Origin of the sequence: Plantactinospora soyae (assembly GCF_014874095.1) — a bacterium.
Taxonomy (GTDB): Bacteria; Actinomycetota; Actinomycetes; order Mycobacteriales; family Micromonosporaceae; genus Plantactinospora; species Plantactinospora soyae.
Genome location: NZ_JADBEB010000001.1, coordinates 2,584,840 through 2,811,514 on the forward strand (window position 1 = coordinate 2,584,840; position 226,675 = coordinate 2,811,514).

General features: G+C 71.1%; 221 protein-coding genes, 1 tRNA gene, 6 pseudogenes and 1 riboswitch (2 of these 229 running past the window's edge). Of the genes and pseudogenes, 125 read left to right on the plus strand and 103 right to left on the minus strand.

Features of this window, described 5'->3' with window-relative positions; translation table 11 throughout:
• Positions 1-250, plus strand: partial view of an FUSC family protein gene (locus H4W31_RS11525; RefSeq protein ID WP_225945487.1) — the 3' end only. It extends 1,001 nt beyond the left edge of the window; only the last 250 of its 1,251 coding nucleotides appear in the window; the start codon falls outside the window, past its left edge; it ends in the stop codon at positions 248-250.
• A 42-nt stretch (positions 251-292) separates the two neighbouring features.
• Here the strand turns inward: H4W31_RS11525 and H4W31_RS11530 are convergent, their stop codons facing one another.
• On the minus strand, positions 293-1,537 hold the full coding sequence (locus tag H4W31_RS11530) for an aminotransferase class V-fold PLP-dependent enzyme (RefSeq protein ID WP_318783730.1): 1,245 nt from the start codon (positions 1,535-1,537) through the stop codon (positions 293-295).
• Between the two features lie 99 nt (positions 1,538-1,636).
• A riboswitch (SAM riboswitch) is annotated at positions 1,637-1,755 on the minus strand.
• 24 nt (positions 1,756-1,779) lie between these two features.
• On the opposite strand from H4W31_RS11530, the gene H4W31_RS11535 reads away from it, so the two are divergent.
• Positions 1,780-3,327 (plus strand): PrsW family intramembrane metalloprotease, encoded by a 1,548-nt coding sequence (locus H4W31_RS11535; protein WP_192766655.1) that lies wholly within the window; start codon positions 1,780-1,782, stop codon positions 3,325-3,327.
• A gap of 43 nt (positions 3,328-3,370) precedes the next feature.
• Here H4W31_RS11535 and H4W31_RS11540 read toward each other — a convergent pair whose 3' ends face one another.
• Positions 3,371-3,709: a GroES family chaperonin gene (locus H4W31_RS11540; protein ID WP_192766656.1), complete on the minus strand. Its 339-nt coding sequence runs from the start codon at positions 3,707-3,709 to the stop codon at positions 3,371-3,373.
• A gap of 102 nt (positions 3,710-3,811) precedes the next feature.
• Here H4W31_RS11540 and H4W31_RS11545 point away from each other — a divergent pair, with 102 nt between their 5' ends.
• A complete protein-coding gene (locus H4W31_RS11545) occupies positions 3,812-5,113 on the plus strand; it encodes an AI-2E family transporter (RefSeq protein ID WP_318783731.1) in 1,302 nt (433 codons plus the stop codon).
• Positions 5,114-5,144: 31 nt separating this feature from the next.
• Here the strand turns inward: H4W31_RS11545 and H4W31_RS11550 are convergent, their stop codons facing one another.
• Positions 5,145-7,325, minus strand: a complete 2,181-nt coding sequence (locus H4W31_RS11550) for an ATP-dependent DNA helicase (protein WP_404825704.1) — start codon at positions 7,323-7,325, stop codon at positions 5,145-5,147.
• 191 nt (positions 7,326-7,516) lie between these two features.
• On the opposite strand from H4W31_RS11550, the gene H4W31_RS11555 reads away from it, so the two are divergent.
• Complete coding sequence (locus H4W31_RS11555; protein ID WP_192766658.1) at positions 7,517-8,020, plus strand: DUF402 domain-containing protein; 504 nt, start codon at positions 7,517-7,519, stop codon at positions 8,018-8,020.
• Positions 8,021-8,039: 19 nt separating this feature from the next.
• On the opposite strand, the gene sigJ is transcribed toward H4W31_RS11555, so the two are convergent.
• Positions 8,040-9,011: an RNA polymerase sigma factor SigJ gene (gene sigJ / locus H4W31_RS11560; protein WP_192766659.1), complete on the minus strand. Its 972-nt coding sequence runs from the start codon at positions 9,009-9,011 to the stop codon at positions 8,040-8,042.
• A gap of 419 nt (positions 9,012-9,430) precedes the next feature.
• On the opposite strand from sigJ, the gene H4W31_RS11565 reads away from it, so the two are divergent.
• Together H4W31_RS11565 and H4W31_RS11570 are read left to right on the plus strand one after the other, a co-directional pair.
• Positions 9,431-10,057 carry a DUF47 domain-containing protein gene (locus tag H4W31_RS11565; RefSeq protein WP_192766660.1) on the plus strand — a complete coding sequence of 209 codons (627 nt, stop codon included), beginning with the start codon at positions 9,431-9,433 and terminating at the stop codon, positions 10,055-10,057.
• 3 nt (positions 10,058-10,060) lie between these two features.
• Positions 10,061-11,062 carry an inorganic phosphate transporter gene (locus tag H4W31_RS11570; RefSeq protein WP_192766661.1) on the plus strand — a complete coding sequence of 334 codons (1,002 nt, stop codon included), beginning with the start codon at positions 10,061-10,063 and terminating at the stop codon, positions 11,060-11,062.
• Positions 11,063-11,115: 53 nt separating this feature from the next.
• On the opposite strand, the gene H4W31_RS11575 is transcribed toward H4W31_RS11570, so the two are convergent.
• Entirely contained in the window at positions 11,116-12,084 is a 969-nt protein-coding gene (locus H4W31_RS11575) for a Gfo/Idh/MocA family protein (protein ID WP_192766662.1), read from the minus strand.
• A 113-nt stretch (positions 12,085-12,197) separates the two neighbouring features.
• Between H4W31_RS11575 and H4W31_RS11580 the strand changes: the two genes are divergently transcribed.
• The gene (locus H4W31_RS11580) at positions 12,198-13,028 is read left to right on the plus strand and encodes an NUDIX hydrolase (protein WP_192766663.1); all 831 of its coding nucleotides are present in this window, start codon (positions 12,198-12,200) and stop codon (positions 13,026-13,028) included.
• Positions 13,029-13,045: 17 nt separating this feature from the next.
• Here the strand turns inward: H4W31_RS11580 and pstB are convergent, their stop codons facing one another.
• From pstB to H4W31_RS11615, 7 genes are all read right to left on the minus strand, one after another.
• The gene (pstB, locus tag H4W31_RS11585; protein ID WP_192766664.1) at positions 13,046-13,822 is read right to left on the minus strand and encodes a phosphate ABC transporter ATP-binding protein PstB; all 777 of its coding nucleotides are present in this window, start codon (positions 13,820-13,822) and stop codon (positions 13,046-13,048) included.
• Positions 13,823-13,838: 16 nt separating this feature from the next.
• On the minus strand, positions 13,839-14,927 hold the full coding sequence (pstA, locus tag H4W31_RS11590) for a phosphate ABC transporter permease PstA (protein WP_192766665.1): 1,089 nt from the start codon (positions 14,925-14,927) through the stop codon (positions 13,839-13,841).
• Positions 14,924-16,054 (minus strand): phosphate ABC transporter permease subunit PstC, encoded by a 1,131-nt coding sequence (gene pstC / locus H4W31_RS11595; protein WP_192766666.1) that lies wholly within the window; start codon positions 16,052-16,054, stop codon positions 14,924-14,926. Before pstC ends, pstA begins: the two co-directional genes overlap by 4 nt.
• 51 nt (positions 16,055-16,105) lie before the next feature.
• Entirely contained in the window at positions 16,106-17,209 is a 1,104-nt protein-coding gene (gene pstS / locus H4W31_RS11600) for a phosphate ABC transporter substrate-binding protein PstS (protein ID WP_192766667.1), read from the minus strand.
• A gap of 294 nt (positions 17,210-17,503) precedes the next feature.
• A complete protein-coding gene (gene mshD / locus H4W31_RS11605) occupies positions 17,504-18,496 on the minus strand; it encodes a mycothiol synthase (RefSeq protein ID WP_192766668.1) in 993 nt (330 codons plus the stop codon).
• A 46-nt stretch (positions 18,497-18,542) separates the two neighbouring features.
• Entirely contained in the window at positions 18,543-19,556 is a 1,014-nt protein-coding gene (locus H4W31_RS11610; RefSeq protein ID WP_225945489.1) for a polysaccharide deacetylase family protein, read from the minus strand.
• Positions 19,557-19,773: 217 nt separating this feature from the next.
• Complete coding sequence (locus H4W31_RS11615; RefSeq protein ID WP_192766669.1) at positions 19,774-20,487, minus strand: winged helix-turn-helix transcriptional regulator; 714 nt, start codon at positions 20,485-20,487, stop codon at positions 19,774-19,776.
• 258 nt (positions 20,488-20,745) lie between these two features.
• Here H4W31_RS11615 and H4W31_RS11620 point away from each other — a divergent pair, with 258 nt between their 5' ends.
• The 5 genes from H4W31_RS11620 (at position 20,746) to H4W31_RS11635 (ending at position 24,342) form a co-directional block, all read left to right on the plus strand.
• Positions 20,746-21,876, plus strand: a complete 1,131-nt coding sequence (locus H4W31_RS11620) for a hypothetical protein (protein WP_192766670.1) — start codon at positions 20,746-20,748, stop codon at positions 21,874-21,876.
• Positions 21,877-22,028: 152 nt separating this feature from the next.
• Complete coding sequence (locus tag H4W31_RS11625) at positions 22,029-22,841, plus strand: LmeA family phospholipid-binding protein (protein WP_192772023.1); 813 nt, start codon at positions 22,029-22,031, stop codon at positions 22,839-22,841.
• Between the two features lie 78 nt (positions 22,842-22,919).
• On the plus strand, positions 22,920-22,997 hold the full coding sequence (locus H4W31_RS44180; RefSeq protein WP_311202345.1) for an Ms5788A family Cys-rich leader peptide: 78 nt from the start codon (positions 22,920-22,922) through the stop codon (positions 22,995-22,997).
• Between the two features lie 170 nt (positions 22,998-23,167).
• On the plus strand, positions 23,168-24,016 hold the full coding sequence (locus tag H4W31_RS11630) for a sulfurtransferase (protein WP_192766671.1): 849 nt from the start codon (positions 23,168-23,170) through the stop codon (positions 24,014-24,016).
• Positions 24,017-24,021: 5 nt separating this feature from the next.
• Entirely contained in the window at positions 24,022-24,342 is a 321-nt protein-coding gene (locus tag H4W31_RS11635) for a DUF1416 domain-containing protein (protein ID WP_225945490.1), read from the plus strand.
• 112 nt (positions 24,343-24,454) lie between these two features.
• Here the strand turns inward: H4W31_RS11635 and H4W31_RS11640 are convergent, their stop codons facing one another.
• Positions 24,455-25,390, minus strand: a complete 936-nt coding sequence (locus tag H4W31_RS11640) for an SDR family NAD(P)-dependent oxidoreductase (RefSeq protein WP_192766673.1) — start codon at positions 25,388-25,390, stop codon at positions 24,455-24,457.
• A gap of 301 nt (positions 25,391-25,691) precedes the next feature.
• Between H4W31_RS11640 and H4W31_RS11645 the strand changes: the two genes are divergently transcribed.
• Positions 25,692-27,422, plus strand: coding sequence for an alpha-keto acid decarboxylase family protein (locus tag H4W31_RS11645; protein ID WP_404825579.1), 1,731 nt, complete (start codon positions 25,692-25,694; stop codon positions 27,420-27,422).
• A 33-nt stretch (positions 27,423-27,455) separates the two neighbouring features.
• On the opposite strand, the gene H4W31_RS11650 is transcribed toward H4W31_RS11645, so the two are convergent.
• The gene (locus H4W31_RS11650; protein ID WP_192766675.1) at positions 27,456-28,082 is read right to left on the minus strand and encodes a fibronectin type III domain-containing protein; all 627 of its coding nucleotides are present in this window, start codon (positions 28,080-28,082) and stop codon (positions 27,456-27,458) included.
• Positions 28,083-28,288: 206 nt separating this feature from the next.
• Positions 28,289-28,606: a DivIVA domain-containing protein gene (locus H4W31_RS11655; protein ID WP_192766676.1), complete on the minus strand. Its 318-nt coding sequence runs from the start codon at positions 28,604-28,606 to the stop codon at positions 28,289-28,291.
• A 323-nt stretch (positions 28,607-28,929) separates the two neighbouring features.
• Between H4W31_RS11655 and H4W31_RS11660 the strand changes: the two genes are divergently transcribed.
• Positions 28,930-29,169, plus strand: a complete 240-nt coding sequence (locus H4W31_RS11660; RefSeq protein ID WP_192766677.1) for a winged helix-turn-helix domain-containing protein — start codon at positions 28,930-28,932, stop codon at positions 29,167-29,169.
• A gap of 80 nt (positions 29,170-29,249) precedes the next feature.
• Here H4W31_RS11660 and H4W31_RS11665 read toward each other — a convergent pair whose 3' ends face one another.
• Positions 29,250-29,954 (minus strand): hypothetical protein, encoded by a 705-nt coding sequence (locus H4W31_RS11665; RefSeq protein ID WP_192766678.1) that lies wholly within the window; start codon positions 29,952-29,954, stop codon positions 29,250-29,252.
• Between the two features lie 431 nt (positions 29,955-30,385).
• Positions 30,386-31,582, minus strand: a complete 1,197-nt coding sequence (locus tag H4W31_RS44185) for a DUF418 domain-containing protein (RefSeq protein ID WP_318783136.1) — start codon at positions 31,580-31,582, stop codon at positions 30,386-30,388.
• A gap of 147 nt (positions 31,583-31,729) precedes the next feature.
• Here H4W31_RS44185 and H4W31_RS11675 point away from each other — a divergent pair, with 147 nt between their 5' ends.
• Positions 31,730-32,377, plus strand: a complete 648-nt coding sequence (locus H4W31_RS11675) for a TetR/AcrR family transcriptional regulator (protein WP_225945491.1) — start codon at positions 31,730-31,732, stop codon at positions 32,375-32,377.
• An 87-nt stretch (positions 32,378-32,464) separates the two neighbouring features.
• Here the strand turns inward: H4W31_RS11675 and H4W31_RS11680 are convergent, their stop codons facing one another.
• A complete protein-coding gene (locus H4W31_RS11680; RefSeq protein ID WP_192766679.1) occupies positions 32,465-33,235 on the minus strand; it encodes a hypothetical protein in 771 nt (256 codons plus the stop codon).
• Positions 33,236-33,468: 233 nt separating this feature from the next.
• Between H4W31_RS11680 and H4W31_RS11685 the strand changes: the two genes are divergently transcribed.
• Complete coding sequence (locus H4W31_RS11685) at positions 33,469-34,209, plus strand: class I SAM-dependent methyltransferase (protein ID WP_192766680.1); 741 nt, start codon at positions 33,469-33,471, stop codon at positions 34,207-34,209.
• A 14-nt stretch (positions 34,210-34,223) separates the two neighbouring features.
• Here H4W31_RS11685 and H4W31_RS11690 read toward each other — a convergent pair whose 3' ends face one another.
• From H4W31_RS11690 to H4W31_RS11710, 5 genes are all read right to left on the minus strand, one after another.
• On the minus strand, positions 34,224-34,739 hold the full coding sequence (locus H4W31_RS11690; protein ID WP_192766681.1) for a hypothetical protein: 516 nt from the start codon (positions 34,737-34,739) through the stop codon (positions 34,224-34,226).
• On the minus strand, positions 34,736-36,418 hold the full coding sequence (locus H4W31_RS11695) for an alpha/beta hydrolase (protein ID WP_192766682.1): 1,683 nt from the start codon (positions 36,416-36,418) through the stop codon (positions 34,736-34,738). Before H4W31_RS11695 ends, H4W31_RS11690 begins: the two co-directional genes overlap by 4 nt.
• Positions 36,418-36,720: a type VII secretion target gene (locus H4W31_RS11700; protein WP_192766683.1), complete on the minus strand. Its 303-nt coding sequence runs from the start codon at positions 36,718-36,720 to the stop codon at positions 36,418-36,420. Before H4W31_RS11700 ends, H4W31_RS11695 begins: the two co-directional genes overlap by 1 nt.
• A gap of 225 nt (positions 36,721-36,945) precedes the next feature.
• On the minus strand, positions 36,946-37,413 hold the full coding sequence (locus tag H4W31_RS11705; protein WP_192766684.1) for a nuclear transport factor 2 family protein: 468 nt from the start codon (positions 37,411-37,413) through the stop codon (positions 36,946-36,948).
• A 210-nt stretch (positions 37,414-37,623) separates the two neighbouring features.
• Positions 37,624-42,024 (minus strand): S8 family serine peptidase, encoded by a 4,401-nt coding sequence (locus H4W31_RS11710; RefSeq protein ID WP_192766685.1) that lies wholly within the window; start codon positions 42,022-42,024, stop codon positions 37,624-37,626.
• A gap of 313 nt (positions 42,025-42,337) precedes the next feature.
• On the opposite strand from H4W31_RS11710, the gene H4W31_RS42680 reads away from it, so the two are divergent.
• From H4W31_RS42680 to H4W31_RS11725, 3 genes are all read left to right on the plus strand, one after another.
• Positions 42,338-42,811, plus strand: coding sequence for a winged helix-turn-helix domain-containing protein (locus tag H4W31_RS42680; protein ID WP_318783137.1), 474 nt, complete (start codon positions 42,338-42,340; stop codon positions 42,809-42,811).
• A 177-nt stretch (positions 42,812-42,988) separates the two neighbouring features.
• Positions 42,989-43,858: a hypothetical protein gene (locus H4W31_RS11720; protein ID WP_192766687.1), complete on the plus strand. Its 870-nt coding sequence runs from the start codon at positions 42,989-42,991 to the stop codon at positions 43,856-43,858.
• A gap of 116 nt (positions 43,859-43,974) precedes the next feature.
• The gene (locus tag H4W31_RS11725; protein WP_192766688.1) at positions 43,975-44,718 is read left to right on the plus strand and encodes a DUF6348 family protein; all 744 of its coding nucleotides are present in this window, start codon (positions 43,975-43,977) and stop codon (positions 44,716-44,718) included.
• Positions 44,719-44,786: 68 nt separating this feature from the next.
• On the opposite strand, the gene H4W31_RS11730 is transcribed toward H4W31_RS11725, so the two are convergent.
• Entirely contained in the window at positions 44,787-45,149 is a 363-nt protein-coding gene (locus H4W31_RS11730; RefSeq protein WP_192766689.1) for a DsrE family protein, read from the minus strand.
• Between the two features lie 25 nt (positions 45,150-45,174).
• Here H4W31_RS11730 and mtfM point away from each other — a divergent pair, with 25 nt between their 5' ends.
• Together mtfM and H4W31_RS11735 are read left to right on the plus strand one after the other, a co-directional pair.
• Entirely contained in the window at positions 45,175-45,279 is a 105-nt protein-coding gene (gene mtfM / locus H4W31_RS44190) for a small membrane protein MtfM (protein ID WP_267145312.1), read from the plus strand.
• A gap of 115 nt (positions 45,280-45,394) precedes the next feature.
• Complete coding sequence (locus tag H4W31_RS11735; protein WP_192766690.1) at positions 45,395-45,994, plus strand: FABP family protein; 600 nt, start codon at positions 45,395-45,397, stop codon at positions 45,992-45,994.
• Between the two features lie 72 nt (positions 45,995-46,066).
• Here the strand turns inward: H4W31_RS11735 and H4W31_RS11740 are convergent, their stop codons facing one another.
• A complete protein-coding gene (locus H4W31_RS11740; RefSeq protein WP_192772026.1) occupies positions 46,067-46,900 on the minus strand; it encodes an aminotransferase class IV in 834 nt (277 codons plus the stop codon).
• Positions 46,901-46,976: 76 nt separating this feature from the next.
• Here H4W31_RS11740 and H4W31_RS11745 point away from each other — a divergent pair, with 76 nt between their 5' ends.
• From H4W31_RS11745 to H4W31_RS11790, 10 genes are all read left to right on the plus strand, one after another.
• Positions 46,977-47,408 (plus strand): Fur family transcriptional regulator, encoded by a 432-nt coding sequence (locus H4W31_RS11745; protein WP_192766691.1) that lies wholly within the window; start codon positions 46,977-46,979, stop codon positions 47,406-47,408.
• On the plus strand, positions 47,405-48,517 hold the full coding sequence (gene ygfZ / locus H4W31_RS11750; RefSeq protein WP_192766692.1) for a CAF17-like 4Fe-4S cluster assembly/insertion protein YgfZ: 1,113 nt from the start codon (positions 47,405-47,407) through the stop codon (positions 48,515-48,517). The genes H4W31_RS11745 and ygfZ overlap by 4 nt, the downstream gene beginning before the upstream one ends.
• 120 nt (positions 48,518-48,637) lie before the next feature.
• Positions 48,638-49,477 carry a BKACE family enzyme gene (locus H4W31_RS11755; protein WP_192766693.1) on the plus strand — a complete coding sequence of 280 codons (840 nt, stop codon included), beginning with the start codon at positions 48,638-48,640 and terminating at the stop codon, positions 49,475-49,477.
• 46 nt (positions 49,478-49,523) lie between these two features.
• Positions 49,524-50,513 carry an asparaginase gene (locus H4W31_RS11760; protein ID WP_192766694.1) on the plus strand — a complete coding sequence of 330 codons (990 nt, stop codon included), beginning with the start codon at positions 49,524-49,526 and terminating at the stop codon, positions 50,511-50,513.
• A 115-nt stretch (positions 50,514-50,628) separates the two neighbouring features.
• Positions 50,629-51,321 (plus strand): helix-turn-helix domain-containing protein, encoded by a 693-nt coding sequence (locus H4W31_RS11765; protein WP_192766695.1) that lies wholly within the window; start codon positions 50,629-50,631, stop codon positions 51,319-51,321.
• Between the two features lie 2 nt (positions 51,322-51,323).
• Positions 51,324-51,992: a hypothetical protein gene (locus H4W31_RS11770; RefSeq protein ID WP_192766696.1), complete on the plus strand. Its 669-nt coding sequence runs from the start codon at positions 51,324-51,326 to the stop codon at positions 51,990-51,992.
• 70 nt (positions 51,993-52,062) lie between these two features.
• Positions 52,063-52,377: a DUF2516 family protein gene (locus H4W31_RS11775; RefSeq protein WP_192766697.1), complete on the plus strand. Its 315-nt coding sequence runs from the start codon at positions 52,063-52,065 to the stop codon at positions 52,375-52,377.
• Entirely contained in the window at positions 52,374-53,258 is an 885-nt protein-coding gene (locus tag H4W31_RS11780) for an alpha/beta fold hydrolase (protein WP_192766698.1), read from the plus strand. Before H4W31_RS11775 ends, H4W31_RS11780 begins: the two co-directional genes overlap by 4 nt.
• Before the next feature lie 74 nt (positions 53,259-53,332).
• Positions 53,333-54,070 (plus strand): alanyl-tRNA editing protein, encoded by a 738-nt coding sequence (locus H4W31_RS11785; RefSeq protein ID WP_192766699.1) that lies wholly within the window; start codon positions 53,333-53,335, stop codon positions 54,068-54,070.
• A gap of 112 nt (positions 54,071-54,182) precedes the next feature.
• On the plus strand, positions 54,183-55,100 hold the full coding sequence (locus H4W31_RS11790; protein WP_192766700.1) for an SDR family oxidoreductase: 918 nt from the start codon (positions 54,183-54,185) through the stop codon (positions 55,098-55,100).
• 61 nt (positions 55,101-55,161) lie between these two features.
• Here H4W31_RS11790 and H4W31_RS11795 read toward each other — a convergent pair whose 3' ends face one another.
• The gene (locus H4W31_RS11795; RefSeq protein WP_192766701.1) at positions 55,162-56,130 is read right to left on the minus strand and encodes a helix-turn-helix transcriptional regulator; all 969 of its coding nucleotides are present in this window, start codon (positions 56,128-56,130) and stop codon (positions 55,162-55,164) included.
• A 109-nt stretch (positions 56,131-56,239) separates the two neighbouring features.
• On the opposite strand from H4W31_RS11795, the pseudogene H4W31_RS11800 reads away from it, so the two are divergent.
• Positions 56,240-57,052, plus strand: a pseudogene (locus H4W31_RS11800) (EI24 domain-containing protein); the annotation flags it as partial.
• A 242-nt stretch (positions 57,053-57,294) separates the two neighbouring features.
• Positions 57,295-57,879, plus strand: coding sequence for an O-acetyl-ADP-ribose deacetylase (locus H4W31_RS11805; RefSeq protein WP_192772027.1), 585 nt, complete (start codon positions 57,295-57,297; stop codon positions 57,877-57,879).
• Here the strand turns inward: H4W31_RS11805 and H4W31_RS11810 are convergent.
• Together H4W31_RS11810 and H4W31_RS11815 are read right to left on the minus strand one after the other, a co-directional pair.
• Entirely contained in the window at positions 57,862-58,878 is a 1,017-nt protein-coding gene (locus H4W31_RS11810) for a LacI family DNA-binding transcriptional regulator (protein WP_192766703.1), read from the minus strand. The genes H4W31_RS11805 and H4W31_RS11810 overlap by 18 nt on opposite strands.
• A gap of 87 nt (positions 58,879-58,965) precedes the next feature.
• Positions 58,966-59,730: a maleylpyruvate isomerase family mycothiol-dependent enzyme gene (locus H4W31_RS11815; protein ID WP_192766704.1), complete on the minus strand. Its 765-nt coding sequence runs from the start codon at positions 59,728-59,730 to the stop codon at positions 58,966-58,968.
• Between the two features lie 59 nt (positions 59,731-59,789).
• Here H4W31_RS11815 and H4W31_RS11820 point away from each other — a divergent pair, with 59 nt between their 5' ends.
• Genes H4W31_RS11820 through H4W31_RS11830 form a run of 3 tightly spaced genes read left to right on the plus strand, consistent with a single transcriptional unit; the run spans position 59,790 to position 61,045 of the window.
• The gene (locus tag H4W31_RS11820) at positions 59,790-60,080 is read left to right on the plus strand and encodes a hypothetical protein (RefSeq protein WP_192766705.1); all 291 of its coding nucleotides are present in this window, start codon (positions 59,790-59,792) and stop codon (positions 60,078-60,080) included.
• A 3-nt stretch (positions 60,081-60,083) separates the two neighbouring features.
• Positions 60,084-60,434 carry a PadR family transcriptional regulator gene (locus H4W31_RS11825; RefSeq protein ID WP_192766706.1) on the plus strand — a complete coding sequence of 117 codons (351 nt, stop codon included), beginning with the start codon at positions 60,084-60,086 and terminating at the stop codon, positions 60,432-60,434.
• On the plus strand, positions 60,431-61,045 hold the full coding sequence (locus H4W31_RS11830; protein ID WP_192766707.1) for an HAAS signaling domain-containing protein: 615 nt from the start codon (positions 60,431-60,433) through the stop codon (positions 61,043-61,045). Before H4W31_RS11825 ends, H4W31_RS11830 begins: the two co-directional genes overlap by 4 nt.
• Before the next feature lie 132 nt (positions 61,046-61,177).
• Here H4W31_RS11830 and H4W31_RS11835 read toward each other — a convergent pair whose 3' ends face one another.
• Together H4W31_RS11835 and H4W31_RS11840 are read right to left on the minus strand one after the other, a co-directional pair.
• Positions 61,178-62,005 carry a class I SAM-dependent methyltransferase gene (locus H4W31_RS11835; RefSeq protein WP_192772028.1) on the minus strand — a complete coding sequence of 276 codons (828 nt, stop codon included), beginning with the start codon at positions 62,003-62,005 and terminating at the stop codon, positions 61,178-61,180.
• The gene (locus H4W31_RS11840; RefSeq protein ID WP_192766708.1) at positions 62,002-62,781 is read right to left on the minus strand and encodes an SDR family oxidoreductase; all 780 of its coding nucleotides are present in this window, start codon (positions 62,779-62,781) and stop codon (positions 62,002-62,004) included. Before H4W31_RS11840 ends, H4W31_RS11835 begins: the two co-directional genes overlap by 4 nt.
• 185 nt (positions 62,782-62,966) lie before the next feature.
• Here H4W31_RS11840 and mshA point away from each other — a divergent pair, with 185 nt between their 5' ends.
• The 3 genes from mshA (at position 62,967) to H4W31_RS11855 (ending at position 66,350) form a co-directional block, all read left to right on the plus strand.
• Positions 62,967-64,340 carry a D-inositol-3-phosphate glycosyltransferase gene (mshA, locus tag H4W31_RS11845; protein WP_318783139.1) on the plus strand — a complete coding sequence of 458 codons (1,374 nt, stop codon included), beginning with the start codon at positions 62,967-62,969 and terminating at the stop codon, positions 64,338-64,340.
• Positions 64,341-64,365: 25 nt separating this feature from the next.
• Positions 64,366-64,890, plus strand: coding sequence for a type III secretion system chaperone family protein (locus H4W31_RS11850; RefSeq protein WP_192766710.1), 525 nt, complete (start codon positions 64,366-64,368; stop codon positions 64,888-64,890).
• A gap of 152 nt (positions 64,891-65,042) precedes the next feature.
• Positions 65,043-66,350 (plus strand): hypothetical protein, encoded by a 1,308-nt coding sequence (locus tag H4W31_RS11855; protein WP_225945494.1) that lies wholly within the window; start codon positions 65,043-65,045, stop codon positions 66,348-66,350.
• 334 nt (positions 66,351-66,684) lie between these two features.
• Here H4W31_RS11855 and H4W31_RS11860 read toward each other — a convergent pair whose 3' ends face one another.
• The 3 genes from H4W31_RS11860 to H4W31_RS11870 all read right to left on the minus strand — a co-directional run bounded on the left by H4W31_RS11860 (position 66,685) and on the right by H4W31_RS11870 (position 69,522).
• The gene (locus H4W31_RS11860) at positions 66,685-67,524 is read right to left on the minus strand and encodes a M23 family metallopeptidase (RefSeq protein ID WP_192766711.1); all 840 of its coding nucleotides are present in this window, start codon (positions 67,522-67,524) and stop codon (positions 66,685-66,687) included.
• Positions 67,525-67,557: 33 nt separating this feature from the next.
• Positions 67,558-68,079: an ArsR/SmtB family transcription factor gene (locus tag H4W31_RS11865; RefSeq protein ID WP_192766712.1), complete on the minus strand. Its 522-nt coding sequence runs from the start codon at positions 68,077-68,079 to the stop codon at positions 67,558-67,560.
• A gap of 96 nt (positions 68,080-68,175) precedes the next feature.
• The gene (locus H4W31_RS11870) at positions 68,176-69,522 is read right to left on the minus strand and encodes an MDR family MFS transporter (protein WP_192766713.1); all 1,347 of its coding nucleotides are present in this window, start codon (positions 69,520-69,522) and stop codon (positions 68,176-68,178) included.
• Positions 69,523-69,713: 191 nt separating this feature from the next.
• On the opposite strand from H4W31_RS11870, the gene H4W31_RS11875 reads away from it, so the two are divergent.
• The gene (locus H4W31_RS11875; protein ID WP_318783140.1) at positions 69,714-70,478 is read left to right on the plus strand and encodes a phosphoglyceromutase; all 765 of its coding nucleotides are present in this window, start codon (positions 69,714-69,716) and stop codon (positions 70,476-70,478) included.
• Between the two features lie 66 nt (positions 70,479-70,544).
• Here H4W31_RS11875 and phoU read toward each other — a convergent pair whose 3' ends face one another.
• Positions 70,545-71,192, minus strand: coding sequence for a phosphate signaling complex protein PhoU (gene phoU, locus H4W31_RS11880; RefSeq protein WP_192766715.1), 648 nt, complete (start codon positions 71,190-71,192; stop codon positions 70,545-70,547).
• 308 nt (positions 71,193-71,500) lie between these two features.
• Here phoU and H4W31_RS11885 point away from each other — a divergent pair, with 308 nt between their 5' ends.
• Together H4W31_RS11885 and H4W31_RS11890 are read left to right on the plus strand one after the other, a co-directional pair.
• Positions 71,501-72,709: a sensor histidine kinase gene (locus tag H4W31_RS11885; RefSeq protein ID WP_404825705.1), complete on the plus strand. Its 1,209-nt coding sequence runs from the start codon at positions 71,501-71,503 to the stop codon at positions 72,707-72,709.
• Between the two features lie 35 nt (positions 72,710-72,744).
• A complete protein-coding gene (locus tag H4W31_RS11890) occupies positions 72,745-73,428 on the plus strand; it encodes a response regulator (protein WP_192766717.1) in 684 nt (227 codons plus the stop codon).
• A 27-nt stretch (positions 73,429-73,455) separates the two neighbouring features.
• On the opposite strand, the gene H4W31_RS11895 is transcribed toward H4W31_RS11890, so the two are convergent.
• Entirely contained in the window at positions 73,456-74,355 is a 900-nt protein-coding gene (locus tag H4W31_RS11895; RefSeq protein ID WP_404825706.1) for a hypothetical protein, read from the minus strand.
• Positions 74,356-74,432: 77 nt separating this feature from the next.
• Between H4W31_RS11895 and H4W31_RS11900 the strand changes: the two genes are divergently transcribed.
• The 3 genes from H4W31_RS11900 (at position 74,433) to H4W31_RS11910 (ending at position 77,237) form a co-directional block, all read left to right on the plus strand.
• A complete protein-coding gene (locus tag H4W31_RS11900) occupies positions 74,433-75,398 on the plus strand; it encodes a Ppx/GppA phosphatase family protein (RefSeq protein ID WP_192766719.1) in 966 nt (321 codons plus the stop codon).
• A gap of 171 nt (positions 75,399-75,569) precedes the next feature.
• On the plus strand, positions 75,570-76,316 hold the full coding sequence (locus H4W31_RS11905) for a sugar phosphate isomerase/epimerase family protein (protein WP_192772030.1): 747 nt from the start codon (positions 75,570-75,572) through the stop codon (positions 76,314-76,316).
• Positions 76,317-76,397: 81 nt separating this feature from the next.
• Positions 76,398-77,237 carry an alpha/beta fold hydrolase gene (locus H4W31_RS11910; RefSeq protein WP_192766720.1) on the plus strand — a complete coding sequence of 280 codons (840 nt, stop codon included), beginning with the start codon at positions 76,398-76,400 and terminating at the stop codon, positions 77,235-77,237.
• Positions 77,238-77,459: 222 nt separating this feature from the next.
• Here H4W31_RS11910 and H4W31_RS11915 read toward each other — a convergent pair whose 3' ends face one another.
• Positions 77,460-77,942, minus strand: a complete 483-nt coding sequence (locus tag H4W31_RS11915; protein ID WP_192766721.1) for a hypothetical protein — start codon at positions 77,940-77,942, stop codon at positions 77,460-77,462.
• A 233-nt stretch (positions 77,943-78,175) separates the two neighbouring features.
• On the opposite strand from H4W31_RS11915, the gene H4W31_RS11920 reads away from it, so the two are divergent.
• The gene (locus H4W31_RS11920; RefSeq protein WP_192766722.1) at positions 78,176-81,010 is read left to right on the plus strand and encodes an AfsR/SARP family transcriptional regulator; all 2,835 of its coding nucleotides are present in this window, start codon (positions 78,176-78,178) and stop codon (positions 81,008-81,010) included.
• Positions 81,011-81,033: 23 nt separating this feature from the next.
• Here the strand turns inward: H4W31_RS11920 and H4W31_RS11925 are convergent, their stop codons facing one another.
• On the minus strand, positions 81,034-81,834 hold the full coding sequence (locus H4W31_RS11925) for a permease-like cell division protein FtsX (protein ID WP_192766723.1): 801 nt from the start codon (positions 81,832-81,834) through the stop codon (positions 81,034-81,036).
• An 89-nt stretch (positions 81,835-81,923) separates the two neighbouring features.
• Between H4W31_RS11925 and H4W31_RS11930 the strand changes: the two genes are divergently transcribed.
• From H4W31_RS11930 to H4W31_RS11950, 5 genes are read left to right on the plus strand one after another with little or no spacing between them, the layout of a single operon-like run.
• Positions 81,924-82,769, plus strand: a complete 846-nt coding sequence (locus tag H4W31_RS11930) for a hypothetical protein (protein WP_192766724.1) — start codon at positions 81,924-81,926, stop codon at positions 82,767-82,769.
• Positions 82,766-83,929, plus strand: a complete 1,164-nt coding sequence (locus H4W31_RS11935; RefSeq protein WP_192766725.1) for a hypothetical protein — start codon at positions 82,766-82,768, stop codon at positions 83,927-83,929. The genes H4W31_RS11930 and H4W31_RS11935 overlap by 4 nt, the downstream gene beginning before the upstream one ends.
• Before the next feature lie 52 nt (positions 83,930-83,981).
• Positions 83,982-85,499: a hypothetical protein gene (locus H4W31_RS11940; RefSeq protein ID WP_192766726.1), complete on the plus strand. Its 1,518-nt coding sequence runs from the start codon at positions 83,982-83,984 to the stop codon at positions 85,497-85,499.
• The gene (locus H4W31_RS11945; protein WP_318783141.1) at positions 85,496-86,539 is read left to right on the plus strand and encodes a virulence RhuM family protein; all 1,044 of its coding nucleotides are present in this window, start codon (positions 85,496-85,498) and stop codon (positions 86,537-86,539) included. Before H4W31_RS11940 ends, H4W31_RS11945 begins: the two co-directional genes overlap by 4 nt.
• Positions 86,526-87,896, plus strand: a complete 1,371-nt coding sequence (locus H4W31_RS11950; protein ID WP_192766727.1) for an AAA domain-containing protein — start codon at positions 86,526-86,528, stop codon at positions 87,894-87,896. The genes H4W31_RS11945 and H4W31_RS11950 overlap by 14 nt, the downstream gene beginning before the upstream one ends.
• Here the strand turns inward: H4W31_RS11950 and H4W31_RS11955 are convergent.
• A complete protein-coding gene (locus H4W31_RS11955; RefSeq protein ID WP_192766728.1) occupies positions 87,885-88,895 on the minus strand; it encodes a DUF3558 domain-containing protein in 1,011 nt (336 codons plus the stop codon). The genes H4W31_RS11950 and H4W31_RS11955 overlap by 12 nt on opposite strands.
• A 157-nt stretch (positions 88,896-89,052) precedes the next feature.
• Here H4W31_RS11955 and H4W31_RS11960 point away from each other — a divergent pair, with 157 nt between their 5' ends.
• Positions 89,053-89,973 (plus strand): phosphotransferase, encoded by a 921-nt coding sequence (locus H4W31_RS11960; RefSeq protein WP_192766729.1) that lies wholly within the window; start codon positions 89,053-89,055, stop codon positions 89,971-89,973.
• 56 nt (positions 89,974-90,029) lie between these two features.
• Here H4W31_RS11960 and H4W31_RS11965 read toward each other — a convergent pair whose 3' ends face one another.
• The 5 genes from H4W31_RS11965 to H4W31_RS11980 all read right to left on the minus strand — a co-directional run bounded on the left by H4W31_RS11965 (position 90,030) and on the right by H4W31_RS11980 (position 95,894).
• The gene (locus tag H4W31_RS11965; protein WP_192766730.1) at positions 90,030-93,158 is read right to left on the minus strand and encodes a DUF3427 domain-containing protein; all 3,129 of its coding nucleotides are present in this window, start codon (positions 93,156-93,158) and stop codon (positions 90,030-90,032) included.
• A 176-nt stretch (positions 93,159-93,334) separates the two neighbouring features.
• Complete coding sequence (locus tag H4W31_RS11970; protein WP_192766731.1) at positions 93,335-93,862, minus strand: flavoprotein; 528 nt, start codon at positions 93,860-93,862, stop codon at positions 93,335-93,337.
• Between the two features lie 46 nt (positions 93,863-93,908).
• Positions 93,909-94,034 (minus strand): hypothetical protein, encoded by a 126-nt coding sequence (locus H4W31_RS42685; protein WP_318783142.1) that lies wholly within the window; start codon positions 94,032-94,034, stop codon positions 93,909-93,911.
• A complete protein-coding gene (locus H4W31_RS11975) occupies positions 94,024-94,836 on the minus strand; it encodes an inositol monophosphatase family protein (RefSeq protein ID WP_192766732.1) in 813 nt (270 codons plus the stop codon). The genes H4W31_RS42685 and H4W31_RS11975 overlap by 11 nt, the downstream gene beginning before the upstream one ends.
• Entirely contained in the window at positions 94,833-95,894 is a 1,062-nt protein-coding gene (locus H4W31_RS11980) for a DUF5919 domain-containing protein (RefSeq protein ID WP_192766733.1), read from the minus strand. The genes H4W31_RS11975 and H4W31_RS11980 overlap by 4 nt, the downstream gene beginning before the upstream one ends.
• Positions 95,895-96,130: 236 nt before the next feature.
• On the opposite strand from H4W31_RS11980, the gene H4W31_RS11985 reads away from it, so the two are divergent.
• From H4W31_RS11985 to H4W31_RS12005, 5 genes are all read left to right on the plus strand, one after another.
• The gene (locus H4W31_RS11985) at positions 96,131-96,391 is read left to right on the plus strand and encodes a hypothetical protein (RefSeq protein WP_192766734.1); all 261 of its coding nucleotides are present in this window, start codon (positions 96,131-96,133) and stop codon (positions 96,389-96,391) included.
• A complete protein-coding gene (locus tag H4W31_RS11990) occupies positions 96,388-96,729 on the plus strand; it encodes a DivIVA domain-containing protein (protein WP_192766735.1) in 342 nt (113 codons plus the stop codon). Before H4W31_RS11985 ends, H4W31_RS11990 begins: the two co-directional genes overlap by 4 nt.
• Positions 96,726-96,995 carry a hypothetical protein gene (locus H4W31_RS11995; RefSeq protein ID WP_192766736.1) on the plus strand — a complete coding sequence of 90 codons (270 nt, stop codon included), beginning with the start codon at positions 96,726-96,728 and terminating at the stop codon, positions 96,993-96,995. The genes H4W31_RS11990 and H4W31_RS11995 overlap by 4 nt, the downstream gene beginning before the upstream one ends.
• A 70-nt stretch (positions 96,996-97,065) precedes the next feature.
• Positions 97,066-98,859 carry an HNH endonuclease gene (locus H4W31_RS42690; RefSeq protein WP_225945496.1) on the plus strand — a complete coding sequence of 598 codons (1,794 nt, stop codon included), beginning with the start codon at positions 97,066-97,068 and terminating at the stop codon, positions 98,857-98,859.
• Between the two features lie 188 nt (positions 98,860-99,047).
• Positions 99,048-99,485 carry an HPF/RaiA family ribosome-associated protein gene (locus H4W31_RS12005; RefSeq protein ID WP_192766737.1) on the plus strand — a complete coding sequence of 146 codons (438 nt, stop codon included), beginning with the start codon at positions 99,048-99,050 and terminating at the stop codon, positions 99,483-99,485.
• A 215-nt stretch (positions 99,486-99,700) separates the two neighbouring features.
• On the opposite strand, the gene H4W31_RS12010 is transcribed toward H4W31_RS12005, so the two are convergent.
• Positions 99,701-100,369: a winged helix-turn-helix transcriptional regulator gene (locus tag H4W31_RS12010; protein ID WP_192766738.1), complete on the minus strand. Its 669-nt coding sequence runs from the start codon at positions 100,367-100,369 to the stop codon at positions 99,701-99,703.
• A gap of 77 nt (positions 100,370-100,446) precedes the next feature.
• Here H4W31_RS12010 and H4W31_RS12015 point away from each other — a divergent pair, with 77 nt between their 5' ends.
• Together H4W31_RS12015 and H4W31_RS12020 are read left to right on the plus strand one after the other, a co-directional pair.
• Positions 100,447-100,968 (plus strand): pyridoxamine 5'-phosphate oxidase family protein, encoded by a 522-nt coding sequence (locus H4W31_RS12015; protein WP_192766739.1) that lies wholly within the window; start codon positions 100,447-100,449, stop codon positions 100,966-100,968.
• A 98-nt stretch (positions 100,969-101,066) separates the two neighbouring features.
• Positions 101,067-101,654 carry a dihydrofolate reductase family protein gene (locus tag H4W31_RS12020; protein WP_192766740.1) on the plus strand — a complete coding sequence of 196 codons (588 nt, stop codon included), beginning with the start codon at positions 101,067-101,069 and terminating at the stop codon, positions 101,652-101,654.
• Positions 101,655-101,687: 33 nt separating this feature from the next.
• Here H4W31_RS12020 and H4W31_RS12025 read toward each other — a convergent pair whose 3' ends face one another.
• Entirely contained in the window at positions 101,688-102,344 is a 657-nt protein-coding gene (locus H4W31_RS12025) for a class I SAM-dependent methyltransferase (RefSeq protein ID WP_192766741.1), read from the minus strand.
• Between the two features lie 118 nt (positions 102,345-102,462).
• On the opposite strand from H4W31_RS12025, the gene H4W31_RS12030 reads away from it, so the two are divergent.
• A complete protein-coding gene (locus H4W31_RS12030; protein WP_192766742.1) occupies positions 102,463-104,379 on the plus strand; it encodes a LamG-like jellyroll fold domain-containing protein in 1,917 nt (638 codons plus the stop codon).
• A gap of 22 nt (positions 104,380-104,401) precedes the next feature.
• Here the strand turns inward: H4W31_RS12030 and H4W31_RS12035 are convergent, their stop codons facing one another.
• Positions 104,402-105,385, minus strand: coding sequence for an MBL fold metallo-hydrolase (locus H4W31_RS12035; RefSeq protein ID WP_192766743.1), 984 nt, complete (start codon positions 105,383-105,385; stop codon positions 104,402-104,404).
• Positions 105,386-105,715: 330 nt separating this feature from the next.
• Here H4W31_RS12035 and H4W31_RS12040 point away from each other — a divergent pair, with 330 nt between their 5' ends.
• Positions 105,716-106,312 (plus strand): GNAT family N-acetyltransferase, encoded by a 597-nt coding sequence (locus tag H4W31_RS12040; RefSeq protein WP_225945497.1) that lies wholly within the window; start codon positions 105,716-105,718, stop codon positions 106,310-106,312.
• A gap of 14 nt (positions 106,313-106,326) precedes the next feature.
• Here H4W31_RS12040 and H4W31_RS12045 read toward each other — a convergent pair whose 3' ends face one another.
• Entirely contained in the window at positions 106,327-107,508 is a 1,182-nt protein-coding gene (locus H4W31_RS12045) for a hypothetical protein (protein WP_192766744.1), read from the minus strand.
• 274 nt (positions 107,509-107,782) lie between these two features.
• The gene (locus tag H4W31_RS12050; protein WP_192766745.1) at positions 107,783-109,063 is read right to left on the minus strand and encodes a CobW family GTP-binding protein; all 1,281 of its coding nucleotides are present in this window, start codon (positions 109,061-109,063) and stop codon (positions 107,783-107,785) included.
• Positions 109,064-109,258: 195 nt separating this feature from the next.
• Between H4W31_RS12050 and rpmB the strand changes: the two genes are divergently transcribed.
• The 4 genes from rpmB to H4W31_RS12070 all read left to right on the plus strand — a co-directional run bounded on the left by rpmB (position 109,259) and on the right by H4W31_RS12070 (position 110,748).
• Complete coding sequence (rpmB, locus tag H4W31_RS12055) at positions 109,259-109,495, plus strand: 50S ribosomal protein L28 (RefSeq protein ID WP_192766746.1); 237 nt, start codon at positions 109,259-109,261, stop codon at positions 109,493-109,495.
• Positions 109,495-109,662 carry a 50S ribosomal protein L33 gene (rpmG, locus tag H4W31_RS12060; RefSeq protein WP_192766747.1) on the plus strand — a complete coding sequence of 56 codons (168 nt, stop codon included), beginning with the start codon at positions 109,495-109,497 and terminating at the stop codon, positions 109,660-109,662. Before rpmB ends, rpmG begins: the two co-directional genes overlap by 1 nt.
• On the plus strand, positions 109,662-109,967 hold the full coding sequence (rpsN, locus tag H4W31_RS12065) for a 30S ribosomal protein S14 (protein WP_192766748.1): 306 nt from the start codon (positions 109,662-109,664) through the stop codon (positions 109,965-109,967). The genes rpmG and rpsN overlap by 1 nt, the downstream gene beginning before the upstream one ends.
• 328 nt (positions 109,968-110,295) lie before the next feature.
• A complete protein-coding gene (locus tag H4W31_RS12070) occupies positions 110,296-110,748 on the plus strand; it encodes an Rv0361 family membrane protein (RefSeq protein ID WP_192766749.1) in 453 nt (150 codons plus the stop codon).
• 110 nt (positions 110,749-110,858) lie between these two features.
• On the opposite strand, the gene H4W31_RS12075 is transcribed toward H4W31_RS12070, so the two are convergent.
• Genes H4W31_RS12075 through H4W31_RS12085 form a run of 3 tightly spaced genes read right to left on the minus strand, consistent with a single transcriptional unit; the run spans position 110,859 to position 112,924 of the window.
• On the minus strand, positions 110,859-111,446 hold the full coding sequence (locus H4W31_RS12075; RefSeq protein ID WP_192766750.1) for a CGNR zinc finger domain-containing protein: 588 nt from the start codon (positions 111,444-111,446) through the stop codon (positions 110,859-110,861).
• A gap of 18 nt (positions 111,447-111,464) precedes the next feature.
• Positions 111,465-112,646, minus strand: a complete 1,182-nt coding sequence (locus H4W31_RS12080; RefSeq protein ID WP_192772034.1) for a glutathionylspermidine synthase family protein — start codon at positions 112,644-112,646, stop codon at positions 111,465-111,467.
• A gap of 2 nt (positions 112,647-112,648) precedes the next feature.
• Positions 112,649-112,924 (minus strand): hypothetical protein, encoded by a 276-nt coding sequence (locus tag H4W31_RS12085; protein WP_318783143.1) that lies wholly within the window; start codon positions 112,922-112,924, stop codon positions 112,649-112,651.
• A gap of 109 nt (positions 112,925-113,033) precedes the next feature.
• Here H4W31_RS12085 and H4W31_RS12090 point away from each other — a divergent pair, with 109 nt between their 5' ends.
• A complete protein-coding gene (locus tag H4W31_RS12090) occupies positions 113,034-113,954 on the plus strand; it encodes a proline dehydrogenase family protein (RefSeq protein ID WP_192766751.1) in 921 nt (306 codons plus the stop codon).
• A gap of 181 nt (positions 113,955-114,135) precedes the next feature.
• Here H4W31_RS12090 and H4W31_RS12095 read toward each other — a convergent pair whose 3' ends face one another.
• A complete protein-coding gene (locus H4W31_RS12095; RefSeq protein ID WP_192766752.1) occupies positions 114,136-116,322 on the minus strand; it encodes a hypothetical protein in 2,187 nt (728 codons plus the stop codon).
• A gap of 532 nt (positions 116,323-116,854) precedes the next feature.
• Here H4W31_RS12095 and H4W31_RS12100 point away from each other — a divergent pair.
• The 9 genes and pseudogenes from H4W31_RS12100 (at position 116,855) to H4W31_RS12140 (ending at position 126,350) form a co-directional block, all read left to right on the plus strand.
• Positions 116,855-117,547, plus strand: a complete 693-nt coding sequence (locus tag H4W31_RS12100; protein WP_192766753.1) for a permease prefix domain 1-containing protein — start codon at positions 116,855-116,857, stop codon at positions 117,545-117,547.
• A gap of 177 nt (positions 117,548-117,724) precedes the next feature.
• The gene (locus H4W31_RS12105) at positions 117,725-119,536 is read left to right on the plus strand and encodes a chromosomal replication initiator protein DnaA (RefSeq protein WP_225945499.1); all 1,812 of its coding nucleotides are present in this window, start codon (positions 117,725-117,727) and stop codon (positions 119,534-119,536) included.
• A gap of 192 nt (positions 119,537-119,728) precedes the next feature.
• Positions 119,729-121,144, plus strand: a complete 1,416-nt coding sequence (locus H4W31_RS12110) for an efflux RND transporter periplasmic adaptor subunit (protein ID WP_192766754.1) — start codon at positions 119,729-119,731, stop codon at positions 121,142-121,144.
• On the plus strand, positions 121,141-122,127 hold the full coding sequence (locus tag H4W31_RS12115) for an ABC transporter ATP-binding protein (RefSeq protein ID WP_192766755.1): 987 nt from the start codon (positions 121,141-121,143) through the stop codon (positions 122,125-122,127). Before H4W31_RS12110 ends, H4W31_RS12115 begins: the two co-directional genes overlap by 4 nt.
• Positions 122,124-123,308, plus strand: a complete 1,185-nt coding sequence (locus H4W31_RS12120; RefSeq protein WP_192766756.1) for an ABC transporter permease — start codon at positions 122,124-122,126, stop codon at positions 123,306-123,308. The genes H4W31_RS12115 and H4W31_RS12120 overlap by 4 nt, the downstream gene beginning before the upstream one ends.
• 188 nt (positions 123,309-123,496) lie before the next feature.
• Positions 123,497-123,709, plus strand: coding sequence for a helix-turn-helix domain-containing protein (locus H4W31_RS12125; RefSeq protein WP_192766757.1), 213 nt, complete (start codon positions 123,497-123,499; stop codon positions 123,707-123,709).
• A 294-nt stretch (positions 123,710-124,003) separates the two neighbouring features.
• Positions 124,004-124,105, plus strand: coding sequence for a 30S ribosomal protein bS22 (locus H4W31_RS12130; protein WP_007465623.1), 102 nt, complete (start codon positions 124,004-124,006; stop codon positions 124,103-124,105).
• 120 nt (positions 124,106-124,225) lie between these two features.
• Positions 124,226-125,293: pseudogene (locus H4W31_RS12135) on the plus strand (NAD-dependent epimerase/dehydratase family protein); the annotation flags it as partial.
• 58 nt (positions 125,294-125,351) lie between these two features.
• Positions 125,352-126,350: a lysophospholipid acyltransferase family protein gene (locus H4W31_RS12140; protein ID WP_192766759.1), complete on the plus strand. Its 999-nt coding sequence runs from the start codon at positions 125,352-125,354 to the stop codon at positions 126,348-126,350.
• A gap of 66 nt (positions 126,351-126,416) precedes the next feature.
• Here the strand turns inward: H4W31_RS12140 and H4W31_RS12145 are convergent, their stop codons facing one another.
• The 3 genes and pseudogenes from H4W31_RS12145 to H4W31_RS12155 all read right to left on the minus strand — a co-directional run bounded on the left by H4W31_RS12145 (position 126,417) and on the right by H4W31_RS12155 (position 129,657).
• The gene (locus tag H4W31_RS12145; RefSeq protein ID WP_192766760.1) at positions 126,417-127,301 is read right to left on the minus strand and encodes an HAD family hydrolase; all 885 of its coding nucleotides are present in this window, start codon (positions 127,299-127,301) and stop codon (positions 126,417-126,419) included.
• A 304-nt stretch (positions 127,302-127,605) separates the two neighbouring features.
• A pseudogene (locus tag H4W31_RS12150) lies at positions 127,606-128,505 on the minus strand (DUF5667 domain-containing protein); the annotation flags it as partial.
• Positions 128,506-128,769: 264 nt separating this feature from the next.
• The gene (locus H4W31_RS12155; RefSeq protein WP_225946473.1) at positions 128,770-129,657 is read right to left on the minus strand and encodes an ECF subfamily RNA polymerase sigma factor, BldN family; all 888 of its coding nucleotides are present in this window, start codon (positions 129,655-129,657) and stop codon (positions 128,770-128,772) included.
• A 755-nt stretch (positions 129,658-130,412) separates the two neighbouring features.
• On the opposite strand from H4W31_RS12155, the gene H4W31_RS12160 reads away from it, so the two are divergent.
• Genes H4W31_RS12160 through H4W31_RS12170 form a run of 3 tightly spaced genes read left to right on the plus strand, consistent with a single transcriptional unit; the run spans position 130,413 to position 133,119 of the window.
• Complete coding sequence (locus H4W31_RS12160; RefSeq protein WP_318783145.1) at positions 130,413-132,206, plus strand: AMP-binding protein; 1,794 nt, start codon at positions 130,413-130,415, stop codon at positions 132,204-132,206.
• Positions 132,196-132,450 (plus strand): glutaredoxin family protein, encoded by a 255-nt coding sequence (locus tag H4W31_RS12165; protein ID WP_192772038.1) that lies wholly within the window; start codon positions 132,196-132,198, stop codon positions 132,448-132,450. Before H4W31_RS12160 ends, H4W31_RS12165 begins: the two co-directional genes overlap by 11 nt.
• A gap of 27 nt (positions 132,451-132,477) precedes the next feature.
• On the plus strand, positions 132,478-133,119 hold the full coding sequence (locus H4W31_RS12170) for an HAD family hydrolase (protein WP_192766762.1): 642 nt from the start codon (positions 132,478-132,480) through the stop codon (positions 133,117-133,119).
• Positions 133,120-133,166: 47 nt separating this feature from the next.
• Here H4W31_RS12170 and H4W31_RS12175 read toward each other — a convergent pair whose 3' ends face one another.
• Together H4W31_RS12175 and H4W31_RS12180 are read right to left on the minus strand one after the other, a co-directional pair.
• Entirely contained in the window at positions 133,167-133,829 is a 663-nt protein-coding gene (locus H4W31_RS12175) for a LuxR C-terminal-related transcriptional regulator (RefSeq protein WP_192772039.1), read from the minus strand.
• Positions 133,830-134,002: 173 nt separating this feature from the next.
• Entirely contained in the window at positions 134,003-135,310 is a 1,308-nt protein-coding gene (locus H4W31_RS12180) for a sensor histidine kinase (RefSeq protein WP_225945500.1), read from the minus strand.
• A gap of 550 nt (positions 135,311-135,860) precedes the next feature.
• Here H4W31_RS12180 and H4W31_RS12185 point away from each other — a divergent pair.
• The 5 genes and pseudogenes from H4W31_RS12185 (at position 135,861) to hemB (ending at position 141,848) form a co-directional block, all read left to right on the plus strand.
• Positions 135,861-136,736 carry a redox-sensing transcriptional repressor Rex gene (locus H4W31_RS12185; RefSeq protein WP_192766764.1) on the plus strand — a complete coding sequence of 292 codons (876 nt, stop codon included), beginning with the start codon at positions 135,861-135,863 and terminating at the stop codon, positions 136,734-136,736.
• Positions 136,733-138,133 (plus strand): annotated as a pseudogene (locus H4W31_RS12190) (glutamyl-tRNA reductase); the annotation flags it as partial. The gene H4W31_RS12185 and the pseudogene H4W31_RS12190, both read left to right, overlap by 4 nt.
• Positions 138,134-138,230: 97 nt before the next feature.
• Complete coding sequence (gene hemC / locus H4W31_RS12195; protein ID WP_192766766.1) at positions 138,231-139,196, plus strand: hydroxymethylbilane synthase; 966 nt, start codon at positions 138,231-138,233, stop codon at positions 139,194-139,196.
• Positions 139,193-140,773 (plus strand): bifunctional uroporphyrinogen-III C-methyltransferase/uroporphyrinogen-III synthase, encoded by a 1,581-nt coding sequence (locus tag H4W31_RS12200; protein ID WP_192766767.1) that lies wholly within the window; start codon positions 139,193-139,195, stop codon positions 140,771-140,773. Before hemC ends, H4W31_RS12200 begins: the two co-directional genes overlap by 4 nt.
• 91 nt (positions 140,774-140,864) lie before the next feature.
• Positions 140,865-141,848 (plus strand): porphobilinogen synthase, encoded by a 984-nt coding sequence (gene hemB, locus H4W31_RS12205; protein ID WP_192766768.1) that lies wholly within the window; start codon positions 140,865-140,867, stop codon positions 141,846-141,848.
• A 93-nt stretch (positions 141,849-141,941) separates the two neighbouring features.
• Here hemB and H4W31_RS12210 read toward each other — a convergent pair whose 3' ends face one another.
• A complete protein-coding gene (locus H4W31_RS12210; protein WP_192772040.1) occupies positions 141,942-142,964 on the minus strand; it encodes a GNAT family N-acetyltransferase in 1,023 nt (340 codons plus the stop codon).
• Positions 142,965-143,036: 72 nt separating this feature from the next.
• On the minus strand, positions 143,037-143,966 hold the full coding sequence (locus H4W31_RS44195; RefSeq protein ID WP_404825580.1) for a lytic transglycosylase domain-containing protein: 930 nt from the start codon (positions 143,964-143,966) through the stop codon (positions 143,037-143,039).
• Positions 143,967-144,000: 34 nt separating this feature from the next.
• On the opposite strand from H4W31_RS44195, the gene H4W31_RS12220 reads away from it, so the two are divergent.
• From H4W31_RS12220 to H4W31_RS12230, 3 genes are all read left to right on the plus strand, one after another.
• On the plus strand, positions 144,001-144,561 hold the full coding sequence (locus H4W31_RS12220) for a hypothetical protein (protein WP_192772822.1): 561 nt from the start codon (positions 144,001-144,003) through the stop codon (positions 144,559-144,561).
• Between the two features lie 169 nt (positions 144,562-144,730).
• Positions 144,731-144,949, plus strand: coding sequence for an FmdB family zinc ribbon protein (locus H4W31_RS12225; RefSeq protein WP_192766769.1), 219 nt, complete (start codon positions 144,731-144,733; stop codon positions 144,947-144,949).
• Positions 144,950-145,146: 197 nt separating this feature from the next.
• Complete coding sequence (locus tag H4W31_RS12230; RefSeq protein ID WP_192766770.1) at positions 145,147-147,978, plus strand: adenylate/guanylate cyclase domain-containing protein; 2,832 nt, start codon at positions 145,147-145,149, stop codon at positions 147,976-147,978.
• A 235-nt stretch (positions 147,979-148,213) separates the two neighbouring features.
• Here H4W31_RS12230 and H4W31_RS12235 read toward each other — a convergent pair whose 3' ends face one another.
• The 5 genes from H4W31_RS12235 to H4W31_RS12255 all read right to left on the minus strand — a co-directional run bounded on the left by H4W31_RS12235 (position 148,214) and on the right by H4W31_RS12255 (position 152,646).
• Complete coding sequence (locus tag H4W31_RS12235) at positions 148,214-148,402, minus strand: DUF397 domain-containing protein (RefSeq protein ID WP_192766771.1); 189 nt, start codon at positions 148,400-148,402, stop codon at positions 148,214-148,216.
• The gene (locus tag H4W31_RS12240) at positions 148,393-149,190 is read right to left on the minus strand and encodes a helix-turn-helix domain-containing protein (RefSeq protein ID WP_192766772.1); all 798 of its coding nucleotides are present in this window, start codon (positions 149,188-149,190) and stop codon (positions 148,393-148,395) included. The genes H4W31_RS12235 and H4W31_RS12240 overlap by 10 nt, the downstream gene beginning before the upstream one ends.
• A 620-nt stretch (positions 149,191-149,810) precedes the next feature.
• The gene (locus tag H4W31_RS12245; RefSeq protein ID WP_192766773.1) at positions 149,811-150,356 is read right to left on the minus strand and encodes a phospholipase; all 546 of its coding nucleotides are present in this window, start codon (positions 150,354-150,356) and stop codon (positions 149,811-149,813) included.
• A gap of 214 nt (positions 150,357-150,570) precedes the next feature.
• The gene (locus H4W31_RS12250) at positions 150,571-152,244 is read right to left on the minus strand and encodes a glycoside hydrolase family 10 protein (protein ID WP_192766774.1); all 1,674 of its coding nucleotides are present in this window, start codon (positions 152,242-152,244) and stop codon (positions 150,571-150,573) included.
• Positions 152,245-152,403: 159 nt separating this feature from the next.
• Positions 152,404-152,646 carry a hypothetical protein gene (locus H4W31_RS12255; RefSeq protein ID WP_192766775.1) on the minus strand — a complete coding sequence of 81 codons (243 nt, stop codon included), beginning with the start codon at positions 152,644-152,646 and terminating at the stop codon, positions 152,404-152,406.
• Between the two features lie 258 nt (positions 152,647-152,904).
• Between H4W31_RS12255 and H4W31_RS12260 the strand changes: the two genes are divergently transcribed.
• On the plus strand, positions 152,905-153,951 hold the full coding sequence (locus H4W31_RS12260) for a potassium channel family protein (protein ID WP_192766776.1): 1,047 nt from the start codon (positions 152,905-152,907) through the stop codon (positions 153,949-153,951).
• An 89-nt stretch (positions 153,952-154,040) separates the two neighbouring features.
• On the opposite strand, the gene H4W31_RS12265 is transcribed toward H4W31_RS12260, so the two are convergent.
• Both H4W31_RS12265 and H4W31_RS12270 read right to left on the minus strand, forming a co-directional pair.
• Complete coding sequence (locus H4W31_RS12265; protein ID WP_192766777.1) at positions 154,041-155,108, minus strand: 2-oxoacid:ferredoxin oxidoreductase subunit beta; 1,068 nt, start codon at positions 155,106-155,108, stop codon at positions 154,041-154,043.
• Positions 155,101-156,948 (minus strand): 2-oxoacid:acceptor oxidoreductase subunit alpha, encoded by a 1,848-nt coding sequence (locus tag H4W31_RS12270; protein WP_192766778.1) that lies wholly within the window; start codon positions 156,946-156,948, stop codon positions 155,101-155,103. Before H4W31_RS12270 ends, H4W31_RS12265 begins: the two co-directional genes overlap by 8 nt.
• 349 nt (positions 156,949-157,297) lie before the next feature.
• Between H4W31_RS12270 and ndhC the strand changes: the two genes are divergently transcribed.
• Positions 157,298-157,678, plus strand: coding sequence for an NADH-quinone oxidoreductase subunit A (gene ndhC, locus H4W31_RS12275; protein WP_192766779.1), 381 nt, complete (start codon positions 157,298-157,300; stop codon positions 157,676-157,678).
• Between the two features lie 115 nt (positions 157,679-157,793).
• Here ndhC and folP read toward each other — a convergent pair whose 3' ends face one another.
• Positions 157,794-158,663 carry a dihydropteroate synthase gene (folP, locus tag H4W31_RS12280; protein WP_192766780.1) on the minus strand — a complete coding sequence of 290 codons (870 nt, stop codon included), beginning with the start codon at positions 158,661-158,663 and terminating at the stop codon, positions 157,794-157,796.
• A gap of 171 nt (positions 158,664-158,834) precedes the next feature.
• Between folP and H4W31_RS12285 the strand changes: the two are divergent.
• The 5 genes and pseudogenes from H4W31_RS12285 to H4W31_RS12300 all read left to right on the plus strand — a co-directional run.
• Positions 158,835-159,363: pseudogene (locus tag H4W31_RS12285) on the plus strand (DivIVA domain-containing protein); the annotation flags it as partial.
• A gap of 263 nt (positions 159,364-159,626) precedes the next feature.
• Entirely contained in the window at positions 159,627-159,923 is a 297-nt protein-coding gene (locus H4W31_RS45010) for a hypothetical protein (protein WP_450091421.1), read from the plus strand.
• 266 nt (positions 159,924-160,189) lie between these two features.
• On the plus strand, positions 160,190-160,660 hold the full coding sequence (locus H4W31_RS12290) for an SRPBCC family protein (protein ID WP_192772042.1): 471 nt from the start codon (positions 160,190-160,192) through the stop codon (positions 160,658-160,660).
• 74 nt (positions 160,661-160,734) lie between these two features.
• A complete protein-coding gene (locus H4W31_RS12295) occupies positions 160,735-161,325 on the plus strand; it encodes a DNA-3-methyladenine glycosylase I (RefSeq protein ID WP_192766781.1) in 591 nt (196 codons plus the stop codon).
• A 152-nt stretch (positions 161,326-161,477) separates the two neighbouring features.
• On the plus strand, positions 161,478-162,074 hold the full coding sequence (locus H4W31_RS12300) for a hypothetical protein (protein WP_192766782.1): 597 nt from the start codon (positions 161,478-161,480) through the stop codon (positions 162,072-162,074).
• A 69-nt stretch (positions 162,075-162,143) separates the two neighbouring features.
• On the opposite strand, the gene H4W31_RS12305 is transcribed toward H4W31_RS12300, so the two are convergent.
• The 4 genes from H4W31_RS12305 to H4W31_RS12320 form a co-directional block, all read right to left on the minus strand.
• Positions 162,144-163,394: a DUF1501 domain-containing protein gene (locus H4W31_RS12305; RefSeq protein WP_192766783.1), complete on the minus strand. Its 1,251-nt coding sequence runs from the start codon at positions 163,392-163,394 to the stop codon at positions 162,144-162,146.
• An 18-nt stretch (positions 163,395-163,412) separates the two neighbouring features.
• Positions 163,413-164,714, minus strand: coding sequence for a DUF1800 domain-containing protein (locus H4W31_RS12310; RefSeq protein WP_192766784.1), 1,302 nt, complete (start codon positions 164,712-164,714; stop codon positions 163,413-163,415).
• Positions 164,715-164,857: 143 nt separating this feature from the next.
• Positions 164,858-165,646: an enoyl-CoA hydratase-related protein gene (locus H4W31_RS12315; protein ID WP_192766785.1), complete on the minus strand. Its 789-nt coding sequence runs from the start codon at positions 165,644-165,646 to the stop codon at positions 164,858-164,860.
• Complete coding sequence (locus H4W31_RS12320) at positions 165,643-166,467, minus strand: PaaX family transcriptional regulator (RefSeq protein ID WP_192766786.1); 825 nt, start codon at positions 166,465-166,467, stop codon at positions 165,643-165,645. The genes H4W31_RS12315 and H4W31_RS12320 overlap by 4 nt, the downstream gene beginning before the upstream one ends.
• A gap of 189 nt (positions 166,468-166,656) precedes the next feature.
• Between H4W31_RS12320 and H4W31_RS12325 the strand changes: the two genes are divergently transcribed.
• Together H4W31_RS12325 and H4W31_RS12330 are read left to right on the plus strand one after the other, a co-directional pair.
• Positions 166,657-166,824, plus strand: a complete 168-nt coding sequence (locus H4W31_RS12325) for a DUF3117 domain-containing protein (protein WP_007455245.1) — start codon at positions 166,657-166,659, stop codon at positions 166,822-166,824.
• Positions 166,825-166,990: 166 nt separating this feature from the next.
• Positions 166,991-168,484 carry a leucyl aminopeptidase family protein gene (locus H4W31_RS12330; RefSeq protein WP_192766787.1) on the plus strand — a complete coding sequence of 498 codons (1,494 nt, stop codon included), beginning with the start codon at positions 166,991-166,993 and terminating at the stop codon, positions 168,482-168,484.
• Between the two features lie 42 nt (positions 168,485-168,526).
• Here the strand turns inward: H4W31_RS12330 and H4W31_RS12335 are convergent, their stop codons facing one another.
• The gene (locus H4W31_RS12335) at positions 168,527-169,102 is read right to left on the minus strand and encodes an O-methyltransferase (protein WP_225946482.1); all 576 of its coding nucleotides are present in this window, start codon (positions 169,100-169,102) and stop codon (positions 168,527-168,529) included.
• Between the two features lie 364 nt (positions 169,103-169,466).
• On the opposite strand from H4W31_RS12335, the gene H4W31_RS12340 reads away from it, so the two are divergent.
• Positions 169,467-170,795 (plus strand): S1C family serine protease, encoded by a 1,329-nt coding sequence (locus H4W31_RS12340; RefSeq protein WP_404825581.1) that lies wholly within the window; start codon positions 169,467-169,469, stop codon positions 170,793-170,795.
• A gap of 77 nt (positions 170,796-170,872) precedes the next feature.
• Positions 170,873-171,319, plus strand: coding sequence for a Sec-independent protein translocase family protein (locus tag H4W31_RS12345; RefSeq protein WP_192766789.1), 447 nt, complete (start codon positions 170,873-170,875; stop codon positions 171,317-171,319).
• 149 nt (positions 171,320-171,468) lie between these two features.
• Here H4W31_RS12345 and H4W31_RS12350 read toward each other — a convergent pair whose 3' ends face one another.
• From H4W31_RS12350 to H4W31_RS12360, 3 genes are all read right to left on the minus strand, one after another.
• The gene (locus H4W31_RS12350; protein WP_192772044.1) at positions 171,469-172,605 is read right to left on the minus strand and encodes an Mrp/NBP35 family ATP-binding protein; all 1,137 of its coding nucleotides are present in this window, start codon (positions 172,603-172,605) and stop codon (positions 171,469-171,471) included.
• Between the two features lie 337 nt (positions 172,606-172,942).
• Positions 172,943-173,467 (minus strand): hypothetical protein, encoded by a 525-nt coding sequence (locus H4W31_RS12355; protein ID WP_192766790.1) that lies wholly within the window; start codon positions 173,465-173,467, stop codon positions 172,943-172,945.
• A 98-nt stretch (positions 173,468-173,565) separates the two neighbouring features.
• The gene (locus tag H4W31_RS12360; RefSeq protein WP_192772045.1) at positions 173,566-174,237 is read right to left on the minus strand and encodes an HAD family hydrolase; all 672 of its coding nucleotides are present in this window, start codon (positions 174,235-174,237) and stop codon (positions 173,566-173,568) included.
• Positions 174,238-174,405: 168 nt separating this feature from the next.
• Here H4W31_RS12360 and H4W31_RS12365 point away from each other — a divergent pair, with 168 nt between their 5' ends.
• Positions 174,406-175,470 (plus strand): DMT family transporter, encoded by a 1,065-nt coding sequence (locus H4W31_RS12365; protein ID WP_192766791.1) that lies wholly within the window; start codon positions 174,406-174,408, stop codon positions 175,468-175,470.
• A gap of 154 nt (positions 175,471-175,624) precedes the next feature.
• Here the strand turns inward: H4W31_RS12365 and H4W31_RS44200 are convergent, their stop codons facing one another.
• Both H4W31_RS44200 and H4W31_RS12375 read right to left on the minus strand, forming a co-directional pair.
• Positions 175,625-176,050 (minus strand): DUF4190 domain-containing protein, encoded by a 426-nt coding sequence (locus tag H4W31_RS44200; RefSeq protein ID WP_192766792.1) that lies wholly within the window; start codon positions 176,048-176,050, stop codon positions 175,625-175,627.
• Positions 176,051-176,076: 26 nt separating this feature from the next.
• Positions 176,077-176,643 carry a DUF4190 domain-containing protein gene (locus H4W31_RS12375; RefSeq protein ID WP_192766793.1) on the minus strand — a complete coding sequence of 189 codons (567 nt, stop codon included), beginning with the start codon at positions 176,641-176,643 and terminating at the stop codon, positions 176,077-176,079.
• Between the two features lie 234 nt (positions 176,644-176,877).
• Between H4W31_RS12375 and H4W31_RS12380 the strand changes: the two genes are divergently transcribed.
• The gene (locus H4W31_RS12380) at positions 176,878-177,732 is read left to right on the plus strand and encodes an SDR family NAD(P)-dependent oxidoreductase (RefSeq protein ID WP_404825582.1); all 855 of its coding nucleotides are present in this window, start codon (positions 176,878-176,880) and stop codon (positions 177,730-177,732) included.
• Between the two features lie 30 nt (positions 177,733-177,762).
• Here the strand turns inward: H4W31_RS12380 and H4W31_RS12385 are convergent, their stop codons facing one another.
• The 6 genes and pseudogenes from H4W31_RS12385 to H4W31_RS12410 all read right to left on the minus strand — a co-directional run bounded on the left by H4W31_RS12385 (position 177,763) and on the right by H4W31_RS12410 (position 181,989).
• Positions 177,763-178,122, minus strand: a complete 360-nt coding sequence (locus H4W31_RS12385; protein WP_404825707.1) for a DUF4190 domain-containing protein — start codon at positions 178,120-178,122, stop codon at positions 177,763-177,765.
• 41 nt (positions 178,123-178,163) lie between these two features.
• Positions 178,164-178,286: pseudogene (locus H4W31_RS12390) on the minus strand (ABC transporter ATP-binding protein); the annotation flags it as partial.
• Positions 178,283-178,819, minus strand: coding sequence for a helix-turn-helix transcriptional regulator (locus H4W31_RS12395; RefSeq protein ID WP_192766796.1), 537 nt, complete (start codon positions 178,817-178,819; stop codon positions 178,283-178,285). The gene H4W31_RS12395 and the pseudogene H4W31_RS12390, both read right to left, overlap by 4 nt.
• Positions 178,820-178,885: 66 nt before the next feature.
• A complete protein-coding gene (locus tag H4W31_RS12400) occupies positions 178,886-179,293 on the minus strand; it encodes a CoA-binding protein (protein WP_192766797.1) in 408 nt (135 codons plus the stop codon).
• A gap of 36 nt (positions 179,294-179,329) precedes the next feature.
• Positions 179,330-180,880, minus strand: a complete 1,551-nt coding sequence (locus H4W31_RS12405; RefSeq protein WP_192766798.1) for an Rv2578c family radical SAM protein — start codon at positions 180,878-180,880, stop codon at positions 179,330-179,332.
• 80 nt (positions 180,881-180,960) lie between these two features.
• Complete coding sequence (locus tag H4W31_RS12410; protein WP_192766799.1) at positions 180,961-181,989, minus strand: LacI family DNA-binding transcriptional regulator; 1,029 nt, start codon at positions 181,987-181,989, stop codon at positions 180,961-180,963.
• Between the two features lie 329 nt (positions 181,990-182,318).
• Between H4W31_RS12410 and H4W31_RS12415 the strand changes: the two genes are divergently transcribed.
• Genes H4W31_RS12415 through H4W31_RS12425 form a run of 3 tightly spaced genes read left to right on the plus strand, consistent with a single transcriptional unit; the run spans position 182,319 to position 184,757 of the window.
• Positions 182,319-183,497, plus strand: a complete 1,179-nt coding sequence (locus H4W31_RS12415; RefSeq protein ID WP_192766800.1) for a Gfo/Idh/MocA family protein — start codon at positions 182,319-182,321, stop codon at positions 183,495-183,497.
• Positions 183,494-184,306, plus strand: a complete 813-nt coding sequence (locus tag H4W31_RS12420; RefSeq protein ID WP_192766801.1) for a sugar phosphate isomerase/epimerase family protein — start codon at positions 183,494-183,496, stop codon at positions 184,304-184,306. Before H4W31_RS12415 ends, H4W31_RS12420 begins: the two co-directional genes overlap by 4 nt.
• A 43-nt stretch (positions 184,307-184,349) precedes the next feature.
• Positions 184,350-184,757: a thiol-disulfide oxidoreductase DCC family protein gene (locus H4W31_RS12425; RefSeq protein WP_192766802.1), complete on the plus strand. Its 408-nt coding sequence runs from the start codon at positions 184,350-184,352 to the stop codon at positions 184,755-184,757.
• On the opposite strand, the gene H4W31_RS12430 is transcribed toward H4W31_RS12425, so the two are convergent.
• The 3 genes from H4W31_RS12430 to trxA all read right to left on the minus strand — a co-directional run bounded on the left by H4W31_RS12430 (position 184,733) and on the right by trxA (position 186,603).
• Complete coding sequence (locus H4W31_RS12430; RefSeq protein ID WP_318783733.1) at positions 184,733-185,653, minus strand: MFS transporter permease; 921 nt, start codon at positions 185,651-185,653, stop codon at positions 184,733-184,735. The two genes, H4W31_RS12425 and H4W31_RS12430, sit on opposite strands and share 25 nt — an antisense overlap.
• A 2-nt stretch (positions 185,654-185,655) precedes the next feature.
• The gene (locus tag H4W31_RS12435; protein WP_192766803.1) at positions 185,656-186,093 is read right to left on the minus strand and encodes a hypothetical protein; all 438 of its coding nucleotides are present in this window, start codon (positions 186,091-186,093) and stop codon (positions 185,656-185,658) included.
• Positions 186,094-186,231: 138 nt separating this feature from the next.
• Positions 186,232-186,603 carry a thioredoxin gene (gene trxA / locus H4W31_RS12440; protein WP_192766804.1) on the minus strand — a complete coding sequence of 124 codons (372 nt, stop codon included), beginning with the start codon at positions 186,601-186,603 and terminating at the stop codon, positions 186,232-186,234.
• Between the two features lie 655 nt (positions 186,604-187,258).
• On the opposite strand from trxA, the gene H4W31_RS12445 reads away from it, so the two are divergent.
• The 10 genes from H4W31_RS12445 (at position 187,259) to H4W31_RS12490 (ending at position 195,233) form a co-directional block, all read left to right on the plus strand.
• Entirely contained in the window at positions 187,259-187,798 is a 540-nt protein-coding gene (locus tag H4W31_RS12445) for a hypothetical protein (protein WP_192766805.1), read from the plus strand.
• Positions 187,799-187,824: 26 nt separating this feature from the next.
• Positions 187,825-188,463: a TrmH family RNA methyltransferase gene (locus tag H4W31_RS12450; RefSeq protein ID WP_192766806.1), complete on the plus strand. Its 639-nt coding sequence runs from the start codon at positions 187,825-187,827 to the stop codon at positions 188,461-188,463.
• Positions 188,464-188,700: 237 nt separating this feature from the next.
• On the plus strand, positions 188,701-189,372 hold the full coding sequence (locus H4W31_RS12455; RefSeq protein ID WP_192766807.1) for a DUF6758 family protein: 672 nt from the start codon (positions 188,701-188,703) through the stop codon (positions 189,370-189,372).
• Positions 189,373-189,491: 119 nt separating this feature from the next.
• Complete coding sequence (locus tag H4W31_RS12460; RefSeq protein WP_192766808.1) at positions 189,492-189,650, plus strand: hypothetical protein; 159 nt, start codon at positions 189,492-189,494, stop codon at positions 189,648-189,650.
• Between the two features lie 6 nt (positions 189,651-189,656).
• Complete coding sequence (locus H4W31_RS12465; RefSeq protein ID WP_192766809.1) at positions 189,657-190,538, plus strand: PH domain-containing protein; 882 nt, start codon at positions 189,657-189,659, stop codon at positions 190,536-190,538.
• A 180-nt stretch (positions 190,539-190,718) separates the two neighbouring features.
• A complete protein-coding gene (locus tag H4W31_RS12470) occupies positions 190,719-191,432 on the plus strand; it encodes a SigE family RNA polymerase sigma factor (protein WP_318783154.1) in 714 nt (237 codons plus the stop codon).
• Positions 191,429-192,613, plus strand: coding sequence for a hypothetical protein (locus H4W31_RS12475; RefSeq protein ID WP_192766810.1), 1,185 nt, complete (start codon positions 191,429-191,431; stop codon positions 192,611-192,613). Before H4W31_RS12470 ends, H4W31_RS12475 begins: the two co-directional genes overlap by 4 nt.
• A 10-nt stretch (positions 192,614-192,623) precedes the next feature.
• Entirely contained in the window at positions 192,624-193,526 is a 903-nt protein-coding gene (locus tag H4W31_RS12480; RefSeq protein ID WP_192766811.1) for a PHP domain-containing protein, read from the plus strand.
• A gap of 40 nt (positions 193,527-193,566) precedes the next feature.
• Positions 193,567-194,181, plus strand: coding sequence for a MarC family protein (locus H4W31_RS12485; RefSeq protein WP_192766812.1), 615 nt, complete (start codon positions 193,567-193,569; stop codon positions 194,179-194,181).
• A 212-nt stretch (positions 194,182-194,393) separates the two neighbouring features.
• Entirely contained in the window at positions 194,394-195,233 is an 840-nt protein-coding gene (locus tag H4W31_RS12490) for a RecB family exonuclease (RefSeq protein WP_192772048.1), read from the plus strand.
• 88 nt (positions 195,234-195,321) lie between these two features.
• Here the strand turns inward: H4W31_RS12490 and H4W31_RS12495 are convergent, their stop codons facing one another.
• Positions 195,322-195,747, minus strand: a complete 426-nt coding sequence (locus H4W31_RS12495; RefSeq protein WP_192766813.1) for a Fur family transcriptional regulator — start codon at positions 195,745-195,747, stop codon at positions 195,322-195,324.
• Between the two features lie 225 nt (positions 195,748-195,972).
• Here H4W31_RS12495 and H4W31_RS12500 point away from each other — a divergent pair, with 225 nt between their 5' ends.
• On the plus strand, positions 195,973-196,455 hold the full coding sequence (locus H4W31_RS12500; protein WP_192766814.1) for a DUF2231 domain-containing protein: 483 nt from the start codon (positions 195,973-195,975) through the stop codon (positions 196,453-196,455).
• Positions 196,456-196,534: 79 nt separating this feature from the next.
• Here the strand turns inward: H4W31_RS12500 and H4W31_RS12505 are convergent, their stop codons facing one another.
• Entirely contained in the window at positions 196,535-196,876 is a 342-nt protein-coding gene (locus tag H4W31_RS12505) for a translation initiation factor 2 (RefSeq protein WP_192766815.1), read from the minus strand.
• 247 nt (positions 196,877-197,123) lie between these two features.
• Between H4W31_RS12505 and H4W31_RS12510 the strand changes: the two genes are divergently transcribed.
• Positions 197,124-197,309, plus strand: a complete 186-nt coding sequence (locus H4W31_RS12510; protein ID WP_192766816.1) for a hypothetical protein — start codon at positions 197,124-197,126, stop codon at positions 197,307-197,309.
• A gap of 64 nt (positions 197,310-197,373) precedes the next feature.
• Here H4W31_RS12510 and H4W31_RS12515 read toward each other — a convergent pair whose 3' ends face one another.
• From H4W31_RS12515 to H4W31_RS12525, 3 genes are all read right to left on the minus strand, one after another.
• Positions 197,374-197,952, minus strand: a complete 579-nt coding sequence (locus H4W31_RS12515; RefSeq protein ID WP_225945502.1) for a flagellar biosynthesis protein FlgA — start codon at positions 197,950-197,952, stop codon at positions 197,374-197,376.
• Between the two features lie 148 nt (positions 197,953-198,100).
• The gene (locus H4W31_RS12520) at positions 198,101-198,532 is read right to left on the minus strand and encodes an FmdB family zinc ribbon protein (RefSeq protein ID WP_192766817.1); all 432 of its coding nucleotides are present in this window, start codon (positions 198,530-198,532) and stop codon (positions 198,101-198,103) included.
• A 130-nt stretch (positions 198,533-198,662) separates the two neighbouring features.
• Positions 198,663-199,277, minus strand: a complete 615-nt coding sequence (locus H4W31_RS12525; protein WP_192766818.1) for a 5-formyltetrahydrofolate cyclo-ligase — start codon at positions 199,275-199,277, stop codon at positions 198,663-198,665.
• Positions 199,278-199,378: 101 nt separating this feature from the next.
• Here H4W31_RS12525 and H4W31_RS12530 point away from each other — a divergent pair, with 101 nt between their 5' ends.
• The 6 genes from H4W31_RS12530 (at position 199,379) to H4W31_RS12555 (ending at position 206,360) form a co-directional block, all read left to right on the plus strand.
• Positions 199,379-202,048 carry a diguanylate cyclase gene (locus H4W31_RS12530; RefSeq protein WP_404825583.1) on the plus strand — a complete coding sequence of 890 codons (2,670 nt, stop codon included), beginning with the start codon at positions 199,379-199,381 and terminating at the stop codon, positions 202,046-202,048.
• Between the two features lie 9 nt (positions 202,049-202,057).
• Complete coding sequence (locus tag H4W31_RS12535) at positions 202,058-203,014, plus strand: UTP--glucose-1-phosphate uridylyltransferase (RefSeq protein WP_192766819.1); 957 nt, start codon at positions 202,058-202,060, stop codon at positions 203,012-203,014.
• 22 nt (positions 203,015-203,036) lie between these two features.
• Positions 203,037-204,359 (plus strand): molybdopterin molybdotransferase MoeA, encoded by a 1,323-nt coding sequence (locus H4W31_RS12540; protein ID WP_192766820.1) that lies wholly within the window; start codon positions 203,037-203,039, stop codon positions 204,357-204,359.
• 61 nt (positions 204,360-204,420) lie between these two features.
• Positions 204,421-205,065, plus strand: a complete 645-nt coding sequence (locus H4W31_RS12545; protein WP_192766821.1) for a GNAT family N-acetyltransferase — start codon at positions 204,421-204,423, stop codon at positions 205,063-205,065.
• 206 nt (positions 205,066-205,271) lie between these two features.
• Positions 205,272-206,117, plus strand: coding sequence for a divisome protein SepX/GlpR (gene sepX / locus H4W31_RS12550; RefSeq protein WP_192766822.1), 846 nt, complete (start codon positions 205,272-205,274; stop codon positions 206,115-206,117).
• 166 nt (positions 206,118-206,283) lie between these two features.
• Positions 206,284-206,360: transfer RNA gene (locus H4W31_RS12555), tRNA-Ala, on the plus strand.
• 164 nt (positions 206,361-206,524) lie between these two features.
• Here H4W31_RS12555 and H4W31_RS12560 read toward each other — a convergent pair.
• A complete protein-coding gene (locus H4W31_RS12560) occupies positions 206,525-207,223 on the minus strand; it encodes a TetR/AcrR family transcriptional regulator C-terminal domain-containing protein (RefSeq protein ID WP_192766823.1) in 699 nt (232 codons plus the stop codon).
• Positions 207,224-207,385: 162 nt separating this feature from the next.
• Here H4W31_RS12560 and H4W31_RS12565 point away from each other — a divergent pair, with 162 nt between their 5' ends.
• A complete protein-coding gene (locus H4W31_RS12565; RefSeq protein WP_192766824.1) occupies positions 207,386-207,904 on the plus strand; it encodes a hypothetical protein in 519 nt (172 codons plus the stop codon).
• A 116-nt stretch (positions 207,905-208,020) separates the two neighbouring features.
• Here the strand turns inward: H4W31_RS12565 and H4W31_RS12570 are convergent, their stop codons facing one another.
• Positions 208,021-208,464, minus strand: a complete 444-nt coding sequence (locus tag H4W31_RS12570) for a GNAT family N-acetyltransferase (RefSeq protein WP_318783156.1) — start codon at positions 208,462-208,464, stop codon at positions 208,021-208,023.
• A 282-nt stretch (positions 208,465-208,746) separates the two neighbouring features.
• Positions 208,747-210,132, minus strand: a complete 1,386-nt coding sequence (locus tag H4W31_RS12575) for a serine hydrolase domain-containing protein (protein WP_192766825.1) — start codon at positions 210,130-210,132, stop codon at positions 208,747-208,749.
• 139 nt (positions 210,133-210,271) lie between these two features.
• On the opposite strand from H4W31_RS12575, the gene H4W31_RS12580 reads away from it, so the two are divergent.
• Positions 210,272-210,502, plus strand: a complete 231-nt coding sequence (locus tag H4W31_RS12580) for a hypothetical protein (protein WP_192766826.1) — start codon at positions 210,272-210,274, stop codon at positions 210,500-210,502.
• A 92-nt stretch (positions 210,503-210,594) separates the two neighbouring features.
• Here the strand turns inward: H4W31_RS12580 and H4W31_RS12585 are convergent, their stop codons facing one another.
• The 3 genes from H4W31_RS12585 to H4W31_RS12595 are packed head-to-tail and all read right to left on the minus strand — an operon-like array spanning position 210,595 to position 213,217.
• Positions 210,595-211,371, minus strand: a complete 777-nt coding sequence (locus tag H4W31_RS12585; protein WP_192766827.1) for a methyltransferase — start codon at positions 211,369-211,371, stop codon at positions 210,595-210,597.
• A gap of 16 nt (positions 211,372-211,387) precedes the next feature.
• A complete protein-coding gene (locus H4W31_RS12590) occupies positions 211,388-212,179 on the minus strand; it encodes an ABC transporter permease (protein WP_192766828.1) in 792 nt (263 codons plus the stop codon).
• 12 nt (positions 212,180-212,191) lie between these two features.
• Positions 212,192-213,217 carry an ABC transporter substrate-binding protein gene (locus tag H4W31_RS12595; protein WP_192766829.1) on the minus strand — a complete coding sequence of 342 codons (1,026 nt, stop codon included), beginning with the start codon at positions 213,215-213,217 and terminating at the stop codon, positions 212,192-212,194.
• A 311-nt stretch (positions 213,218-213,528) separates the two neighbouring features.
• Between H4W31_RS12595 and H4W31_RS12600 the strand changes: the two genes are divergently transcribed.
• Positions 213,529-213,759, plus strand: coding sequence for a GntR family transcriptional regulator (locus H4W31_RS12600; RefSeq protein WP_192766830.1), 231 nt, complete (start codon positions 213,529-213,531; stop codon positions 213,757-213,759).
• 95 nt (positions 213,760-213,854) lie between these two features.
• Here H4W31_RS12600 and H4W31_RS12605 read toward each other — a convergent pair whose 3' ends face one another.
• The 5 genes from H4W31_RS12605 to H4W31_RS12625 form a co-directional block, all read right to left on the minus strand.
• Positions 213,855-214,682, minus strand: a complete 828-nt coding sequence (locus tag H4W31_RS12605) for an SGNH/GDSL hydrolase family protein (RefSeq protein WP_192766831.1) — start codon at positions 214,680-214,682, stop codon at positions 213,855-213,857.
• 91 nt (positions 214,683-214,773) lie between these two features.
• Positions 214,774-216,303, minus strand: a complete 1,530-nt coding sequence (locus tag H4W31_RS44205; protein WP_192766832.1) for an outer membrane protein assembly factor BamB family protein — start codon at positions 216,301-216,303, stop codon at positions 214,774-214,776.
• Positions 216,304-216,368: 65 nt separating this feature from the next.
• Positions 216,369-218,192 (minus strand): DUF6461 domain-containing protein, encoded by a 1,824-nt coding sequence (locus H4W31_RS12615; protein ID WP_192766833.1) that lies wholly within the window; start codon positions 218,190-218,192, stop codon positions 216,369-216,371.
• Between the two features lie 150 nt (positions 218,193-218,342).
• The gene (gene treS / locus H4W31_RS12620) at positions 218,343-220,184 is read right to left on the minus strand and encodes a maltose alpha-D-glucosyltransferase (RefSeq protein ID WP_192766834.1); all 1,842 of its coding nucleotides are present in this window, start codon (positions 220,182-220,184) and stop codon (positions 218,343-218,345) included.
• A 791-nt stretch (positions 220,185-220,975) separates the two neighbouring features.
• Entirely contained in the window at positions 220,976-222,688 is a 1,713-nt protein-coding gene (locus tag H4W31_RS12625; protein WP_404825584.1) for a dolichyl-phosphate-mannose--protein mannosyltransferase, read from the minus strand.
• An 84-nt stretch (positions 222,689-222,772) separates the two neighbouring features.
• Here H4W31_RS12625 and rsmI point away from each other — a divergent pair, with 84 nt between their 5' ends.
• Positions 222,773-223,633, plus strand: coding sequence for a 16S rRNA (cytidine(1402)-2'-O)-methyltransferase (gene rsmI, locus H4W31_RS12630; protein ID WP_192766836.1), 861 nt, complete (start codon positions 222,773-222,775; stop codon positions 223,631-223,633).
• Positions 223,634-223,719: 86 nt separating this feature from the next.
• On the opposite strand, the gene H4W31_RS12635 is transcribed toward rsmI, so the two are convergent.
• Positions 223,720-224,868 (minus strand): hypothetical protein, encoded by a 1,149-nt coding sequence (locus tag H4W31_RS12635; RefSeq protein ID WP_192766837.1) that lies wholly within the window; start codon positions 224,866-224,868, stop codon positions 223,720-223,722.
• Between the two features lie 235 nt (positions 224,869-225,103).
• Between H4W31_RS12635 and metG the strand changes: the two genes are divergently transcribed.
• Positions 225,104-226,675, plus strand: the 5' portion of a protein-coding gene (gene metG, locus H4W31_RS12640) for a methionine--tRNA ligase (RefSeq protein ID WP_192766838.1). Its footprint extends 240 nt past the window's final position; only the first 1,572 of its 1,812 coding nucleotides appear in the window; the start codon lies at positions 225,104-225,106; the stop codon falls past the right edge of the window.

The following is a 226,675-nucleotide window of genomic DNA, read 5'->3' on the forward strand; positions in this document are numbered from 1 at the left end:
GGCCGGTCGGGCGTACGCGGAGGGGGTCGGGTTCTCCGGCAGCGTGGTGATCGCGCAGGTGCGTACCACGGGCAGCGACATCCTCCGGGCCACCGGGATCGAACGCACCGAGGCGAACCGGCTGGTACGGCGGGCAGCGGGCGGTCATGCCGGCGAGGCCGCCGACGACGCGCTCAAGGATCCCGGCGGGCGGCCCTCGGACACACCGTCGGACACGCCGTCCTCGGAGGCCCGGTCCACCCGGTCGTGACCCCGACCGTCCGGTACCCCGGGCGCCGGGCGACCGGGCCGGTCAACCGAGGGCGGCCAGGGCGGCCAGCAGGCGGTCCACCTGCCGGGTGGTACTGCCCAGCCCGATGCTCGCGCGCAGCGCGGTCGGCGGCAGGTCGGGCCGGCCGCTCCGGGTGCCCGCCTCGGTGAGCAGGCGTCGGGCCAGCGGATGCGCGCAGAAGAGACCGTCCCGGAGCCCGATCTGCCAGCGCTGGGCCAGCTCGGCGGCGACCTGCGCCGAGTCCCGGCCGGCGACCACGAACGAGACGATGCCGACCCGGGGTGCGTCCGCGTCGAAGGTACGCAGTTCGACCACGTCCGGCGTGGCGGCGAGCCCGGTACGCAGGTGGGCGAGGAGGGCCTGCTCCCGGGCGTACAGCGCGGGGCGGTCCGCGCCGGTCAGCGCCTCGCAGACGGCGGCCAGCGCCACCGCGCCGAGCAGGTTCGGGGTACCGGCCTCGTGCCGGCCGGGCCCGTCCGCCCAGTCGACGTCGTTGGTGGCCGGACCGACCGTGCGGGTGGCCCCGCCACCGGCGAGGTACGGCGGTGCGGCGTCCAGCCAGTCCGCCCGCCCGGCCAGTACGCCGATCCCGAACGGCGCGTACAGCTTGTGACCGGAAACGGCCACGTAGTCGACCGCGAGGGCGGAGATGTCCACCTCGGCGTGCGGGGCGAGTTGAGCGGCGTCCAGCACGATCCGCGCGCCGTGCCGGTGGGCGGCGCGGGCCAAATCGGCGATCGGCCAGCACTCCCCGGTGACGTTGCTGGCCCCGGTCACCGCGACCAGGATCGGCGCGCTGCCGTCGGTGCCCCGGCGCAGTTCGCGCAGTGCGGCGTCGAGGGCCCGTACCGCCGCGCCGGGCGAGCCGGGCACCGGCAGCCGGACCGTGTCGACGGGCCACGGCAGCAGGTTGGCGTGGTGCTCCGAGGCGAAGGTCACCACCTTGCCGCCGGGCGGCAGGACCCTGGCCAACAGGTTGAGCGCGTCGGTGGTGTTCCGGGTGAAGACGACGTGGTCGTCGGGACGTACCCCGAGGAAGTCGCCGACCTGTTGCCGGGCCCGCTCGTAGGCGAGGGTGCAGCGCCGGGACAGCGCTCCGGCGCCCCGGTGCACGCTGGCGTACCAGGGCAGCAGTTCGGCCACCGCGTCCGCCGCGGCCCGCGCGCACGGCGCGGTGGCGGCGTAGTCGAGGTTGACCTGTCCGGGTACGCCGAGCACGTCCAGCGGTCCGTGCCCGGCCGGGTTCGGATCGGCCGGTACGGGCACGGCGACCGTTCGTGCGGGAACGGTACGGGACACGGGTGCGACGATGGTGCTCACCGGGTTACCTCCGGGGTCCAGGGACCCCGGGGCGGGCGGGAACGGGGTCCGCGCTTGCCCGGTGCGGCATGCACCGAGCCCGGTCATCACCCGGGGCACCCCACCGCGAACTGACGAGGGTTGCCGGCCAGCAAGCCGGGGCTTGGACGCTGGCACTCGTGACCTGCGGACGAGCATAGCCGGACCGGATGTGGTCGGGCCAGCCTGGCCGGGGTGACTACGCTGACCACATGGCCGACACCCCGCCCGGTGCGGCGGCGCCCCAGTCGCCGGCACCGAATCCACCGTGGTCGCCGCCCACGACGTCCCCGGCGCCCCAGCCGCCGCCCGACCTTCCGGCGGTCAAGGTCGCCGGGTCACGGCAGGGGTTGAGCGTGCAGCGCCTGTCGGTGATGATCGGCGCGATCCTGCTGATCGCCGTCTGCGCGGTGCTGATGCTGCTCGAACTCGGTGAGCCGGCCGGCGTCACGCCGCTGGTGATCGGGCTGGCCGCGGCGGTCCTGCCGGTACCGGTCCTGGTCGCCTGCTTCCTCTGGCTCGACCGGTACGAGCCGGAGCCGATCAAGTACCTGCTCTTCTGTTTCGGCTGGGGCGCGGCGGTGTCGACCTACTCGGCGCTGAAGGTCAACACGTTCGCGGCCGACGTGGGCCTGCCGGTACCGCTGGTCGGGGTGCTGGTGGCGCCCTTCATCGAGGAGCTGACCAAGGCCCTCGGGCCGTTACTGCTGCTGCTCTACCGGCGTCGGCAGTGGTCCGGCATCACCGACGGAATTGTCTACTGTGGTCTGTCGGCGGTCGGCTTCGCGATGGTGGAGAACATCCTCTACCTCGGCCTGCACGGCTACGCCGACGGCGCCGACCAGTACGGCCCGGCCACCGGTGCGCAGAACGTCTTCGGGATCTTCATCGTGCGGATCCTGATCACCGGCTTCGCCCACCCGCTGTTCACCTCGATGACCGGCGTCGGGCTCGGGATCGCCGCCCGTACCGCCGACATGCGGATCCGGATCCTCACCCCGTTCGCCGGTCTGCTGCTGGCGATGATCCTGCACGGCACCTGGAACCTGACGGCCACGCTGGTGCAGGAGACCGGGGAGGAACTGATCCTGCTCTACGGGTACATCGGCCTGATGGTGCCGATTTTCCTCGGCATGGTCGGGCTGGCGATCTGGCTGCGAAGTTGGGAGGGGCGGCTCACCGAACGTCGACTGCCCGACTACGTACGGGCGGGCTGGCTCACCCCGCCCGAGTTGGCGGCGCTGACCAACATCGGCCGGCGGCACGCGGCCCGTCGCTGGGCCCGCCGGGTGGCCGGCGACGAGGGCTTCAAGGCGATGCGGCGGTTCCAGTTCGCCGCCACCCGGCTGGCGCTGCTGCGCGACGGGCTGACCCGGGGCCTGGACGCCAAGCCGGTGCAGCTGGCTCGGGCCCTGGCCGAGGAACGGGAACTGCTCGGCGCGATACACGACGCCCGGCAGGCCTTCGTCGGGCGCGACCCGCAGGCACCGGTCGGGGTGTGGGACGGCAGCCACTACCACCTGACGTTCCCGGACGGGAGCCTGCGGATCCTGGAGCCCCCGCACGAGCCGGTGGTGCCGATCCCGGTCGTGCTCGGGCCGGCCCGTCCACCGGTACCCGCCGGGGTCGGCTACGGCCCGCCCGGCCCGTACGGCGGACCGCCGACCTTCGGGGCACCACCGGGAGCGTCCTGGCCCGGTCCGCAGCAGCACCGCTGAGCCGGGCCGGCGGGGCGAGCGGTGCCGGAAGGGCGCCGCTCGCCTAGAGGTAGAGCCCGGTCGAGTCGGTCTCCACCCGTTGCGCGGCAACCGCGTGCACGTCGCGCTCGCGGAGCAGGACGTACTCCCGGCCGTGCAGTTCGACCTCGGACCGGTCGTCCGGGTCGAAGAGCACCCGGTCCCCGGAGACGATGGATCGCACGTTCGGACCGACGCCCACCGCGGTCGCCCAGGCCAGTCGCCGCCCCATCGAAGCGGTGGCCGGGATGACGATGCCGGCGGTCGAGCGCCGTTCCCCCTCGCTACCCTCCGTACGGACCAGCACCCGGTCGTGTAGCAGTCGGATGGGCAGGCCGTTGTCGTTGTTCACCTCGGCGGTCACGACCGGAACGGTACCGTGCACGGGCGTCGGGCCGGCTGGTGGCGTGGCCTCCCGTAGCGTTCCGAGCCGGCCCGTGCCGGTGCGGCTACCGTAGGGGAGCCGATTCCTGAGTGGGAGGTGCGCTTGAGCCGATTCGAGCAGTTGCGAGCGAGGATCCGTCGTGCCCTCGCGTCCGCTCGGCCCCGGTCTGGCTCGGCCGGAAACCCGGGAGAGGGCCAGGAAACTCCGCCGGCGGACTCCCTGTCGCTGACCCATCCGCTGGGGCCGGCCGAGGGTGAGTCCCCGACGGACGGCCACCCCTCGACGTCGAGCCGGGACGACGCGGACGTACCGCACGGGTTGCGCATCGCGGCGGCCTGGTCCTGGCGGCTGATCGTGATCGGCGTCGTCGCCTGGACGCTGATCCGGGTGGTCGGCACGATCCGGATCGTCATCATTCCGCTGATCATCGCCCTGCTGCTCTCGGCCCTGCTGGCCCCGGCGGTCGGGCTGCTGCTCCGGGCCCGGTTCCCCCGCTCACTGGCCACCGCCCTGGTGCTGGTCACCGGGCTGGCGGCGGTGGTCGGCACCCTGACCCTGGTGGTGAACGAGTTCATCCGAGGCGTACCGGACCTGAGTCGCAACGCCACCGACGGCATCCGGCAGATCCAGGAGTGGCTCAAGACCGGGCCGCTGCACCTGTCGGACAACCAGCTCAACTCGTACATCGAGGAGGGCGAGCAGTGGATCAACGAGAACACCCGGGCGCTGACCAGCGGGGCGGTCTCCACCGCGACGACCCTCTTCGAGGTGCTGACCGGCGCTCTGCTGGTGCTCTTCGCCACCTTCTTCTTCCTGCGGGACGGCGGGAAGATCTGGCGCTTCATCGTCCGGCTGCTGCCGCTGGCCGCCCGATGGCGGGTCGACGACGCCGGTAGGGCCTCCTGGGCGACCCTGGTCGCGTACGTCCGGGCGACCGTGCTGGTCGCGTTCATCGACGCGGTCGGGATCGGCATCTTCCTGGTGATCTTCGACATCCCGTTCGCGTTTCCGCTGGCCGCGCTGGTCTTCCTCGGCGCGTTCATCCCGATCGTCGGCGCGACCCTCTCCGGTGCGGTGGCGATCCTGGTCGCCCTGGTCGACAGCGGCTGGGTGTCCGCGCTGATCATCCTCGGTGTGGTGATCGGCGTGCAGCAGATCGAGGGACACATCCTGCAACCGCTGATCATGGGGCGCGCGGTGGCGATCCATCCGCTCGCGGTGATCGTCGCGATCGCCGCCGGGGTCGTCCTGGCCGGCATCGTCGGCGCCCTGGTCTCGGTGCCGCTGATCGCGGTGCTCAACACGGCGGTCCGCCGGCTGGCCCACCGCCGGCCGCCCGAGGTGCCGCCGCACGCCGTCGTGATCGCCAGCCAGGCACCGTGAGCGTGGGCCCCGGCCGGTCGGCGGTCGGGGCTCAGGTGCGGGCCAGCCGCTCCAGGGCGCCCTTGGCGATGTCGGGTCGGGTCGTGTACCAGAACGGCGGCAGCGACTGGCGCAGGAAGGCGCCGTACCCCCGGGCGGTCTCCAGCCGGGAGTCGAGCACCGCCACCACGCCCTTGTCGCCGGTCGACCGGATCAGCCGACCGACCCCCTGAGCCAGCCGTACGGCCGCGATCGGCACGCTCACCGAGGCGAAGCCCGAGCCACCGGCGGAGTCCACCGCCGCCGCCCGGGCCGCCGCCAACGGCTCGTCCGGGCGGGGGAACGGCAGCCGGTCGATCACCACGAGTTGGCACGAGTCGCCCGGCACGTCCACGCCCTGCCAGAGCGACATGACGCCGAACAGGCAGCTCGCCCGCTCCTCCCGGAACCGGCGGACCAGCAGCGGCAGTGACTCCTCGCCCTGGAGCAGCACGGGCAGGTCGGTACGCGCCCGTAGCAGCTCGGCGGCCTGGAGCGCGGCCCGCCGGGACGAGAACAACCCGAGGGTACGACCGCCGAGCGCGCCGACCAGCCCGAGCAACTCCTCACCGGCGGCGGCCGGCAGGCCCGAGGCGGCGGGGCGGGGCAGGTGCGCGGCGACGTACAGGATGCCCTGCCGGGGGTAGTCGAACGGCGAACCGACGTCGAGCGAGCGCCATCCGCCGGCCGGCTCGGCCGTGCCCGCCGATGCCGATCCGGTCGACCCCTTCGGCGTCGCGCCGGCCGTGGCTGTGGACCGGCCGGGTGCGCTGGACCGGGCCGTACCGGCGGCGAGCGCTCCGGCGGCCGGCGACGGCGGGGCGGTCGGAGCCGGTGCCGGACCGAGTCCCAGGGCCCGGGCCACGGTGTCGAACCGGCCGCCGAGGGCGAGCGTGGCCGAGGTGGCGACGACGGTGCGGTCCTCGTACAGGTGGGTGGCGAGGGTGTTGGCCACGGAGAGCGGCGCGACGACCAGCGCCCGACGGCCGGCGGCGGCGCCCTCCGGCTTCTCCACCCAGGCCACGTCGTGGTCGGCCTCCTCCAGCAGTCGCTGGGAGGTCTTCGACAGCTCGTCGAGCACCGCCTTTGACTGCTGCTTGCGGACCGGGTCGGGGTCGTCGGCCTTCACCTCGCCGATCTTCTCCAGCGCCGCCCGGGTCGCCGCGTCGAGCAGGGTGCACGCCTCGCGCAGCGGCCCCGGCAGGCCGCCGGTGATCCGCCCGGCCGGCGACTCGGCCAGCCCGACCGTCAGGGCGTCGCCGGCCGCGACCAGCGCCTCGGCCAGCTCCGGGCTGATCAGCGGCCGGGTACGCCGGGCCGCGCGGTCGATCAGCTCCGGGATCAGCTCGGCCTGGGCCGCCGAGGAGACCCGGTCGGCGAGTTCGTGTGCCTCGTCGACCACCAGCAGCTTGTGCGGGGGCACGATGTGCCGGCCGGCGAGCATGTCGACGGCGAGCAGGCTGTGGTTGGTCACCACCACGTCGGCCTCGCGGGCGCGGGCCCGGGACGCCTCCGCGAAACACTCGGCGCCGTACGGGCAGCGGCCGGCCCCGACACACTCCCGGGCCGGCATCGACACCAGGCGCCACGCCTGATCGTCGACGCCCGGGTCGAGCTCGTCCCGGTCACCGGTGTCGGTCTCCATGGCCCAGTCCCGGATCCGCTCGACCTGCTTGCCCAGCCGGCCCGCCTCACCGAGCCACTTCGGGCCGCCGCCGCTCCGGCCCGGGGTGTCGAAGAGCGTGTCCTCCGGCTCGTCCTCAGTAGAGTTCTCCAGTCGGGCCAGGCAGAGGTAGTGGTGCCGGCCCTTGAGCACCGCGAAGGTCGGTCGCTGGCCGAGCACCGAGGTGACCGCGTCGGCGAGCCGGGGCAGGTCGTGTTCGACCAGCTGGGACTGGAGCGCGAGGGTGGCGGTGGAGACCACCACCGGTCCGTCCACGGTCAACGCCGGGGCGAGGTAGGCCAGGGACTTGCCGGTGCCGGTCCCGGCCTGCACCAGCAGGTGCTCGCCGGAGGAGATGCACTCCTCGATCGCGGTGGCCATCTGCTGCTGGCCCTCCCGGGTGGAACCGCCGGGCACGGCGCCGACGGCCGCGGCCAGCAGCTCGGTGCCGCTGGGCCGACCGGCGCGGCGGCGCTTGCGGGGTCGGCCGGCCGGAGGTGCACCGGCCTCCGCCGCCGTCGGCCCGGTCAGGTCAGGGAAGCTGGCGTCGGTGGCGGGCGCGGTCACTGTGCGACCGTACCCGTACGTCCCGACAGGGCCGCGCGCACACGACCGGCGGGTCCGCGACACCACCGGATCGGTGCAGTGATGTTGCCGATTACGACGCCTGGCGGATGCTTCGTGCACGGCGAGTACTGGGCCAGATCCGCTAGGGTGCGGGCATGCCGAGCGAGATGGTCCGGGTCGTCTACCGCAAGTACGACGGCACGGCGCACCGGGACTACCCCGCCCGCAGGCTGACCGAGGACGACTCCGGTGTCTGGCTCGGCGTGACCGCCGGCACCCAGTCCGTCTACCACGGTCGCCCCTCGGTGGAGCAGATCCCGTTCGTACTGCTCGTGCCGCACGACACGTGGTGGAGCGCGATGTTCAACCCGCCGCCCCGGACCAGCGAGGTCTACTGCGACATCGCGAGCCCGGCTCGCTGGGAGGGCGACACCGTCCACCTGATCGACCTCGACCTGGACGTCGTACGTCGCCGGGGCACCGCAGCGGTGGAGTTGCGGGACGAGGACGAGTTCGCCGAGCACCGGGCCCGGTTCGGATATCCCGAGGACGTGGTGACGAACGCCCACGCCGCCGCCGAGTGGCTGTACGGCGCCCTGGGCGACGGCACCGAACCGTTCGCGTCCGCGTACCGGAAGTGGCTGGCCCTGGTGGTCTGAGCCGGCGCCGTCGGCCCGGTCAGGAGACGGGCCGGGACCCGAGCGTCCGGGTGTCCTCACCGGGGGCGATCCGGGGTACCCGGGTCAGTTTCGCCGGGTTGACCTGGTGGTAGATGCCGGTGAGCCGGCTCTGGTCGGTGACGAACCACATGACGCCGCGCAGCGGCAGGTCGGGCCGGTACTCCGCCTCGACCTGGATGCCGAGGCTGCCGTTGACCAGTACCGGCACCATCCGGAGGTCCCTGGTGTCCCGCACGGCCCGCCGGAACAGCCCGTACGCGAACCGGGCGACCTTGACGGCGCCGACGACCGGATGCCGGGAGGTCGGGAACAGGCCGCCGCCGTCGCCGACGAAGACCACGTCGGGGGCGAGCACCTCCAGCAGCCGGTCCAGCTCGCCGGACTCGGCGGCTTCCAGGAAGGCGGCGACCAGGCGTTGGTGCTCCGCCGGATCGGCGGGCTGCCGGGGAGTGCCGTCGGCCACCGCGCGCCGGGCCCGGGAGGCGAGCTGCCGGGCCGCGATCGGTGTGCTGCCAAGCACCCCCGCGATCTCCGCGAACGGCACCGCGAAGACGTCGTGCAGGACGAACGCGACCCTCTGTTCGGGGGAGAGGCGTTCCAGCAGGGTCAGCAGGGCGATGCCGACCTGGTCGGTGTGGACGGCCCGCTCGGCCGGGTCCGGTGCGAAGCCGTCGGCCGGGTCGGGTAGCCGGCTCACGACCGGCTCCGGCAGCCACTGCCCGTGATACGTCTCACGGCGGACCCGGGCCGACCGCAGCACGTCGAGGCTGACCCGAGCGGTGGTAGTGGTCAGCCAGGCCCGCAGGTCGCGAATCTCGGCGCGGGCCTGCGGGGTGGCCAGGGCGGCGGCGTAGCGCAGCCAGGTCTCCTGGACGGCGTCCTCGGCCTCCGTCCGGCTTCCCAGCATCCGGTAGGCGACCGCCATCAGGTGGCCACGTTCGGCCTCGAACTCGGTCGCCAGGTCCCGCATGGCCGTCTCCCCGTCCGCTTGGCGTCTCTCCCCGTCCGCTTCGCGCCCACCTGCGAGGTTAGTCGCGGGCGATCCCGACCGTCGGGCGTCCGGCAGTGACAGGCGTCTCAGCCGGGCCGGTCGGCCGGGCCGGATCGACCGGGAGGTGTGCCGGTGCGGTGTTCCGGGTACTGCTCCGGGCTGACCGGTTTCCTGCTGTCCGGGGCACACCGCTCGGTTTGTCCCTGCTGGGTGACGGCCCCGGCGACGGTACGGGAGGGTGGCGTGGCACCGTCAAGATGAACGAGAGGTAAATGGCAAATGAACCGCCCCTGACCAGGGGTGGGCCGGGCAAATCTTCGATCCGAGGTTTCCTAGCATTCCCCAGGGGCAGCCTCCTGCGGCCCGCCACCCGTCCGCCGACGCAACGAGGTTGTGCCGTGAAGTTTTCCCTCCGCCCATCCGAGGGCGCCTTCTACGAGTTGTTCACCAGAGCCGCTCAGAACCTTGTGCGCGGCACCGAACTGCTCAACGAGCTTGCGCTGCCCGGGGTCGACGTACAGTCGGTCAGCGAGCGGCTCACCGAGGTCGAGCACGACAGCGACCAGATCACCCACGATCTTTACAAGAAGATCAACTCGACGTTCGTCACGCCCTTCGACCGGGAGGACATCTACCGGCTGGGCTCGCTGCTCGACGACGTGATGGACCACCTGGAGGCGGTCGGCAACCTGCTCTACCTGTACGGGTTGACCAAGCTGCCGTCGCTGCCCCGGGAGATGCACGAACTGGTGAACGTCCTGGACCAGCAGGCGAAGCTCACCGCCGACGCGATGCCCCGGCTCAAGTCGATGAAGGACCTCGAGGACTACTGGATCGAGTGCAACCGGCTGGAGAACGACGGCGACCAGGCGTACCGGATGTTGCTGGTCCGACTCTTCTCCGGCGAGTACGACGCGCTGACCGTACTGAAGATGAAGGAGGTCGCCGACGAGCTGGAGGCGGCCTGTGACGCCTTCGAGCACGTGGCGAACACCGTCGAGACCATCGCGGTCAAGGAAAGCTGACCGGTGGATCCCGAACTCATCGCCGTACTGGCGGTGATCGCCGTCGCGCTCGTCTTCGACTACACCAACGGGTTCCACGACGCCGCGAACGCGATCGCCACCAGCATCTCCACCCGGGCGCTCACCCCACGGGTCGCGCTCGGAATGGCGGCCATCGGCAACTTCATCGGCGCGCACTTCGGCGCCGACGTCGCCAAGACGGTCGGCAGCGGGCTGGTCGCCCTACCCGACGGCACCTCCGGCCTGGGCATCGTCTTCGCCGGTGTGATCGGCGCGATCGCCTGGAACCTGATCACCTGGTACTTCGGCCTGCCCTCGTCGTCCACGCACGCGCTGATCGGTGGACTCGTCGGGTCGACGCTCGCCGCCTCCGGCACGGTGCTCTGGGGCGGCATCGCGGAGAGCGTCATACTGCCGATGATCGTCTCTCCGGTGGTCGGGTTCCTGCTCGGCTACATCGTCATGATCGCGGTCCAGTGGATCTTCCGGAACGGACAGCCGGGCAGGCTGAACCGTGGCTTCCGGTGGGCCCAGACCGCCTCGGCGGCGGCGATGTCGATCGGGCACGGCATGCAGGACGCCGCGAAGACGATCGGCATCGTGGTGCTCGCCCTCTTCGTCGGCGGCTACCAGGACAGCGCCGAGACGATCCCGGAGTGGGCGTTCTGGACCTCGGCGACCGTGCTGGCCCTGGGCACGTACGCGGGCGGTTGGCGGATCATCCGCACCCTCGGCCGGAAGATCATCGACCTGCGTCCACCGGAGGGCTTCGCGGCCGAGACGGTGGCCAGCGGGGTGCTCTACTTCAACGCGCTGGTCCTGGGCGCGCCGATCTCGACCACCCACACCATCACCTCGGCCATCATGGGCGTCGGCGCCACCAAGCGGCTCTCCGCCGTCCGGTGGGGCGTGGCCGGCAACATCGTCGGCGCCTGGGTGCTGACCTTCCCGGCCGCCGGCTCGATCGGCGCGCTGATGTTCTTCGTGGTCCGCCCGCTCTTCTGAGGTGTTAGGAAGGGCCCCTTCTACAACGGAAAACGATAAGAAGGGGCCCTTCCTTACAGGTAGGTGACGCCGATCTGCTCGCGGATGTCGTCGAGCAGGGCCATCACCTCGAGAGTGGCGGCGTGCGGCACGAGCGGGCTCTCCAGCAGGCCGGCGCGGAGGCAGCGCTGCACCTCGGCGGCCTCGTGCTGGTAGCCGGAGCCGGCGAGGTCGACGGGGAGGAGTTCCGGGGCGCCGCCCGCGCGGTGCAGGGTCACCCGGGTCGGCCGGTAGAACGGCGGGGACAGGTCGATCCGGCCGGTGCGGCCGGTGATCGTCGCCGCCACCGGGGTCGCGCCGATCATGCCGCAGCTCAGGCTCGCGACGGCGCCCGAGTCGTAGCCGAAGACCATCCCGGTGTTCTCGTCGACACCCTCGGGGCTGATCTTCGCCCAGGCCCGGATCTGGTCCGGCAGGCCGAGCAGCAGGTGCGCCAGACTCACCGGATAGACCCCGAGGTCCAGCAGCGCGCCGCCGCCGAGTGCGCGGGCCCGCATCCGGTGCTCGGGCGGGAACGGCCCACCGACCCCGAAGTCCGCCTGCACGCCGGTCACCTCGCCGATCGCGCCGTCCGCGATCAGCTCCAGAATCCGGAGTACGACGGGATTGCACCGCATCCACATCGCCTCCATCAGGAAGAGGTTGTTGGCCCGGGCGGTGTCGATGAGCGTCTGCGCATGCGCCCGGTCCAGGGTGATCGGCTTCTCGCAGAGCACCGCCTTCCCGGCCGACAGGCAGGCCATCGAGGCGTCGAAGTGCGCGGCGTGCGGGGTGGCGACGTACACCACGTCGATGTCGTCGTCGGCGGCGAACTCCTGCCACGACCCGTACGCCCGGGGCACGCCGTGCCGGTCCGCGAAGGCGCGGGCGGTCTCCAGGGTCCGGGAGCCGACGGCGACGACCTCGGCGTCCGGCAGCAGCCGGAGGTCTTCGACGAAGGTGGCGGCGATGTAACCGGTGGCGAGGATGCCCCAACGTGTCATGTCGGCACGGTAGCCGAGGGAATCCGTCCGCCGGTCGACTCCCCCGAAAGGCAAGATCGCGACTGTCCGGGCGGCGGGCGCGGTCGCCCCAGCGGCCTGACTACCCTCGCAGCATGCCGTCCTTTGCCGCCCCGGAGTCGATCATCGAACACGCCCGCCGGTTCTACGCCCAGGGCGGGGTTCCCGTCCCGGCCCGGCCGGCGGCGACCGTACTGCTGCTTCGGCCGGACCGGTCCGGCCGCGAGGGCTTCGAGGTGTACGTCATCCGCCGCGCCGCCGGAATGACCTTCGGCGGCATGTACGCGTTCCCGGGCGGCAGCGTCGACCCCGAGGACTCGGAGATCCGGCTGGACTGGTCGGGTCCCGACCCGGCGCAGTGGGGTGACCGGCTCGGTCTGCCGGCCGGACAGGCCCAGGGGGTGGTGTGCGCCGCCGCCCGGGAGGTCTTCGAGGAGGCCGGTGTGCTGCTCGCCGGGGCGCATCCGGAGGCCGTGGTCGGCGACGTCAGCGGACAGGAGTGGGAGGTGGCCCGGCAGGCGCTGGTGAACCGGCGTACCGGCTTCGCCGACCTGCTCCGGGACTGCCGGCTGACCCTCCGCTCCGACCTGCTGCTGCCGTGGAGCCGCTGGGTCACGCCGGAGTTCGAGCCGCGCCGGTTCGACACGTACTTCTTCGTCGCGCTGCTGCCGGAGGGGCAGCGCCCCCGGGACGTCTCCGGGGAGGCCGACCACACGATGTGGATCCGTCCGGCGGACGCGCTGGCGCGGGTGGAGGCGGGCGAGATCGCCATGCTGCCGCCCACCATGCTCACCCTGGCCGAGGTCGGCGCCTGCCCGGACCTGGCCGCGCTGCCCGCCGCCGCGGCGCTGCGTACGCCGGCCAGGCCGATCATGCCCCGCGTCGAGCTGTCCTCCGACGGTGCGGCCCGGTTCCTCCTCGACTGAGCCGCCCCGACGGCGGGTCAGCCGAAGCGGCCGGTGATGTAGTCCTCGGTCTTCTTCACGCTCGGGTTGCTGAAGATCTTCTGGGTGTCGTCGTACTCGATGAGCCGGCCCGGGTCGCCGGTCCGCTCGATCGAGAAGAAGGCCGTACGGTCGGAGACCCGGGCCGCCTGCTGCATGTTGTGCGTCACGATGATGATCGTGTAGCGGTCCTTGAGCTTGAACATCAGGTCTTCGATGGCGAGCGTGGAGATCGGGTCCAGCGCCGAGCACGGCTCGTCCATCAGCACCACCTGCGGCTCGACCGCGATGGTCCGGGCGATGCAGAGCCGCTGCTGCTGGCCGCCGGAGAGCCCCGCGCCGGGCTTGCCGAGCCGGTCCTTGACCTCGTCCCAGAGGTTGGCCGACTTCAGCGCCCGCTCGGCGGCGTCCTCCAGCACCGCCTTCTTGCGTACGCCGTTCAACCGCAGCCCGGCGACCACGTTGTCGAAGATCGACATGGTGGGGAACGGGTTCGGCCGCTGGAAGACCATGCCGATCATCCGGCGGACGGCGGTCACGTCCACGTCCCGGTCGTAGATGTCCTCGTCGTCGATGGTCAGGCTGCCGTCGACCCGGGCACCCGGCAGCACCTCGTGCATCCGGTTGATCGAGCGGAGGAAGGTCGACTTGCCGCAGCCGGACGGGCCGATCAGGGCGGTGACGGTCTTCGGCTCGACGGTGAGGTTGATGTCCTCGATCGCTTTGAACGAGCCGTAGTACGCGGTCACGTTCATCGCTTCGATGCGCTTGGCCATGGTGGTCATTCCTTTGTTAGCGGCCGAACCGGTTGCGACGGGCTAGCAGTTTCGCCGCGATCGTCAGGATCAGGACGAGGGCGACCAGGGTGAGTGCCGCGGCCCAGGCCCGGGCCGGCGCGTACCGGGAGGCGTCCCCGGCCTGCTGGTAGACGTAGAGCGCCAGCGACGACTGGTTGTTCTCGAACGGGTTGAAGTTGATCGCCGCACCGCCGCCGGCCACCAGCAGCACCGGTGCCGTCTCACCGGCGGCCCGGGCGACGGCCAGCATGACGCCGGTGACGATCCCGGGCAGGGCGGTGGGGAGCACGATCCGCAGGATGGTCTTCCACTTCGGGATGCCGAGGGCGTACGACCCCTCGCGCAGCGGCGCCGGCACCAGCCGGAGCATCTCCTCGGTGGACCGGACGATGGTCGGGAGCATCAGCACGCTCAACGCGAGCGAGGCGGCGAAGCCGGAGTAGCCCGGCCGGCCGTCGTTGAAGATCGGCGAGACGATCAGGATCCAGAAGGCCAGTACGAAGAGACCGGCCACGATCGACGGGATGCCGGTCATCACGTCGACGAAGAACCGGATCGTGAAGGCGAAGCGCCCCCGGCCGTACTCGACGATGTAGATGGCGCAGAGCACGCCGAGCGGCACGGTGATCAGCGTGGCGACGCCGACCTGCTCCAGGGTCCCGATGATCGCGTGGTACGCGCCACCGTTCGGGTCCCGGGCGCCGATATTGTTCATCGAGGTCTGGAAGAAGTTTCCGTCCAGCCGCTCCATGCCCTTGCTGACCAGGGTCCAGGTGACCGAGACCAGCGGAAGCAGGGCCAGGACGAAGGCGGAGTGGATCAGCGCGCTCCAGGTGCGGTTGCGCGCCTGCCGGCGGCCCTCCACGACGTTGCTGGCCAGGTAGAGCCCGGCCAGGTAGAAGACCACGGCGAGGGCCAGCACCAGGGCGGTGCCGCCGATGTCGGTGCCGTAGACGAGTGCGGCGGAGACGACGACGGCCGCCACCGCGATGCCGAGGGCGGCCAGCACCGGCAGGCGGTGGGTCCGCAGTTGCGGACGCTGGCCGGGTGCCACCGGGGGAGGTGCGGTGGTCAGTGTGCTCATGCGGCGGACTCCGTGAACTCCCGGCGCCGGTAGATGATCGCCCGCGCGGTGATGTTGACGATCAGGGTGATCGAGAAGAGGACCAGGCCGGAGGCGATGAGTGCGCCCCGGCCGACGTCGTTGGCCTCGCCGAACGCGTTCGCGATGTTGGCGGCGACGGTGTTCCCGCCGTTCTCGATGATGTTGAACGAGATGTTCGAGACGATGCCGAGGGTCATCGCCAGGGCGATCGTCTCGCCGAGCGCGCGACCGAGGCCGAGCATCGTGGCACCGATGACACCGGGTCGGCCGTACGGCAGCACCGCCGTGCGGATCATCTCCCACTTGGTGGCGCCGAGGGCGAGTGCGGCCTCCTCGTTGGCGGTCGGGGTCTGCCGGAACACCTCGCGGGAGAGCGAGGTGATGATCGGCAGCACCATGATCGCCAGCACCAGCGAGCCGAGCAGGATCGACTTACCGAACGGACCGTCGCCGCCGAAGATCGGGATCCAGCTGAAGTACTTGTTCAACCAGGCCGACAGGTCCCGGACCGGGCCGTAGAAGAAGTCCCGGCCCCAGAGCCCGAACACCACGCTCGGTACCGCGGCCAGCAGGTCGATCAGGAAGCCGAGGGCGGTACCGATCCGGCGGGGGGCGTAGTGGGACAGGTAGAGCGCGATGCCCAGCGCGACCGGTACGGCCAGCAGCAGCGCCAGGACCGAGGTCAGGACGGTGCCGAAGGCGAGCGCGCCGATGCCGAACCTCGGCGAGGACTCGTTCGGGAACCAGCCTTCGAAGGTGAAGAAGTTGGCGGTGTTGGCGTTCAGCGCCGGTACGGCCTTGGCGATCAGGAAGATCGCGATCGCCACGATGATGACCAGCACCATCGTGCCGGCGGCCACGGTGAGGCCCTGGAAGACGCGCTCCGCACCGAAGGCACGTCGCCGGGGCAGCGCGCCGCCGCCCCCCAGTCCACCGCCGATGCCGCCGCCGTCGCCGCCCCGGCCCCCGGCTCCGTTCGGAGCGCGGTCCACGGGTGTCACTGGTACGTCGACCGACAGCGCGGCACCGGCGGACCGGACGTGACTGGGGGTCACGCGCGGTCCGCCGGTGCCGGCGTTGGCCGAGCGGTCTGGGGTGTCGCCCATCTGCTCGCTCGCTCCGATTGACGAAGTTATGAGGATGATCTAGCGGGTGGATCAGGCGAGGGTCTTGACCGTGGCCTCGACCTTGGTACGCACCGTCTCGGGCAGCGGGGCGTAGCCCAGCTCGGTCAGGTCGGCCTGGCCCTCGGTGCTGGCGGCGTAGCTGAGGAAGCCCTTGACCAGCGCCAGCTTGTCGGCGGCGAGGCCCTTGCTGCAGACGATCTCGTAGGTCACCAGGACGATCGGGTACGCCCCGGCCTCCTTGGTGTTGAAGTCGATCGACATCTTCAGGTCGTCGCCCTGGCCGGTGACCTGCGCGCCGCCGATGGTCTTGGCGGCCGACTCGGCGGTCAGCGCGGCGAACTCGCCCGCCCCGTTACCGATCTTGGCCATCTTCAGGCCGCCGTTCTCGGCGTACGACATCTCGACGTAGCTGATGCTGCCGTCAGCCTGCTTGACCGCGCTGGCCACGCCGTCCGACTTGGCCGCACCGGTGCCGCCCGGGGCCTTCCACGCCTTGCCCTTACCGAAGGTCCAGTCGGCCTCGGCGGTCTTGCCCAGGAAGTCGGTGAAGTTGTCCGTGGTGCCCGACTCGTCGGAGCGGTGGACGGTCTGGATCGTGGTCGACGGCAGGGTGGCACCCGGGTTGTCGGCCTTGATCTCGGCGGCGTCCCACTTGGTGACCTTGCCCGCGAAGATCTTGGCGAGGGTGGCCGGCTTGAGCTGGAGGTTGTCCAGGCCGCTGACGTTGTAGACGACCGCGACCGGGCCGATCACCATCGGCAGGTGGATCGCCTTGCCACCGACGCACTTGGCGTCGGCCTGCGGCTGCTCTTCTTCCTTGAGCGCCGAGTCCGAACCGGCGAAGTCGGCGGTGCCGGCGATGAAGGCCTGGATGCCCGCGCCGGAACCACTCGGCTCGTAGTTGATGGTCGAGCCAGCACACATCTGCTGGTATGCCTTACGCCATTCGTCGACCGCGTTCTTCTGCGCCGACGAACCCTGGGCGTTGATGGTGCCCGTAGCGCAGTCGGCAGCCGCGGGGGACCCGGAGGCCGATGCCTCGGTGGGCTCGTTATTGTCCGAGCCGCACGCGCTGACTGCCAGTGCCGTGGCCAGAGCGAGGCAGGCAATGGTGCCGTGCCGCTGGAGCTTCACCTGAAAGGTTCCCTTCACCTTGTACGAGAGCAAACCCCGGAGCCCCGCCCCGGGAGCCGGCTGGTGACCGGCTACTAGGGAAAAGTTAGGAGCACCAGGTAGCCGGTTCGCCGGTCGTGAGTGAACGCAGGGTGAACAGGGATAGCCGGCTGGATGGCCGGATCCTGAGGGTGAGATGTCCGTTCCGTGAACCGTGGGACTGGTGCGACATGAAGTGCTATTAGGACGGGTTCGTCACCGCCCACGGAGTGGCGTTCGGCACCGTACTGGCCGTGCTGCCCCGGCGGGGACGGGCTACGAGCCGGCGGCCACGGCCGGTCGTCGGTACTGCACGTGTCGCAGCCAGTTGGCGAAGCCGAGCCGGGTGTAGAGGGCCATCGCCCGCTCGTTCGACTCGTCGACGTACAGCATCACCCGGGTCAGGTTCTGGTTCCGCAGGTGGTGCAGGCCGGCGAGGCTGAGCGCCCGGCCCAGTCCGCGCCGGTGGGCGGTGGGATCGACGCCGAGCACGTACACCTCACCGATCGCCGGGGACCTGCCGGCCGGAGCGTGCACCTTCGTCCAGTGGAACCCGACGATCCGTCCGGTCGGGTCGTCGACGGCGAGCAGGAAGCCGTCCGGGTCGAACCAGGGCTCTGCGAGCCGGAGCCGCAGGTCGGCCAGTGTCCACCGGCCCTGCTCGGGATGGTCGGCAAAGGCCCGCCGGTTGACGGCCAGCCAGGCCTGGTCGTCCTCGCCGGGCCGGAACGCCCGGATCGACACCCCGGCGGGCAGTCCGGCTTCGGGCAGCGGTTCCCGCAGCGACCGGCGCAGTTGCCACAGCACCCGGGCCCGATCGAAGCCCAGGTCGAGGGCGAGCGCGGCGGCGGACGGATGGTCGCTGTGTGCCCAGACCAGCAGGTCGGCGGCGTCCGCCGAGGTACCGAGGCGCGCACCGGGCCGGTCGTCGCCGGCCGTCGCGGCGAGCAGCGCCTCGACCAGGGCGCGGCCCAGCCCCTGCCGGCGGTGCATCGGATGTACGACGAGTTCGGCGCCGATCCCGCCGCCGTCGCTGCGGAACTCCAACTGGGCGTACCCGGTCAGGAGCCCGTCGGGTCGACGCAGCGTCAGGTGGGTGGCCGCCCCGGGCTCGGCGTGCCGGAGCCGCAGCGTGGCGTCCTCGGAGATCGACTCGGTCCCGTCGGCGGCCCCCGCCGCACCGATGAGCGCGAGCACGGCCTCGACGTCGTCCGGGGAAGGTCGTTCGAGTCGCACCACCCGGTGGTCGGCCGCGTCTGCCCTGATCACCTTCACACCGTAGACCCGAGATCCGGACGACTGCCGGCCGGACCGCTCAGAACGGGGTCGGGGGCCGGGCCGGGGCTGTGGCCGGCGGACCACTCGGTGTGGCCGTACCCGTCGGTCGAGGGATGCCCGGCGGGCCGGTTTCCGGGTCCGTGTTCGCTGGTGGCCCGGTGGGCAGGGCCACCAGCCCGAAGCGGCGGCTCAGGTTGATCAGCATCGGGTAGAGCGCGTTCATCGTGCCCTGCCGGTTGCCGCCGGCGTCGTGCAGCAGCACGATCGCGCCGGGGGAGACGTTGTCGGTCACCGTGGCGACGATGTTCCCGGCGCCGGGCCGGGTCCAGTCCCGTGGATCCACCGTCCAGTGCAGCGAGGTCATGCCCAGTTTCCGGGCCGCCGCGACCACCGACGAGGTCCAGTTGCCACCGGGCTGGCGGTAGTAGGCGATCCGGGCATCGGGAACGGCCGCCCGGATCGCCTCGTTGGTCCGGGTGAGGTCGGTCAGGATGGCGGTGGGAGACCGGCCGCCGAGTCCGATGTCGTGCGCCCAGGAGTGGTTGCACAGGGTGTGTCCCTCGGCGGCGATGGCCCGGACCAGCTGTGGGTACGCCCGCGCGTTGCCGCCGACCAGGCAGAAGGTGGCCTTGACCTGGTACTGGCGCAGGATGGCCAGCGCCTGTGGCGTGTACCGGGGGTCCGGTCCGTCGTCGAAGGTGAGCGCCACGTACTGGGAGCCGGTGGTCACCCGGGCGCCGAAGGGCCCGTCCCGTTCCGCCGGTAGCTGGGGTGGGCCGTACGCCTGGCCCGGGGCCAGGTCCTCGTTCCCGGGCCAGGCGGCGGTCGGCCCGGGGGTGCTGGTCGGGGCCGTCGGCGACGGAATCGTGGATCGGGTGTCGGGTGCGGTGTGGGAGCCGGGATCGGCGGAGTTCGCCGACTGGGGGCGGGTACCGCCGAGTGGGCCACCGGGGCTGCCCAGGGTGTGGCCGAGAACGTAGGCGCCGCCCAGGATCGCGGTCGTGACCACCGTGGCGACCACGAGCATGTTGGTCCTGGACAGGGTGGCCATCAGCGGGCCGTTCCGGGAGGGACCGTACGCCGGCCCGCCACCTTCGCCACGACACTCGCTGCTGACACGTCTGCCCCCTCCGGATGTTCCCGGTCAAGGCTACGTACCAATTGCCCGAATAGAGATAGTTTCTTCCATTGCTGCGAAGATTACTCAGGCCGTACGACGGAAGGGCCGCCCCGGCGGTCGCGGGCGGCCCTCAAACGATGTCGTCGTCTCAGACGGGCAGCGGTACGCCTTCCGACTCCGGCAGCGGCCGGGAGGGCGGGGTGACGAACTTGTACCCCACCTGCCGGACGGTGCCGATCATCGACTCGTACTCCGAGCCGAGCTTGGCCCGCAGTCGACGTACGTGCACGTCGACGGTGCGGGTGCCGCCGAAGTAGTCGTAGCCCCAGACCTCCCGCAGCAACTGGTCCCGGGTGAAGACCCGGCCCGGGTGCTGGGCGAGGAACTTGAGCAGCTCGAACTCCTTGTACGTCAGGTCGAGCGGCCGACCCTTCAGCTTGGCGGCGTAGGTGTCCGGGTCGATGGTCAGTTCACCGGCCCGGATCAGTCCGCCGGCCGCCGCGGTCGCGTTGCTGAGTCGGCCGACGGCCAGCCGTAGCCGGGCCTCGACCTCGGCCGGACCGGCGCTGGACAGGATGACGTCGTCCACGCCCCAGTCCGCGTTCAACGCGATCAGGCCGGCCTCGGTCACCACCGCCACCAGCGGTACGCCGAGTCCGGTGGCGTGCAGCATCCGGCAGGTTGCCCGGGCCTCGCTCAGTTCCGAGCGGGCGTCGACCAGTACGGCGTCCGGGCTGGGCCCGGACACGAGGGTGCGGACATCACGTGGCGCGGTACGCACCGAGTGGGGCAGCAGATCGAGGGCAGGCAGCACAACGGACGGTTCGCCTGCGCGCGCGGTCACCAGCAGCAGGATCTCCACACATCACCTCCGTCCCGGCGGCACCGAACGGGCCGCACGGTGGCCAGCGGCGCTCGGCGGTGGCCGGGAGTACCGCTGGAGACTGGGGTTTGTCCCGGCTTCGCTGGCGGGCAGGTAAGGCCTGAGTTTATCGGAAGTTCCCCGCACTGCTCTCACACGTTTCTCCGATCGTCTGTGGGATCGGTCATTACGTACAAGTTTCCAAGTCGGCTAAACCGGGATCGGCGCGTCACCCGGTCGGTCTGGCACGATCGAGGCGTGTACCCCTCGACGCCACCGGAGACAGGTCGCGATTCCTGGCCGGACAACCGGCCCGGTCCGGCCGGCCCGCACCGTGCCCCGGACCCTCGCGGCCACCCCGCCGGTCCCGATCCCCGGGGCGGCCCCTTCGACGGTCCCCGGCCGTCCGACGGTTCCCGGCCGTCCGAGAGTCCGCGTCCGTCCGACGCACCGCGATCCGCCGGTGACCACCGGTCGACCGACGCCTCCCGGGCGGAGGCCGCCGCCCGGGCGGAAGCGGTCGGCGACCTGGACGAGCAGGACGACGACGAGGAGGAGTTGCCACCCGTACCGATCCGTCGGCTGCTGTCGGTGGCGATCGCCGGGTTCGCCGGACTGGTCGGCGTCGGCCTGATCTTCGGGGCGCAGACCGCCGGCCCGGGTGCCCGACTGCCGTTCACCATGGTCGTCTTCGGCGTGCAGTTGCTGTTCATCCTGGCCTGGACGATGGCCACCCGCCCGCCCGCGTTGCTGCTGGTCGCGGGGGTGTCGGTCGCGGCTGCCGCCGCCGCCGACGCGGCCGCCGTACTGCCGGAGGTCGCCGCGCTCGGCCCGCTGGGGTACGTGGCCGCGGGTGCCCTGCTGGTCGGGGTGGTCGGTCAGCTCGTCCGGCGGGCCGACCGGGCCCGGGTAACCGAGTCGCTCGGCGCCACCCTGTTCATCGTGATCGGCGTCGTCTCGTTCGCGACCCTCATCGTGCTCAGCCGGATCCCGGTGGGCACCCAGGCGATCATCGTCTGCCTCACCGCGACCGCGGTCGCGGTGACCGTCGCACGGCTGACCGACGCACTGCTGCCGTGGCCGAGACTGGCCCCGCAGGTGCCGCGCGGCGCGGCCGGCGTGGTGCTCGGGGCGATGCTCGGCACCCTGGCCGCCGCCATCCTCGGCAGCTACCTGGTCCCGATGACGCCGACCCGTGGCGCGGTGGTCGGGCTGGTCGCGGCGGCCGCTGCGGTGCTGGCCGACCTCGCGGTCGGCTACTCGGAGGCGGGCCGGCAGATGGCCGGCGAACCGCCGACGATGTGGGTCGCCCGGCACATGCAGGGCCCGCTCGGCGGATTCGCCCTGGCCGCACCGGCGGCCTACGCGATGAGCGTCTTCTTCCTGTAAGGAAGGGCCCCTTCTTATCGCTTTTTGTACAGGAAGGGCCCCTTCCTAACACCGCCCGGGGGCCACGATTGGAGATGTGGCGCGTCGGGTAGATAGTGGTGCCGGTGACGGTGATCGACCGGCGTACCCGATTTCCGAGAAGAGGCGGCGGCGTGGCAGACAGCTATCCGGCAGACGGCGGGACGTACGGCGAACGGCCCCGTCGGCGCAGGGGCCGTCGGGCGCTCATCATCCTGATCATCCTTCTGCTCGTGCTGGGCGGCCTGCTCGTGATCGCCGACCGGGTCTCCGCCGGAATCGCCGAGCGGGTCGTCGCCGACCAGGTCGACCAGCAGCTCACCAAGCAGAACGTCCAGTCGTCGGCCCCCGAGGTGACCGTGGGCGGCTTTCCGTTCCTCACCCAGGTGCTGGGCGGCCGGTACGACTCGATCAACGTCGTGCTCCGGGATCTCCAGGGACCGGTCCAGGGCACCACCACCACGGTACGGGTGCCGGAGCTGACGGCCGACGCCCGGAACGTCACCGCGTCGCTCGACACGCTGCGCACCGGCCAGGGCGAGGTCACCGCCGAGACGGTGCAGGGTACGGCGACGGTCGCCTACGACAGCGTGGTCGCGCTGATCGACCGCCCCGGGGTGGAGCTGCGGGAGCAGGACGGCAAGCTGGCCGTCACCGCGCCGGTACGGGTGCCGATCCTGGAGCAGAACCTGACCGTACGGGGCACCGCGAAGCTGACCGTGCAGGGCACCGACATCGTCATCAACTTCGAGCGGCTGACCGCCGACGACCTGCCGGACAACCCGGCGATCCAGTCCTTCATCTCCGCCTTCGCCCAGCAGCTCTCGGTCCGGGTGCCCCTGCCGGCGCTGCCGTTCGAGTTGGAGCTCCAGGAGGTGCGGCCGATGCCGAACGGACTGGCCGTGACGGGAAGCGCCCGTAACGTGTCGCTGAGTGAGGTCAGCTGATCCGGGGCGTGGACGGGTGATCCCGGATCGTGGTCGGCGCTGGGTAACGGCTTAGTACCACTGGTACGCTCCCGAACCATGGGGACGCTCCTCACCAAACGGCGCGCGGTCGACCTGTGCCGCGTGGCCACCTGCCTGTGTCGCCCCGTCATCTGACGGCGGGGCTGTCTCTGCGTACCCTCTGAGTCCCTTCCACGCCCGGCAGCGGCGCCGTCGCACGTACCCGTGATCCGTCCAATCCATGGGTCCCGCGCGTGACTTGCGACCACAACATCAGTCGATCCACACGCGCAGGCTCACCACAATCCTCACCAAGGAGTGATCTGATGAGTCGCGACACCGCACTCGTCTCGGCCGACTGGGTCGAGAAGAACCTCGACGCCCCCGGCGTGGTCTTCGTCGAGGTCGACGAGGACACCACCGCGTACGACGGTGGGCACATCGCCGGTGCGATCAAGCTGGACTGGAAGACCGACCTGCAGGACCCGGTACGGCGGGACTTCGTGAACAAGTCGCAGTTCGAGGCGCTGCTCTCGGGGCGGGGCATCGGCAACGACGACACCGTCATCCTGTACGGCGGCAACAACAACTGGTTCGCCGCCTACGCGTACTGGTACTTCAAGCTCTACGGGCACGGCGACGTCAAGCTCCTCGACGGTGGCCGCAAGAAGTGGGAGCTGGAGGGTCGTCCGCTGGTCGCCGACGCGGTCTCCCGCCCGGCGACGCAGTACGTCGCGCAGGAGCCGGACCTCACCATCCGGGCCTTCCGCGACGAGGCGGTCGACGCGATCGGCAGCAAGAACCTGGTCGACGTGCGTTCCCCCGACGAGTACGCCGGCCGGCTGCTCGCCCCGGCCCACCTGCCGCAGGAGCAGGCGCAGCGTGCCGGGCACATCCCGACCGCGATCAGCGTGCCGTGGTCGAAGGCCGCCAACGAGGACGGCACCTTCAAGTCCGACGACGACCTGCGCAAGATCTACGCGGAGGCCGGCCTGGACGACGGCAAGGAGACCATCGCGTACTGCCGGATCGGCGAGCGCTCCTCGCACACCTGGTTCGTCCTCAAGGAGCTGCTGGGGCACCAGAACGTGAAGAACTACGACGGTTCCTGGACCGAGTACGGCTCGCTCGTCGGTGTGCCGGTGGCGCTCGGCGATGAGCCGGGGGAGGCGTGAGTACGATGACCGCTCCCATCGCCGCCGGTTGCGCGGCCCCGGACCAGGCGGCTCCGCTGCCCGCGGGTCTGGACCTGGAGAAGGAAACCGTCATCACCGGAGTGGTCAGCGCCGAGAACGGCGAGGCCGTTGCGGGGGCGTACGTCCGGCTGCTCGACTCCACGGGTGAGTTCACCGCCGAGGTCGTCACCTCACCGGCCGGCCAGTTCCGGTTCTTCGCCGCACCGGGGAGCTGGACGCTGCGGGCGTTGTCCCGGCACGGCAATGGCGACACCGCGATCACCGCCGGTCGGGGCATCAACGAGGTCGCCGTCACCGTCGGCTGAGGCGTACCGGTACTGACTGCGACACCAGGATCCCGCCGATCTGCTCCGATCGGCGGGATCCTTGCTGTGCGGTGCGGTGCGGTGCGGTGCGGTGCGGAGCCGACCGGATGGGTCAGATCCGGGCGACGAGCATCTCGGTCGAGACCCGCCACAGCCGGGCGGCGGCCTCCGGGTCGAGCGCGTACCCGGCCACGCCCGACTGTCCCGAGGCGCCCCGGACGGCCTCGTTGCAGTCCTCGAAGTACCGGCCGCCGACTCCGTCGAGCGCGGGCCAGGTCGCGACCAGTACGGCGGTCGCCGCACCCTGTTCCGGAGTCTTGAATTCCTCACCGGAGGCCTTCGCGGCGTCGAGCTCCTGCTGGCTCATGTACCGGGTCAGGTTCGACGCGATGATCGCCCCGGGGTGTACCGCGTTGACGGTGATCCCCGCTGCGGCCCAGCGCTTGTCGGCCTCGACCGCGAACAGGATGTTGGCCGTCTTGGACTGCCCGTACGCCACCCAGGGGTCGTAGTCGCGCCGCTCGAAGTTGATGTCGTCGAAGTCGATCCCGGCGTTCTGGTGTCCCCGCGAGCTGAGCGACACGACGCGGGACCGACCGGCCGCCGCCAGCGCGCCGTACAGGCCGGTGGTCAGGGCGAAGTGCCCGAGATGGTTGGTGCCGAACTGGAGTTCCCAGCCCTGCGGGGTCCGGGTGAGCGGCGGGGCCATGATCCCGGCATTGTTGATCAGGATGTGCAGCGGGCCGGTCCAGCCGGCGACGAACGCCGCGATCGACGCCGGGTCGGCGAGGTCGAGCGCGGCGACCCGGACCCGGGTGTTGCCGGTGCTCGCGCTGATCTGCGCGGCGACCCGCTCGCCGGCGGCGATGTCGCGGACGGCCAGGGTCACCTCGGCGTTGGCGCTGGCGAGCGCACGGGCGGTCTCGACGCCGATCCCGGACGCGGCGCCGGTGACGATCGCCCGACGACCGTCGAGGTCGATTCCGGCGACGATATCGGCGGCGGTCGAGTGCGCGCCGAAGGGTGTGGTGATGCGGCTGTCGTTCATTGATTTGCCTTTCTTCCGCTTTCTGGCGAGGTGCCGGGTTCCCGTTTGGTGCCGGAGTATCGAACCGGAGCCTCCTCCGTTACCTGTCCAGGATAACCGGAGCTTTCTCCGGTTGGTCGGCCATGCCCTGATGCGCTGGTCACAGCGCCTCAGCCCGCCACGCGCCCCGGGGGGTACGCCGGCACGCAGGTGTACGACGGGCTGACCGGGGAACCACCGACCGTTCGTACGTGCGGGCGGGCACGCGTTCCGTAGCGGCGGGCGCGGGCGGACAGACCGGGACCTGCGACTGGAGGCTGTTATGTCGGGGAACATGCCGACGACCACCACGGTGGGCGAATTGCTGCTCAGTCGGCTTCAGGACCTCGGCGTACGGCATATCTTCGGCCTGCCCGGCGACTACAACATGGAGTTCCTCGACCAGGTCGAGGAGTTTCCCGGGATCGCCTGGATCGGCAGTTGCAACGAGGTCAACGCCGCCTACGCCGCGGACGGCTACGCCAGAATGGCGGGGATCTCGGCGATGGTCACCACCTTCGGCCCGGGTGAACTGTCCGTGGTCAACGGGTTGGCGGGGGCGATGGCGGAGTCGGTGCCGATCGTCTCGATCGTCGGGGGACCGACGCTGGAGATCATGGACCGTCGGGCCGCCATGCACCACTCGCTCGGCGACGGTGATTTTGACCGCTGGGTCCGGATCGCTCGGGAGGTGACCGTCGCCCAGGCCACGTTGACGCCCGGGAACGCCGAGGCAGAGATCGACCGGGTGCTTGACGCGTGCTGGACGCAGCAGCGTCCCGTTTACCTCCGGCTGCCGGGCGACGTGGCCCAGCACTCCATTCCGCTGCCGGCCGGACGGTTCGCCCGGCCGGTACCGATCGGCGAGCCGGATCAGCTCGACGCGTTCGACACCGCCGCCCAGCGGCTGTTGGCCGGAGCCGTCTGCCCTGCTCTGCTGGTCGGAAACCTGGCGATCCGGTACGGCCTGGGCGCCGACATCGCCGCGCTGCTCACCGACCGGCACTGGCCGGCCGCGACCCAGGGACTCGGCCGAGGGCTGCTGGACGAAACCGGCCCGAACTTCGTTGGTATCTACAACGGTGGAGACAGCGTCGATGCCGTCCGGCAGGTCGTCGAGGGTGCCGACGTACTGGTCTGTGTCGGGACGAAGTTCTTCGACTGGGACGGTCTGTTCACCGCGGATCTCGATCCGAGCCGGATCATCACGATCGGTCGTCGGGCGAGTTCGGTCGGGGGGAAGGTCTTCGAACCGGTCGCCCCGGACGCCGCGCTGGCCCGGCTGCACACCATCGCGCCGGTCCGCGCGGTCGACTGGCCGACGAGTCCCGACCCGAGCCGGCCGGAGGGGGCCCGGCTCGATCCAGCCAGCAACGCGCCGATCACCCAGGCCCGGCTCTGGCCGGCGATGGCGGCCATGTTCGCCGAGGGCGACATCGTGGTGCCGGAGACCGGTACCCCCTCCTTCGGGGTGGCGTCGATCAGGCTGCCGCGCAACGCGGTGTGCGTGCAGGCGCCGCTGTGGGGGGCGATCGGGTACGCCATTCCGGCCGCGTTCGGAGCGGCGACGGCGAGCCCGGAGCGTCGGGTCGTACTCGTCACCGGGGACGGGTCGCTGCAACTGACCGTGCAGGAGATCAGCCGGATGATGGCGACCGGCCAGCGACCGATCATCTTCGTGCTGAACAACGCCGGCTACACGGTGGAACGGGCCATCGACGGGCCGCACCAGCCGTACAACGACATCGACGACTGGCGGTACACGGAGTTGCCGGCCGCGCTCAGCCCGGACGTGGCGGTGGACTCGCACCTGGTCAGCACGGAGGGGGAACTCGCCCGGGTGCTGGCCGGGCTGGGCGGCGTACCGGACCGACCGACGATCGTCGAGGTCATCGTCGACCCGCAGGACCTGCCGGCCGGCATGCCGCAGTGGGGCAGGGAAACCACGGCGGTCGACTACCAGACGACCCTCAACGAGACTCCCCGGCTCTCCTGGCAGGGGCTGCCGTCCTGAGTGGAACGACGGGGTTGTCGCTCGGACTACCCACTAGGGAGCGGGAGTGGGTGGTGGCGGGTCGACCGCGATCCCGAGCTGCACCGGCGCGGAGAAGTTGCCCGAGCTGTCGAAGGCCCGGACTCGGAACATGTAGATGCCGAACCCACGGGAGACCCCGTACGCGAACGTGTCGCCGACCATGGTCACCGCGGACACGGTGCCGGTCTGCTGCACCTCGTATCCGGCGACGAAGACGTTGTCCCGGGACGCGTCCCAGGTGACGCGGTAGTGGCCGTTCTGCGGGCCGGTGAGCCGCAGGTTGGTCGGGGCGGTCGGCGGAACCGTCTCGGGCTGCGGACCGAATCTGATGATGGCGAACGGGGACGAGTTGCCGGCGGCGTCGACCGCCCGGATGCCGAAGGTGAAGAGCATCGGTGGCGGGACCGGCATCGTGTGGCTGGTCTCGGTGGTGGTGGCCATCCGAGAGCCGTTGGAGAAGATCTCGTACCCGGTCACCCTGCGGTTGTCGGTCGAGGCGTCCCACCGCAGCGTGACGGTCTGGCTCCCGAATTCCGTGCGGGGGTTCGCCGGGATGGTCGGCGGGCTGACGTCCGGGCCGCGACCGCCGGCTACTTCGAAGGCCGCGACGGTCGAGTGGGCGGAAGCGGGCAGTGACACGACCGCCGCAGCGCCGAGGGCTAGTGCCGCAGCCAGAGCGACGACTGGGGCCCGGCGAGACGTAAAGATTTTCATGTTCCATCACATTAATATGCTTCGATGTTCAGGGCAATCGCAGTCTGGCCAGGGTCGACCGTCGTCGCCCGGCTTGCGGCCCGACCTGTCGGCTGGCTCGTCGACGAGGTACCGCTGGCGGGGTTGGTCGGTCATAGCCAGACTCCCCGGTTCTTGTACCGGGACTGCCAGTCGCGTAGTGCCTTCTTGATCCGGTTGTTCTCGGTACGGGTCCGGATCAGCTCGGCCCGGAGATCGGCCACCTCGTCGGCGACCTGGTAGAGGAAGCCGCGTACCTCGTTGGGGTCGAGGCCCCGACGGGCCGTGGAGAACTGGTGGCCGCGAATCTGGCCGACGGTCAGCGGTGGACGTGCCGCCGCCGCGTGATGGATGCCGGTGGCCGGCGGCCAGATCCGAGTCAGCCGCGATGTGGCCGTCGGTGGGCGGGATCGGAACAGTCTGCGCAACATGAGCACCTTCCTGAGTCGTCTGGAAGGGCGGCCCGGCTCGCGGATCGGGGGAGACTGCACGAGCCGGGCCACCCGCCCCGCGACCGCAGCCTTGATCGGCAGTACGGCCCCAGGGCTGCCTGCGAGGGGGCCGGGACGGGTGAACCCCTTTCGCGTCGCTACCCGCCCCGACCAGGGGGAGCGCTCCTAGCTGCCACACGAGGAGTGCTCTCAGCCAACTTATGTGTGGATGTCGCGGACGTCAACCTCCGCACAATCCACCGCTAAGACTTGTTCCACACAGTAGGAGGTGATCAAATCGGAGGTGCCACGCGAGGAGTGCCATGCCTGCTCTGCCGGACTACTTCCGGATCTCGAACGCCATCATCGCCGACGTCAAGCAAGGACGGATGAAGGCGGGTGACAAGCTGCCTTCGATCGCCGAACTGTGCGACAAGTACAGGGTCAGCCCGTCGACCATCCGGCTGGTGTTCGTCCGTCTCGAAGCATTGGAAGTCATCGACCGCTACCAGGGCAAAGGTGTCTTCGTGACCGATCCGAAGACCTGGCTCCGTAAGCCCTGACTCGGCTGGCTTCGGCTCGACGATCTGCGAAGCTCCGCCGCCGATCGAGGGCTGAAGAGCGGGAGCGCGCTCATCTCGGGTCAGGGCACGCGTGTGTGCCGGCGGCGGAGGAGTCGGACAGCGACCTGATACACGGCGACGAACACCACCACCGGCACGAAGCCGATCGCCTGGAACAACCACGGGATCTCGTCGTTGTTCCATTCTGACCTGGCGTTAAGAACAAGTCCGGACACCAGCAGTGCGAGGAACGAGCCAACCGTCAGGAAAATTGCCCACACAATCGCGGATTGCCGCGCCCAGGAGCGGTACTGGGCCGCCAGCACGGTGGCCTCAGCCGGAGGCGTCCAACCCCCGCCACGGGATCGCTCCCAGATGTCTTTGATGGCTCGCACCTCGTCAGCTTGTGCCCCAACGCCCCCTGGCAGGGCGAACAGTCGTCCCGCGCGGTCGAGCAGCATCGTCCTGGACGAAGCCGGGTTGTTCTCGACCTCGATGCTCAACACGTCGGGCCACACTGTCCTGCGGGTCCGAAGCAGCTGCCGTACTGCGATGTGGTCCTGGTGGACGATGGTCGCCGCCCGCCAGAACCAGATGATGGCGAGATACACCGTGCTGATCAGCACGAGCATTCCCGCCTTGAAAGTCAGGGGCAGGTCGTCCTCCGGCACGATCCAGCGCGCCAACGAGATGCCCGGCAACCCCAGAAAGAGGGTGATGAACACCAACTGTGCCGGTCGTAGCCGGTACTTGCGGATCACCCGACCGTCGGTCCCTGTCTCCACCTGCTCCTCCAGTCGGAGATTGGCGTTCGAGGACGCAACGGTATCGCCGGGTCTGGGGAGGGGCCCGGTGGGGAGACCGCGAGGAATCGTCCGGTCCACAGGGCTCAAGCATTTCTCCAGGCCGTACGCGGGCCGCTCACTGCCCTCCCCCGGCGCTCGAAGGCGCCGCTGAGCCGCAGGGTGAGTCATCCGAGATCACGCCGCAGGTGCAGGTGCCCCGAGCGGCCTCCTCGCGTGCCTCGACGCCGTCGGTTCGCGTGCAGTGGTCCGGGCCCCGGGCGCTAACTCTCGCCGGAGCTGACTGCGAACCTCCTGGCCCGGATCTCACGAGACCCGGGCCAGTCCCAATACGCTTCCTTACCGTCCCATATGGAGTGTGGATGGTGTGGCTGATGCCTCGCGTGGGGAAGGCGGTGTGCTGCTCGGCTCGCTCAGCGTGTGGCAGGTCGACGAGCGGCGTACGTCAGTCGCCGGAGCAGGCCCTCGGCCGGCCCGCGCCATCCGGCCCGGCGCATCAGCTCGGCCAGCAGCACGGTTGTCAGCCAGGTACCGATCGCCACCGCTGCTGCGCCGGCGTCGCCGAGCCGCCCGCCGAGTCCGAGGGTGAACGGCGCGAAGAGCGCCACGAATCCGACCGACTGGAGCAGATAGCAGGTGAGCGACCGCTGCCCACAGGCGGCCAGCGCGGTGGCCACCCGTCCGGGCGCGTCGGCGACGCGGTGCGCGATGAGGCCGGCCAGTGCGGCGTACGCGAGCCCTCCGGCGATACCGGTCACGCTGTGCAGCGCATAAACCGGCACTGCGGTACCCGTCGTCCAGTCCGTCCAGATCTGTGAGTCCATCAGCGCCAGCGGGGCACCGCCGAGGATCGTGATGACGATTCCGGCCACCGCGACCCGCGTCAGCAGGGCACGGTGCCGACCGGGTTCGTCGAGCAGTCGGCGCCGGGCCGCCCAGATGCCGAGCAGGAACGGGGTGACGATGTCCAGGGCCAGCATCGGTCCGAGCCCGGCCCAGACCGCCAACCGCTGGCCGACCGCCTCGATCGGTGACTCGACGCTGGTGGGTAGCGGCGGCGACCCCTCGGTGATGATGGCCCACGCCGGCAGCATGGCAAGCGCGGCGAACACCAGGATCCACAGCCCGGCGACCCAGAGCAGCACCCGGTCACGGGCCCGCACCATGCCCACGAGAATCAGCGACAGCAGCCCGTAGGTGACCAGGATGTCGCCGAAGAACAACAGCAGCGCGTGGGCGAAGCCGAACGCGATCAGCCAGAGACTGCGGCGGCGCAACAGGCGACGTACGTCCGGCCATTCGGCTCCGGCCGCGATTCGCCGGTTGGCCAGCTGGACCAGTCCGTAGCCGAACAGTGCGGCGAACATCGGCAGCGCGCGGCCGTCGACGAAGAGGACCTGAAGGCCGGCGACGACCTGGTCGATGGGGCCACCGTTCAGTTGGTAGCCGCGGAACCCCTTGGGGTGGCCGTACAGGTACATGTGTGCGTGGGCCAATGCGATGAGCAGCAGCATCGTTCCGCGGGCAAGATCGGGGGCCAGTGACCTGTCGGACAGCCTGGTGGCGACATTGGGTGGACCGGTGCTGGGCTCGATGACAAGTCTGGACACGTGACGCCCCGTTCTCGGAGTCGGACCTTCGTGAAGACACGGCAGAATTGCCCGGGACGCCGGCGCCAGGCCCCGTCAATTAGCTACGCAGACGTATCTAACACCGCGAGGCTAAGCTACGCAAGCGTGTCTTAGTTTGGAGCCGTCTTGACCGAGAAACCGCAGGACCCGACATTGCGACGCTCCCGTCGCCGGGGAGATGACCTGATTCAGGCCATCCACGCCGCAGTGCTCGCCGAGGTGGCCAAGGTCGGAGTCGACGGGCTCACCATGGAGGGCATAGCGAAGAGCGCGGCGACCGCGAAGACGTCGTTGTACCGGCGCTGGCCGTCGCCACGAGAACTGCTACTGGACGCGTTGTACGAGGCGCATCCCGAGGAGCTACCGTCGCCGGGCGCCGACGACCTGCGCGGCGACCTGATCCGGGCGCTCCAGCAGCTCGTCGCCTGGATGGTCGAACCGGCCGGGAATGCCGTCAGGGTCATCATGCTCGAACGGCACCGCCATCCCGACCTGGTCGAGGCGCTGTACAACCGGGTCTTCAAAGGCCACGGCAGCACCTTCACCTACACGGTGCTGCGCCATTACGCCGAGCAGGGACAGATCGACCCCGAACTGATAACGCCGGTAGTGCGCGACATCGGGGAGGCCCTGGTGTTCAAGCACGTCACGGATGCCGACGACCTGCCGGACGACGATAAGCTCGCCGCAATCGTCGACCAGGCGATCCTGCCCGCGATCGGCATCCTGCCCGACCGCAAACAACGGTCGCCGAGGCCGGACGGCGACACCTGACTCGTTGCCTTTCGGCGTACACCGCCGCCTGGGCCCATGCCAGGACGTTTGGCACAGGCCCAGACGAGCGGGGCTGACCAGGCGGTGTTACGGCAGCGCGGCCAACGCTTCGATCGCCACTCTCCGGCTGGTGTTCGCGTAGGACGCCGCCTCGACGGCCGCCGGGACGATCGGTCCCAACTTCCACGTCCCGAACCAGTTCTGCTCCAACTGCGTGGCGGTGTGGACGCCGTACACGGTGCAGGTGTAGGCCCGGATCATCGGTATCGTGTTGGGCTCCGGGAAGTGGTCGCGGCACGTCGGCGCCAGCTTGTTGATGATCTTTTGTAGGGCGGCGCGGTAGTCGGCCATCAGCCTCGTGGTGCTGAACCCCGCCCGCGCGCGGGCCACCAACGCGATCGGATAGAGCGTGACGACGGCGTACCCGACATCGTCGATCGCCCGCGGGTCCGAGACGGCATCGAGATAGGTCGCCGCCCGGGTGGCGGCTCCGGTGACGTCCATCGCCCAGTCTTCCAGGGTTTCCTCGCCGAACGCGTTGATGTCGTCGAACTCGATGACGGCATGTCGGGCGTCGCTGCGGACGTTCGCGGCGGCGATCGAGTCGATGTGGACGATGACCGCCGACTCGGCCTGGTTGAGGGCGTTGATGACGTCCTGGGTCATCCCGGCGAGGGCTTCGGGCGTCACCCCGCCGCTGGAGGCCCTGCCGACCAGGCTGAGCGCGAGGTCGATCATGTCGATCAGCGAGGTGTTCGGGCCGTCGGGGTTGGCCTGGGCCGGTTGGATGGTTCCCGGTAGGAGAACTGTGAGCGTGAGGGCTGCGGCGGCGACGCCGCGTAGCAGTCTGGTCTTCATCTGACTCCCCTTTCATCCCTGGTGTCGGCAGGTTGCCGGGCCCCGCTGGACGTGGGCTGGACACCGACTGGAGCGGGCTGGCGCGGTGGCCCGGGACGGTGGCCGGCCGGAGCCGGCGGCGGTGCCGACGATCCGGTTCGCTCCGGACCATCTCGGCCGGGAACAGGGGATGGGCGGGCAGCGCGTGCGCCGGGGCAGCCGGGGCTCGGCGGCCCGGTGGCACACTGGCCAGCATGATCGTCTACGACAGCATCGGCACGACCTACAGCGGCACCAGGCAGCCCGACCCGAGGGTGGCCGCCCAGATCGTCGCGGCTCTCGGTGCGGCGCGGACGGTCGTCAACGTCGGCGCCGGCACCGGCTCCTACGAGCCGCCGCAGACGGTGCTCGCGGTCGAACCCAGCGCGGTGATGATCGCGCAGCGGCCGGTGGGATCGGCGCCGGTCGTCCAGGCGGTCGCGGAGTCCATTCCGATCGAGGACGACTACGCCGACGCCGCCATGGCGCTACTGACCGTGCACCACTGGACCGATCTCGAAGCGGGGATCGCGGAACTGCGGCGGATCGCCCGGCGGCGGATCGTCGTACTGACCTGGGACCAGGCGGTAACCCGACGGTTCTGGCTGCTGAGCGAGTACCTGCCGGAGGCGGCGGCCTTCGACGACACCCGGGCCGTACCGGTCGACCGGCTCGCCGCGCTGCTCGGCAACGCCCGGGTGGAACAGGTGCCCGTACCGCACGACTGCACCGACGGGTTCGGCGTGGCGTACTGGCGCCGGCCCGAGGCGTATCTCGATCCGGCGGTCCGGGCCGGGATGTCGATGCTCGCCCAGCTCGGGGACGAGGTCCTGCGGTCAGGTCTGGAGCGGCTCGCCGCGGACCTGTCCTCGGGACGCTGGCACGAGCGGCACGCCGACCTGCTGGAGCTCGACGTATTCGACGGGGGATACCGGCTGGTCGTCGCGGATCTGTAGGGCCGGAGTCCGGCTCAGGTGTCGGCGGGCGGGGTGCCGTTCTCCCAGATGCAGGGTGAGCTGCCGACGAGGAAGGCGTCGATCCGCCCGCTGTCCCGGGGGTAGATCTCGATTCCGATCCGGAAACCGTCGTTCGGGCTCTCCACCGCCAACTGCGGGTTGCGTTCGGACCGTAGATCCTTGATCACTTTGTAGCCGCGCTGCTCCCAGTACTGCGCCAGCACCACCAGCGCCTGGTTCACCGGCCACCCGTCCGGATAGACGACCTTGTAGTGCTTCTCGACGAACACCCGACCGGGCGGACCGCCGTCACTGGGATCGTCACACGGCGTGGTGTCGTCGAGGTCCGTCTCCAGCTCGGTTCCGGGTGCCAGCGCCGCCTGCGCCTCCCGGACGATCTCCTCGGTACGCTCGGCCGCCTGGCCAACCGTCATCGTCGGTCGCACGTCGCTCCCTTGGTCGCATCCGGAGATGACCAGACCGGCCACCAGCACGATCGCCAGCCGTCGCCACCGCCGGACCGGGGTCACCGCGTCACGTCCCCGTAGTTCGATGTCACGATGCTGGCGATGTTCTTCCGGGCCTCGTTGTTCGGGTCCCAGTACTCGGAGTGCGCGGCGAAGTTGGGTGCGTTGAACGGGTCCTGCCACTCCCACAGCGGCGTACCCTCGTCGCTCTTGAAGACCTGACCGCCGAACCCGGCGCCGACCGGATTCTCCCCGTGCACCAGGTTGTCCTCCAGACCGGTGTTCTGGATGAAGTCGTTCTTGGCCGTCGTCGCCCAGACGTGCTTCGTCGGGTCGCCGCCGGTGATGTTCAGGTCCTTGGCGCCGCCCACCTCCGCGCCGGGACTGGCCACCAGGACCAGATCGTCGGCGTTGAGTCCGGCCTGCTCCGAGGCGGTCTGCCCGATCACCGTCGTACCGTAGCTGTGGCCCAGCACCACGTTGTGCGACGACTCGCCCTCGTGGGTGGCCCGCAGCCCGGACTGGAAGTTCCGCAGGTCACCGGCGCCGTCCTCGGCGTACCTGTCGAGGGTGGCGGCCGGGATGTCGTCCGGCGCGTCGTACCCGAACCACATGATCCCGGCGGTGTCCTCGCCCGGCTCCAGCCGGTTCGCGTCGTGGACCATCCGGTCGACCCGCTCCAGGTCGCCGCCCACCTTGGACAGGTCGGTTCCGGTGCCCGGCACGTACGTGACGACGTTGTCCGCGTCGTCGGGGTTGCCCGCCGACACGATCGCCTTGCCGTCGCCCTCGGAGCTGAAGCCGATCAGGAAGCCGCGCGGCCGGTCGGAACCGTCGTCGTCGATCCGATCGGAGATCTTGTCGATCCCCCTCAGCTTCCCGTCGATGTCGGACCGTTCCTCCTTGAGCCGGTCCAGTTCGGCGGTGGCCTCGCCGACCGGGTTCCCGGCATTCGGGTACAGCTCGGCGCCGCGTCCCTCTTCGATCATCCGCCGGATGTACGCCTCCCGGGCGTCCACCTCGCCACGTCGGGTGTTGAGCGCGTCGTGGTCGCGGTCCAGGACGATCCGGTTCGCGATGTCCCGGGAGGCGACCGGCACCCCGTCGAGGTTGCCGACCAGTTCCGGATACTCGGCCAGGACGAACCGCTGCTGGGCCGGAGAGAGCGAGTCCCACCAGGCCTTGACCGCCTTCGGATCCGAGCCCTTCGGCGGGATGCTGGTGCGGTCGACCCGGGCCGCCGGTACTCCGGAACCGGTCGCGGTGTTCTCACTGATGGTCTTGGCGGTCTGCGAGTCGAGCTGCGCCGCCGCCTCCATCAGCTCGTCCCGCTCGTGCACCAGCGCGGAGAGCGCGCGGGCGCCCCACTCGTTCTGGCCCGCCGGATCGAGCGTCATCGAGCCGTCCGGCTTGATCGTGACGTTGGCTTCCTTGCCCCGGGCCACCAGCGAGTGGGCCTGGGAGCGCAGCGACTCCACGCCGTCGGCGTGCCGCGACAGCGCCTGCGAGATCGTGAGCACCGGAACGTACGCCAGGTCCAGTTCCTTACGCAGCCCCTGTAGGTGCGCGGACGCCTTGGTGCCGGCCGGCCCCTCCCAGATGTCCGGGATCCGTTTCACCGTGGGATCCAACGCGTCGGCCCGGTCGTCGATCGCCTGGGCCAGGTCGTCCCAGCCGGTCGCGGCCGTCCGGAACGCCTTCGGGTCGACGTTCAGCAGCGCCTCGAAGGTCAGACCGGCCATCAGATCGCCGCCCTGCCGGACCGGTTCGCCGCCCGGTCGTCGGACGACTGGTAGTTGTTGGCGGCGTCGATCATCGACTGCCCCGCCTTCTCCAACCGGCCGACGAGACCGTTGAGGTAGTCGTGCCAGCCCTGCGCGGCGGCGGTGGCGGCCGGGGAGGTTGCCCATCCGGCGGAACCGGCGCCCTCGGCCGGCGCGAGTTTGCCCTCGGTCGACGAGTTGTTGTTCTTCAGATCGCCCGCGACGGAAATGACCTGGCCGCCCAGGCTCCGTAACTCCGGCGTGTTCACCCGCACCGTCATGCCAGGCCCCCGCGTTGATCGCCAGTCGATCCAGCGGAGTCAAAGTATCAGCCACCCGCTGAACGGCGCCAACAATTGATCATCGCCGAATCCGGCGACCGCCGACCGGTGACGGGTGATCCGCGACGGGTGATCGACGACCGCTGATCGGTGACGGGTGACCGGCGACCGAGAGCCGGGCGGCCGGCCGATCGCTCGACAGGATGGCGCCGGCAGGTCGTCCGCTCAGAGGCCGAGATCGCTCAGTCCCGGGTGGTCGTCGGGACGCGGCCCGAGCGGCCAGTGGTACTTCCGCTCCGACTCCGAGATCGGTACGTCGTTGATGCTGGCCAGCCGCAGCCGCATCAGGCCGTTGTCGTCGAATTCCCAGTTCTCGTTCCCGTACGAGCGGAACCAGTTCCCGGAGTCGTCGTGCGACTCGTAGGCGAAGCGTACGGCGATTCGGTTGCCGTCAAAGGACCAGAGTTCCTTGATGAGGCGATATTCCAGCTCCTTCGCCCATTTACGCTGAAGAAACTGGATTATCTCGTCTCGCCCGGTGATGAACTCGGCCCGGTTCCGCCACCGGCAGTCCGGGGTGTACGACTGAGCCACCCGCTCCGGGGTCCGGGAGTTCCAGCCGTTCTCGGCCATTCGGATCTTCTGGATGGCGGTGTCCCGGGTGAACGGAGGCACCGGAGAAGGCGCGGCCATCTGCTCTCCTAGAGGTCGGCGGTACGCCGGTCCGGCGTACGTCTTCGGCGGTTTGTGCCGGTCCCAGCCTAGGTGGAGCACCCCGTCCCCGGGCCGGTCGACGGGAATCGCGACCCCCGGGCAGACCGACGGTGCCCGCCGCCCCTGCCGGGACGACGGGCACCGTCGATCGTGGCCTACCGCCGGGTCAACACCCGGCCGGTCCGCCGGTCAGATCCCACCGAGCCGGGCGGGACACGGGTTCACCGGATCGAGTACGTAGTCGAGCGTGGTGACCAGGCTGGGCTGGATCTGCTGCCGCTTCACCTGGGGCACCCAGCCGTCCTTGGCGACGATGACGTCGTACCGGCCCTTCGCCAGCCACCAGGAGTACTTCCCCTGGTTGGTCGCCGACAACGTGTAGCCGGTGCTCGGGTCGCCGACCAGGTTGGCGCGGACCGTCGCCGCCAGCGGAACCTCGGCACCGCCACAGGTCCGGCCGAGAACGCTGCCCTGGATCTTGCCCCAGGTCCCCGGCGGGGAGACGTTCATCTCCACCCCGACGATCGGGACCGGGTACGGGGTGTCGGTGACCAGGCCCAGATCCACCGTGTAGGTGCCGGGCTGGGCGACGCCGGCCGCGGCCGTGGCGGTCAGGGTGACCGTGACGACCTTCGACGCCCCGGCGGCGAGGGTGAAGCTGCTCGGCTCGGTGGTCAGCCAGGACGCCTGATCGGCCTCCAGACAGGCCTCCAGGCCACCCAGCCGTTCGGTCTCGGCCGATCCGACGAACGAACTCGGCGAGCCACCGACCTTGTACGCGCCGCAGACGCCGGCACCCCGGTACCGGGCGAACTGCGCGTTCGGCAGGTTCACCCAGGCCCCGGCCACCGGGTCGTACGCCACCGTCCGGTTGGTGAGCACCGTCGAGTTGGCGGTGGCGCCACCGGCCAGCACCAGCATGCCGCCGGCCGCGGCGGACTGGGAGCCCCAGAGGTCGAGCGGCATGTCCGGCAGCGGGGACCAGGCGTTGCCGGACGGGTCGTAGACGTACCCGTTCTTGAACTCCGCCGTGCCGACCCCGCCGGCACAGTAGACCTTGCCGCCGATCCCGCCGCAGGACATCCAGGAGGCACCCTGCGGATAGTCGGCGACGCTGCTGAACCGCGTGGTCAGCGGGTCGAACACCGTCGCGTCGGCGGTGTCCACCGAGCACTCGTTGTCGGCACAGCCACCGACGACGTAGAGCTTGCCGCCGGCGACCGCGAAGGCGGCTGCCGCCCGTGGCTCCGGGTTGGTCACCCCGGGCAACGTGCTCCAGGTGCCGGTCGCCGGGTTGAACATGTCGACCGTGGCCACCGGCGTGGAGTCGGTGCCCCAGCCGCCGACGGCGTAGATCCGGCCGTTGAGCGCGGCGACCGCCGGCTTCGACCGGGCCGTCGGCATGTCCGGCAGCGCCGCCCAGGTGTTGGCCGCCGGGTCGTACACCCAGGTCTTCCGCTCGTTGCCGGTGCCACTGCCGCCACCGATCGAGTAGACCTTGCCGCCCAGCGTCACCGCCGAGTTGTCGAAGACCGAGGCCGGGGTGTTGGCCACCCGGGCCCAGGCATCGTCGACCAGCGGCGCCGCCGCGGCGGTGTCCGTTCCGGCGCCGTACGCGATGCCGGTGCGGCTCTTGCTGATCCCCTTCATCCGGTGCTCGACCAGCTCGGCGCCCTTGGCGGAGAGCATGCTGAACTGTCCGCCCCGTTCCAGCAACTGCACGCTGGCCGGCGCGTTCCCGGTGTTGGTGACCGTCACCTTGGCGTTGCGGGTGCTGCCGTACGGCTGATGCAGTTCCAGGTTTGTCGGGGTGACCGTCAGCCGGGCGGCCCGGAGCGCGAAGTTGGCCTGCCGGGTGCTGTCGGCGACCACCGTCACCGACTTCTTCAACGCCTGGTACGGCGCGAGGCTGGCGGTGAACGGCTGCGCGCCGGTCAGGCTGGAGAAGAGCCAGTAGAAGCCGTCCGCGATGTTCGGGTCGTCCGGCGTCGCCACCGACACGCCCCGGTCCGCCGGCTGACCGTCGCTGGCCACCGTGACCCCGTTCAACGGCGCACCGGTGTTGGCGTCGGTGGTGAAGCCGGCGACCAGGCCACCCGGCTTCGGCGTGCAGAGCCGGTTGACCACCTGGACGTTGTCGACCTCCCACCACCAGGCGAAGGTGCCCCGGAAGCGGAACCGGACCCGGACGTCCGCCGCACCGGCCGCCGCGTCCAGCGGAACCTCCTCGACCCGTGGGCCGCGCCGGCTGGCCGTCTGCTTCCAGACGTTGGTCCAGGTGGTGCCGCCGTCGGTCGAGACGTCGACATCGGCGGTGTCGCCGACGCCGACCGCCCGCCAGTCGCTGTTGAACCGCAGCAGCGGCGCGTTGACCGCCGAGAAGTTCAGCGCGGGCGGGATCAGGTCGGTGTCCTGGGTGTTGCCGCTGCCCAGCTTGTCACTGTCGATGATGGCGAAGTTGCCGGCGCCACCGGTCAGGTTGGTCCGGGCTCCCGGGTCGTTGAACGCCCAGCCGCCCTTGTCGGTGCGGTCGACCACCGACCAGCCGGCCGGGGCCGTGGTGCCGTCGAAACTCTCCGAGAGCAGCGGTTCGCTGACCCCGGCCAGATAGCCGGCGGCGGTGCAGCCCGGCGAGACCGGGGCGGTGATGTTGAGGGTCCGGGTTCCGGTGCCGACTGCGACGTCCGTGGTCACCGGCCGGTATCCGGGATAGTTGACCGTGGTGGTGAGCTGGTAGCTGGCGTTGCCGGGCACCGTGAACGAGTAGGCACCGGTCACCGGGTTGGTGTAGACCGGGCCGCCGGGTCGACCGGAGACCTCGATCTTGGCGTACAGCGGCCAGCCGTGACCGGAGCCGTCGGTGACCTTGCCGGAGACGGTGCTCATCGGCGCTGCCACCAGCCCGAAGTTCTGGGTGAGGACGTCACCCCGGGCAACGGTCACCGTCGCGGTGCCGGCGGTGTAGCCGTACGCGGTGGCGGTCAGCTCGTGCACTCCGACCGGGAGGACCAACGCGTACTTCCCGTCCGCTCCGGTGACCGCGCTGAACGTGCCGGTGACCACCCGGACACCGGCGATCGGGTCCCCGGTGCCGGCGTTGGTGACGGTGCCGGTGACCCGTCCGGCGTCGCCGCGCGGTGCGGCGTTGACCGCCTGGTACGCGTTGAGCCGGCCCTCGCCGAAGGTGTTGTTGTCGTCGACGGTGCCACCGCAGGTGAGCGCGTCGACGTCGGTGGCGGTGTCGTCGAGGAGTTGTTCGGTGGCGCTGACGTTGCCCTTCAGGGCCGGAGCGGCGGACCAGATCAGCGCGACGGTGGCGGAGACGTGCGGGGCCGCCATCGAGGTGCCGTTGCCGAGCCCGTAGGCGTTGCCGGGCACGCTCGACCGGACGTTGCTGCCGGGTGCCGAGATGTTCGGCTTGATCCCGCCGTCGATGCTGGACGATCCCCGGCCGGAGAAGCTGGAGATCGCGTTGTTGACGTCGTACGACCCCACCCCGTACGTGTTGGGGTAGTCGCCCGGGTTCTCGGTGGTGTTGCAGCCCGGGCCGTCGTTGCCGGCCGAGAAGCTGGGGAAGATTCCGGCGGAGCGCCAGGACTCGACGGTCTGCTTGTACCACTCGTCGTCGCGGCCACCGCCCCACGAGTTGTTGACGATGTCGGCGTGCAGATCCGGCCGGGCGTTGTCGCCGTTGAGGTCGGTCGGCGCGAGCACCCACTCGCCGGCGGCGAGCAGCGAGGCGTCGGAGCAGTTGTTGGTCTCGCAGCCCTTTGCGGCGATCCAGCGGGCTCCGGGCGCGACACCGATCTGGTTGCCGGCACCGTCGTCACCGACCATGGTTCCCATGGTGTGGCTGCCGTGGCCGTTGTTGTCACACGGCGCCGGGTTGGCGCAGACCCCGGCCGGGTCGAACCAGTTGTAGTTGTGGTCGAAGGTGCCGCCGCCGGTGTTGCCCCGGTACGCACCGACCAGCGCCGGGTGGTCGAACTGGACGCCGCTGTCGATGTTGGCGACGACCAGGTCCTCGCCCCGGGTGTCGAACTCGGACCAGACCCGGGGCGCCTCGATGTTGCTGAGGTTCCACTCGACCGCGTCGGTGCCGGCGTCGGTGGTTGCCCGGATCGGCTCGGGTTTGATCAGTTCGTAGCTGCGACTCGGTTCGATGCTCTCCACTTCGGCACGGGCCGCGATGGTGTTGACCAGGTCTCGGCCGCCCTCCACCCGGAGCACGTTCGCGATCCAGTAGGACCGGTACTTCACGCCGAGTTTGTCCAGCTCCGCGCGGAGTCCACGCTGGGTGCGCTCCGCCGTACCGGTGAGTTGCCGGTAGACCGCGGTGGCCCGGTCGTCGGAGTCGGCCAGTTTCGCCGCGCTGCGGAGATCGGCACGTTCCCGCAGGTAGACGGTGAAGGTGGCGGTGCCCTCGGCGGCCAGTTCGGCGAGCAGTTCGGCGCTCACCGAGGCCTCCGGCTCGGCGGCGGCGGCCACTGCGGGCTGCGCGGTCAGGCCGAGGACCACGGCGATCGCGACCGCGGTCGTCCGCCAGAGTCTTGTCCGGCCCGTCCTACTGCGTCCAGGTCGATGCGACATGGGTCCTCCCCGCCTGTCCAGCATCCCGATCCGTTCGGGTGCCAACCCCCCCAGCTCCGGGATGTCCGGCGCTGCCGGCACGCGTGGGTCCGACGATTACTCACGGACAGCGCCCCCCACATCGGCTTGGAGTAATGCTCTTGCTCCAAGGGGTAGTGATCAATGCCCACTGTCGGCCAGTATTTGGGCAGTAACCGGGCGTACCTCGGTCAGGGGCCCGGTATCTGACGGACATCGGTTAGCGTCGCTGTTGACTCGCCCGGCCAAACGGGTTTGGCTTGGCGCCGAGTCGACGGGGGAGGGGTGGAGCGGGGTGGCAAACGGAGAAGTCCCGCTAGTGGTCTGCGTGTCCACGGACGTCGCGGTGCGGGAGCGAGTGGTTCGACGTCTGGACGACTTCGGTACCGTAGTGATCTGCGCGGATCTGTCCGAATTGCGGGCAATGCTGTTTCCACTGACCGGCAACGGCGCGGAATCGGAGTCCGGCCCGGTGAGCCTCGGTGACCTGTCGGTCGATCCGGGTGGACACCTGGTGACCTGGCGCGGTGAACCCCTGGCGCTGACCAGGTTGGAGCGGGAACTGCTCGCCCGGCTGGCCAGTGCGCCACTCGGGGTGTGGACCTACGAGCGGCTGTTCGGGTCGGTCTGGGGCGGCGCCTACCTGGGCGACACCGCGATCCTGCATTCGGCCGTGAAGCGGCTGCGCCGGAAGCTGCGCGCCGTCGAGGGCGGACCGCAGGTGCAGACCGTGCGAGGGGTCGGCTACCGCCTCGCGCCAGGCCACTGATCGACACGCCGCCTGGCGGAGGCCGTCCGGATCATTGATCGACGCGCTGCCGGGCGGAGACCGTCGGGACCACTGATCGACGCGCGGCCTGGCGGAGGTCGTCCGGATCGTTGATCGACGCGGGCCCCGGTGACGGCGGTCCTGCCGGCCCGGTGCCGTCGTGCCACCATGGCGGGCGTGACCACAGAGCACCCCCCGTGGCTGGCGCCGTCGAGCCAGCCGGACCCTCCGGGCGCCCAGCGGCGGCGGCGTTGGCTGGCCGCCGGCCTCGCGGGCTGGATCGTGGTGCTGCTGGTGGTGACCTACGTCTCGGTGCGCCGCGACGATCCGACCGTACGGGAGCAGCGCAGCATCGAGCAGGCCGGACCGGTCGTGGACCGGGCGATCGGTGACCTCGTCGCGGCGGCCGGCCCGGACGTCGTCGTCGAACTCGCCGAGCGACGGGTGCGCGACGACTGTGAGGTCACCCTGCTCCGCAAGGGTGCCGCCATCGACGCCGCGATCACCATCCGCAGCCCCGAGGCGGAGGCGCCCGAGGTGCTCGACCGGATCGCCAGCCGGCTGCCGGCGGCGTACCAGGCGGGTGTCCGACATCGCGCCGACGGCGCCGCGGACGCGCTGCGGGCCGATGCCGGCGAGTTCGTCGCGATCGAGGGCGAGTTCGTCGAACCGGGAGTGGTGAGCCTGACCGTGCAGACCGGCTGCCGGCCGGCCTCCGACACCTTCGACGACCGGTCGACACCGCCGCCGTCGCCGGCCGACGAGGACCCGGTCCGGGTACTCACCGCGCTGGGGGCGACCGACCTCGACCCGGTGGACCTGATCGCGGTCGACTGCCCGGGCCAGGGCACCGTCCGGACCGCCCGGTCGGCCGGCCGGACGACCGCCACCGGCCCGCCCGGGGCACTGCTGCCCCGGCCCGCCGGCACCGTCGTGGTCACCGACACCCCGCAGGTGTACGCCTACCGGGCCGGCGCCGTCAGCGTCGTGGTCGAGAGCGGCGACGGTCGGATCCGGGTCGCCACCACCACCGGCTGCCCCAGCTGACCCGGCGCCCACGGGCCCACGCCTGCCGTCCCGCCCCTGGCGCTCGCCGGGGGAGGCGTCGATCCTCGAACGCAACGGGCCGGGATCGACGAGGCTGCGCTGATACCGTCCCCCGCATGACACCGCTGTTGGAGTGGGTGCGCAACCGACCGGACGGCGACCTCCAGTCAGGACGGACGACCGAGGTACTGAAGATCGTCGCGGAACGCCTCGACGCCTTCGGTCCGGACTGGACGACGTCCGTCGACGGCAGCCGGTTGACCGGAACAGGAAGCTGGGTGGTCGCCCTACGGGACAACCACACCGAGCATGACGAGCACCTCGACCTCGACTTCGTCCTGAACGTGGACCGGCCGGCGGAGACCACGATCAGCGACTGCGTGACCGGGTACGGCGCGACTGCCCGGGACGCCTGGCAGCAGGGTGTCGGAGTCTGGGCAACCCTGACCGCCGCCGCCGTGGTCGAGCTGATGCGGCCCGCCAACGAGTTCGCCGACCACTACCACGGCAACGATCCCGGCGGCTTCCTCGGCTGGCACACGATCTCCGCCGGCTTCGTCGGATTCGGCCGGGGTGAGCCCGAGGCACTCGCCCGGTGGGCCACCGACAACCCGCTGATCCCGCAGTTGTCCTCGGTCGTCTCCGGCGGCCTGGACCGGGGTCACCTGAACGGAGTCAAGATCCTGTTCGGCGGGGTCGCGGGCGCCGAGGTGGCCGAGGTACGGATCAACGGGCGCGAGCACCCCGAATCCGGAAGGGCGCTGCTCGCCCTGCCGTGGCCCCGACCGGCGGAGCCGGTGTTCGCCAGGACCTTCGCGCTGCTGGTCCATCCGGAGACCGACGCCTGCGGACAGAGCTGACCCGAAGACCATGGTGCCGGTGCCGGTCCCGCCGTTATCGGCGGACCAGTTCGTCGGTGCGGCGACTCTCAGTACACCAGCGCCTGGGCGCCGTCGGCCACCGACTCCTCGACGAACACCGCCGCTCCGGCGATCCGTACCCCGGGCAGCACGTCCGACTCGGTGATCTCCCGACGGGCGGCGCACTGGGTGCAGAGGGTGACCCGGCCGCCGCTCAGGATCACGTGCAGCAGCTCGGCCAGCGGCGCGGAGTGCGGCAGGTCGAACTCCTCGGCCCGGCCGGGCAGCGCGAACCAGCTCGATTCGCCGGTGAGCCAGAGTGACACGTCGACGCCGGAGGCGACCGCGGTGGCGGCCACGGTGAACGCCTGGGCACAGCGTTCCGGCGAGTCCGAACCAGCGGTGGCCTTGACGACCAGGGTGCGAGCCATGCCGCCAGCATAGGATCAACCCGTCATGGTTACCGAGATTGGGTTCGTCAGCCTGCTGGTGGCGGGATTCGGCGCGCTCGCCGGTTGCCTGGTGTATCTGGCCGTACGCATTTCGAGAGGACGTTGGTGAGTGCGAGGAGTGAGCCGGGTTTGCGAGCCCCGCAGTCGCGAACGGAGGGGACGTTGGTGAGTGCGAGGAGTGAGCCGGGTTGCGAGCCCCGCAGTCGCGAACGGAGAGGATCGTTGTGAGCGACAGCGACAACCCGGTTGCGCCGCCACCGTGGCTGAACGCGCCACCGGTCGACCCGTACCCCTACGAGGAGACGTACGACCTGCGCAAGGGACCGGACCTGCACCCGGCCCTGCTCGGTCTGCTTCCGTACGTCGGGTTGTGGCGGGGGCGTGGCCGGGGCGGATTCCCCACAATCGAGGACTTCGACTACGCGCAGGAGATCCGGATCAGCCACGACGGCCGGCCGTTCCTGCACTACGAGTCGCGTGCCTGGCTGCTCGACGAGGAGGGCCAGCCGATCCGCCCGGCCGGTCGGGAGGTCGGCTGGTGGCGACCGGTGCTGAAGGACGACGGCAGCGCGACCGACGAACTCGAGGTGATGCTGGCCGTGCCGACCGGGATCATGGAACTTCACCTCGGCAAGGTCACCGGTACCCGGGTCGAGATCGTCACCGACGCGGTGCTGCGTACGTCGACCGCCAAGGAGGTCACCGCCGGGCACCGCCTCTACGGGATCGTCGAGGGCGCCCTGCTCTACGCCCAGGACATGGCGGCGCTGGGACACCCCCTCTCGCCACACCTGTCCGCCCGGCTGATCCGCGTCGGCGGCTGAGAGGTGTCGGCGGCTGAGAGGTGTTAGGAAGGGGCCCTTCTTCTACAGAAAACGATAGGAAGGGGCCCTTCCTTACACCTCGAAGCCGAGTAGGTGCCGGATGGCGGGGGTGTGCGGGGCGGGGGGCAGCGGGGTGCCGTCCAGCGCGCGGACCTCGGCGAGGCCGCGTACCGACGAGGTGAACCAGACCCCGTCGGCGGTCCGCAACTCGGCCGGGGTGACGTGTCGGCGGACCGCCGTGAAGCCGAGGTCCCCGGCGTGCCGGAGCAGCCAGTCGGCCGTCACGCCGGGCAGGATCCCGCTCTCGGCCGGTACGGTGCACAGCTCGTCCCCGGCCAGCCAGACCAGGTTGGCGCTCGGCCCCTCCAGGGCGTACCCGTCGGTGGAGGTCCAGAGCACGTCGTCGACCCCGTTGGCCGCCGCCCAGCGCCGGGTCGCCTGGTTCGGCCCGTACGAGATGCTCTTGACCCCGGCGAGCAGCCACGGCCGGTCGGTCCGGGCGTCGGCGGCGACGCCGAGCGGCAGGGTTGCCACGGTGATGCCGTCCCGGCGGGCGCGGCGGGACGCGGCCGGCACCTCGGCCAGGGTGGCGTAGACCGTGCCCGGCCCGCCGCCCTCCGGCCCCCGGGTGCAGACCAGCCGCAGCGCCCCCTCGGTCCCGACCGGCCAGCCGGCGCAGGCGGTGTCGAGCAGTTCGCGCAGCGCGGCGGCGTCGGGCAGCGGCAGGTCGAGGGCCGGCGCCGACCGGACAAGCCGGGCCAGGTGCTCCTGCGCCAGCCAGGGGCGTCCGGCCCGGACGTGCATGGTCTCGAAGAGCCCGTCGCCGTGGAGTACGCCCCGGTCGTCGGCGCGGATCACCGGCTCGTCGACCGGTACCACGCCCCGACCCAACACTGCGGTGATCATTTGCGGGCTCGGCACCCCATCGAGGCTAGTCGTAGGCGTCCGGACGCTGCTTTGCGTTCCGCACTATGCTTTGTCGGTGTCGGAATCGTCGCTGGCGGAGATGCTGCGTTCCCGTGGACTGCGGCTGACCGCGCAGCGGCAGTTGGTCCTCGAAGCCGTGCTCGACCTAGGTCACGCCACGCCGGAGCAGGTGCACTCGGCGGTGCGTGAGGTCGCCGCCGGAGTGAACATCACCACTATTTACCGCACTCTGGAATTACTCGAACGCCTCGGACTGGTTACCCATACGCACCTGTCCCACGGGTCACCGACGTACCACGCCGCGGGTGAGGACACCCACGTACACCTGGTCTGTCGGATCTGTGGGTCGGTGGACGAGGTCGACCCGGAGGTTTTCGGACCGCTGGCCGACAAGCTGGCGGCCGAGCGGGGCTTCCAGGTCGACATCGGGCACGTGGCGCTCTTCGGCGTCTGCGGCAGGACCGAGTGCGAGGAGCGGCGGGAATGATCGACATCGCGGGTGCGGTGACGGTGGAGGCCATCGACGAGCAGACCCGGGACCAGCCGGACCCGGAGCACGTGGCGGCGGGCGTACGCCCGGTGGCCGCGCACTACGGTGACCCGATGCGCGAGCAGCGACTGCTCGCCACCGAGGTCGGCCTGGTGGACCGGTCGCACCGGGGAGTGATCGCCGTACCCGGGCTGGAGCGGGCGAGCTGGCTGCACACCCTGACCAGTCAGCATCTGGCGCAACTCGCCGCCGGACAGGGCAGTGAACTGCTGGTTCTCTCCCCGCACGGGCACGTCGAGCAGCACGCCATGGTCGCCGAGGACGGCGAGACCACCTGGCTGGACACCGAGCCGGGCGCGACCGCCGGGCTGCTGACGTACCTGGAGAAGATGCGCTTCTTCACCCCGGTCGACCCCCGGGACGCGACCGCCGACTGGGCGCTGCTGTCGCTGGTGGGTCCGCGCGCGGCCGAGGCCGTCGCCGTGCTCGGGGTCTCCGGGCTGGCCGAACCGGACGCGCTCGGGGTGCCGGGTCCGAAGTTCGCCGCCGGCTCCGTGCCACCCCGCCCGAGCATCGTGTACGACGTGAAGCCGTTGCCGGCCGGAGGCTGGGCCCGTCGGGTCCGGCTCGGAATCGACCTGCTGGTGCCGCGTACCGCCATGGCGGAGGTGGTCGACACGCTGACCGCTGCCGGAACACCGGTCGCCGGGCTGTGGGCGTACGAGGCGCTGCGGGTGGCGGACCGGCTGCCCCGGGTCGGCTTCGAGACCGACCACCGGACCATTCCGGCCGAGGTCGGGCTGGTCGGTCCCGCCGTACACCTGGACAAGGGCTGTTACCGGGGGCAGGAGACGGTCGCCCGGGTGCACAACATGGGGCGTCCGCCGCGTCGGCTGGTACTGCTGCACTTCGACGGGGTGACCACCGACGAACTGCCCACCGTCGGTACTCCGGTGACCGTCGAGGGTCGTACGGTCGGGTTCGTCGGCACGGCGGTCCGGCACTACGAGTTGGGGCCGGTCGCGCTCGCGGTGCTCAAGCGGTCGGTGCCCGACGACGCGGCACTGACGGTCGGCAGCTCCGCCGCCGCCGTCGACCCGGAGTAGCGGCTCGGCGTATCGCCCGGCGTCGGCTCGGCGTATCGCCCGGCGTCGCGTGCGGGCGCGCCCGGCCGCGGGTGTTCGCCGGCCGGGCTGGGCGGAGCGGTCGGGGCTAGGATCGCCGGCATGACGACTGGGACGCTGATCACGGTCGCGCCGACCGGCGCGGAGTCGGCGAAGCTGGAGGTCCCGGCGTTGCCGGTGACCCTCGACGAGCTGCTGCTCACGGCGAAGGAGTGCGAGGCGCTCGGCGCCGCCGTGATCCACGTGCACATCCGGGACGACCAGGCCCGCCCCACCCTCGATTCGGGCCGGTTGCGGGACACCGTCGCGGCGCTGCGGGACGGCACCGACCTGATCGTGCAGCTCTCCACCGGGGGCGCGGTGACCGATCCGGAGACGGACCGGCTGGCCGTACTGGACGCCGGCCCGGAGATGGCCTCCTGCACGATGGGTACGGTCAACTTCGGCAACGACGTCTTCCTCAACCGCTGGGAGTTCATCGTCGACCTGCACACCCGGATGCAGGACCGGGGCATCGTGCCCGAGTACGAGATCTTCGACCTCGGTCACCTGACCGCACTGCACCGGCTGCTCGACCGGTACGGCCTGCCGGCCGGCGGGCACGTGCACGTCGACTTCGTGATGGGTGTACCGGGCGGCATGCCGGGCAGCACCGAGGCGCTGGTCGCCTGCCGGCAGGCGCTGCGGGACCTGCCGGAGGGGACCACCTTCTCGGCGACCGGGATCGGCCGGAGCACCATCCCGGTGATGCTCGCCTCGATCTCGACGGGCGGGCACCTGCGGGTCGGGATGGAGGACACCGTCACGTACGCCAAGGGGCGTCCGGTCGAATCCAACATGCAGTTGGTGGCCCGGGCGGTCGGGCTGGCGCAGTTGGCCCAGCGCCCGCCGTTGGGTACCGCGCAGGCGCGTGAACTGCTGGGACTCGCACCACAGCGCTAGGGGCCGTCGGGCGGTCGGTCCGCACCGGTCGGTACGGTCGCCGACCATGGGCGAGATCTACGACGGCGGCGTACCGCTGGTGGAGGCGGTCCGGTCGGGCTTCGTGGAGTCCGTACACCGGGGTTCCGTGGTCGTGCTGGACGCCGACGGGGCGGTGGTGGCCTCGGCCGGCGACGTCCGGGCGCCGGTGTTCCCCCGTTCGTCGAGCAAGCCGATGCAGGCGATCGGCATGATCCGCTCCGGGCTGCGGCTGGCCGACCCGGCCGACCTGGCCGTGGTCTGCGCCAGCCACTACGGCGAGGACGTCCATCTGGCCCGGATCGAGGCGCTGCTCCGGACCACCGGGCTGGACGAGTCGGCGCTGCGCTGCCCGCCGGACATGCCGCTGTCCGAGGACGCCCGGGACGCGGTGCTCCGGGCCGGCGGTGCCGCCTCCCGGCTCCGGATGAACTGTTCCGGCAAGCACGTCGGGATGCTGCTCACCTGTCAGGCCGCCGGCTGGCCGGTGGCCGGGTACTGGCACCCGGACCATCCGTTGCAGCGGGCGATCACGGCGACCGTCGAGGAGTTCACCGGCGAGTCGGTGGCGGCGGTCGGGGTCGACGGCTGCGGCGCTCCGGTACTCGCGGTCTCGCTGACCGGGCTGGCCGGGGCGTACCTGCGGCTGGTATCGGCGGCGGAGGGTTCGGTGGAGCGGATCGTCGCCGACGCGATGCGGGCCCATCCGCTGATGGTGGCCGGCACCGACGGGGCCGACACCCAACTGATGACCGGGATCCCCGGACTGCTCGCCAAGAGCGGCGCAGAGGGTGTGGTCGCGGTGGCGGTGCCCGGAGTCGGGGCGGTGGCGCTCAAGATCGATGACGGCGCGACCCGGGCCCGGACGCCGGTACTGGTCTCGGCGCTGCGCCGGCTGTCGGTACGCGGGACGGCGCTGGACGCTCCGGTGCTCGACGCTCCGGTGCTCGACCTGCTGGCCGAGTCGACGCTGTCCGGTGGTGGCGAGCCGGTCGGCTCCGTACGCGCCCGCTGGTGACCCTCGGGCGGGTGGGCCCGTCGATGTCCTCCCGAAGCACGCCACGCTGAGACATCGCTAACTATCGCAAGCGTTTTGCTTGCAGGAGCAAGCGCGGGTCGCTACCGTCGATGTCATGGCCAATCCGAAGGACCTTCCCCGAGACGTCGGTGGGTTCATCCGTGACCTGCGCCGTAACGCCAAGATCTCGCTGCGGCAGCTGGCCGAGCAGGCCGGGGTCAGCAACCCGTACCTGAGCCAGATCGAGCGTGGGCTGCGAAAGCCCAGCGCGGAGGTGCTCCAGCAGTTGGCCAGCGCCCTGCGCGTCTCCACCCCGGTGATGTACCTCCGGGCCGGGCTGCTCGACGACCGGGAGGGTCAGGGCGTGCTCGCGGCCATCGCGGCCGATCCCGATCTCACCATGCCGCAGAAGCAGTCGCTGGCCCAGATCTACGAGACGTTCCGCCGGGAGAACCTCCGGCACACCGAGCCGGGCGGCCCCGAAGATGCCGGCGTCGCCGAACCGTTCGGCACCACGACCGGACCGAGCACGCCGGCCGGCGCCACCGCTTCGGCGGGTGCCGGCACACCGGTCAGCGCCACCGCCCCGGCGGGCGGCGGTGCCGGGTCACCGGTCGACGCCGTACTCGAATCCGTGGCGGTGACCGAGGCGGGCGCCGCCGCCGCGCCGCCGACCAGCCCGCCGGCCGGCGTGGATGCCGCGTCCACGCCGAAGCCCGCACCCGTGAAGAAGATCGCCAAGAAGGCGGTCAAGAAGGCCACGCCGTCGGCCCCGCCGGCCGCCCCGGCCACTGACGAGGAGAAGTAGTCATGAGCGAGCCCCGAACGACCCGCATCCCCACCCCGCTCTACGCCGTGGCCGGCGCCGGAGACATCGCCTTCCAGCAGCTCCGCCGGCTGCCCGCCGTGGTGAACGGGCTCAGCGACGAGGCCAGCCGGACCGAACTGCGGGACAAGGCGGCGGCGACCACCGCCGAACTGCGCGAGAAGGCCGTGGCGACCACCGCCGAGCTGCGCGAGAAGGCCGTAGTGACGCTGCGCAACGCCAACTCCGGCGCCGCGACCCTGCGGCACCGCGCGGCCAACGGCGAGCTGGACCTCGACCGGCTGCGCGAGGCGACCATCCGGAACGCGGCAGTGGTGGTGGCCGGCGCCCAGGCAGCCCAGGAGCGGGCCCTCGCCGTCTACGGCGACCTGGTCGCCCGAGGCGAGCGGGTGGTCGGTTCCGGCGTCGTACAGGCCGCCGACACCGTGAACGCCGACATGGAGGCGACCGAGCCGCCGGCGGTGACCGCCACCCCGGCCAGCAGCACCCCGGCCGAGGTCGTCGAGCAGATCAAGGCGCCCGCCGCCGCGAGCACCGCCGAACCGGCCAGCACCGGCGACGAGCCCACCAAGGCTTCCGCCGTGAAGCGCCGGCCCGCGGTCAAGTCGACCCGGCCGGCCGCCAAGCGCACCCGGCCGGCAACCGACAAGTAAGCCCCCGGCCACCCCCGGGTGGGTGCGGCAAGTGGCACGCACCCGGGGTGGCCGACATAAGCTTGCCGCCATGGCCACTTCCGCGCCGCTCTTCTTCGACGCCGTCCGCTCTGTCATCGACCTGGTGCTGATCGTCTTCGCCCTGGTGATCCAGGGTGTCGCGCTCGTGCACTGCATCACCCAGCGCTCGGACGCATTCCCCGCGATCGGCACGCTCCCCAAGGGAGCCTGGATCGCCATCCTGGCCGTGTGCCTGGTGCTGACCCTGCTGCTGCGTGGGCCGATCAGCCTGTTCGCCCTGATCGGGATCGCCGCCGCCCTGATCTACCTGCTCGACGTCCGGGTCGGCCTGCGGGACCTGACCGACGGCAAAGGCTTCTGGTGAGAGATTTCCGCTGGCCTCCGCCACCTGACGGCGGGCCACGGACGTACGGCCCCGGACCGACCGCGCCACGCAGCGGCCGGCCGGCTCTGCCCGACCCGGAGACCGAACTGGTCACCACCCCGCACGGCGTCCGGCTGGAGCGACTGGTGACCGGCGAGGGCGACGCGGCCACCGTGTTCGCGCACGGCCTCGGCACCGGCATCTCCACCACCCGACCCCTGGGCAGCGCGGTCGCCGGTCGCAAGATCTTCTTCCAGTTCCGTGGCCACGGCCGCTCCGACGCGCCGGACGGCGAATGGAGCTACGCCGACCTCGCCCGGGACCTGCGAGCCATCGCCGACCTGGGCGGCGCCACCCGGGCACTCGGGGTGAGCCTCGGCGCGGGGGCGCTCTGCCGGGTGCTGTGGGAGAGTCCCGAGCGCTTCGAACGGGTGGTGTTCGTGCTGCCCGCCGTACTCGACGAGCCCCGGCCGGACGTGACGCGACGCCGGCTCACCGAACTCCTCGCCGCGATCCGCAGCGGCGACGCCGCCACCGTGGCCGAGGCGGTCGCCGTCGAGGTGCCCCCGGCGGTCCGGAACACCCCGGCGGGTTGGGCGTACCTGCGCCAGCGGGTCGACCAGTTGACCCGGGACGGCCTCGGCGCCGGGCTGGCCGGCCTGGCCACCCAGGTCGCGGTCCGGCAGCGGGCGGACCTCGCCGCCGTCACCGCCCCCGCGCTGGTGATCGCCTGTGCCGGCGACGACCTGCATCCGGTCCCGGTCGCCGAGCAGCTCGCCGCCGCGTTGCCGGCGGCGACCCTGCACGTGTACGACAAACCGGGGCTGCTCTGGTCGAACCGCGCCGACGTACGCGAGCGGATCTCGAACTTCCTCAACTGATCCCGCCCGACCCGGGTCCGGCGGTGGTGCCGCCGTGCCCCCAGCGTCGATGGGTCGGAGTAACCTGGCGCTCCATGGGCGTTTCTCAGCACGGCCGGACCAGTCGCCTCGACCTCGCCGACCCGACACTGCGGCAGTGGGAGTGCACGGTGCTCGCCGCCGATCCGGAACAGGGGATCGTGCTGGACCGCTCGGCGTTCTACCCCGGTGGCGGCGGCCAGCCACCGGACCACGGAGTGCTGCTCTGGCAGGGCGTGCAGACCCGGATCGTCGGCACCCGCAAGGGCGACGACCTCTACCTGATCCCGGCCGACGGTGATCCGCTGCCGCCGGTCGGTACGGCGGTCACCGGCGCGGTGGCCGACGATCGGCGCAGCCTGCTGATGCGTACCCACTCCGGTCTGCACGTGCTCTGCGGCGTGGTGTTCCGGGACTTCGGTGCCCTCGTCACCGGCGGCAACATGGAACCCGGCGAGGCACGGATGGACTTCAACCTGCCGGAGGTCCCGTCGGACTTCAAAGCCCGGCTGGAGGAACTGGTCAACACCGAGGTGACCGCCGACCGGGCGGTCGCGGTCAAGGTGCTGGCCCGGGACGAGGCGTTGGCGCTGCCGGACATCATCCGTACCCAGTCCAACCTGATCCCGGCAGACGAGCAGGAGATCCGGATCGTCGACATCGTCGGGCTCGACGTGCAGGCCGACGGCGGTACCCACGTCGCCTCGACCGCGCAGATCGGCAAGGTGCAGGTGGTCAAGGTGGAGAGCAAGGGTCGGGCCAACCGCCGGGTACGCGTCCGGCTGGTCAACTGACCGCGTAGAGCACCGCCGTCCCCCCAACTGAGACGCCCGCCACGTACGCGATCGGATGTCGACCGGTGAATCCGGACGTCGGCTGTCAGAATTCGTTGGCAGGGTCGGCGGTATGACGACAGCACAACTGACCGGAAAGATCGCACTCGTCGCCGGGGCCACCCGGGGCGCCGGCCGACAGATCGCCGTCCAACTCGGCGCCGCCGGAGCGACCGTGTACGCCACCGGACGCAGCACCCGCAAACAGCGCTCGGAGATGGACCGGCCGGAGACGATCGAGGAGACCGCCGAACTGGTCACCGCGGCCGGCGGGGTCGGAATCGCGGTGCAGGTCGACCACCTGGTGCCGGAGCAGGTCCGGGCCCTCGTCGAGCGGATCGACCGGGAGCAGGGGCGGCTCGACGTACTGGTCAACGACGTGTGGGGGGCCGACCCGTTCATCGGGTGGTACAAGCCGGTCTGGGAGCAGTCGCTGGACGACGGTTTCCGTACGCTCCGGCTGGCCGTCGACACCCACATCATCACCAGCCACTTCGCGATGCCACTGCTGATCCGCAACCCGGGCGGCCTGGTCGTCGAGATGGGTGACGGCACCCGGGAGTACAACGAGACCAACTACCGGCTCTCGGCCTTCTACGACATCGCCAAGACGGCGGTGAACCGGCTGGCATTCGTCTGGGCGCACGAACTGCGCGACCACGGCGGTACGGCGGTGGTCCTCACCCCGGGCTGGCTGCGCTCCGAGTTCATGCTCGACGAGTTCGGCGTCACCGAGGAGAACTGGCGGGACGCGGCGGAGAAGGAACCGCACTTCGTCGTCTCGGAGAGCCCCGCGTACGTCGGCCGGGCGGTCGCGGCACTGGCCGCCGACCCGGACAAGGCCCGCTGGTCCGGCCAGTCCCTCTCCAGCGGTCAACTCGCCCAGGTGTACGGCTTCACCGACCTCGACGGCAGCCAGCCGGACGCCTGGCGGTACATGGCGGAGGTACAGGCCACCGGCAAGCCCGCCGACGCCACCGGCTACCGGTAGAGATGCAAGGAAGGGCCCCTTCCTATCGTTTTCTGTAGAAGAAGGGGCCCTTCCTAACACCTCAGTGGGCGTACAGCTCGGCGAGGCGGTGTGCTGCCGTCGCCAGGCGGGCCCGGAGCTGCGGTGGTGCGAGTACCTCCACCTCGGGGCCGAGACTGAGCAGTTGGCCGTACGCGACGTCGGGCGACTCGACGGGCAGCCGGATGACCACCCAGCCCCGCTCGTCGGGTTCGCCGGCGTTCGCCTCGGCCTCCCGGACGGCGGGCGCCTCGGCGACGTACCGCAGGGCGTGCCGGCCGGCCGGACTGAGTCGTACCGTGATCTCGTCGCCGAGGATCTCCCGGACGAACCGTTCGGCCTGGTCGGCCCAGTAGCCGGCAAGGTCGAACGACTCGTCGCGGCTGAACGTGGCGTCCGCCTCCTCGACCCCGACGATCCGGTCGACCCGGTAGGTGCGATGGTTCGCGCCGACGCGGGCGACCAGGTACCACCCGCCACCCTTGAGCACCAGCCCGTACGGCTCGACGGTCCGGCTCACCTCCCGGTCCCGCCTGCGGTAGCGCAGGTTCACCGTCCGGTCCTGCCACACCGCCTGGGCCAGTTCGGTCAGCCAGACCGGTGGATCCGCCTCCCGGAACCAGCCCGGTACGTCGAGATGGAACCGCCGCTCCACTCGGGTCGAGGCGTCCCGTAATCCGCTCGGCAGCGCGGCGAGCACCTTCAACCGGGCGGTCGCCACCACCTCGGCCAGGCCCATCTCGCCGGCCGGGCCGGGCAGGCCGGACAGGAAGAGCGCGTCGGCCTCGTCCCGGCTCAGCCCGGTCAGCCGGGTCCGGTACCCGCCGACCAGCCGGTAGCCGCCGGCCCGGCCCCGATCGGCGTAGACGGGGATGCCGGCGGCACCGAGCGCCAACACGTCCCGGTAGATCGTCCGCTCCGAGACCTCCAGCTCGCGGGCCAGTTCGGCACCGGTCATCGACTCCCGGTTCTGTAGCAGCAGGATCAGGGAGATCAGCCGGGCGGCGCGCATCCTCCCATCCTGCCCGGCAGCGGATCCGCGTCGTCGCCCCGCACCCGACCGACCGGATGTCGCGCCGTCGTCATGCCGGGTGCCGCGCTCCCCGATAGGCTTCCCGGTCGTGCACACCCCCACGGTCAACGCACCGGCCGCCGGCCGGGTCGGTACGTTCCTGTCCGGGTTCGGCTCCGGCGTCGGGCTGCTGTTCAAGGGGCTCGGGATCTACGCCCGCAATCCCCGCCTGGTGCTGCTCGGCATCATCCCCGGCCTGATCACCGGCGTGTTCTACCTGGCCGCCTTCGGCACCCTGATCTACTTCGTCTCCGATCTCGCCGAGCTGATCACCCCGTTCGCCGACGACTGGGCCGGCTGGGCCCGTGACGTCGTACGGCTGATCGCCGGGCTCGCCTTCCTGGGCCTGGGCGGCCTGCTCGGGGTACTCACCTTCACCGCGATCACGTTGTTCGTCGGCGACCCGTTCTACGAGCAGATCTCCGAACGGGTGGAGGCGCGGTACGGCGGGGTGCCGGACGAGATCGAGGTGCCCTGGTGGCGCTCGCTGCGGCGTAGCCTCGTCGACTCGGCACGGCTGCTCGTCCGGTCGGTGCTGATCGGCATTCCGCTGTTCGTCGCCGGGTTCATCCCGATCATCGGCCAGTTCGTCGTACCGGTCGTCGTCGCGCTGGTCGCCGGCTGGTTTCTCGCGGTGGAACTGGTCGGTGTCCCGTTCTACCGGCGCGGCCTGCGGCTGCCGGACCGTCGCCGGGTGCTCCGGGCGAACCGCCCGATCGCGCTGGGCTTCGGCGTCGCCGTCTTCCTCTGCTTCCTGATCCCGCTCGGCGCGGTGCTGTTGATGCCGGCGGCGGTCGCCGGTGCCGCCCTGCTCGCCCGCCGCACGCTCAACCAGCCCACCACCACCCAGCCCAGCACCGGCGGCGCCCAGCCGGTCGACCCGGCCCGGCCCAGCCCGGCCGCCCAGCCGATCGAGGCCGCCCAGAGCAGCACCGCCGCCCAGTCGATCGACTCGATCCAGCCGGTCGACCCCGCCCGGCCCGCCAGCGCCGCCCCCTCGATCGACCCGACTCAGTCGATCGACCCGGCCCAGCCCATCGAGGCCGCCCGATCGGGCGAGTCGGGCCGGCGGGTGGAGCCGGGGAAGCGGGCCGGCGAGGAATGATGGAGATCGAACTGGTCCAGGGTGACATCACCGCGGTCCGGGTGGACGCCATCGTCAACGCCGCCAACTCGTCACTGCTCGGTGGGGGCGGCGTCGACGGCGCGATCCACCGCCGGGGTGGGTCGGCGATCCTGGCCGAGTGCCGGGCGTTGCGCGCGTCCCGGTACGGGCGGGGGCTGCCGACCGGGCAGGCGGTGGCGACCACCGCCGGGAACCTGCCGGCGAGCTGGGTGGTGCACACCGTCGGGCCGGTCTGGTCGGCGTCGGAGGACCGGTCGTCGCTGCTGCGCGACTGCTACGCCAACAGCCTGCGGGTCGCCGACGAGCTGGGGGCCACCTCGGTGGCCTTCCCGCTGATCTCCGCCGGCATCTACCGTTGGCCGGTCGAGGACGCGGTCCGGCAGGCGTTGGCCGTGCTCACGGCCGCGCGCCCGACCACGGTCACCCGTGCGCGGCTGGTGCTCTTCGACGCCACCACCCACGCGACCGCCGTCGGGGTACGCGAGCGGCTCCGCGACGACCGTCCGACAATCGGCGACGGGGAATCCGACGGGGAATCCGACGGCTCAGGCCGACCGGCGTAGCACGAGTTCGGTGGGGAGTACGACCACCGGTTCGATCCGCTCCCCGGCAGCCAGCCGGAGCAGTTGGCGGGTCATCGTCCGGCCGAGCTCCTGGATCGGCTGCCGGACGGTGCTCAGCGGCGGATCCGTGTAGCCGGCCAGTTCGATGTCGTCGAAGCCGATCACGGCCACGTCGTCGGGCACCCGGCGGCCGGCCTCCCGCAGCGTACGCAACGCGCCGTGCGCCATCAGGTCGGAGGCGACGAAGACCGCGTCCAGGGTCGGGTCCTTGTCGAGGAGTTCGCGCATCGCGACCGCTCCCGACTCGCGGGTGAAGTCGCCCAGCGCGACGATCTGCTCGCGTCCGGCCTCCCGCAGTTCGGCCCGGTAGCCGGTCAGCCGCTCGATTCCGGCCACCATGTCCGGCGGCCCGGCGATGGTGGCGATCCGTTGCCGGCCGGAGTCGAGCAGGTGCCGGACCGCTCGGCGTACGCCGCCGATGTGGTTGACGTCGACGTAGGCGACCGGAGCGGACGCCTCGCCGAGCGGGCGACCGCCGCAGACCACCGGCAGCCCGGTCCGGGCGAGTACGCCGGGCAGCGGGTCCACGCCGTGCAGGGAGGCGAAGAGTACGCCGTCGACGTGCCCACCCATCGCGTAGCGCTCGACCCGTTCGTGGCTGGCCGCCGACTCGGCCAGGGTCAGCACGAGTTGCTTGCCGGCGGCCTCCAGCTCCCGGCTGACCCCGAGGATGATGTGGGGGAAGACCTGGTCGTCGGAGAAGACCCGGGTGGACGCCTCCGGCAGGATCAGCGCGATCGAGTCGGTCTGCTGGGTGACCAGGCTGCGCGCGGCCAGGTTGGGCACGTACCCCAGTTCCTGGACCGCCCGACGGACGGCCTGCTGGATCGGCTCGGCGACCGTCGTCGAGCCGTTCACCACCCGGGACACGGTGGCCCGGGACACTCCGGCCCGTTGGGCTACCGCCTCCAGCGTGGGCCGCGCGCGGGCCACCGCCATCTCCGCTCCTCAGCTACTTTGCCGAGAAATCGTTTCACGTGGTCGTGAAGGTCAACAACCCGTCGTACGGCTCTCGGGCGAATCGGCTCATCTGCCGGCGCGCAGCCCTTCCAGCAGCTGGGCCTCGCCGGCCACGTCCAGGGCGTCGAAGCCGAGCCGGCCCCAGAGTGCCAGCAGCAGGTCGCTGGCCGTACCCGAGATGTGGGCCCGGGCATGGTGGTCGTCGCTGTCCAGGATGGTGTCGGTGTCCAGCAGCGCGACCCCTTCACCACGCAGGCGCAGGAACCATTCCTGGCCGGCGTCCACCGCGACCAGTTGGACCACGCCGTGCCACGGCTGGTCGGAGGCGCGTCGGCCGGCCGGCAGCCAGGTGTCCAGCACCTCGCTGATGCCGTCGGCCGCGAGCTTGGCCTCGACCGGTTCACCGGCGGCGATCGCCATCTGGGCGTCCCAGCGGTGCACCACCGTCTCGTGTGCGATCCGGCGGTGCCAGAACCCGGCCTTCTTCGGCTGGGGCGCCCAGTTCCAGGCCGGCGTCTCCGGGTCGAGCCGGTCCAGCACGGCCATCAGCTGGTCGAACTCCCAGCGCCACCATTCGATGACCGCCGGGCCGGTCGGCACGTCGTCGGGTACGACCCGTGGGGCCGGGGTCTGTACGGCCCCCACCTCGACCACGCTCCGGACCCACTGGTAGCACGAGCCGAGGTGGTGCACCAGATCGGTCATGGTCCACTCGGGACAGGACGGCACCCGGATGTCGAGTGGGGCTTCGGCGATCGTGGCGCCGAAGGTCGGACCCTCGGCGCGCAGTGCCCCGATCCAGAAGTCCTTGGTGCCGTGCAGTCTGCTCATGACGATCCTCCCGTGCGACCGGGCCGCCACCGGCCGGGCTGGCTTCCAGCCTAGGGCGAATGCGGGGCGAGACGTTAATGGTGGCCGAGGACGCCACCGACTCCACCGATCCGGGGGTGGCTGGTCGGCTGATCGACACCGTGTGCCGAGGCGTACTCAAGGGGGCGACGGGTGCCGACATCCATGCTATAACAGGTACCATGCGCAACAAGGAACCTGCCGACCCGGCCCGACCCGCCGTCGCTGCCGGCACCGGCACCGGCACCGGCACCGGCACCGGCACCGGCACCGGCACCGTTGCCGTTGCCGCTGCCGCTGCCGCTGCCGTTCACGTCGACGTTCACCGCTAGCTCGTGGAGCCGACCCGCCCCGCCGCCCTGCCCGGTCAACTCCGCCGGGGAACGCTGGAGTACTGCGTGCTCGCCCTGCTCCGCCCCGGTGAGCGGTACGCCCTCGATCTGGTCCGTGAACTCGGCGCGGTCGACGGCATGGTGACCAGCGAGGGCACCATCTACCCCCTGCTGTCGCGGCTGCGCCGGGACGGACTGGTGGAGACCGCCTGGCACGAATCGCCGAGCGGACCACCACGCCGCTACTACCGGCTGACCGAGCCGGGGCGGGAAAGACTCGACGAGTTCGTCGGTGAGTGGATCCGGTTCCGCGACGCGGTGGATTCCCTCGTCATTCCGAAGGAGACCGCATGAAGCCGACCACGCCCGACGCACTCGTCCGCCGATACCTGCGGAGACTCCGCGACGAACTGCGGGACCTGCCGCGGGACCGCCGGCAGGAGGTACTCGACCAGGTCAACGAGCACATCGCCGAAAGCCGGTTGGCGCCGGACGTACGGAGCACGGCACAGGTGCAGGCGATGCTGGACCGGTTGGGTGATCCGGCGACGCTCGGCGCGGACGCGCGGGACCGGTTCGGTGTCCCGCCGAGCCGGCGCGGCCCCCTGGAGACGCTGGTGCTGCTGCTGAGCTGCCTCGGCCCGCTGCTGGTGGTCGTTCCGAGCATCTTCGTCCCGTTCGGGCTGGTCCGGCCCTGGCAGGTCGTACCGGTGATCATCGTGGGGTTGCTCTGGCTGTCGCGGGTCTGGCGGCTCCGGGACAAGCTCGTCGCCACCGCCCTGCTGCTCAGCGCCGTCGGGCTCTTCCCCGTCCTGAGGGTGGTGGGCTTCCACGACACGAACCTGCCCTCGCTGGTCGCCATCCTCCTCATGCTCGTCGTGCCCTTCGCCACGGCCGGGACGTACCTGCAGATTCGCATCCGGCGACTCACCGCCCCCGCGCCCGCCGGATTCGCCACCGGGTAGCCGTCGGCACCGGGTAGCTGTCGGCACCGGGTAGCCGTCGGCGGCGCACACCGAGGTGTTCCGGCGGCACGATCCGGCTGCCGGACCCGCCGACAGCCGACCTCCGGCCGAGCCGGGCGCTCCGGCGGCCAGTCAGCCCGGCGGGTCGGCCGTACCGGGTGGGGCTACGGCCGCCCAGGCGACGGTCACCTCGCCGAGCCGCCACCGCGCCGGCCGGTCCAGGACGGGCCAACCGGCCGCCCGGACGGATTCCACCGTACGCAGCCAGCGTTGCCGGGGCCCGAAAGTGGCGTACGGGGCGGCATCGCGCCAGCCGTCCTCCAGCGCCCGGATCAGCGCGTGTACCCCGGCGCCGGGAACGTTGTGGTGGATCAGCGCCTTCGGCAGCCGCTCGGCCAGCGAGCCGGGATGGTCGAGTGTGGACAGCCGGGCGGCCAGGGTCAGCGAGCGGGCGCCGGTCGGGTCGACGAGCAGCCAGGCGGCCAGCCGGCCCAACTCGTCACAGGTCCCCTCGACCAGTACGCCGCCCGGTTGCAGCGCCCCGGTGATGGTCCGCCAGGCCGGTACGACCTCGGGCTCGGCGTACTGGCGCAGGACGTTGAACGCCCGGACCAGGACCGGGCGGAGCCCGGCCAACTCGAACCCGCCCCGGGCGAAGGTCAGTCCCGGGGGGTCGGCGGCGGGCGCGGCGGCGGCGACGCGTACCGGATCGATCTCCAGCCCGACCACCCGGACGTCCGGCCGGACGGCGGCGGCCAACCGGGCGCGCAGTTCGACCACGGTGACCGGGCTGGCCCCGTAGCCGAGGTCGACCACCACCGGGTCCGGGGTGTCCCGGATCAGATCCGCGCAGGTGGCCGCGATCCAGTTGTCCACCCGGCGCAGCCGGTTGGGGTTCGTGGTCCCCCGGGTCACCGCGCCGACGGGGCGCGAACGCGCGGCCGGCACGGCGGGTGTCAGCCTTCGGAGTCGGGTCGGACCCGGTGCACCTTGTGCTGGGCCGCCTGGGCCAGTGGACGCACCACCAGCCGGTCGACGTTGACGTGCTGCGGCCGGGTGGCGCACCAGGCGACGCAGTCGGCGACGTCGTCGGCGACCAGCGGTTCGGCCACCCCGGCGTAGACCGCCGCCGCCCGATCGGCGTCGCCGCCGAACCGGACCAGTCCGAACTCGTCGGTCCGGACCATCCCCGGATCGATCTCGATCACCCGGATCGGCCGTCCACAGAGTTCCAACCGCAGGGTCTCGGCCAACGCGGTCTGCGCGTGCTTGGCCGCCGCGTAGCCGCCGCCACCCTCGTAGACGATCAGGCCGGCGGTGGAGCTGAGCACCACGACGGTGCCGGCGCCGGACGCCTCCAGGGCGGGCAGCAGCGCCTGGGTGACCCGGAGGGTGCCGAGCACGTTCACGTCGTACATCCACTGCCAGTCGGCGACCGAGCCCAACTCGACCGGATCCAGCCCCCGGGCGCCACCGGCGTTGTTCACCAGCAGGGTGGCCGGGCCGGGCAGGTTCCGTACGGCGTCGGCCAGCTCCGCCACCGACTCGTCCGAGGTGACGTCGCAGACCTGGGCGGTGGCCGTCCCGCCGGCCGAGCGGATCTCCTCGACGAGCGCGTCGAGCCGGTCGGCGCGCCGGGCGGTGGCCAGTACGTGGAAGCCCTCGGTGGCGAGCCGGCGGGCGGTGGCGGCGCCGATTCCGCTCGACGCACCGGTGACGATCGCGACAGAGGTCATCGGGACATTCTGGCCCAAGCCGGCCTGGCGCCGTGCTCTGGGACCGAATGAGGTCGGTCACCTCCACGGACGCCCGGACGATTGGCGGACGCCCGATCGGGAAGATGACACCCATCGAGGTGGTTGCTCTTTGCGGTACCCCGGTCGTGCGGGATGGCGTAACAACCGTGACAGAAGGAGCGGACGTGGCGGAACTGCACACCGGCGTAGCCCGGCAGCGAGGTGCCCAACCGTGGCCGACGCCGCGACGAATCGCCACTTTGTCCGTACACACTTCACCGCTGCACCAACCCGGCACCGGTGACGCGGGCGGGATGAACGTCTACGTCGTGGAGGTTTCCCGACGGCTGGCCGAGGCCGGCGTCGAGGTCGAGATCTTCACCCGGGCCACCTCCAGCGATCTTCCCCCGCAGGTGGAGATGGCGCCCGGGGTGACGGTCCGGCACATCACCTCGGGGCCGTTCGAGGGGCTGGCCAAGGAGGAACTGCCGAGCCAGCTCTGCGCGTTCACCGCCGGGGTGCTCCGGGCCGAGGCCGCCCGCCCGCCCGGCTTCTACAACCTGATCCACTCGCACTACTGGCTCTCCGGCCAGGTCGGCTGGCTGGCCAAGGAGCGCTGGGGGGTGCCGCTGGTGCACACCGCGCACACCCTGGCCAAGGTGAAGAACACCCGGCTCGCCGAGGGGGACCGGCCCGAACCGAAGGCCCGGGTGATCGGCGAGGAGCAGGTGGTCGCCGAGGCCAGCCGGCTGGTCGCGAACACCGCGGTCGAGGCCCGCGACCTGATCGCCCGGTACGGCGCGGACCCGGCCCGGGTCGAGGTGGTGGAGCCCGGGGTCGACCTGGACCGCTTCACGCCACCGCCGGCCGGCCGGGAGGCGGAGGTCCGGCTCGCCGCGCGACGCCGGCTCGGACTGCCCGAACGGGGCGCCATCGTCGCGTTCGTCGGCCGGATCCAGCCGCTCAAGGCGCCGGACGTGCTGCTGCACGCGTTGGCCGAACTGCGGAGCCGGGAGCCACGGCTGGCCGAGACGGTCACCGTGGTGATCGCGGGCGGGCCGAGCGGCACCGGCCTGGACCGGCCGACCGCGCTGATCGAACTCGCCGCCAAGCTGGGCGTCGACGACGCGGTGCGGTTTCTGCCGCCGCAGACCGGCGACGACCTGCCGGCCCTCTACCGGGCCGCCGACCTGGTGGCGGTGCCCTCGCACAACGAGTCGTTCGGCCTGGTCGCCCTGGAGGCCCAGGCCTGCGGTACGCCGGTACTGGCCGCCGCCGTGGGCGGCCTGGTCACCGCCGTACGGGACGGGGTGAGCGGGGTACTCGTCGACGGGCACGACCCGCTGGACTGGGCCAGGACGCTCACCGGGCTGCTGGCCGCGCCCCGGCGACGCGCCGAGCTGTCCCGGGGCGCCATCGAGCACGCCGCCGCCTTCTCCTGGACGCGTACCGCCGCCGGGCTGCTCGCGGTCTACCGTGAGGCGGTGGCGGAGCAGCGCCACCAGATCGTCTCCGAGTTGGCGGACGGGGCGGCGGCGCTGCCACTGGCAACCTGCTGAGGCGGGGCCGGGAAAGGTGGCGGATATGGGATCCCGGGCCGAGATCGGCCGGCTGATCGAGTCGGTCTGTGCCGAGCGGGAGTTGGCTTGCGAGTCGACGGGCGAGTTCTCGTACGCCGTCACGCTGCCGGGTACGCACAAGCTCAAGACGGTCTGCAACCTGATCGTCGGTGAGCACGCGCTCCGGGTCGAGGCGTTCGTGATGCGGCAGCCGGACGAGCGGCGCGAGGAGCTCTGGACCTGGCTGTTGCAGCGCAACGCCCGGATGTACGGGGTGGCGTTCTCCGTCGACGCGGTCGGCGACATCTACCTCACCGGCCGGGTGGGGCTGTCCGGGGTGCACGAGGACGAGTTGGACCGGTTGTTCGGCTCGGTGCTGACGTACGCGGACGAGTCGTTCGACACCATGCTGGAGATCGGGTTCGGTTCGGCGATCCGTCGCGAGTGGGAGTGGCGGGTGAAGCGGGGGGAGTCCCTGGCGAACCTGCGGGCCTTCGCGCACCTCTTCGAGCGGTCGGCGGTGGAAAACTCGGATTTGGACCGTCCCTGACGGGTATGCCCCCGCGGCGGCACCCGCACGTAGCGATGACCGTGCCGCCTACCGAGGACAGACCGGGTAGGGAGCGTGAGGATCTCATGGTCCAACGGAACAGTTCCGGTCGCGGCGCGACCGCGACCGCCACGAGGCGCCGAGCCAGCAGTATGGGCGAGGTCGACGAGGGAAAGATCGGCTCCATGAAGGCCGACGACATCCGGGGGCAGCTCCGCAAGCGCGGCATTTCGGGCATATCCGCGCTTCGCAAGATGGACCTGGTGAAGAGCCTGGTCCGGACCCTACGGGCGGAGAGCCGAGGCGGCACCGCCGGCAAGAGGGCGAACGCGTCGCCGACCAAGCGGGTGAGCGCGTCGGCGTCCAAGCGGACCAGCGCGTCGGCATCCAAACGGGTGAGCGCGTCGGCGTCCAAGCGGACCAGCGCGTCGGCGTCCAAGCGGGCGCCGGCCAAGAAGGCCACGGCCAAGAAGGCGCCGGCCAAGAAGGCCACGGCGAAGAAGGCCCCGGCCAGGACGGCCGCCGCGAAGAAGGCGCCGGCCCGGAAGACCGTGGCGGCCGCGCGCAAGACGACCGGGGCGCGTAGGACGGCCACCGCGTCGGTCCGGAAGGCGACCGGGACGCGCAAGAGCACCACGGCCGCGCGCAAGACGACCGGAGCGCGCAAGTCCAGCACCGCGCCGGCCCGAAAGGCGCCCGGGGGCCGGGCCACCGGAACGCGCAAGACGACCGCCAGCGCGGCTCGGAAGACGTCGGGGACCCGTGCGACCGGAGCCCGGAAGAGCACCACCGCGGCCCGGAAGAGCACCGGGTCGAGCCGGACGACCACCGCCACGGTCCGGAAGGCGGCGGGGGCGAGCGCGGGTACTACCGGTACCTCCGCTCGGAAGGCCACCGCAGCCGGCAAGAGCACGACGGCTGCCGCGCGCAAGAGCTCCACGGCTCCGGCGCGCAAGAGCTCCACGGCATCCGCGCGCAAGAGTGCGACGGCTCCGGCGAAGAAGAGCGGCGCCGCCCGGAGCGCCACGAAGACGGCGAAGGCCACCGGCGGGGCACGATCCTCGGGCGGAGCGCGAAAGGCCGCGTCGACCGGAGGCGGCGGCAGCGGGCAGTCCAAGTCCCTGAAGTACGCCCAGCCGATCTCCTCGCCGCAGGATCAGCCCGAGCGGCCGGGGCGGAGCCTGGTGACCCGGGAACACGACGTCATCCGGCGCTGGGCCGAGGGCCGAAACGCCCAACCGGCGACAATCGAGGGCACCGAGCGCGAAGGTCGACTCGGCGTACTGACGTTTGACTTCCCCGGTTGGCGGGAAGGCGGACGACTGAAGCCGGTTAGCTGGGACGAGTGGTTCCACACGTTCGACCTGCGCGGGCTGAACTTCATTTACCAGGAGCAGCTTTCCGACGGACGGCAGAGCAACTTCTTCCGTACCGAATCGCCGGATCGCGAGGATGGGTGAGAGCGTCGGCGGGGTGAGTGGGAATGTCTCCGCACCTCAGGGTGGTTGTGTTAGACGAGGCGCTGGAGATCGACCGCTCTCACCCGGTGTGATCGGCGAGACAGAGATACCGGGTTGTGTGGCTGATCCGGCGACAACTAACGTTATTGCACGCGCCACGCTCGGAAACGTTCGGGGGAACGGCGGATCGAACAGATTCGTGCACCGAGCGGCGGCGCAGGGGGACGGGTGGCGCATGAGCCGTTGGGGGACGGCGTCGTCACCTGTAACCGGCGGTGTGTGCGGGCGACGTTTACGGGGGTGAACGTCGCCCGCCGCCGCCGGTCCTTTCTTTCTACCGGGTGACCCCGGCCCGTTCTGGCTCCTCGGTGTGTACCGGGTCGACCGAGAAGACCTCGCCGTTGGCCGGTACGCCGAGGCCGCGCCAGGTGAACGGAATTCCCCGGGCCACGTCCAGATCCGGATTGTCCATCAGCTGGAAGTGCACGTGCGGCTCGGTGGAGTTGCCCGAGTTTCCGCACCGGGCCACCGGTTGCCCGGCTCGGACCCGATCTCCCTTACCGACGAGTAGCGAACCCCGGCGCAGATGGGCGTAGCCGGCGTACGTGCCGTTGCCGAGATCCAGAATCAGATGGTTGCCGAGAATCTGGCCGGGGCCGGCGATCTCCCGGAACAGTGCCTCGAAGGCGAGGTACAGCAGCGCCGGGTACGAGTTGCGGCTCAGATGGTCGCGGTTCCGGTCGACGGCGCGGACCACGGTGCCGTCGGCGACCGCCAGCAGCGGCGCCCCGAACGCCGGGAAGTCCCGGTTGCGCCGGGCCAGCGGCCACCAGCCGAAGGCCGGCCGGGTCCCGCCTTCCGGCTCCGCGAGCACGTCGATCGCGTACGCCTGGCCGTAGGCCCGAAGGCCGTGACTCGGCACCTTGGTCGCCGGGCTGTTCAGCGCGGACCAGCGGCCGGTGACCGGCGGTCGCACCTCGACCGGTGCCGGAGGATTGGCGGTCTCCTCGGCGGACGGCCTGAGCAGTCGGCCCATGACGAATCGGGTGGCGATGGCGACCGCGATCGCCAGCCAACCCCAGAGCGACGAGAAGTCGAGGAAGAACCCGGTCACGAGGATTGCCAGGAACGCCACCCAGCAACAGCGGTGCAGGATCATCAGCGTCTTGAGCATGGGATTCTCCTTCGGTCGCGATGTGCGGGGGGGTCAGGGGCGGGCGGCGGCCAGCGCCACCAGCAGCGGAACCACCCGGCCCGGGGGTACCTCGTAACGGGCCCGGCCCGGGTTGTGCAGCCAGCCGGCGGCGGTCAACTGCCGAAGATGGTGGTACGCCTGCCCGGTGGTGCCGATGCCGTCGAGCGCGGTCAGTTCGGCGACCGTGCGGCGGCCGGCCAGAATCTCGCGGAGCAGCCGCATCCGGACCGGATGGCCGAGTGCGGCGAAGGATTCCGCCGCCTCCGTCCAACGCTCCTCGACGTCGAGAAGTGCCTCCGTCGGCAGGGCGTACTGCCAGTCGTAGCGGTCGTGGGTGGGTAGCCGGACCGAGCCGGTGAAGAGCACGCCACCCTGCGCGGCACCGTGCTCGGCGAGTTGCGCCTTCAGGCCCTCCAGGGCCCAGAAGTCGCCGTCCGTGGGGCGTCGGCCGCCCGGATCCCCGTCCCGGCCGCCCTGTTCCGCCAGGGTGTCGAGCCGGCGTTCCAGCGCCGCTACCCGCTCCTCCAAGGTCATGTTTCGAGTTTACGTAATTACGTAAGATCGGGTCAACCCAATGACCCGGCCGCGCTGCCGCAGCCCAAATGGTGGAGTCGGGTGCCGGTACCGGAGTCAGGTGGCGGCAGCGGTGCCGGTGCCCGGGCTGCCGCTGCCGGCGCCGGTACTGGTCAAGGCGGTACTGGTCAGGGCGGTGCTCGCCAGCGCCGGACCGGCCGGGGGCGTACGGAGTTCGGCCGCCCGGCGTTCCCTGGCGGGCCCGGAGAAGAGGTGGGCCAGCGCCGCCACGCCGGCGATGGCCGCGCAGCCGAACCAGAGCGCCGAGTCGCCGAGCCGCTCCCGGACGAAGCCGCCGGAGATCGGGGCGGCGAACGTCGCCACCGACCAGGAGAGCGAGAAGACCCCCTGGTACCGGCCACGCAGTGCCGACGGCGACAGTTCGGCGATCAGGGTCGAGTTGGACGGCGAGTTCAACATCTCGCCGAGCGTCCAGACGATGACCGTCAGCGCGTAGAACCAGGCGGCGTCCGCGAACGCGGTCAGGCCGAAGCCGACGCCGACGATCAGCGCGGCCAGGGCCAGTACGTGGGACCGGCTACGCCCCCGGATCAGTCGGGGTACGAAGAGCTGCCCGGCCACGATCAGTACCCCGTTGACCGCGATCACCGCGCCGAACGTCGACGGCGACAGCCCGTCCTGGCTCATCGCGATCGGCAGCATCGAGACGTGCTGCATGAAGACCAGCGCGAGCAGGATGTTCAGGCCCACGAAGCCGATGAAGACCCGATCGGTCAGGGCCGTACGCAGGCCGCCCCGATGCGGAGCGGCCAGCGGGGTCTCCGGCCGGGCCTGGGGGTGCCGGCCGGCGCGGACCGATCGGGTCTCGCCGACCTTCAGGAAGATGACCGCGGCGGTGGCCAGGGTGGTCGCCGCGTCGACGACGAAGAGCAGCAGGTAGCCGGCCTCGGCGGCCAGTCCGGCGAGGGCCGCCGCGCAGGCGAAGCCAAGGTTGATCGCCCAGTAGTTGAGGGTGAAGGCGCGCAGCCGGTCCCGCTCCGGCACGACGTCGATCATCATCGCGGAGAAGGCCGGTCGGGCCGCCTCGGCGAACATCCCGAGCAGCAGCGCCCCGAGCGCGACCATCCACAGGTCCCGGGCGAACCCGAGGGCCAGCATCATCGTGGCCGCGCCCAGGTGGGCGGTGAGCAGGGTGGGGCGGCGTCCCCAGCGGTCGGCGAGGACCCCGCCGGTGAGCGTGCCGGCCGCGCCGCCGGCTCCCCAGAGACCGAGCACCAGCCCGGCCTGCAACTCGTCGAATCCGCGTACCTCGGTGAGGTAGATCGCCAGGAAGATGATCACGAACGAGCCGACGCGGTTGATCAGGGTGCCGGTCCAGAGGTACCAGAACGTCCTGGGTAGTCCACCAGCGGTGTCCTGGAACCAATCTCGGACCGTCCGCACCCGGCCGCCCCCCGTCCGGTAATGACCATTTGTTCTTGGATTCCTTACGAAGCTAGTCGGCCGGGTCCCGCCCGGTCATCCGTTTTTCCACGTGTCGGTCGTCACCCTGGGTCGCCGCATGCCTGCTCGGCGGTTCCGGCAGGATGATGCGCATGACTGCGAGCACGAGGACTGGGCCGGAAGGATCCACGGTGGCGGGCGAGGGAGCCGCGGTGGGCACGTTGGTGCTGCTCCGACACGGCGAAAGCGACTGGAACGCCAAGAATCTCTTCACCGGCTGGGTCGACGTGGACCTCACGGCCAAGGGCGAGAGCCAGGCCCGGCGCGGCGGCGAGCTGCTGCGCGAGCACGACCTGCTGCCCGACGTACTGCACACCAGCGTGCTGCGCCGGGCGATCCGTACCGCCGAACTGGCCCTGAACGCCGCCGACCGGCAGTGGATCGCGGTACGCCGGTCCTGGCGGCTCAACGAGCGGCACTACGGCGCCCTACAGGGCAAGGACAAGAAGCAGACCCTGGCCGAGTACGGCGAGGAGCAGTTCATGCTCTGGCGCCGGTCGTACGACACTCCGCCGCCACCCATCGCGGACGGCGACGAGTGGTCCCAGGCCGGTGACCCGCGCTACGCCCTGCTCCCGCCCGAGCTGATGCCGAAGACGGAGTGCCTGAAGGACGTCGTCGACCGGATGCTGCCGTACTGGTTCGACTCGATCGTCCCGGACGTCCTGGCCGGCCGGACCGTACTGGTCGCCGCGCACGGCAACTCGCTGCGGGCCCTGGTCAAGCACCTCGACGGCGTCTCCGACGAGGCGATCGCCAAGCTCAACATCCCGACCGGCATCCCGCTGCGCTACGACCTCGACCGGTCGATGCGTCCGCTGGTGACCGGCGGCGCCTACCTCGACCCCGATGCTGCCAAGGAGGCCGCCGCCGCGGTCGCCAACCAGGGCCGCTAGCTCAGAGGTGTTAGGAAGGGCCCCTTCTTCTACAGAAAACGATAAGAAGGGGCCCTTCCTTGCACTTCAGTCGGTGACGGTTTCGCCGGTCACCAGGTAGACGACGCGGCGGCCGGCGTTGACGGCGTGGTCGGCGTACCGCTCGTAGAAGCGGCCGAGGAGGGTGCCGTCGATCGCCGTTTCGACGCCGTACGGCCAGTCGTCGGCGAGCAGCAGCGCGAAGAGGTCCTTGTGCAGGTCGTCCATGGCGTCGTCGTCCTGCTCCAGCTCGGCCGCGAGGGTGGCGTCGGGCTTGGAGAGCACCGTGGCGATCTTGTTGGCGATCCGGTCCGCGACGGTGGCCATCTCGGTGAACACCGGGCGCAGTTCGGCCGGTACGGCGGGCGACGGGTGCCGGCGTACGGCGGTCTTCGCCACGTGGTCGGCGAGATCACCCATCCGTTCCAGGTCGGCGGCGACGTGTAGCGCGGTGATCAGGGCCCGCAGGTCGGAGGCGACCGGGGCCTGCCGGGCCAGCAGGTCGCAGACCCGCTCCTCGATCTGCCGGTAGAGGGAGTCGACCTCCGCGTCCCGGGCGATCACGTCCTCGGCGGCGTTCCGGTCGGCGGTGAGCAGTGCCCGGGTGGCCTGGCGCATGGCGGCGCGGACCGCCTCCGCCATGTCCACCAGCAACTGGCTCACGATGTTCAGGTCGATCCGGAATTCCTCGCGCATGATCACGTCCTGCTGGGTTCGCCGTGGTCGGGGGGTAGCCGTACGGGTGCCGTCCGGCGGACCGACTGCGGCGGTACGGATGGTCGGGTGCCGCCCACGGTAGGGCGATCCGGCGGCGCCGGGGTGAACAGCGGTGAACGGCACTGGACCGGTGGGTGAACATTCCTGGTTGTGAGCGTGATTCGCCCAATTTTGCCTGGTCGATAGGTTAACGATGACCCTACGATCGCCGCGTGGAGTGGGGGGTGGTCGTGGGTGTGCTCGCAGGGCTTGGCCTCGGCCTGGCCCTCGGTCCGCTCCGTTCTCGGATCGCCGGGTGGTTCAGGTCGGGTGGCGTCGCCTCCGGACGAGGCGGCGTACTAGGCAACAGGAGGCCGGCGATCGCCAACGACGAGATGGCCGCCGGGCTGCCCGGACTCGGCCGGAAGAGTCTTGATTCGCTCCGGGTAGGGGTGGTTGTCCTCGATGCCCACGATGTTCCGGTATTGGTGAATCCGGCCGCGCGGGCGATGGGCCTGCTCCGGGTCGGCGCCACCCCGGGTACGGTCGCCGCGCATCCGATCATCCGCACCCTGGCCGGCCAGGTACGTCGTACCGGCGTACGCCGGGAGGTGGAGCTGGACCTGCCGCGCGGACGCGAGGGCGGAATGTCCGACCCGCTCGGCGTGCACCTGCGGGCGATGGGACTGGGCTCCGGGTACATCGCCGTCGAGGCGGCCGACGTCACCGAGTCGCACCGGGTCGCCCGGGTACGCCGGGACTTCGTCGCCAACGTCAGCCACGAGTTGAAGACGCCGATCGGCGCGCTGCAACTGCTCGCCGAGGCGCTGCTGGACGCCACCGAGCAGAGCCCCGGAAACGGCGTACTCGACCCGTCCGAGGACGTGATGGCCGCCCGCCGATTCGCCGTACGGATCCAGCACGAGTCCACCCGGCTCGGCAAACTCGTCAACGAACTGCTCGAACTCACCCGGTTGCAGGGTGCCGAGCCGCTGCCGGCCCCGGACCCGGTCTCGCTGGACTGGGTCACCGCCGAGGTGCTGGACCGGACCCGTACCGCCGCCTCGGCCCGCGAGGTCGCCGTCGTCGTCGAGGGCGAACGCGACCTGACCGTCTACGGCAGCGACAGCCAGATGGCCACCGCCGTCAGCAACCTGGTGGAGAACGCGATCGCCTACTCCGGCGAACAGACCCAGGTGACGGTGACCGTCCGGAGCAGCGCCGAACACATCGAGATCTCCGTCGCCGACCAGGGCATCGGGATCGCCCCGGACGACGTGGACCGGATCTTCGAACGGTTCTACCGGGCCGATCAGGCCCGGTCCCGGCAGACCGGTGGGACCGGACTCGGACTGGCGATCGTCAAACACATCGCCACCAACCATGGCGGTCGGGTAGAGGTTTCCAGCACTCTTGGAGGTGGCTCGACGTTCACCCTCCGGCTCCCCGCCCGTCCACCGGACGCCTTCCTACCGCCAGCCCCCTCAGTTGAGATCGAAACCGGTGCGTTCGGATAGTGCTTCCGACCGTACCGACAGAGAAAGGAAAGTCCGTGGCCCGCGTACTCGTGGTCGAGGACGAGGAGTCGTTCTCCGACGCCCTCTCCTACCTGCTGCGTAAGGAAGGGTTCGAGGTCTCGGCGGCGGCGACCGGCACCGCCGCGTTGACCGAGTTCGACCGCACCGGCGCGGACATCGTGCTGCTCGACCTGATGCTGCCGGAGATGTCCGGCACCGAGGTGTGCCGTCAGCTCCGCCAGCGTTCCCAGGTGCCGATCATCATGGTCACCGCCCGGGACAGCGAGATCGACAAGGTGGTCGGGCTGGAGATCGGCGCCGACGACTACGTCACCAAGCCGTACTCGCCGCGCGAGCTGGTCGCCCGGGTCCGGGCCGTACTGCGGCGGCGGGGCAACGAGACCGTCGAGCCGGGTACCCCGACCCTGGCCGCCGGGCCGGTACGGATGGACATCGAACGGCACGTGGTGACCGTGGACGGTGCGGCCGTACAGCTTCCGCTCAAGGAGTTCGAGCTGCTGGAGCTGCTGCTCCGGAACGCCGGGCGGGTGCTGACCCGGGGACAGTTGATCGACCGGGTCTGGGGCGCGGACTACGTCGGCGACACCAAGACGCTGGACGTACACGTCAAGCGGTTGCGGTCGAAGGTCGAGCCGGAGCCGTCGACGCCCCGGTTCATCGTCACCGTCCGGGGCCTGGGCTACAAGTTCGAGCCGTAGGCCGGCCCACCCGCCGACCGGCGCGGATCAGAGGTTGGCGCCCCGGCTGCGTTGCGGGGCCGGGCGGCGGCCGGCGGCGGCGGCCTTCGGGCTGGCCGGTTCCCGGCCACCCTCCTGCGGACCGGTGGTCAGCACCGGATCGGCTCCGGCGGTCGCCGGATGCATCGCGACCAGGCCGCGCCGCTCGCGCTCGACGCACATCTCGGCCAGTTTCGCGTACGCGGCCTTGCCGATCAGCGCTGTCAGCTCCGGGGAGTACGACAGGTACATCGGCTCGGTGCCGACGTGCGCCTCCGGTGACGAGGTGCACCACCAGTCGAGGTCGTGCCCGCCCGCGCCCCAGCCGCGCCGGTCGAACTCGCCCAGCGTGGAGACCAGCACCTTCGTGTCGTCCGGCCGCTTCACCCAGTCCTGGTCGCGGCGTACCGGAAGCTGCCAGCAGACGTCCGGCTTGTACTCCAGCGGATGTACGCCGTCGCGCAACGCCTGGGCGTGCAGCGCACAGCCGCCGCCACCGGCGAAGTTCGCGTCGTTGAGGAAGACACAGGGCCCCTCCTCGGACTGGGTGGCCGTACGCCGGGCCGGCGTCTCGCCGTCGACCGAGTCCACCTCGGTGTAGTTCTTGAAGCCGCGCCGGTAGTGCTGCCAGGTCTGCGGGGTGAGCAGTTTGACCGCCGCCCGGACCCGCTTCTCGTCGTCGGCGTCGGTGAAGAAGGCGCCGTGCGAGCAGCAGCCGTCGGCGGCCCGACCGGCGATGATGCCGTGGCAGGCCTGGCCGAAGACACAGGTCCAGCGGGACAGCAGCCAGGTCAGGTCGGCGCGGATCAGGTGCTCGGGATCGGCCGGGTCGGTGAACTCGATCCACTCCCGAGGAAAGTCGAGCGGGACCTCCCGGCTGCGGGGGTCGTCGGGGTCGTCCACCAGGATCCGGAGCTGGTTGCGTGCTGCCACCCGGCCAGCCTACGCCCGCTATCGCCCCACGACCTGCGTCTAGTGTCTTTCCCATGCGACTCGGCGTGCTTGATGTCGGTTCCAACACGGTGCACCTTCTGGTGGTGGACGCGCACCACGGCGCCCATCCGTGGCCGGCCCACTCGGAAAAGGCCGTACTCCGGTTGGCCGAGCAGATCGGCCGGGACGGCGCGGTGACCACGGCGGGCGCGGACGCGCTGGTCGCGGCGGTGACCGAGGCGAAGATGGCGGCGGCCCGACTGACCGCCGACGACGTGCTGGCGTTCGCCACCTCCGCCGTCCGGGACGCCACGAACGCGCAGCAGGTGCTGGCCCGGGTCCGGACCGAGACAGGGGTACGGCTCCAGGTGCTCACCGGCGCCGACGAGGCCCGGATGACGTTCCTCGCCGTACGCCGGTGGTTCGGCTGGTCCGCCGGTCGGCTGCTGGTGCTCGACATCGGCGGTGGCTCGCTGGAGATGGCGGCCGGGATCGACGAGGAGCCCGAGTTCGCCCAGTCGCTGCCGCTCGGCGCCGGCCGGCTGACCCGGGACTGGCTGCACATCGGTCCGGACAGCAACCACACCCCGTCGGCGACGGCGGTGGCGAAACTGGCGGAGTACGTCGAGGACATGCTCGACGCGGTGGTGGACGAGATGGCCGAGGTCGGCTGGGACCGGGTCGCCGCCACCAGCAAGACGTTCCGGACCCTGGCCCGGCTGGCCGGGGCGGCGCCCTCGTCCGACGGGCTCTGGGCCCGGCGCAGCCTGTCCCAGACCGGGCTGCGGCAGGTGATCGGCTTCATCCGGCACATTCCGCCGAGCAAACTCGCCGAGCTGGAAGGGGTCAGCGCCCGCCGGGCCCACCAGTTGCTGGCCGGGGCGATCGTGGCCGAGGCGGTGATGCGCCGGTTCGGGGTGGAGACGCTGGACATCTGCCCGTGGGCCCTGCGGGAGGGCGTGATCCTGCGCCGGCTGGACCTGCTGGAGCCGGCACAGGGCCCGCGGGAGCCGGTCTGACTTTCCCTGGCTCAGCCGCGCTGAGCTGGGAGTTCAGCTACCGGATGAGCGTGCCGGGGCGGCCTGTACCGGGTGGGATTTTCCCGGCCGGGCTACCCTGAGGACGTGACCACCCGCGTACTGCTGTCCAGTTCCTCGGTCTTTCCCGAGCCGACGGCGGCCGCCTTCGAGATGGCGGCGGCGCTCGGCTACGACGGTGTCGAGGTGATGGTCTGGACCGACGCGGTGAGCCAGGACGCCGGGGCGTTGCGCGGACTCGCGGCGCACTACGGCGTACCGGTGCTCTCGGTGCACTCGCCCTGTCTGCTGGTCACCCAGCGGGTCTGGAGTTCCGACCCGTGGGAGCGGCTGCGCCGGTCGGCGGTGCTGGCCGAGTCGCTGGGGGCGCCGACGGTGGTGGTGCACCCGCCGTTCACCTGGCAACGTGACTACGCCCGGACGTTTGCCGACGGAATCGGCGAACTGGCCGGTGAGCACCCCGGAGTCCGGTTCGCGGTCGAGAACATGTACCCGGTCAGGATGGCGGGGCGGGAGTTCGTCCCGTACATGCCGGGGTGGAATCCGACCGACACCGGGTACGACGCCTACACCCTGGACCTGTCGCACTGCGCCGCCTCGCACAGCGACTCGCTGGAGATGGCCGACCAGATGGGGGCCGGGCTGGCCCACGTACACCTCGGGGACGGCACCGGCGAGGGCCGGGACGAGCACCTGGTGCCCGGCCGGGGCACCCAGCCCTGCGCGGAACTGCTGGCCTCGCTGTCCGGTCGGGGCTTCACCGGGTCGGTGGCGGTGGAGGTCTCCACCCGCCGGGCGAAGAGCCGGGCCGACCGGGAGGACGACCTGCGGGAGGCGTTGGAGTTCGCCCGTCAGCACCTGGCCGCGCCGACCCCGGTCGACGCGCACTCGCCGCGCTGAGCCGTCTACCCGGCGCTGCCAGGCACTGTGTTCGCTCACAGCGTCTAGGTCCCGGTTGCGGTGGCCGCTAGCTTTGCGGCCATGCAGAAGGTGATCAGCGGCGACGGTCGGGTGTTGGCGGTCGAGGAGTGGGGCGAGCCGGATGGCACGCCGGTCCTCTACGTCTGTGGCAGCCCGATGAGCCGGCTCGCCCGGTACCCCGACCCGGATCTCTTCGGGCGACTCGGGATTCGGCTGATCACGTACGACCGGCCGGGCTTCGGCTACTCCACCCCGCAACCCGGGCGGCGGGTCGTCGACGCCGCCGACGACATCGCGGCCATCGCCGACACACTGGGACTGACCCGGTTCCCGATCTTCGGGGTCTCCGGCGGTGGGCCCCACGCGCTGGCCTTCACCGCCCGTTACCCGGATCGGGTGGTCAGGGTGGCCACGCTGGCCGGCCTCGCCCCCCGGGACGCCGACGGGCTGGACTGGACGGCCGGGATGGGGGCCGGCAACCGGGCCAGTGCCGCCGAGGCGATCCGGGGCGTCGAGGCGCTCACGGCGCATCTCGGCAAGTCCGCGTCGGCGAGCGCGCCGTCGCTGCTGCCCGCCAACGACCAGGCGATCCTCGCCCGGCCGGAGATCGGCGAGATGGTCCGTACGGCGTTCGCCGAGGCGATACGGCCGGGGATCGCCGGCTGGGTCGACGACACCCGCGCCCTGTTCGGCCTGCCGTGGGGCTTCGACCCCTCGACGATCAGCCGGCAGGTGCGGCTGTGGCACGGCGAGTTGGACGAGGCCGTACCGGTCGGCCACGGCAGGTGGCTGGCGGCACGGATTCCGGGCGCCACATTGGCCACCCGGGCCGACGTCGGACACGCCGGCCATTTCGATGCCACCCCGGCAATGCTGGAGTGGCTGGTCCGGGCCGACTGACGAGTCCGGGGAAGGGTCCGGCGCCCGGGACCGCAGGCGGCGGAGCCCCGGTGGCGAGCCTGTCGGTGCAGGACATCTCACCACCGGAAGCTCCGCCGTCCGGCCCCCCCAGGGCGGGTGCGGCCGTGGTCGGGCGGGCCGATGGTCCGACCGTTCCGACGCTGGTCGTCACGCCAGGTTCAGGTCACCAGGTCGGGGACCCATCAACACCGCGGGCGGCGGTCAGCAGTCCCGCCACACCCCGGTCCAGCCGCTGCCCGGGTCACTGATGCACCAGAACACGGTGGGGTGGTTGACCCAGACCGAGATGTTCCGGGTGGTGCCACTCCACCAGGCGTTCTCCATGTCGTCGGCCGTCTTGTTGCCCGGCATGAGGCGCCAGCCGCCACTTCCCGGCCAGGCGTGCCAGACGGTGCGGTTCGGCGCGACGAGAAACGTCTCCAGCCGGCGGCCGTCGCCGTACCAGTCGACGTCCATCGCCCACGTGTAGCACATGGCGTTACCGGTGTAGCCGTACCGGACGACGGGGCAGGACGCGGCCGGGGCGGCCGACGACGCCGGGGCTGCCGACGGCGCGGACACCTTGGTCTTGGTCACGACCGGGGTGGCCGGGGCCGGTGTGGCCGCCGCCGCGGCGGCCGTCTGGCCGCTGAGACTCATGGCGATCATCGCCGCGCCGGACAGCAGCAGCATACGTTTCTTCATTGACACTCCCTTGTCGATGGTGCACTCCGGACACGATGGAGCGGTTTGATCGAGACGTCCGCAGTGCGTGGTGTGGCCGTGACCCGGCGAGCGGCACAGGGTTGTCTGGGTCGGCGGGCCGGGCTTCCTCAGCGTGCTTCGGCATGATGGGGTGGATGGTTGACGGATTGTTGTAGGTCGTTGGGCGAGGCCGCGGAAGTGGCGGCGCCGGGCCACCGGTTCGAGGGAGCGTCTTGCAGATTCAGGTGCTGGGGCCGGTGCAGGTGTGCGGCAACGGTCGGACCCTCGACGTCGGGCCCCGCCAGCAGCGGCACGTCCTGGCCGCGCTCGCCGCCGACGTGGGCCGGGCGGTGACCACGGAGATGTTGATGGACCGGGTCTGGGAGCAGGTCCCGCCGGGCGCCCGTCGGACGTTGCACGCGCACATCACCCGGATCCGACGGCTGCTGGAGGGTGCCGCACCGGCCGGTACGCCGCCGACGGTGGTGCGCCGCTCCGGTGGCTACGTACTCGACGTCGACCCGGACCGGATCGATGTCCACCGGATGCGCCGGTTGGTCGGCCAGGCTCGCGTCGCGCGGTGCGGCGACGTCGAACGGGCCGCGTTGCTGCGGGAGGCGGTCGAGCTGTGGCGCGGTGATCCGCTGGGCGGGTTGACCGGGTCGTGGGCGGCGCGGACCCGTGAGCGGTGGCGTCGGGAATACCTCGACACGGTCGTGGCCTGGGCCCACACCGAGGTGCGGTTCGGTGACCCCGGCGCCGTAATCGCCACGCTCAGGGAGCTGACCGGCGAACACCCCCTGGTGGAGTCCCTTGCCGCGGCGCTGATGCAGGCGCTGTACGCCGCCGGCGGGCCCGCCGAGGCCCTGGAGCACTACGCCACCGTCCGCCGACACCTCGCCGACGAACTCGGCGTCGACCCCGGGCCCGACCTGCGGGCGATGCACCAGGCGATCCTGCGCGGTGAACTGGATCCCCTCCGCGATCCTGCCGCCGCCACCCGGCCGGGCGCCGGGGCACCGGTGATACCGCGCCAGTTACCCGCCGACGTGCCAGGCTTCACCGGCCGAGCCGGGCATCTCGCGGAACTCGATGCCCTGTTGACGCGACGGTCCGGGGCGGCGCAGACGGCCGTGGTGATCTCCGCGGTGTCCGGGACCGCCGGGGTGGGCAAGACGGCGCTGGCGGTGCACTGGGCGCACCTCGTCGCCAGGGAGTTTCCCGACGGGCAGCTCTATGTGAACCTTCGCGGGTTCGACCCGGACCGGCGGATGATGGCACCGGTCGACGCGGTCCGCGGCTTCCTCGACGCCCTCGGCGTACCACCCGGGCGCGTTCCGGCGGCGTTGGACGCCCAGGTGGCGCTCTACCGCAGCCTGCTCGCCGACAAGCGGGTCCTGGTCGTACTCGACAATGCCCGTGACGCGGAGCAGGTCCGCCCGCTGCTACCGGCCACCCCCACCGCGCTGGCCGTGGTGACCAGCCGCAACCAGCTCACCCCGCTGCTCGCCGTCGACGGCGCCCGCCCGCTCATCCTCGACATCCTGTCCCCGGCCGAGGCCCGGGACCTGCTGACGTACCGACTTGGCGCGCAGCGGATCGCCGCCGAGCCGGACGTCGTCCGGCAGATCATCGCTGCCTGCGCCCGACTGCCGCTCGCACTGAGCATCGCCGCAGCCCGTGCCCAACAGTCCAGCTTTCCGCTGGCCACTCTCGCGGGCGAGCTGAGCGAGGCCGGTCGACAGCTCGACGCCCTCGACGCCGGCGATCCGGTCAGCCAGGTGCGGGCGGTGTTCTCCTGGTCCGTCACCGCGCTGAGCCCGCCTGCCGCCCGATTGTTCCGGCTGCTGGGGCTGCATCCCGGCCCGGACATCGGCACACCGGCCGCGGCCAGCCTCGCCGGCCATCCCGTGCCCGAGACCCGCCGGCTGCTGGGCGAGTTGACCCGGGCCAACCTCCTGGCCGAACCCGTCCCGGGCCGGTACACCTGTCACGATCTGCTCCGCGCCTATGCCGCCGAACTCGGCCACAGCGCCGAATCCGAGCACGATCGTCTCGGGGCCATCCGGCGGGTCCTCGACCACTACACCCATACCGCCCACGCCGCCGATCGGCTTCTGCACCCGACGCGCGACCCGATCCCGGTGCCGCTCATCCCGCCGGCGACGGGCGCCAGCCCCGCGGATCCCACCGACCACCAGCAGGCGATGGCCTGGCTCAGCACCGAGTACCCGGTCCTGGTGGCCGTTGTCAGGTACGCCGCCGAGACCGGGTCCGACGCGCACGCCTGGCAACTCGCCTGGGCACTCAACACCTTCCTCGACCGGCGGGGACAGTGGCACGACCAGGCCGCCGCCTGGCAGGGCGCCCTGCACGCCGCCGGCCGCCTGCCCGACCCGGCACGGGCCTTCGCCCGCCGCCGTCTCGCCTATGCCGACACCCAACTCGGCCGGCACGATGCCGCGCACACCCACCTCCAGCACGCCCTGGACCTGTACACCCGGGCCGGTGACCTGAGCGGACAGGCGTTCACCCACTACAACCTCGGCTACCTGTTGCAGCGGCAGGACCGGTACGACCAGGCGCTCGACCACAGCCAGCAGGCCCTCGCCCTGCACCGGGCCGCCGGGCACCGGCCAGGACAGGGGCACGCCCTCAACTCGGTCGGCTGGTGTGCCGCCCAGCTCGGCGACCACGCCCAGGCCCTTACCGCCTGCGAGCAGGCGCTCGTCCTGTTCGAGGAGGTCGGCGACGGCCATGGACAGGCAAGCACCTTGGACAGTCTCGGCTACGCCCATCACCATCTCGGCCACCATGCCCAGGCGGTCGACTGCTTTCGGCGGGCGCTCTCGCTGCTGCGTGATCTCGGGCATCGGTACAACGTGGCCGATGTCCTGGACCGTCTCGGCGAAACCCACCAGGCCGCCGGTGATCCCGCCGCCGCCCGTACCGTCTGGACCGAGGCGCTGGACATCCTCACCGACCTCGACCACCCCGACGCGGAGGCCGTCCGGGTCAAGCTCAAGGATCTCGACCAGGTCGCGGTACCGGCCACCGAGCCCGGATGACCGTGGCGGGACCGCCGACCCCGCTATCGCAGGCGCTTCGGTGGAATGTGTACCTGGTCGACCCCGGGCAGTCGGCACAGCTCGGTGTCGAGGTCGGCATCGGCGGCGCGGCCGAGGGCGTCCTCGTCGGCCAGCCGAAGCAGGAACGACTCGTTGAGCAACTCCGGCCTGCCCAGTCCGACCAGCTCGGGCACGTCCTTGAACAGCTCACGGAACCGTTCGGCGGCCTGCTCGCGGGTCTCCAGCCGGACTCCGGCGGCACCCGGTACGGCACGCAGCCTCGCCTCGATCGCCTGTCGCTCGGCGTCGCCGAGGTTGGCGCCGAGGAAGACCCGCACTTCGAGCCGGTCCAGTGTGTCCGGTAGTCCTGGCGGGCTGGGCACGGCCGGGAGATCGGTAACGCACTGGCTGACCGACGTGTGCTTCGGCATGCCGAGGTAGACGATGTCGTCCACGCCAGGCAGCAGGCGTAGCTCGGCGCGGAGTGGGCCGGCGACGGCACGGTCGAAGGCGGCACGGTTGCGCAGGATCAGCCGGAAGGACTCCGGAAGCTGATCGACCTCGACGTCCTTCGGCGCGTCCGGGATGTCCTTCACCATCTCCATGTACCGCGCGTACGCCTCCTCGCTCGACTCGAATACGACGTCCGCCATGCCCGGTACGGCGCGCAGCCTCGCCTCGACCGCCTGCTTCTGCTGCTCGGTCGCGTCGGCCATCAGGAAGACCGCGATGGGTGTGTCCACCAGGTGGGCCGGGGAAGCGGAGCCGGCCAGGCCGACGGTCAGCAGTATTCCCAGGACCAGTAGTGAAGCTGCTCTGCGCACGGATCCGGAGCCTAGTTCGCGGTGTCCAGTCGACCGGGCGGTGAGCGGGTGATTGCTGGAGAATACTGGAACTTGTACCATTCCTTCCCGTGGCCGAGTCCATGGAAATGCTCGAACGTCGGATTGACGCCCTGCGGGCGGAGGTCCGGCGTTCCGTAGTGGCTCGGGACGGCGCGCGTACCAGGGCTCTGCGGGCCGAGCTGCGTACCGCCGAGCGGGTGTGGGAGCAGGCCATCGCCGAGCTGACCGACGAGTCCGATTCCGTCGAGAGTTCGGAGAGTTCGGAGAGTTCGGAACAGTTGGCCGGCGGGTCGTTGGTGCCGGTACGCGAGCAGGTGCACCACGCGCTCATCCTGCTCTCGGTACCGGCCGCGCCGAGACTGGTCGCCGAGGTGCACGCCGCGTTCTTCGGTGGAACGGCGACGAGCCTGGGCGCCAACAAGCTCACCCATTTGCGCCGGGACGAGAAGCGCTCGTTCGAGACGGCGCCGTACGCGCGGCCGTACTATCTCTGTTCCGCGTTGACGGCCGAGCACCTGGCGCCGGCGCGCGGCCTGGTCGCGGTCTCCACCTGGCCGCTGGAACGGCGGATCGTCGGCCCGCTCAGTCCACGGGTCGACTTCCTGACCGCGGCGGCCCGGCTCGCGGAGCGGGCCGGCTCGGTGCCGGACGGCAGCGTCGCGACGGTGAGCCGGCTGCTGTGGCGGTTCGCCACGAACATTCCCGGTGCCACCAGCTCCCGGTCAGGGGTTGCCGGACATGACACAGTGGATCCTGCGGTGGTGATCAGGGCCGCCGAGGCCGAACGCGAGGTGCACGCCGACGCCGACCAGGCGCAGCGGGCATCGGCCGCCGATCGGGCCCGCCGGCAGCTCGACAACGTGCAGCAGCTCTTCGGCAGCCCGCTGCGGACGCTCGAGGGGAAGACGGCATGACGAGCACGAGCATCATCGGTACGAGCGACGGCACCGCCCAGCGGCTGGCCGAGATCCGGGGCGGGGTCCGGCCGACCCGGCACAACGCCCGAACCATCGCCGCGCTGACCAGAAATCCGGGCTGTGCCCGGCGGGCCGTGCTGGACGGTGCGGGGGTGGACAAGCAGCGGCTGGCGGCGTACATCGACTTTCCGTCCCGGTTCGGGCAGTCGCAGTTCGCCCTCGCCCGGGGCAACGCGTTCGAGGCGCAGGTGAAGGCGAACGGCTGCGCCGATCTGTTGAGCCTGTTGCGGGAACGGCTCGGGTTGCCGATCCCGGAGGTGGCGTACGACGACCTGGAGTCGGTGACCGGTCGGGACAAGGAGAGCCCCGAGGTCCGGTACGCCCGCTCGCGCGCCCTGCTGACCCGGGCCGCCTCCGGGGACTCCGGCGCCGGCACGCTCTTCGACCATCCGCTGCTCGGGCTGGAGGTGGCGGGTCAGCGGGTCTATCTTGAGCCGGATCTGATCGCGTTCCAGCACGAGGGCCGGTTCCACGTCGTCGAGATCAAGTCGTTCGCGGTGGTGGACGGGCAGGCCGATCCGAGCAAGGTGTCGGCGGCGGCGATCCAGGCCGCCGTCTACGTACTGGCGATGCGGGAGATGCTGGCCGAATCTGGGTACGACCCGACGATCGTGTCGCATGACGTGGTGCTGGTCTGCCCGCGTGACTTCTCCAACCAGCCGACGGCGGTGCTGGTCGACGTACGCAAGCAGTTGTCGGTGTTGCGGCGGCAGCTCGGCCGGATGACGAAGGTCGACCAGATGCTGGCCGCCCTGCCGGCGAACCTGAGCTTCGACCTGGCGCCGGACGCGGCCGGGGTGCCGACCCGGGCCCCGGACGCGATCGTCGACGCGCTGCACGCGGTCGACGCCCGGTACGCGCCGGACTGCCTCGCGGTCTGCGAGCTGGCGTATTTCTGCCGGAACGAGGCGAAGGGCTGTACCGCCGCCCTCGGCACCTCGGCCCGGGAGGAGCTGGGCGGGATCGAGCGGGTCGAGACCGCGTTGGCGCTGGCCCACGACGAGCTGGCGCCGGCCGAGGACCAGGCGGAGGCGGCGGCACTGCTCCGGTCCGCCGCGCGGCTGCGGGCGGAGTTGATGGCCGGGGTCGGGTTGTGAGCTCGCGTGTCGGCTGGACCTGCGCCGGGGCCGCGCGTCGCGGGGCGGTGGAGTGAGCACACTGACGACGCTGGCCCGGGCCGAGGCGGTGGTGGCCGGGGTCGCGCAGCGGATCACGACGGTACGACACCTGCATCTCGCCGACCGGCCGCTGGTGTTCATCCCGCTGAGCATGGCCGGCGAGGCGAACGCGCCGCTGGCGGCGATGGTCGGCACCGATCCCGGTAACCCGAGACTGCTGGTCGTGCCGCAGCCGCGTAACCGGGACCAGCGGTTCGGGTTCGCGGCCGAGCTGGCCGAGGTGCTGCTGCCGTACCTGGCGAGCTGCCGGGGCGTGACGGAGGTGGTGTCGGCCAACCGGGGCAAGGAGGTCCGCTACCGGTACGTCGACGCGCCGCAGGTGTTGGTGCCGAACTCGGCCGGGGTCGGGTTCGTGCGGCTGTTCGGGCGGTCGACCCGGTTCCGGCGTACCGACGGGGACTATCCGGTGCACCACTCGGTACCGCTGCTGGGGCAGTGGTTGACGTTCCTGGCCGATCGGGCCGAACATCCCGGATCCTCGATGCTGCTGTCGATGACCGAGGCGCTGGGCATGCACTGGGCGACCGGGCAGAGCGGGCTGGAAGACGCGCAGCTCGCGGCGCTGCTGGGCTGGATCGATCCGCCGGACGGGATGACGGGCGCGCAGGCGGCGGCCGCCGCCGAGGACCCGGTCAACTGGCCACCGGCCGGGCCGGCGACCGACCCGACGTTCGACAACGAGATCCTCGGCGGGGCCATCAAGGGGTACGAGGAAGCGGCCGGCGACGTTTCTCGGCAGGCTCGGGCTCGGGACGTACTGGAAGAGGCGTTGCGGGCCCAGATCGAGCCGACCTGGCGGCTGATGTGGCGGGCGATCGCGTTGCTGCGACAGTTGCCGGCCGGGGCGCGGGTGGAGGGGCGCTGGGCCGAGGACCGGGACGCGTTCAGCAACTTCGTGCTGTACGTCGACGGGGGCGGGTATCCGCAGCCGCGCCGGGACGGGGCGGTGAACGCCGCACAGCGGCTGCACCGGATGGAACGGGCCCTACAGTCGTACGCGGTGCAGCGGGCGTACGACGATCCGCTGGTGATGGCCGACCATCGGCTGACCGGGGAAGCGTTCGTGGGCGAGGTGACGTTGGCCCAGCCGAACCGGATCGACGACAGCGGAAAGCGGCGGGTGCTGCGGCCCCGGATCCAGGTGACGACGGCTGATCCGGTGCTGGTCACCCCGGGCGCGGCGATGTTCTGTCCGGCACGGCCGGGGCAGAAGGCGCGGGTGGTGTTCGTGACGCCGGACGGATCCTCGGGCCAGACGGACGTGGTGCTGGAGCTGTCGGGTGGGTTGGGACGGTCGTTGAGTCCGGCGCCGGGAAGCGTGCCGGAGGTGGGGGACCGGCTCTGCTACACGACGCTCTCCGACTCGTACATGCCACCGGGGGAGTTCCCGGGGCGGGACGAGACGCCGTGGACGCATGGCGGGCCGCCGACGGCGTACGAGGATGCCGCCGAGCCGACGGTCCAGGAGGCCGGGGAGGAGTGGTCGTGAGCGAGCCGACCGGCGAAATGATCGTCTATCGCACCGACGATGGGCGTACGGAGATCCAACTGCGGGCTGTAGACGGCACGGTCTGGCTCACCCAGGCCGAGATCGCGACGCTCTTTGACACTCAGGTGCCCAACATCAACAAACACATCTCCTCGATCCTGTCCGACAGAGAACAGGGCGAAGCAACTATTTCCTCGCAGGAAATAGTTCGCCAGGAGGGTGCCCGGCAGGTCCGGCGGACCGTGCAGGTCTACAACCTGGAGATGATCCTGGCCATCGGTTACCGGGTCAGGTCGACGCGGGCGGTGCAGTTCCGGCAGTGGGCGACGACAGTCCTGCGGGAGTATCTGGTCAAGGGCTTCGCGCTCAACGACGAGCGGTTGAAGCAGCCCGGTGGCCATGACTACTTCGACGAGCTGCTCGCCCGGATCCGGGACATCCGGGCGTCGGAGAAGCGTTTCTACCAGAAGGTACGGGACCTGTTCGCCCAGACCAGCGTCGACTACGACGGTACGACCGAGCTGGCCCGTACGTTCTTCGCCACGATTCAGAACAAGCTGGTCTACGCGGTCACCGGGCACACCGCAGCCGAGTTGATCGTGGCGCGCGCCGACCCTGAGACGCCGAACATGGGCCTGACCAACTGGGGTGGGTCGCGGGTACGCAAGAGCGACGTGACCGTGTCGAAGAACTACCTGAACGGCAGCGAGATCGACGAACTGAACCGGCTGACCACGATGTTCCTCGACTTCGCCGAGGATCGGACCCGGCGACGCCAGCAGATCCGGATGGCCGAGTGGATGACCCAGGCCGACCGCTTCCTCGACTTCAACGAGCGCCAGGTACTTGGCAACGCGGGCCGGATCTCGCAGACCGACATGCAGAAGATCGCTCACGAGCGATTCGATGACTTCGACTCCCAGCGCCGAGCCCGGGAGTTGGCGGAGGCGGATCGCGAGGCCGCTGAGGAGTTCGCCGCGCTGGAGGCCGAAGCCCGCCGGCTATTGATCGAGGGGCCCGACGACGATGAGCAGCAGTAACTTCCTGACTTCTCCATCGGCAGTCGATCGAGTGGTCCGGGACGGTCGTTCGGGGCTGGTGTTGCCGCCGGGGGAGGCGGCGGGGCGGGTGATCGCCGAGGTGCTGGCGGACCTGCACAGTGGGGAGCATCGGGGGGTTGTCGTCGACTCGCCGCCCGGGGCGGGAAAGTCGACGCTGGTGGTGCGGGCGGCGGGGGAGCTGGCCGAGGCCGGTGAGCCGCTTATCGTCATCGCGCAGACGAATGAGCAGGTCGACGACCTGATCGGGCGGCTGGCCCAGGCCCAGCCGGAGCTGCCGATCGGGAGACTCTCCGCGAACGAGTACACCGCGACAGAGCGGATCAAGAACTACTCGACGGTCCGGGTCGCGGCGAAGGTCGCGGATCTCGGTGGTTCCTCCGTGATCATCGGTACGGCCGCCAAGTGGGCGCTGGTGCCGGAGGGGCGCTGGCCGTGGGCGATCGTGGACGAGGCGTACCAGATGCGGTCCGATGCGCTGCTGCGGGTGGCGGGGCGATTCGACCGGGCGTTGTTCGTGGGTGATCCGGGGCAGCTCGACCCGTTCTCGACTGTGGAGACCGGGCGGTGGACCGGTCTGACCTGGGATCCGATGCAGTCTGCGGTGGCGGCGCTGTTGCGGCACAACCCGGAGCTGCCGGTGCACCGGTTACCGGTGTCGTGGCGGCTGCCGGCGTCGGCGGCTCCGGTGGTGGCGGAGGCGTTCTATCCGTTCACCGGGTTCTCGGCGGGTACGACTGCCGCGCAGCGGTCGCTTTCGTTCACTACCACTGGGTTCGGGGGTGGGGCGGAGGACGAGGCGCTGGAGTTGGCGGCGTCGACCGGGTGGGCGCTGTACGAGCTGCCGGCTCGGCACACGTTGCGTACGGATGGGGAGGCTGCGGCGGCCTGTGCGCGGCTGGCGTTGCGGCTGCTGGAGCGGGGCGCGGTGGCGGTGTCGGAGCGGGCGCCGGGGGGTGTGGCAGTGACGGCTGACCGGATCGCGATCGGGGCTGCCCATCGGGACCAGGTCGCGGCGATCCGCTCGCGGCTCGGGGCGGTTGGTGCGGGGATCACTGTCGACACGGCGAACCGGTTGCAGGGGCGGGAGTACGACGTGACGATCGTGCTGCATCCGTTGTCGGGGCGGCGGGACGCTACGGCGTTTCACCTGGAGGCGGGGCGGTTGTGCGTGCTGACGTCTCGGCATCGACACGCGTGTGTGGTGGTGGCGCGGGCGGGGATCGCCGAGTTGTTGGACGCGCATCCGTCGACCGAGCCGGTGCATTTGAACGTACCGGTCAGGTTTCCGGACGGCTGGGAGGCGAACCAGGCGGTGATGGCGTACCTAACTCGGTAGCCTCTCCGCGACCTTGGTCGCCAGTGCGGTGGCAAGCTCACACCTGGCTTTTTCTGGTCCGTCGAAACTGACGCCCACATGTACCAGCTCGACGGTACGCACACCACTAGGGCGATCCAGTGGCCGGTAGGCGAACTCGACATTGCAGTCCGGCAGAGTTCGGTAACTGTCGTTCTCGCCGCCGGCGAATGGGTCAACGACGGCTGGACGCCCTGCGATTGTGGTGGCGACCGCACCGGTGCTTTTCGCCTCAGGCGGAAAGCTTCGATTGAATGCCACGTACACGTGGGGATCGCTGACGGTTTCTTTCCCCCACGTACAATGGTGGCCATTGTAGCCCGGGTATACCTGCGTTCGATCGATGCCGGGCACCTCGTGGGTCTCGGTGTGGTTCAGTAGTCGGCAGGCATCGAGTTTAGCGAGGGAGTTTGGCGGATGGTTGGCTGGCGTGAGCTGGCCTTGCCTCAGCTGCGGCAGCATCGCATCGAGTACGGCATCCGCAACCTGGCAGCGAGTGGATTCTGCGTCCGCTGCCACCGCTAGATTGATCGCCGCTGCGGGGGAGACGACGATGGACCGTCGGCACCAGTTCGGGTCTCCGTCTCTGTACACGGTCACGCCGTGACGGATGCTCGGCGCCATGGACAGGCTGGAAAGGTCAAAGTCAAAGCCGACAGAGATACGGACCTGGTCGCCCGCCGGTGAGGAAATCTCGCCGTTACAGCCGGTGAATCTGAAATCTATCTCGATTTCGGCATCACCGAACTTCGAGAGCACCTGGGAGTCCAGTAATCCGCAGGGGTCGGAGTTTGACAATTGTTCGGCTGTGATCGTGATGCCGCTGCTGGGTGGCACCGTGACGGTGGCGATAATGGACGCAGGAGGTGGCTGTTCTGGTGGTGCAGATTCCGTTGTGCATCCAGCCAGTAACAACACCACGGACGCGAGTACCGGCCACAGGGACGTAGCTGCTCCTCGACGGCGACGCGCACTGATCATGGCTAGATGCTAACCCCGGTCTTTCATGGCGGCCGTGATCTTGACTCGACTTCGACCGCCATTCTGGGTTCTGGGCGGATCGTCACGGAGGTCTGGTGCTCGTCCAGCAGACGATCTCGCCTCCGGTGCGTGCGGTGCCTGTGGCACAGTCCTGAGTGTGCCGTTGAACGAGCTGCCGAACTGGTTGCCGGCTTGGTGTCTTGACCATCTGGGCGGTGAACCCGCCGGCGTGCTGTTCCAGTCGCGACAGGTCTCGATGGTGTTCGGTCTGCGGTTGGCCGGTGGCAGGGACGTCGTGGTCAAGGCGCGCGCCGACGACGGCCGGGCCTCGTCGTGTGTCGCGGCGCAGGCCTGGCTGGCCGAGCGCGGGTTTGCGTGTGCCCGGCCGCTCACGCCGGTGGTCGGTGTCGGTGCACTGGCCGTGCACGCCGAGGAATTCCGGCCCGGCGGCGAGGTGTTGCACGGGGACTCTCCGGACATCGCTGTGCGCTGCGCGGAGCTGTTCGCCCGGCTGATGGCCGAACTTGCCGGTGTGCCCGTCGCGCCGCCGCTGCCAAATCCGCCCTGGGTGCGCTGGGACCACACCGATTCCGGGGTGTGGCCGGCGATCGACTTTCTCGACGGCCGGGACCAAAGTGTCGTGTCCGAGCACATTGTCGATACGGCTGAGCGGGCCCGGAAGCGTCTGCTGGCCGCCGGCTTGCCGTGCGTGCTCGGCCACGCCGACTTCGAGGCGCAGAACCTGCGGTGGCAGGGTTGGCAGGTAGCTACGGTGCACGACTGGGACAGCCTGGCGTGGCAGCCGGAGGCGGCACTTGTGGGAGCGGCGAGTGGGTCGTTCGCCAGTTCCGGGCCGCCCACGCTGGCGCCGATCGAAAGCTCCGAGGCGTTCCTGGTGGCTTATCAAGACATTCGAGGGCGCCCGTTCACGGCCGTGGAGTTGGAAATCGCATGGGCGGCCAGCTTGTGGATGGCTGCGTACAACGCCCGAGAGATGGCACTGTGCGGTGGCGCTCCGCAGGGCGCCGATGCGCTTCGGGCGCAGGCAGCCGAACGCCTCCGCCGGGCTAATGCCTAACATCAGCACAGCCTCGAAAGCTCCCCGCTTACGGCGATTTTGGCCTCAAGGAAACCTCAGGCGGCGGTAGCGCGTGCGGCGGCGTACACGTCAGGCGGGAGAGGGTGGGCAAGCCGCCAGACAATCCGCATTGGACGGTCGTTGGTGTGTGAGCTGTACGTCATGGGGCCGGCGTACAGGTACGGCGGGGCACCCAGGTCGCCGTCGCGTACTTTGGTCTCTCGGACGAAGAGGTGCACGGTCGACCCGAGGCCGCCATGGTGGATGTAGCGCTGGCCGGTCGGCGACCCGCTTGAGGTGGTGCTCTGGGACTCCCATTGGAAGAGTTCCTCGGTGATGGCCCGGTCGGCGTACATCGTGGTGGGCGAGTAGTGGTGCTCGGATTTGACCAGGGTGACAAAGAACAGGTCTGCCCGCTCGCTTGGGACCCACTTCACACCCTCCCGGAGCTGGGTCGGGTTGGACACACCGAAGCCGGCGCAGGCCTCGTCTCGGCTGTAGTGGGCGTGCGGCCGTAGCGGTACGGTTGCCGACACCTGTCCGAGGGTGATGCGGTGGATCCGTTCCCGGAGGACCTCAGCGACTTGGGCGATCTCCTCACAGCGGTCCGGATGTTTCCACAGCCGGCGTAATCCTTCGTCCGTCCGGTCGAGGGGAATCTTGTTGCCCCAAAGTGCGACGTGTAGCAGATCGGCGAGCCGGTCGGTGCCTGAGCGTCCACCAGCGGCAACTCCCTGAAGCAGCTCAAGTCGGTCTGTGTCGTCCAGATGCAGCATGCGACCGATGGCGGCCCCGAGCGTGACGTCATCCGGACCGGGATGCGTACGGCTTAGACCGGCACGGCGCCGTAGCCCGGTCCAGCCACCGAGTGACTTGCGACGGTAGACATCCTCCACCTCCAAGCCGGTCTCCCGAAGAAAGTCGGCGAGTGTGACATTCCCGAGTTCGCGCAGTTCGGCGGTGAGAGTCGATGTCGAGTTGGGCAACGCCGATCGTAGGTTGGCCAGCACGATGTCCTTGGCCACGCGGTCAAGCTCGATGTGACAGCCGCTGGGCAGGTGGGGAAAGTCGTACTCGACAGCGTTGGTCAGGGCTCGGCGGCTGACGCCGGTCAGCGCCCGCCACCGAAGGTCAAAGCGGAAGTTGGCGTGCTGCCCACCGATGAAGTCGAGGACGGTGAGGCAGGCTTTGCCGTAGTCGAGCCGAAGGCCACGGCCAAGTTGCTGAAGGAAGATCGTTGCGCTCTCGGTGGGGCGCAGCAGCAGGATCGTATCGACCATCGGCAGGTCGACGCCCTCGTTGAACAGGTCAACGGTGAAAAGCACCCGCAGCTCGCCGCGCCGAAACTGGTCGAGCAAGCGTACGCGGTCAGCAGGATCGACTCGTGACGTCACCGCTGCGGACGGCACTCCCGATCCAGCAAACCGCTCGGCCATGAACTCGGCGTGGGCGATACTGACGCAGAACCCCAGCGCGCGCATGTTACCCACGTCGACCTTGTCGCGTACCGCCTGGAGGATCTTCGAAACGCGTGCATCGTCGCCGGTATAGAGATTGCTCAGCTCACTGAGGTCGTAGCCCTGTCCACGGCGCCACCGCAGCGTTGCGAGATCCACGTCGTCATGCAGGCCGAAGTACTGGAATGGCGCAAGGAGCTGTCGTTCCAGCGCCTCCCAGAGGTGAAGCTCGACCGCCGTACGTCCACCGAACCATCGGCGCACGTCTCCGCCGTCGGCTCGGTCAGGAGTGGCGGTCAGCCCGAGGAGTTCGCGCGGCTGTAGTCGCCCCAGGAGACGGGCATACGTTGGCGCTTCGGCGTGGTGAAACTCGTCCACGATCACCATGTCGAACCGGTGCGGCGGTAGGTCCTCGTCGACAAGCCGGTGCAGGGATTGGACGGAGGCGAAGACATAGCGCCAGTCTTGCGGCTTCTCCCCACCGACCAGAACCTCGCCGAAACTGCCGTCGCGGAGGACCTGCCGAAATACCGAGCGGCTTTGCCGAAGAATCTGCTCCTGGTGAGCCACGAAGAGCAGCGAGTTGACGCTGCGATCCCGTCGAAGGTCGCGGTAGTCCAGGGCAGCGACGACGGTCTTGCCGGTGCCGGTCGCCATGACGACCAGGTTGCGGTGTCGACCATGGACCAGGCGCTCGGCTGCGAGATCGGCGAGGACGCTCCGCTGGTAGCCGTACGGGTGAACGTCGATATTAGCGATTTCGACGTCGAGGCTGTCGCTGTCGACCAACCGCTGGCCACGCGGCCGGTGGTGCCGGCGCTCGCTGCGCAGCGCTTGCCGGAGCCGATCCCCGTCCTCAGCCGGGACGTACGTCTCGAACGCGGGGTCGTTCCAGTAGTCGGTGAACGTCGCGTCGAAGGTGTCGATGACGTGCGGCTGCTCCAGGCTAGATACCCGGATGTTCCACTCCAGGCCATCGACCAGGGCAGCGCGGGAGAGGTTCGACGAGCCGACGTACGCGGTCGCTACGCCGTTGTCGCGTCGGAAGAGCCAGGCCTTGGCGTGTAGCCGCGTGGTCTTCGTCTCGTACGAAATTTTGATCTCGGCGCCCAGCTCGGCTAGCCGGTCCACTGCGCGCTGATCAGTTGCCCCGAGGTAGGACGTGGTGATGACGCGGAGCCGGCTGCCTCGGGCGGTTAGCTCCCGGATCGGCCGTTCCAGCATGCGCACGCCGGGCCAGGTGATGAAGGCGCAGAGAAGATCGACTTGATCTGCGGAGGCCATCTCGTAACCAACTTCGTGGCCGATGCGCGGTTGGTGCCGGCCATTGACCAGTAGGGCGCCAGTGGACAACGGCGTGCTGGGACGAGCCGGGAAGTGTGTTCCGGCCGGCGGCGTCGGGGGATGAGCGATAGCGGTCAGAAGCTGCCGGTGGGCCTCCGTCACCTGGTCGTCATCGCCGGCTGCTCGTGGCTCGATAGCAGCAATGCTTTCGGCAATCCTGTTTGCTATCTCGATTTGCCGGCCGAGCCGCTGGGGGTCCTGGCTGCCAGCGACCGCGTTCAGTGCGCGGATGGCCAGGCCGGCGATGTGCCGGGCGAGCACCTTGTCAGCATCGGCCGGGTCAAGGTCGTCTCTCTGGACCAGGGTGGGATCCACATGCTGGAGCTTGCTTGCGAGCTCGTTGGTGATGAGGTGTTCGTAGATGCCGCGTGCCAGCTCCGTCACCTCGACGAGGTTAGACCCTCAGACAAAGATCCGGATCAAGACGAAGTCTGGATGCCAGTCGTTCGTTCAGTCGGAGAGAGTCGGCGGCGATAGCTGAGCCTCGCCCAGATGTTCGAGCCGTGCCAGGCGTCGCCGAGCCCGGGCGTGCCGCTGCCGATGATGTTTGGCTCGACGCGTTATGAGGGTCGTAGGCGTGCCAACTCCTCTGCCAGCCGACGCCATTGGAAGTCCTTGCTTGGCGCTACCGGCCGCAGCGCTTCGGACGGAGTGAACACGACTCCGGTATCGCTGAGGACCTGCACGTGGCGCCTGTACGCGGGATGTGTGGTGAGCGCCTTCTTGGCGTACGGGGAGACGAGGATGGGCAGCCGCAGCCCGAGCAGTTCGTTGAGAAGGCCGAGGGCGAAGTTGTCGCTGATGCCGAGCGCCCACTTGTTGATCGTGTTGAACGTCGCTGGTGCGACCAGGACCGCGTTCGCATCCGGAAGCGCGCCGGGCGCACCTGGCCTCCGCCAGGCTGAGCGCACCGGATAGCCGGTCTTCTCAGCCAACACCCTGGTGTCGATCCAGGTCGCCGCCATCGGCGTGGTGATCACACAGACCGTCCAGGCGTCCGCCATCAGGAGCTCGACGAGTTCGCTGACCTCTAGAACCGGGGGCGCGGCGCAGACCACGACGTACAGGACAGGACGTTGTTCCGTCACGTCAGCAGTCCAACGGCGGTTGTGAAGCAGCAGGACATCTGCTACCTCACCTCGGCGGTGGTGATGATCTGCCTGGCAGGTCTACAACCCTCGGCACAACATGCTGGCTCTGTTCGTTGATGAAGCCGTTCTGCATGTCGATGACGACCAGCACCGCCCGTTCAACGTTCATGTGCCGAGCCTGCCAACGCCTCTGCGGCCTGGACCGCTGCAAGCAACTGCCCTGCCAGGGCCGGTGTGGCAGCGAGGGTTACGGACGAATCGTAGGTGTACTCCGTGCCGTCACGATCGAGGATTCGCGCGCCGGCCTCGCGGGCGATGGCGACACCTGCGGTCATGTCCCAGGGGTGATTGGAAAGGGTCAAGGCGGCATCGAGCTTTCCCTCGGCGAGCCAGGCGAGGTCGAGTGCTGCCGAGCCGGTCATTCGTACCCGCTGCACCTCTTCGGCGAGTTGGGCGGTCAGTGCCAGGCGCAGGCGGTTCTTGCCCGACGCGTCGGGACCGACGGCATAATCACCGATCGCCACGATGGCCTCGCTGAGGATTGCCGTGCTGCTGACCTCGATCGGCTGGCCGTTCACGTACGCGCCCTCACCCTCGGCGGCCGTGTACCGGCTGCCGAGAAAGGGCAGGTCGATGACGCCAAGGACTGGCCGCTGGTGGTGAATCAGACCGAGCGACACCCCGCACAGCGGAAGCCTGCGGACGAAGTTGGCCGTGCCATCGATCGGATCAAGGGACCAGCGCAACTCGCCGGACCCGCTGGACCCTTCCTCCTCGCCGAGGAAGCCGATTTCTGGCGTCAGATCCCGCAGGAGGGCGCGAAGCTCCCGTTCGATCCGGTAGTCGAGCTCGGAGGCAACGTCCCGGTCTCCCTTTGTGGTGAGTGCACCGGGTGTCTGTCGCCGCATCAGGGTGCTGGCCTGCTCGATGGCTTTGACGGCGATCGGCAGCAACTCGCGGTATGCCGTCACAGCTGCCGGCCCTGCTCCCACTGGGAGTCGAAGACCTGCTCGAACACTGGATAGAGCCCTTCCGGTGACTCGCCCTGCCGGATTACGAACGCGGGCGCGTCGACACCTCGACTGTCTGGAAGGTACGGCTGAGCTATGCAGAGGTCGTCCACGATGACGATGTTGAACCGGATCGTCTGGTTGTAGGTGGCGACGCCCAGCTGACCCTTCAGGCCATCGGGTAGCCGGTCGCGAACCCTCAGCAGCGTCTCGATGTTCAGCTTGGTCAGCGCGGCGAGGTGACCCTCCGGAAATCCCTCCTCGGCTTCTCGGACCTTGACCGCCGAGCCGTCTGGATCGAGAAATAAGCAGCGGGCGTGCGTGCCCGTCTCAATGAGTTCACGCCATCGGCGGTCGGCGTAGTGCTGGCACAGCAGGTTGAGGGAAAGACCTACTGCTCGTACCTGCTGGGCACCAGACAGCAGATTTTCGCAGGGTAGGTGCGTGGAAAGTTCAGCGCGGGTTCGGTACACCGCTGTTACCCCGGCAAGGTGTTCGGTCGGTACGGAGCCACGGACTTCCTGGCACTGCTCGGCCGTAACCTCTCGCTGTCCGTCGAGGAGCCGATTGGCCCCGAGCAGCACGTCACCCGGGGGGACCGTGGCGGTCTCCCAGGAGCTGATCATTTCGGCGGTTGGTTTCCACCGCAGTGCCTGCCCGAGCGCCTCGGCGAACTGCTCGGGAGTCAGCCCCAGCCCAGTCCGAGCCTGAGTGACCTGCCGACGAGCGATGGTGGCCAGGTCTGACCCCTCGTCACAATCGGTCGCGGGCACAGTGCTTTCCGAGGCGCCGAGGATCGAGCTGAATCTGCTCCGCGCATCGCCCTCGGCCTGGGCGAGCGAGGTGTCGAGGGCGGCTTGCATTTCGGGGCGTGGGTAGACACCTACCTGGCCGGCTTCCCATTTGGAAACGGTTCGCTCGCTGACGCCGAGGTGCTCAGCGAAGTCGCGAATGCTCATCCGCAATGCGTGACGCAACGCGCGGGTCTCGCGACCGGTCCACCGCTGCACGGTTGTCATCAAATCGTCTCCGATCAGGTCGAGATCGGTCTTTGGGCAGCTTACCGACACTGGCTACTGAATAGGTGCCACAGAGGTACAGCGCGTAGTCGTACCCGGAGTTCGCGACGTTGACCAGGGTGGATGTGTGGCCCGGGGCGGGTGCTGGGCTCCGGTCGGTACGGACGTGCGGTCGTACCGCCCGACCCCGCCCGCCCCGGTGCCGCTCCACCACCAGCGGATGGCAGGGGAGGGTCATGGATCGGATCGACGAGGTGTTGGGTGAGGTGCCGTTGCCGCCGTACGTGACGGCAGAGGATGTGGACTTCGCGGTACGGGCGATCGCGGTGCACGCCCCCGAGCAGGGGCCGGACGGGCTGCGGTGCCGCAACGACCAGGCGGCGCATCCGTGTCGGCTGCACCGCTGGGGTCAACGGGTGCTGGCCGAGCGCGGCCTGTCCGAGGCCCAGGTCCGCGCGTCCGTCACGCACCACGAGGCATCGGCGGTACGGCCATGAGCTACCGGGCCGGTGAGCGTTTCGGCGCGCATCTCGTCCGCGCCGCGACCTTCGTGCGGCGGCGCTGGCGTGGCGGCCTCGACCCCGACGAGGTGTACGCCTACCTGCACATGGTCGCCGACGAGATGGAGCAGCTCCAACGCGAGGCGACCACCGCCAGGACCGAAGCGGAACGGATCCGCGAAGGGCTGCGGCAGTGGCGGTCCCGGCACGTCGGTTGCCGGTTCGTCGACCCACCCACCTGGTGCGTCAAGCAGAGCCCGCGACCCCGCTCCGGCAGCCGGTCCGCCGACGACTCCGAGCCGGATCAGCCACCCCGCAACGGCGGTCACTGGTGACCGAACCCCGGTGGGTCATCCACCTGCCGACCACGATCACCTCCCGGGACGCCGCCATCGACCTGGTCGACGCGTTGCGGACATCGTTGACGCACGTGCCCGTACTCGACTTCGGGGAGGCGACTCTTTCCGAGGAGGACGAGCAGTCGAGGCGTACCCGGATCTGGTGTGACGCCCCGGTCGGCGAGCCTCGCGCCGGCCCTGGGAGTCGGCGCTGTACGCGGTTCGTCGGCCACCCCGGCGGCTGCGGATCCACACGCGGATGAGCTGAGGAGGGCCGTAAACCCTCCGCCAGCGGCGCTGTGATTCAGAATCGTCCTCGGCTACCGTGCCAGGATGGTCGACCCGACACCCGAGGGTCTGCTCGCCGAGTTCTCCGAGCCGCGCCCCTTCACCCTCGACGTCGTGGTCCTCGCACCCAACGCCGGCGGTGTACACGTCGTGATCGAAGACGACGAGGTCATCTACGTCGGCGAGACCGGACACCTGCGCCAGCGTCTCCGGCAGCATCTACGCGGGAACCGCGGTTCATCGGTGCTGCACAAGCAGGTCGGCGAGGTACTGGATGCCGCAGGGGGACCGGTCGCCACGGCGGACGAGATCACCGGATGGCTGGGCGGGCGGACGGTCCGCTGGCATCCGACCGACCAGCGATCCGCGCTGAAGGCAGCGCTGGTAAAGCGGCTCAGGCCCCGCTTCAATCACGTGATCCCCGGCGGCGGTGAGGTGCCGGGGAGTAGGCGAACCGGGGCTCTGCCGGCCGATGAGTCGGTGATGCGGTCCGACCCCAGGAAGCAGAGCCAGTTCGAGCGGCTGCGGGACGGCTCGTACTTCGCCGCTGTGGTGGCCGCGAACCGGGCGTACCTGGAGGTTGCCGTACCCGACCCCGCCGAGACGGAGCGGGAGTTCTGGGCGCTCTCCTGCCTGCCCCGTACCCGGGCGGGTCGGCTTTCCACCATCTCGATGAAGGGGATGGAGACCTTCGTCCTCCACCAGCCGGCCGATCGGAGCGTCGCCGGGCCGGCAGCCGGGTTCGTGATCGTCCGGCGGTCGACGCTGACCCGGCACTGGCCCACCCCGGAGGCGCTGGCGGGAACCTTTCCCGGGCTCACCATCGAGGACTCGGACTATGTGGACGCGGGACCGGACCAGGCCAGGGTCCGGGGCCGGCGCGACGAGCTGACGGCGGCCCTGGCGGACGAGGACTTCGCCGCCGCCGTACGCGATCTTGCCGAATCGCTGCTGACCAGCCGTACGAGCCACAGGTCGGGCCACAACTACCAGCTCGCCGACGAGGTGCTCGGCCGGACGCGTCCAACCGGCGAGTGGCTCTACACGGTCGACGAGCAGTTCGACGGTTGGCGGCACGACCGAAGCAACCTCGAACGGTCGCCGCAGAGCAGCGGGGGCGCCAAAGCCGATTCCTGGTTCCGTCAGGTCAGCGCGGGTGACCGGATCTGGGTCTGCGTGGGCGAACCACCCCGGCGGCTCGTGGCGGCCGGCATCGCCTGGTCCGACACGGAAGAGCTGATCTTCGACGAGGGCAGTGTCCGGTGGCGGTTGACGGTCGATTGGGACCGCCCGCTGACCAACACCCTGCTGTCGGCGCAGACCCCCACGTCCGCCGTGCTGGAAGCCGAGGTGCAGGGCATCCGGGCGATGCGGTCGAACGAGTACGTCCGCCTGACCGAGCTGCTGGGCCAGCACCAGGCACCCACGCCCGAGGAACTTCCGGTTGGACGGCGGCGCCGGCTCGCCGAGATTACCCTCCGGCAGGGCCAGGTGAGCTTCCGCCGCCGGCTGATCGAGGCGTACGGCGGCCGGTGCGCGATCACCGGCTGCGACGTCGAGGCCGTGCTCCAGGCGGCACACATTTCCCGGTACGACGGAGCGGCGACGAACCAGGTCAACAACGGTCTGCTCCTCCGAGCCGACCTGCACAACCTCTTCGACCGTGGCCTGCTCTGGATCGACGACTCGTATCAGATCCGGCTCGCCGAGACCGCCACGCACTACGCCGAGCTTGCCGGCCGGCGTCTGCGGCTCCCGAAGAGGGTCGCGGACCGACCGGACAAGGCGGCCCTACGCCAGCACCGCAGCGAGGCCGAACCGACAGGAACCGGTCGGTAGCACCGGGGCAGCAAGGCCACACCGGGATCACCTTCTCAATACCCGTATATCTTCCGGCCCCGCTGGGTACCAGGCGATCAACCGCTGGTAACCGCAGCGCGTTGTCGAACGAAGGGGTCACCGAAGATGGTCATGGACAGCTCGTCCCTCGCCTCCGGATCCGTACGCGCCCAGGGCGAGGCACGGCGATGAGCGGCGCTCGGGGGAATCCGGCCACGGTGGCAGACTGCCTGCGGGTGGGTGCCGGCTTCTCACAGGGCGACCTCAACTGGATCGCCGAGCAGTTCACCACCCTGGACTCGCGGCTGGCCGCCTTCCCAGCAGACGGGACCGAACTCGAGGTGTCGGTGAAGGACCGGGACGCCAAGGGACAAAAGGTCACCCTGGAGTGCTGGATCGCCGGCCGCCAGAAGATCGTCACCACCTCGTCCGAGGAGGACCTGAAGGCCGGTCTGCACGACGTCCGGGACGACCTCCGGCGTCGGCTCAACGACGCGAAGACCCGGCAGGAACCCCGGCACAACCGGCATCTGCGCGACACCGGGCGGCCCGAGCCCATCCCGGTGGACGAGGCCACCCCGTCGGCCGATGACGAGCCGGCGGGCGGGACCGGCCCCACCGCCTGAGCACCTGACGTCCCGCCGGTCAGCCGCGACCGGCGGGACGGCGGTAGGTCCGGACACGGTCGCCACCTGATGGGTCAACGGCCCAGGCGAACCTCCGCCCCCGACCCACTCCCACCTGTGGGTCAGAACTGACGAGGATGCCGGACGGCGTCGCGATTGTGCTCCAGGGTCGTGACGAGGTCGGACAGCCGGCACTCGATCGTCGCATTGTTCGATCAGCGTTGCGGTGCGGGCTCGAACGGGGCCAGAAGCAGGTCGGTGAGACGCCGCCTGGCGCTCGGGTCACCATTCAGGCGAAGCGCGCCCGACTTCACTGCCGCCGCAAGGGTGATCTGGTGATCACATACGGCCCGGAGGGTGTCGAGATCGGTGCTGAGCGTCGCGTCGGGTTGCCCGGACGCCGTGTCGCGGCGGATCTGGACCGAGTCGTCGGCGACCTCGGCGAGGTAGGTGTCGGCGTCGATGCGGAACTCGTAGACGCCGCGAAGCTCGGCGGCCCGTGCCGGGTCGAAGGCCGCCTTGATGCTGAGCAGCAGGGAGTCGGTGCCGAGGGTGCCTTCGAGTGGCGGTGGGGCCTGGCTTCCCCAGCGTCCGAGCTGCAGGAGCAGGGGTTCCAGCGCGCGACCCCACTCGGTGAGTTCGTAGAGGCGGACCCGCGTCGGTGGTCCCAGGTCGCGCCGTCGTACGACGCCGTCCTCGGTCAGCTCGCGGAGCCGCTGGCTCAGCACGTTCGGGCTCACGGCGGGCAGGCCGGCGAGCAGGTCGTTGAAGCGCTTCGGCCCGAGCAGGAGATCCCGAACCACCAGCAGCGCCCAGCGCTCGCCGATGACATCCAGTCCACGTGCGACACCGCACGGGTCCCCATAGCTACGCATGCCGCTCATGACCTTCAGTCTACCTGTCGATCCTAATTCAGGATCGACACTTGTTTTCTAGGAGTCGACTCTCTAGCTTGACTTCCATGAGCCTCCCCGACAGTCGAGCGGCGAGCCTGCCGCAGGGCGATCTGAAGCTGCTGGACACCGCCATCGCGCAGCGCCTGCTCGGCGCGTCCCTGGTGGCGCGGTTGGCGTACACCGCCAAGGACGGGACGCCGCGGCTGATCCCGGTGAACTTCCTCTGGACCGGCGAGGAACTGGTCGTCGGCGCGTTCGCCGGCACCTACAAGATCCGTGACCTGCGGGCCAGGCCGGACGTGGCGGTCTGCATCGACACCGCCGACGGGCTGCCGCAGGTGCTGATGCTGCGCGGAAAGGTCACCCTGGCCGAGGTCGACGGCGTCCTGCCCGAGTACGCCACCATCCAGCGCGCGGGAATGGGCGACGAGATGGGCGACGCCTACCTGCGGGCGATCGACAAGCCCGGCCTGCGGATGGTCCGGATCGGCCTGCGCCCCACCTGGGTGGGAGTGCTCGATTTCCAGGAACGCTTCCCGGCGATGACCCCCGAACCGGTCCAGGCGGCCCTGCGCGGCGAGGGATAGCCGGCAGTGCCGCAGGCCCGGTCGGAACAGGCGCCCGTGGTCGAGCGGCGGCCCGATCAGGGCAGACGGAATCAACTCAGCAGAACGGAGAACGGCAGATGCGCAGAATCGTCGTGACGATGTGGACCACCCTCGACGGATTCGTCGCCGGCCCGCAGGACCAGATGGACTGGCTGCTGGTCGACGACCAGGTTCGACGGTACGAACGCGAGCTGGTGGAGAACGCCGGCAGCCTGCTGCTGGGCCGGATCACCCACGACGACTTCGCCGGCTACTGGCCACAGGCCGCCCAGAACCCCGCCGAGACCGAGGGAGTACGCGGGTACGCCCGGCGGGTCGACGCCATGGAGAAGATCGTCGTCTCCGCCTCAGGAAAGACCGCGACGTGGCAGAACACCCGGCGACTCGCCCGTATCGATCGCGACGAGATCGCCGAGCTCAAGCGCGGCCCCGGCGGGGACATCGTGGTCTACGGCAGTCTCGGAGTGATCCGGTCCCTCACCGACCTCCGACTCGTCGACGAGTTCCATCTCCTGGTGCATCCGCTGTTCCTCCGCCGGGGCAGGGCGCTGTTCGACGGCGACCAACCGCCGGTACGACTGGAACCGCTCTCCGCCGAACCCTTCGTCTCCGGAGTCGTCCTGACGAGGTACCGGCCGGCCGAACACATCCCCACCGCCGCCTGAGCGTGGCACCGCCGCGTCGGCCCGCTCCGGCCCTCAGACCTCCACGGCCGGCTTCCGCGCCAGGATGAACCCCTGCGGGGTCTTGTCCACGCCGTCGATCTCCCGTACCACCGTTGCCCACAGGTCGAAGCCGGCGTCGCGGAGCAACCGGACGATGTCGTCCGGTTGTTGCCGGTACCAGTCGCAGTTGATCGGCTTGCCGAAGGCCTCGTCGTGGTGCACGCAATCGTCGCCGACCTGGAAGGCGAGCATGAGCTGGCCGCCCGGCGCGAGTACCCGGTGGAACTCGGCGAGTACGTCGGCCCGGCGCTCCAACGGAACGTGGATGATCGAGTAGTACGCGAGCAGGCCGCCGAGCGAGGCGTCGGGCAGGTCGAGGGCCAGCATCGAGCCGACCTCGAACCGCAGCGCCGGATACGTACGGCGGGCGTGGTCGATCATCCCGGGCGACAGGTCGATGCCGAACACGTCCAGTCCCAGCTTCTGCAACACGATCGTCACCCGGCCGGGTCCGCAGCCGACGTCGGCGACCGGGCCGTTCCCGCCAGCGCGTACCAGCTCGGCGAACGTGCCCAGCAGTGCCCGGTCGAGGGGTCTGCCGTCCAGGTCCGAGCCGAACAAGTCGACGTATCCGTCGACCATGGCGTCGTAGGCGTCCCGGGTGTCGGCGAGAAACTGTGCGTCGGACATGGCGGTCGAGCGTAGTGGGTCGAGCCCCATAGATTGACGGCGGCGGACCGGCGGATGATGGACGCCGCGTACCGGCTGCGTACCGGCTGTGGCCTGGCGAGATCTGAGGAGCGCGAGCATGGAAGACACTCCGAGCCGGCGCAGCTTCCTCCAGGGCGCCGGACTGGTCGGGGCCGGACTGGTCGGTGGCGGCGGCGCGGCCGGGGCACTTCTTCCGGTCCTGGACCTGACCGGGCGGGCCGGCGACCGTACCGGTGACGGTGCCGATCCGGAGTCGCCCCGATTCACCCTCGCGGTCATCCCGGACACCCAGTATCTCTTCGACGGCGACCGGGGCGATCCGGAACCGCTGGCGGCGACCCTGAACTGGATTCTGGACCACCGGGCGGAGCAGAACATCGTCTTCACCGCCCACCTCGGCGACATCGTCGAGAACGCGGGCGCCGCCGAACTGGCCGAGGCGGGACAGGTCTACGAGGTCCTCGACCGGCACCGGATGCCGTACAGCGTGCTGGCCGGCAATCACGATATCGACGCGTCCGCCACGGACCAGCGTGGACCGAGTCCGTACCTGGAGGTCTTCGGGCCGCACCGGGTGAGCCGGCTGCCAAGCTACGGCGGCGGCACGCCGGACGGCTACAACACGTACCACCGGTTCACCGCCGCCGGACGCGAGTGGCTGCTGCTGGCGCTCGACTGGCGACCGTCGGACGGCACCCTGGACTGGGCCCGGTCGGTGCTCGCCGCGCATCGGAGTACCCCGGCGATCCTGACCACCCACGACCTCGCGGATTCCGACGAGACCGGGGTCGCCTGGCTCTCCGCGCACGGCCGGCGGCTCTGGGACGGGCTGATCGCGGACAGCGACCAGATCTTCCTCACCCTCAACGGGCACTACTGGCCGCCGGGGCGCCTCGTGCGGCGCAACGCCGCCGGCCGGGACGTGCATGTGCACATCACCAACTACCAGGATCGCTACTACGGCGGCGGGGCGATGCTCCGGCTCTACCACTTCGATCTGGCCCGCGACACGATCGACGTCGAGACGATCTCGCCGTGGATCCTCGGCCAGCGACCGGACCGGCGCGACGCCCTGGCCCGACGCGAGGTCGAGCTGACCGACCCGGCCAACCGGTTCTCCCTGCCGATCGACTTCACCGAACGGTTCGCCGGCTTCGCCCCGGTGCCCCGGCGCCCGCCGCGCGGCCCCGATGCCGTACTGGTCGACGGCACCGTCGCCTACTGGCGGTTCGACCAGGGCCGGGCCGAGGGCACCGCCGTACCGGACGGCTTCCGGATCGACGATCTGTCCGGGCGGGGCAACCACCTGACCCGGGTCACCCTCCCCGGCAGCGGCCCGGCCGCGCTGCGGTGGTCGGCCGGGCACCACGACGACCAACCGGCCCACGCGAGCCTCTTCTTCGACGGAAGCAGGCAAACCGACGGCGGCAGGCAGACCGACGGCGGCAGGCAGACCGACGGCGGCAGGCGACCGGCCCGGGGCGCCTACCTGCGTACGGTCGACGGAGCGCCGTTGAACGCGGCGACCTTCGACCAGGGGTACACCGTCGAGGCGTTCGTAAAACTGCCGGCGGACGTACGGGCCACCGACGACCACGCCAACATGAGCATCCTGAGCCGGTTCGGTGCCGGCCGGGACGCCGGAAAGCTCGGCGGCGACCCGGCGGCACCGATCGCGACGCTCAGCATGTCGGACGGGATGGCGGTGCTGTGGGCGGTCTTTCCGCTCGCGCAGGACGCCCTCATCGCCAACTGGGGCCACGAGATGCGCGCCGACGAGTGGTTCCACGTGGCGGTGGTCAACGACGGCCAGCACAGCACTCTGTACGTCGACGGTCTCAGACTGCTCCGGAACCCGTCGGCCCCGGCGACCGGGCTGGCCACCTCCGGCGAGCCGTGGCTCGTCGGCGCCCACCATCACGACCGGATCGTCGAGCAGGGCTTCTACGGCTGGATCGGCGACATCCGGATCGTCGACCGGCCGTTGCCGGCCAGCCGGTTCCTCCGGGCCTGACCCGGTCGTATCCCCGAGTTCATCAGAACGTGTAGCTGGTCAGGTACTCCGGAACGACGATCCTGCTCTTCGGGGCGGCCTTCCGGACGGCCGCGACCATGGCGTCGAGGCGCTGGCGGTCGGCCGGTGCGACCTGCGGCGGATTCCGCAGTGCCGTCTCGAAGTTGTCCCAGTGCACCGGCACCACGATCTCCGGCCGGTCCAGGGCGTCGAGCAGCCGGGGTACGTACTCACCGGTGGCATCGCTGGACGCCATCGCGATCATGGCGACGTCCGGGGCCAGACCGGCGACGTTCCGCTCCACGAAGTCGCTGCCGCCCATGAAGAAGACCGCCGGCCCGTCCTTGACGGTCAACTGGTAGGCCAGGGTGTCGCCTTCGGGCAGGTCGGCGATGGTGCGGGGCTTCGCCGGCGGGCTCAGCCGTACCCCCGGAAAGGCCATCGAGTACGCCGCGTTCCGGCTGTGCAGCGAGCCGACCACCTCGACGCGGTAGTCGCCGAATTCGAGCACCTCCCCGCCCTTGACCGGGCTCAACTGCGCCGACGGCGTCCCGTACGCCAACCCGAGCTGGTACGCCGTCATCGTGCCGATCACCCTGGCACCACTGTTCGCCGCGATCAGGGGTACGTCGTTGAAGTGGTCCCAGTGGGTGTGGGTCACCAGCACCGTCTCCGGCCGCCCGGCGTGCTCGGCGATCGCCCCGGCGTCCACGGTCAGCTCGGTCGCCGAGTTGAACGCCCCCTTGAACAGCCCGGTGTCGAACCGGCTCAGGTACGGGTCGACGAGCACCGTCCGGGCGCCGATGTCGATCCGCCAGCCGGACGTGCCGAACCAGCGGAACGTCGCCACCGCGTCCCGGCCCCGGCTCCCGGTCCCGTTCCGGCTAGCCACCACAGAACCAGACGCGGAGGCCGCTGCCGGCAGCCCCGCCACCGTGGTCAGGGCGGCGGCGCCGACGGCGGCGGTCCGGAGCAGATCCCGGCGGTCGATTCGAGATTCGGGCATGGCTGTGCCCTCCGATCGTTGTGCGAGTTGAGCGGTCGAATGCCGTCGAAACCAAACCACCGACCGAGCGTCCCCGTCCAAGACCATCCGCCGGCCCGGTCGATATCCGTTCGGATATCAGCCCTGCTCACGACGGCCGGACTACCACCGCCCCGGCCGGAAACCCGTCGGCCCACCCCGGCCCAAAACTCGTCGGTCCGCCTCGGCCGGAAACTCGTCGGACAGCCCTGGACGGAAACTCGTCGGGCGGCCCGGTTGGAAACTCGTCGGGCGGCCACCACCACCGGCTCCGCCACCTGACCGCCGGTTCTGTCGGGCCGGCCGGGTTGAATGGAGGCGCAGGCGGCCGACGGGATGGTGGTGAACGTGGTGACGGTGGAGCCGGAGTCCGGGCCGGAGCGGGTACGGATCGAGCCGTGGAGCGAGGACGACCTCGACCTGCTGCGCCGGATCAACTCTCCGGAGATGAAACGACACCTGGGCGGGCCGGAGACCGACGAGCAGGTGCTCGCCCGGCACGAGCGGTACGTCCGGTTCGCCGACACCGGCCAGGGCTGCATGTTCCGGGTGCTCGCCCTGCCGGAGGCCGTACCGGTGGGGAGTATCGGCTACTGGATCCGCCTCTGGCACGACGAGAAGATCTTCGAGATGGGCTGGAGCATTCTGCCGGCGTACCAGGGAAGGGGGCTGGCGACCGAGGCGCTGGCCGCCGTGGTCGACGTGGCCCGGGCCCGGCGGACCTACCGGTACGCCCACGCGTTCCCGTCGGTCGACAATCCCGCCTCGAACGCGGTCTGCCGCAAGGCCGGGTTCGCGCTGCTCGGCGAGACGGAGTTCGAGTTTCCGCCGGGGCGGCCGATGCGTTCCAACGACTGGCGTCTCGACCTCACCGCCCCGGGAACGGACCGGCGACGAACCCGGGAGTGACGGTCGGCGTCCGGCTAGTAGCCGCGCCGGTCGGTGTACCAGACGACGTGGTGGATCGGGACCGTGATGTCGCCGGAATTGACGCTGAGACCCGCGACCATGCCCTCGTCGTTCATGGCCCTCACCTGGGTGTTGTCGTCGGAGCCGAGGACGTCGAGCAGGGTCACCGCGCCACGTCGCCAGACGTACCCGCGCAGGCCGGCCGGGCCGACGAGGTCGCCCGTCACGTCACCGCGTTCGTTGATCGCCACGGCCGTGGACGAGCGTACGCCGGGAAGGTCGCCCAGGCCGGTGCGGACGCCGCGCTGCCAGACGTACGCCCGCGCCGGGCCGGCCGGGGAGTAGCCGGTGAAGGCGACCTGACCCCGGTTGTTGAGGTCGACCGAGCCGGTCGACGGGGGTATCACCGGCTCGCCGATCTCGGTGCGTACGCCGTCGTCCCAGAAGAAGATGGACGGGTCCGCGTCCGGCGGGTAGTCGCTGCCGACGATCTGCCCGAGGTCGTTGAGGTCGTTCAGCGAGACGTCGTGGCCGCCCAGCGCGCCCAGGTCGGTCAGGCCACGGCGGTCGTCCCAGCGGAAAATCCGCGACGGCGGTATACCGAAGGGTGGTGCCGGCTCGTCACTGGCGTAGTTGGCGGCCACCTGACCCCGGTTGTTGATCCGGGCGTTCGCGTGAACGATGTCGACGGGACCGGGCGAGGGCAGCCGGGTCATCACGCCGCGTCGCCAGACGAAGTAGGCGTCCGGGCCGTCCGCGGTGTTGCTGACGCCGACCACCTCGCCGTGCTCGTTGACGTCCAGGGCCCTGCTGTCCGGGCCGCCGAGCGTGCCGAGGTCGGTCGTCACGCCGTCCCGCCAGACGAACGCGTGCAGATCGCCGGAGGGCGTACCACTCTGGCCCACCACCTGGCCGCGATCGTTGATGTCCCGGGTGTTGACCGAAAGACCGTCGAGACCCCTGATCGGGGTCCGTACGCCACGTTGCCACACGGCCGAGACGCTCATGACCTGCCCGAGGTTGTTCACCTTGCGCGGCGCGTCGAGTGAAATCCGCACCGCCGGGATCGGCCGAGGCGCCAGGGCGGCGCGTTCGCCCGCGTTCGCCGGTTGCCCGGTCGCCCCCAGCAGCCCGACCCCGGCCAGCATCGTCGCGGCGATGGCGTATCCAGGAGCTCTGCGTGATCGTCCAAACATCGGTGGTCACTTCCCGTCACGTCGACACGACCGGAGTTCACAGTCACGGGGGACGGGCCCATGGTCCGCCGGCCCCGGCAGTGGCACAAGGCGTCGACCGTGCCAGGGGCGGCAGGGGTGGGTACGCGATTTGTCGCTTCACCCCGCGCCGTCGGCGGTGCCCGGCCCCGTCGAAACCGGCGGGCCTGCGACGTTCGTGACTACTCCCCGCACATGCTCGACCCGATCCGGCCCGGTGTCGGACATCGGATAACGATGGCCACCTGGAGGGCTGCTACGCGGTACGTCCGGCAGAGTTGGGTTCCGGGACCGGAAAGCAGCCGGCGAACGGGTCGGGGTAGTGCCGCCAGCCGGCCTCGCCGTCCGCGAGTTCGGCGTCGCTGAGCAGGCAGCCGGCGAGGACCCGGTGCAGTTCCACCGGGTCGAGGTCGAAACCGATGAAGACCAGGTAGTTCTCCCGGTCGCCGTAGTACGGGTCCCAGTTCAGCGCGGCGGCGAGCCGGCGTTGGGCACTCGCCTCGGCCCACCCCTCGTCCGGTACGTCGACCAGCCAGCGGCCGAGCGAGCCCAGGGTCAGTCCACCACCGGCGAACTCCCAGGCCACTGCGGTGTCGGGCTGACTGGCCAGCCAGAGTACGCCGCGCGAGCGGAGCACCGGCGCGTTCACCGCCGCCAACAGCTCGTGCAACCGTCCAGGGTGGAACGGTCGGCGGGCCCGGAAGACGGCGGAGACGATTTCGCAGTCCGGCACCGGTTCGTGCACTCCGAGCAGGTAACCCTCGATCCCCCGAGCCAGTACGCCGGGAGTCTCCGGCCGGTGTCGGTCGGTGTGGCGCAGCTGTCGGGCGAGTGCGCCCGCGTCGACGTACGGCTCGTCGACCGGGAGCTGGGTGGCCCACGGGGCGAGCCGGTGCAGCAGCACCGACAGTTGGGCGCTGTCGTAGCCGTCGTACCGCCCCTCGCCCCACAGCACGAGGGTGTCGGCGTACTCGATCTGCCGGACGAGTACGTCGGCCAGGGCCCGGTGGTCGTCGTCGGCGGCCTGGATGCCGAGCCCGGCCAGGTCGTCGGTGCTGGCGAGCCCGTCGAGCAGGTGTTCGGCGTCGACCACCGTGACGTACGAGTCGACGTGTACCCGATCGGTGATCGGGGCGCCGTCGACCAGGGTGTGCCCGCAGACCTCGGCGACCGCCTCCGGTTCGACCGTCTCGGGCAGCATCAGCACCAGGTCCTGCCCGGGGTGGGTCCGGGTCAGCCGGGCCAGGGTGGGCAGTACGTCCTCGCGCAGGGTGCACGAGAGGCAGCCGTGGACGAGTCCGACCATCTCGTCCTCGACGATCCCGGTGCCGGTACGCACGACCCGGCGGACCACCCCGGCCCGGAGGTCGACCAGTTCGTGCCGGACCAGCAGCAGCGACGGGTCGTCGGCGAGTAGCGCCCGGGCGAGCGCGAAGGTGGCGGACGGCCAGAACCCGGAGAGCACGGTGAGCCGGGCGCGGCCGTCGGTGCGTACGCCGGCGGTGGTGGTGTGGTCCGGGGCCAGGGGCGACGACATCGGGGCATCCTCTCGGCACTTGTTGAAAACGGTTGTCATTGTGGCATGCCCGCATGACGCTGGATGCTGGCGGGAGGGGGCATCGAGAATGAAAACCGTTCCCGTTATAGTTCCCGGCCGGAGCAGCAACAGCCGGCCGGAGCAGCAACTCCCGGCCGGCAGCAGGAACGGCCGGATCGAAGGAAGGAACGACACGTGTCCAGACGATGTGACGTCACCGGAGCGCAGCCGAGCTTCGGCAACACCGTCTCCCACTCCCATCGGCGCACCCGCCGCCGCTGGAACCCCAACCTGCAACGCCACCGCTACTGGCTGCCCGCCGAGCGGCGCTGGATCAGCCTGACCCTCACCGCCAGGGCGATCCGGACCGTCGACCGCGACGGAATCGAGCGGATCGTGGCCGGGCTGCGGGCCCGAGGGGTACGCCGCTGATGGCCCGGCACACCGACCTCCGGCCGATCGTCAAGCTGCGCAGCACCGGCGGCACCGGCTACACGTACGTCACCCGGAAGAACCGCCGCACCAACCCGGACCGTCTCGTCCTGCGCAAGTACGACCCGGTACTGCGCCGGCACGTCGACTTCCGGGAGGAACGCTGATGGCCCGGCGCAGCCTGGTGGAGCGCCAGGCCCGCCGGGCGGACCTGGTCCGCCGGTACGCCGGGCCCCGGGGCGCGCTCAAGCGGGCCATCGCCGACCCGGACACCGATCCGGCGGTACGCGCCGAAGCGGTACGCCGGCTCAGCATCCTGCCCCGGGACTCCAGCCCGGTACGACTGCGCTCCCGCGACCAGCTCGACGGACGACCCCGAGGCGTGTTCAGCCGGTTCGGGCTGTCCCGGCTGCGGTTCCGGGAACTGGCGCTGCGCGGCGAGTTGCCCGGCGTACGCAAGGCGTCCTGGTGACGGTCCGATCGGCCAACACGCGCGGCACACCAGCGGGTACGCGGCCACCGGGGAGGCATCGGCGGTCGTCGGGCCGGATCGGTCGTCGAGTTACGACAACCCGGCCGGCGGCCCGGATCCACTGGTCAGCACGGCCGCATTTCCGGCGCCCTGGATGCTCGGCCCACGGCACGGCCCGGATTCGACGCGGTGGCCGGGCCGGCGTTGACGGCGTCCGAACTCCGGAATAGCGCCCTGCGCCAACCGTTTTCGCTCGGCATCGGCGCCGAGTGGGGGGCCGGGACCGACCCACGGCCGTCAATGGCGGACGCGTCCTAGCATCAGCGACATGACACATCCGCCGCTCCCGCCGCGACGCCCGCCGCGGCGGAAGTCCGGCGAGCCACTGCCCGTCCTGCTCGACATTCTCGTGACGCTGTTGGCAGTGGGCTGTGTGGTGGGTGCGGCCGGTGGTTACTGGTTGCACCGGAGTTTCGAGGAGGCACTCGGTTCGGTCGAGCGCACCGCCGATGAATACGTGTCCAGCCTGCGGGCCGGGAACTGGGCCGACGCGTACCGGCAGACCTGTGCCGCCACCCAGCGGTCGATGACCGAGCAGGAGTTCGTCGCCGCCCAGCAGTCAGGACCGAAGGCGACCGGCTACGAGGTGGTACGGACGTCCGTCGACGACCACAACGGACGGCGGGCGACCCTGATCCTCCGGGTCACCTACGTCGGTGGCGAGGTGCGGACGCAGGAGATTCCGCTGGTCGACGAGGGCTCGTGGTACCCCTGCCCCTGAGGGTGGCGCGGTGCGGCGGTGCACGCCGGCCCGCCCCGCTCACCGGTGACCTCGGCGAACGGGGGCGAGCGACGCCGTGCGCAGTGGTGGGACCTCGGATCCGGCGGTGGTCAGCCGACCGACGCGGGAGCCATCTCCGCGACGGTCAGCTCGACCGGAGCCGGCGTCTTCGCCTCGACGGCGGCGCGCTTGCGGGCCCGGTGCGCCGCGACGTGCGAGCGGGTGGCGCAGCGCTCCGAGCAGAACCGGCGGCAGCAGTTCGACGAGGTGTCCAGGTAGACGTTGCCGCACCGGTCGTCGGCGCAGAGGCCGAACCGCGCGCTGCCGTACTCGCAGAGCCAGACCGACAGGCCCCAGACCGCACCGGCCAGGTATTCGGCACTGACCGAGGCGCCGCGGCTGGTCACGTGCATGTGCCAGTCCTTGGCGTCGTGACCGGAGATGCGCGGCTGAACGGGGTAGTTCTCCAAAAGTGAATTCAGCTCGGTCACCGCGTCGGCGTCCCGACCGGCGGATCCGAATTCGAAGACGTCTCTGAGTCGTTTCTGGGCTCGGCGGAAGGCGGCGACATCGCGTTCGGCCACCTCATCGCGCATCCAGCCGTGCTCCTCGGGAAAAACGGCCCGGAGGTCGTCGAGGTCGTCGAGTCGCGCGTTGACGAGATCAACCCCGGTCCGGGCGTACGCGTCGAAGTTCACCCGACAACCGTAGACGACTCACGGCTCCCGTGGCGCGTCCACGTAGTGGGGAAGGAACCGCGCGTAGCCATCGGTGATCAAGCTCTTGCTCTCCCGGATGCCGGCGCCCGCCGACTCCCCGTCGACCACCCAACTGCCCAACACCACGTGATTATCCGAAAACGACGGTAGTGCGCGGAATTCCTGGTAGCACCATCCCTCGTCACCATAGATGCCTGGATTGTTGATCTCTCCGGCGCCGGTGACGATCCGGACCGATCCGCCCTCCCGGCCCAACAGGGGCTTGACCACGTATTCGGCCATTCCCCGGGGCGAGTCCAGGTACGCCGGCAGCAGGAACGGGTGATCGGGATACAGCTCCCAGAGCACCGCCAGCAGCGCCTTGTTGGAGAGCAGCAGCTTCCAGGCCGGCTCGATCCAGGTCGTCGGAGTGCCCGGATCCAGCGCCGGTCGGCCGTACGGCTCGGCGAGCATCCACTCCCACGGGTAGAGCTTGAAACAGGTGAGGATCGGCGTACGGGCCCCGTCCGGGCCGGCCGGAGCGGTGAACCGGCGGCCGTCCCAGCCGATCTCCAGCATCGGCAGCATCTCGGTCCTCAGCCCGGCCTGGTACGCGGTCTCGGCGAGGTAGCCGGCGGTCATCTGGTCCTCGCCGGTCTCCTCCTCGTCCGACCAGGCCACGTGCACCAGTGGGTCGTGCAGGCCGGCGCCGATCTTCCGCCAGGCCTCGACCAGCCGCTCGTGCACGCTGTTCCACTGGTCGAGGGTGGGTCGGGTGTCCTCCAGCCAGTACCACTGGATCACCGACGCCTCGACCAGCGCGGTCGGAGTGTCCGCGTTGTACTCCAGCATCTTCGGGGGCCAGGAGCCGTCGTACCAGAGATCGAACCGGCCGTAGAGGGTGGGCGGTTGCTCCCGCAGCGACCGGCTGACCGCCTCGGCCGCCCAGGCCGGGATGCCGAACTCGGCGAACCGGTTCTTCGCCACCACGTGCTCGGCCGCCGCCACCGACATCCGGTGCAGTTCCTCGGTCGCCTCCTCCAGCCGGAGGACCTCGTCGAGTTCCATCCGGTAACAGGCGCTCTCGTCCCAGTACGACATGAACCGGCCGTCCGGCAGTTCGGTGTCGGCGTAGACCAGACCCTGACTCCGGACCGTCGCGGACCAGTCCGGGCGGGGCGTACTGCTCTCCCGCCGCACCGTCAACCGCCGCAGGAGGCGAGGTGGGTGCCGAAGCCGCTCTGGGTGGGCACCGCCGCGACCGGCTCGGCGCCTCCACCGCCGACCCTGGCCTCGGCCACGCGCGGCGGTGCCGGGGTGGCGGTGGCCAGGGAGCGGTTCTTCGGGTTGTTCGACCGCGAGTCGCAGTCGTCATCGTCGCCCACCTGGTTACACCCGGTGAGGGTCAGGGCGAGCGCGGTGAGCGCGCCCAGGTGCACGCTCGCGGACCGGAGACGCCGTGGCGAAAGTTTTTCCACGAGATCGTTGTAACCGATGCGCGCCACCGACGGATACCCCGGGCGGTTGGTTGGCGGCTTGGCATCCGGTCCCCGCGTACCCGGAATCGGCTGGCGTTACGCTCGGCTCATGCTCCGATCGGTCATCCTCGCCGCGTCCCGGTCAACCCGGTTCGAGCGGCTCGTCGAGACGGCCCCGTTCACCCGGGACGTCGTACGCCGGTTCGTCGCCGGCATCTCCACCGACGACGCACTGCGCGCCACCCGTGCGCTGGTCGCCGATGGTCTCGCGGTCTCCATCGACCACCTCGGTGAGGACACCGTCAGCGGGGACCAGGCCATCGCCGTCCGGGACGAGTACGTGCGCCTGCTCTCCGGGCTCGCCGACGCCGGGTTGACCCCGCCGGCCGAGGTCAGCGTCAAACTGTCCGCACTGGGGCAGAAGTTCGACGAGCGGCTGGCCCGGGAGAACGTCCAGGCGATCTGCGCCGCCGCGACGGCGGCCGGCACCACGGTCACCCTCGACATGGAGGACCACACCACCACCGACTCGACCCTCGACATCCTGGCCGAGCTGCGCAAGGACTTCCCTGGTACGGGGGCGGTGCTCCAGGCGTACCTGCGGCGGACCGAATCCGACTGTCGGGAGTTGGCCACCCAGGGATCCCGGGTACGGCTCTGCAAGGGGGCGTACAAGGAGCCGGAGTCGGTGGCGTACCAGTCAGCGCGCGAGGTGGACAAATCGTACGTCCGCTGCCTCAACATCCTGCTCTCCGGCCCCGGGTACCCGATGATCGCCACCCACGATCCCCGACTGATCGCCATCGCCGAGGACCGGTCCCGGTGGTTCGACCGGGCGCCGTCCGAGTTCGAGTTCCAGCTCCTCTACGGCGTACGCCCCGACGAGCAGGCCCGGCTCGCCGAGGCCGGGCACACCGTACGGGTCTACCTGCCGTACGGCACCGACTGGTACGGCTATCTGATGCGGCGGCTCGCCGAGCGCCCGGCGAACCTGGCGTTCTTCGCCCGCGCCGTCGCCACCCGGCGGTAGTCGCCGCCCGCACCGCCGTCCCGCTCTCCACCGGTACGCCCGACAGGCGCATCCGGCACCCCGGAGGTCTGGTCCGAAGGACCGTCTCCTCGGGGAACCGGATGCGCCCGCTCCGTCGTCGACGGTGGTGCTCCTACCAGTTCACCGTCCGCCGACTACCCGTTCCTCGTGTCGACGAGGATCAGGCGAAGCAGTTGTCGATCTCCGAGCGGCCCGCACAGTTGTCGGGCCGGTTCTTGAAGATGACCGAATCGTCGTCCACCTTGACCTTGGCGTGGTCGGCGAAGACCCCGCCGCCCTTCTTGGTGGCGTCGTTCTCGGTGATCTTGACCCAGGACAGTTTCAGCGAACCGCCCTTGATCGCGATGCCGCCACCGACCGAGCGGGGACCGACCGCGCTGTTGTGGCTGATCTCGGTCTTCCGCACGATCACCTCGGACTTCTCGCCGAAGATCCCGCCGCCGTCACCACGGGTGGTGTTGCGGGTGATCTTGCTGTCGTCCACCACGAGCAGACCCTTGATGGTGGCGATGCCACCGCCGTTCGCGGTCCCGAGGTTCTGGCTGACGTTGACGTGCCGCACCGTCAGGGTGGCGTCCTTGTTGAACAGGCCGCCGCCCACCTTGGCGGTGTTGCCGTTGACCTCGCCGTCCTCGACCTTCGTCCGGGCCGAGACGCTGGCGATGCCGCCGCCCTCGGCCGCGTTGTTGTGCTCGAAGGCGCTCTTGTAGATGTCGGCCGCACCCTGGTAGTTGGCGAGTCCGCCGCCTGCCCGGTAGGCACTGTTGTCGAAGAACTCCGACTTCTCCACGGTGAGGACGCCACCGTTGAGAATGCCGCCACCGCTGCCGGAGGAGCTGTTGTCGACGAACTTGCTCTCCACGACCGCCAGGTGGCCGTCGTTGAAGATCGCCCCGCCGCCACCCTCCTTGGAGAGGGCGGTGCTGTGCGCGACCGTGATGCGCTTGACGACAGCGCTGGCGCCGTGGTCGACGGAGATCGCTCCGCCGTCCGAGGCCCGACCGTTCTTGAGGAACACGTCGCTCAGCTCCAGCTCGCCACCGTCGCGGACGGTGAAGAAGCGGAAGTCCTTGGCGTACGAGTCCCGCTTGATGGTCGCGCCCTCGCCCTTGATCTTGATCGGCGTCTTGATGACCGGCAGGCCCGAGTTGTCGCCGTACTTGTGGCCCTTGCCGCCGTTCTTGTCATCCTTGCCGTTCTTGTCATCCTTGCTGTCGTCCTTGAAACCCTTGCCGTTGTACTTGTCACCACTGTCGTCGTACGCGGTGAGCACGTACGTGCACTTCGGCGCGAGCGTGAGGCTGGCCCCACCCTCGGCGTTGGCGTGCACCAGCGCCGCGATGAGCTCGTCCGGGTCGCACGGTACGGACGTTTCCTTCTTGTCCTTCTCGTCCTTCTCGTCCTTCTCGTCCTTCCCGCACTCCCAGCCCGAGCCCTGGCTGCCGCCGCTCTCCGAGCCGCCCTGCCAGCCGGAGCCGCTCTCGCTCCCGCTCTCGGACCCGCCGTGCCAGCGCGAGCTGTCCGAACCGGGGGTCTCCCCGGACGCACCGTTCTCGCCGCCACCCTGCGAGCCACCCTGCCAGCCGGAGCCGCTCTGCGAACCGCTCTGCGAACCGCCCTGCGAGCCGCCCTGCCAGTTGGATCCGCCCTCGGACCCGCCCTGCGAGCCACCCTGCGAACCGCCCTGCCAGTTGGACCCGCCCTGCGAGCCACCCTGCCAGCCGGAGCCGTGCGAGTCCTTGGACTCCTCAGCCTTCTCCTTCGAGTCCTTGGACTCCTCGGGCTTGGGCTTCGGGTCCTTGGTCTCGGTCGGTCCGGCCTTCGGGTCCTTGGTCTCGGCCGGTCCGGCCTTCGGGTCCTTGGATGCCGTCGGTCCGGCCTTCGGGTCCTTGGTCTCGGTCGGTCCGGCCTTCGGGTCCTTGGATGCCGTCGGTCCGGCCTTCGGGTCCTTGGTCTCGGCCGGTCCGGCCTTCGGGTCCTTGGATGCCGTCGGTCCGGCCTTCGGGTCCTTGGTCTCGGCCGGCTTGGCCTTCGGGTCCTTGGACTCCTCGGGCTTGGCCTTCGGGTCCTTCGACTCTTCCGGCTTGCCGTGCTCACCCTGGCCCTGCCACGACCCGTTCCAGCCTCCGCTGTTTCCGGTGTCGCAGCCCTTGTCCTTCTCCCCACCCTGCCAGCCGCTGCCGCCAGAGTTCTGACCCTCTTCGGGCTTGCCCTTCGAGTCCTTGGGGTCTTCGTCGTGCTTGCCGGGATCCTTGCCGTTCTCGCCTTTGTCGTTGTCAGCGGCGACGACGGACAGCTGTCCCAGGTTCAGATCGGTCAGGCCCTTGTCTCCGGCCAGCGTTGCCACGCCGGTCAGGCCAGCAGCCCCGACCACCAGGCTGCCCGCGACGACGATGCCTCCGGCTAAGAACCACCGGGACCGCCGCCTTGTGGGCCGCGTTGTGGGCTGACCGGGATCCACGTGGCTCCCTTGGAATTCGGACATCAAGCTCCCTGCCTTTCGAATACAAGACACGGCCGCACCAAGTGGGGCGCGGAGGGCTACAAATGGGTTGTAGCCACTGAACGTCACCGTACGGCCCCGTTCCGGGCATCGCGGGCTTATATGAGGAAAACCCACGATCAAGTGGAATTAGGCCGCTGCACGCTTGAAAAGTGCGAACCAGATAGATGGCGGCCAGATCCCATCAATTCATTCCGGGCAAGGAAAAGCAGACAGGGCGTCCGAAGGACTTATTACGCCATACCTCAAAGACACCCCGTGAAGGACGAATCCGTACATCCGACGCGTAGAGGCACTGCTGGCACGAAAGGCGTCCTATCCCGGTCAGGGATCCTCCGGATGGCGGCCCGTCCGGGCGACCGGCGAGACTGGCCCGGTGACGCCCGTTATCGACGACTACGTCGCCGCCGTGGGTTCGGGGCTGCGGGGCGCCGCCCGACTCCGCGCGGACATGCTGACCGAGATCCGCGACGCGCTGGTCGACGCTGCCGAGAGCCACCAACGGGACGGGGCCGGTACGCCCGAGGCGGAGCGGCTCGCCGTACAGGAGTTCGGGTCGGCGCGGCGGATCGCGGCGGGACTGCAGAACGTACTGGCCGTGGACCAGGCCCGGCGTACGGCGGGACTGCTGCTCGCCGTACTCGGCACCCAGTACCTGACGACCGAACTGATGGGCCGGACAGGTGGCTGGGAGCAACTGTGGGGCGCCAACGAGCCGGGTGGGGCGTACCTGTGGCTGGCGCGGGCGACGGATGTCTTCTCCGGGCTCGCCCTCACCAGCGCCGTCGTCGCGGTCGTCCTGCTGCGCTGGGGGCTGCGCCACGTGGGGATCCACCTGGTCGTGGCGCGGCTGACCGCCGTACTCGCCTCGGTGGTGATCGGGACGACGCTGCTCTGCGGCAGCCTGCTGACCGTGCTGCCGCCCGAGGCCGGCGGTGTCGGGCTGCTCGTGGGCGGGCTGGTCTGGCTGACGTTGTCTGCCCTGGTGCTCGCCTCCGCCTGGCACTGCTGGCGGGCGGCGGCACCGCACCAGGAGTTCCGGCCGCCGGGCCAACTCGTCGGGTCGTAACGGGCGGACAATTGGTCTCGGGCGTCCACACAGGAGGGTCGCGACCTCGCCGACGGTCGACACCCCTGGTCATGACCGGCGTGACCGGTGACGGCGCCGTGTCGATCCGGTCTCGGTTGATCCAGATCACAAGGAGATGGGTCGCGTGACTGGACGGATGGTCGTACTCTCCGGGCCGTGAGTGACGGGGACTACGGGCATCAGCCGCCGGCCGGATACCAGCCACCCGGCGGTTATCCGTCGCCGGCCGGATCCGAGCCGGCCGGTAGTTACCGAGCCTCCGGCGATGACCAGTCTCCGGACAGCTACCCGGCACCGGACAGCTACCAGCGGCCGGTCAGCGGCCCGCCGCCGCGCGAGTACCAGCCGTCCGCCGACGACCAGCCGGCCGGCGGCTACCAGCGGCCCGCCGGCTACCCGGCTCCGGGGGATCACCAGTCCCCAGGCGGCTACCCGGCTCCGGGCGGTTACCAGTCTCCGGGCGGTTACCAGTCCTCGGGAAGCTACCCAGCCCCGGGCGGCTACCAGTCCCCGGGCGGGTATCAGTCGCCCGCCGGTTACCCGGCGCCGGGCAGGTACCTCCCGCCCGGCAGCTATCCGCCGCCACCCGGTTATCCGCCGCCGCCCGGCTATCCGGCTCCGGGTGGCTATCCGCCGCCCGGCGGCTACCCGGGGCCGGGCGGTTATCCCGGTGCCGGTGGCCCGGTGCCGCCCGCCCGGCGCTCGTGGCGACCGTGGGTGGTGGTCGGGACGGTGCTCATGCTCCTGCTCTGCGCGACGCCGCTGGTTGCCGGGGCGGTCGTGCTCGCCCGGACCGACTCGGCGAAACCGGGCGCCGGGGCCGGCACGGCGGCGGCCAGCCCGGAGCCCGGTGACGCGCCCACCGTCACCCGGGACTGGCTCGGGGACCGGGTGATGGGCCTGCTCGACAAGCAGGCGGCCGCGTTGCTCGGCGGCGACGAGAACGGATACCTCGCGCTCGCCCAGGCGGGCACGCCGCTGTCACGGCAGCTCCGGCGGGAGTTCCGGACCCTGCGGACGATGAAGGTCACCAAGTGGCAGCCGGAGCTGCACGGCAAGCTGGTCCGGCTGGACGAGCCCGGCACCTGGCGGGCGGACCTCGTCGTCCAGCACTGCTTCGTGACCCCGGACTGCGAGCTCAACGAGATCACGATCGTCACCCGGTGGCGGGACGCGGCCGGCCAGCCGCAGTTGACCGCGATCGACCCGCCGAGCGGCCCGGACCGGCCACGTCCGTGGGAGACCGACGAACTGGTCGCGTCGATCGGCGACCGGACGCTGGTCGCCACGCCCCGGGCCTTCCGGGACCGGCTGCCCGAACTGCTGCGCGAGGCCGAGAAGGCGGCCAAGGTCGCCGACCGGTACGCGGTGGACGGCTCGCCGCCGGACCGGTACCTGATCTTCTACGCCGGCCCGAACGAGTGGAAGCTCTGGTACGGCGGCGACCGTCCGGAGTGGACCGCCGGCTACGCGGTGCCGGTCGGCGACGAGCAGTACGACCTGGTGCTCAACTCGAAGGGACTGGCCCCCGGCCAGTACGGCGATCTGATGCGGCACGAGTTGACCCACGCGTCCTCGCTCTCCGGCGCCGGCCGGATCGACGGCGACGCGTGGTGGCTGGTCGAGGGGGTGGCGGAGAACGCCGCGGCCGGTGGTCAGCCGGCGAACCGCTACCAGGGGTTGCGCGATGTCGAGCGGCTGGTCGACGCCGGTTGGGACGGCAAGCTCGAGGACGTGGCGCCGGACGACGAGTCGGAGGACTGGCAGGTCGGCGGCAGCTACGGGGTCGGCTACCTGGCGGTCCGGCACCTCGTCGACCGGTTCGGCGACGAGAAGGTGCTCAAGTTCTTCGAACTCGTGGTGCACGACGGCAGGTCGGAGACGGATGCCTCGCAGGAGGCGTTCGGCGTGGCCTGGACGACACTGCACGACGACTGCGTGGAGTACGTCCGCAAGACCGCCTCCTGACCGTGGCCGTCCCGCCGCCCGGGTCGGCCGTGGCTGTCCCGCCGCCCGGCTCGGCGGCGGGCGCCCGGTGCCGCGTCGGGACGGTGGCAGCCGTGGCGACGCCGTTCGAAGGGGCGACGGCGCAGCTCGCGGGGGTGGTACGGGCCTGCGCGTCGGGTCGTCCGGGCGCCCCGCACCTCGTACCATGGCGTCGTGCGCCGTGCCTCTCCGCCGCGCCTGTCCGCAGTAACGCGGCCCCGTCGACCAGTCACCTCCGCCACCCTGATCGCCGTCAGCGTCCTGTTCGGCCTCTCCGCCGCCTCGTGTGAGGAGGACGGCGACGTCGGGCTGGCCAGCGCCGAACGGACCAGCGTCGCCGAACTGGTCGACGCGTCGGCCAGCGTGACGGCGCGGGCCGCCGCCACGCTCAGCGCCCCCGCCGACGGCACGCTGACCGAGCTGCGGGTGAGCCCGGGTGATCGGGTGAAGTCGGGCCAGGTCCTCGCCGTCATCACCTCGCCCTCGGCCCGGAACCGGCTGGCCAAGGCCCGGCAGGCGCGCGATGCGGCCCGACGTGCGGGGCGGGGGATCGGCGGTGCCGGTGACCTGTCCCGGCTGCGCCGGGGCACCGACCGGGCGGCGGCACAGGCGTTCGACGCCGCCCGCAAGGCCGCCGACAATCTCACCGATCCGCGCCACCGGGCCGTACTGCTCGCCCAGGTCCGGGCCGCGCAGCGGCAGTACGAGGCGGCGTCCGAGGTCGCCGGGGATGCGGTCCGCGCCGTCCAGCGTGGCGTCGCCGGGCTGAACTCCGCCGTACGCGCGCTCTCCGAGGCGCAGCGGTTGCAGGCCGAGCAGGCGTACGACCTGGCGAAGGCGACGGTGGACGCACTCGTGCTGCGGGCGCCGATCGGCGGCGTGGTGCAGTTCGGCGGGCCCGCCCCGGCCGGCGGCTCCGGCTCAGCCGATGCGCTGGCCGGTCTGCTCGGGGCGACCGGTGGGCTCGGTGCACCGACCGGGATCGACCCGGCCGGGCTGCTCGGCGGCGGCACCCCGACCGCGCCCGTGGCCGGGGTGGACGGCGCCGTACCGGTCGGCGGGCGGGTGAGCGCGGGAACGGCCGTACTCACCGTGGTCGACCTGACCGACCTGGGGCTGGTGGCCGACGTCGACGAGACCGACGTGCTGCTGGTGACCGAGGGGGTGCCGGGGACGGTCGAACTCGACGCCGCTCCCGGCGCCACCTATCCGGCCGGGGTCCGTTCGGTCGACGTACTGCCGACCGCGTCCAGCAGGGGTGGCGTCTCGTACCGGGTACGGCTCTCGCTCGGCCCGGGGCGGTTCGCCGACGGGCGGGCCGCGCCCGCGCCACGACCCGGAATGAGCGCGGTGGTCCGGCTGCGGGTCCGGGAGGCCACGGACGCGGTGACGGTACCGGCGGCGGCGGTGCACTTCGCCGAGGGGCGGGACGCGGTGTGGCTGGTCCGGGACGGGATCGCCGAACGGGTGCCGGTCACGGTCGGCGTACAGGGGCAGGACCTGGTGCAGATCGTCAGCGGCGTACAGCCGGGCCAGCAGGTGGTGGTGACCGGAGCCGACCAGGTGCGTACCGGAGAGCGGGTGCGGTGAGCCGTCGCGAGGCGGAACCGGCGTCCGACCGGACCCGGGGCGGCCGGCCGGGGGTCGCCGTCGAGGCGGTCGAGCTGGGCCGGACGTACGACCTGGGCGGGACGTCGGTGGCCGCGCTGCGCGGGGTGTCGCTGACCATCGCGGCCGGCGACTACGTGGCGATAGTCGGGCCGTCCGGATCGGGCAAGTCGACGCTGATGCACCTGCTTGGCGGGCTGGACCAGCCGACCAGCGGCCGGCTCACGATCGGTGGCCGGGACGTGGCCACGCTGGACGCCGGGGAGCTGGCGACCCTGCGCAACGAGACGATCGGCTTCGTGTTCCAGTCGTTCCACCTGCTGCCCCGGACCTCCGCGGTCGACAACGTGGCGCTGCCGCTGGTCTACCGGGGAATCAGTGGCCGCCGGCGCCGGAACCTGGCAGCGGCGATGCTGGGCCGGGTCGGGCTCGGCCACCGGCTCGACCACCGGCCGAACCAGCTCTCCGGCGGCGAGCAGCAGCGGGTGGCGATCGCCCGCGCCCTGGTCACCGATCCGGTGGTGCTGCTCGCCGACGAGCCGACCGGCAACCTCGACAGCGGAACGGGCGAGTCGGTGCTGAGCCTGCTCGAAGACCTGAATGCCAGCTCAGGGGTGGCGCTCGTGCTGGTCACCCACGACCGGGAGGTCGCCGCGCGGGCGCGCCGGCAGATCGTTCTGCGGGACGGCGTCGTCGTCGTACCACCAGCCGACGATCCGGGTACGGCGACGGTCGTGCCAGCGGCACGTCGGGGGCCTGAGATAGTAGATCCCGCTCCCAGCGCGGAGCCCCGACGAGCGTCCGGAAGCGACTCGGGGCACCCGTTCGGTGGCTCCGGTGGCGCCACCGGAGCCACCGAACGCCGCGGGGAGAGCCCGGCCGCCGACGAGAGCTCGACCGAGGGCCCGGCCGCCGGGCAGCGGTGCGACCGGTCGACCGGCGCCGGCCCGGGAAGTGGGTCGTGAGGATCGCCGAGGCCTGGCGGGTCGCCCTGGACGCGCTCTCGGCCAACCGGCTGCGCAGCATGCTCACCATGCTCGGCGTGGTCATCGGGGTGGCCGCGGTGGTGGTACTGGTCGCCATCGGCACCGGCGCCAAGCGCGAGGTGGAGCAGCAGGTCGAGGGGCTCGGGTCGAACCTGCTCATCGTGGTGCCCGGCCGGATCGACTTCGGCGCGGCACCGGCGGTGTCCCGGCTCTCGCTGGCCGACGTCGAGGCGGTGAACCGGGTGGTCGGCGATCCGCAGCGGGTCGCGGTCACCGTCACCTCCGGCGAGACGGTACGCGCCGGCACCCGCTCCGCGTTCACCACCGTGCAGGGCGTGCTGGAGACCACGCCCCAGGTGTTCGTCCGGGAGCTGGACCGGGGCGCCTACCTGACCGGGTCCGACGTGGACACGTCCCGCCGGGTGGCGGTGCTCGGCGCGACGGTGGCGACCGCGCTCTTCGGCGACCGGGAGCCGGTCGGCCAGCAGGTGGCGATCGCGGGCGTACGGTTCCGGGTGGTCGGGGTCTTCGCTCCGCTCGGCCAGAGCCTGGGGGTGGACCGGGACGCCGAGGTGCACATCCCGGTGACCGCCGCGCACCGGCTGTACGGCACCCAGCGGATCGACGGGATCGCGGTCAAGGCCCCGGACCGGGAGAAGATCTCCGAACTCGGCGACCGGATCGTCGCTGAGTTGTCCCGCCGGCATCCCGACACCGAGTTCAGCGCGGTGACCCAGGAGCAGATTCTCGGCGTACTCGGGGACATTCTCGGGGTGCTGACCGGCGTACTGGCCGCGATCGCCGGGATCTCGCTGCTGGTCGGCGGCGTCGGCGTCTCCAACATCATGCTGGTCTCGGTACGGGAGCGGACCCGGGAGATCGGCCTGCGCAAGGCGGTCGGAGCCCGGCCCCGGGACATCGGGATCCAGTTCCTGCTGGAGGCGGTGTTGCTGACCGCCCTGGGCGGGGTGCTCGGGATGGCGCTGGGCGTCGGCGCCGCGTTGCTGGTGTCGGCCCTTTCCCCGGTGCCGGCCGCCGTCACCTGGTGGTCGTTGGCGCTCGCGTTCGGGGTCTCGGCGGCGGTCGGGATCGTCTTCGGGGTGGTCCCGGCGCAGCGGGCCGGGCGGTTGGACCCGGTAATCGCCCTCCGTGCCGAATGACCTCGAATGTGCCGTGGTCACCCGTTCCCACCCGGCGCGCAGATGTCCAGGGATGATCAATTGCCCGAAGGGATCGCGCCGGTCACAGCCGTCCCGTTACCGTACTGGTAACACGCGCGTAGCCCGCCGCGGCGCGGAAGCATCCCACCGGGCGGCACGCGCCGGGGATTGGAATGGGTTGGTGAGCCATGGCAGGATCACCACAGTCCGACGGCCGAATGCCGGAGGTCAGGTTCCTGACCGTCGCCGAGGTGGCGACGCTCATGCGGGTGTCGAAGATGACGGTCTACCGGCTCGTGCACTCCGGCGAGCTGACGGCGGTCCGGGTGGGTCGGTCGTTCCGGGTGCCCGAGCACGCCGTGCACGAGTACCTGCGCGGTGCCTTTCAGGAGACCGCCTGACGGCTGAGCAGGTGTCGGGTCGTCGACCGGGGGCTGGCGACCCGGCCCGTGCGACGCTCTGGACGCCGCCGGAACGCGGTGCCGGGCCGGTCTCCCGGACGTCCCGGGAGGCTTGTCCAGGGGGCGCGTTCGTCCGGCTGATGGCCGAGGGCTAGTCTGGATCGCGGCCGTGGCCACGTGCCGGTGTGTGTGACTGCCCACCGTGCCGGTCCGGTCCGTTGTCCAGCTCGGTTATCGGCGACACCCGCGGGTGTCGCCGATCCGTCCAGCACGTCGCACCAGAAGGGCTGTCGTATGGGCTCGGTGGTCAAGAAGCGCCGCAAGCGTATGGCCAAGAAGAAGCACCGCAAGCTGCTGCGCAAGACCCGCGTCCAGCGTCGCCGTCTCGGCAAGTGACCCTGGCCGGGCTCCTGCCCGGCCAGCGGTGACGCCGGTCAGCTGTCGACCTTCGGAGGCCCACGTGACGACGTCGCGGCGGTCCGGGCCCGGCCCGGGTCGGTCCGTGCGGAGCGCGAGGTGACCCCCGGTAGCACCCCTGGTGCTCCGGGGGTGGTCGTGGTGACCGGGGTCAGCCGTTTCCTCGGGGCGCACGTCGCGGCCCGACTCGTCGCCGATGACCGGATAGGCCGGGTCGTCGGCCTCGATGCGCATGATCCGGCGCCCGAGTTCGCCCCGCTGCTCGACGGCGTGGAACGGGTCCGGGCCGACGCCGGCTCGGTGGGCACCATTATCGACGAGCTGGGCGCCGACGCCGTCGTGCACTTGGCGCTGGTCACCGCCGCGGATCCGCAGCAGGGCGGCCGGGCGGCGATGAAAGAGCAGAACGTCATCGGCACGATGCAGCTCCTCGCCGCCTGCCAACGGGCGCCCCGGCTGCGCAAGCTGGTCGTCCGGTCGTCGACCGCCGCCTACGGCGCCTCGTTCCGGGACCCGGCCGTCTTCACCGAGGACACCGAACCCCGGGCGGTGCCGCGCGGCGGGTTCGCCCGGGACATCCTCGACATCGAGGGGTACGTCCGCGGGTTCCGACGGCGTCGTTCCGACGTCACCGCCACGGTGCTGCGGTTCGCGCCGCTGATCGGGTCGATGGCGAACACGACCCTCACCCGCTACTTCGCCCAGCCCTTCGTGCCGACCGTCCTCGGGCGTGACCCACGGTTGCAGTTCGTGCACGTCGACGACGTGCTGGAGGTCCTGCACCGGTCGGTGGTGGAGGAGCACGCCGGGACGTACAACGTGGCGGGTTCCGGGGTACTCGCCCTCTCCCAGGCGATCCGCCGGGCCGGTCGGGTCGCCGTACCGGTGGTGGAGCCGGGGCTCTCCGGTGCCGCCGGGCTCGCCCGGGTGCTCGGCTTCGGGCGGTACGGCCTCGACCAGGTCGACCTGTTCGTGCACGGCAGGGTGGTCGACACCACCAGACTGATCAGCGAATACTCCTTCACCCCGCGCTCCACCGCCGCCGCGTTCGACGACTTCATCTCCAGTCACGGCGACGGCACCGTGCTCGGTCCGGAGCAGCTGCGGCGGGCCGAGCAGATGATCATGGACGGGATCCGGCACACCCGGGCCACGGTTCGGGACCGGATCGGTCAACTCGGAGCGACCGAGGAACGCGGCGCCGCGCAGCGGAGCGAGGCGGATCATGAGTGACGACGGCACCGGTGGCGGTCGGAACTCGGCGGACCGGGCCGGGCGGCTCGGCGTACCGCCGAAGGACGACGCGACGGACCTGGACCGGCCGGCGCGGCGCAACGGACACGTGCCGGGGCCGGTACGCCCGGCGGTGACCGACCGGCCCGGCGACGTCTGGGACCAGCGGGTCGCGGCCGGACTGGCGTTCCTGCGCCGGCGGCTGTCCGGCCAGTACGAGGTCGACGAGTTCGGCTTCGACCCCGAGCTGACCGAACAGGTCTTCCATCCGGTGCTGCGGCGGCTCTACCGCGACTGGTTCCGGACCGAGGTCTTCGGCGTGCAGAACCTGCCGGTCGACGGTGCCGGACTGGTGGTCGGCAACCATTCCGGAACGGTCGCGATGGACGCGATGGTGCTCTCTGCGGTGCTGCACGACCAACACCCCCGGCACCGCTTCCTACGCCTGCTCGGTGCCGACCTGGTCTTCCGGATGCCGGTGGTCTCCGAGCTGGTACGCAAGAGCGGCGGCACGGTGGCGTGTAACCCCGACGCGGAGCGCCTGCTGGGCCGGGGTGAACTGGTCGGCGTCTTCCCCGAGGGCTTCAAGGGCGTCGGCAAGCTCTACGCCGACCGCTACAAGCTGCAACGCTTCGGCCGGGGCGGATTCGTCTCCGCCGCGTTGCGCACCGGTACGCCGATCATCCCCGTCGCGATCGTCGGCGCCGAGGAGACGTACCCGATGCTCGCCGACATCAAGCCGCTGGCCCGGCTGCTCAAGCTGCCGTACTTCCCGCTGACGCCGACCTTCCCGTGGTTGGGCCCGCTCGGGGCTGTGCCGCTGCCGAGCAAGTGGCTGATCGAGTTCTGCCCGCCGATCCCGACCGACCATCTGGTCGACTCCGCCGACGATCCGCTGGTCGTCTTCAACCTGGCCGACCAGGTACGGGAGACCATCCAGCAGACCGTGCACAAGTTGCTGGAGCAGCGCCCCGACCCGTTCGGCCCCTGATCCCGGCGCCGCCGGCCGGGAGCAGTGCGATCAGGGGTCAGCCCGATCAGCCGCGACCGGCGACCGTCACCTGGTCTGCCAGCGCCGTCGCATGGCGAGGCCGGCGGTCACCGCACCCGCCAGAGCACCGGCGGCGACGGTCGACGGTACGGCGATCCTGGCCGCCTTCCGGCCGGTCCGGAAGTCGTACACCGACCAGCCCCGGTCCCGGGCGACCCGGAGCAGGGCGCCGTCCGGGTTGATCGCGACCGCCCGACCGACGGCGGAGAGCATCGGAAGATCATTGGCGGAGTCGCTGTACGCGGCGCACCGGTCGAGGTCGAGGCCTTCCACCGTGGCGAGCTGCACCACCGCGTCCGCCTTGGCCGGCCCGTGCATCAGGTCGCCGACGAGGCGGCCGGTGTAGACACCGTCGTGGATCTCGGCGACCGTGCCGATCGCGCCGGTGAGCCCGAGTCGGATCGCGATGACCCGGCCGATCTCGACCGGGGCCGCGGTGACCAGCCAGACCCGCTGCCCGGCGTCCAGGTGCTGCTGGGCCAGGGCCCGGGTGCCGGCCCAGATCCTCGGGGCCATCAGCTCGTCGAAGATCTCCTCGGTGAGTCGTTCGACGTCCTCGACCCGCCAACCGGCCACGAACGCCAGCGCCGCCTCCTTGGCCTGCGACATGTTGCCGGCGTGCTCGGTGGCGAGTACCCGGAACCGCAGCTGCTGCCAGGCGAACCGGACCAGGTCGGAGGTGGTGAAGTAGTTCCGGGAGGCCAGGCCGCGGGCGAACCAGTAGATGGAGGCGCCCCGCATCACCGTGTTGTCGACGTCGAAGAAGCCGGCGGCACCGTCGTCGGCGGGACCGGCCGGTACGGGCAGCGTGGTGTCCAGCCCCGTCGACGACCAACCCGCGGTGTGGCCGTGTTCGTCGGTGCTGACCGTCACCTTGCGGGTGCGGGCCACGCGGAGACCTCCTCGCTGATGCTGTACACACAGCGAGGGTAGCCGGAGTCGCGGGGGCGCACCTGGCGTCCGGGCCGACGGGTGGGCCGGACCTGGTGCGGGTCCGTACCAGCGGAAGGGGTCAGCCGCCGGAGCGGTGTGCCGGATCGGCCGGCCGGTCCCGTACGGCCGGCTGTTCCTGGCTCGGCGAGGGCGCGGAGGTGCGGCTCGGGGTCGTACGCTCCGGCGCCCGTGGCGGCTCGTTCGGGCCACGACCGCTGGTGTTCTGCTCCTCGGCTGGCGCAGGCACGGGGTCCACCGCGTTCCGGCTGACCGGGCAGGCGCGGGGCAGCGGTCCGATCAGATCGGCCCGGCCGGTGGCACCGGCACGGCAGGCCAGGGCGTCGCGGAGCCCGTCCGACCGGCGCTGTACGGAGTCGAGCAGCCGGAGCGAGTCGTTGGCCCGCTCGCGGGTGGCCCGGGTGGTGCCCTCGAACAGCCTGCCGACCTGGGGACGCTGCTGCCGGACGAAGGCGTCGACGGCGTCGAGCGCGGCCGGGTCCCGGCGCTGGACCGCCGCTGTGGTGAGCAGCTTGATGCCCTGCTGGGTGTCGGCGTCCATGTCGTCGAGGACGGCGGAGAAGCCGTAGCTCTGCCCGCCGACCGCCGCCGCCTCGGCGAGCCGGGTGCGGGCGAAGTCGAGGAAGAGCTGGCCCCGGCTGAGGTCGGAGCTGGCGAGGGCCAGTTGGGCGCGCTCGGTGTGCCGCTTCATGCCGTACAGCGCGTCGCCGGGTACCGCATTCTCGCTGGCGGCGGACATCCCGGAGACCGCGATCGCGCCGATCGCGACGCCGACCACGATCGCGCCACGGGCCCTGGCCCGGGTCCGGGTGCCGGGATCACGGAGTGCGGGCCGACCGACGGCGCGGCCGGCCCGGGCCGCTGCCGGTCGGGCGCCGTCCTCGGTGATCGGCTCGGCGGTGGCGGTGGCCCCGATCCCCTCGCGTTCGGCGGTGGCGACCAGCATGGCCCGCAGGCCGGCCCGGAAGTCGGGATCGACCTCGACGGTGGAGCGGACGTCCTGGAGCCGTTGCCCGATCGCCACAGGTTCGGCGAGATCGCTGTCGACTCGGGTGCGGATGTGGTGACGACGGGCACCGTTCGCTTCGTCGAGTAGTTGCGCGAAGCGCTCGGCGCGCTGGCGGTAGAACGATTTCCAACTCACCGCCGACACCTCCCTTCGCTGGTCGCGACGCCGCGGTCGGCGTCGTCGCCGTCCGGGTGCGACGGTGGCTGACGCAGGATCAGGCTGCGGCATCCGCAGCCGGATCAACGATCCGACCAACCGACCGGCCGGAGGGAACCCGGGGCAACTACCGGTCGCACCGGGACAAACGGTCGGCGGGGTCGACCGGTTACGGGCACCGGCGGGTCAATACTACGAAGAGTGAGCGGTGTCACCTGGCTGTCCCGGCGGCTGCGGAGCGCTTCACGGCTGGAACCCGTCCGGCAGCAGCCGGGCCAGGGCCCGTACCGCGCGGTACTGCAGAGCCTTGATCGCGCCTTCGTTCTTGCCCATCGCCCGGGCCGTCTCCGCGACCGAGAAGCCCTGTAGAAACCGCAGAACGATGCACTCCTGCTGCTCGGGGTTGAGCTGCTTCACGGCGGTCAACAAGGCGACATTCGTGATGTGCTCGACGACGGCCGCCTCCGGACTTCCCTCCGGTCCACGATCCTCGCGGTCCGCATCCAGTACGTCACCCGTAGTAACTTCCAGGCGGTAGCGACCGGACTTGAAGTGGTCCGCGACCAGGTTCCGGGCGATGGTGACCAGCCAGGCCCCCAGGTCCCGGCCCTGCCAGGTGAAGCTGCCGATCCGCTTCAGCGCCCGGAGGAAGGTGTCCGAGGTCAGGTCCTCGGCGAGCTGCCGGTTGCCGACCCGGAAGTAGACGAACCGGAAGACGGTGTCCACGTACCGGTCGTAGATCAGTCCGAACGCCTCGGGCTCGCCAGCCTGGGCCCGCTCGACCAGCGCCCAGACCTCACGGGCCGGATCGGACGGGTCGGGACGGTCCGGATAGCCGGTCGGGGACCCGCCGCCGGAGCCGGTCGACTTCTCGGTCGCCGGCACGATCGGCAGGATCGCCGTCTCGGTGTCCGGACTGTCCGGTCTGGACCCGGTCTCGGCCGGCGCGGGCGTGGACCCCGGCTGGGCCGGCATGGTTGGCCTCGCGGGGCTGGCCACCCGGCCCCCGACCGGTCTGGCATTGCCGCCCGGGGTGTTCTGCCGGGTCGGCGTCTCGTTCGGATGTGGCCGGTTTCGGGTGCGTTTGGACCCCCCGTCGCCCCGTACCGCCAGGCTCAACATGTCGTCCATGGACACCCGCATGTCGCCCATGGACGTGCGAAGCTGGTTCAGCCCCTCGGTGAGGGCGAAACGGGCGTTACGCACCTGGCCTCGGGCTGTGTCGTCGAGGTATCCGTATGTGCTCACTGGACCTCCCCGGCCGGCCGGGGCCGCGGGGCCGGTTGCCGGGGCCCGCCCGCGGTGCTGGCGGTACCCCCGCCGGGATCGGTGCGATCCGACTCGACGGTTCCGGGGTGCGCCGTACGACGGCACACGCCCCACAGCTGCTGGTGCAGTGCTCTGACAGGCACGGCGGCCTCCTCGGGCTGAGGGGTGTCGACTCACGTCAAAAGGGGTGAGCCGACCCGAGTGATGATAGGGCCAACGTCACCCTTGCGCGGCAAGTCCGTTACACAGAGCCAAAGTATTTCCCGAAAGACACCCGTTAGGGCGCACCGGATGTGCGTTGTCAGATCCCGGACAATGCTAAGTCGGACGCCCTGAGCAGGGAAAATGTCCAAACACGCCAGATGGCGGCGCGCCTTGGGCGTGCCGCTGCGTATGTGCTAATGGGTAGCCACCTGGTCCTGTGGCTGGTATTGCGAAACCCGTTACGGTCTCGTGGACGGTACCGCGACAATGCTCCGAAGTCGAGAAAATCCCGTGAGGGCCACCCGTCCGCTGTGGTCCGTACGACGAGTCCGGGATGGTCGGTTGTGCGACCGTTGGAACGACGGCCGATACGACCACCCGAGCGACGCGCCACTGTGTCAGACTCAGCGACCGTGCAGGATGGAGCGAGCACCCCGGCCCAGCCGCCCGCCGTCACCCTCGCCGACCGGGTACGCCTGGCCGCCACCACACGGAGCGGCCAACCTGCCCTCGTCTGGCCCGACGGCACGCTGAGTTGGGGTGAACTGGATCGGGCGGTGGACCGGGTCGCCGACGCACTCCGGAGCCGGACCGACGGGCCGAGCGCCGGACATCCGGCCCGGATCGCCATCGCGTTGGCCAACTCACCCGACTTCGCGGTCGCGTTCTTCGGCGTCCAGCGGGCCGGGCTGGTGGCCGTACCGGTCAATCCGGCGCTGACCGGGCCGGAACTGCGGCACATCCTGGCGGACTCGGGGTCGACGGTACTGATCTGTACCGAGCAGGTGGCGGCGACGATCGCCGCGATCGCCGCCGAACTGCCGGCGCTGGCCGAGGTGCACACCACACTGCCGACCACCCCGGACCCCGCGAGCGGGGCCGCGCGGGGGCCCGCCGACCGGCCGATCGGGCAGCCGGCGGGCGAAACCACGCGGGTGCCCGCCGACCGGCCGATCGGGCAGCCGGCGAGCGGGACCACGCGGGTGCCCGCCGAGCCGGCCGACCGGCCGATCGGGACGGACCCGGAGGCGGTGGCGGTGCTGCTGTACACCTCCGGCACCACCGGCAGGCCCAAGGGCGCGATGCTGTCCCACCGGGCCCTGCTGGCCAACCACGAGCAGATCGACCGGATCGAACCGTCGGTGGTGGGGCCGGACGACCGGGTGCTGCTCGCCCTTCCGCTGTTCCACGCGTACGGGTTGAACGCCGGGCTGGGCGCGGTGGCGTACCACGGGGCGTGTGGCGTGCTCGTCGACCGGTTCGACGCGGCGGGCGTACTGGAGGTGGTGGCGCGGCAGCGGGTCAGCGTGCTGGTCGGCGTACCGTCGATGTTCCTCGGTTGGGTTCTGCTGCCCGACGCCCCGGCGGCGGCCGGTGTGTCCGTCGGGTCGGCGCTGCGCACGGCCATGGCGTCGGTACGGGTCGCCATCTGCGGCGCGGCTCCGCTGGCCGTCGGCGGCGCGGCCCGGTTCGCCGAGGCGACCGGACGGCAGATCCAGGTCGGCTACGGGCTGACCGAGACCGCGCCGGTGCTGACCTCCACGTTGGCCGGTCCGGCGTCGAAGCCGGGCTCGATCGGCCGGCCGATTCCGGGCGTCGAGCTGCGGCTGGTCGGTCGCGACGGCGAGGTTCTCTGGCGGGACGGCTCCACCGCCGACCCCGAGGACGCCGGAGCCGACAATGGGGACAATGAGGACGATGGGGACGACCTCGACCTTGCCTTCTCCTCGCCCGGCACCGACCCGGGCGAGATCGTGGTACGCGGCGCCAACCTCTTCTCCGGCTACTGGCCGGACGGGCACGACGGCCCGGACACCGACGGCTGGTGGCGGACCGGCGACATCGCCTACGCCGACGTCGACTCCGACCTCTTCCTGGTCGACCGGCTCGGCGAGCTGATCCTGGTCAACGGGTTCAACGTGTACCCGCAGGAGGTCGAGCGGGTGCTGGGCAGCCATCCCGAGGTGGTCGAGTCGGCGGTGCTCGGCGTACCGCACCCGCTGGCCGGCGAGGCGGTCGTCGCGTACGTCGTCAGGGCGCCCGGCGCTGCGGTCTCGGCCGCCGACCTGTCCCGGCACTGCGCCGCCAGCCTGGCCAGGTTCAAGTGCCCGAGCAGGATAGAGTTCGTCGGGTCCCTGCCGCTCTCCGCGATCGGCCGGGTGCGCAGGTCGATACTTCGGGAGTCGGGGGGCAGTGGTGACGAGTGAGCCGAGGCTGACCCTGATCACCCGCCCCGGCTGCCATCTCTGCGAGGTGGCCAAGGAGGCCGTCGACCGGGTGGTGGCGGTCACCGGGGACCGGTGGACCGAGGTGGACGTCACCGGCGACCTCGACCTGGAGCGGGAGTACGGCGACCGGCTGCCGGTCGTACTGCTCGACGGCCGTGAGCACGGCTACTGGCGGGTCGAGGAGGACCGGCTGCTGCGGGACCTGACCGCCGTACGCGACTGAGCCGCCCCCGCCGCGTATCGTGCTCGGATGCGTGACCACCTGGTATGGGACTGGAACGGCACCCTGCTCAACGACCTGAGCCTGGTCGTCGCCTCCACCAACGTGGCGCTGGCCGGTGCCGGCGGGCCGGCGGTGACGGCGGAGGAGCACCGGACGCAGTTCCGCCGCCCGATCGCGGACTACTACGCCGAAGTGCTCGGCCGGGTGCTGGACGCCGAGGAGTTCGGCCGGCTCGACAAGATCTTCCACGACGCGTACCGGATCGGGCTGGCCAGTTGTGAGCTGGCGGCCGACGCCGTCACCGCGATCCGGTCCTGGCCCGGCTCCCAGTCGCTGCTGTCCATGTGGTTCCACGACGAGCTGGTCCCGACGGTCGACAGGTACGGCCTGACCACCATGTTCCGCCGGGTCGACGGGCTACGGGGCACGGTGGGTGGCGAACGGAAGGCGGAGCACCTGGCCCGGCACCTGACGGCGTTCGGTGTCGAGGGTCCGACGACGGTCCTGATCGGCGACTCGATCGACGACGCCGAGGCCGCCGACTCGGTGGGTGCCCGATGTGTCCTCTACACCGGCGGTTTCACCGATTCGGCCCGGCTGCGCGCCAGCGGCTGGCCGGTCGCCGACTCGCTCAGCGAAGCGGTCGAGCTGGCCGCGAAGCTGGACTGAGTCATGACCGGGCCGGCCGCGAAGTGGGGGCGGGACCGCCGGACGGGTCAGCCGCGCAGGTAGGCGAGCACCGCCAGCACCCGTCGGTGCTGTTCCTCGTCCGGCGGCAGTTGGAGCTTGGTGAAGATGTTCCGGACGTGCTTCTCCACGGCGCCGTCGCTGACCACCAGGGCCCGGGCGATGGCGGTGTTGGACCGGCCCTCGGCCATCAGCGAGAGCACCTCCCGCTCGCGCGGGGTCAGCTCGCGCAGCGGGTCGTCGCGGCGCCGCCGGACCAGCAGCTGGCCGACCACCTCGGGATCGAGCACCGTGCCCCCGGTGGCGACCCGGCGCAGCGCGTCGAGGAACTCGTCGATCGCCGCCACCCGGTCCTTGAGCAGGTAGCCGATGCCGCCGCCACCGGCGCCGCCGGGCTTGACCGTGGCGAGCAGGTCGTCGGCGTACGACACCTCGACGTACTGCGAGAGGACCAGGATCGGGGTCCGGGGCACCAGCCGCCGGGCCTCCACCGCAGCCCGCAGTCCCTCGTCGGTGTGCGACGGCGGCATCCGTACGTCCACGATCGAAACGTCCGGGCGATGGGCGACGATGGCCTCGACCAGTGTCGTACCGTCACCGACGGCTGCCACCACCTCGTGGCCGTGCTCGGTCAACAGGCGGACCAGGCCCTCCCGGAGGAGGACCGCGTCGTCGGCGATCACTACACGCATGCTGCTGTCTACCATCCCGCGAGCTTCCACGGGGCGGGGGTACGGCGTCGGGGTCACCTCAGCGGGGCCGCCGACGGGCGGGACGGTCTCGGGAACCGGCTGGCTCGGGCCGGTCAACTCGACCCAGCTCGCCAGCTCGGCCCGGTAGGTCAGCTCCGCGCGGTAGGTCGGCCTCAGCATGGCAGGTCGGCCCTGATCTCGGTCGGCCCACCGGTCGGGCTGAGCACACTGAGGGTGCCGTCGTTGGCGCGTACCCGGTCGGCGAGACCGGCCAGGCCGTGCCCCTTGGACAGGTGGGCACCGCCCTCGCCGTCGTCGATCACCACGATCCGCAGCGTCCGGTCGGCGCGGGTGACCGTCAGCCAGCACTCGGTGGCCCGGCTGTGCTTGGCGACGTTGGTGAGCGCCTCGGCCACCACGAAGTAGGCGGTGCTCTCCACCGCCGGGTCGGGCCGGCCGTCCCGGGTTCCGAGCTGCGGGTCGACGGTGAGGTCGATCGGGATCAGCCCACGGCCGGCGAGGGCAGCGAGGGCGCTGGGCAGCCCTCGGTCGACCAGGATCGGCGGCGCGATGCCCCGGGAGAGCGCGCGCAGTTCGGCGAGGGTGTCCCGGGTCTGGGTGAGGGCCTCGTCGAGGGTCTGCCGGGCCGCCTCGGGGTCGGTGGTGAGCTGCTGTTGGGCCCGGCTGAGGTCCATGGCGAGCCGGACCAGCCGCTGCTGCGGCCCGTCGTGGATGTCCCGCTCCAGCCGGCGCAGCGCGGTGGCCTCGGCCGAGACCGCGGCCCGCTTCTGCTCCTCCAGCACGGTGATCCGGTTGCGCATCTCCGCGACCCCGGTGAGCAGTGCCCGGCCGAACGAGGCCTGCATCATGGCGCAGCCCCGTACCACCACCGGCAGGGTGATCAGGAAGAACACCCCGAGCGCGGTGTTCAGCCCGATCCGGGCGACCGGGGTGTCGCCGAGCCCGAGCAGTTCGTGCAGTCCCTCGTCGTTCGGGCCGGTCGGCAGGGTCCAGTCGTACGCCCAGTAGAGGGAGCCGCCGATGGCGCCGGCCCACCAGGTGACCGTGATCGCGAAGGTGCCGATCGCGATGATCAGCTTGAGGACGCCGTGCGCCAGATCGAGCCAGGACTGGCCGTCGGTGATCGGTACGAAGATCCGCCGCCACGCGCTGGCACCCGGTTCGATGGTGCGGTAGTTCGGGCGTACCCGGGGCTGGTGGAGCACCGCCGGCATCCGCAGCCGTTCGATGTCGGCGAAGCTGCGGGCCGCGTAGAGGGTGCCGGCGAGGATCGGCAGCCCGGTGACCGTGACCATCATGCCGGTGCTGAGCGCGAATCCGACGATCAGGACGATGAAGCTGGCCAGGGCGAGGGGGAGGCCGAGGAGTACGTAGCCGGAGTCGATGGCGAGCTGGCGCAGGACGCTGCGGCTGGTGCCCGGCTCGGCGCCGGCGCCCACGGCGGTGGCGGTGGTGGTCATGTTCTCGACGCTAGGCATCTGCGTGGTCGGTCCCCATCCCATCGGCTGGCCTCTTTCCGGTAGGGCTGTCCCCACCAGGAGAGGCGTCCCGGCCCTCGTCGTCGGCGGCCCGCCGGCGGCGGATCCTGGCCGGCCGCCGGGGCGGCACGGCGGCCGGAATCCGGGCCTGGAAATTCGGTGGCCGGTTCCGATTGTGGCGGAAGAAAGATGACAGGCCCAAACGAAATCAGTACGGCGCCGAGATTGCTGACCCTGGTGGGAAGGTCCGGCCGATCGGCGGCGAGCCAGTGGCGAGTTGGCTAGATAAGTCGGACTTGCGCAATAATCGCCGGGGCGACTCCGGATGGGTCGCCGACTGATCTTGTAAGGGGAGGTACAGGTGAGGCGTTATCGCGATCTATCAAGATCGCGATTTGTGCGTGTCTTCACAAGCGCCTACTCTGTTACTCCGACGAGCCCTGCTAGCACAGCCGGTCACAGCGGTCGCGAGCGGGTGTCCCGAAACGACCCGCCGATCCGGTTGGTCGAGGATCGCATTGCACGGAGTCGCATGAGTCAGCACCGCCCCGTAGGCACGCCCGGCCGAGCCGGTGCTGTGCCGGCGCTTCCGGATCTTCCCGAGGCGACGGTCGCCAGGCTCCCGGAATACCTTCGTGCCCTGCACAATCTCGCCGAAACCGGGAACGACACGGTTTCCAGCGAGGAGTTGGCCGCGGCGGCCGGAGTCAACTCGGCCAAGCTACGCAAGGACCTCTCCCAACTGGGCTCGTACGGCACCCGGGGCGTCGGCTACGACGTCGCGCTGCTGATCGACCAGATCGAGTTCGTGCTCGGGCTGACCCAACGCCGGGCCGTCGCCCTGGTCGGAGTGGGTAATCTCGGTCACGCCCTGGCCGGTTACGCGGGCTTCGTCAGTCGGGGATTCCGGATCGCCGCGCTCTTCGACGCCGACCCCGCCCGGGTGGGCGAGGAGATCAACGGCCTGGTCGTCCAGCACATCGACGTGTTGCCCCGGGTGGCCGCGCAGGAGTGCATCGCGATCGGGGTGATCGCCACTCCGGCGGCCGCCGCGCAGAGCGTCGCGGACCAACTCGTCGCCGCCGGGGTGACCAGCATCCTCAACTTCGCACCGTGCGTACTCGCGGTGCCCGACGGGGTCGACGTGCGCAAGGTCGACCTCGCCATCGAGTTGCAGATCCTCTCCTTCCACGAGCATCGCAAAGCGGCGCTGACCGGCCTGCCGGCCGCCTCCGGACCGGGGCTGCCCCCCGCCGGTGGCGGACTGGCCACGCCGAACGGTGCGCTCGGCGGCTCGGCGGGAGCGGGTCTGACGGCCCTGCCCGGCGGACTCGCGGCAACCGGCACCACCGAGCCCGCGCCCACCGGATCGCTCCGGTCGACAAATGCGGAGGCGGTCGGATCATGAACCTGCTCGTCGTCGGTGCGTCGCATCGCACCACCCCGGTCGCCACGCTGGAACGGCTGGTCGTCGGCACCACCGAACTGCCCGGCATCCTCGAACGCCTGCTCGCCCAGCCGTACATCGGCGAGGCCGTCGTCGTCTCGACCTGCAACCGGGTCGAGGTGTACGCCGCGGTCACCGGTTTCCACGGCGGGCTGGGGGACATCTGCGCGGTGCTCGCCAGCCACGCCGGCTCCGCTCCGGGCGAGTTGGCGAACAACCTCTACGTGCACTACGACGGCGCGGCGGTCGAGCACGCCTTCCGGGTCGCCGCCGGGCTCGACTCGATGGTGGTCGGCGAGGCGCAGATTCTCGGCCAGATCCGGGACGCCTACCACGTCGCGAGCGAGGCGGACGCGCCCGGCCGGCTGCTGCACGAGCTGATGCAGCAGGCCCTCCGGGTCGGAAAGCGGGCGCACTCCGAGACCGACATCGACCGGGCCGGCCAGAGCGTCGTCACGGCCGCGCTCGACCTGGCCGGCACACACTTCCCCGGTGGTATCGAGGGGCGTCGGGCGCTGGTGGTCGGCGCCGGCTCGATGGGTGCGCTGGCCGTGGCCACGCTGTCCCGGCGGGGTGCCGGGCCGGTAGGGATCAGCAACCGGGGTGCCGACCGTGCCCTCCGGCTGGCCGAGGCGTACGGCGCGACGGCGGTGCCGATCGCCGACCTTCCGAGCGCCCTTTCCACAGTGGACATAGTAGTCGCCGCGACCGCGTCGATCGAGCCGGTCCTCACCCGGGAGACGGTCAGCCGGGCGCTGCGGCAACGCGCCGCCGATCGGCCCGATCCGCTCGTCCTGCTCGACCTCGCGGTCCCCCGGGACATCGAGCCGAGCATCGCCGAGCTGCCCGGCGCAGTGGTGATCGACATCGACGGACTCGCCGCGGCCCAGCCGATCGGCCCGGCCGCCGCCGACACCGCCGCCGTCACCCGGATCGTCGGTACCGAGGTGGAGACGTTCCTGACCTGGCTGCGCGGCGCGGACGTCGCGCCGACGGTGGCCGCGTTGCGGGCCCGCGCCGACGAGGTGGTCACCGCCGAGCTGCGCCGGCTCGCCCAGCGCCGGCCGGACCTGACCGACGACCAGCGGGCCGAGGTGAGCCGCACCGTGCACCGGGTGGTCCAGCGCCTGCTGCACTCGCCGACCGTGCGGGTACGCCAGCTCGCCGCCGAGCCGGGCGGCGACCAGTACGCCGCGCTGCTCCGCGAGCTCTTCGATCTTGAGGTGCCGGTCACCTCGCAGGCCGACACCGTGCCGGATCTGGCCGCCGCCGAACTGGCCGCCGTGCCCGGCGCGAACCGGATGTCCGGTCTCGCCGGACTGCCCGGTCTCGCCGAGCTGCCGAGCCTGGGTGGCCAGGGAGACATCGGCGGCCCCGCGCAGCGGGCCCCGGTACCCCGACAGCAATCGGGAGGAGAACGATGAGCGAGCGATTTGGGTGGAGCGGGGTGGACTCGTGACCGCACTACGTCTGGGCACCCGGGGGAGTGCCCTGGCGCTCGCCCAGTCCCAGGGAATAGCCGACGCGCTCCGGGCGACGACCGGCCGCGAGGTCGAGTTGGTGGAGGTGGTGACGGCCGGCGACCGGTCGAGCGCCCCGGTACACCGGCTGGGCGTCGGAGTGTTCGTCTCGGCGTTGCGGGACGCGATGGCCGCCAAGGAGATCGACTTCGCGGTCCACTCGTACAAGGACCTGCCCACGGCCATCCAGGCCGGGCTGCACATCGCCGCCGTACCGCCCCGGGAGGATCCGCGGGACGCGCTGGTCGCCCGGGACGGCCGTACCCTGGCCGAGCTGCCATCCGAGGCGACCGTCGGCACCGGTGCGCTGCGCCGGATCGCCCAGTTGCACGCGCTCGGGCTCCAGCTCACGGTCGTCCCGATCCGGGGCAACGTCGACACCCGGGTCAAGCGGGTGCTCGGGCCGGAGGCGGACCTCGACGCGGTGGTGCTGGCCCGGGCCGGGCTGGCCCGACTGGGCCGGGCCGCCGAGATCACCGAGACGATCGACCCGATGCTGATGCTGCCCGCGCCGGCTCAGGGCGCGCTCGCGGTGGAGTGCCGGGCCGACGACCATGACCTGATCGAGCTGCTCTCCGTACTCGATCATGCTCCGACCCGGGCCGCGATCACCGCGGAACGGGCGTTCCTCGCCACCCTGGAGGCCGGGTGCAGTGCGCCGGTCGCGGGGTACGCCGAACTCGCCGAGGGCGACGACGGCGATGAGATCTATCTGCGCGGGGCGGTGATCAGCCCGGACGGTTCTCGTGACATCCGGCTGTCCCGCACCGGTACGCCCGCCGAGGCGACGGAGATCGGTAAGGCACTCGCCGCCGAACTCCTTGAGCTCGGCGCCGACTCGATCCTCGGCACGCCTACGGAATCCGGCGCGAGGACCCAGCATCTTGGAGCTACAGAATGATCGGCACCCGTAAGCCCGCAGGCCGGATCGCGTTCGTCGGGGCTGGACCCGGCGATCCGGGTCTGCTGACCCGTCGGGCGCATGACGCGCTGGTCGACGCGGACCAGGTCGTGTACGACCGCAGCGTCCCCGAGGCGCTGCTGAACGTCGTACGCGCCGAGGCGAAGGACGATGCGCAGTTCAGCCCGGCCGAGGGGGCGCCGGGTGACGTGGCCAAGGTGCTGCTCTCGGCGGCCCGGTCCGGCCTGAGCGCGGTACACCTGGTGGCCGGCGACCCGTTCGGACACGAGGCCGTGGTCAAGGAGGTGCAGGCGGTGGCGCGTACCGCCGTGCACTTCGAGGTGGTGCCGGGCGTCGGACAGGCCGAGGGAGTGGCCACCTACGCCGGGGTTCCGCTGGCCGGGGTACGGACCGCCGCCGACGTGGACGACGTCGCCGCGATGGACTTCGAGGCGCTCGCCGCCGCCGTCGCCCGTGGCTCGCTGGCGCTGGCGGTCGACGCCGGTGACCTGGCAGCGGTTCGGGACGGGCTGCTGGCGGTCGGCGTCGACGGCTCGACCGCGGTCGCGGTGACCGGTGACGGCACCGGTGAGACGCAGTACACCACCACCTCGACGGTGGACAGCTTCGTGGCCGCCGCGCTCGGCTTCACCGGCCGGGTGGTGCTCACCCTCGGCACCGGGGTCACCCACCGGGACAAGCTGAGCTGGTGGGAGAACCGTCCGCTGTACGGCTGGAAGGTGCTCGTGCCGCGGACCAAGGAGCAGGCCGGGGTGATGAGCGCCCGACTGCGCGAGTACGGCGCGATCCCGTGCGAGGTGCCGACCATCGCGGTCGAGCCGCCGCGTACCCCGGCCCAGATGGAGCGGGCCGTCAAGGGTCTGGTCGACGGCAGGTACGCCTGGGTGATCTTCACCTCGGTGAACGCGGTCCGCGCGGTCTGGGAGAAGTTCGGCGAGCACGGATTGGACGCCCGGCACTTCGGCGGGGTCAAGATCGCCTGTATCGGTGAGGCGACTGCCGACGCCGTACGCGCGTTCGGTATCCAGCCGGAGCTGATCCCGGCCGGCGAGCAGTCCTCGGAGGGCCTGCTGGCCGAGTTCTCGCCGCACGACGAGATCCTCGACCCGGTCGGCCGGGTACTGCTGCCCCGCGCCGACATCGCCACCGAGACGCTGGCCGCCGGGCTGACCGAGCGGGGCTGGGAGGTCGACGACGTGACCGCCTACCGGACCGTCCGGGCGGCGCCGCCGCCGGCCGAGATCCGGGACGCGATCAAGTCGGGCGGCTTCGACGCGGTCCTGTTCACCTCCTCCTCGACCGTGCGGAACCTGGTCGGCATCGCCGGCAAGCCGCACGCCCGTACCGTGGTCGCGGTGATCGGCCCGAAGACGGCGGAGACCGCCACCGAGTTCGGCCTGCGGGTGGACGCCCAGCCGGCGCACGCCTCCGTGCCGGACCTGGTGGAGGCGCTGGCGTCGTACGCCGTGGAACTTCGGGAGAAGTTGGCAGCAATGCCGGCCAAGCAGCGCCGGGGCTCGAAGGTGCAGGGCCCGACGGCGCTGCGGTTCCGGTAGTCGGGCGCCGCCGCCGGCCGTCGTGCGGCATCCTTGGACGTGTGGCAATCGGTTGACGGGCGGCATCCGCAGCCCCTCAGAAGGAGTGGTCATGTCCTACCCAGAGGTCCGTCCGCGTCGACTGCGCCGGTCCCCGGCGGTCCGCCGGCTGGTGGAGGAGACCCGGGTCGCCCCGGCGGAGCTGGTGCTGCCGATGTTCGTCAAGGAAGGGCTCGCCGAGCCGAGGCCGATCGCCTCGATGCCCGGGGTGGTACAGCACTCCCGGGAGTCGCTGCGTAAGGCGGCGGCCGAGGCGGTGCATGCCGGCATCGGCGGCATCATGCTGTTCGGGGTACCGACCGACAAGGACGAGACCGGCTCCGGCGGAATCGACCCGGACGGCATCCTCAACGTCGCGATCCGGGACGTGATCGCCGAGGTCGGCGACGCCGCGGTGGTGATGAGCGACCTGTGCCTGGACGAGTTCACCTCGCACGGGCACTGCGGGCTGCTCGCCCCGGACGGGACGGTGGACAACGACGCCACCCTGGCCGCGTACGCCCAGATGGGGATCGCCCAGGCCGAGGCCGGGGCACACATGGTCGGGCCGTCCGGAATGATGGACGGGCAGGTCGGCGTGGTCCGCCGGGCGCTGGACGCCGCCGGTCACTCCGACACCGCCATCCTGGCGTACGCGGTGAAGTACGCCTCCGCCTTCTACGGCCCGTTCCGGGAGGCGGTGGAGTCGTCGTTGCAGGGCGACCGGCGCACCTACCAGCAGGACCCGGCCAACCTGCGCGAGTCCCTCCGGGAGGTACGCCTCGACGTCGCCGAGGGGGCCGACCTGGTGATGGTCAAGCCGGCCCTGCCCTACCTCGACGTGGTCGCCGCGGTACGGGACGAGGTCGACGTGCCGGTCGCCGCCTACCAGATCTCCGGCGAGTACTCGATGGTCGAGGCGGCCGCGGCCAACGGCTGGATCGACCGTGACCGGGCCGTGCTGGAGACCCTGACCTCGATCCGTCGGGCCGGTGCCCAGATCATCCTCACCTACTGGGCGGTCGACGCCGCCCGGATGCTCCGCGAGCGCTACTGAACGCTCAGGTCGCTGTTCGCCAGGTAGAACGCCTCGAACGGCTCGGCACCGACGTCCCCGCCTGAGTCGGCGAGGGGTTCGGCGGCGGTGGGCTCAGCCGGAGGCGTCGAGCCGGTGCACCAGCTCGGCCACGTCCACGCCGTACTCGTACCACTCCCGGTCGTCCTGGAACCCGAGGTCGGCGTTGACCGCCCGCATCGGCTCGTTGGCCAGGGCGTTCCAGGTCTGCACCTCGGAGAGCTTCGGCTCGGCCGAGCGCAGTTCGAAGAGCATCCGGGCCTTCATCGCCCGGTCGATGCCGTAGCCCCGGTGCTCCTGGCCGACGATGGTGTCGTACTGGTCGGCGCGGGTCGGGTGCTGGGCCGGCACGACGACCTCGGTCAGGCCGGCGACGACACCGGTCTTCTCCTCGATCGCCATCACGATGTACGGCTTCATCCCCCGCCGGTGCAGGCACCCGAGGCTGTCCCGCAACCGCTGCGGATCGTACGAACTCGGGCGCAGGTCCAGGTCGCCGTCGTCGACGTCCCGTACCTCGGCCTTGGCCATCGCGTACGCCTCGATCAGGTCGTCCGGCGGCCCACCCGGGCAGAACTCCAGCCGGTAGCCCGTGCCGATGCCCTGGGCCATGTCGCCGAGGGCATCCCAGTCCACCGTGGACAGCCGTAGGACGCTGCGCGCCTCGACGTACTCCTGGGCGAAGCCGAGGCTCTCGTAGAAGGCCACCGCCGGAGTACGGCCGATGACCTCGACGCCCATCAGCCGGAAGCCCTCCTGGTACGTCCGCCGGGCCGCCGTGGCGATCAGCTTGCGGCCCAGGCCCTGGCGTCGGGCGGCCGGATGCACCATCACCTCCAGCACGCCGATGTCACCCAGCAGCAGTACGTGGATGTGCCCGAGGATGCGGCCCGGCTGCCCGTCGGCCGAGGGGTCCTCCTGGACGACCCAGGAGATGCGGCGCTCGCCGGGCATCACCTCGCAGAGGTATTCCCGGAGCAGCCCGTTCTCCCACTGCGGATCCTCCGGAAGGTCGGCCGCGAAAACCGCGTTGATCGCGTCCAGGAACGACTCGATCTCGGCGGCCGGGGCGGTCCGGGGATCCCACTCGCGCACCATCACCCGTCTAGCTTGCCGTTAACCGCAGCCTGGCGAAAGTGCCCAGTTCTTCAATGTACCGGGGCCATTACGCTAAGTTCTGCTGTCCGTGCCGTACTTGTTGGCCGTGTCGAAGACGGATTGGGCATATGGCCGCACGTCATTGTAGGAAAGGATGGCGTTCCACCAGTCCGAGGCGACCGACAGGTTGCGGCCGCCCTTGCACAGATAGTTACCGGCAGCCAAGGCCGCGTCGTCGATGCTGTGCGGGTTCTCCACGCCGTCGCCGTCGGCGTCGGCCCCGTCCTGGGCCCAGGTGGTGGGGATGAACTGCATCGGACCGACCGCTCGGTCGTACGTGGCGTCGTCGTCGAGCCGGCCGTCCTCGGTATCCATGATCCGCATTCGGCCGCCGTTGCCGTCCAGCGGCAGTCCGATGATCTCCGGAGCCGCCACCCCGTTCGCCCCCAGGACGGCCCCGTTGGCACTTCCGTGGCCGGATTCGACCCTTCCGATCGCGGCCAGCGTGGTCCAGCGCAGTGCGCAACCGGGCATCGACTGGCCGAGGCGCATTTCGGCGTAGCCGTACGCCTGCATGGCCACCGCCGGGACGCCGACCCGGCTGCCCACCTGACTCGCCCAGCCGGCCAGAACGTCGGACGGGCGCCCGCCGACCGCGTTCCAGGGGGGCACCGGCACGGTCGGGGTGCCCAGCGGCGGCATGTTCGGCAGGCCCGAGGGCAGGCCGCCGGGGTTGGCGGTGAATCCGGGCCCGCCCAGCTCGGGCAGCGGGGTGCTCGACGTGGCCGTCGCCTCGACCGCCCGGGGGGCCCGCGCGGTCGCCGGAATCAGGAAGGCGCCCGCCGCAGCGGTCGCCGCGACCAGGGCGAACAGCAGCAGCGCGGGGAGGGTGAGCCGGCCACTGGGGCGCCGGGACCAGGCCCGTACCGACCGTGCGGTCGTCCGGGGCGACGGCCAGTGGTGCACCGCGTGTGCGAACCGTACTCGGATCCGGCGGTTCACCCCGGCCTGCCCCACGGCCGGCACATCGAGGTCGATGACCGTGTCGGCCGGTTTTCCGTCCGGCCCGGTCGCCGGCTTCGCGCCCGGTTCGGTCGCCGGCTTCGTCTCCGGGGCGGTGCTCGCCGCCGCACCCGGCTCGGCGGTCGACTTCGCGTCCGGCCCGGTCGTCGGCTTCGCTTCCGCCCGGGGGACCGGTGCCGTCGCCGGCCCGCCGCTCCCGGTCCCGGTCGAGGCATCGGCGGCGACGGAGGCGGCGGGGGAGGCAGCGGAGGAGGTCGTGGCGGCCGTCTCGGTGGCGGCAGCGGAGGTCGTGGTGGCCGCGTCACCGGCAGCGGAGGTAGTGGCGGTAGTGGCGGCGGCCTCGGCGGTCGGAGTGGTGGCAGCCGGTGTCTCGGCCGTGGCGGCGGCCACCGACTCGTGTCCGGCGGCGGCCGGGCCGGCTTTGGTGGTCGAGGGCTCGCCGGTCGGAATCTCGACGGTCGCCGGTGACGATGCCGCCGCGGATTCCGGTCCGGTGGTCGCGGCGGACTCCGGCGCGGAACCGGAGACCGGCTCGGATCCGGCCCGGGGCCGGGGCACGGTTGCGGGCGCCTGATCAGGAGCGGGCTCCGGATCGGGGGCGGCGCCCGAGCTGGCCAACGGCCCGTCGTAGAAGGGCACGGCAGGCCTCAGGGGTCGAGTCGTCGATGTCTCCTCGCGGTCCGCCACCCGTCGAGTATTACCCATCGGCCGGAGAACGTCAGGTCTGGCCGTACGCTGTTCACATGCCCCGGTACGAGTTCCGTTGCCGCGCCTGCGGCGACACCTTCGAGATCAACCGGCCGATGGCCGAGGCTTCGGCCCCGGCGTCCTGCCCGCACGGACACGACGACACGGTCAAGCTACTGTCGACGGTCGCGATGACCGGCCGTGGTGGCTCGGCGGGCGCGGCTCCGACCGCCCCCACGGGCGGCGGCTGCTGCGGCGGCGGTTGCGGCTGCTGACCCCGCCGGTCGACCGTCCGGGCCCGGGCCCCCTCCCTACCGGACGGTGAGGACGACTCACGACCGTGATGTCGGTTTCGTGGCACAGTCCCCGGTTAGCACCTTGGTACGGCGTCGCCCGTCCGTTCCTACGATGGGCCAGAGCATGAATATGCGGCAGCATGAACGCGACTTCCAGGGGGCGGGAGGTTCCAGGCATGTCAGCACGGATCCACCTGCCGAGCGGGCTGGTGACATTCATGTTCACCGACATCGAGGGCTCCACGCGACTGGCCCAGATGCTCGGTTCCGGCTACCGCCCGGTGCTCAGCGAGCACCGGCGCCTGCTGCGGGCGACGCTGGCCGCCAGTGACGGAACGGAACTCTTCACCGAGGGTGATTCGTTCTTCGTCGCGTTCGCCGACGCGTCGGCCGCGCTGGACGCCTCGCTGGCCGCCCAACGGGCGCTGAACAGCCACGAGTGGCCCACCCCGGAGGCCACCCCACGGGTACGGATGGGCCTGCACACCGGCCACGCCGAACCACTCGCCGGGGAGTACGCCAGCGCCGAGGTGCACCGGGCCGCCCGGATCGCCGCCGCCGCGCACGGCGGCCAGGTGCTCTGCTCCGGAGCGACCGCCCGGTACGCCGCACCACTGCCGCCCGGGGCGTCCCTGCTCGACCTCGGGCTGCACCGGTTACGCGGCTTCGACGACCGGGAGCGGCTCTTCCAACTGATCGCCCCGGGGCTGGAGCGTCAGTTCCCCCGCCCCCGGACCGCCGACGCCATTCCGCACAACCTGCCGACCCAGGTCACCTCGTTCGTGGGCCGGAAGGTGGAGCGGGCCGAACTCGACCGGCTGATCGACGACCACCGGCTGGTCACCGTGGTCGGGGCCGGCGGGGCCGGAAAGACCCGGCTGGCGGTGGAGCTGGCCGGCGGCGTGGTCGAGTCCTACCCGGACGGCGTCTGGTTCGTCGACATCGCCACGGTGACCGACCCGGGTCTGGTCGCCTTCGCGGTCGCCGCGGTGCTCGGGCTGCGACCGGAGCCCGGCCGGCCGATGCTGGAGACCCTGGTGGAGTTCGCCGCGTCCCGACGGATGCTGGTGGTGCTGGACACCTGCGACGCCCAGCCGGCCGCCTGTGCCGACGTGATCTCGCGGCTGCTCGCCGGCGGCAGCGGCGTACGGGTGCTGGCCACCAGCCGCGAGTCGCTCGGCCTGCCCGGCGAGGTGATCTGGCGGATCCCGCCACTGTCGGTCGATCCGGCACCCGGGGGTGGCCCGAGCGAGGCGGTCACGCTGCTGCTCGACCGTACCGCCGCCGCCCGGGGTGGGCGTCGGGCCGGCCCGGCCGAGTCGGCCGATCTGCAACGGGTGGTGACCCGACTGGACGGGCTGCCGCTGGCGATCGAACTGGCCGCCGCCCGGCTGCGGGTGCTCTCCGCCAGTCAGCTCGCGGAACGGCTGGACGACGTGCTCGGCGCGCTGGACGCGGGGCGTGACGACGTCGAGCCCACCCCGGCGGCGGGCCGGAGTTGGGTCGCCAACCAGCAGGACACGGTCGACCTGGCGGCGGCGGCCCGGGGCGTGGCGCCACCGCCGGGGGCTCGGGCCGTCCAGCGGTCGGCGACCCAACGGCACGTGACGATGCAGGCGACGGTGACCTGGTCGTACCGCACCCTCGGGCCCCGGGCGGCTCGGCTGCTGCGCTGGCTTGCGGTCTTCTCCGGCCCGGTGGACCTGGCGACGGTGGAGTGGCTGCTCGACGACGACCCGCTCGATCCGCTGTCGGTACTGGTCGACAAGTCGATGATCCAGGCCGAGCCGAACGTCTCCGGCAGCACGTACCGGATGCTCGACCCGATCCGGGCGTACGCGGCCCGCCGGCTGGTCGACGCGGGAGAGGAACAGACCGCCCGGGACCGGCACGTCGCGTGGGGCCTGCACGCGTTGCAGCGGGCCCACCTCGGTCCGGACGACCGGCCGGTGACCCTCTCCCTGTACGCGCTGGACCCGCTCGCCGACGAGATGCGGGCCGGGCTGCGCTGGACGGTCACCGGAGGCAGCGCCCGACAGGGGCTGCAACTGGCCAGTGGACTGGACGAGTGGTGGCGGGAGCGGGGGCTCGCCCGGGAGGGGCGGTTGTGGCTGTTCCGCCTCTACGGTCGGATCGCCGAGACCGGCGAGCAGATTCCGGAGGCGGAAGTCGCGGCGGCGTACCACATGCACTCGCAGCATGCCGGCGCGGACGGTGAGTTCGCCGAGGAGCTGCGCTTCTCGCAGCGGGCGGAGTCCGCTGCCCGGCAGGCCGGCGACATCGGCCTGCTCGTCCGGGTCCTCGCCGGTCGGGCCGCGCCGCTGATCGACATGGGACGGTTCCACGAGGCCGAGCGGGTGTGCCGGGAGGTGATCGCCCGGGCCGAAGCGGAGAACGTCGCCGGCGAGGCGCTGCTCGCCGTCTACAGCCTGGCCGAACTGCTGTGGCGCCGGGGGGCGTTGGACGAGGCGGCCGACCTGCTCGGCGGGGCCCGGCCGGTGGAGGCGGCCCGGCCGACCGATCGGGGCAAGCGCTCCGTCGACATGCTCCTCGGCATGGTGGCGTTGGCCCGGGGTGACCTGGTCGCCGCGCACGACCACCTGGTGGTCGCCCTGCGGTCGCGGATGAGTTACGGCTATCTCGCTCGCGCCTGCGACACGGTGAACGCGATCGCGGTGCGCTGCGCGGGCGGCGGGGATCCGAGGGCGGCGGCCCGGCTGTTCGGCGCGGCCCAGTTGACCCGCTCGGCGATGCGCTGCACTCCCGGCACCTTCGGGGCGTACTGGATCCAGGAGCAGTCGGCGCTGCGGGCGGTGATGGGCGACACGGCCTTCGACACGGCGTACGCCACCGGTGCGGAACTGACCCTCGAAGAGGCGGCGGCGGTGGCCCTGGAGGTCGACCATCCCGATCTGGCCGACGGTTCGATCCGGTTCGCCAACGTCGAGACACCGGCTCCGCGTCCTCGTCCACGGGAGCCGCTCGACGCTCCACACGAAGGCGGGTAGGACATTCCTGCGGAAGTGTCGCCGAATTTCGTTTCCATCGGGATCCGGCACCGATATCTGATCTTGATAAGACCGTCGTCCGATACCGGGAGCGCTCCGCGCTTCGCACCGTTCGGGTCAATTCCCGGCCGACGCACGTGATGACAACAGCGACATCTGCCATTCGGGCGACCGGGTCGCCAGACGGCGATGCTCCCGTACCCCGGGGGGTACGGGAGCATCGGAGTAGCGGTAATCAGTGTTGCTTGGCGAGGCCGACGAACGAGCGCCACGCCTGGGTGTCGAACGTGAGGACGGGGCCGCCGGGATCCTTGCTGTCCCGGACTCCGACCACGTCCGACAGGTTGTCCGCCACCTCTAGGCACGCGCCGCCGTTACCGCCGGAGCGGGTCGACTTGCGCCAGCTGGCACCGCTTAGGTCCATATCCTTGACACTTCCTTGATCAGCTCGAGTGACTGTTTGACCGGAAGGGCGTGATTGCGTACGACCTCCCACATTCGGGCTAGTCTAGCAATTTCGCCCGCCTCGTCCACTATCTGAGCTTTGAGCTGGTTGTCGGCATATCCGACGCGTTTGTCGTCCGGCATCTCCGCGATGATGAACTGCCCAGCCAGCCCGAGATACATGCCTGTGGTCGCCGGAACCACCTGCACCTGGATGTGGTCCAGTGCGGCGAACTCGATGATCCGCTCGACCTGCTCCCGCATCAGGCCGGCCTGATCGGGCACCGGCCGGTGCAGCACCGCCTCGTCGATGACCGAGATGAGCTGCGGGGGTACCTCCTGGTTGAGGATCGCCTGCCGGGCCAGCCGCGAGGCGACGTGCCGGTCGATCTCCTCGGCGGTGAACCGGCCACCGGCCAGGGTCGCCCGGGCGTACGCCTCGGTCTGCAACAGCCCCGGCACGTACGCCGGCTCGAACCAGCGCAGCAGCACCGCTTCCCGTTCGATCTCAAGCCAGTCGCGCAGCCAGATTGGCGCGGTATCGAAACTGGCGAGTTTCACCAATAGTCGGGTGTACGCCCCACCGGTCTGGAACGCCTTGTCCACGGCGGCGACGTAGTCGCCGGTAGGTGGTCGGTGCCGCGTTTCCACCGAGCTGACGTGCGTCGGAGAAAACCTGACTCTGTGCGCCCACTCCTCTTGGGTCATGGACCGGGATGTTCGTGCCTCGATCAACTCCTCGACCAGAAGGTCCACCGCAGCGCCCATCTACGCGTCCTCCACTCGAAATGTGCCAGCAACTCCCCAGCCCACTCGCGACTACGCACAACGGAGTTTCGAACTGCGCAAACAGGCCGGATCTCTAGCGACATTAAATGCCTCCACACAAGACTGTCATCAGCGGAACCGCTCGGGGTCGAGTGGGACGGGCGGAACCGCTGGGGGGACCGCCCGGGGCGGGCACCACGCGGGCGGCCCCCCGCTTCCCAGATCACGTGGCGAAGAGGGGGTCGCGAAATGAGCTGGCTACGACATACGCCGGAACGACATCGCCGGGACTGGCGCCGACTGTGGCGGTACTGCCGGTGCGGTCTCCGGTGGGGGTGCCCCGACTGGGAGGCCGTGGCGGCGCTGGCGCCGATCCCGCCGCCGTCTCCGCAGGCCCGGCCCGCCGACCCGCAGGTGGCCCCCGACCGGCCGACCCGCCTGCGGTCCAGGAACCAGCGGTACGCCTGGGACGACTCCACCGGTCAACTTCCGGCCCGGGTCGAACCGGTCACCTCCGGCCGGGCGGAAACCGCGCCTCGACATTACCCGTAACCCGCTTGGGACCGGCGCCGACGGCAACCGGCGCCGGTCCCAAGCAATTCAGGGTCGCGGTACGGAGATCAGCGAGCCGCCGCTGCCGCCGCCCGGCGCTCGCCGTCGGCCTTGAGCTCCGCCGCCTTGTCCAGGTCGGACTGCGAGATGATCACGGACCCGAACACCCGTACGGCCTGGTAGTAGGTCCACGCCAGGCTGTTGCAGGCCGGCCGGACGAACACGTTGTACGTCGCGCAGGACCGTCGCAGGTCCTCGTAGAAGGCGCTGTCCAGTCGGGCCTTGTTCGGGTCGAACTGGCTGACCGCCTTGTAGTTGCGGTACCCGAAGTCGTGCCGGTAGCAGGAAAGTTCGAAGTCGAATCCGAGCGGGTTGTCCGGGCTCGACGAGCAGTAGTCGGTGGTCCAGTTGAACGCGTAGTCGGCCCAGGCACCCTGGTTGGTCCGGGCCGAGTTCCAGGCGTTGTAGCTGCCGGCGCTGGTCTGGGTCCAGCTCGACAGAACGGCGAGCTTCTGCTCCGGGGTGACGGCGGCGGCGGCGGGCGAGGCGGAACCGAGGATTGCCAGTACGGCGAACGTACCGGCCGCCAGGGCGGTGAGCAGGCGACGGGGCATGAACTACCTCCGGGTACGAGGGCGTCCCTCATGAGGGCGCCCGGGGCGGGACCGACTGTCACCGATCGGGTGATCTGGATACATGACAGTCTGGAGGAATCGTCACCCAACGATCTCTACGCAACCTTTATTTTCGTAGGCAGGCGCCAGAACAGGCGAATGCTCCGGGGTAGCGGCCCCGGAGCATTCGCCCGTCAGTCCAGATCAGCGCAGGTCAGCGCGTTACGAACCACGGTGGGCTGGGCTGGCTCTCGTTGGCCAGCCGGTCCAGCGCGGTGACGTAGTAGCTGTACCGCCGGCCGGGCTCGGCCGTCTCGTCGAGGTAGGACTGTGTCGATCTGCCGGTCGACCGGACGGTGCCGACCAGGTGGCCGGCGTCGGCGAAACCACACGATCCGGGCAGGCTCAGCCCGTCGAACCGGTAGATCGCGTACGACGTCGCGGCGCCGAACGGTCCGAGCCCGTCGGCCGGCTGCCACCAGCGCAGCTTGACGCCGTCGTTCTGCCGGGCGGCGCCGGTCAGCACCGGGAAGAGCAGGGGCTTTGCCGGCAGGTGTGGCATGGTCGGGATCAGGGCCGGCCGGGAGTAGTGGGCGGCGGCGTAGACGTCGGTGGCACCGAGCCGGTTGGCCCGGACCTGGACTGCGCTGAAGTGCACGTTCCCCGCCACCTGCGGGTGGTCCCGGTTGAAGGTCAGGTGCCGCGACATCTCGGCGGGGTCCTGCCAGGGCGCCGGCTGGGCCGGGTCGCCGATCTTGTAGTCGGCCTGCCCGACGTAGAGCTGCACCCGGGTACCGGCCACCACCTCCGACCACCAGGGCACCAGCTTGGCGTAGTCGGCCACGGTGAACCCGATGTTCCAGTAGACCTGCGGCACGATGTAGTCGACCCACTCCTCCTTGACCCACTTGCGGGTGTCGGCGAAGTTGGCGTCGTACGACTGGGTGCCGTTCGTCTCCGAGCCGAGCGGGTCGGCCGCGGCGTTACGCCAGATGCCGAACGGGCTGACCCCGAACTTCACCCACGGCTTGACCACCTTGATCCGCTGGCCCATCTCCCGCACCAGCAGGTCGATGTTGTTCCGCCGCCAGTCCGCCTTGCTGGCGAAGTCGGCGCCGTACCGCTCGAAGGTGGCCTGGTCGGCGAAGTCCTGCCCGGCCGCCGGGTACGGGTAGAAGTAGTCGTCGAAGTGGACGCCGTCGATGTCGTACCGCTTGACCGCGTCCAGCATGGCGGTCTGGACGAACTGGCGTACCTCGGGGATGCCCGGGTTGTAGTAGAGCCGCGAGCCGGCCGCGTTGACCGGGTAGGGGACGGCCCAGCCCGGGTTGGTCCGGGCCGGGTGCCCCGGGGCGAGCTTGTCGACGTCGGGGCCGGCGCCGTCCGGCATGGAGATCCGGTACGGGTTGAACCAGGCGTGGAATTCGAGGTTGCGCTTGTGCGCCTCGGTGACCAGGTACGCCAGCGGGTCCCAGCCCGGGTCCTGCCCGCGTACCCCGGTCAGGTACTCCGACCACGGCTCGTGCGGGGACGGCCAGAACGCGTCGGCGGTCGGCCGGACCTGCACGATCACCGCGTTGTGGTTGAGCCGCTCGGCCAGGTCGAGCCAGCCGGCGTACTCGGCCTTCTGCGCGGCGATCCGGTCCGGCGCGGTCTGGGACGCCTTGGTCGGCCAGTCGATGTTGACCACGCTGGCGATCCACATGGCCCGGAGCTGCCGCTTGGGTGTCGCGGCGTCGGTGGCGCAGCCTGCGGTGCCGGTGGATGCGGGTGCGGTGGCGGTGTCAGCTATTGGCGCGGCGGTCGCGGTCGCGGGCGCGGCGACGGCGGCGAGCGAGCCGAGCAGCGCGACGGCCAGCCCGGCGGCTCTGAGCCGATATAACTTCATGCGGTGCGTCCCTTCGTTGGGCTCCCCGTGACGGGTGGGCACGGCGGCCGCGTCCTCGGCGGTTTGTGCCGATGCGTTTATACCGCTGGAAGGAAATTTTCACACCGCTCGCGCCGCGCGCAAGCCCTCAATGGACCATGGACGGACGACGTACGACCATCAATCGCGCCCCCGCAGCGCCGTGACCCGAACCAACGCCTCGATCCGGCCCTGCGCCGCCCCCTCGTGGTCGAGCTGCTCACCGACGATCCAGACCCACTCGTCCTGGTAGTAGTGCGAGATGTCGTGCAGGACCCGCTCGACCCGCAACCGGAGGGGACGACCGCCGTAGCGCCAGTCTTCCTTGTCGAGCTGAAGTACTGTCCCGATGACCAGGTCGGGAACTGCGGGCAGCGTGGTCACGGCACCTCCAGGCGGCGTGGGAGATGTGGTGGTGGGCACGGGGGATCGGCCGGGTCCGACCGCATCTGACGTCACAGAGTGCATATTCAGCAGTACCCAGCGCAATCCATCTAACCAAAATTTCATCCGTATGCATGGCAAGCCGGCAAGCCGCGCCGCTCCGATGGGACCCGATCCCGGACGAGGGCGGACCCGGTGGAAAGATCCGGGCTATGTTGTGGGCGTGCGGGCGGGGGCAGCGATGAGGCAGGGTGCGTCGTGATCCACTTTCCCGCCGTACGCCGGGGGCCACTGCGGGCGTTGAGCGTCCGGCTGGGCGCGGCGCTCGGTCTCGTGCTGCTGATCGTCACCGTGGTCTACGTCGACCGGGACGGCTACCGTGACGTCAACGAGGACGGGCTGACCCTGCTCGACTCCTTCTACTACTCGGTGGTCTCCCTCTCGACCACCGGGTACGGCGACATCACGCCGATCACCAGAGGCGCCCGGCTGATCAACGTGCTGGTCGTCACCCCGGCCCGGGTGCTGTTCCTGATCATCCTGGTCGGCACCACCCTGGAAGTCCTGACCGAGCAGTACCGCACCAGCCTCCGCTTGACGCGGTGGAGGAGGACCGTGAAGGACCACGTCATCATCTGCGGCTACGGCACCAAGGGCCGTAGCGCCATCTCCGCACTGCTCGAAACCGGCTACGACAAGCAGCGGATCATCGTCGTCGAACGCGGTTCCGCGGCGGTCCGACAGGCCACCTCGGCCGGACTGGTGGTGGTGGAGGGGAACGCCACCCGGTCGTCGGTGCTGAACGAGGCACACGTCAAGAACGCGAAGTCCGTGATCATCGCGACCGACAGCGACGAGGTCTCGGTGCTGGTGACCCTGACCGTACGTCAGCTCACCGCCGGGCAGGTCAGGATCATCGCCGCCGCCCGGGAGGCGGAGAACGCCCCGCTGCTGCGGCAGAGCGGGGCGCACCACGTCATCGTCTCGTCCGCGACCGCCGGTCGGCTCCTCGGCGTCTCCACCTCCGCCCCACCGCTGATCGACGTGGTGGAGGACCTGCTGACCCCGGGGCAGGGCATGGCGCTGGCCATGCGCTCGGCCAGCCGGGACGAGGTCGGCGTCTCGCCACGGAAGTTGGAGGCGCTGGTCATCGCCCTGGTCCGGCGCGGCAAGGTGGTATCGCTGGCGGATCAGGCCGCTACCGCCATCGAGACCGGCGACATGCTGGTGTACGTCCGGGACGACCGGCCCAGCAACGGGAACACCGACCGGAACGCGGACCGGGGTTCCGACCAGAACCGCTGACCGAGGACACCAAAGAAGAACCGCTGACCGGCGGGTGCCGGTCAGCGGGTTCGGTGGGGCTTCGGTCGAGCGGGTCGACGGACGGGCCGTCAGAGAATCGTCCAGGTGTCTCCGCTGCTCAGCAGGCCGGCGAGCTGCTCCTCCGGCGTACCGGTGGCCTTGGCCCGGGCCGAGGAGACCTGGCTCTGGACGACGCTGTCGTAGGAGGGCCGCCGCACGTCCCGGAAGATCCCGATCGGGGTGTTCCGCAGGGCGAACCCGGGCAGCCGGGAGAGCGCGAAGGCGTACGCCGGCTCGTCCACCGTCGCGTCGTGCACGACGATCTCGTCCGCCGGTACGGCTGCCGTCTCCCGGACCTCCAGCCCGAACGCGCCCGGCGGGTGTACGACACAGAACTGGCCGTCCTTGCCGAACGTGATCGGCTCGCCGTGCTGCAACCGGATCAGGTAGTCGTCCCGGGTGCCCGCGTCCTTCAACTCGTCGAACGCGCCGTCGTTGAAGATGTTGCAGTTCTGGTAGATCTCCACGAACGCCGACCCCTCGTGCTCGGCGGCGGCGCGGAGCACCGACTGCAGGTGCTTGCGGTCCGAGTCGATGGTCCGGGCCACGAAGGTCGCCTCGGCGCCCAGGGCCAGGGAGAGCGGGTTGAACGGCGAGTCCGCCGAGCCGACCGGGGTCGACTTGGTGACCTTGCCGATTTCGGACGTCGGAGAGTACTGCCCCTTGGTCAGCCCGTAGATCCGGTTGTTGAAGAGCAGGATCTTGAGGTTGACGTTCCGGCGCAGCGCGTGGATCAGGTGGTTGCCACCGATCGACAGCGCGTCGCCGTCACCGGTCACCACCCAGACCGACAGGTCCGGACGGGACACCGACAGCCCGGTGGCGATCGCCGGCGCCCGGCCGTGGATCGAGTGCATCCCGTACGTGTTCATGTAGTACGGGAACCGGGACGAGCAGCCGATGCCGGAGACGAAGACCGTCCGCTCCCGGGGAATCTGCAACTCCGGCATGAACGACTGGACCGCGGCCAGGATCGCGTAGTCGCCGCAGCCGGGGCACCAGCGGACCTCCTGGTCGGACTTGAAGTCCTTCGTGGTCAGCTTGAGGGCTACGGGCGTCGCGGTCGCGCCGCCACCGGAATTCGTCGCCTCAGGCATTCTTGACTACCTCTTCCAGCATGGTCTCCAGCTCGGTGGAGGTGAACGGCAGCCCTCGGACCTGGTTGTAGGAGATCGCGTCGATCAGGTAGCGGGCCCGGATCACGTGGGCCAGCTGACCGAGGTTCATCTCCGGGATCACCACCCGCTCGTAGCGGCCCAGCACCTCGCCGAGGTTGGCCGGCAGCGGAGCCAGGTGCCGCAGGTGCGCCTGGGCCACCGGCAGGCCCCGCTGGCGCAGCCCACGACAGGCCGCGCCGATCGGGCCGTACGTCGACCCCCAGCCGAGCACCAGCACCCGGGCGTCCGAGTCCGGATCCTCCACCTCGACGTCCGGCACCTCGATCGCCTCGATCCGGGCCGCCCGGGTCCGGACCATGAAGTCGTGGTTCGCCGGGTCGTACGAGATGTCACCGGTCTTGTCGGCCTTCTCCAGACCGCCGATCCGGTGCTCCAGCCCCGGCGTGCCGGGGATCGCCCACGGCCGGGCGAGCGTCGCCGGGTCGCGCAGGTACGGCAGGAAGGTCTTGCCGTCCTCGCCGTTCGGCTCGGTCGCGAACTCGACCCGCAGGTCCGGCAGCGAGTCCACGTCCGGCAGCAGCCACGGCTCGGAGCCGTTGGCCACGTAGTTGTCGGAGAGCAGGATCACCGGGGTCCGGTGGGTCAACGCGATCCGGGCGGCTTCGAGGGCCGCGAAGAAGCAGTCCGACGGTGAGCGTGGGGCGATCACCGCGATCGGAGCCTCGCCGTGCCGGCCGAACAGCGCCATGTTGAGGTCGGCCTGCTCGGTCTTGGTCGGCATGCCGGTGGACGGCCCGGCCCGCTGCACGTCGACGATCACCAGCGGCAGCTCCAGCGCCACGGCGAGGGAGATCGTCTCACCCTTCAACGCGACACCGGGACCGGAGGTGGTGGTGACGCCGAGCGCCCCGCCGTACGACGCCCCGAGTGCCGCACCGATGGCCGCGATCTCATCCTCGGCCTGCATCGTGGTGACGCCGAACCGCTTGTGCTTGCTCAGCTCGTGCAGGATGTCCGAGGCCGGGGTGATCGGATAGGCGCCGAGGAACACCGGCAGCCCCGACCGGACCCCGGCGGCGACCAGGCCCAGCGAGAGCGCGGCGTTGCCGGTGATGTTCCGGTAGGTGCCCGGGTTCATCTTGGCCGGCTTGACCTCGTACCGGACTCCGAAGTCCTCGGTGGTCTCGCCGAAGTTCCAGCCCGCCTTGAACGCCGCCGTGTTCGCCGCCACCAACTCCGGCCGGGCCGCGAACTTGCGTTCGAGGAACCGGAGCGTCGAGGCGTACGGCCGGGAGTACATCCAGGAGAGCAGCCCGAGCGCGAACATGTTCTTCGCCCGCTCGGCGTCCTTCTTCGAGACGGCGTGCTCGGCCAGCGCGCCCACGGTCATCGAGGTGAGCGCGACCGGGTGCAGGGCGTAGGCGTCCAGCGAGCCGTCCTCGAGCGGACTGACCTGGTAACCGACCTTGGCGAGGTTGCGCTTGGTGAACTCGTCGGTGTTCACGATGATGTCCGCGCCACGGGGCAGGTCGGCCAGGTTGGCCTTCAGCGCGGCCGGATTCATCGCGACCAGGACGTTCGGCGCGTCGCCGGGGGTCAGGATGTCGTAGTCCGCGAAGTGCACCTGGAAGCTCGACACCCCGGGCAGGGTGCCGGCAGGGGCGCGGATCTCCGCGGGGAAGTTGGGTAACGTCGAGATGTCGTTGCCCAGTTGCGCGGTTTCCGAGGTGAATCGGTCGCCGGTGAGCTGCATACCGTCGCCGGAGTCCCCGGCGAACCGGATGACCACCCGATCCAGTTGTTGGACCTGCTTGCTCACAGCTGCACCTCGCTTCGCTCAGCCCGGTGGGACAGGCTGAGCTCAGGGGTGACCTCGCCTTGCTCGGCCACGTGTCCTCCTTGAGCGCCGGTGGCGGGTTGGCGGTGGTGAGGGGCCGGCCCGCTCCAGTCCTTCATTGCAGAGCCTACGTCGATCGTTAGGTGATCCTTCCCCAAGGTCCGTCGTATGGGACGCTCTGATGGGAGTATTAGCGTGCTTTCGCCCCACCCGGAAACCTCTGTCGTTATCCAGATCACCGAATTTCGGACGCCGAATTCTGCGGGGCGGAAACTGGACCGGGAATCTACGGGAGCCCGACGCGGCCCCGACGGCCGGTAAGCTGCCGGACATGACCGGATACCTGGGGTCGTACGCGACGCTGGGGCTGCTGCTGCTCGCCAGCGTACTGGTCTTCGTCGGGGCGTTCTCGGCCAACCGGGTGCTCCGGCCGGCCCACCCCGCCGAGCCGGTCGGCAAGCGGACCAGCTACGAGTGCGGACTCGACCCGGTCGGCAGCGACTGGGCGCAGATGCAGATCCGCTACTACGTCTACGCCTACCTCTACGTCCTCTTCGCGGTCGAGGCGGTCTTCCTCTTCCCCTGGGCGGTGGTCTACGACCGGCCCGGGTTCGGCGTCACCACGGTCGTCGAGATGGCCATCTTCGTCGGGGTGCTCGCCCTGGGCATCCTCTACGCCTGGCGCAAGAACATCCTCCGCTGGACCCAGTGACGCCGACCTGACCCGGTGACGGTGTCCTCACCCGATGACGCCTACCTGACCCGCTGACGGTGTCCTGACCTGGTGACGGCGACCTGAGCGACCGACTGTGCTGATCGAGCGACGGTCAGGCCAGCCCGCGCCGGGACACGGCCGGCGGGCGGTCACCCCGGATCGACGCGACCATGTCCAGCAGGCGCCGGGTCGGCCCGACCTGGTGGGCCCGGAACACCTGGGCGCCCAGCCAGGCAGACAGCGCGGTCGCCGCGAGGGTGCCCTCCAGCCGCTGGTCGACCGGCAGGTCCAGGGTCTCCCCGATGAAGTCCTTGTTGGACAGGGCCACCAGTACGGGCCAGCCGGTGTCGGAGAGCTCGGCCAGGCGCCGGGTGATCTCCAGGGAGTGCCGGGTGTTCTTGCCGAAGTCGTGCGCGGGGTCGATCAGGATGCCGTCGGGGCGTACCCCGAGCCGGACGGCTCGGTCGGCGAGCCCGGTGACGGTCCGGGCGACGTCCGCCACCACGTCGTCGAACGCCGCCCGGTGCGGGCGGGTACGCGGACTCAGCCCGCCGGTGTGCGAGCAGACCAGACCCACCCCGGTGGCCGCGGCGACCTCGGCGAGCGCCGGGTCGGCGCCGGACCAGGTGTCGTTGAGCAGGTCCGCTCCGGCGGCGATCGCCTCGACCGCGACCTCGGCCCGCCAGGTGTCGATCGAGATCACCACGTCGGGAAAGGCGGCCCGGACCGCGGCGATGGTGCCCACGGTCCGGCGGATCTCCTCCGGTACGTCGACCTCGTTTCCCGGTCCCGCCTTCACCCCGCCGATGTCGATGATCTCCGCACCCTCGGCCACGGCGCGCTCGACGGCCCGCAGCGCACTGTCGGCGGCGAAGGTCATGCCGCGATCGAAGAACGAGTCCGGAGTGCGGTTCACGATCGCCATCACGGCGAGTTCCCCGGGCGCGAACGTGCGTCGCCCCAGCCGAAGCGCGTTCGCCATCCGGTCCTCCTGTCGAGTCGCCCGCGCTGCTGACGCTAGTCGGCGGTGTTCCGTCGTACCGGTCAGGGCGGCTCGTCGATGTCCCCGGGGAGTGGGCCGGGTTCACGTCCGGCGAAGATTCAGCGGGGTGGCGGGGTCGCCCTGCCCGCCTCGCCATGCCACCATCGGCGGATGGGTCAGGTTCTGCTCCTCTTGGTCGTGGCGTTGACCGTCGCGGCGGTGGTCTTCGGCGTAACGGTGCTGGTTACCGGCTCTGATCCAGGGCTGGGGACCGCGGAGCCCGATGGTCGGGCGGTGCCACTGCCCGGCAACCGGCCGTTACTGGAAACCGACGTCGGGCAGGTCCGGTTCGACACGGCCGTCCGGGGCTACCGGATGGGGCAGGTCGACCAGGCGCTGCGCCGGGCGGCGTACGACATCGGCTACAAGGACGAGCTGATCGGGGTCCTCCAGGCGGAGGTCACGGCGCTGCGCGAGGGACGGGTCCCCGACGCCGAGGCGCTACGCCGGGCCCGGGAAGCCGCCCTCGCACCGGCTGGCGTGTCCGCCGGTGGTCCGGCCACCGGCGCCCCGGCCCTCGGAACGGAACCCGGACCGGTGGGCAACGGGCTGACCAGCGGTTCCCCGTGGGGCGATCCGGCGGCCCCCAGCACCACGGCCTCCAGCACTCCAGCCTCCAGTGGCACGACCACCGCCGGCCCGGCCGCCGCCGTCGCCGCCGGGGCCAGCCCTGTCGCACCCGGCCCGCTCGAATTCGAGCGCGTCCAGTTCGACCGGTCGCCAGCCGACCGCGCCGGAACCGACCGCGCCGGAACCGACCGCGCCGGAACGGATCGGGTCGAACCGGCCGATCAGGGCGGGGCGGTGTCCCGTACCGGGGCGGCCGAGCGGGCCGGGGACGAGCGGTCGGACGACGACGCCGACCCGGCGGCGCCGACCCGACCGGTCCGGGCCGGCGGATCGGTGATCGAGACCGAGGACGGCGACCTGGCGGCGCAGACCCAGGTGGTGCGACCGGGCGCCGCCGGGCCGGCGGAGACGGGGACGGCACCGACCGGGCCGGCCGCCGAGGCCGACGACGACACCGCGACGGTGCTGACCCGACCCGTGCCGGCGGCCGGGCCGACGGAGCGGGCCGGGACGACGGCCGAGGACGGGGCCGAGGACGAGGAAGCTGTGACGACGAAGGTACGACGACCGATGCGGGCCTCCGACCCGGCGGAGCCGAGCGGACCGCCGGAGCAGTCGGAGCGCAAGTGACCGCGACCGGCCCCAGCGGCCCGGGCGGCCCGGGAAGCCGGCGTGGTCCGGAGGCGAACGGATCGGGTCCCGGCCGTGGTTCGGGTCCGGGCGGTGGTTCGGGTCCGGGCGGTGGTTCGGGTCCGGGCGGTGGTTCGGGTCCGGGCGGTCGTTCGGGGCCCGGTGACGGTTCGGGCTCCGGCGACGGCCGGCATCCGAACCACGGCCCGGATCAACCTGTCGGCCCGGATCAACCTGTCGACCCGGACCCGGACGGCGCGGAGGGACTGCGGGCGGCGGCCCAGCCGGGTGCCGGAGAGGTCACCGCGACCGTCATCGTCGCCGCCCCGGCACCCCGGGTGTTCGCCGCCCTGACCGCCTGGGAGCGCCAGGGCGACTGGATTCCGTTCACCCGGGTCCGGCTGGTCGAGGGCGACGGGGGTGAGGGCAGCCTCGTCGAGGCGGTCACCACGGTCGGGCCGGCCGTGCTCCGCGACGAGATGCGGGTAGTCCGGATGGACCCGCCGTACGAGGTGCGGGTGGTGCACTGCGGACGCCTGTTGCGCGGTCCCGGGGTGCTGCGCTGTACCCAGATGGACCGGGACCGTACCCAGGTGGTCTGGCACGAGTGGTTCCACCTGCCCGGTGGGCCGGCCGCCCGGCTGGCCTGGCCGGTGCTCTGGCCCGGCTCCAAGGTCGGTCTCAGCCAGGCGCTGAAGCGGTTCGCCCGACTCGTGGAGCAGGGCCGGCTGCCCTGATCCGGTTCCACCGCCCCCGGCCCGGGCACCTGGTCGGCGGCAGGTTGTCGGGCGCCTGACCTACCGTTGGTGCCGTGACTGATCTGGTGACCGGCGTCGACGGCCTGGCCCGCTGCGGCTGGGGCGCGAGCACGCCCGACTACGCCGCCTACCACGACGAGGAGTGGGGCCGGCCGCTGCACGGCGACGACGCCCTCTACGAGCGCCTGAGTCTGGAGGCGTTCCAGTCGGGGCTCTCCTGGCTGACCATCCTGCGGAAACGCCCCGCGTTCCGGAGCGCCTTCCACGGGTTCCGGCTGGAGACCGTCGCCCGGTACGACGAAACGGACATTGCCCGGCTGATGGGCGACGTCGGGATCGTACGGAACCGGGCCAAGATCGAAGCGGCGATCGCCAACGCCCGGGCCGCCCTGGACCTGCCGGACGGACTGGCGACGCTGCTCTGGTCCTTCGCCCCCGACGCCCGGGCGACCCGGCCCGGGTCCTTCGCCTCGGTGCCGGCCATCACCGCCGAGTCGACCGCGATGGCGAAGGCGCTCAAGAAGCGCGGTTTCCGTTTCGTCGGACCCACTACCGCGTACGCGCTGATGCAGGCCACCGGAATGGTGGACGACCATCTCGACGGTTGCCACGTGAAACGGCCGGCCGCCGCCGTGATGGGATAACCGGATGAGGCAGTGGGATGAGCGGACCGGCCGGCTCGGCGGGCGGGAGCCGCAGGGCGGGCCGGAGCGTGGCGGAGTGCCGGCATGAGCGAGCGGATCGGCCGGCGCAGGGCTGAGCGGCTTCTGACGGCGCCGGGCGCGGCGAGGTGACCATGAGCGAGACGGTTCTGGCCGGCGCGTGGGCGGTGGTCATCCCCGGCGAGCGTTACGAGGCGGAGCGGCTGTTCCACCACGACACCCTGGAGCTGACCGGCCTGGGCGGTGGGGACCGGCCCGGCCCCGGCGACCCGGTGCTGGTGGTACGCGACGAGCAGCCGCCCTCCGTGGTGGCGCTCGGCAGGGTGGTGGCGACCGGCGGGATCGAGGAGCCGGACCCGGACGATCCGCAGTCGGGGCCGGAGGAGGGCACCGCGCTGGCGGTGACGTACACCCGGCAGGTGTTCGACGCGCCGGTGCCGGCCGACCAGCTCGCCCTCGACGGCCCGGTGACCCGGATCGACCCGGCGGTCTACCACGAGCTGGCCGGACGGGTCGGGCCCGCGCCCGATCGCCGGAAGTGGCTGGTCAGCCTGGACATGCCGATCGAGGCGACGACCTCGGCCGAGGCGGTCCGGCTGTTCTGGGCGTACGTGCAGGAGCTGGGGCCACGGGAGCTGCCCGCCTTCGTCGCCCCGGTCGACGACGAACTCGCGATGCAGGCGTTCGTGCTCGGCGTCGAGGCCAACCAGGATCCCGAAGAGGAAGACTGAGCGGTGTTCCGCCGGCCTGGCCGGTCGCCCGAGTGCGACCGACCAGGCCGGCTGCTGGTGGCGGCCCGGTCAGGTCAGGACGTCGGGCAACCGGCCGGGCCACCGGCCCAGCACCTGGCCCGGATCGGTGTCGAGCACCCGTTCGAGCAGCGTCGCGTAGACGTCCCGGAAGTCGGTGGTGAAGCGCAGGTCGCCGTCGTCCAGCTCGGTCAGGTTCGGCGCTTCGCCGTAGAGGCCGCCGCGCACCCCCGCGCCGAGCAGGAAGACGTCCGAGGCGGTGCCGTGGTCGGTACCGTCCGAGGCGTTGGCCCGGACCCGCCGGCCGAACTCCGAGTACACCGCCACCACCACCTTGCGGCCGGCCTCGGTGCTGCCCATCCGGTCGAGGAAGCCGGACAGCGCCTTGTCGACCTGACCGAGCAGCACGGCCTGGAGCTGCTTCTCGTCCGCGTGGGTGTCGAAGCCGCCCAGTGAGACCGAGAAGACCCGGCTCGACACGCCCACCTCGACGCACTGCGCGACCAGGTCCAGTTGGGCCTGGAGCGAGCTGCGCGCACCGCCGGTCGCGGTCGCCGCCGGCGCCTCCTCGGCGTCGGCGTTCTCGGCCTCCTCGGCCGCCGCGGCCTCGCGTACCTCGGTGATCATCGTGTCCACGGCACGCAGGTCGGCGAAGCAGGCCGCCGCCCGGGCCTGGCCGGCCGGCTCGCCGGGCTCCGCCGCCGCGAGCGAGGCCAGTGTCTTGTCGCCGAGCGGGTGGCGGGCCTGCCGCCCGGTGACCGGTACGGCCGCTCCGGCGCTGCGGGCACCGGCCAGCAGCGGCGGCAGGGTCGGCTCGAAGGAGACCGCGAGCCGGGGATCCCCGCCCGCTCCGTCCAGCCACCGGCCGAGCCAACCGGTGCGCTCGGGACGGTCGGGCCGGGCGGTCTGCCAGATGTCCATCGAGCGGAAGTGACTGCGGTCGGGTGTCGGATAGCCGACACCTCGGACGATGGCGAGCCGGCCGGCGGTGAACAGCCCGTGCAGTCCGGTCAGCGCCGGGTTCAACCCGACCTGGTCGTCGAGCCGCTTGACCTCCTCGGCCGAGTACGCCAACTCGGGGCGGGCGTCGTGGTACGCCGGATCGGCGTACGGGACGACGGTGTTGAGGCCGTCGTTGCCGCCGTACAGGGTGACCAGCACCAGCGTACGGCTGTCCTGGTCGCGGTCACCGGCCGTGTCGAACAGGTCGGACAGGCCGTACGCCGTGGCGCCGGCCGCGAGCGCGCCGGCTCCCGTGACGCCACTAGCGATCAGGAACTTGCGCCGGGTCAGGATGTCCATTCGTTCGTCGCCTCCCGGTCAGCAGACGGTGTACTCGGGGCTGATCAACCCGGCGGCGAGCAGTCGCTCCGGGTCCTCGGCCAGTGCGGTCAGGGCGGTACGGGTACGTGCGGTCCAGCGGTCCACCACGAGCAGCCGGGCCAGCGCGTCCGGGCGTCCGGCGCTCGGCGCGGCGGAGAGTCCCTGGACGACGGTCGGTGCCGCCGCCCCGGCGAGCAGCGTGGCCAGGCGCATCCGGGCCTGCAACGAGGAGGTGGTCAGCCAGGACTCGCCGGCCGGCCAGCCGCCGACACTCGGCGGGCGCAGCGGCACCTGGTCCATCCCGGCCAGCCGGTTGGACAGCTCCTTGCGTTCCTTCTCGGCCAGCCGGCCGGGCCGGATCCCGAGCTGGCGCATTGCGCCGACGATCCACTCCACCGGCTGTTTGACCAGTTGGTTACGGGTCTGCGCGAAGGCCGGGGCGGTGAAGATCGCCCGCAGTGTTCCGGTGGTGTCGCCGGTGGCGGCCAACGACTGCGGCGGTGCGGTGTCCCTGCTGGCGAACCGGAACCAGAGCCGGGCCGCGACGAAGGCACCGGCCTCGGGGCGGCCGGCCAGCAGCCGGGCGTACGAGTCGGCGTCGAACGCCGCGGTCTGCCCGAGGATCGTCTTCTCGCCGGAATCGTGCCTCCGGGGCACGAATCTGGCCTTCGCCGCGTTCCGGTCGACCTGCCAGCCGGTCAGCGCCCGCGCCCCGGCCTTCACGTCCGCCTCGGTGTAGTTGCCGATGCCGAGGGTGAACAGCTCCATCAGCTCCCGGGCCAGGTTCTCGTTCGGGGCGGCGCGGGTGTTCTTCTGGCCGTCCAGCCACAGGATCAGGGCGGGGTCCCGGACCATCGCCCGGACGAGCGCCTCGAACCCGCCCCTGCCGTGGGCCCGGAAGGTGTCGAGCTGGCCCAGCATGAGCTGGGCGGACTTCACCTTGCGGACGCTGGTCGCCCAGTGTCCGTGCCAGAAGAAGACGAGCTTCTCGGGGAGTTGGTGGTCGGCGGCGACCATCCGGTCCAGCCACCAGTCGGCCAGCCGACGGGCCTGTTCGGCCCGCTCCCGCTGGGCCTGCTGCCGCTGCTCCCGGCTGGGCTTCTTGTCGAGTGCGGCAAAGGGATCGGCGCCCAGCCGGGGTACCGGGGTGGCCGCCGCACCCGCGTCCCGCCCGGTGGGGGAGAGCAATCTGTCCAGCGTCGCCGCCACCCCGTCCCGTTCGGCCGCGTCCACCTCGGCGGCCGTGGGCCCGAAGGTGGCGCGGCGCAGCAGGTGTGCGACAGCGTCCCGATCGACCATGTGCCGAACCATAGGACATCGATGTACGAGACTCGTAAAGATCAGGATCGGGACGGGTATCTGCCTCGGTTCCGGCGAGGGCGGCGGGGTCGGGGCGGGTCTGTCTCGGCCCCGGCCGCCCTCGGCGGGGTCGGGGCGGCGGGTCAGCGGCCCTCGAACGCCGGCCGGCGCTTGGCCACGAAGGCGGCGGTGGCGGCCCGGTGGTCGGCGGTGGCGCCACAGATCGCCTGCGCCTGCGCCTCGGCGGCCAGCGCCTCCGACAGGGTCCCCGCGTCGCCGACCGAGAGCTGCCGCTTGATCGCCCCGTACGCCACCGTCGGCCCGGCCGCGAGCCGGGCGGCCAGCTCCTGCGCGGTGGAGAGCACCAGTTCGTCGTCGACCAGCCGGTTGAGCAGGCCGAGCCGGTGTGCCTCGTCGGCGCCGACCGGTTCGGCGAGCATCAGCAGCTCGACCGCCTTGGCGTGGCCGACGAGTCGGGGCAGCGACCAGGACGCGCCGGTGTCGCCGGCCAGGCCGACCTTGGCGAAGGCGAGCAGGAAGCTGGTACCGGGACCGCCGATCCGGAAGTCGGCGAGGAAGGCCAGCGAGGCGCCGGCTCCGGCTGCCATTCCGCGTACCGCCGCGATCACCGGCTTGGGCAGGCTGGCCAGCCGGGCCGCGATCGGGTTGTAGTGGGCCCGGACGGTACCCAGGGGATCGGTGTTGCCCGCCTCCAGCGTCGCGGCGTGCTCCCGGAGGTCCTGGCCGGCGCAGAAGGCCGCCCCGGCGCCGGCGAGCACCACCGCCCGGCAGGACCGGTCCTGCTCCAGCTCGGCGAGGGTGTCGCGGAGCGCCTCCTTCAGCGGCACGTCAAGCGAGTTCATCGCGGCGGGACGGTTGAGGGTCAGCGTCACCACCGAATCGGAGCGGTCGATGAGCAACGATTCGGTCACGGTCGTGGACCCTTCTGTCGGGCGATCCGGCTGGAGCTGTCGAGGCACTGCTCGACGAATCGGTCGGCGGCCGGGCGCAGCCGGGCGGCGTGCCGGTCGAAGAACGCCGCCGCGCTGGTCCCCGGCCACCGCTCGGGCAGCAGCGCAGGGGGCAGTTGCGGGTCCCGGAAGAGGAAGGTACGCCATGCGTGCACCAGCCTGAACCGGGCGGCGTACGCGTCTTCGTCGCAGCTGCGTACGGTCACCGAGGCGAGCAGCGGGCGCTGGCCGGAGACGAAATCCTGGTACGCGTTGCCGATCTCGTCGAGATCCCAGGCCCGCCGGACCACTCCCATCGCCCCGGGCGTACCGGCGGTGTGGGCGGCGGTGAACCGTTCGTACCGCACTCCGGCCTCGCTGAGCAGGCCGTCCACGTCCTCACCGGCGCGGGTGGCGACCCAGTTCTGCTCGTCGAGCATGCCGTAACCCAGGTAGCTCAGGTTGGCGGCGAGGCGCTGGCGGTCGCGCCGATTTGTCGCTGCTTCGAGCACGATGAGGTCGAACCGCCCGTCCCATCCGATTTTGGTGGTTCGGTAGATTCTGGCGGCGGCCTCGTCCAATCTCCTGGCGGCTCTTGGAGTGAGCAGATAACCGGGTCCAGAGTTGAGTCGGAGCGGGTGCAGCCAACCCTGACGAACCATCCGCGAAACCGCCGTACGGACCGCCGGTGCGGCGATCCCCAGCGGGGAGAGTAGTTTGACCAGCGCGGAAACCGGTGCGCGACCGCCCCGGGAACGGAGGTAGTCGCCATACAGGTCGAAGAGTGCCGACCGTGCCTGCATGACCGCACATTGTGACACCCCTTCTCAAGATATGCTAGATGCTGTTACATCAGTGCTGGTTCGGTTTGGGTCCGGCGGTGTTCATCAGGGAAAATCGTTGGTCGGCACCGCGGCCTTGAGCGCGGTGATGCTGACCAAATGGATGTGGGGCAACCCACCGACCCTGGTGAAGGTCTGAGGGGAGACAACATGGCGGCGATGAAGCCGCGGACGGGCGACGGTCCGCTGGAAGTCACCAAGGAGGGCCGGGGCATCGTCATGCGGGTTCCGCTGGAGGGTGGTGGCCGGCTCGTCGTCGAGATGACTCCCGACGAGGCCAACGCGCTCGGTGACGCGCTGAAGGCCGCCGCCGGCTAAGAGAAACGACGACTCCGCCGGGTGCCACGTGGCACCCGGCGGAATCCATCAGCCCTGGGCCATCGGCGCTGCCGGTGGCCCAGGGTCGTGATGCCCGGTCCCGGGGGCGGCCGCGTGGCCGTCCGTACTGTCCTGATCCACGATTGTGTTCGGAGGTAGCGTCGGCGTGCTGTCGATCCGTCTGGTAGTAGATCCCGCCGGGGTCGACACCCTGGTGCTGCCGGTCCGGCCCGTCGAAGGGGCGGCTCAGCCCGTCGACGCGACGGCTGCGCTCGTACCCACCTGCCTGGACCTGCCCGCCGAACTGGTGGCCGAGGCGGGCGCGCTGCTGCCGTACCTCGAAAAGCCTGGCGTTGCCGGAACGGTGAACCGGTCGATCCGGCCGCTGCTCACCCCCAGCCGGCTCCTGCTGGCTGGCGTGGGTACCGGCGACGAGGCCGGCTGGCGCTCCGCCGGGGCGGGTATCGCCCGGGCCGCCGTACGTGAGAGTTCGATCACTATAGCGATACCGGTCGATGTTGATCCGGAGGCCGTACGCGGGCTCGCCGAGGGGCTCTGGTTGGCGTCGTACCGGTTCCGGATGGCCGCCTCCGACACGGGTCCCGCCGCCCCGCCCGCCCTGGCCGAGGTGCTGCTCGCGGTCGCCGATCCGGAGCGCTACCGGGCGGCCCTCGACACGGCCCGGGTGGTCGCCGAGTCGACCCGGTTCGCCCGGGACCTGACCAACACGCCGTCCTCGCTCAAGACGCCCGCCTGGTTCGCCGACCAGGTGATCGCGGCGGCGGCCGGGCACGCCGGGCTGACCGTCGACGTCCGGGAACCGGACCGGCTCGCCGCCGAGGGCTTCGGCGGCATCCTCGCCGTCGGTGGCGGCTCGGCCCAGGGACCCCGGCTGGTCGAGCTGAGCTGGCGGCCCGCAGGCGCGCGGACCCACGTCGTACTGGTCGGCAAGGGGATCACCTTCGACACCGGCGGCGTCTCGATCAAGCCGCGCGACGGCATGAAACTGATGCGCAAGGACATGGGCGGGGCGGCGGCGGTGATCGCGGCCACCATCGGTGCCGCCGCGCTCGGCCTTCCGGTCCGGGTGACCGCGCTCGCGCCGCTGGCCGAGAACATGCCGAGCGGTTCGGCGTACCGGCCGGGCGACGTGGTACGGCACTACGGCGGCCTGACCAGCGAGAGCACCAACACCGACGCCGAGGGCCGACTGGTGCTCGCCGACGCGCTCGCGTACGCCGTGGAGCGGCTGGAGCCGGATCTGCTGGTCGACCTGGCCACCCTCACCGGAGCCAACTCGGTAGCGCTCGGCAAGCGGACCGCCGCGCTCTACAGCGACACCGACGAACTCGCCGACGCGGTGCTGTCAGCGGCCGACGCCGCCGGTGAGCGGGCCTGGCGGATGCCGTTGCCGGTGGACTACGCGGAGTACCTCGGCAGCGACATCGCCGATCTGTACAGCGCGCCGACCCAGGGCGCCGGATCCGTCGTCGCCGCCCTCTACCTGCGCGAGTTCGCCGGTGACCTCCGCGACCGCTGGCTGCACCTGGACATGTCGGCGCCGTCCTGGTCGGAGGGAAACGACGGCGAGCTGGTCAAGGGCGCGACCGGTTGGGGCGTACGCACCCTGCTCCGCTGGCTGGCCACCCAGCCCGGCTAGGCGTACCGCCCGGGGAGGTTGGTCGCCCCGGCCCGGGCCCGGTCAGCGCTTGACGGCGACCAGCAGCCCCTCACCGGTGGGCAGCAGGGCCGGGATCCAGTCCTCCGACTCGCGGATCGCCTTGGCCACCTCCCGTACGGTCACCGTCTCCACGTCCCGGGCCGCCGGGTCGCCGATCCGGCCGGCGGCCAGTGCGCCGTGCAGCGCGAGTACCCCGCCGGGCCGCAGCAGCCGCGTCGCCGCCTCGACACAGGCGCTGTACTCGGCGACCTCCGAGTCGACGAAGATCAGGTCGTAGACCCCGTCGGCGAGCCGGGGCAGCACGTCCAGCGCCCGGCCGGTGATGATTCGGGTACGCCCCGAGGCGAAGCCCGCCTCCTGGAAGATCCGTCGGGCGATCCGCTGGTGCTCGGTCTCCACGTCGATCGTGGTGAGGATGCCGTCGGCGCGCATCCCGCGCAGCAGCCAGAGCCCGCTGACCCCGGTTCCGGTACCGATCTCCACCACCGCCCGGGCACTGCCGGCGGCGGCCAGCAACCGCAGCGTCGCGCCGGTTCCGGGCGTGACCGCGGCGAGACCGACCTCGGTGGCCAGACTGCGAGCGGTACGCAGGACCAGATCCTCGGCGACGTACGCTTCGGCGAACTGGAGTGCTTGGGCGGTCGTCGTGCTGACTGACCGGGCGACCGTGGCGATGGGGCACCTCCGGGCGGCAGGGGTGGCGGGGCGGCGAGGCTGGGTATGGCGGTCGGTGGGACGGCGGGAAGAGCGGTCCGGGGCGGGGTTGCGGGTATGAGCCTAAGGGTGGCGGTACGTGATCGGCAGTCGCGTGCCTCCGATGGTGGCCATGCCTCGGACAACCGATGACCGGTATTCAGCCATCCGTGCGATCCTGGATGCGGAACCCGGACGCTGCGGCCGGAAGCGGTTGCCCGCGCCCGCGCGGCGCCCGGCTTCAGGGACGGACTGGGAGGCAGCGAACGTGACGGACGGCTGGAACTGGCGCCAGCCCGATGGGACCGCGACGCCGGGGTACACCCCGTCGCCCGCGCCCCCGACAGTCGGCGCGCGGGCGGTGCCCGCAGGCGCACCGGACCCGGCATCGTCCCCATGGTGGTCCGACGCGCTGCACGACCCGTGGCGCAACCCGGGGACTCCGGCGGCGGTCGTGGTGCAGGCGGCGGCACCGGGTTCGGCGCAGGCCGCGCCCGAGCCGGTCAGCGACCCGGACGCCGTCCGGCCCCGCGGCCTGGCCCCGGTCTTCCTGGTCTCGCTGATCACCGCACTGTTGGCCGGCGCGCTCGGCGGCGCCCTCGGGTACGCCTTCGCGGTCGGCGGCGGCGTCGGCGGAACGACCGCGCTCGGTTCGGCCGGCGGGGAACCGCCGGCCTCGGCCCGGCGACCGCCCGAGTCACTGGCCGGCGTCGCGGAGCGGCTGCTGCCGAGCGTCGTCACGGTACGGGTCAGCGGGAACGGCGGCGTCGGGCTCGGCTCGGGATTCGTCGTCACCCAGGACGGTTACGTGATCACCAACGACCATGTGGTCGGGGTGGGCGCGGACACCGCGACGGTCGAGTTCAACGACGGCACCACCGCCCCGGCCGAGGTGGTCGGCAAGGACCCCGAGGCGGACATCGCCGTCATCAAGGTGGCCCGGACGGGCCTGAAGCCGATCGAGTTCGGAGACTCCGATGCCGTCGCGGTCGGCGACCCGGTGCTCGCCTTCGGCACGCCGCTGTCCCTGGCCAACACGGTCACCTCGGGCATCGTCAGCGCGCTGGACCGGACGTTCCGCAACGGCGAGCCGGGCGGGCAGGTGCGCTACTACGCGGCGATCCAGACCGACGCGGCGGTCAACCGGGGCAACTCCGGCGGTCCGCTGGTCGACGGGGCCGGCCGGGTGATCGGGGTGAACTCGGTGATCCAGACGCCGGCCGTGGACGAGGAGACGGCCGGAAACGTCGGCCTGGCCTTCGCGATCCCGATCAACCAGGCCAAGCGGCTCGCCCAGGAGATCATCGACACCGGAAAGGCGCGCCGGACCGTGATCGGCGCCGGGGTCGGCGGTACCCGGTCGGGCGGCTCGGGCGGCGTACGACTCTCCTCGGTCGAGCCGGCCGGACCCGCCGCCGAGGCCGGGCTCCAGACCGGTGACGTGGTGCTCAAGCTCGACGGCAAGCCCCTGGAGGAGCCGAGCGACCTGATCGCACTGGTTCGCAAGTACGCACCCGGCTCGGTGGTGAGCGTCGAGTACCGGCGCGGCTCGGAACGCCAGTCGGCCTCGGTGACCCTTGCCGCGGATGCCAAGTAGCCCCCGGCTCCCCCTCCCGCTGGCCGTGGTGACGTGCGTACTCTTGCTGGTGCCAGGGGTGGCATGAGGAGGCACGCGTGTTCGAGAACCTGAACTGGTGGGAGATCGGTGCGCTACTGCTGGTCGCTCTGCTGATCTTCGGCGACCGGTTGCCGCAGGTGCTCAGTGATGGGCTACGGATGCTGCGCAACCTGCGGAACATGGCCCGGAACGCCACCGGCGACCTGAGCCGCGAGTTGGGCACCGACATCCAGCTCGAGGACCTGCACCCGAAGGCGTTCATCCGTAAGCACCTGCTGAGCGAGGAAGACGAGCAGGCGATCCGCAAGCCCCTCCAGGGGGCGTACGACAAGCTCCGCTCCGACCTGACCGACGTGCACCGGGAGATCGACGACGTGGCCTCGTCGGCGGACGTCCGGTCGTCGGGCGGATCCACCGGTGCTGCCGGCGGCGCCTCGACACCGGGTTCCGGCGCCGATGTGGTGGCCCCGCAGCGTCGCAGTTTCGACCTGGACGCCACCTGACCGTCGGCCCTCGGGCGGATCGGCCCGTTGGCTCCTCGGCGCCGGCTGGCTCCTCGGCCCGCTGACTGTCAGCCCTGCCGACGGCGGCCGGCGGGAACCACCGGCCGCCGAGAGTCATCGAGCGCCGGGCGGCGTCCGCTCGACGGTGGTCAGCGGCCGACGGGGCGCAGGCCCAGCGACTTGCCGAGCAGCGTCTCGCGCCGGATCGCGAGCCGGTCCGCGACCGCCATCAGCGCCTGGGCGGCGGGTGCCTCCGGCTCGGCCAACACGATCGGATCACCGGCGTCGCCGGCCTCCCGGACCCGGGGGTCCAGCGGGATCTGCCCCAGCAACGGCACCTGGGCGCCGATGATCGTGGTCAGCGATTCGGCGACCATCGCGCCCCCACCGGAGCCGAAGACCTCCATCCGGGAGCCGTCGGGCAGTTCCAACCACGACATGTTCTCCACCACCCCGACCAGGCGCTGGTGGGTCTGCAGGGCGATTCCACCGGCCCGCTCGGCCACCTCGGCGGCCGCGGTCTGCGGCGTGGTCACCACCAGGATCTCCGCGTTGGGCAGCAGTTGGGCCAGCGAGATGGCCACGTCGCCGGTGCCCGGGGGCAGGTCCAGCAGCAGTACGTCCAGATCGCCCCAGTAGACGTCGGCGAGGAACTGCTGCAACGCCCGGTGCAGCATCGGTCCCCGCCAGACGACCGCCGCGTTGCCGTCGACGAACATGCCGATCGAGATCACCTTCACCCCGTGCGCCTGGGGCGGCATGATCATGTCTTCGACCCGGGTCGGTCGGGCGGTGGTGCCGAGCATCCGGGGAACCGAGTGCCCGTAGATGTCCGCGTCCACGACCCCGACCGACAGCCCCTTGGCGGCCAGTGCCGCAGCCAGGTTGACCGTCACGCTGGACTTGCCGACGCCGCCCTTGCCGCTGGCGACCGCGTAGACCCGGGTACGCGAACCGGGCTGGGCGAACGGGATCAACGGCTCCTGGGTCGTTCCGCCACCACGCAGCCGGGACTGTAGGGACTGCCGTTGCTCCGTGCTCATCACGCCGAACTCGATCGTCACCCCGGTCACCCCGGGCACCGCGCCGACCGCCCGGGTGATGTCGGACCGGAGCTTGTCCTTGAGCGGGCAGCCGGCGACCGTGAGCAGCAGTTCCACCCGTACGGTGCCGTCGGCGCCGAGTACGGCGGAGCGCACCATGCCGAGATCGGTGATCGGTCGCCGGATCTCGGGGTCGTCGACGGTGGCCAGGGCGGCGTGGATCGCCTCCTCGGCGGCGGTCATCGGCGGGGCCTCGCGATCGGTGGCGGATGCGGCAGCCTCGTGGCCGGGGACGGCGGGAGCAGACATGTCCGCAATGCTACGTCGCCGGGCGATCCGACTGGCCGGCCACACCTGTTCAGCGAGTGTGAGCGACACGGCACGGCGTAGCGGGCAAGTCGGGTCTTCAGCCACGGATGGTGAAATTGCCGATTTGACGGGTAGACGCCGTACCGTTCGGGTGCGACGATCGTTGAGACCCGCCGCGCGCCTAGCCCCTTGAGGCGCGCGGCGCTTTTTGTCGTCCTGTCGCCCCGGCGGGTGCTTACCGTCCGCTTTCCGCCGCGTGCCCCCGTCGCCGTCAGCGGCGGCGTACCCGGTGCAGCCGGAACGGCTTGCGGGTCTGTCGCACGGCAGGGCTTTCCCGGGGCGGGGCGGCGAGGGAGCCGTCGGGCAGCGTCCCGCCGGCCGCCGTCGGCGCCCCGCCCGGCGCCAGCCGGTGCAGTGCACACGCGGTCGCCCAGCGGACGGCCAGATCGGCCGGGCTTCCGGAGACGTTGAGCCGCTTGGCGGCCACCTGGGGCGCCACCGTCGCCCACTCCTCGCTCTCCGGCACCACCCGGCTCACCTCGGCCGGCCAGCTGACGATCCGTCCGCCGTGGTCGCCGCGCAGCGTCACCGTCGCGGTACGGGCCTCGGCGAGGCCGGGCGCGGACTGCTCGCCGGGGCCACTCACCACGTACAGGGCGCCGTCGAGTGGTACGCACCACAGCGCGAGGGCCGGGCGATCCTGGACCGCCACCCATGCCACGGCTGCCTTCTTCATCGCCTCGGTCACCAGTGGTGACACGCCACGGTCGTCCACCTCGTCGGTCACATCCCGCATCCTGCCGCACCCGGGACCGCCCCGGCACCCGTGACCGGCCGATCAGGGGTAAGGAAGGGCCCCTTCTTATCGCTTTCTGGATAGGAAGGGGCCCTTCCTCACACCCGGGCGTCGAGCATCGCGGGCAGCTGGGTCAGCGAGTCGAGTGCCGGGCCGGTCCAGTCGGGCTCGCCGTCGAAGACGAGGTGTCCGTCGAGGTCGGCCGCGGCGAGCCGGACGGCGGTCATCCCGGCCCGGACCGCACCGGTCAGTTCCTGACTGCCGCCGTCGCCGACGTACAGGCAGTCGGCCGGGGCCACGCCCAGCCTTCGGCAGGCGGCCCGGTAGATCGCCGGATCGGGCTTGCAACGGCCCACCTGTACGGAGAAGACCCGTACGTCGAGCAGCGGTGCGACCGGCAGTTGTGGCAGGAAGGCGGGGAGTTCGTGGGTACAGTCACTGACCAGTGCGATGCGTGCGCCCCGGTGCCGGAGGGCGCGCAGCACCGTCACCGCCTCGGGGCGCAGTCGGGTGTCCGCCCGTACCGCCTCGATCCTGGCGGCGACCGCGGCCCGGAGGTCGGCGGCGGACGGTCGGCCCCCGGCCTGCTCGCCGACCCAGCGCAGGGTGTCGGCGGCGTTGCCGAGCGCCCCGCTGGCCCGCAGGTAGAAGGAGCGGTCGAGGACGTCGACCAGCGGCTCCACCGCGCAGCCGAGCAGGGCGGCGACGGCGGCGTGCTGTGGGCCACGGCGGACGGCGCAGGTCAGGGTGCCGAAAAAGTCGAAGAGCACGGCCCGGTACGCGGGCGACCGGGGCCGGCCCGCGTACGCGGGAGCCTGGTCGGCGGTTGCCGGGAACCGGTCTACGGGGGAGGGGGACCGGTAGGTGGGCACGGGGGAGCGGCCTCCAGAACCAGATGTGGCGAGGCGGGACCGGACGATATTAACGGACTGTCGACCATGCGATGGCCCGGAGTGACATGTGAGGATTTTTCCGTGCCTTCCCCTGTTCCGCCACCCCGGACGTCGATCGACCCGCTGAGTATCGGGGCCGTCGCTGTCGCCGTAGCGGCGGTGTCGTCGTCCGCGCCGCTGATCGCGTTCGCCGCCGCGCCCGCGCTGGCCATCGCGTTCTGGCGCAACATCCTCGCGGTCGGGGTGCTCGGACCGTTCGCGCTGGCCCGCCGCCGGGCCGAGTTCCGGGCGCTGCTGCGGGGCGCCGGGCGCCGGGAGGCCGGGTACTGCGCGCTGGCCGGCCTCGCCCTCGCCGTGCACTTCGCGACCTGGATGCCGAGCGCCCAACTGACCTCGGTGGCCGCCGCCACCGCCCTGGTGGTCACCCAGCCGGTCTGGCAGGGACTGATCGCCCTCGGGCAGGGCCGGCGGCTGCCCGTCGCCGCCTGGGTCGGAATCGGGGTGACCGTGCTCGGCGCGGTCTGGGCGGTGGGAGCCGACTTCGGGGTGTCCGGCCGGGCCGTGGCCGGCGACCTGCTCGCGGTCGCCGGCGGCATGGCGGCGGCCGTCTACACCGCGCTGGGCGAGCGGGCCAGGACGACGACCAGCACCGTCACCTACACCACCATCTGTTACGGGGTCTGCGCGGGCGCGTTGCTCGTGGTGTGCCTGGTCGGCGGGGTTCCGGTCACCGGCTTCGACACCTCGACCTGGCTCGCCGTGCTCGCCCTGGTGGCCGGCGCCCAACTGCTCGGCCACTCGATGTTCAACTACGCGCTACGCCGGATCTCGGCCACCACGATCAGCGTCCTGTTCCTGCTCGAGGCGCCCGGTGCCGCGTTGATCGCCTGGGCCTGGCTGGACCAGGTACCCCGGTCGACCGCCCTGCCCGGGTTGGCCCTGCTGCTGGCCGGAGTCGCCGTCGTACTGCACGCCGAGGCACGCGCCGGCCGGCGTACCCGGTCCGGGCGGGATGACCGGGCGGATCCCGTACCGGTACTGCCGGAGGCCGGTCCACTGCCGCTGCCGCAGCCCGACCCGGTGCGGGACGGTACGCATCGGACCGACTGACCGCCGCGGGCCGGTTGGGGCGTGGGGCGGCCGGTGGTGGGCTGGATTTCCTGGCGGCTGCTTGGGCGCCCGCACGGAGGCGGTGGCGGCGGACCGGATCGGGCCGGCCGGTCGGGTCATTCGATCCGACCGGCCGGCCCGGAGCCGCTGGACCTTAGGAGGTGCTCGAACTGGTCGCGAAGACCAGTCCGATCAGGCCGAAGTAGGCGATCAGGGCGAGGATCGTCAACGCGGCCAGGCCGACGGCGACCCAGCCGAGGACCAGGCCGGCGGTGGCAAAGCCGGCGCCCTCCTCGCCACTGGCCTGGATCTCGTCGCGGGCACGCTTGGCGAGGTAGACGGCGACCACGCCGATCAGTTGGCAGCTGAACAGCGAGACGATGCCGGTGATCATCGCGGCGATCGCCATGCTGTTCGTCGGCCGGCGTACCTGATAGCCGGGGTATCCGGGATAACCGGGCGCCCAGGCGGGGGGCGGACCGCCGACCGGTGGTGCGGACTGCTGACCGGCCTCGACGTCGTACGGGTTCAGGCCGGTGCGGTCCGGCTCGGACGGTGGGTCAGGAGTAGCTGGGTTCACGACGGCTCCTGCTGCTCTCGAGCGGCTCAGTAACCGCTCTCGAAGTCGGAGGGTTGCTGGGCCGCCCAGACGATGAGCCCGACGATCGCGATGGTGGCGAGCACCGCGATCGCGGCGGCGATCCAGCCGACGATGATTCCGGCGGTGGCCAGACCCGCGCCGCCCTCGCCCCGTTCACGGATCTGCTTGCGCGACACGTGTCCGAGGATCGCGCCGACGATTCCGATGTAGCCGCCGAGGCCGTAGCCGCAGAGGCCGAGCACGCCGACGATCGAGACGACCAGGGCGGCGATCGACAGCCCGTTGACCGGTGGCGCGGCGACGATGACCGGATAGCCGGGCGGAGGGTAGCCCGCCGCCTGCGGCTGGCCGTACGGATCCGCGCTCGTCGGGTACGCCTGGGTCGGGTACGCCTGCTCGGCCGGGTAACCCTGTGGTGGGGCCGAATCCGGGTAGCTGGCCTGGTAGCCCTGGTCAGAAGGGGCGGGCTGGTAGGTCGGCTCCTGGTAGACCGGTTGTGCCGGTGGCTGCGGCGCCGGCTGCGCCTGCCACGACGGGTCGCTGGAGTAGCCGCTCTGCTGGGGGTCGCTCATGTGGGATTCTCACTCCATCTGTCCGGTGCGCCTCGCCAGGGTAGTCGTCGCCCGCCAGCTTGGGGTCCCTGGTTTCGCCCCGGCCCGACCACGAGCACGGCCTTCGGCGGGGCCGTACGGCGGTGCGCCGTTGCCCGTATCGTCCGGACGGGGCAGGATCGCGGCATGGTATTCGACGCGCGCGCCGGGGACAGAGCCGGTAATCGGCCCCGCCGGGACGCTACGCGCCCCACGTTGGCCCGCCGGACCCGCTCCGGTTCGCAAGGCACCGTCTCGCAGAGCATCGACCCGGCCCGAAGTGGCGCGCCGGGTGATGACGTCGAGCCGGTGACGATGCGCCTCGACGGACGGGTGGCGTTGGTCACCGGGGCCGGCAGCCCGGACGGGATCGGGTACGCCACCGCGCGCCGGCTCTGCGGACTGGGCGCCCGGGTGGCGATCGTCTCGACCACCCGGCGGATCCACGAGCGGGCGACCGAGCTGGGCGCGACGGGTTTCGTGGCCGACCTGACCGACGAGGCAGAGGTGGGGGCGCTGGCGGACGCCATCGTCGAGCAGCTCGGCGAGGTGGAGGTGCTGGTCAACAACGCGGGGCTGGCGAGTCGGGCGAGTCCCGAGGTGCTCCGCCCGGTGGTCCAGCTCGGCTACGACGAGTGGCACCGGGAGATCGAGCGGAACCTGAGCACCGCCTTCCTGTGCAGCCGGGCGTTCATCGGTGGCATGGCCGAACGGGGCTGGGGGCGGATCGTCAACCTCTCCGCGACCGCCGGCCCGGTGAACGCCCTACCCACCGAGGCGGCGTACGCGGCGGCGAAGGCGGGCGTGGTCGGGCTGACCCGGGCGCTCGCGATGGAGATGATCGCCGACGGGGTCACGGTCAACGCGGTGGCACCGGGAACGATCTACACCGCGGCGTCGACGATGGCGGAGCTGAAGCAGGGCCTGGGTACCCCGGTCGGCCGGCCCGGTACGCCGGACGAGGTCGCCGCCGCGATCGCCTTCCTCTGCTCGCCGGCCGCGTCGTACATCACCGGGCAGATGCTCGTGGTGGACGGTGGGAACAGCGTGCGCGAGGCGGAGTTCCGCTAGAACCAGTGGCGGCGGTGGCGTCGTGCCGTTTCAGTAGGCGCCACCGCTGCCCTCCGACCCGGCCCAGCTCACCAGGGCCAGCCAGCCACAGCAGCCGATCACGTACAGCGCGGTGAAGAGGTAGCTCAGGATCAACCCCCAGAGCGCCAACTGGCCACCCTGCTCGCCGGTCCGGCTGATCTGGCGCCGGGCCAGGTGTCCGAGCACGATGCCGGCCGGGGCGAAGACGAAGGCGAAGACCAGCGACAGGATCGCCAACACGTTGACGCCGGTCGGCTGGCCGTACTGGCCGGGCTGACCGTACTGGCCGGACCCTGGGTAGCTCATGCTTTCGCCCTCCTTCCCCAGAAACGTACCGGTCGGCGGCGTTATCCGAGTGAATGTCGGGATAGTTACCCCGGCGCCGACACGGTTCCGATGCGATTCCGATTGCCGCATCCGCTGGGGCCGGTGACGGCGAGGATCTCGCCCTCGTGGACGTCGAGGGTGACTCCGCGCAGCGCGGGTGTCTGCCCGTAGGAGCGCACGACTCCCCGTGCCTGGAGGATCGTCATGGCGAAGTCTCCTGATGCATCTCGCCGACGCGCTCCAGCGTGGTACGCAGCCAGCGTAGGTCCGCGTCGAGATGGGCGATGGCGAAATCAGCGGTGATCACGTCGCCGATGTTGGCGGTCGACTCGTGCTTCGACCGGGTCAGTTCGCGTAGCCGGGCGGTGTGCGCGGCGCGCTGGTCGGCCAGGTACGTGCCGGCGCGGTCGGAGTCGGCGGTGAGCAGGGCGACCACCACCTTCGCCAGCAGCACACTGCTGACGTACGGGGCCGGCGGCTCCACGGCGCCGAGCCACTCGTCGAGACTCTGCCGGCCGAGGTCGGTCAGCGCGTACGCGACCCGGTCGGGCCCACCGTCCCGGTCCTGGCCGGCGCGTTCGACCAGTCCGTCGCGTTCGAGCCGGCCGATCGTGGCGTACACCTGCCCGAACGCGAGCGGCTTCGCGTTGGGCAGGCTGCGGTCGTAGGCGCGTTTGAGCTCATAGCCGTGTTTCGGCCCGGACGACAGGAGACCGAGCAGCACGAACGAGGCGGACACCGATTTACTATTTATCCGGTGAATAGTCCTGTCAACTATTCACTCAAGAAATAGCCTCAGGGGGGATCAGTGCTGGCGGGACAGCCCGCCGGCGGCGCGTTCGACCACGAGGCAGCGGTCCTCGACGTAGTCGATGCCGGCCTCCTCGGCGATCTGCCGGGCCTGCGCGGAGACGATGCCGAGCTGCAACCAGACCGCCGGGGCGCCGATCGCGACGGCCTCCCGGACCACCTGGGCGGCGTCCTCGGCCGGCCGGAACACGTCGACCAGGTCGACCGGGTGCGGGATCTCGGCCAGCGACCGGTAGACGGTTTCGCCGAAGAGTTCGTCCGCCTCCGGGTTGACCGGGATGATCCGCCAGCCGTACCGCTGCATCTGCAACGGCACGCTGTGCGCCGGCTTCCGGGGGTCGCGGGAGGCACCGACCACGGCGATCACGCCGGCCTCGGCCAGGATCTGCTGAGCGTTACGCACCTGGCGACTGTAGCGCCGTCGATCCGCCGGGGACCATCACAACAGGGTGAGCTGTTCAACGACGGGCGCCGGAACGTCCGTCGGCGTGACCTGCCGGGCCTCGCCCGACCCGGCGCGGTGCAGGCCGTGCCGGCGGGCCGCCATCCGGACCCGGGCCGTCACCTCCCGTTGGTACGCCTGCGGCAGATAGGAGCCCGTGCCGAAGAGTGCCCGGTAGCGCGGGACGAGTCGCGGAAACTCCCGGGCCAGCCAGGCCGCGTACCACTGGCGGGCGCCGGGGCGCAGGTGCAGCGGCAACGGCGTGACGCTCACCGCTCCGGCGGCGGCGATCGCGGCCACCGTCGCCTCGATCGACTCCTCGGTGTCGGTCAGGCCGGGCAGGATCGGTGCCATCAGCACGCCGACCTGGAAGCCGGCGTCGGTCAGTTGCCGTACGGCGTCGAGCCGGCGGCGCGGGCTCGGCGTACCCGACTCGACGGAGCGCCACATCGGCTCGTCCACGAAGCCGACCGACAGCGAGACACTGACCCGGGTCACGGTGGCCGCCTGGCGCAGCAGTGGCAGGTCGCGCAGGATCAGCGTGCCCTTGGTCAGGATCGAGAAGGGGTTGGCGAAGTCGCGCAGCGCCGTCAGGATCGGCGGCATCAGCCGGTAACGGCCCTCGGCCCGCTGGTAGCAGTCCACATTGGTACCCATGGCGACGTGCTCGCCCCGCCACTTCGGCGCCGCCAGCTCGCGGCGGACCACCTCACCCGCGTTGACCTTGACGATCACCTTGCTGTCGAAGTCGCGTCCCGCGTCCAGGTCGAGGTAGGTGTGGGTGTTCCGGGCGAAACAGTTGTGACTCACCACCCCGTTGGCGATGAAGTCACCGGTCCCGGTGGTGATGTCGTAGAGCCGGAGTTCGCCGTCCAGCGGCTCGATCCCGCGGATCCGCAGCGCGGCCCGGCTGCCGAGGATCGTCCCGTCGAGCCGGCCGTCGGGACCGCCGGGACGCGCGTCGGTGGTCGCCGTCGACCGGCCGGTGCCGACCAGGCTGTCGGTGAGGGCGAGATAGGGCCTGGGCGCGTCGCCGGGCGGCGAGCTGACGACGTGCTTCCAGCCGCGCGGGGTGAGGAACCGGTGGTCGCCGCTGGCGGTCAGCTCGGTGCCGTCCTCCAGCGTGATCCGGTACGCCGGCTTCACCGTCGACCAGTGCGCCAGCACCTCGGTACGCACGTAGCGCCGGTGGTTGCCCTGCGCGACGGTTCCGTAGATCTGGTCGCCGACCCGCAGCCGCGCCAACGGTCGGGTGCCACCGTCGGCGAGCAGGATCTCGGTCTCCCCGGCCAGGCAGTACGCGCAGGCGTGGCTGCACCCCCGGTAGGGGTTGATCGTCCACTCGAACGGCACCCGCGACGTGCCCGGCACCCGGTTGAGGATCGACTTCGCCTGCACCTCGTAGAAGGTCATGCCGGCGAACGCGGGGGTGTCGAAGGTGCGGACGACAGCGCCGGGCAGCGCCAGCGGCAGGGGTGGAGCCGCTGACGCCGCCCCCGAGGGGGATCCGGTGTCGGGGGGAGCCGACGACAGGTTTTCCCAGCGCATGGGCCCTATTCGAACATGCGTACGATGACTTGTGCAACTCCGCCACGCGGGGACGGCGGTCGGTTACGACTCAGGCGCCGTCACGAGCCGGGCGGCGGCGGACCACTGCTCTCCCGGCGGACCAGTACGGCGTCGACGTGTTCTATCTGCGGGGTGTTCAGCGGCTCCGGCGGCTGTAGCGCGAGGGTCATGGCCCGGGCGCCCATGTCGGCCAGCGGCAGCCGGATGGTGGTGAGCGCGGGCATCACGTCACCGGCGATCGGCATGTCGTCGAAGCCGACCACGCTGATCTGTCCGGGTACGGCGATGCCCCGCTCGCGGAGCAGGGCGAGCGCACCGATCGCCATCGAGTCGTTCAGCGCGGCGATGGCGGTGAGCTGCGGATGGGCGTCGAGCAGTGCCGCGGTCGCGGCGGCACCGCCGGCCCGTTCGAAGTCGGCGTAGACGATCTGCCGGGCGGAGAACTTCAGTCCGTGCTCGCGGGCGGCCCGGCGGAGCCCGGCGAGCCGGTCCGTGGTGGTGGTGAGATGCCGCGGACCGGCGACGACGCCGACCCTGGTGTGCCCGAGGCCGAACAGTTCGGCGCCGACCAGGTGGCCGCCCGCCTCGTTGGCCGGGATCACGGCGTGTCCGGTGTGTTCGTGCCGGCCGATGACCGCCACGTGCCCGCCGGTGGACTGGTACACCCGCAGTTTGGCGTCCAGGGTGTGGGTGAACTGCTCGTCGTGGTAGCCGGAGCCGGCCAGGATGATCGCGGCGGCCTGGTTGGCCCGGAGCAGCTCGACGTACTCGAGTTCCCTGTCCGGGTCCCGGTAGGTGTTGCAGATGATGACGAGCCGGCCGTGCTCGGTCGCGACCCGTTGCAGCCCTCGGGTGATCTCGGCGAAGTACGGGTCGGAGACGTCGTGCACGATGACGCCGACCGCGCTGCGATGGTTGCGGGCGAGCTGCTGGGCGTGTGCGTTGGGTACGTACTGGAGTTCCTCGACGGCGGCCAGGACCCGTTCCCGGAGCGCGTCGGTGACGGGTTTCGGACTGCCGTTGATGATTCGGGACGCGGTGGCGGGTGACACACCGGCCCGTCGTGCGACGTCTGCCAGAGTGGCCATTCCCCCGTCCTTCCCCGACCGCCCGCTGGTCGGTTGCAGGTGAGGATATCGCGGTGCCGGATCGGGCTTCATCGCCCGTCGTCGAGGCGTCTGCGGCGGGGCCCGGGACCGCCGGCCGCGACGGTCATGGATCGCTGGTGGCGACGGCCGCGACGGTGGGAGGGCCTTGCCGGAATCGGAACCGAGTCGGTAGCGTAATCGGGAAAGCGCTTACCGGAATGCGGCGTGCTCCACCTCCACCAACGCGCCCCATGACGGCTTCCACCGCACGATCCCGTACCGCCTCGACGAGCGGCATCCGCGGATCAGCCAGCCTGAGGAGGCGACGTATGGCCCGTACCACGATCGGCATTGTGCTCAATGGCGTGACCGGGCGGATGGGCTACCGGCAGCATCTGGTCCGGTCCCTGCTCGCCATCCGCGAGCAGGGCGGACTGCCACTGCCCGACGGACGCCAACTCTGGCCGGAACCGGTGCTGGTCGGCCGCAGCGAGACCAAGCTACGGGAGATCGCGCAGCGGCACGGGCTGACCGAGTGGACCACCGACCTGCCCGCCGCGCTGGCCCGACCGGACGTGCAGATCTACTTCGACTCCCAGGTCACCGCTCAGCGGGAGAAGGCGCTGCGGCTGGCGATCGAGGCAGGCAAGCACATCTACACCGAGAAGCCGACCGCCGAGGACCTGGCCGGCGCGGTGGAGCTGGCCCGGCTGGCCGACGCGGCCGGCATCAAGCACGGGGTGGTGCAGGACAAGCTCTTCCTGCCCGGTCTGCGCAAGCTCGACCGGCTGGTCCGGGGCGGGTTCTTCGGCCGGATCCTGTCCGTACGCGGGGAGTTCGGCTACTGGGTCTTCGAGGGCGACTGGCAGGCGGCGCAGCGGCCGTCCTGGAACTACCGCGCGGCCGACGGCGGTGGCATCACCGTTGACATGTTCCCGCACTGGCACTACGTGCTCGAACAGATCTTCGGCCGGGTGGCGACGGTGGCCGCGCACGTCACCACGCACGTGCCGCACCGCTGGGACGAGGCGGGCGAACGCTACGACGCCACCGCCGACGACGCCGCGTACGGCATCTTCGAGATCGAGCGACCCGGGCAGGACGGCCGGATCGTGGCGCAGATCAACTCCTCCTGGTCGGTCCGGGTCTACCGGGACGAGCTGGTGGAGTTCCAGGTGGACGGCACCGAGGGCAGCGCCGTGGCCGGGCTGCGCAACTGCCGGATCCAGCACCGCGCCAGCACGCCGAAGCCGGTGTGGAATCCGGACCTGCCGGCGACCGAGAACTTCCGGGACCAGTGGCAGGTCGTGCCGGACAACGAGGAGTTCGACAACGGCTTCAAGGCCCAGTGGGAGCTGTTCCTGCGGCACGTGGTGCTCGACGAGCCGTACAGCTGGGACCTGTGGGCCGGTGCCCGCGGCGTACAACTCGCCGAGCTGGGCCTGCTCTCCGCCCGCGAGGGCCGGCGGATCGAGATCCCCGACCTCGGTGGCGAGGCCGCCCGATGACGGTGCCGGCCCGGTTCTCCTTCAACCAGGCCACCGCCAAGTACTGGCCGATTCCGGACCTCGTCGCCGGCTGCGTGGCGGCCGGGGTTCCCGCCGTCGGGCTGTGGCGGGAGGAGACCGCCGCCCACGGCCTGGACAAGACCGCGGCGCTGGTCCGCGACGCCGGGCTCGCGGTCACCTCACTGTGCCGGGGCGGCTTCTTCAACACCCCCGACTGGTACGACGAGAACCGCCGCGCCATCGACGAGGCCGCCACCCTCGGGGCGCCGGTACTGGTCCTGGTCTCCGGCGGGCTGCCCGAGGGCAGTCGGGACGTGGACGCCGCCCGCGCCCACGTCGGTGAGGCGATCGGCGCTCTCGTGCCGTACGCCCGCGACGCCGGGGTACGGCTGGCGATCGAGCCGCTGCATCCGATGTTCTGCTCCGACCGGTGCGTGGTGTCCAGCCTCGGCCAGGCGCTCGACCTGGCCGCGCCGTACCCGAGCGAGACGGTCGGGGTGGTGGTGGACACGTACCACATCTGGTGGGACGACCAGGTCTGGGCGCAGATCGACCGGGCCGGCCGGGAGGACCGGATCGCCTCCTTCCAGGTCGCCGACTGGGCCACCCCGCTGCCCGAGGGGGTGCTGCTGGGCCGGGCGTTGCCCGGTGACGGCTGCGTCGAGTTGCGCCGGTTCCGCCAGGCGGTGGAGGCCGCCGGCTACCAGGGGCCGATCGAGGTCGAGGTCTTCAACGCGGAGGTCTGGGCCCGACCCGGCCAGGAGATCCTGGAAAGTACCCTGGCCGGTTATCTCGCCCACGTGGATTGACCGGGGTTGGTCGGCGCCACCCGGCCCGGGGGAGGATGGGGGCATGGACCAGCCCACTTTCGTGTACGACGGCGACTGCGCCTTCTGCACCACGTGCGCCGACTTCATCGGTCGGCGGATCCCGACCGGGGCCAGGGTGGTGCCCTGGCAGTTCGCCGACCTCGACGCGCTCGGGCTGACCGTCGCCGAGTGCGAGGAGGCGGTCTGGTGGATCGGCACCGACGGCGTACGCGCCGCCGGGCCGGACGCGATCGCCCGGCTGCTCGGTGCGAGCCGGCCGGTCTGGCGGGTGCTCGGTGCCGCGCTGCGGCTGCCCCCGGTCCGGGCGGTGGCCTGGCCCGGGTACCGCTGGGTGGCCCGTAACCGGCACCGGCTGCCGGGCGGTACGGCCGCCTGCTCGCTGCCGCAGGCGACCCGGGAGCGGCTCTACGGTACGGCGGGGGACGGCTGAGCCGTCGGCGTCTCCGGTGCCATCTCCGGCGGCCCGGTGTCCCCGTCGGGGCGGCGGGCCAGCCGGCGTAGCCGGTGGATCGGGCGGAGCCGTTCCAGCTCCAGGAAGCTGGTCATCGCCACCAGGTGCGGGGCGAACGAGATCGTGATGGTGGCGATGGTGACCAGGTGGAACGAGTAGAAGAACGCGACCACCCACTGCCGCCAGCGCGACGAGACCACGAACACCAGCGGGCTGAGCAGCTCGAACGCGATGATGCCGAACTGCGCCGCGATCAACAGGTACGGCACCTGGGCGATCAGGTCGGCCAGGTCGGTGCCGCGCCGGATGATCGCCCGGGCCAGCACCGAGCCGGTCGTCCACTCGATCCCGCCGAACCGGAGCTTGGCCCAGGCGGCCAGGAAGTACGTGCAGACCACGGCGATCTGGGTGACCCGCAGGGCCCAGCCGCCGGCCTCGGTGCTCTCGCGGTCACCGTGCCGGGCCCGGCCGGCGGTCGGCAGTACGGCGAGCGCGATCAGGAGGCCGAACCGGTCGTGGTCCACCTTCCCGTAGCTCATCGCGATGATCATCCACTCGAAATAGAGCAGGAAGACCGCCCAGCCCAGCGCCCGGGGCGCCCGCCCGGTGGCGGCGGCCAGGGCGAGCAGCAGCAGAGCCCAGAAGATGATGTTGACCAGCAGTGGCGTGGGGGTGGGCAGCGGCAGTAGCCGGCCGATGAAGAGCGGCTGGTACAGGTCGCCCGGGATGCTGGCCTTGTCGCGGATCCACGGGGTGAAGACCAGCAGGTCCGCCGCGACGAAGAGGTAGACCAGGGTACGGAAGGCCGCCACCCGTCCCCGGGGCACCGGCTCGGTCAGCCAGCGCGGTACGGCGGACAGCACGCTTTTCACCACGGTCACGGGGCCCGCCACCGGACCACCGTCTCGTCGGTGGAGGTGCCGGTCGGCCGGCCCTCACGGATGCCGTACCAGCGGATCACGATGCGTACCTCGACCAGCGCGGGAGCCTCGGGGTTCCGTTCGGCGTACGCGTCGGCCACCTGGCGCAGCAGCGTCGGGTCGGCGGCGTAGCGGCCCTGCTGCCCCTCGATCTCGGCCCGCCGGATGCCGGTGCTCGTCTCGCCGAGTCCGACGACCGCGCCGGTGGTGTCGACCCCCTCGACCCGGGTGTCCGGGGCCGGATCGTTCGGCGGGTTGGAGCCGGCGTACATCCGGAACGGACCGAACGGGAAATGGTCGTCCTGGCCCCACAGCGTTCCGCCCAGCACCAACGCGCCGACCAGCACCGTGAGGCCCACCCGGATGCTCCGGCCCCGCCTCGTCAACGCGCTCATCGGTTGGAGACCCTACGCGTTACCGCAACCGCCCGGGTACCGTCCTCCTGGCCAGCCGGTCACCACCGCTTCGGCCGGCCGGACGACTTCGGCCGGACACCCGTCGCGGGCGCCCGGCCGAAGACTGTCTTTACCAGGTCAGTGACTGTGCTCCGCGTGCTCGGCGAGCTGCTTGCGCACGTCGTCCATGTCCAGCGCCTGGACCTGCTCGATCAGCGATTCCAGCGCCGACTCCGGCAGGGCGCCCGGCTGGGCGAAAACGATCACGCCATCCCGGACAGCCATGATCGTCGGGATGGAACGGATATCGAACTTCGCGGCGACTTCCTGCTGTGCCTCGGTGTCGACCTTGCCGAAGACGATGTCCCCGTGCTTCTCCGAGGAACGCTCGTATACGGGTGCGAACCGCTTACACGGGCCGCACCAGTCGGCCCAGAAGTCCACCAGCACGATGCCCGGCTGCTCGGTCACCTCGTCGAAGTTGGCTGTGGTCAGCTCAACGGTCGCCATTGATCACTCCGATCACCGCAATTGGCCTTACGTCTGGAGAACCTGTCCGGCCTCCTTCGAATTCCCGGGCCCGCCGGGTTGAAACGGTCATCGTGGGGCGCGTCACGTTCTGGCCCGGCATCGACACGGGTCCCTTGTCGGCCGAATCCGGAAGTGAAACATTGGTGACACAGTCTGGTGACAGTGGGTTATGGGAGCGTTTCCAAGGGTTGCGCTGGCCAATCCGGGTGTGATCGGGAAACTTGCCGGTTGGCAAGCGGAAACAGGTGACATAACGGATGCCTCGTCGCGTACGACCGTTCACGTTCAGTAACATTACAAAAAGGTAACTGTGAGCCCCATCTCTCGTCCGCCTCTTCTGCGGAGTGGGTCGGATCGGGCACAATCTTTCCCATCAGAGCGTGGGCGGCGGGTGCCGGGGAGGGCCCCGCCGCTCATTGCGTCCGGGGTCGGTTTCACCGCTCCCGAGGGACTGTCAATTACCGATAGTGGCGCCGTCGGCGTACCCGGGTAGCCCGGTTGTCCAACGACGGACCGGGCGGCACGGTCGGAACGACCGGGCGGCGAGGCCCGGACCGGCACGGCACTGTCGCTTTTCGGGGCGGAACGGGACCTTTTCCCCAGCAGCGGCATATGCTGACCCGGGAGGGCCGCCATGAGTCACACCGGATCCCCGGACTCGCCCGGCGCCACGCACGGCATGTGGCGCGCGACCACGGCCGGCTACGCCGCCGACGAATGGCAACTGCTCACCCGGCTGCCGGGCCGGGTGATCGTCGCGGCCTCGTCGACCGGGCCGGAGAATCCGGTCCGGGCCGTCACCGAGGGACTGGCCGGCCTGGACGGCATCGCCGCCGGCAGGTCCTTCGACAGCGAACTGGTCCGCGCGGTGGTCGCCACCATCTATGCCGAATCCGACGACGGGCACTCGGCGTCGGTCCGGCCGGACGGATCCGACGGAGAACTCGCCGAACTGCTCCGGTCCTGCCGATCCGCGGTCGAGGCGCTGGCCCGGCACGCCGATCCGGCGGACTCGGCCGCGTACCGCCAGTGGGTGCAGTCCGTCGCGGCCCGGGTCTGTCGCGCCGCCGGTCCCGACGGCCGGCCCCGGCCCTTCGGCGATCCCGTGGACCCCGCGCACCGCCGGCTCCTGGATCAGCTGGGTGAGGCGCTGGGCCTGCGCTCGGCCGGCTGACCGGCGGGCCGTACCCTCTGCAGATCGTGGAGGGCGCCGAGGTCGAGGTCGAGGTGGGGGTCGGGCCGTGGCCGGGCGAGCCGCCGACCGACCCGCGCTACGACCCGGAACTGCTGTCGGACGGCGACCGGCGCAACGTTGTCGACCGGTACCGCTACTGGCGCCGGGAGGCGATCGTCGCCGACCTGGACCTGCGGCGGCACGACTTCCACGTGGCGATCGAGAACTGGCAGCACGACTTCAACATCGGCACGGTGGTCCGGAACGCCAACGCCTTCCTCGCGGCCGAGGTGCACGTGGTCGGCCGTCGACGGTGGAACCGGCGGGGTGCCATGGTGACCGACCGGTACCAGCACGTTCGGCACCACGAGACGATCGAGGGCTTCCTGGACTGGTGCCGATCGTCCGACCTGCCGGTGATCGGGATCGACAACCTGCCCGGATCGCGGCCGCTGGAGAGCGCGGTGCTGCCCCGCCGCTGCGTACTGCTGTTCGGCCAGGAGGGCCCGGGGCTGTCCGAGCCGGCCCGGGTCGCTTCGGTGGCGGTCTTCTCCATCGCCCAGTACGGCTCGACCCGCTCGATCAACGCGGGCGTGGCCAGCGGCATCGCCATGCACGCCTGGGTCCGGGCGTACGGCGGTCCGCCGCCCGACCAGCCCGCCTGACCCTTCGCCCGGCCGGTGTGCGTGGTGGCAGCCTCCAGCACACGAAACCGCCCATACCTGTCTAATTCACTACCCGATACCGCCAGGAACCTCGGAAAAGGCGTCCCGACACGTACGGAGAACGACCGAAAAGGCCGGTTCGCTTGACTCCGGGGCAGTAGTGCGGGGACTGTAGTTCTCGTGGGTGTTGCGGTGAGCTGTCCACGTTGCGGCGGTCCGGTGCGAGCGCCGGACCTGATGCACACTGCGTGGCGATGTCCCGACTGTGGCCCGGTGTCCCCGCTGCACGTCGCGGAGCACATCGGGCCGGAGATCGTGGCCAGCACGATCGAGCGGATCACCGTCGACCGGGGTTCAACCGACCCGGACACGCCCGGCTCCGGTGCCCGCGCCACGCCCTCCGTACCGCTCTGGTGCCCCTGGCCTCTTCCGCCGGGCTGGACCATGACCGGGGTCGGCTGGGCCGGCGACGATCGCGGCGGAGTCCGGGCGACCGCGGTGGCCTGCAGCGGGCCGACCCCACTCGGTGGCGGACCGGCCGACCTGGTGCTGGTTGCCGAGGAGCCCGGCGTCGGCCTGGGCACCCGGCTCGCCGGCACCGCCGGACCGGACCCGGGTCCGCAGCTCAACGAGGCGATCACCGAACCCGGCCCGGGCCATCCCGAGCGGGTCGCGCACGCCAAGGTCCGGGCTGCCGGTCATCCGACTCCACTATGGGCAGTCAAATCTCCGACAGACCGGAGCGCCTACGCCGGTGAAGCTCGGGGGATCTGGCTCTATGCGATAACCTGGCCGGCGAGCGCAGGCTACCTCCTCGCGGAAGACGTCGACCTACACGACTTGACCGAGTGGACACCGCCCGAGCTTGTGTTTGGTGCTCCCTCCCCCTACCTGCACGGGAAGGTCTGAAATGGCCGGTCAGGCAGCGGAACAGGGCGCGCGCGGTTTATTCACCACAGGACAGCTGACTGATACTCTGGGTTTTGCCGCGGTTCGCAGCCCGGTACCGCACGGAGGGATGGCCCGCCATGGTTAAAAAGGTCTTCACCTGGGGCGGTATCGCCTTCCTGGTCTTCTTCGTCGCCTACCAGCCATCCTCCGCGGCCGATGTCTTCAAGTCGCTGGGCGGAGGCCTGCTGGACATCGCCCAGGGCTTCGGCGACTTCTTCACCGACCTCGTCGCTTAGCCGTCGATGGGCAATCCGTCGGGTGAACCCCCTGAGCCCGAGGACGATGCCGAGCGTCGACGGCGCGACCGGGACACCGAACCGATCCCCCGGGTCCGGCCCGACGAGGGTCCGGGGTTCGGCACCGGTCCGGACTACTCCGACGGGCCCTCCTATTCGGACGGCCCGGAGTACTCCGAAGGCATCGGGTACGGCGGCGAGGAGCGTCGGGCCGGCACCCGGGGCTGGGTGCGTGACCCGGACCAGGGCCCGGAGATCTCCGAGGAGGAACTCGCCGGCCTCCGGGTCGACGCCTCCGGGATGCCGCTCGGCCCGCGCCGCGTACTGCCGCTGGAGGACGAGCCGACCTCACTGGTCGCGCGCTACCTCTTCCCCACCGAGCGCTACCGGGGGGAGTGGAAGCGGCACAAGATCTACCTCGCCACCCCGCTGCTGATCGGCCTGCTGGCCACCTTCGTGCTCGGCTACCTCTCCGGCTTCCTGGCCGGTCAGCGGGTTGGCACGTTGACCACCATCGCGGTGTTGATCTGGCTCGGCATCATGGGCTGGGTCGCCTGGAAGGTGGCGGACTGGTATTTCGACCGCTTCATTCTGACCAACAAGCGGGTGATGGTGGTCAATGGGATCATCACCCGACAGGTCGCCATGATGCCGCTGTTGCGGGTCACCGACATGAAATACGAACAATCCCCGCTCGGCCGGGCGCTCAACTACGGCACCTTCGTGCTGGAGTCGGCCGGCCAGGAGCAGGCGCTGCGTGAGGTCAAGTACCTGCCCAACCCCAATGAGCTCTATCTCCGGGTCGTCGAGGAGATGTACGAGCCGCAGGCGGTCGAGGCGCGGCTGGGCAAGGAGGCCGAGGAGGCCAAGGCCGACGACGGTGCCTGAGCCCCATTGACGAGAGCACCCGACCGTTGACGGGCATGTGAGCTTGATAACGGGATTTGGCAACCGACTACGGCGGCGCAACCTTCTGCCCGAACATCGGATGCAATCGCACCTATCCGCCATGGACCTGACCGGTCCGGCTGTGGCAGCCTTCGATTGTCATGGCGGGGGGAGGCGACAGTGGCGCCGAGGCACTCGGTGGACGAGGAGTTCCGCGAGTTCGTCGCGGCGCGGTCGGCCGCCCTGCTGCGTACGGCGTATCTGCTCGCCGGTGACTGGGCGACCGCCGAGGACCTGCTCCAGACCGCGTTGACCAAGACCTACCTGGCCTGGAAGCGGCTCGGTGAGATCGAGGCGGTCGAGCCGTACGCCCGAAGGGTTTTGATCAACACCGCGACCAGTTGGTGGCGGCGGCGCTGGCACGGCGAGCGCCCCACCGAGGTGCTGCCGGAGCGGCCGGCCCCAGACCAGATCGAGGAACAGCTCGAACGCGACCGGCTGTGGCGACACGTCCGCACCCTGCCGGTACGCCAACGGGCCGTGCTGGTGCTGCGCTTCTACGAGGACATGTCCGAGGCCCAGACGGCGGCGATGCTCGACATCTCCCCGGGCACGGTGAAGAGCCAGACCTCCCGGGCCCTCAGTACGCTCCGGCGCCGGCTCGGGGCCGAGGCCGACATCCCGGTCCCCCAGGCCGGCGACGAGTTGGCGCCCGTACCGGTCGGGCGGATCGCCGCGGCCGACCAGTTCGAGGCGGCGCGACCGTCCGAGGGCAGGTCACCGGCCACCGAGCCGGCGGCCCCGCGACCCCGGCAGGTCGGCCCCCGGCGGCCGGCGTCGCCGCTGGCCGTGCCGAGCACACCCGTTCCGGCGGTCGGAGCGGAAGTTCGATGATCATGATGGAAGATTCGCTGCGGGAGATGTTCACCGCCAAGGTCGAGGCGCCGCCGGTGGCGGACGATCCGGCCGGGACGGTGATCCAGCGCGGGCGTTCGGCGCGGCGTCGGCGGACCGTCGGATCCTCGTTCGCCGTGGCGGCCGCGTTGGTGCTGGTCATCGCCGGTATGACCACGCTGGGCGGCGGCTGGCTCCCCGATCGGAGTGGACCGTCCAGCTCGGTGGCGGGCTTCAGCGTCGACTCCGTCGACCCGTACTCGACCGCACCGGTCGATCCGCCGGTCGAACCATCGCTCGCGGCTCGGAACACCGGGATCGGGCTCGACATCCGCAGCGGTGACCAGTTGTGGACCACCGAGGGGCGGCGGCTCAGCCTCACCGGAGTCGGCGAGGTCACCCGGGTCTACCGGGTACCCGCCGGTTGGGTGTACGCCGGGGCCGGCAAGGTCCGTCTGCTCCGACCGGACGGCTCCGCACGCTCGCTCAGCGGCGAGGACGACCGGTGGGTGCTGAGCGCCGACGGCAACCTGTTCGCCTTCCAGATCGGCACGACGCTCTACTACGCCAAGATCACCACGTCCGGGATGGCGGTGGTCGGAGACGTGCCGGTGCCCGCCGACAGCTGGCCGGTGGCACTCACCGCCGAACGGGTGGTGATCTCCAACGGCCCGCACGGCTACGGATTCGTGAACCTGACCCAGCCGGCCGCGCCGCTGCGGAACGCCAACGTCACGGCGGTCTACGCCCCCGCCGGCGCGGATCTCGTGGGGCTGGTCCGGGAGAAGAACGGCTCGCGAACCTGCCTGGCCAGGCTCGCTCCCGACGGCGGCCAGCTGCTGCCGGTACGCGTCGACGGCTGCGCCCTGGGACTGAGTGGTACGGCCGCCGACGGCGGGCTCGCCCCGGACGGGCGCTGGCTCGCCGAACGGCGTACCGCGGACGTGGCCCTGATCGACGTCGAGCGGACCCTGGGCGGCGGATCCGACCTGGTGTCGTGCCCGGTCACCGCCGCGGTGACCCCCGTCTGGGCGGACGACCGGACGGTGGTCACCGGTGACGAGGGGCGGGTCGTGCGCTGCCGGACCGACGGCACGAAGGATGAGGTGCCGCTGCCCGACGGCGTGCAGGAGAGCTGGCAGCCGGTGCCGAGGCTGATCGTGCCGGTCGACGGCCGGTAACGTCGCCCCGGTGACGTCCCCCCAGCCCGCGACGCCGGCCGCCGGACACCGTCCCGCCCGGATCGACCTGCACACCCACTCGACTGCCAGCGACGGCACCCTCACCCCCGAGGAACTGGTCCGCGCGGCCCGGGCGGCCGGGCTCGACGTACTGGCGATAACCGACCACGACACCACCGGCGGCTGGGACCGGGCGGCGCTGGCCCGGCCGCCGGGACTCACCCTGGTCCGGGGCGCCGAACTCTCCTGCCGGTGGTACGGCACCGAGCCGTCGATCCCGCTGCACCTGCTCGGCTACCTCTTCGACCCGGAGTCCCCGGAACTGGTCGCCGAACTGACCCGGGTCCGCGCGGCCCGGGAGGTACGCGGCGAACGGATCGTCGACCTGCTCCGCGCCGACGGCGTCGACGTGAGCTGGCCGGAGATCCGAGCCAGTGCCGCCGGCGGAACGGTCGGCCGGCCGCACATCGCGCAGGCGCTGATCCGGGCCGGTCTGGTCGCGACGACGGCCGAGGCGTTCACCCCGGACTGGCTCGGCGAGCGGTACCGGCTGCCCAAGGACGACATCGACGTGTTCCGGGCGATCGAGCTGGTCCGGCAGGCCGGCGGGGTACCGGTGATGGCGCATCCCCGAGCCAGCCGACGGGGCCGGATCGTGCCGGACTCGCTGATTGTGGAGTTGGCGGCGGCCGGGCTGGCCGGCCTGGAGGCCGAGCACGAGGACCATTCGCCGGCCGAGCGGGCACACGTACGGGCCCTGGCGGCGGAACTCGGGCTGGTGGTCACCGGCTCCTCGGACTTCCACGGCACGCACAAGACCGTCCGGCTCGGCGCGTACACGACGCAGGTCGAGGCGTACCACCGGATCCTGGCCTCGGCCAGTGGGGTGGCCGTGCTCGCCGACCCCGGCTGACCTGCCCGGACGGCGGTCCGGGCCGGACTACGGTGATCACGTGAACATGAAGTTGCTCGGCGAGGTCCTGGTGACCCTGCTGGTGATCACCGATCCGCCGGGCATGGTGCCGATCTTCCTCGCCCTGACCGGTCAGATGCCGGCCCGGGACCGGGTACGCGCCGCCTGGCAGGCGGTGGCGCTCGCCCTCGGGGTGATCGTGGTGTTCGCGGTGGCCGGGCAGACACTGCTGGACTACCTGCACATCGACCTGCCGGCGTTGCAGGGAGCCGGCGGCCTGCTGCTGATCCTGGTCGCGCTGGAACTGCTGACCGGCAAGGCCGACAACCCCGGCGAGCAGACCACCACCAACATCGCGCTGGTGCCGCTGGGTACGCCACTGCTGGCCGGTCCCGGGGCGATCGTCGCCACCATGCTCTTCGTGCAGCGGGCGGAGGGGACGGCGGACTACCTGTCGATCGGCGTCGGCATCGTCGCGGTGATGGCCGCGGTCTGGCTCATCCTGCGCTTCTCCGGCATCGTGGTGAAGGTGCTCCGGCCGGCCGGGATCGAGGTGCTGACCCGGATCGCCGGCCTGCTGCTCGCCGCGATCGCGGTGCAGCTCATCGCCGACGCGGTGGCCGCCTTCGTCACCGCGCACCTGAACGGCGCCTGACCGGGCGGGCACCCCGGACGGCGGACCGGTTCGGGCGGCGCGGCGTTAGGACGTCGGACCGGTTCGGGTGGCGCGGCACGGCGTACGGACGGCGGATCGACAGGTGTGTCGGACCGACATGGCAGGATCGGGCCGTGCCTAGGCCTTCCTCCGGCGGTAACCGGACCCCTCGACCCCGTGGCGCCGAGCCCGAGCAGTTGGGCTTCGAGGGGATGCCCGAACGCCTCTTCGTCTGTACGCCCAGCAAGCTCGGCGCGTACACGGACTGCCCCCGGCGCTACCGCTACTCGTACGTCGACCGTCCCGCGCCACCGAAGGGCCCGCCCTGGGCGCACAACTCCCTCGGCGCGAGCGTGCACACGGCCCTGCGCAACTGGTACGCCCTGCCGGCCGACCGCCGCAGCTCCGATGCGCTGCCGACGCTGCTCAAGGGCACCTGGGTCCGGGAGGGTTACCGGGACGAGGAGCAGGAGCGGGCGGTGTTCCGCCGTGCCCTGGACTGGCTGGAGTCCTACGTGGAGACGTTGGACCCCGATCAGGACCCGCTGGGCGTGGAGCGGGTGGTGGCGGTCAAGACCGCCGTGCTGGCGTTCAACGGTCGGACCGACCGGATCGACTCGCGCCCCGGCCCGGACGGTCCACAGTTGGTGATTGTCGACTACAAGACCGGGCGCACCGGGCTGGACGCCGACGACGCCCGTGGCTCCCAGGCGCTGGCGCTGTACGCGTACGCCGCCGAGCGGGTGTTCCGGCAGCCCTGCCGGCGGGTGGAACTGCACCACCTGCCCACCGGGACGGTGGCGGCACACGACCACACCCCGGAGTCCCTCGCCCGGCAGTTGGGCCGGGCCGAGGACACCGCCCGGGACATCATGGCCGCCGAGCGGGCGATCACCGACGGCACCGATCCCGACGAGGCGTTTCCGGTCGCGCCGGGGGTGCGGTGCGGCTGGTGCGACTACCGGCGTACCTGCCCGGCCGGAGCGGACGCACCCGCCAAGGAACCCTGGACGGCCGTGGAGCGGGCACTGCTGCCGGCCGACCCGCAGTGACGCCGGAGCACGCCCGCGTCGGCACCCTGCGCGCCGTCCGGTCCCGCACTGCCGCCGGCCCCGCCCGGTCCGGTGCCGGTCGGTCGGGTCAGTCGTCCGAAGCCCGGCGTAGCTGACAGTTGGGGCAGAGTCCCCAGTAGGTGACCTCCGCCTCGTCGACCTCGAAGCCGTACGCGGTGACGGGGTCGAGGCAGGGGGCGGAGCCGACGGCGCAGTCCACGTCGGCGATCTCGCCGCAGCCCCGGCAGACGACGTGGTGGTGGTTGTCCCCGACCCGGGCCTCGTAACGGGCCGGTGACCCGGCGGGCTCGATCCGGCGGGACAGCCCGGCCCGGGACAGCGCGCCGAGCACGTCGTAGACCGCCTGGGTGGAGACCGATTCGAGCCGCTGGCGGACCCGCTGGGTGATCTCGTCGACCTCCAGGTGCCCGCCGGCGGCCAGCACCTCCAGTACGGCGAGCCGTGGCCTGGTGACCCGAAGGCCCCTCGACCGGAGCAGCTCCTCGCCAGTCATCTGCCTATCACAGCACGTGAATGCGGTGCCAACAAGGCGCGTACCGGCTCATCGTGGCCGCCGCCACCTCGGGCGGGGCCGGTCGGAGGGTGACAACCGGAGACCGGCGGAACCAAACTGAACCGCCCGGGCTCCTCACCCGTGTACCGGAATGGATCACAGGAACTGTGACCTGTTCGTCGTAGCGTAGGGTCCCCGGTCGGGATCATCACAAAGGAGACGCTGGTGTTCAGGGAATTCATGGGCCTCCCCTTACATCCGATGCTGATTCACGCCGTCGTGGTCTTCGTGCCGCTACTGGCGTTGGTCAGCGTCGCCTACGTCGCCCTGCCCCGGTTCCGGTCCCGGCTCGACTGGGCGGCGGTGGCCCTCGCGGTGGGCGCACCCGTCTCGGCTTTCTTCGCCAAGATGTCCGGCGAGGAGCTGAAGGAGGTGCTGATCGGCCGGAACTACCCGCCGGAGGGGATAGCCAAGATCGAGGAGCACCAGGGCTACGGCGAGCTGACGCTCTGGTGGAGCCTCGGCCTCGGGGTGGCCACGATACTGCTGGTGGTGCTGACCAGCCGGCGTGCCCAGGCCCGGTCGCTGCCCGGCTGGGTGAAGCTGGTGCTCTCCGGAATCGTCGTGGTGCTCGCCGGGATCAGCGTCTACTACGTCTATCTCACCGGCGACACCGGCGCCAAGACCGTCTGGGAGGGCATCCTCTAGGGCCGCCGCCGCCCGAGCCCGCCCGGGCAGAGGCCGCCCGCCTGACCGCCGCCCGCGTGACCGGCGCCCGGGCGGCCGGTCAGAACAGCAGCCGCGAGCAGAGCAGGCACATCACCACGAGTACCACCGCGCCACCGACCATCCCGATGCCGTAGGTCAACGTCCGCGCGCTGCCCTCGGCGAATTCCAGGCCGGACAGGTCCTGGGCGGGCAGTGGTCGTGGCGGTGGCGGCTGCACGTGCAACGCCGGTCGCCAGCCCGGCGGTGGGGTGTCGCTCGGGGGCGGCCCGGGGTAGTGGACCTCGGGTCGCGTCGGTGGCGGCGCCGGGGTGTCCGCCGCCGACTCCGGCGTGCCGGCGGATGGTTCCGGGGGCCGGCGCCAGAAGGCGTCATCGGCGGAGTTCCCGCTCTGCGTCGTCACGCTGTCCGACGCTACCAACCCGAGCCGCACCGGAGCGTTCTCCGGTGTCACCGACCCGTACGCCGGGCCGACCGCGCGGCCCGGCTCCGGTAGTGGGGGCGCTTTCCGCAGGCCGGCCGCGCGGCCGGCTCCTGGGCGAGCACGCGGGGACGCTGCCATGCCGGGGCGAGGGCGCGGGGACGCTGCCACGGCGGGCCGGCGGGGCGCGGCCACGCCGCCGCGCCGGGGGCGCGGGTACGCTTCCCGGGTGCACAGGACCGACGAGCCGCGCGCCACGGGTGACGCCGGAGACGACGACCGAAGGGTCGAGCTGACCGACGATCACCGGGTGCTGCCCGACCAGTCCATGGATGACACCGACCGGGGCTGGGGCGAGCTGTCGGATTCCAACGACGACCGGCTGTTGGCCGAGCGCCCGCCACACTGGGACTGACCGGCCCTCGGGCGGGCCGGACGTGCGAGTTCCACTCGATCATCAACCTCCCTGGGCAGTACACCTAGGGTCGGACGATGATCGCGAAGCGGGTGGGCTCCGGCATGCCGACCGCACGGTGTGCCTGGTCAGGGCTGAGCGCCAGGTAGATCGCGCTGGCCGCGTCCTGGTCCGGAGCACTCTCCAACACGTCGAGCACCAACGCCCGGGCCGCCAGCACCGTGGGCCTCGGCGTCCGGGCCGTTCGATCGCCGCTGCCGGGCACCGCCAGCAGGTCGACCCGGACTCCCGGCCGGGCCACCGTCAACGCGGCCGGCTCGGCGAGCCGGATCGGAACGCCGACCGCCCCCGCCGGCACCGGTAACGGCGCGGCGCTGGAGTCGGGCGGGTTGCCGGACGAGCCGGGCCCGGGCGTCGCGGTGGTACCCGCCGGGGACGCCGTCGAGGAGCGTCCGGCTGCCGGTCCCGCACCCGTCGGATCGGGGCAGGACGAGGGCTGACGCAGGTAGAGCAGGCCGAGTGCGAGGGTCAGCAGGGCGGCGACCAACGCCCAGCGAAGTGCCGAACCGCCGCTGGGGCGTACCGGCCAGCGGCTCGGTGCCAGTGTGCCGTCGCGGCGGGCGGGCGTACGGTCGTGCGCCATGGCGAGCCTCCCTGGGCCGGCGGCGCCAGCACCCGGGGGCGCCGTCCGGTGCGCAGGAGGTTAGGCGAAGACCGGGCCGGAAGGCGGGCCCGAACCGACCGCCTGTGGATAACCCAGGGGCCTGTGGATAACTGTGCTGCCGGAGGGGTCAGCTGCTGCTGGTCGAGGAGGACGAGGTCGACGCCTTCGACTTGCTGGCCGACTTGTCGGAACTGGTCGAGCCGTTGGTCGAGCCCGATCCTCCGCCGCCGTCTCCGCTGCTGCCGCCGCCGGAGGTCGAGCCGGAGCCGCTGCCACCCGACGAGCCGGAGTCGCCGCTGCCGCCGGAGCTGCCCTTCGCGGAGTCGGACTTCGCGGAGTCGGACTTCGCCGCCGCGGCGCCCGTGCTGCCCTCCGAGCCGTTGGCCCGGGAGTCGGTCCGGTAGAAGCCGGAGCCCTTGAACACGATGCCGACCGAGTTGAACAACTTGCGCAGCCGGCCCGCGCACGCCGGGCACTCGGACAGCGGCTCGTCGGTGAAGGACTGCACCGCCTCGAGCTGGTGGCCGCACTCGGTGCAGGCGTACTGGTAGGTGGGCACGTATCCCTCCGGATCTTGCAAGCCTGTTGGCACTCGACGTATCCGAGTGCCAATGGTGCGGCATCGTACCCGCTTTCGTCCAGCCAAAGTGTCGGGGCTGACCCTGGCCCGGCGTCGACGCGTGCGGGCGTCAATCGGAGATCAGCCGCCGTAACCCACTGGACGGGGTGATCACGGAACGAACCGGACGGTCGAGCAGCCCGCGCGGGACGGAGTCGACCAGCTCGCCGTCGTACAGCAGTGCCACGGTCAGGGCGCCCTCGTCGGCCCGGGTCAGGGCCCGGTCGTACGAGCCACCGCCCCGGCCCAGCCGCAGCCCGGTACGGTCCACGGCCACCGCTGGCACCACGACCAGCTCGGCGGTGCCGATCGCACCCGGACCGAGCCGCTCGGCGGTCGGCTCCCGCAGTCCCCGGCCAGCGGCCACCAGCGCGTCCGGTCCGGTGTACGGGGCCCAGTCCAGGTCGAGGTCCGGGCGGAGTATCGGCAGCAGGAGTTGGCCACCCGGTCCGAGCGCTCCGGCCAACGCGTCCGGCAGGTCCGGCCCACCGGGCTCGGAGCCGACCGGGACGTACCCGGTGATCCGATTCGGTCGTACCCGCCGGACCAGGGTGATCAACTCGGCCCGGATCCGCTCGGTCGCGACCCCGCGGACCTGCGGTGACAGCGCCCGGCGGCGGGCGAGCATCCGAACCCGGAGCGCGGCCTTTGCCGGACCGATCCCTTCATCCGGAAAATCCGGCACGTAACACTCCCGCGGTGACACCGGTTAACCAATTCGGTTGGGTCAGCATCGCAGCATCGGGTGCGGAGCTTCCGGGGGGATGAGTGACGCTGCGCGGACGCTTGACCACAGCTTTCCTCGCCGTGGTGCTCGGGCCGGTCCTGCTCGGCGCGTTCTTCGTCGCCGGCACCGTGGCGACGATCAGTCGCCACCAGTCCGAGGACCGCCTGAATCTCGCCGCCGGCACGGTCCGGACCTCGATCAACGCACTCTGCCAACAGTTGCACGCCACGGCCGGCGCCGTCGCCCTGATCGCCGATCCGGCGAGTCGGGCCGGCGTCGCCACCGAGGTGGTGGCGCGCGGACTGGCCGGCGCCGTCCTGATCACCGATCCGGCCGGGGTTACGGCGTTCGTCACCCCGGGTGCGCCGGCCCGGCCGTGGGTGTCGTGCGCGGGCCCGGCCGCCACCGGTTCCGCGCTGGGTGCCCTGGCGGTGCGGGTGGAACTGCGGGACCGGCTCGGCGTGGTGGTCGGGGCGGTGTGGGCCGCCCAGGTCCTGGACGCCACGTTCGTCCGGCGGCTCGCCGCCGCCAGCGGAACCGCGGTGACGCTGATCCGGGGCGGGCCCGGACCGGCCGCGACGGCGCCGGGTACCGGGCCGGTGCCGCACAGCCCGCCGCCGCCGAACAGCGCGCCGCCGGGCCCCGGTGCGCCGCCGGACCTCGGGCCACCCTCCGCCGCGCCGCCGGCCGCCGGCCCGCCATCGGGTACGTCGTCCGGCCCCGGACCGCCGACGGTCGGCTCCGCATCGGGCGGGGTCCCGTCGTCGGAGGCCGTTCCGGGCGGGACCGGGTCCCTGGGCGCCGGGTCGCCGGAGGTGGAGTCGCAGAGCACCGAGTCGACAGGTGCGCGGGCCGGGGTGCTCGAAGCCGCGCGACGGATCTCCGGGGACAAGGTCGTCCGCGCCGAGGGCGGCCGGTACGTACGGCGGGTCGGCCCGTCGCCCGGCCAGCCGCTGCCGCTGGTGCTGTCGGTACCCCGGAACCCGCCGACGGCCCGGTACGGGTCACTCGGTATCGGCGTACTGCTCGCCGGGGCGCTCGCGGCGCTGGCCGCCTGGCGGCTGGCCCGTTCGACCACCCGCCCGCTGACCGAACTCGCCCGGGCGGCCGACCGGGTCGCCGACGGTGACCTGGCGGCCCGGGTGCCGGTCCGGGCACCGGACGAGGTCGGCCGGCTCGCCGACAGCTTCAACCGGATGACCCGGGACACCCAGTCCTACCTGCGGGCGCTGGTAATCAGTCGGCACCAGTTGCGCGACCAGCTCAGCGTGCTGGGTGACACCCTCGCCAGCACCCACGACCTGCACCGGATCTTCCAGGTGATCCTGCGTACCGCGATGGCGGCCACCGGTGCCCGGGCCGGGGTGGTGCTGCTGCTCGACCCCGGTACCGGGATCCTGGTCAGCCAGTGCGCCGAGGGGCTGGACGGTCGGGAGCCGACCGTGGGTTGGCCGACCGGAGGCGACCGGCCGGGGCAGCCCGGTCCGCCGGAACTGCGGGTTCCGCTCGGCGGTGGGCTGCTGGGCACGGTCGCGGCCACCAGGCAGCCGCGCCGGGGGAGGCTGGACCGGGACGGCCCACCCCTGTACGCGCACGAACCGCACTGCCGGACGTACGTCGCGGTGCCGTTCTCGGCCCCCGCGCCGGCCGGTACGGCGTTGCCGCCCGCCTCGGCCAGCGGAAGCGGAACCCTGCCGCTGCGCCCCGCTGCCGCCGCCCGCTGGTCGGCCGGAGCCCTCGGGTCCGGCACCTGGTACCCGGGGATGGCCGGTGGCCCGGGTACGGGGCCGGGCGACCCACCGTCCGCCGTCGGCGTACTCGCCCTCTACGACCGGCTCGGGTCGGACGAGTTCGACGACGCCGACCTGGTCACCCTGGGTACCTTCGCCGGTCATGCCGCGGTGGCGGTGGACAACGTCCGGGTGCACGAGGAGGCGCAGCGGCTGTCGCTGACCGACCCGCTGACCGGGCTGTGGAACTACCGCTATCTCAAGGAGTCGATCCGGCGGGAGATCGAACGGGCCAGCCGGTTCGGCCGGATGCTCAGCGTGCTCGCCCTTGACCTCGATCGATTTAAGGAGGTCAATGACACGTACGGGCACGCGGCCGGGGACGCGGTGCTGGCCGAGTTCGCCGCGCGGATCCGTGGCGCGATGCGGGAGGTCGATCTCGCCTTCCGGCAGGGGGGTGAGGAGTTCGTGGTGCTGCTGCCGGAGACGGACGCCCGGGGCGCGGCGACGGTGGCCGAACGGCTGGGCGCGGCGGTCCGGGAGACCCCGATCGCGATCAGACCCCGGCCGGGGGTGATCGCTCCGGTCCGGGCGCTGGTCTCGATCACCGTGTCGGTCGGCGTCGCCGTCTACCCCGATCACGCCGCCACCGGCCCGCAGCTCCTGGTCGCGGCGGACGAGGCGCTCTACGCGGCCAAGGCGGCGGGCCGGGACACCTATCAGCTGGCCACGGCGGGCGGTCGGCCGGTGTCGGAGGAGATCGCGGTACGGGTCGGCGCCGCGTCACCGGACGACGGGCTGCCCTGGGCCGGGGACGGCTCGGGGCGGGCCTCGGCGGCGGAGCGGACTCCGGGTGGCGTCCGGTCGGGCCGGGGTACCGGCGTCGTCCGGCCCACCACCCCGGGCCGAGCGGGCGGAAGCGCGCCGGTCGACGCGGGTAGCGGCCCGGACGGCGCGTTATCCGGGCCACAACCGCCGCGCCAGGGCCGTGGCCGATAGTCTCGCGACATGCCGGAGCACGCAGCGACCCCAGCTAACCCCTCAACGTCGACGACCGGACGTCGGGCGGCGAAAGCCGTCATCCCGGCCGCCGGCCTGGCCACCCGGTTCCTGCCCGCCACCAAGGTGGTGCCGAAGGAACTGCTGCCCGTGGTCGACCGCCCTGTGCTGCAGTACATCGTCGAGGAGGCCGCGCAGGCCGGCATCGGCGACGTGCTGCTGATCACCGGTCGGGGCAAGACCGCGATGGTCGACCACTTCGACCGCCGGCCCGACCTTGAGGCGCGGCTGGAGGAGAAGGGCGATCCGGAGCTGCTGGCGGCGGTGCGTCGGCCGGGTGAGCTGGCCCAGATCTACACCTGTCGGCAGCCCGAGCAGCTCGGCCTGGGCCACGCCGTCGGGTACGCCGAGACGCACGTCGGGGACCAGCCGTTCGCGGTGATGCTGGGCGACGAGTTCGTGAACCTCTCCGAGCCGCTGCTGCCGGCCATGCTGGACCTGCAGGCCCGGACCGGTGGCATCGTGCTGGCCTTCTTCGAGGTGCCCCCGGAGGAGACCAAGCGGTACGGCATCGCCTCGGTGGCGCCGGCCGACCCGGAGTTCTCCGACCTCGGCGAGGTGGTCGAGGTGACCGGGCTGGTGGAGAAGCCGAAGCCGGAGGACGCGCCGAGCAACCTGGCGGTGCTCGGCCGGTACGTGCTGCCGAGCGGGATCTTCGAGGCGATCGGGCGGACCGGCCGGGGCAGTGGTGGCGAGATCCAACTGACCGACGCGATGAGCCTGATGCTGAAGGAGGGCACGCCGGTGCACGCGATCGTCTACCGCGGCACCCGGTACGACACCGGTATGCCGCTGGGCTACCTCCAGACGGTGGTGCAACTGGCCTGCGAGCGCGATGATCTTGGGGTGGAGTTCCGGCAGTGGCTGGGCGAGTTCGTCGCCTCCGACGCCGGCCGCCGGACATGACGGCCCGCGGTGAGGTGACGGTGTGACAGCGACGGCCGGTGCCGAGGCGGCCGCCAACGAGCTGACGCCGCTCGCGGACTACCTGGGCAGCGTGCTGCGCAGGTTGCGGGCGCTTCCACCGCTCGACCTCGACCTGACCCAGGCGTACGGCAACGTGCTCGCCGAGGACGTTGTCGCGCCACACTCGTACCCGGCCTTCGACCAGGCCGCCATCGACGGCTACGCGGCCCGTTGGGAGGACATCTCGGGGGCGGGACGGGCCGCCGCCGGAGGAGGCGGCGGCTACGGCCCGAGCCGGTTGGGCGACCCCCGGCCGGTACGCCTGAACGTGGTCGGGGACCTCGGCGCGGCGAGTTGGCGGCCGGTGCGGCTGACCCCGGGCGCCTGCTTCTCGGTGGCTGCCGGGTCGCCACTGCCGATCGCCGCCGACGTGGTGGTGCCGGTGGAGTGGACCGACCAGGGCATGGCGGCGGTGGAGATCTTCCGGACCCCGAAGCGCGGCTACGGGCTGCGCCGGGCCGGCGAGGAGCTTCCCGCCGGTACGCTGCTGGCCCGGTCCGGCTCGTACATCTCCCCGGCCCTGGTCGCGGTCTTCGCGGCGACCGGCATCGGACACGTGGTGGTACGGCCCAGCCCCCGGGTGGTGATCGTGGCGACCGGCGACGAACTGGTCGACGTCGGCCGGGGCAGTCAGCCCGGCCAGGTGGTGGACATCAACTCGCACGCGCTCACCGCGGCGGCGGCCGAGGTGGGCGCGCTGGCGTACCGGGTCGGGATCTGCGACGACGATCCGGAGGGGCTGCGCGGGCTGCTGGAGGACCAGACCCTGCGCGCCGACCTGATCATCACCACCGGCGGTACCGGTGCCGGCCCCGGTGACATGATCCGGCGGGTGCTGTCCCGTCGGGACGGCGGCCGGGCCAGCCCGGTGACCTTCATGGAGGTCGCCCTCTATCCCGGAAGTGCCCTCGGATTCGGTACGGTCGGTGCCGAGGAGGTGCCGGTGGTCTGTCTGCCCGGTGATCCCGGCGCGGCGTTGATCGGTTTCGAGGTGCTGGCCCGCCCGGCGATCCAGTTGCTTGCCGGCGCCGAGCCGGTGTTCCGGCCCAGTGTCCGGGCACACCTGCTGGAGACGGTCTCCTCGCCGGCCGGGCTGCGCGAGTTCCGGCCGGCCCACGTGGCGGAGCGGCGGGGCGGGGGCTATACCGTGCAGCCGCTGCGCGGTGGGCCGTACACACTCTCCGGGCTGGCCGAGGCCAACGGACTGGTGGTGCTCGGCGAGCGGGTGACCAGCGCGGCGGCCGGTTCCACCGTGGACGTACTGCTGTTGGACCGGCGTCGGTGACGCCCGACCGGTCGTCGCCGAGGAGGGTACCGGGACTGGTGCGGGGACGAGGACAACAGCCGTGAACTTCACCGTGACGCCGGGCTGGCCGGTCGTACTCCGGGACGGTCCGGTGCTGCTGCGGCCGTACCGGCGGTCGGACGCGGCCAGCTGGTCCGAGGTGCGCCGGGTCAACCAGGCCTGGCTGGCGCCCTGGGAGTCGTCCCCGCCCGGCCGTTGGGGCGAACTGAACTCGCCGGCCGCGTTCCGGTTCGTGCACCGCGACCAGCGCCGGCAGGCACGTCGGGGCGAGAGCATGCCGTTCGCGGTGTGCCTGGTCGAGGCGAGTGGCCGGGAGCGGCTGGTCGGGCACCTCAACCTCGGCAACATCGTGCGTCGGGCCTTCTGCTCGGCGTACGTCGGGTACTGGGTGGACGGTCGGGTGGCGGGGCGTGGCGTGATCCCCACCGCGATGGCGCTCGCCGTCGACCACGGCTTCGGCCCGGGTGGGCTGCACCGGATCGAGGTCAACATCCGGCCGGAGAACGGGCCGTCCCGACGGGTCGTGGAGAAGCTGGGCTTCCGCGAGGAGGCGTACCACCCCCGCTACATGCACATCGACGGTGCCTGGCGTGATCACATCGGCTACGCCATGACCAGCGAGGACGTCGCGGCTGAGGGCGGCCTGCTGGCCCGGTGGCACCGGCTGCGTACCGCCGCTTCCTGATCCGGCCGGACGATCCTTGTTGATCTTACCGACCGCTGGTCGGCCGGCGCGCCGCACGATATTCCTGGTGTGCCCCCGTAACCTGAAGTAACTGGGACGTGCGGCAACGTCGGACGAACCCGCATGATCTCCGCGAGCCGTGAGAAGTGATCGCGTCGTCGGGGGACTGCGGTCCGGTCGGTTGCCCGACGTGGGTGACGGGAGGGATGAGGGTGCCGGCCTCGGTGCTCCTCGCCGTCCTCGCCGCAGCCGGTCTGCTCGCCCTCGCGCCGGCACTGGTCCGCCGGTACGACGCCACCGAGCGACTGGCGGCGGAGCGGGCGCAGTCGACGGCGCGGGTGCTCCAACGCCGTCGGCGCCGTCGCAGTGTCCCGGGGCGGAAGCCGATGAATCCGTCACGTTTCCGGATCGTCACCCTCCGTGCTGAGGTGCCACCCGCCGGCTCGCCGGCCGCGGCGTCCTCGGGGAACCCGGCGGACGGAAGCTCGCCGGTCTCCGGGCCACCCTCGTCCACCCGGCGGTCCCGACGACTGCGTTCCGTTCCCCGGAACGCGGGACGGGCCCGGCGTCGGCGCCCACCGGCCCGGCACACCCCGGCGGTGTACCGGCGCCGTCGGGTCTTCGCCGCCCTGCTGCTGCTCAACCTCGTCGAGCTGATCGGGGTGGTGGTGGTCAGTCCGGGCTTCTGGATCAGCTTCTCGGTCACCGGCTCGCTGCTCGGCGCGTACCTCGTACACCTGCGGGGGCGGGCCATCGCCGACCGCCGTCGGCGGCGCGCGGAGGCCCGGGAGGCGGCGTGGCTGGCCGCCCGGCAGGCGGAGGTACGCCGGGCGCACGCCCGCCGGGCGCAGGCCCGCCGGGAGGCGCAGCGTCGCCTCGCGGCCCAGCGCGAGATGGTACGTCGGGCCGCGCTGGGGATGAACCGGAACACCGACCTGCCACCGGCGGCCAGTGGCGGTGGCCGGGCGGCTGCCTCGGTTTCCTACCGCCGGGCCGGTGGGCTACGGGGACGCCCCTACGAGGCCGGTCGGGGGCCGACCGCCGGACAGTGAGTGCCTCGCCCGGTCGGATCGTCGTGCGCTCCGCGCAGGGGTGGGTTCGCGGCCGGGGCGGCCGACCTGTTAGCCTTGGCGCCGGCTCGCCCCGCCAACGGTGTTGGTGGGCGGACGTTCGGTGAGTCGGACGTTTGGGTGAGTCGGATATTCGGTGAGTCGGCAAGGGGCTGTGGCGCAGACTGGTAGCGCACCTCGTTCGCATCGAGGGGGTCAGGGGTTCAAATCCCCTCAGCTCCACCAGCAAGACTGATAGATCAGGCCGCTGAACTGGGAAAACAGTTCGGCGGCCTCGTTCGTTCCCCGGTCCGGCCCGCCTTCCCGGGTCTTCCCTCGCGCGCATCGGCCGCTCCTGCGTGGATGCCGCCCAGCCCGAGTTACCGCAGCCGGTACGGCCCTCGCGCGCCCTACGCCTGGACGGCTGGTGCGCGGCGGGCGGCGAGTTGGGCTTCGAGGCCGTCGAAGATCGCCCGGAGTCCGAACTCGAAGCTGTCGTCGGGTGCCGTGCCGTAGCCGGCCGCTGCCGCGCTTTCGAGGCGGGCGCGTAGCCGTGGGAACCGCATCGCGGTCTCGGTCGCCTGGGCCATGGTGTCGCGGAACCGTTCCTCCGCGTTGCCTCCGTCGCGGCTGAGTCGCCTGGTCAGCGAGGCCGTGGCGGACTCGCCCAGGGCGTTGCCGAGGACGAACATGAAGACGGTTGCCGCCGCCTGGTCCGCCTCCGCGCCGACAAATCCGGCCGCCTCGTAGACCGCGAGGGTGTGGTCGTCGTGGCGCGCCTTCCCGGGACCCTGGAACAGGTGGGAGGCCAGCGCCTGCACCAGCCACGGATGTCGGGTGAACATCGCGTACAGGTCGGTGGCCATCGAGGTGGCTGCGCCGCGCCAGTCGACGGTGTGCAGGTCGGGCAGCTCGATTTCGTTCCAGACCTGGTCTCCGGCGAGCGTGACGAGGTTGTCCTTGCTCTTGACGTGCCAGTAGACCGCCGTCGCGGCGGAGTCGAGTCGTCTGCCCAGGCTCCGCATGTTCAGGCCTTCCAGGCCATCGGCGTCGAGGAGTTCGATGGCGGTCTGGACGATCTGTTCCCGGGTCAGGGTGTCGCGCGGCATGCACCCACGATAGGGCACCCGAACGGACTTGCACAAAGTTCAAGGCAACACTTGCACACTGTTCAAGTCATGCCCTAAAGTTCGACTTGAACAACGTGCAAGTCGGCGACGAGGGTCAGGTGACCCGAAGTGCCCCCGGCCACCCTGACCAGGAGAACTCCTATGTTGATCTTTGCTGCGGTCCTGCAACTGCTCGTCGCCCTGGCCTTCGTGAGCATCCCGTTGGTGCGCCACCGCCACGGAGACAGCGCGAAGGTGAACGCCGAGGCCGAACTGACCCGCCAGGGCGTCCCGGTCACCGTCCTGAGGGACAACAAACTCAGCTTCGACGCCAGCGGTCACGAGACCGCCGCCCCGGTCGCCGTCGCCGCCGTCATGGTGGCCCTGGCCGTACTCAACCTGTCCGGCAACGACTGGGGTCCGCTCCTGACCTGGATCTTCCAGTCGATCGTCCTGGTCGGCAACGCGCTCATCCTGCACAGCCAGCTCACCGCCGTGAAGGCCGTGCAGGCCGCCTTCGCCCGCAACGGCGACCCGATGCTCGACCGCATCGACGTACCGGCCCTGCTCAAGGCGGCCGAGAGCGGCTTCCCCGCCTGGGTGCCCATCCTGCAGAACGCCCGCCACACCGTCGTCTTCGCCGCCTCGGCCCTCGCCCTGGTCGCGACCGTCATCGCCTGACCAACCCCGACACCTCGGCGCGAACCGGCCGGCCAGGAAACCATCCTGGTCGGCCGGAATCCGTATTTCAGGCCCGGGCCGCTCGGCCGCTCAGGCCCGGACGCTCGGCCGGGTGGTCAACGGCGGGAGACCGTACCCGGCCGTCGAACCAGGTAGACGTCGATCGGGTCCTGAGCCTCCATGGTGAACCCATGGCGCTCGTACAGCCGCCGGGCGGCGCTGCCCTGTAGGACGTTCAGCCGGACGGGCACGCCGGCGGCATCGGCCCGGTCCAGCAGTGTTCGGAGTACGGCCGAACCGAGCCCCCGGCCCTGAAGACCCGGTACGAGGTAGAAATGCTCCAGCCGTCGCCCGTCCTCGGTCGGTCGCAGGGTGACGCAGCCCGCGAAGGCGCCATCGGCCACGATGACCGAGGTGTACTGCGGGGAGAAGGAGTCCCGCAGCCGCTGCCGGACCCGGTGCTCGTCGAACCGGCCCAACCGCTCCAGATCGGCGCGCAGCACCGTCGCCCGCAGCTCCGCGATCATCTCGACGTCGCCCGGTGTGGCAGGATGCAGCACCCACTCCACGGGACGGTCCGATCCACTGCCGGACGGCACCTGGCCTGGCCGTATTCCGCCCGTTCTCGTACTGGTATCCACGGCCGAAGTATCTCAGCGGCCCGGGGAGGGCGGGCGCTGAGGAAGGTCATGCACCGAGGTCGCGCAATGCCCGTTCCGGCGCAACGACCTGCGCCCTCGTCCACCGCGTCGGGGCGGTGGACGAGGGCGGGGTAGCTCGGCCGGAGTCGGCAGCCCGGACGTGATGCCTGCGGTCCGGAGTCGAGCACGACCGGGTACGGCTTACCCGGCGGCTGCCTTAACCCGGTTGAACAACCGGCCGGCGAGGTCGGCTCCCACCACCGCGCCGTGCTCGTCGCGCGTGAAGTAGCCGCGCTGTCCCTTCAGCCCGCCCCCGGTGATGATGTACTCGTCCCCGTCGCCGGGCAGCAGGCCGAAGTCGGCCGGCGGATAGTCCGCCGGCAGTTCGGTCTCCGACGCCGTACGGATCTCCGGTTTGATCCTGACCTCCAGTGTCAGCCCCGCGCCGTCCGTGGCGATGGCGAGCGTCATGGAGTCGATGTCGTAGCGCCCGACGAGTTCCTGAGCCCGCCCCCGGTCGTATGGGACAGGTGTGGGATCGCCGTCGACCAGGCCCAGGTAGTGGTCGAGCGCCCAGCGGACGACGGCCTGGTTGAAGGGGATGCCGTTCGGGCCGGCGTTGGAGACCGCGACGATCGCGAAGTCGCGTTCGGGCACGGTGAGGAACTCGGCGAACTGGCCGTTCGCCGACCCGCCGTGGCCGACGGTGCGTACGCCGTCCACGTCGCGCAGGAACCAGCCGAGGCCGATGGCGTCGCCGAGCGTGCTGGCCCGCAACGCGACCGTCGGCTCCTTCATCCGGTGCAGCACCTCGGCGGGCAGGACCGGCGCGCCGCTCTCCGCGCGCCCGTCGCCGAGCTGGAACCGGGCCCACCGAAGCTGGTCCGACACCGAGGCGACGATGCCCCCGCCGGGGTTGCCGCTGCGCGAATGCCGCCACGGCCGCGCGACGGAGAGCGTTCCGTCCTCGTCGAGGTTGTGCCCCACGGCGAACCGCCGGGTCATGACGTCGTCACGCGCGAAGAAACTCCGCGACAGGCCCAGCGGCTCGAAGACGAGCGAGGAGATCGCCTTCTCGTACGGCATCCCGACGACCTTCTCGATCACCCGTCCGAGCAGGTTGTACCCCGCTTGGCTGTAGGAGGCCCGCACACCCGGCGCCGCGATCAGCGTCAACTCGGCCATCTTCGCCACGTAACCGGCCAGGGCGTCGTCGCCCTCACCGGTGTCGACGATGAGTCCCCAGTCCAGTCCGGCGGTGTGGTTGAGCAGCTGCGACACGGTGATCTCCGCTGCGGTCCGCTCGTCCGCGAGCCGGAGTTCGGGGACGTACCGACGTACCGGCGCGTCCAGTTCGACCCGGCCGCTGGCGACGAGGTGCAGCACCGCGGTCGCCGTGTAGGTCTTCGTGACCGAGCCCAGTTGGAAGAGCGTGTCCTGGTCAACGGGGAGCGGGTTGTCGACGCTGGTCACCCCGTGGCAGGCGTAGATCTCCTGGCCGCCCGCCCAGACTCCGACGGCGACGCCGGGAATGCCGAGCTCCGTGGCCGTCGCCCGGACGAAATCCGGCAACGTGTCGTACGACATGTCAGTCCCCCTGCTGTTGGTCGCGGCGAGCTCCGCAGCGACTTGCACACTGTTCAAGTAAGACCCTAGGCCACGACTTGAACAATGTGCAAGTGCTCCTCTCCCGGCCCGCTCCGACCGGCGGCAATAGCATGGGGCGATGGAGACGGTGACGGTGCGCTTCGTCGGCGGGCCCGCCGACGGCAGCGCGCGGGAGTTGCCGGCCGATCCCGGAGGCCGACCGCCGCAGCGGTGGATTCTGAGCACCCGGGACGACGCACCCGACCTGCCCGGCGTGGACCACCTGTACGAGCTGAAGCCCGAGCGGACCCCGGACGGCACCTGGACGCTGGCCTTCGTACGCTCCGACCCGGTCGGCATGACCGAATAGCCCTCGCCCCAACCACTCAGTGAAAACGGAGAGTTCGGCCCGCCATACGCGACGGGCCGAACTCTCCGTGATCGTGAAGAGGTGGGGACGGATCAGCGGCGACGCCCGAGGGTGGAGAGGGCCAGGTTGCCCTTGACCTTCAGCCGCGGGTCGAGGAGGAGTTGCCGGAACGCGTCGAGGTCGGCTTCCGCCATTCCGGCGGCGACGAGTTTCTCCCGGATGGCACCGGCGGTGGCCCGGGGAAGGAGACATCCGTGGGTGCCGCCGGCCCAGGTGCCGGTGTGGCCCTCCGTGTCCACCTCCAGTCCGAGGTCGAGCATGGCCCCGTGGACGCGGCGGCTCCAGGCCGGATCGTTCCCCGACGCGCGGAGCACGCTCGCGAACGCGTCGTGGTACGCGCCGTACAGCCGGTCGGCGTCCGGGTCCGGGCTGGCGAGCACGCTGGTGCCCCAGGTCCCCTCGAACTCCTCGACCAGCAGTACGCCGCCCGGGTTGAGCGCGTCGGCCAGCTTGCCGAGTACCTCGATCCGCTGGGGAAGGTGTCCGAGCAGGAGCCGCGCGTGGATGAGGTCGAAGGTCCCGGGCAGCGGGTCGGTCACCACGTTGTGCTGCCGGAGGTCGATCCGGGGATCGGCGGCGCTGTGCTGCGGGTCGATGTCGGTGGCGATCACCTCCCCGTCCGGGGCGAGGCCGGCGAGCGTGGCGGCGACGCTGCTCGCGCCGACGGCGATCACCAGAGCGCGGGCGTCCCGCGCCACCCGGGCGTCGGCGAGTCGCCGCTCGCTGAACGGGTCGTACATGCCGGCCAGGTGGCGAAGCATGGCGCCCGCCTCGGTCTCGGCGTCCTTGAAGACGTACGTGGTCGACACGAATCTCTCCCGGAGGTCAGGCGGTGGTGTGGGGGATCCACGGGGCGATACGGCGCTGGACGGCGGTGAGGGCGTAGAACAGGGTGACGCTCATGGTTCCGAGCAGGGCGACCGCTGCGAAGGCCAGCGCCGCGTCGGTGCCGGCGGTCTGGATGACGAAGCCCAGCCCGGCCACCGCGCCGAACAGTTCGGCGACCACGGCGCCGATGACGGCGAGCGGCAGGGCGGTCTTGAGGCCGACGAAGATCTGCGGCAGCGCCGCCGGCAGCCGGAACTTGACGAAGGTCGCCCAGCGCGAGGCGGAGAGGGTGCGGGCCAGTTCGGCCAGCTCGGCCGGGGTGGAGGTCAGTCCCGCCGAGGTCGCCAGCACCACCGGAAAGAAACACATGAGCCAGACGAGGACGACCTTGGGCCCCTGGCCGAACCCGCCGATCGCGAGCAGCAGCGGTGCCAGCGCCGGCTTGGGTATTGCGCTGAGCACCAGCAGCATGGGATAGAGCGCCCGTTCGAGGCCACGGGACGTCGCGAGCGCGGCCCCGACCAGCACGGCCGTCGCGATGGCGAGGCCGAAACCGGTGAGGGCCTCGACCAGGGTCACCCAGGCGTTCTGGAGCAGGTAGCCGGGCAGCCGCCCGAAGGCGGCCACCACCGCCGGTGGCGACGGCACGAGGTACGGCGCGATCTCCAGGGCCGCGACGGCCGTCCACCAGGCGGCGATGAAGCCGGCGGTGCCCAGCAGCGGCGCTCCGACGATCGACAGGACCTTCCGTCCGCCTCGTACGGCGGCGCGACCTGCGCGGCGTGCCATCCGGTGGCAGCCCTACCCGGCCAGGTTGGTGAGGACGATGTCGGTCGGAGGCAGGCCGACGGGGACCGCTCCGGCGCCCTGCAGAATGGCGATGTTGCGGGCGACCCGGGACATGTCGAAGTGTCCGAGCGGCGCGTCGGCGATGCCCTCGATGTATCCGACCAGCCCCTTGAGCTCGGCGACCGCCGCCTCGGGCTTCTGACCCTGGGTCTCCTTCTGGGCTGAGTAGATCTTGCCGGCCTCGTCGGGGTTGTCGATCGCGTACTTCAGTCCGCGCAGCAGGGCGCTGTTGAACCGGCGTACGAGGTCCGGCTTGTTCTTCGCGGTCTCGGCGGTCACACCGATGGCGGAGCCGTGCAGGTCGGTGAGGTAGTCCGTGAAGGGCAGGACGGTGAGGGGCTGCTTCGCGAGGACCCGGACCGACTCCACGGCCGGTACGAACTGGCTGATCGCGTCGACCTTGCGCTCGGCGAGCAGGGCCGCGTGCTGGAGCGGACCGGCGTTGACCCACTTGATCTTGCTGGGGTCGAAGTTGGCGAGCTGCGCGTACGTGGCGAACAGGAGGTGGTTGATCCCGCCGGGGATGTACGAGAGCGTCTTGCCGGCGAGGTCGGCCGGAGTGTTGATGCCACTGCTCTTGAGCGCGACGAAGCAGGCGAGATTCCGCTGGTGCAGGATGGAGGTCAGCTTGAAGTTCTTGATCCCGTTCGGCTTGGAGTACTCCATCAGAGCGCCGCTGACGTCCAGGGTGGCGAAGGTGGCCTGGCCGCCGACCAGGGTCTTGAGGTTGTCGGTCGTGCCCTTGCCGGGAAGGACCTGGACGTCGAGGTCCACCTCACCGAACCAGCCCTTCTCCCGCGCGACGAAGATTGGCGCCTCACGGCCCTGGAAACCCGCCCCCGTCAGAATCGTGACCTTTTCGGTCTGCCGGGAACTGGCCTTGCCGCCGCTGCCGCTGTCGCACGCGGTCATCGCCGCGGCGGTGGTGGCGGCGGCGCCGACGAGGAGGCTTCGGCGGGTCATTACCGATGTTGGCATCCCGTTTCCTAACTTGGTAAGCCTAGTAATCTAAGTTGCGCCGGACGTGGGTCTTCGCAGGCAGAGGAACCTCCCCGCCGCTGCGGTATCGGGCGCCACGATGGATCGCGGATCGTGTCGTCCTCGGCCGCGCGGCGGGGAGGGAAGCGTCGGCGGGCTCGGCCTTGGTGCCTACGCAAGGAAAGGCCCCCGTGCCTCGCCGGCAAACCTAGATTGCCAAGCAATCCAAGTCAACGTTGCTTGCCGAGTTTGCTTGTAAAGCCAGGTCAGGCCATGATCAGATATGGGTGCCTACGCAAGGAGCACCTGGTATGCCTGAACCGGCCGTGCCCGTGTACCGCAGAATCATGCGCGAGATCGAAGCCAAGATCGAGAAGGCTGAACTGCGTCCGGGTGACCAACTACCGTCAATAAGTCAGCTGACCGAACAGTACAAGTGTTCTGCCCCGACGGTGCGGCAGGCACTCGCGCGGTTGCAGGAGCGCGGCGTGCTGCAAGGCCACCAAGGTCGCGGCGTGTACGTCACGCCGGCCCCCGACTAGAGACCATCCGGAATGGGCGGCCGGTATATTCAACGCTGTCATAACCGGCCGCTCCGCTCGATTCTGCCCTAAACCGATCCGTCCGTACGGAATGGTCAGTGCTTTCGTTTCGCCGAGCCGCGCAGCGCCGTCTCCACGATGCCGGCGTAACCGACGTGTCCGGCCCGGTTCGGGTGGTACGACTCGCCGACCGGGTTGGAAGTGCCGTTGAGCCACTCGACGTCGTCGCAGACGGCGTGGCCTGTGAACGGGCCGCGGGCGTCGACGAAGGTGAACCCGTGCGCGGCGGCCCGGGCCTGGATGGTCGTCGCCAGCAGGTCCGCCGCGGCGTTCAGTTCGGTCTGCTCGCCGGGGGAGATCCGGGCGATGACGTTGCACTCCTCGCCGTTGAACAGTCGGGGATAGCCGACCACCACCACCCGGGCGTTCGGCGCGAGGGTACGGATCCGGGAGTAGAGCTGGTCCAGCCGCCCCGGCAGGGTGGTACGGATCTGGTTCTCCGCGCTGTCGATCTGGGACCAGCAGTTCGTCGGCCAGGGCAGTGCGCACTGCACGATCACCGACGACCAGCCGATGTCGTTGCCGCCGGCGTTGACCGTGACGTAGTTGGTCGCGGCGTCCAGGCTGCCCAGTTGCCCGTTGAGGACTCCGGCGACGGTTGCTCCGGCGCAGGCCGGGAAGGTGAGGGTGGCGCCGAGCCGGGCGGCGTCGAGGACCGGGTACGAGTGCCGGGAGCGCTGGCAGGAACCGCTGTCGGGGTAGTACTCCCGGGTTCCGGTGCCGGAGGCGTACGAGTCGCCGAGTGCGGTGTAGGTGGTGGCGGCGGCCTGGGCGGGCACGGCGCCCACCCCGATCGTGACCGCGGTGAACAGGGGTACGGCGATGGCGGCCAGCAGTGGGACCGGACGACGACGCAGCGACATGGCTGCCTCCTGACATCGGTGAGAGTAGATGTCAGGTTGGCAGATACCTGCGACTCGCGGAAGGGGTCGTGTAGGTTTCTTTCTTCAGTCGTCAGCGTGCCGTGATCGCGTGGAACGCCCCGGCCCGGGTACCGACGTAGATCCGGCCACGCCAGACCGCCGGGGTGGACTCGATGCAGCCACCGAGCTTGAGCTTCCACAGTGGCTTCGGCGCGGCGGCGGTGTCGGCGATGTCGTACGCGTGCAGGAAACCGTTGCAGTCCCCGATCACCAGTACGTCGTCGACGACCACCGGGGACTGCCAGGTCGGACCGGGCAGTCTGAACCGCCACCGTACGGCGCCGCTGGTGCGGTCGACGCCGAGCACCTCACCGCCCTGGGTGTCGAAGATCGCCAGGTCGCGGTGCAGGGCCGGCGAGCCCCAGATCCCCGCGGGCCGACGGGCGCGGTCGTCGACGTGCCAGACGGCCGGGTTGGCGCCCCGCTTCGGATCCAGCTTCATCATCTGCCCGAACTGCTTCGAGCGGGCGGTACCCCGCTCGTACTCGGAGCCGACGTAGAGCGCGCCGGCCTCGTCGACCGCGATCGAGGCGTCCGTGTCGTCACCGGTCCAGAACCGGAACACCCGCTCGGGCTTGCGCCCCTGCTTCAGGCCGCTGATGTCCCAGCCCTGCACCAGCCCGCCGGAGTTGGCGAAGTAGACCACGTTGCCGTGGATCGCGACCGAGTTCTCGATGGAGACCATCCGGTCGTCGACGTCCCGGAGCAGTCGGCTGTCCCAGCCGGGGGCGTTGAACACCAGCTTCGGCCGTACCGTGACCTTGCCGTCGGCGCCGTACCGCCGGTTGAGCTTGACGATGTGGAACTGGCTGTTCTCGCCGCCGAGGAAGAGGTAATCGTCGAGGATCAGGCCGGCACCGTCCCAGTCGTCGTTCCACATCGTCGGCGAGACCGCCTTCGCCGACAGCCGCCACAGCTCGGTCGGCCTGCCCCGGTCGATGGCGAGGATCCGGTAGAAGTTGTCCCGCGATCCGGAGTAGACCAGCGGGAACCCGTCCGGGTCGACGGTGACCGAACCCTTGATGATGTCTCCGGTCGGAAAGTCCGGCAGGATCCGTTCCCCGCTATCGGCGTCCAGGAAATGGATCTTGTGGTCGTACGCGCCGAAGACCACCCAGGTCCGTCCGCCCCGCTCGAACACCGCCGGCTGGCCGGTCCAACCCGTACCGCACCAGACCCGGGTGCCCTTCTCGTCGGTCGACTTCCCGCAGAGTCCACCGCTGCGCGGGAACTGCCAGTCCTTGACCGGTGTCTTCCGGGGCATCGGCCCCGAGCCGTAGTACGTCCGGGTCGGGTTGCCCCGGAAGGTGAGCAGTCCCGGCACCTTGTCGCCGTACGGCCGCCCGACCCCCGCCGGGTCCGACCATCCGGTGAAGCGGGTCGGGACCGGGCTGGCCGGGGCGTTCGGGGTGGAACTCTGACCGCCTGACCGCTGCGGCCCAGGGTTGTCCGTCGACGGTCCTCCGGAGTCACAGGAGGTGCCCCCGAGCACGACGACCAGCGCGAATACCCCGAGCCGGGCACCTGCGGTGCCGAGCCGGCCGTGCCGAGGTGTGGTCACCGGCACAGTGTGCCCACGGGTCATCATGACCGACAGGCGACTCGCCCGGTCAATTCAATGTCAACTCAGCCGGCCGTCCTTCGCGGCTTCCGCAGGCGCGCACGCTCCAGCGACGCCCGGAGCGCCGGCGTGCTCCCGCCGGTCCCGACCTCGGCGGCGAGCAACTCCTGGAGCGCCGTCCCGGGCACGGTCACCGGCCCCAGGTCGGCGACGAACTCGGCCCGCCAGTCAGGGCTCAGCCGCTGGGTGAGGAGATGCCGCGCGACGGCCGGCAACGGCCAGCAGAGCAGTCCGACGATCCCCTCCACCGCACCGGCCCGGCGCCCCCACGCCGCCCGCTCCGCCGGATCGAGCCGGTCCTCGACCCGGGGGTCCTGGTCCCAGTGCCGGGCGGCCTGGGCCTCGGCCAGTATCTCGTGCATGCGCAGGCCGCACGGCGAGTCCTCGTCGATCCGCCAGCGCTCCCCGGTGGCCATCCGGTCGAGCGCCTCCGCCAGCTCCGGGTACCCGTCCAGCCCGGTCTCGGTGGCGAGCCGGCGGGCCTGGGCGACCAGGGCGGACCGCAGCCGCGGCTCCGGCGCGTGGGCGAGCAGGACCCTGATCCCCGGTTCGGACCGGGCCGCCCAGTCACCGGGCGGCGGCGACTCCGGCAGCAGTGGCCGGTACTGCGCGGCGGGCAGCGCCCCGGCCAGCATCCGGCCGTCCAGCACGATCCCCCACTCGGCGCGGAGGACGTCGAGCAGGGCCGGGACATCCAGGTCCGGGTTCCGGTCGTGGTCGGGCGGGGCCAGCCCGGCGGCGCGCAGCATCGGAAGGAACCGGTCGGGTTCGGTACCGGTCGGCGACTCGGGACGGTGGTTGTCGTACCCGAAGACCACCGTTCCGTCGGCGACCACGGTGAGTCGCAGGTGGCCGGCGGCATAGTGGAGCGCCGCCGCCCAGGTGCCGGCGGAGAGCCGGCGCAGCCGCTCCGGTCGCCCGCCCTCGGAGTGGAACTCCTCGACGGCGAACGCCCAGTCGCCGGCGTACCCCACCCGCAGGGCCGGCCGATACCCCTCGGTCCAGGTGCGTTCCAGCTCAAGGAGCTGCCGCCGGGTCCGGGACACGGACCGGGCCGGATCGACGCCGAATCGGCGGAACAGCTCGGCCTGGGTGATCCGGTGTACGAAGGTGAGGGTGACGTTGTCGTACCCGCTGATCCAGCCGACCTCCGGATCCGGTGCCGGCTCCGGAACCCCGACGACGGGTGCCGGGAGCGGCCCGGACTCCGCCGCGGCCAGGCCCAGCGGCGACCGCGGCGCGGGATGCTGCCGTCGGACCGCCTCCCAGTACAACCGGCCCTCGAAGCCCGCCGGCAACCGCCCCTCGAACGGCTGGCCGAGCCGGAACGTCTCCGCCAGCGTCTCCCACAGGTCACCGAGGCGGAGCCCGGCGCGCGGCAGCTGGGTCTCGCCGTAGTGGGAACGGTGTTTTCCGATCGTCCCGTACGCCTCGCCCGGTTGACAGTTCAGCACGTACAGGTCGCCGATCGGGTCCCTCATGATCGGCGCCCACCGGCTGCCCGGCGCCGGGTTGTCGGAGAACGGGCGCCGGGGTCCCGCCTCGCGCACGGCCGACACCGCCTGCTGCCAGCCGCCGACGATCTCCGCGACCGACAACGGGCGCTGCCCCCGGGGAAGCCGGAACCCGCCCGGCCGGTCGTCGCAGCCGTCGTGCCGGGCGAGCGAGCCGAGCAGTTCGTCGGGGAAGGTCACCCCGATCGCGTGCTGGGCGGCGTCGACGGCCGCCGGGTCGGCGGGCGGCCGCAGCGAGGCGTACGCCTCGACGGCGTACGCGGCCAGCCACTCCTCGATCCGGGCCCAGCTCTCGGCCAGCCGCTCGCCGCTCATGGTCTGTCGCCCCGCCCCCGCCGAACGCGCCCATCGACCGTACCCGCTGCCGGTCGTGCCGCCGGCAGCGTACCGACCCGGCGCGATCCGTCCCGGAGTCCGCACGACCACCGGTGGAGCCCGGCGAGCGGGTCGGCGAGGTCAGCGAGGTCAGCCGGTCGGGAGCAGCGCGACGTCCGTGTTGGTGCGTCCCCGCGCCTCCGAACTGGTCCGGGGCCTTGGCGTCTTGACGGTGATCCGGAACCAGAACGAGCCGTAGCCGGGCAACGTGAGCTGGTACGGGCGGGCGCCGATCAGTGGAAACGGCGTCTGGCCGGTCAACTCCACCGGCTGGTGCCCGATGAACCGGCTGCCCAGTGGAAGTTGTGCCGGCTGTGGATGCCGGGACAGGTTGTGTACGCAGAGCACCACCTCGGCCCCGACCCGCTCCTCGCCCTCGCCCTCGTACTCCCGCAGGAAGGCCAGGACCGTCGGGTTCTTGCCGCCGAGGTCGCGGAACGAGCCGGTGGCCAGCGCGGGATGCCGCTTGCGTACCTCGATCATCTGTCGGGTCCACTGCAACAGCGACGCCGGCTGTTCGAGCTGCCGCTCCACGTTGACCGCCTGGTACCCGTACACCGGGCCCTGGTTGACCGGCAGGTAGAGCGCGCCGGGGTCGGCCTTGGAGAAGCCCCCGTTGCGGTCCGGGGACCACTGCATCGGCGTACGGACGCTGTTGCGGTCGCCCAGCCACACGTTGTCGCCCATGCCGATCTCGTCGCCGTAGTAGAGCACCGGAGAACCGGGCAGGGAGAGCAGCAGCGAGGTGAACAGCTCGATCTGGTTCCGGTCGTTGTTCACCAGCGGAGCCAGCCGGCGCCGGATCCCGGTGTTCACCCGCATCCGGGGGTCCTTGGCGTACTCGTTGTAGAGGTAGTCACGTTCGGAGTCGGTGACCATCTCCAGGGTCAGCTCGTCGTGGTTGCGCAGGAAGGTGCCCCACTGGCAGCCGCTGGGAATCTGCGGGGTCTGGGCGATGATCTCCGAGATCGGGTAGCGCGACTCGCGGCGTACCGCCATGAAGATCCGGGGCATCACCGGGAAGTGGAACGCCATGTGGCACTCGTCCCCGCCGACGTCCGGATCGCCGTAGTAGTCGACCAGGTCGGTCGGCCACAGGTTCGCCTCGGCCAGCAGCACCCGGCCCGGGTACTCGTCGTCGACCATCTTGCGCAACCGCTTGAGGTACGCGTGCGTCTCCGGCAGATTGGCGCAGTCGGTCCCCTCCCGCTCGTAGAGGTAGGTGATCGCGTCCAGCCGGAACCCGTCGATGCCCAGTTCCAGCCAGAACCGCACCACGTCGATCATGGCCTCCTGCACGGCCGGGTTGTCGTAGTTCAGGTCGGGCTGGTGGGCGAAGAACCGGTGCCAGTAGAACTGCTGGCGAAGCGGGTCGAAGGTCCAGTTGGACGGTTCGGTGTCGCAGAAGATGACCGGCACCCCGGCGTACCCGGTGTCGGTGTCCCGCCACACGTAGAAGTCGCCGTACGGGCCGGTCGGGTCCTGCCGGGACAGCTGGAACCACTCGTGGGTGTCCGAGGTGTGGTTCAGCACGAGGTCGGTGATCACCCGGATGCCACGGGCGTGGGCCTCGTCGACCAGCGTGACGAAGTCGTCGACGGTTCCGTAGTCCGGGGAGATGAGCAGGTAGTCGCGGATGTCGTAGCCGCCGTCCCGGCGCGGTGAGTCGTAGAACGGGGGCAGCCACAGGCAGTCGACGCCGAGCCATCGCAGGTAGTCCAGTTTGGAGGTGAGGCCCGGCAGGTCGCCGTAGCCGTCCCCGCTGGCGTCGAAGCACGCCTGCACGAACATCTCGTAGAAGACCGCTCGCTTGTACCACTCCGGCTCGACCGGCAGCTCCCGGGCGCGGCGCCGGACCGGGAGCGCGGACCGCTCCACCGGCTCGTCAGGGGGTACGGATGGCGGCACCACCCGCTCGGCTAGATCGGACATGTCTCTCTCCTCCGGTTCGCGAGGGGGAAGTCCCGCGGGTACGTGGTGTGGGGAGGCCCCGGGAAACGCGGGGAGAGGACACCGGCACCGATGGTGGCGGCGCACCGCCCGTTCTACGGCGTCAAACGGGTAACTGGATCAGCGGTGACGGCAACGAATTTGTAACCATGCCGACGATCGCCGGCCGGACCGAACCAAATGTGAGCCGAAAGGACGCCCTCGCGCTGTTTCGCGGGTCCCGGTGTCGACGGCCACGCGGGTGGCTGATGCCCGTCCGGGCACTGTGTCCGATCTGCCCGTTCTGGTAGGCGGTGCGTCGGTCGGAAATCTGACTTAACATCACCCGTTGTGCCGCTGATCGCGGGTGGTTAAGCTCCTTGGTGCGCGCCCCAATCGCCCGCTTCCCCCGTGGCAGGCGATCGGGGCGCGCACCTTTGTCTGAACCCCTCGGCGCCGCCCGTCCGCCCCGCCGACCTCCGCCGCCGTCCTCGCCCCGACCGGGGCTGAGCAGCAGGCGAGCAGTCCGGCGACAGCACGGCGATTTCGCGTCGACGGCACGGCAACGCCGCAAATCGCAGTACGGCAACGCCCCGACCGCAGCAGGGCCCCCGCTCGCCCGTCCACCGTGGAACCGGCAACCGCCCGCCCACCCGTCGCGCGCAGCGCCCACCGGATGGCTGCACGCGGCGCCGACGGGATCGCCACACGTGGCGCTGCCGGGATGGCCGCGTGTGGCGCCGACGGCAGCGAAGATCATCGCCGGTCGGCGGTGTGGGGGGTGCAGCCGTGGATCAGATCCAGCGGTTGCCGAGCCACATTCTCGTCGACCAGTCCGCGTACGGCAGGAGCTGTCCGACGAAGATCGGATGGAAGTAGGCGAAGCAGATCGCGACCAGAAGCACGTACGTGCCCGCCACGATCGCGCCGATCATCCGGCGGTCGCTCGCCCGCCCGGCCGAGCCGTCGGCGTCGGCCGGTTCGACGGGCGGATCGCCGCTCCCACCTCGCGCGCTCGCTGGCGTCGGCGCCCGGGCCGGCCCGGTGATCGCCCCCAGCACGTAGGTGACCGCGAGGATCATGAACGGCACGACGGGCGCGACGTAGAAGAAGAACATCGTCCGGCCGTCCAGCGCGAACCAGAACCAGGGCAGCAGCCCGACCGCCACCGGCAGGAGGATCGCCAGGGCCCGCCAGTCCCGGCGGGCGATGCCCAGCCAGCCGAGCACGGCGAGGGCCGGCAGGAAGGACCACCACAGGATCGGGGTACCGAGCAGCAGGATCTCCGAGGCACAGCTGGGCGCCCCACAGGAGCCCTGGTCCGACCAGTGGAACGCGACCGGCCGGCCGAGCAGCAGCCACTGCCACGGCCAGGACTGGTAGACGTGCTTGTCGTCGAGCTGGGCGTGGAACTTCAGCGCCTCGGCGTGGTAGTGCCACAGGTTCTGCAAACTGCCGATGATCGGCATGCTGGACTGGCCGGTCTCGGCCCGCCAGTTCCGGAAGTACCCGTTGTCGCTGAGGAACCAGCCCGACCAGGTGGCCAGGTAGGTGACCAGGATCAGCACCCCGGCGACCAGCAGCCAGCCGATCTCGTCGAGGAACGTGTCCCGCCACGGCCGGCGTACTCCGACCGACTTGCGGGCACCGACCTCCCAGAGCACGACCAGCAGCGCGAACGCCGGAATGAAGTAGAGCGCGCTCCACTTCACGCCGAAGGCGCAGCCGAGCATCACCGCCGCGAGCAGGCGCCACCAGGGCACCCCGTCGGAGAGCCGGAACTGTGGCCGGTGCCGGCGTCCCGTACGGCTCGGGTCGAGGCCGTTCTCGACGGCCCGCAGCCAGCGCGCGCGCCGGACGTCCCGGTCCACCACGAGGGCGCCGAACGCGGCGAGCACGAAGAACATCAGGAAGATGTCGAGCAACGCCGTGCGGGACAGCACCAGATGGAAGCCGTCCAGCGCCATCAGCAGGCCGGCGGCGCAGCCGAGCACGGTCGAGTGGAACATCCGGCGGGCGATCCGGACGAGCAGCAGCACCGAGAGGGTGCCGATGATCGCGGCCGAGAACCGCCAGCCCAGTTCGTTGTAGCCCCAGATCTGCTCGCCGACCGCGATCATCCACTTGCCGAGCGGCGGGTGCACCACGTACGCGGCGGTGTTGTTCTTCTCGTCCCACTCGATGCCGCGAAGCAGCAGATTGTGCGCGTCGGTGGCGTAGTAGAGCTCGTCGAAGATCTTGCCCTTCGGATTGCTCAGTCCGACCAGGCGCAGAATGCCGGCGATCAGTACGACCACCGCCGTGGCCAGCCAGGACCATCCGTCGAGCCGGGCGTCGAACGGCGCCAACCGGCGTCTGATGATCGCCGGAATTCCGCCGGTGCGCCGGTCGGGACGGTCGGTCGCGGGCGGCCCGGTGGAGGTGTGCGAGGTCACCTCGACGACGGGCCCTGCCGGCGGGCCGGCGATCGTCGGGCCCTCGGTCTGCGCTGTCGACGCCAGAGTCACCCCGTGATCGTAGGCTGCCATGGTGTGAAACGGGGCACGACGCTCGCTATGCGCGATGACATGTATCGATGAAGGAGTCAGTTCGTGGGAAAAACGCCCGGTAGCGGCCGGCTGGTCCTGCTCGGTGCGCCGCTCGGCAACCCCGGCGACGCCTCGACCCGGCTGCGGGACACCCTCGGCCAGGCCGATGTGGTGGCCGCCGAGGACACCCGCCGGCTCACTCGGCTGGCCCGCGATCTCGACGTCGTCATCCCCGGCCGGATCGTGTCGTACTTCGAGGGGAACGAGGAACGGCGTACGCCGGATCTGGTCGCGGCCGTCCTCGACGGCGCGCTGGTCGCGCTGGTGACCGACGCCGGGATGCCGAGCGTCTCCGACCCCGGCTACCGGCTGGTCCGGGCCGCCCTCGACGCGGGCGTGCCGGTCACCGTGGCCCCGGGTCCGAGCGCGGTGACCACCGCGCTGGCCCTCTCCGGCCTGCCCACCGACCGGTTCTGCTTCGAGGGCTTCCTGCCCCGGACCGGCGGGCCGCGCCGGGCCCGGCTGCGGGCGCTCGCCGCCGAGGAGCGCACCCTGGTCTTCTTCGAGGCGCCGCACCGGGTGGCCAGCGCGCTGGCCGACCTGGCGGGGGCCTTCGGCGCCGACCGACCGGCGGCGCTCTGCCGCGAGCTGACCAAGACCTACGAGGAGGTGCTCCGCCGCCCGCTCGGCGAGCTGGCGAGCTGGGCCGCGACCGGCGAGCCGCGCGGCGAGATCACTCTGGTGGTGGCGGGCGCCCCGGTGGTCGCGACCCCGCCGCCGGCCGACGCCGACCTGCGGGCCGCGGTGGCCGACCTGGAGGCCACGGGTACGTCCCGACGTGACGCGATCGCCGCCATCGCGACCGAGTACGGCCTGCGCCGCCGGGACGTCTACGCCGTAGTACATCCGCCCACGGCAGGTTGACCGGCGACGAAGCGTTCACGCTCAGCGGGAGTCGCGTCTGGCAGAAGTCGCGCTCGGCGGGGCGGTGTGTTCAGTAGGCGGTGTGTTCAGTAGGCGGCGGCGAGGAAGCCGACCGTGAGCAGCAGCGGCCCGGCCAGGCTGATCAGGGCCGCCGGACGGCGGTACCGCCGCTCGGACAGGCGCAGTGCTCCGGCGGCCCAACCGACCCCGGTGCTACAGAGCAGGATCACCCCGAGTCCCAGCGACCACCGCAGGTGCAGTGGGCCGGTGCCCGCGCCGACGTACGCCTTCTGACTGTCCGCGCCGGTCATTCGGGCGGCCACCTGCGCGCTGGCCGTCCGGTGGCGCCCCTCGACACCGATCAGCCGGATGTCCCGGGCCTTGAACAGGCCGTCCGCCGCGGTGAACTCGCCCCGACAGTGCTGCCCGAGCCCACGACCGGTGCAACTCGCCACAGTCGCGGTACCCACGTCGCCGTGGCCGACGGCAAGCCACAGCGGTTCCGCGCTGACCCAGGCGAAGAAGCTGGCGAGCAGGGAGAAGAGGATCACACCGGCGAGCCCGTACACCGGGTCCCGCTGCGGTTTCGGCGGCCTGGGCGGGCGGGGCAGAGCGGCTTCGGCGGCCGGCTTCTTCGGCCGGCCGTACCAGGTCCTGGGTGTGGGGGCCACCGGTGTCCCGTCCCAGTGGACCTCCTCGATCGGCAGCCAGAAGTCCTCGCCGTCGTCGTCGGTGGTCGGGTCAGATCCGGGCCGAGCCGCCGGCATCGACGTGGTGGGCCCGTCCCAGCCCGCGAAATCCTCCGCTGCGCTGAGCCGGGGTGCCCGTTGGGGGAGCATCGTCAGCGGTGCGCCGGTGGTCGCCTCGATGCCGGACGGTCCCGGGACCGTGCCCGGGGCGCTGACCCACGGCGAGCCGACCATCGGCGAGGCCCCGCCGAACGGTCCGACCGGCGACGGCTCGTACCCGGTCGCCCGCTGGGCCGCCCCTCGCTGTGCGGGCGCCGGCACCGCGACCGGCCCGGCGTCGTCCGCGCCCGATACCTCGGCGGCTGCCGCCGGTACGTCGCTGGCCGAACCCGGTACGTCGGCGGCCGGCGGTTCGGCCCGGCCCGGTGTCGGCACCTGGGTCGACGGCGGCGTACCGCCGTGCGTCCGGGTCTCGCCGGGCGCGGCGGGATCGGCCTCGGGAGGCTGCGTTTCCGCTGGTTGCTGCCCACCTGAGCTGCCCGTCACCGGTCCATTGGACAACGGAGGGCCGGCTCGGGAAGGCAGCCTGGCGCGCGTGTCGGCGGTAAAACAGTCGGATATTGGCAGATGAGAGCGGATCTTTCCGATTTAATAGGTCGCCTTTCCGGCATTGACGTACGCCGCGTCGCTTTTCGGTGCCGGTCCATCCGGCGTCCGCCCGGGGCCGCGAGCAGGGCATTGGTTCGTGGTTGCCCCGCCCCGGTCACTAGGCTTGGTTTTCATGAGTCACGTTCTCGCGGCGGTCGCCTGGCCATACGCCAACGGCCCACGCCATATCGGCCACGTCTCCGGCTTCGGAGTTCCCTCCGACGTGTTCAGCCGGTACATGCGGATGGCCGGTCACGACGTGCTCATGGTCTCCGGCACCGACGAGCACGGAACGCCGATCCAGGTGCAGGCCGACAAGGAGGGGGTCACCCCTCGTGAGCTGGCCGACCGCTACAACCGGGTGATCGTCGAGGACCTGCACGGGCTGGGCCTCTCCTACGACCTGTTCACCCGGACCACCACCGGCAACCACTACGCCGTGGTGCAGGAGCTTTTCGAGACGCTGCACCGCAACGGCTACATCGTGCCCAAGGTGACGATGGGGGCGATCTCCCCGTCCACCGGCCGTACGCTGCCGGACCGCTACATCGAGGGCACCTGCCCGATCTGCGGGTACGAGCACGCCCGGGGCGACCAGTGCGACAACTGCGGCAACCAACTCGACCCGATCGACCTGGTCAACCCCCGCTCGAAGATCAACGGTGAGACGCCGAAGTTCGTCGAGACCGAGCACTTCTTCCTCGACCTGCCGGCCTTCGCCCAGGCGCTCGGCAAGTGGCTGGACGGCCGGGAGGGCTGGCGGCCGAACGTACTCCGGTTCTCGAAGAACCTCCTCGACGACCTCCAGCCCCGGGCGATCACCCGGGACCTGGAATGGGGCGTACCGATTCCATTGGAGGGTTGGCGCGATCGCGGCGACAAGCGGATCTACGTCTGGTTCGACGCGGTCATCGGCTACCTCTCGGCCTCCATCGAGTGGGCCAGGCGCTCCGGCGACCCCGAGGCCTGGCGACGCTGGTGGTCGGCGGACGCGGAGGGGAAGGACGCCCGTGGTTACTACTTCATGGGCAAGGACAACATCGTCTTCCACTCGGTGATCTGGCCGGCGCTGCTGCTCGGCTACGACGGCGAGGGGGACCGGGCCGGCGAGCCCGGCGATCTGGGCCGGCTGAACCTGCCGACCGAGGTGGTCTCCAGTGAGTTCCTGACCATGGAGGGGAAGAAGTTCTCCTCGTCCCGCCAGATCGTGATCTACGTACGCGACTTCCTGGCCCGGTACGACGCCGACGCGCTCCGCTACTTCATCGCGGTCGCCGGGCCGGAGAGCCAGGACACCGACTTCACCTGGGCGGAGTTCCTGCGCCGCAACAACGACGAACTGGTCGCCGGCTGGGGCAACCTGGTCAACCGGTCGATCTCGATGGCGGCGAAGAACTTCGGCGCCATCCCGCCGATCGACCCGGCCGGGCTCACCGCGGCGGACGAGGCGCTGCTCGCCACCGCGCGGACCGGGTTCACGACGGTCGGCCAGCTGATCGAGCGGCACCGGCAGAAGCAGGCGATCGGCGAGGCGATGCGCGTGGTAGGTGAGGCGAACAAGTACCTCTCCGAGCAGGCGCCCTGGAAGCTGAAGGCCGAGTCGGACAAGCCCCGGATGGGCACCATCCTGCACGTCGCACTCCAGGTGGTCAGCGATGCCAACACGCTGCTCACCCCGTTCCTGCCGCACTCCGCGCAGCAGGTG

Coding starts and splice junctions, on each gene's coding strand:
- hemB (WP_192766768.1), top strand. CDS start 140,865: ATGTCCTACCCAGAGGTCCGTCCGCGTCGACTGCGCCGGTCCCCGGCG.
- H4W31_RS11775 (WP_192766697.1), top strand. CDS start 52,063: ATGGCCACTTCCGCGCCGCTCTTCTTCGACGCCGTCCGCTCTGTCATC.
- H4W31_RS12365 (WP_192766791.1), top strand. CDS start 174,406: ATGCGATGGCCCGGAGTGACATGTGAGGATTTTTCCGTGCCTTCCCCT.
- H4W31_RS11905 (WP_192772030.1), top strand. CDS start 75,570: ATGGCGGCGGCGCTCGGCTACGACGGTGTCGAGGTGATGGTCTGGACC.
- ygfZ (WP_192766692.1), top strand. CDS start 47,405: ATGATCGACATCGCGGGTGCGGTGACGGTGGAGGCCATCGACGAGCAG.
- H4W31_RS11640 (WP_192766673.1), bottom strand. CDS start 25,390: ATGAACGACAGCCGCATCACCACACCCTTCGGCGCGCACTCGACCGCC.
- H4W31_RS11900 (WP_192766719.1), top strand. CDS start 74,433: ATGCGACTCGGCGTGCTTGATGTCGGTTCCAACACGGTGCACCTTCTG.
- H4W31_RS12125 (WP_192766757.1), top strand. CDS start 123,497: ATGGCAGGATCACCACAGTCCGACGGCCGAATGCCGGAGGTCAGGTTC.
- H4W31_RS11865 (WP_192766712.1), bottom strand. CDS start 68,079: ATGACCTTGGAGGAGCGGGTAGCGGCGCTGGAACGCCGGCTCGACACC.
- H4W31_RS11630 (WP_192766671.1), top strand. CDS start 23,168: ATGAGTCGCGACACCGCACTCGTCTCGGCCGACTGGGTCGAGAAGAAC.
- H4W31_RS12445 (WP_192766805.1), top strand. CDS start 187,259: ATGAGTCACACCGGATCCCCGGACTCGCCCGGCGCCACGCACGGCATG.
- H4W31_RS11785 (WP_192766699.1), top strand. CDS start 53,333: ATGGGCGTTTCTCAGCACGGCCGGACCAGTCGCCTCGACCTCGCCGAC.
- H4W31_RS12435 (WP_192766803.1), bottom strand. CDS start 186,093: ATGAGCGCGTTGACGAGGCGGGGCCGGAGCATCCGGGTGGGCCTCACG.
- H4W31_RS12320 (WP_192766786.1), bottom strand. CDS start 166,467: ATGCAGGCACGGTCGGCACTCTTCGACCTGTATGGCGACTACCTCCGT.
- H4W31_RS12565 (WP_192766824.1), top strand. CDS start 207,386: ATGTTGATCTTTGCTGCGGTCCTGCAACTGCTCGTCGCCCTGGCCTTC.
- H4W31_RS11740 (WP_192772026.1), bottom strand. CDS start 46,900: ATGATCACCGCAGTGTTGGGTCGGGGCGTGGTACCGGTCGACGAGCCG.
- H4W31_RS11915 (WP_192766721.1), bottom strand. CDS start 77,942: ATGAAGAAACGTATGCTGCTGCTGTCCGGCGCGGCGATGATCGCCATG.
- H4W31_RS11535 (WP_192766655.1), top strand. CDS start 1,780: ATGTGGTCGGGCCAGCCTGGCCGGGGTGACTACGCTGACCACATGGCC.
- H4W31_RS12455 (WP_192766807.1), top strand. CDS start 188,701: ATGCACACTGCGTGGCGATGTCCCGACTGTGGCCCGGTGTCCCCGCTG.
- H4W31_RS12495 (WP_192766813.1), bottom strand. CDS start 195,747: ATGACTGGCGAGGAGCTGCTCCGGTCGAGGGGCCTTCGGGTCACCAGG.
- H4W31_RS12045 (WP_192766744.1), bottom strand. CDS start 107,508: ATGTTTGGACGATCACGCAGAGCTCCTGGATACGCCATCGCCGCGACG.
- H4W31_RS12020 (WP_192766740.1), top strand. CDS start 101,067: ATGCGCAGAATCGTCGTGACGATGTGGACCACCCTCGACGGATTCGTC.
- H4W31_RS12600 (WP_192766830.1), top strand. CDS start 213,529: ATGCCTGAACCGGCCGTGCCCGTGTACCGCAGAATCATGCGCGAGATC.
- H4W31_RS12465 (WP_192766809.1), top strand. CDS start 189,657: ATGGGCAATCCGTCGGGTGAACCCCCTGAGCCCGAGGACGATGCCGAG.
- H4W31_RS11770 (WP_192766696.1), top strand. CDS start 51,324: ATGAGCGAGCCCCGAACGACCCGCATCCCCACCCCGCTCTACGCCGTG.
- H4W31_RS12225 (WP_192766769.1), top strand. CDS start 144,731: ATGCCCCGGTACGAGTTCCGTTGCCGCGCCTGCGGCGACACCTTCGAG.
- H4W31_RS12040 (WP_225945497.1), top strand. CDS start 105,716: ATGGAGGCGCAGGCGGCCGACGGGATGGTGGTGAACGTGGTGACGGTG.
- H4W31_RS12245 (WP_192766773.1), bottom strand. CDS start 150,356: ATGCCCCGTCGCCTGCTCACCGCCCTGGCGGCCGGTACGTTCGCCGTA.
- H4W31_RS12050 (WP_192766745.1), bottom strand. CDS start 109,063: ATGTCGTCGCCCCTGGCCCCGGACCACACCACCACCGCCGGCGTACGC.
- H4W31_RS11910 (WP_192766720.1), top strand. CDS start 76,398: ATGCAGAAGGTGATCAGCGGCGACGGTCGGGTGTTGGCGGTCGAGGAG.
- sigJ (WP_192766659.1), bottom strand. CDS start 9,011: ATGCGGGACCTGGCGACCGAGTTCGAGGCCGAACGTGGCCACCTGATG.
- H4W31_RS12405 (WP_192766798.1), bottom strand. CDS start 180,880: ATGCGCTGGGAAAACCTGTCGTCGGCTCCCCCCGACACCGGATCCCCC.
- H4W31_RS11755 (WP_192766693.1), top strand. CDS start 48,638: ATGACGACTGGGACGCTGATCACGGTCGCGCCGACCGGCGCGGAGTCG.
- H4W31_RS12185 (WP_192766764.1), top strand. CDS start 135,861: ATGAGTCAGCACCGCCCCGTAGGCACGCCCGGCCGAGCCGGTGCTGTG.
- H4W31_RS11710 (WP_192766685.1), bottom strand. CDS start 42,024: ATGTCGCATCGACCTGGACGCAGTAGGACGGGCCGGACAAGACTCTGG.
- H4W31_RS12010 (WP_192766738.1), bottom strand. CDS start 100,369: ATGAGCGGCATGCGTAGCTATGGGGACCCGTGCGGTGTCGCACGTGGA.
- H4W31_RS11765 (WP_192766695.1), top strand. CDS start 50,629: ATGGCCAATCCGAAGGACCTTCCCCGAGACGTCGGTGGGTTCATCCGT.
- H4W31_RS12210 (WP_192772040.1), bottom strand. CDS start 142,964: ATGGTGCGCGAGTGGGATCCCCGGACCGCCCCGGCCGCCGAGATCGAG.
- H4W31_RS11955 (WP_192766728.1), bottom strand. CDS start 88,895: ATGATCAGTGCGCGTCGCCGTCGAGGAGCAGCTACGTCCCTGTGGCCG.
- H4W31_RS42690 (WP_225945496.1), top strand. CDS start 97,066: ATGGTCGACCCGACACCCGAGGGTCTGCTCGCCGAGTTCTCCGAGCCG.
- H4W31_RS11805 (WP_192772027.1), top strand. CDS start 57,295: ATGGAGATCGAACTGGTCCAGGGTGACATCACCGCGGTCCGGGTGGAC.
- H4W31_RS12350 (WP_192772044.1), bottom strand. CDS start 172,605: ATGACCGCCGCCGAGGAGGCGATCCACGCCGCCCTGGCCACCGTCGAC.
- H4W31_RS12420 (WP_192766801.1), top strand. CDS start 183,494: ATGACGGTGCCGGCCCGGTTCTCCTTCAACCAGGCCACCGCCAAGTAC.
- sepX (WP_192766822.1), top strand. CDS start 205,272: ATGAGGGTGCCGGCCTCGGTGCTCCTCGCCGTCCTCGCCGCAGCCGGT.
- H4W31_RS11990 (WP_192766735.1), top strand. CDS start 96,388: ATGAGCTACCGGGCCGGTGAGCGTTTCGGCGCGCATCTCGTCCGCGCC.
- H4W31_RS11950 (WP_192766727.1), top strand. CDS start 86,526: ATGAGCAGCAGTAACTTCCTGACTTCTCCATCGGCAGTCGATCGAGTG.
- H4W31_RS11705 (WP_192766684.1), bottom strand. CDS start 37,413: ATGGCCGCGCCTTCTCCGGTGCCTCCGTTCACCCGGGACACCGCCATC.
- H4W31_RS44180 (WP_311202345.1), top strand. CDS start 22,920: ATGGGGACGCTCCTCACCAAACGGCGCGCGGTCGACCTGTGCCGCGTG.
- phoU (WP_192766715.1), bottom strand. CDS start 71,192: ATGCGCGAGGAATTCCGGATCGACCTGAACATCGTGAGCCAGTTGCTG.
- H4W31_RS12240 (WP_192766772.1), bottom strand. CDS start 149,190: ATGGGCGCTGCGGTGGACCTTCTGGTCGAGGAGTTGATCGAGGCACGA.
- H4W31_RS12005 (WP_192766737.1), top strand. CDS start 99,048: ATGAGCGGCGCTCGGGGGAATCCGGCCACGGTGGCAGACTGCCTGCGG.
- H4W31_RS11575 (WP_192766662.1), bottom strand. CDS start 12,084: ATGACACGTTGGGGCATCCTCGCCACCGGTTACATCGCCGCCACCTTC.
- pstC (WP_192766666.1), bottom strand. CDS start 16,054: ATGGGCGACACCCCAGACCGCTCGGCCAACGCCGGCACCGGCGGACCG.
- H4W31_RS12170 (WP_192766762.1), top strand. CDS start 132,478: ATGCGTGACCACCTGGTATGGGACTGGAACGGCACCCTGCTCAACGAC.
- H4W31_RS11860 (WP_192766711.1), bottom strand. CDS start 67,524: ATGCTCAAGACGCTGATGATCCTGCACCGCTGTTGCTGGGTGGCGTTC.
- H4W31_RS11700 (WP_192766683.1), bottom strand. CDS start 36,720: ATGACGGTGCGGGTGAACACGCCGGAGTTACGGAGCCTGGGCGGCCAG.
- pstB (WP_192766664.1), bottom strand. CDS start 13,822: ATGGCCAAGCGCATCGAAGCGATGAACGTGACCGCGTACTACGGCTCG.
- H4W31_RS12300 (WP_192766782.1), top strand. CDS start 161,478: ATGAGCGAGACGGTTCTGGCCGGCGCGTGGGCGGTGGTCATCCCCGGC.
- H4W31_RS12460 (WP_192766808.1), top strand. CDS start 189,492: ATGGTTAAAAAGGTCTTCACCTGGGGCGGTATCGCCTTCCTGGTCTTC.
- H4W31_RS11580 (WP_192766663.1), top strand. CDS start 12,198: ATGCCGTCCTTTGCCGCCCCGGAGTCGATCATCGAACACGCCCGCCGG.
- H4W31_RS12155 (WP_225946473.1), bottom strand. CDS start 129,657: ATGGACGACATGTTGAGCCTGGCGGTACGGGGCGACGGGGGGTCCAAA.
- mtfM (WP_267145312.1), top strand. CDS start 45,175: ATGGTTACCGAGATTGGGTTCGTCAGCCTGCTGGTGGCGGGATTCGGC.
- H4W31_RS11760 (WP_192766694.1), top strand. CDS start 49,524: ATGGGCGAGATCTACGACGGCGGCGTACCGCTGGTGGAGGCGGTCCGG.
- H4W31_RS11795 (WP_192766701.1), bottom strand. CDS start 56,130: ATGCGCGCCGCCCGGCTGATCTCCCTGATCCTGCTGCTACAGAACCGG.
- H4W31_RS12265 (WP_192766777.1), bottom strand. CDS start 155,108: ATGCCTGAGGCGACGAATTCCGGTGGCGGCGCGACCGCGACGCCCGTA.
- H4W31_RS12355 (WP_192766790.1), bottom strand. CDS start 173,467: ATGCGGGATGTGACCGACGAGGTGGACGACCGTGGCGTGTCACCACTG.
- H4W31_RS12235 (WP_192766771.1), bottom strand. CDS start 148,402: ATGGACCTAAGCGGTGCCAGCTGGCGCAAGTCGACCCGCTCCGGCGGT.
- H4W31_RS12490 (WP_192772048.1), top strand. CDS start 194,394: ATGCCCGAACGCCTCTTCGTCTGTACGCCCAGCAAGCTCGGCGCGTAC.
- H4W31_RS12030 (WP_192766742.1), top strand. CDS start 102,463: ATGGAAGACACTCCGAGCCGGCGCAGCTTCCTCCAGGGCGCCGGACTG.
- H4W31_RS12015 (WP_192766739.1), top strand. CDS start 100,447: ATGAGCCTCCCCGACAGTCGAGCGGCGAGCCTGCCGCAGGGCGATCTG.
- H4W31_RS12615 (WP_192766833.1), bottom strand. CDS start 218,192: ATGAGCGGCGAGCGGCTGGCCGAGAGCTGGGCCCGGATCGAGGAGTGG.
- H4W31_RS11685 (WP_192766680.1), top strand. CDS start 33,469: ATGATCGTCTACGACAGCATCGGCACGACCTACAGCGGCACCAGGCAG.
- H4W31_RS12580 (WP_192766826.1), top strand. CDS start 210,272: ATGGAGACGGTGACGGTGCGCTTCGTCGGCGGGCCCGCCGACGGCAGC.
- trxA (WP_192766804.1), bottom strand. CDS start 186,603: ATGGCGACCGTTGAGCTGACCACAGCCAACTTCGACGAGGTGACCGAG.
- rpmG (WP_192766747.1), top strand. CDS start 109,495: ATGGCCCGGCACACCGACCTCCGGCCGATCGTCAAGCTGCGCAGCACC.
- H4W31_RS12560 (WP_192766823.1), bottom strand. CDS start 207,223: ATGCCGCGCGACACCCTGACCCGGGAACAGATCGTCCAGACCGCCATC.
- H4W31_RS11980 (WP_192766733.1), bottom strand. CDS start 95,894: ATGACAACCGTGCAGCGGTGGACCGGTCGCGAGACCCGCGCGTTGCGT.
- H4W31_RS11725 (WP_192766688.1), top strand. CDS start 43,975: ATGACACCGCTGTTGGAGTGGGTGCGCAACCGACCGGACGGCGACCTC.
- H4W31_RS12605 (WP_192766831.1), bottom strand. CDS start 214,682: ATGTCGCTGCGTCGTCGTCCGGTCCCACTGCTGGCCGCCATCGCCGTA.
- H4W31_RS11610 (WP_225945489.1), bottom strand. CDS start 19,556: ATGGCCACCCTGTCCAGGACCAACATGCTCGTGGTCGCCACGGTGGTC.
- treS (WP_192766834.1), bottom strand. CDS start 220,184: ATGTCCGATCTAGCCGAGCGGGTGGTGCCGCCATCCGTACCCCCTGAC.
- H4W31_RS12250 (WP_192766774.1), bottom strand. CDS start 152,244: ATGAAGTTATATCGGCTCAGAGCCGCCGGGCTGGCCGTCGCGCTGCTC.
- H4W31_RS11850 (WP_192766710.1), top strand. CDS start 64,366: ATGGGATCCCGGGCCGAGATCGGCCGGCTGATCGAGTCGGTCTGTGCC.
- H4W31_RS12090 (WP_192766751.1), top strand. CDS start 113,034: ATGCTCCGATCGGTCATCCTCGCCGCGTCCCGGTCAACCCGGTTCGAG.
- H4W31_RS12175 (WP_192772039.1), bottom strand. CDS start 133,829: ATGCGTGTAGTGATCGCCGACGACGCGGTCCTCCTCCGGGAGGGCCTG.
- H4W31_RS11790 (WP_192766700.1), top strand. CDS start 54,183: ATGACGACAGCACAACTGACCGGAAAGATCGCACTCGTCGCCGGGGCC.
- H4W31_RS12325 (WP_007455245.1), top strand. CDS start 166,657: ATGGCGGCGATGAAGCCGCGGACGGGCGACGGTCCGCTGGAAGTCACC.
- ndhC (WP_192766779.1), top strand. CDS start 157,298: ATGACCGGATACCTGGGGTCGTACGCGACGCTGGGGCTGCTGCTGCTC.
- H4W31_RS12415 (WP_192766800.1), top strand. CDS start 182,319: ATGGCCCGTACCACGATCGGCATTGTGCTCAATGGCGTGACCGGGCGG.
- H4W31_RS12130 (WP_007465623.1), top strand. CDS start 124,004: ATGGGCTCGGTGGTCAAGAAGCGCCGCAAGCGTATGGCCAAGAAGAAG.
- H4W31_RS11820 (WP_192766705.1), top strand. CDS start 59,790: ATGCGGGGCGAGACGTTAATGGTGGCCGAGGACGCCACCGACTCCACC.
- H4W31_RS12515 (WP_225945502.1), bottom strand. CDS start 197,952: ATGGCGCACGACCGTACGCCCGCCCGCCGCGACGGCACACTGGCACCG.
- H4W31_RS12425 (WP_192766802.1), top strand. CDS start 184,350: ATGGACCAGCCCACTTTCGTGTACGACGGCGACTGCGCCTTCTGCACC.
- H4W31_RS12375 (WP_192766793.1), bottom strand. CDS start 176,643: ATGAGCGACCCCCAGCAGAGCGGCTACTCCAGCGACCCGTCGTGGCAG.
- H4W31_RS11655 (WP_192766676.1), bottom strand. CDS start 28,606: ATGTTGCGCAGACTGTTCCGATCCCGCCCACCGACGGCCACATCGCGG.
- H4W31_RS11985 (WP_192766734.1), top strand. CDS start 96,131: ATGGATCGGATCGACGAGGTGTTGGGTGAGGTGCCGTTGCCGCCGTAC.
- H4W31_RS12140 (WP_192766759.1), top strand. CDS start 125,352: ATGAGTGACGACGGCACCGGTGGCGGTCGGAACTCGGCGGACCGGGCC.
- H4W31_RS12535 (WP_192766819.1), top strand. CDS start 202,058: ATGCCGGAGCACGCAGCGACCCCAGCTAACCCCTCAACGTCGACGACC.
- H4W31_RS12410 (WP_192766799.1), bottom strand. CDS start 181,989: ATGGCCACTCTGGCAGACGTCGCACGACGGGCCGGTGTGTCACCCGCC.
- H4W31_RS42685 (WP_318783142.1), bottom strand. CDS start 94,034: ATGAACGTTGAACGGGCGGTGCTGGTCGTCATCGACATGCAGAACGGC.
- H4W31_RS11935 (WP_192766725.1), top strand. CDS start 82,766: ATGACGAGCACGAGCATCATCGGTACGAGCGACGGCACCGCCCAGCGG.
- H4W31_RS11815 (WP_192766704.1), bottom strand. CDS start 59,730: ATGAGCAGACTGCACGGCACCAAGGACTTCTGGATCGGGGCACTGCGC.
- H4W31_RS12575 (WP_192766825.1), bottom strand. CDS start 210,132: ATGTCGTACGACACGTTGCCGGATTTCGTCCGGGCGACGGCCACGGAG.
- H4W31_RS12220 (WP_192772822.1), top strand. CDS start 144,001: ATGACCGTGTCGGCCGGTTTTCCGTCCGGCCCGGTCGCCGGCTTCGCG.
- H4W31_RS11645 (WP_404825579.1), top strand. CDS start 25,692: ATGTCGGGGAACATGCCGACGACCACCACGGTGGGCGAATTGCTGCTC.
- H4W31_RS12590 (WP_192766828.1), bottom strand. CDS start 212,179: ATGGCACGCCGCGCAGGTCGCGCCGCCGTACGAGGCGGACGGAAGGTC.
- H4W31_RS12475 (WP_192766810.1), top strand. CDS start 191,429: ATGATCATGATGGAAGATTCGCTGCGGGAGATGTTCACCGCCAAGGTC.
- H4W31_RS11680 (WP_192766679.1), bottom strand. CDS start 33,235: ATGAAGACCAGACTGCTACGCGGCGTCGCCGCCGCAGCCCTCACGCTC.
- H4W31_RS11635 (WP_225945490.1), top strand. CDS start 24,022: ATGACCGCTCCCATCGCCGCCGGTTGCGCGGCCCCGGACCAGGCGGCT.
- H4W31_RS12025 (WP_192766741.1), bottom strand. CDS start 102,344: ATGTCCGACGCACAGTTTCTCGCCGACACCCGGGACGCCTACGACGCC.
- H4W31_RS11730 (WP_192766689.1), bottom strand. CDS start 45,149: ATGGCTCGCACCCTGGTCGTCAAGGCCACCGCTGGTTCGGACTCGCCG.
- H4W31_RS11555 (WP_192766658.1), top strand. CDS start 7,517: ATGCCGAGCGAGATGGTCCGGGTCGTCTACCGCAAGTACGACGGCACG.
- H4W31_RS11810 (WP_192766703.1), bottom strand. CDS start 58,878: ATGGCGGTGGCCCGCGCGCGGCCCACGCTGGAGGCGGTAGCCCAACGG.
- H4W31_RS12070 (WP_192766749.1), top strand. CDS start 110,296: ATGACACATCCGCCGCTCCCGCCGCGACGCCCGCCGCGGCGGAAGTCC.
- H4W31_RS11830 (WP_192766707.1), top strand. CDS start 60,431: ATGAAGCCGACCACGCCCGACGCACTCGTCCGCCGATACCTGCGGAGA.
- pstA (WP_192766665.1), bottom strand. CDS start 14,927: ATGAGCACACTGACCACCGCACCTCCCCCGGTGGCACCCGGCCAGCGT.
- H4W31_RS12310 (WP_192766784.1), bottom strand. CDS start 164,714: ATGGTCGATCGGGACGCTGTCGCACACCTGCTGCGCCGCGCCACCTTC.
- H4W31_RS11695 (WP_192766682.1), bottom strand. CDS start 36,418: ATGGCCGGTCTGACCTTCGAGGCGCTGCTGAACGTCGACCCGAAGGCG.
- folP (WP_192766780.1), bottom strand. CDS start 158,663: ATGGCGAACGCGCTTCGGCTGGGGCGACGCACGTTCGCGCCCGGGGAA.
- H4W31_RS12035 (WP_192766743.1), bottom strand. CDS start 105,385: ATGCCCGAATCTCGAATCGACCGCCGGGATCTGCTCCGGACCGCCGCC.
- H4W31_RS11840 (WP_192766708.1), bottom strand. CDS start 62,781: ATGACCTCTGTCGCGATCGTCACCGGTGCGTCGAGCGGAATCGGCGCC.
- rpsN (WP_192766748.1), top strand. CDS start 109,662: ATGGCCCGGCGCAGCCTGGTGGAGCGCCAGGCCCGCCGGGCGGACCTG.
- H4W31_RS11855 (WP_225945494.1), top strand. CDS start 65,043: ATGGGCGAGGTCGACGAGGGAAAGATCGGCTCCATGAAGGCCGACGAC.
- H4W31_RS12305 (WP_192766783.1), bottom strand. CDS start 163,394: ATGGACATCCTGACCCGGCGCAAGTTCCTGATCGCTAGTGGCGTCACG.
- H4W31_RS12180 (WP_225945500.1), bottom strand. CDS start 135,310: ATGACCACCACCGCCACCGCCGTGGGCGCCGGCGCCGAGCCGGGCACC.
- H4W31_RS12200 (WP_192766767.1), top strand. CDS start 139,193: ATGATCGGCACCCGTAAGCCCGCAGGCCGGATCGCGTTCGTCGGGGCT.
- H4W31_RS12595 (WP_192766829.1), bottom strand. CDS start 213,217: ATGCCAACATCGGTAATGACCCGCCGAAGCCTCCTCGTCGGCGCCGCC.
- H4W31_RS11660 (WP_192766677.1), top strand. CDS start 28,930: ATGCCTGCTCTGCCGGACTACTTCCGGATCTCGAACGCCATCATCGCC.
- H4W31_RS12230 (WP_192766770.1), top strand. CDS start 145,147: ATGTCAGCACGGATCCACCTGCCGAGCGGGCTGGTGACATTCATGTTC.